Raw genomic sequence first — 230,686 nt, 5'->3', positions numbered from 1 at the left:
TGGAGACAGACAAGTATGCGGTTTCGAATGCTGAGCTCGCATTGAAGAAAACGAATTTGTTTTCGATGATTCCGGCATTTAGTGGCCTTCAGCCTTCGGGACATGAATGGACTCCTGAAAAATTAGTCTATGAAACACCAGATCAAAAGTACAAGGGAGAAGTTGATCAGGTTGTTGCGGTTGACTTAGAAGATCCGAACGATCCAAATCGTTTTATGCTCGGTGATATAGATAAGCTTCGAGTTTATGATGGCGGGGATTATTTTAGTAAAATGCCATATGTAAAAGATTATATGAATAGCTATGTGATTTTGGTGAAGTCACATGAAGTTTTTAATAAGGATACTAGTTTGTACAGGTCTGGCTTGTATGGACTCGCGATGAGTTTCACCGGATTTAAGACTCCTAATTCTAAGAACACTATAGTTAATGGGAAATTGAGCACTTTAAGCTTTGTATTCAAAGAAAGATTGGGAGATATGGCCGCGTATATCGTACCCAAAGGTGTAGACTCTCAGTTAGGTATTAATATTGCTATTAAAGTACCGGCAATACCACCCTCAGATGATATGACACACACTATTACTCATATCGAACCTGTAAAAAAATAAGTTGATTGTTGTTGCAAAGGAGGTGGCCGCTTGAAACTGATGAAGAAATGCATAAGGTACATTAGCGTTCTAATGCTTGTCATATTGGGCGCTGAATTAGATATTACACAGTTTTTAGGCGAGGAGCTTGTGGAAGTCTTCGCTGCCTCGCCAAGTACTGTTACTGCTCCGATTGACTTTCCTTCTGATATAGCAAAGCATGGGTCGGATGGAAAATACTATTCAACCAATAACTACCTGTCTGGAGGGATCGTTAGCATTACAAATGTTCCGGAAGGTAATGTTATTCAGAGAATATGGCATCATGGGGAAGATGTAACCCCACCTGCAGCTATTGGTGTTAAAGATTACATCGCACCGGTAAATGATACACACACTTTTGCGAAAAGAAAGGTCGTCTCTACAGATAACACTACAGGGACACGGGGATATTACGCATGGTACCGGTACATTCCGGGAGGTTCTCAGGGGCTAAACTGGTACGCAGATGTCTTTGACAAAAGCGGAAACCCAGTGAAGATAAGTTGCGGCCCATCTAATATTGGACCAGCTAAATTTCACCGTAGTTCATCCGCACCGACGGAAGACATCAAAGGGTATCATATGCCGAAATTTCCGGGATGTTCTTCAACCGACTTTGGTGATGATTTACAATCTCTGAGTTTAGGAGCGCAGAGAGACTCTGATAGACCTTTCACAACTGACGACGCAGTAACCATTCCTGATTCAGCTGTTTACGGAGTTATTGCCACATCCGCTGACGTGAATGAGGATAATGCCCCTATTCCGGGACCAAATAGCCAGCAGGGACTCGTGCGTTCATCATCAATTCCAGATTCGTCTATCGAAGTTGCACCAAATACAAATGATGCTGGTCAATACCGTGTGACGTTTCAACAACAATTTACAGAGGTTACAGACAAAGAATCAACACAAGAAATCAATACACCTCCAAATGGTGCGAAGGTTATAACTTACTATGAAGCTTTCAAAGTAGACTTACAAGGATACACAAACCAATACGATGGTGAGGTTATAGTTGAGTATGGACCTCCACCAAATGTACCAAATTTAGTAGCTATTTCTGTTACAGCTCCCTCCTGTGTTGAGGTAAATAAAACAGAAACCTACACTTTTACTTTAGCAAACAGCGGTGGCACAGATATTACGACCCCATTCCAAGCCAAAGTCGTCATAGACGGAACAACTTTCAAGACCTATGACTATACGGGGCTTGCAGCTGGGGCTAGCAAGACTGAAAATTTCACTAAGAATTTCGGCGGAACTTCGGGATTTAACGTTGCAGTCATCGTGGATACAGTTACCGGTGAGAACAATCCTTCCGATAACAGCAAAGCAATCACGGTGACCCCAAAATCTACATGCGCACCTGCTGAGATACCACCGAATATAGATGGGGATTTCAGTATTGAAAAAACGACGCTTCCCTACGGACGGAGCAATACTATGTTACCTGTTGGTGTAGCCGTTACAGGATCCAAAGACGGTGTCGCATGCAAGATGACCCAATTCGGCTTCATTTTCGAGCAGGATGGTATAATACGGGATTACGTTGATACAAAGTCGTCAGCAACGACCCAAGGTTTTTCCGGACCTCCCTATCCCGGTGGAATGGGTGAAGGACAAGTTAATGTGAAAATGAAGATCGTTTCCTCATGTGGTAACGAAAAGATAGTCGGTCCTAAGACCTTCACAATTACGATCCCACCCAACAACAACCCACCATTCGGCTCACCTGGGTGGTTTGCGAGAGGTAATACGAATAACTATCCAGACATCAATGAAGTTGTAGTAGGCAACTACGTAGATCTCGGAATTATCAAAGATAAATCCAAGACCCCCGAAGAGCCTTACGATCCGGAGGGCGATGGTTTTTTCCCGACGTGGGATTTTTCCGGTAGTACGGACCCATGGATTCAAAATTTGGGGGATAGCAAGAATGGTTATGGATTTTATGAACATGACGAACGCTTCAGTAACATTAAGGCTGATGTATTAGGGAGTCACACGGTTAAGATGAAACTGACGGACACAAGAGGCTCACAAAGCTCTTGGAGATCGGCTACAATTAATGTTGTCAAACCGAATCCTATTGCAGCTTGTGAGGCACCAACGCAAATGAAATCCAACCGTCCGTTAGCACCGTCAGCTATCAATGCCGATAAAAGCCGTAGCCCCTTGGGCCTAACCATTGATCATTCAAAAGACGAGTGGACGAACAAACAGTCAACGTATTCGAATACAGGTTCGAGTGACATCACAGTCACAGTTACGTTGAACAAAGTGTATGATTCCAATGGATTGGCTTCCGAAAACACAAGTAGTTGTAATATTATTGTTCATCCTGATGCCCCACCGTTTGCCAAGATCAATGCTCCCGCATTAGGAATTCGAGGAGAAGAATATGAAATCTTAAACGAATCAACAAGTCCAGACGGAGATACCCTTACTCAGACGTTGTGGTGGTATAGGTATGATGCCAATAATGACGGCACATTCAATGATGTGACAGAAAATTGGGTTCCGGTAACAGGAACAATGAGTAAGTACATTTTCAACCCTGGGAAAGTCGGCAAGTACAAATTCAAGCTTAGAACCATAGAAGAATACGGCGCATATGCGGAAGCGGAATCCGGTGTGATGGATGTGATAAACCAAGCACCAGAGGTATCCTTTGACTTATCCGGCAATGAGCCGAATCCAGATTCGAACCTGCCAACCTCATATAAAGCCTCGGATATTCTCTCCAATTGGACCCTAGTAGCAAGTAATTCCAACACCTTAATCAGTAAGAGTCCCGTGTATAACTGGGAAAATGATAATGAAGCATTAACGACAGGAGCCGGTAAGGGGAAGGAAAAGCAATACCCCGGGATCAATCTACTATCAAATCCTTCAGGTCCAAGTGAGGGCCAAGCGTATAATTCGCCTTTAGCAGATAATGGATTTGGGAAAAATGGTTTATCTGTCTATAAAGCGATGACGGCTCCAACGCCAGCATACTCACAGCCGCTTCTTTTGCCAGTCGCGGAATACGAGGATGGAGCTCCGACGGGGAACTACATTCCTGGTAGTTTTGTAAGCGGGGATACGCAGATCGAAAGTGACAGGACACACCTATACTTTAAAACGGTAGGCGAATCCTATGGTTCAACTTTTTACGCATTAAATAAAAACAAAATCGGCAAAATTAGTCAAACCGTAGACGAGGATGATAAACGCTCTTGCAGTGATTGTCTTTCAACCTACACGTATCATTACCATTGGTTAGATGGAAACCCATACGACTATTGGTTGAACTATACAAATCTACCGACAGATAACTTATTACAGGAAAAAGAGGTTCCATACTATAGCAACGGGTCGCAAACCAGTACGGTCAAAGTAAAGGAAAATATCGAGTACAGTTCGGTAACTCAAACATTTACTGAAAAAACCGTCTATATGACCTTTGCTAAAAATACGCCGAGATCGGTTAGCTACAGCAGTGGCAAGAACAATTATTACTATAATACGGTTTGGATGGTATGCACATATAACGCTATGGATGGTGTTTTAATAGGTTGTTTTGATAGACCCGGTAGCAATGTCACGAAAGCAACCCTGAACAAAGGGGATCACATCGTATTTTTGTTTGATAGTCAAGGTTCATACAGCTCTAATGGTTTTTTTGGTGATAGCTATGCAGAAGTGGATCGGTACGGAAATGTAGTTGATATCGCAGATATCCCGGTAAATACGAATAATCCATGGATATCCGTGACCTACGAGAAGAAGTACCAACAGTACGGAGGGAGGGTCAGAAGCTACGATCCGCCTCGGTATCTCACAACATCTTGTCATTTTAACCAATACTATACGAATAATCCGTATACGGACATGGAGGGGAATTTTTATTTTTATGAAGAAAAGGTTTGTACGGATTCGGACGGTTCCATATTTAAAGGGACGGATTGGAATTATAGGAACTATCCCGAGCTGGAATTTGGAATTTATGTGGCGAAATACGATAAAAATTTCAATCTAGTTTGGAGAGCTAGAACCGGCGGAAATTCACTTTTTTTCAGTGGAAGCTTCATTCATAATTGGAAAGATAATTTACAAAATATGATCGTTAATCCAATGACACGTACTCTTATTACTAAGACATTGTATACGGTACCGAGTGGTTATACGGATGATTACTCCATCATCAATAATACGATAAGTATGGATACAGGTGCTGTATGGGGGTGGGGGAGCCCGCAGCTGGAAGGAATGAGCTTCCCGATGCATCCGGATGGATCTGGAAATCTGCAGTCCGGCACCTGCGCAGCTACGATCTTTAATCAATGCTCCAATATCAATACAGCAGTAGGTAGGCGCATTGCCGGTACGGTGAGCCATTCGTCAACCGGCACGGATATCAGGAGCGAGAAGCCCTTCAGTGAATATATGGGAGACGGCCTTCTGCTCAGCAGCTATATGTACTATTCATTCATGAGCGGAGCACCTAATAATCCACCAACAGGGAATACGGTTTATTGGATTGACAAAGGACCGGTTGCGGAAGCAGTTCCGATTATACCTCGTTATCAGTTTGGACAGTTTATATCGCCTAACGCTGCTAGTGATACGGAGATCCTGTTTAATTTTAAGACGGAACAAAATAAAGTAGATACCGAGAAGTTCGGTTTCTCCTTTCGGATGCAGGATGGAATGAATCGCTATGCCATTGAATTTGATGGTTCAAGCATGTACCTGGCTAAATATGTTGGCGGAGTCAGAACAGTGTTGGCATCATCGGTGTATAACCTCCAGGATAGTAAAAGCTACAATGTCAAAGTTCGTACAATGGGGAACACCTTGAATGTTTGGGTGAATAAAGTGAATTATTTTTCTGATATTGTTGACAACACGTATCCAATAGGCGGGAGGTATGGACCATTTAGCGATAAAAGCTTTGTTACCTTCAGTGGAATGTCTACGAAGCCTTATGCAGAGACAGCTGCATGGGATTCAGATTATGCCATTCTGAATGAAGAAACAGGCAAGGCTGAATTAAAATACGATGATGTTGTCATGAAGGATCCAGAAAACGATCCAATGGCGGGTTCATTTTCATGGACGTATACGCATACTCCCATGTTTATCGATAATGGCGAACTTTCTTCGTTAAGCGGCCAAAGCTTTTCTTCCGGGCAGCCCGTGTTAGATCGTGTAGGCAGATGGGATGTGACGTTACAAGCGATGGATGACCCTTATCCACTTCCTATGTATAAATTCCCCAATATGACGTTTGACCCTTATCGAAAGGCTTCTAACACATTTAAGAAAAGTATCATCGTTCATCGAAGACCCATAGCCGAGTTTACGCTGAACATGGAGAGTGACGGTTCGGTTACATGGAAGGATACCAGCTATGATCCTGACCGATACAACGCAGCTACCAGTCATTATGAACCGGGTTATGTAATAAGCCGCGGAATCGTGGAGAGAAGATATTGGTATATTGCTCCTGATGGCACATCATCGAATACCCAGCTTACTAGAGTTACGGACTCCGGTACCTATATCGTTGGGTTGCAAGTGAAAGATGAATTTGGCGCATGGTCCTGGCAGGCAGTAAATACGCTTGATGTGGGACTGAAGCCTAACCATTTGCCGCAGGCAGTACTTACTTTCCCGGACGGCTCGCATGATACGCCGAGTTACCTGCAGCCAGGAACGTACGCGACCATCCAGTGGGCGCAGACGGATATGGATCTAGACACAACGTATACGGCGTATGAGGTGATGTACTCCTCTTGTTATATCTCCGGTTGGAGCGGGCAGGAAACATGCAGCGATCAATCCTACTCTCAAACGTTTAGTACGAAGCAGGAAGCTTGGTCATGGTTTGCTGAGTACCGTATCAATGGTTCGGCAAGCGAGAAGTGGAAGGTAAAGGTCAGAGTTAAGGATGAAGTTGCCTGGTCCCCATGGTCGAATGAGGGATGGCTGGGTAGTCAGCGTCCTCCTACGGTTGAACTTACCTATCCCACAGGTACCTATGAAACCCCGACACAAGTGGCTGTAACGAAACCGACGATCACATGGAATCAACAAGATGAGGATACCGGCCGGATCTCCTATCAGCAAATTCGCTTGTGGAGTGAAGACAATCGTGTTCTTGCCAGCGCGGATATCAGTGTTCCTGCAGCGAATCGGACGAAGTTATCCGACAGTTGGACAGTAAATGTAGATTTGCCGGTTGGATCTAAGGTAAAGGTTCAAGTTCGGGTTATGAATGAACAGTCCGTATGGTCGGATTGGAGTCAATTGGGATGGATGGTGCGTGTTGTTCCTGTACAATCTGCGTAGAAATACGCAATAAAATCAGGGGGTTGCCAAACAATCTAACTCTATACCGATGAACCAGGGGAAGCACCTGATGTGTTGGAAAACTGGCTGACACACCCTAATCCTCCGATATGCACGGACAGTCACCGCTGTTTGTGTATAAAGCTCGGTGAAGTCGGCGAAAACTGGACCTGCGAAGCGGTTAAGGAAGTAGCCGGGGGGCTATAAAATGACTATGCTGAGAATGACTTTCTCCTAAGGAAAGTCTGACAAACCTTTGAATGTACGGCTCGTCACCCATAGGCGTTCGAAGTTAAAGAAGAGCGCCGCTCCTGAAGCTAGATGGCTGAAAGAAAGTTCAGGAGTGTTACCGAGGGTAAACCATTCATCCATGGGATATCCTCACTAACCCTGCAAAGTTAGAGTTCTTACGTCCACCAGTTGCGGACAAAAGGATGGTAACCGGGTCATAGAAGGCAGCTAAGGTCATATGGAAAGCTAAAGTATAGGGAACAACAGAACCACAGCGGGGAATGAAAAGGGCCGGTCGAGCCCGATGTCCCTAAGTATGGAGGAAATGCCTGCTGAAGCTGTGGGGCAGCAGCCCGTAGTAGTCCGAGAATGGGAAAGCCATTCACATGGCGAAGGGGCATAGTCTGGGCGAAGGGCCCAGATGGAACGCCGTATGCAGTGAAAGCTGCCTGTGCGGTGTGAAGAAGGGGAAAAGGAAAGCCTAACGTGAAGCCGAGGACGATCCTTACCTATTTCTATATGGTGAATAGTCCGCCTGCCGCGGTGATGCAAATTCCAGCAGGAAGCAAGGATAACCCGACGGTGTTTAACAGCTTGCGTCCTACTATTCAGTGGGAGCAGACAGACCCTGACCCGGGAACGATTTTCAGGCATGCTGAAATTCAAATTACGAATGAAACGAATGATGTGCTAATTCTGGATACCGGGGAGCTGGATCAATGGACAAGCTCGAATACAGGAAGCTGGACGGTTGACCGTGATCTTCCGGCAGGTCAGAAGCTGAGGGTTCGAGTCCGGGTATCTGATGGTATGGTATGGTCGGAGTACTCTGCTCAGACTTGGTTGTACATCAATAGAGCGCCGCATGCTGATTTTGACTGGTCGCCCAAGCCGGTCTGGGAAGGGGACCAAGTAACGTTAGTCAACCTTTCGACGGATGAGGATGGTGATCCGCTTCAGTATGAGTGGCAGGTGCTAGACCCTGATGGTCATATGGAAACTTACAACACACTCAACGTTGGAATTAAGTTTCTCCAACCGGGATCCTATACCGTTACCTTGACCGTGTTTGACGGGTATGACGAAGATCGCGTGGTAAAAGTGATTACCGCGCTTCCGCTTACGATTGAATCGGATGTCTCTCATACAACGGAGTGGCTGGACTATCATCAGTCCAAGGGGCATCGTACCGATTCGCCGCCAAAAGATTTTTACTCCGGTGAAATATTTATGGTATCGACGCGTAGTTCACCAGCACCTGTAGACGAAGTGACGGCTTGGATTGATACGGATGGCCTAGATGGACGTGCCTTATATGCTAAGGAAGTACTAGATGCCCAGAGCGATGACCCTACTCTATATCAAGGAGAGTTGTTTGATGAAAGATTTCTTTCCTTGACAGCTGGTTTGCCGGAGGGATTGCAGACCATCCATTTTGAGATACGATATCATAACGGTGTTGTGAGACTGCAGGACATTCCGATCACGATCATTGGCAGCGTTCAAAAAACGGTGGGAGTTCATCGGGTTCAATAACTGTAAGTTTGACAAAATTGTGAATGCCATGATATGATATACGAATTGATATAGTTGAAGTATAAGCACTTCGTATGTATAACCTCATTTACCCCGATATTTTGTTTAGCGAGATGAAAGCAATTCCCTTCCATGTTCCTTTCTCTTCACGCACTTGAACGATTCCAATTGGTTTACAGGTAAATCCGAGGCCGGCGTACTGTGTTTTGAACAGCAGGTGTTTGGATAGGCAATTCTCACTGGCGCGGTCTTCGGAGCCGCAAGGATGGAAGAGAGGCAGGGCTTTCGTTGTTTTGATCTACAAGTAAACACGTCATTCTTCAATATCAACTAACAAGCTGTTTGTTCGCCCATGGTTTCATGGATGAATAAACAGCTTTTTTTATCTTTATTTTGTAAAATTGTTGATTTTTGGATAGAAAAGAATGGGCAAAAAGTCTTACTTCCTGTAGAATAATGTCAAATGAACTGTTGGCTAAAGAAGGGGAGTTTTTAGGTTGAATAGTTTACTTTCACGTATGATTCTAAGTTTCTCGGGTCTTATTTTCGTCGCAGGGGTAGTTCTTGGTATAACCCTCTATGAATCCTCCACCTCACTAGTTGAGAATTCCATGGGTCTGCAAGCAAAAGCGGTCGCGGAAAAAGCTGTACAACGGATAGACATCGATGCTTACTCTCAGATCAAGCCTGCCACCGGTGGAGAGACGGAGTACTATACGAAGCTTCGAGAGGAGCTGAACGCAATACGGGAGACTAATGGTTTTAAATATTTGTACACGCTTGCGAAGGTAGATCAGGATGGAAAGTCTTCTTATGTGTATGTGGTGGACGGAGCTCCGAAGGATGCGAAAGAGGATGATTTCTCCGCGCTAGGAACGTCGGAAGATAACGCATATCCGGGAATGGTTACCTCCTTTGAAGAAGGGCAGCCGACAATCGGTGAGCTAACCAAGGATGAATACGGGGCCACTGTAACGGCTTATGTACCTTTTAAAGGGAAAGACGGTAAGCTATTAGGAGTCATGGGCGCTGACTTGGACGCAACCGCTGTATATAAGCTGATGGATCATTCGCGGAAGACGATGATTGCCATAGCGGCGGGAATTTTTGCCGTTAGCGTGCTGTTAGTGGTAGTTCTTGCGCGTATTCTTACCCGTCCCTTGTCCCAATTGACGCAGCAGGTGGCTAAAGTAGGGGAAGGCGATATGACCGTTGCGATCTCCATGAACCGAAAAGATGAGATCGGACGATTGGCATCCGCATTCGGGCATCTTGTGGCGGATACGCGAAAGGTCATTCAGGGCATTAAGGGGAGCTCGGAGCAGCTGTTGAGTGCTGCCGGGGGCGTTGCCGACCACGCGCGGCAAACAACGCAAGCTAGTCATGCGATTTCTGCGAGCATTCACGATGCGTCACAAGGGGCGCAGATGCAGGTACTGCGCTCCTCCGAGGTGACGAAAGCCATGGAGGAGATGACGTCCGGCATGCAGCGCATCGCGGAGTCTGCCTCCGTCCTGGCGGAGGTGTCACAGCGGACGATGAAGGATGCGAACCTCGGGCATGACTCCATCGAGTCTGCGGTAACGCAGATGGAGTCGATCGTTACGTCGTCGGTCCGCATGGCAGCCGCGACGAAGCACTTGGAAGGACGCTCCGGTGAAATCGGAGAGATCGTGTCTGTGATGGCGGAGATTGCGTCGCAGACCAATCTCCTGGCGCTCAACGCCGCGATCGAAGCGGCGCGTGCGGGAGAGAACGGCCGCGGCTTCGCCGTCGTGGCCGACGAAGTGAGGAAGCTTGCGAATCAGTCGCAAGCTTCCTCCGGGAGGATCGCCGAGCTGATCGAGGCGATCCTGGAGCAGACGGCCTCGCTGTCTGCGAGCATGGAAGCAAGCGCCGAGGAAGCGCAGGCGGGCCTTGGCCTGGTCAAGGGCGCCGGCAGCGCATTCGGCGACATTCTTGCCGGTCTGGAGCGCACAACTGTGCAGCTCCAGGAGGTTTCCGCCGCCTCGGAGGAGGTATCGGCGGGCTCGGAGGAGGTCGCGGCTTCCGTCGACGAGATGGAGCGCCTCTCCGCGCAAGCGGCGGAGCACTTCCGAGAAATCGCGCAAGCTTCAAGCACACAGCTTGATTCTATGGATCAGGTGAGCGGATCGGCACAATCGCTCAGAATGATGTCGGAGGAGCTAAAGCAGTTGATCAATCGCTTTAAGGTCTAGCTGTAGCTCCAAGCTCCAGATCTAGCTTTTTAGATTAGTTTCAGTTCTATGATCTAATTTATAATGTAAGTATGAACTCATCCAATAAAACTCATTCTGACCGCTTCCCTTGTTTTCTGGGCTTGAAGCGGTCTTTTTCTTTGTCTGAAGGTAATCTACAATACAGATAGATGGTCGACAATGAGCTAGTATCTACTGTGAATATGTGGTTCCGATTCGGGGAGCCAATTGTTCGAAGAAACGTAGTGGAAGAATAGAATCGATACAACAAAGAACGGAGCTGAGGCACATGCCGAATCAGCAGCATTTTGAACTAAAAGCGAACTGGCAGGGAGGGCTTCAAGGGAGCGGTCAATTGGAGGCCGGTGGACTAACCGCAGCTATCTCCGTACCTGTTCCATTGGGAGGTCCTGGTATCGGGACCAATCCAGAGGAGCTTCTGCTCGGAGCGGCGGCAACCTGCTATCTAATCACGCTCGGGACACTGCTCCAGAGGCAAGGTATCGAAAGCGTACAGCTGAAATCTGAAATCTTCGTCAGCACGGGGACTTCAATGCATGTTCATAAAATCATACATCGTCCGGTTGTAACCTTTCCTTCGTTCTTTTCGTCCGAGCAAAGAGACAAGCTTCGAAAAGCGGCCATTCGTGCAGAACAGACTTGTATGATCAGCAAAGCGCTCCGAGGAAATGTAGAAGTAATTGTGGAGCCGGAGCTCCTTCTTGCGGACAGCAGCGAATAGAGGATTTTCGCCCTTTACGATGGAATTCTTCCCCTAGGAGCCCCAGAAACCCGTACCTATAATGAAAGTAACGGTTCGGACGAGAAGAAGTATCATTCTGGAGATGCATCAAGGGCTTAATCACACAAGAGGTCTGAGCTCGTGCAAGGTCAGGAGCGACGCAGTCGTTGAAATGGTCGGATGATTTGAAGCAGACGATGAAGTCGGCACGGTTGGAGGAGACATAACAGATCATGCAGATGAATTTGAATAAGAAAGTATATCTGGGGTTTTTGGCCTTTATCATCATTCCTTTGTTTGTGCTGGGGACGGTGGTATACACGGTATCCCAGCATCTGATTGAGAAAAAATACGGTGATTTGAACGAAGTCACACTTCAGGCGATTGGCCGCAACATCTACTATATGTTTAAGGAAGCGAACTATTTTTCCGATTTCTGGATGGTTAAGGATGGCATTCAGGATATTTACCGGACGATGGATGAATGGAAGCAAGGAGAAAGCGCCCCTTCTTCGTACGATTTGAATACATTCGACACCCTGCTGCGCAGCTCGATTCTTACTTATTCCCCCGTGCAATCGGTGGTCATTTATAACAAAGACGGCAAATCATTCAGTGCAGGAAGGACCAGCGGCAGTCAGATTCAGTGGCCGGCGCTCATCGACAGCTCCGCTTTTAAACAAATTCAAAGCTTGAACGGGGTTCCGCTCTGGATCGGCCCTTCGGAATACAAGGAGTTTCCTACGGGGAACCGGGATTACTATCAGGCGCGTGTGGTGAAAGACTTTTGGACGATGGACGACCGCGGGTACCTGCTGCTGCGATTCCGATTCAATGAGCTTGACCAAATATTCAGTTCCTACGGCCAGGGCGAGGAAGCCTCCAAGCGGTATTTGCTGGTCAATAAAACCGGCCTTATTTTTTACGATAATAAACAAGCGCTCGAAGGAGCGAACGTCCTGCAACTGCTCCCCGGTAAGCTTGATTTGAACAAGCCGAACAACAGCTTTCAGGCTGATTTTCTGGGAGAGAAAACCCTGGTCTCCTACTATCATTTAAATCTGAATCAAATGGGTGTGCAGGATTGGAGTGTCGTCTCCATCACTTCTTGGAAGTACGTGGCGGGAGAGCTGGAAACGATCATGAAATGGGTGGCGGGGATTACGTTCATCTGTCTGTTCTGCGCGCTTGTTTACAATTTGGTGTTTGTGCGCCGAATTATTCAGTTCATCTTGCGGATCGTATCCTCCATGAAGCGGGTGGAACGGGGGGACTTGACCACGCGCATTGAGGTGAGCGGAAGCGATGAAACGACGGCGTTGGCTCGAGGCTTTAACAGTCTGGTTGTTCGCGTTGACGATCTGCTCGATGAAGTGAAGCAGCAGCAGGATCGTAAAAATAAAGCGGAGCTGATGCTGCTGCAAGCCCAGATCAAGCCTCATTTTCTATTCAACACTCTGGAATCTATCAATGCTCTTGCCATTCAAAATCAAGGCAGGAAGGTCAGTCAGATGGTGTACCGCTTAGGAAGTCTGCTGCGGATCAGCATTGACGGCAGAGAGGAAATTCCGCTGCGGCAGGAGCTAGAGCATCTCAAGAATTATCTGGAGATTCAAAAATACCGCTTTGAAGACCAATTTCATTTTGAACTCGATATTCCCCAAGAGCTGCTCGATTCTACCATTCTCAAGCTGACGCTCCAGCCTCTCGTGGAAAACAGCATTCAGCATGGATTTGAGACCGCTTCGTACATGGGCTTCATACGGATCTATGCTTTGGATGAAGGGCAGCGGATCGGCATTTATGTGGAAGATAACGGTGTTGGTATGTCGGGTGAGAAGCTGGCTGTTTTTCAATACCGCCTCGAGCTGAGTACTCCGATTCAGGAGCTTCGCAGCGTCCATGAAGAGCGCAGAGGCTTGGGGATTGGCAATGTGGCTGACCGCATTCGCATCAAATATGGAAAGCCGTTCGGATTGTTTCTATGCAGCCGCGAGGTAGAGGGCACAACTGTGAAGGTTGTGATCCCGAAGCAGAAAGGAGAAGGGCTATGAGATTGACCGCGATTTTGGCTGACGATGAACCGAATATTTTACGTAATCTTCAGCTTGTCATTCCCTGGGAACAGCTAGGAATCGACATTGTGGGAACGGCCAAGAACGGTCTGGAAGCATTGGAGCTTGCCGAGACTCATTCTCCGGACCTTATTATGAGTGATATCCGAATGCCTTTGATGGACGGCATCACGTTCGTAGAGAAGCTGCGGGAGAACAACCGGCAATGTGAAGTTTTAATGGTTACAGGCTATCAGGACTTCGAGTACGTGCGCTCCTTATTAAAATTCGGGGTCAGTGACTACATACTCAAACCGATCAATTATGACGAGTTGGAGAGCACGATAAGCGCTCTAGCAGATAAAATTCGCTCCAATAAGGCCAGCAAAGCGGCCGAAGAGCAGCGTTGGGATAAGATGAGAAGTCTGGCAAGCGAAAAGATTTTCTACGATTTGCTCATGAATTACACGAATATTACGCCAAGCACGCTGCTTCCCATGGATGAAGTCGATCTTGAAAAGCTGGTCTATCAAATCATCATGATCGATGTGGACGATTACTCCCACAAATCGCTGCAGTGGTCTGAGGGGGAGCGCAAGCTGTGGAATTTTGCTGTGCGAAATGTGCTGGCGGATTCGCTCGGCAGCCAACACGTAAAGCACACCGTGCTGCAAATGAGGGAAGGCGAATGGTGTATTCTGATCGAATGCATGGATCATGAAACAGCTAGCGCCTCCACCATTCAGGAGAGGTGCAGCTGCTTCAGCAGCATATACTCCAGAGTGTTAAGCTCGGCGTGAGCGCGGTGATTTACCCAGAGGCTGTGCAAATGCGCGGCTTAGCCGAAGCCTATAACCGACTGCAGCGCCTTATGCAGCTAAGCATGGATAAACGCCAATCCGTCATGGTGTATAAACCGTCTGCAGAAGCAGCGGATACGCATAATTCGCTTTGGAATCTGGTTGAAGAGATGGTAACAGGGCTGAAACAGCTGCACCGCAGTAAAACGGAGGATGCGCTAGCTAGACTTCAGCAGCTGCTGGAGGGACTGCCGGGCAGCTCCTTTGCCAGAGCTTATCAGATGCTGCACTTTCTGATTCTTCATGTGCTTCGCGAGCTCCGGGAAATGAGCAGTATCGATTCCCAGGAGGAGGAGGCGATCTGGAGCAAGCTGGATAAGAGCGAGAGCGTCAAGCATCTTCTCCAGGTGATGACACAGCTGGTGAATGCAGGACTTGAAGGGACGAATAAGAAAAAGAACAGCGAGCTGCTGATGGCAGCAGCCAAAGATTATATTCGAACGCACTACTCAAGCGATTTCGGCATAGATGACATTGCCGGGACACTTGGCATAAGCAGCAGCTACTTTAGTCTGCTCTTCAAGCAGTACTTCGGGGAAACGTTCGTCGAGTACATGACCAAGCACCGGATGGAGCATGCCAAGTCCATGCTGCTGCTGAGTGATAAGAGCATTACAGAGATCGGCAAAGCCGTCGGCTACGCGGAGCGGCGCTATTTCACGAAGGTGTTTCAGAAATATACCGGTGAAATTCCATCCGAATTCCGTGACAAGAGGAAGTAGAGATTTTTCACCCTGCTTTATGGGTTTATGTGTCTTTAGGACGAAGGAGCCCCCGACTATAATAATTTACAAGTCAAAGGAGATTCAGCCTATGAAATCCGGCGCGCTGTCTTGTGCTGCCCTGCTCTTTGCCGCCGTAACCCTCCTATCTGCCTGCAGTGGAGCATCCTCTGCCAATAAAGTCACACGGCCGTCGATTGTGACAGATTCCAGTAAGAAGCAAACCGAGAGTGCGGAGCCGGTTACGCTTACGATTCGTCATACCCAGGTGAAGGATACGCAGAAGAAGCGCTTGATCATGCTCCAGGATGTGGTGAAAGCGACGGAAGCGGAGGTTCCGGGACTAACGATCACGCTCGACGGCGTGGAGGATAAGGTGAACCGCTTTGAGAAGCTGCGCTCGGAGATGGCGGCAGGGAATCCCCGGAAATTTTTGACCTGTTCGGAGGAACAGATACGAGGGATTATGTGAAGGCTGACCGCTTGCTGGACCTAACGCCGATCATTGACGAGCTTGGACTGAGGGACAAATTCTACAGCTTCGATGAGTTCACCGTAAACGGCAAAATTTACGGCCTTCCTATGGCCGGCTATGTGGAAGGGCTCTTCTATAATAAAAAGCTGTTGTCGGAGAATGGGATCCAGCCTCCGCAAACGTGGGACGAATTAATGGCTGCCGCAGCCGTTCTGAAAGCGAAGGGCATTGTCCCTTTCGCGCTTGCAGCCAAGGACTCCTGGGTCATCAATATGATGACCAATACGCTTTGGGTGCGGACGGCAGGCGTCGATTCCGTTCAAGGACTGCTGGACGGCACGAAGAAATGGACGGACCCGGATATGTTGGAGGCGTTCAGCAAGTACGAGACATTGGTTACAAACAAATATTTTCAGGAGGGCAGTCTTGCGCTCTCCTATGCGGAACAGCAGAACAAATTCATGGCCGGCGAAGCGGCCTTCATGTTCGACGGCAGCTGGGCGAATACGCCCTTGGTGGATATGGAGAAATCCGGCATCAGCGGCGATGTCGGCTTCATGAATTTTCCCGACGTAGGCGGTCCGGGAGACGGCTATATCAATGGAGGCTGGTCGAATGCCTACGGCTTCTCGAAGAAATTAACCGATCGTCAGTTAGTTGCAGCCAAGGCGTTTATTCGCCAAATGTATAATGAACCGATGCAGAAGCGGCAGCTGCTTGAAGAGGGGATGCCCCCGCGATGATTCTAAAGGACGTTTCCGGACTGAATCCGTTAATCGCACAGATATTGTCTGTATTCGGTTCGGCTAAAGGTACGTTTCCTGCGTTTGATTCGCGGATTCAGACGAAGGTTCGGGAGAAGCTGGAGCGGGGCATGCAGGAGCTGGTTGCCGGTAGAACGGACCCTGCTACCTTAATGACGGAGCTTCAAAAGCAGCAGGAGGCTTCGAACCAAGAAGAAATTCATGCGAAGTAGCGGATGGTATAGCTTGCATAGAGGCCTGGATACAGATAGCCTGCGTACATATGGAAAGCTAGGACCACTAACATAATGATAGGATTTGAAACGAGCATGGTTCAGAAGGAGTGTATTCGTTTGGCGAACAGCAAATCGTCCTTAACCCTGAAGCAAAAGGTAGGGCAAATGTTCATTTGCGGCTTTGAAGGTACAGAGCCGACGAAGGAAATGATTCAGTTAATCGAAGAGTACGGTCTCAGGCGGTGTCATTTATTTTCGGCGAAATGTAGAGGATGCGCATCAAATGGCGCACTTATCGCGCAAGCTTCAAGACATCAGCAGGAAGCGCGGCGGGGAGCCGCTCTTTATTGCCGTCGATCAAGAAGGCGGCATGGTTTCGAGAATTGAAAAAGGAGCAACGCTGCTTCCCGGTAATATGGCCCTAGGAGCCGCGTTTGCCCCTGCTGGCGTCTATGCAGGTTCGAAGGTCATGGGCAAGGAGCTTCGCCAAATGGGTATCAATATGAACTTCGCGCCTTGTCTGGATATCAACAATAACAGGCTAAATCCGGTAATCGGAGTGAGGTCATACGGAGAAACCGCGGCGCTAGTCAGCGATATGGGAACACGGGCGGTGAAGGGCCTGCAAGATACCGGCGTAATCGCTACGGTTAAGCATTTTCCCGGTCATGGAGATACCTCGGAAGACTCCCATCTTGATTTGCCGATCGTGCCTCATAGTATGGAACGCTTGATGGAGCTGGAGCTGGCACCCTTTGTGAAGGCCATTGAAGGCGGCGTGGATGCGATTATGACGGCGCATGTCGTATTCCCTGCCATGGAAGAGAGCGGTGTTCCGTCAACGCTTTCCCATCGCATCTTGACAGGGCTGCTGCGGGAGCAGCTTGGCTTCAAGGGGCTGATCATTACGGACTGTCTGGAGATGAAGGCCATCTCGGAAGGAATTGGCGTTGCGGAGGGAGCAGTCCGGGCAATCGAGGCCGGAGCGGATATCATTTTGGTGAGCCATATGTTTCAGCGGCAAACGGCTGCGCTTGAGGCGGTCATTGCCGCTGTGGAAAGCGGGCGCATCCCCGAGTCCAGAATCGATGAATCGCTGCTTCGGATTATGATGAGCAAGGTTAAGCGCGGCATTCAATTTGATCAATTGGAACCGTTACCTGAAGGGGACATCTCAACGGAGGAGCATCAGGTGCTGGCGAAGGAGCTTAGCCGCAGAAGCATCACATTAGTGAAAGACGATGCCGGAGCCTCTTTTGATATTCAGGAGCCTACGGTTGTTATATGGACGGAGGTAAGGTCTGGAACGGAGATCGACGAAGTTGTCGAAAGGGAAGGGACCCTTGGCAATATATTAAGCGACTTAGCAGGTACGCCCATTGAAGAAGTGTACATCGGGATCAACCCGTCCGAGGAAGATCGGCAGACCGCTTTGGAAGCTGCTGCGAGGCACAAACAAGTCATTGTCGTCACGTATAATGCCACCTTCTCTCCGGGTCAAACCCAGCTCGTTCGTAAGTTAGCTCAGAGCAAAGACATTCGTCTGATCGTGGCCGCGGGGCGTAATCCGTATGATCTGCTGGAATTCCCGGAGGTTCCGACTTATTATGCATGCTATGAGAATCGCGCCCTTGCCATGGAGTCGTTGGCTCATATTCTCCTCGGGCATGATAAGCCGGTCGGCCGTCTACCCGTTACCCTTTCGGAGGAGTATCCGATCGGTTGGAGACACGAATAGAATCCTTTCCTTCGCTTAGGACATCGCTGCGCGGAGGAAGGATTTTTTTGTGAATGAGAGCATCGAGGGCAGCTTTGAAAGTTCATGGAAAATAATGAAGGATTGATAAAAGGACAGGGGTATGATAACTTAAATCCACAGTGAAGAGCTTGACTTTGGAGTGGAACCTATGCATAGCTTGATGTACCCGATTATCCTTCAACTTTTACCCGCATTTGTACTCTTTTACATAGGCATTGAGATCTACATGAGGAACCCGGCTAGCAAGCAGCACAGTCTAGCTATGGTTCTGTTTGCGGCGCTTAGTCTGCTATATGTAGGGGACTTCCTTGTTGCCGTGCTACCGCTAAATGTGGTCTCGCAAGCATTTTATTACATTAAATATCCCGCTGTGTTTTTAACCATCGCAATTGGCATTTATTTTTTTCAAGCTATCAGCCAATATAGTCTACGGCGGTACTGGCAGGTTCTGATCGGCACGCCACCGCTTCTGTTGATGATCCTCGTCTTGATAAGACCGAAGTGGATCGTTATTTCTATATTGTTCGATGGGAATTGGCGAGAAGAGCACTTTAATGCGCCTTTCGCTATGATTTTACTTGCTATCGTTGTTTACTGCTTCTTCTGGATTTTCTTCTTTCTATATGCAGCTTATAAACGAATGAAGGATTTCCAAGTCATTATTAAAGAGAGGAAACGCATTCGTTTTATTTTTCAAGGCTGCTTGATTACCCTTATTTACTTAGTCATTACAATCGCAATGAACATAGTCGCGTCCTTCCTGAATATTTCCATCTACTTTTCATTACCGTCGCTATGCGTGCTGATCTGGGCCGTTACGATTCGCTATGCGATGGTTAAATACGATTTTTTGGCCTCGGCTGGAAGAAGATATGAGCTGCTGTACGATTTATCTCCGAACGGCATCGTCCTGATCGATGATCAAATCAAGGTTATTGATACCAATGTTTCCTTTTTGAAACAATTCTGCGGACGGCAAGAACCGGTAGGCATGGTATTTACCGAACTGTTTACTGAAGGTGAGCAGGAGAGATTTCTTGAGGTATATGGTCATTCCTATTCGATGCTGCAACCGTTCCAGTTCGAAACGGAGATTTGTTGTGAGAACAGTGATAAGCATTACATCCTGATGAACGGCGACCATTTGGAAATCGAAGGACAAGTCATTACGCTACTCGTCCTTCAAGATATGACCGCACAAAAAAGGAATGAGGAAAGGCTCTCGCAACTCGCGTATCGGGACGAGCTCACAGGACTGGATAACCGCAGACTTTTCCGCGAAAAGCTGCATCGTGAGCTGGAGGCTTCCGAGATTAAGCTGGACAAGCTGGCGATTCTCTTGATCGACCTGGATCAATTCAAATGGATCAACGATACGTTAGGTCATTCTGCGGGGGATCATCTGTTGGAGCAAGTTGCAAGAAGATTGGAAGAAGGCTTGCTAGTTGACGGGGTTGTTGCGCGCTTGGGCGGCGATGAGTTTGCGGTTATGCTCCCTCATATCGCTAAGGAAGAGGAAGTAGGCCAATATGCTGCAAAATTGCAAAAGAGCTTCGAGCGGCCGTTTCTGATTTACGGAACCTCATACAAAGTGACGGTCAGCATCGGGATCAGCATGGCGCCCTATGACGGGCATGATGTGGAGACGCTGCTACGCAATGCTGATACCGCCATGTATGTGGCCAAAAAGAGGGGACGCAATCAATATTATTGGTTTACCCAGCAATTTAAAACGCAGGCCGACCAACATTTAAAGCTGGCGAATGGGCTTTCTCATGCTTTGGCTGCCGATGAATTGACCTTGTATTATCAGCCGCAAATCGATATCCAAAGCAATAAGGTATACGGTGTTGAGGCCCTGGTCAGATGGAATTCAGCAGAGCTTGGGGCAGTATCGCCTGCCGTATTTATTCCGATTGCGGAGGAAACAGGAGCTATCCTGCCCATTGGGGCTTGGGTGCTGCGAACAGCCATGAAGCAAGCGAAGAAGTGGACGGAAGAAGGCTTTAAGGATTTGGTGGTGTCGGTGAATATTTCCGCGCACCAGCTCATTGAGCCGGAGTTTGCCCATTATGTAGCGGATTTCATGCAGGAATACGGCTTAGATGCCCGCCATTTATGCTTGGAGATTACGGAGAGTGCCGCGATATCCGATCTGGAGACATCCTACAAGGTGTGCACGGAATTGGTGGAGCTAGGTGTAAAGTTGGCCATTGACGATTTTGGTGTCGGACATTCTTCCTTAAGCATGCTGAATAAATTTCCTTTCCAATTCATTAAGCTGGACAGGTCGCTGGTGCAGGACATTGCCACAAGCAGCCGCGATTATGCGATCATTCGCACCGTCATCGAGTTATCCGGGCACCTTGGCATGCAGGTCGTGGCAGAGGGAGTGGAAACTAGAGAGCAGGCGGAGCTGCTTCGCACACTGAACTGCCCGGAAGCGCAGGGCTATTTATACGGCAGGCCCATGCCTCTGGAGCAAATTACAGCATATCTGCGAAGCCATACTTGATACAAAGAACCCTCTGAGGCGATGAGCGCCAAAGAGGGTTTGTTCGTTTTTATGCAGCAGCTTGGATTTAGAAAAACGTGATTCCGGATTCCTTATACGTATCGATTAATCCCTCGGAGACGTTGGAATCACTGATAATCCCGCTGGTTTCCTGGACATCTCCGATGACAAACAAGGAGCTCCGGCTGAATTTGCTGTGATCTGCTACCAAATAGGTATCTACGGATCTCCGCATCATGCAGCGATTGGTCTCTGCTTCAAGCTCGTTGTAGATCATCATGCCGCGGGAGAGGGAGACGCCGTCGACACCCATGAAGGTTTTGCGTATGCTTAGGTTTTCCAGCGTTTTGTTCGCCAGAGGACCGGATAATTCAAAGGTTTGCGTACGAATCACGCCGCCTGTAACAATTAATTGCAGCCCGGGGGTGCCGATCAGCTCATATGCGATATTCACCGCATTGGTAATGACCGTCAAATTTTTAAACTGATTCAGCTTCTTGGCAATAAAGGTGGTGGTGGTCCCGCCTGTAAGTCCGATAATATCTCCGTCTTCGATGAAACGAATCGCCTTTTCGGCAATTTCCTTCTTTTCTTCCGTTAGCAAATCCATCTTTTTGAAAAAGGGGACTTCCACCTTTAAGCTCTCCAGTACAGCCCCGCCAAAAGTCCGGATGCAGCGCTTTTCCTGCTCGAGTATTTCGAGATCTCTTCTCGCAGTAGCTTCCGAAACGGCAAACTGCTGCACGATATCGGTAAGAGCAATAGCGCCTTTATCTTTAATGATCTGCATGATCGCATCTCGGCGAATATCTGTCTTTCCCATGGATCCTCCTCAGATTGAAGCCATATTGGTTATCTTATCATGCGGCTTGATGAATCGTCCATTTTAGAATAAGCTTCTACATAATAGCGGGAGGAGTGGGGTAATGAAATATTCGATCTGTATCGGCGCTTATCCGGGCAAGGATGCTGTCTATCATTTGGAAAAAATCAAGGAGCACGATCTGCAGGGCCTTGAGCTCTATCAATGGTGGAATCTCGGGGATTTGCGCACGTTTGCGGCAGAACAGCAACGCATCGGCAAAGGCATTATTGCGACTTGTACGAAAGTCTTTAATCTGGTCGACCCAGCCTTTCGGGAGGCCTATGTGGAAGGTCTTCGCGAGACGATTGCGGCTTGCCGCATGCTTCATATTTCTTCGATCATTACACAAACCGGAAGTGAGCTCCCTGGCATTCCAAGAGAAGTTCAGAGAGAGGCGATGATTGAGACGCTAAAAAGATGCGCGCCGCTCCTTGAGGAGGCAAATATAGTGCTGGAAATCGAGCCGCTGAACGGCTTGGTGGACCACCCGGGTCACTTCCTTCAGAGGTCGGATGAATCGGCTGCGGTTATTGAGGCAGTGGGCAGCAGGCATGTGAAATTGGTGTTCGACGTGTACCATCAACAAATCACGGAAGGCAACGTCATACGCAATTTGACTGCGTACAAGGAGCATATTCACCACTATCATATTGCCGATAATCCGGGTAGAAATGAGCCGGGTACAGGCGAGCTGAACTATATCCCGATTTTGAAGGCGATTCAGCAAACAGGATTTGACGGCTATGTCGGTCTGGAGTGCAAATACTCGATGGACACGGATGTCGCTATTGAACAGTTTAAGGAGCGTATTGCTTCGAACATATAAGGTACATAAACTGATGAACGGCCCGTATATACTGCGGGCCGTTCAGTTTGTTGATAAAGTAGGTTCCATTACAAGCTTCAGTAGCTTTTCTCCGATCGCTGTTGACATTTTGTTATTTCATTGAAATAAAGGCCTTATAAGGTGATAACAAACTGTCTAAGGCGACCGCTGCGCTTCTCCGAAAACTACTGATCTCTTCATTCCAGTGTATCAACTGTCTGAACGGCCCGTATATACTAAGGGCCGTTGTTTGATGGATGCTACTAGCTAATGCTGTTCGGCTGAATATCCGCTAGTTGACTATCTATCCTACTGTTTGTCTGACCATCTATCTTTCACCACTCTGTTAGACGATCCTATCTAACTTCCGTTTCCAAATCAAGCCAAGCTATTTCCTGCGAAGTAAGCTTCAGCTGCGCACCTTCATGGCAGGACCTCATCTCCTGGCCATTACGCGGACCGATCAGCGCGCAAGCGGGGAAGGGCTGGTTCAGTACGTAAGCGAGTGCGATTTGAATCGTGCTTACGCCTTTCTCATGAGCCAGCTGCTCGGCACGGCGAAGCCGCTGCCAATTATCGTCGCTGTAAAATACGCGGACCAGGTCGGCATTGTCTCTAATCTCTGGCGTGTATCTCCCTGTGAAAAATCCTCTTGCTTGAGCCGACCAGGACAGCAAAGGAAATTGATTCGCTTCATGCCACTGCAGCGTCTTACTGTCTGCGGAAACGCAGCCATGCCAGAACGGTTCGTTCGCTTTGGCAAGGCTCAGATTCGGGCTGCTGAAGCTGAAGCCGGTCAGCTGATGCTGCTTCGCGTAATCGGCTGCCTCTTGAATGCGCTCATGCGTCCAGTTGGACGCTCCGAAGGCGCGGATGGTTCCTGCCTCGAGCTGCTCATTCAGTGCCTCAATAATAGGTCCGACCGGTACCTGCGGATCGTCCCGATGCAGTGCGTACAAATCCACATAATCGGTTCGCAACCGTTCCAGACTAGTCATAAGGTCGCTACGAATGGCTTCCGAGGTTACTCTTGGACCGTTCTGATCATGATGAGCGCCTTTGGTAAAAATATTCATGCGCTCCCGGCTGCCTGTGGCCTCCAGCCATTTGCCGATCGCTTGCTCACTCTCGCCTCCGCAATAGATAAAGGCTGTATCGATCGTGTTGCCGCCGATGGCTGTGTATTCTTCTAGGATGCTGTGTACTTCATCTTCATTATTGAGTCGGAAGAAATCCGAACCCATAATCAATTGGGAGACAGGACGATTCAGCCCCTCGATAGTAATGCTTCTCATGGAAATCCCAGCCTTTCAATTGGAAATCAGGAAAGTACGATTCGGGAACGTTCTTCTGCAGATTTCAAGCAAGCGTCAATAACTTTCATGTTCTTCACGGCATCAGCAGGCTCGAAGCGCATCGGCTTCTTTCCCCAAGCCGCATAGGCGATGTCGTCAGCTTGAAGCGCATACTGATTCAAGTAAGGGACCTGCTCTTCTCTTCGTCCATCAGCCCCAATTACATAAAAGCTGCCGCTTTCTTCCGTTGGTGTGATAAATGCCGAAGGAATCTCAATGCGTCCACGCGTGCCCAGCACCTCAACGGTATTGCGGAAGTCCGCCCACATGCCGCAGTCGAAGGTAAGCGCGACACCGCCGCTGAATTCTACGAGTCCGGACATCATCATATCTACGTTATCGTGCTGAGGGGAGAAGAAGGCATGGGTTGTAACCGCCTCCGGCTCTTCCCCAAGAATCATTCGAGCCGCGCTGATCGGATAGCAGCCTACATCGTAAAGGGAGCCGCCGCCCATTTCCTTGACGAACCTCACATTGGCTGCATCATCCGGATTGTTGAACGTAAATGCGGCATGAATGCCTCGAATCTCTCCGATTTCACCGGATGCGATAATTTCTTTCACTCGAGCATAACGGGGGTGGTGGCGGTACATGAACGCTTCAGCGAACAGTACGCCGGCCTTCTCGCAGGCTGCGACCATTTCTTCCGTCTCGGCGGCTGTTAACGAGGCCGGTTTTTCGCACAGGACATGCTTCCCTGCCTCAGCAGCTCGAATCGTCCATTCCTTATGCAAATGATTGGGAAGCGGTATGTAAATAGCATCCACGTTCGGATCGGCAAGCAGCTCCTCATAGGTGCCATAGGCTGTAGGGATGTTCAGGGATTCAGCAGTCTCCTTGGATTTCTGCAGATTACGGCTGGCAATGGCGGTCACGACGCCGGTTTCCGAATTTTGAATGCCTGGAATGCAGGCGCGAATCGCAATATTGGCACAGCCGAGAATTCCCCAACGCAGTTTGGACATAGACATCAACACACTCCAATTCAATATTTTAGTATCACTATATTGTCATTATAAAAGCTGCTATATAAAATGAAAATAATAATATATTGCATTGGATATCGGAATATTGTCATTGGAGGTTCCTGATGTATAGACATGTGATGCTGCCAACGCTGACCAACTCGGCGTTTTTTATTTTTCCGGAGTCGGTGGGCTGGTACCAGAATGTCCCCCATCACGGCGTGAACCGGGAGGAGGGTGCCTGGGCAAGCTATAGCCTGCATTTTATCACTTCGGGTAAAGGATATGTGGAGCTTGAAGGGACGGTACATACGCTGCAAAAAGGCGATGCTTTCTTGTACTTCCCTTATCAAAAGCAAAGGTACTACAGCAGCGAGGAAGATCCCTGGGAAGTAAGATGGGTGCACTTTTACGGAGCTCATTTAAAAGATTTTTTGGTAGGCGAGGGATTTTATCGTCCGCTTTGGACGCTCAAACGGTGGAAGGAGCTGGAGGATGCTTTTCAGGAGCTGCTGCTGGAGGCGGAAGCCAACAATATACTTCGCCCTACGAAGCTGACAGCTCTGACATATACGATTCTGACTGAATTTATGAGCTTTGCCGCTCCGCTCACCGGTTCAAGCAGAGGGACGGAGTCGATTGATCGCATCCTGAAGCTGCTGCCCCACATGCAGCAAAAGGCTTGTGAGCCTTTTACACTGGAAACTTGGGCAGAGATGGCGGAGGTGAGCTCGTATTATTTTTGCAAATTGTTCCGCAAGGCGACGTCTATGACCCCGCTCAATTTTATTACCCTGTGCCGGATCCAGTATGCCAAACAAAGGTTGATTGAGGATGAAAGCTGTCCCGTTAAGGAGATAGCCAGTGCTGCCGGTTACCCGAGCGCGAGCTACTTCAATCAGCGGTTTCAGGAACAGGAGGGAATGACCCCTAGCGAGTTCAGGCAGCTGTATGCCAGGGGTCAGTGATGACGAGAAGGAGAGTCCCAAAGAAATTACTGGTACTATCTGCATTTAGTACTTCTAGAAATTGGCTTAACGAGGTAACCTAACCCTATAGATGTGTGTAAAGGGGTTGAATATGTTGAGTACAAGGGAAGAAGAACAGAGTCATTGGCTCAGCCGCGGTATTCTTTTTGGCAAAAACCGCATCCTGCAGGTCATCATCACCGCGTTTACGCTTATATGGATTTATTTGGCGATAAAGCCATACAGCCGTTACGACTGGGTATTGGAAAATTTGTTAATATGGGCTGCGGTAGTGTTCCTGGCGGTCATGTACCGGTTCTTTCGCTTTTCGAATCTGTCGTACCTGCTGATTGCGATATTTTTATATCTTCATGCGGTGGGGGCCCACTATTCTTACAATGAGAATATCGTGGATGTATGGATGAAGCAGCTGTTTCACGCCAAACGGGATAATTTCGACCGCGTCGTTCACTTCAGCTACGGCCTGCTGCTCGCATATCCGCTTCGGGAAGCGCTGAAAGTCTGGACCAAGTTAGGCAATGCCTGGTTGAATGTATTAACATGCATGATCATATTAGCAACGGGAGCGTTCTACGAGTTGATCGAAATGTGGGTAGCGATGATCGTGGCTCCGGAGATCGGCACCTTATTCTTGGGCACACAAGGAGATCCTTGGGATTCGCAGCATGATATGGAGTTGGCTTTGTATGGTTCGATATTGGCCATGGTTGTTGCGGCGGTAGTCAGGAGGATTAGATTAAATGCATATCCCCATTCATAAAGTGACACCATAATCTTGGTTAGCATTGGTAAGATTGGGGGACGCTGGACTCATGGATAACTTTAGAAGCCAAATGCGGAACAGACGTTATATGGCCCACGTCAGTATATTAGGAACAACTCAGCTCCATAAGCGAAATCCAATTACTTTAGCCTGTTGGTCGATGGCTTTTCCCGGTTTTGGGCATTTGCTCCTAAATAAATACTTGCGTGGCTATGCGCTGATTATGTGGGAGATGTTTATTAACCAAAAAATACATTTGAATTTAGCCATGGTTTCTACATTTAACGGCGAATTTCAGGCAGCCAGAGACGTGTTGGATCCTAAATTCATGTCACTTTATATCCCGGTTTACTTATTTGCCATTTATGATAGTTATCGATCAGCTGTTGATATGAACAAAATTTATCTTCTGGCTAAAAGGGAAAAAGGACAGTTTACTCAGTTTAGCATCGGAGCACTGGAGATCAATTACCTCGATAAACGGAAGCCATGGTTAGCCGCCGTATGGTCCATAGGCATTCCTAGCCTTGGACAGCTGTACCTGCATCGTATTGTTTTAGCTGCATTTATTTTACTGAGTACGATTGTAATCGTATGGGAATCCAATATAATTCTGGCCTTGCACAATCTAGTCTTAGGGGATATAGCCACCTCTTCAGCTGTTCTCGATAAGCAATGGCTCATGTATTTCCCCTCCTTTTATTTCTTCACCATTTATGATGCTTATACGAACACGGTAGAAAATAACAAGCTGTTTGATGATGCTCAAAGACAATTCCTTATTGAAAATTACCAGCCTGCCGGACATCTCATTACAATTGGAGATGCATAACGATGCAAATATTTGCCACTTTTGAGTATTCGGCCTTTCTTGAAATTGCGATTACAGAACTTGAGGAAAAGGGAATAACAGCCATTTACGCAGTGCCGCTTGATTTACGTAAAAAAGAGCCGAGACTTCTTGATAGTATCCATCGGGCTGATGGACTTTCATTTATTGATAAGGGAATGATTTTTGCCTTTATGTTTGGAACCATCGGTGCCAGCAAAGGGTTTGTATGGCAAGGAGGCCCCATTATTTGGGGAATTGCCGGTGCAATGTTAGGCTTTCTTATCGGAACTGCCCTGAGTTGGATCATGTACCTCATGAAACGAAACAAAAGGCAGCTTCAACTTAAAAAGGGCAAAAAAGGAGAAGTCATACTGATTGTTTCGTGTGAGGACAATCAAGCATCAGTTGTAGAAGATATACTGTGGGACCATAGAGCACTTGGCTTGGCTAGGACCAAATAAGAAGCTAGGTAAGAAGCTAAGCCGGGCTTCCTCCTTGCTTACAAAGTTTGCTTCGAGGCCGCATGTGCTGTCCAAGACTAAAAATTGCATTCCTCTGCCTGTAAGACCATTTTGTGATGGATACCGGTTCGGTTATAATAATTCTTATGGCTGAATTTTGGCACAAAATGGATGGAAGGCGAGGCGAGAGGCATGACGACGGAACGAAATCAAAATGAAATCATCATGTACATCGGATCGTATACCGATCACCAGAACAAAGCGGGAATCCGATTGTGCAGCTTCGATACCGAAAGCGGGAGCATAAGGGAATTGAAGCTTATGAGCTTGAAAATGCTTCGTATCTGGCTGTTGATGCGCAGCGGCATAGACTTTATGCGGTTAGTGAGACGGAAGTATACGAAGGTAAGTACGGCGGCTCTGCCGCTGCCTACACAATCGATAAGGAGTCCGGGAAGCTGGACAAGCTGAATCAGCAGCCTACGCACGGCGCAGCTCCCTGCTATATCAGCTCGGACGCTACGGGACAAAGTGTCTATGTGGCCAACTACCTGGCTGGGAATGTGACGGTGTTTCCGGTTACAACGGACGGCAGTCTTGGCAAGCATAGCCAGCTGATTCAACACCAAGGCACGCTCGGTCCGAACGCGGCTCGGCAGGAGCACGCGCACGCGCACTCAATCGTGCCGGACCCGCGGAACCGCTTCGCGGTATCCGCAGACCTCGGACTCGACCGCTTGCTCGTGTCGATCATCGATGAGGCGGCGCACAAGCTGACGCCGCACGAAGAAACCGCCATGGCGCCGGGCGCAGGCCCGCGCCATGTGGTTTTCACCGCAGACAGCCGCTTCGCATATGCGGTGAACGAGCTCGGCAGCACGGTGACGGTGCTGGCGTATAACGCGGAAGCGGGCGTGTTGACGCCGCTTCAGAACGTGTCCACGCTGCCCGCGGACTACAGCGGCAGCAACATCTGCGCGGACATCCATCTGTCTCCGGATGGCCGCTATGTGTATGCGTCCAACCGCGGACACGACAGTATCGCGGTTTATGCCGTTGACGAGCAGCGCGGGACGCTGTCGCTCGAGCAGCTGCAGGAGACGCACGGCCATACACCGCGCAACTTTGCCTTATCGCCGCAGGGAGACTTCCTGCTGGCGGCGAACCAGGATTCGGACACGATCGTCGTGTTCCGAATTAACAAAGTATTAGGTCTGTTGACCGAGGCCGGACAGACCTTACAAGTGCCCAAGCCGGTGTGCATCAAATTTCTCTAGCATGGATACATCAAAATGAAGCCCCCCTGGTTGACTATACAGTCTGCCAGGGGGGCTTTCGATTGACGATTTAGTAAGCGCCGCGGATATGCGCGTGCACGCTTTGCTCGTACCAAGCGCGAAGCTTGGCTTGCTCTTCAGCTGTAAACGAAGGAACGTTCGCAGCTTGCAGATTGTCCATCACCTGCGCAGTGTTCTTGAAGCCCGGGATGACGCAGCTGACGGCTTCCTGATCCAGCAGCCAGCGCAGCGATGCGCGTGTCATGCTTTCGCGGCCCTCGGCGATCCAAGCCAGTTCGCGGCTCAGCTCGAGTCCTTTGGCGAAGCCAAGGCCTGCGAACGTCTCGCCGACGTTGAAGTGCTCGCCGTTCTCATTGAAGCTGCGGTGGTCGTCGGACTCGAACGTCGTTTGCTCCTTGAACTTGCCTGTCAGCAGTCCGCTGGCTAGAGGCAAACGGGCGAGTATGCCGACGCCTTTGGCATGGGCGGCAGGAAGCAGCTGCTCAAGCGGCTTTTGTCTAAACAGGTTGAGAATCACCTGCAGCGCACGGACGTTAGGCTGCTCCAGACAGAACAAGCCTTCCTCGACGGTTTCAACGCTTACGCCGTAGTGGCGGATTTTGCCTTCCGCTTGAAGCTTGTCAAGCACCTCAAACACAGCTCCTTGCTTCAAAATTTCAAAAGGAGGGCAGTGGATTTGATATAAATCGATCGCTTCACGCTTCAACCGTTTCAAGCTGGCTTCACAGAAAGCGCGTACCCGTTCTTCGGAATACGTGGCAGGGTCGTGAATGTCCGCACTGCGGCAAAACTTGGTGGCGATATGGATTTCGCTTTCGCGGCCGGCCGTTGCTTGGGCCAGCAGTTCTTCACTGTGACCGTCCCCATATACGTCCGCCGTATCGAAAAAGTTCACGCCTTCTTCCATAGCTTGATGGAGCGCTTTCAAGGAATCCGCATCATTCACGTTTCCCCATGAGCCGCCGATGGCCCACGTACCGAAGCTGATTTCACTTACCTGGATACCAGTATTGCCTAATGGTCTGTATTTCACCTGTGTACCTCCTATAGTCGTTTTTCCAATTTGAATTTCATTCAGATGTTATGAACGCGCGTGCATTTCTGTTATAGATCATAAACTTCAGAGGCTTTTCCGTCAATGCCTGCCTAATAGTTTCTAAACAAGTTTTGAGTATAATCTTTAGTAACAAACTCTATTTCTACATGCAAGTAAATCCATGAGAGGTGTCTCCAATTGAAGGCTAATCCTGATGTTCCCAGCTTTACTCATAATTTCTCCAACCATCAAGCATCCAGAAAGCACGTCAGAGCTGCGCTAATTCTTGCGATTCTGTTAGTAACGGTCGTTGGCTTCACCTTGCCGTACTCTCGTTATGCGGGAATCAGCATTCAAGCCTTTTTGCCTGCTTTCATCTCGGCAGTCGCCATCTGCGAGCTGATTACGATGTATCTGGTGTTCAGTGAATTCCAAGTCAACCGCTCACCGGCGCTGGCCGTACTCGCTTCTGCTTATTTATTTACCGGACTCATTACGATCCCGCATATTTTAACCTTCCCCGGCGTATTTAGCGAAACGGGTCTGCTGCATGCCGGTAATCAAACGGCTGTATGGCTGTGGGTGTTCTGGCATGGCGGATACCCTTCCTTTATTTTCTTGTATACACTTATAAACCGAAAGTATGGGGAGCATCAAGTCACCCACCTTCAAGCGAGGCGAATTTTACTATCGGCTGTATGCGGGACGATTGCAATTGTCACCATTCTTACCCTGATCGCGATCTATGGAAACAGCTGGCTGCCCAAAATCATCCAGAAGGACAATTACCGCGTACTGATAACCTCCGGCATTGGCCCTATCGTGTGGACGTTAAACCTGCTGGCGCTGCTAAGCATGCAATTCATCGTTCGCAAGAAGTCAGTTGTCCATATTTGGCTTACTCTTGCTGTACTTGCATCCTTGCTCGATGTGACACTGACTTTGTTTTCAGGAAGCAGGTACAGCATTGGCTGGTACGTAGCCAGACTAAATAGTATTTTATCGGCCGGCACTTTACTCGTTGTTTTTTTGTACGAAATTCGCTTTCTATATTACCGCGTTGTGCAGCAGGAACGTATCTTCCGAACCGTGTTTGAGTTCGCTGCTGTAGGTATTGCCAGAATTGACCTGAGTCAGAAACCGATTGAATCCAATCATGCTTTTCAACAAATGCTTGGCTATGAAGAAGAGGAGCTCCAGAAAACGCCTCTATCCGGCATTACGCATCCTGAAGATGTGCTCCTTGATGAACGCTTAATGGATGAGCTGGTTTACGGACAACGCAAAAATTTTCAGGTGGAAAAACGTTATTTACATAAAAATGGCGGCATGGTGTGGGGAAATTCGATTGTTTCTCTAGTTCGGGGAGTCAATGATGAACCGGAATTTTTTATCGGCATGGTGGAGGACATTACGAAGCGGAAGCAATATGAAGAGCAAATTCATTTTCAGGCCTACCATGATGCGCTAACAGGGCTTCCGAACCGTGTATTGTTCGCAGATCGACTGAATTTGTCCGTGCTTCAAGCGGCTCGCAATCCCAAGAAAATAGGCGTTATGTTCTTGGACCTGGATGGCTTCAAGCAGGTAAATGATACATTAGGGCACAATATCGGGGATCTGCTGCTGAAGCAGGTGTCCGAACGATTGGTTGCTTCGATGCGGGAAGGAGATACGGTTGCGAGGATGGGAGGCGACGAATTCACCATGATTCTGCCTGATCTGCAGGATGTGAATGATGCACGTGTCTTGGCCGAGCGTGTACTAAATGTTGTGAAGCAGCCTTATGTGCTGGAAGGTCATCATGTCACAGTCACAACAAGTATCGGAATCAGCTTATATCCGTATCATGGGGAAGATGGACAGACACTGATGAAGCTGGCGGATATGGCCATGTACAAAGCAAAAGAAAGCGGCAAAAACCAGTATGCCATTTATGCATAAATACCGGCTTCTGCCGCAGGGGGCTTAACTTTTTGGATCGAGCGTTTCCTTCTTGTACTGAGAAGGGGAGAGCCCGGTCCATTTTTTAAAGGTACGGGTAAAATGAGCCTCATCGAAGTAGCCGATTTCTCTGGCAATGGTTTGAATTTTGTAATCACCGGATTGAAGCATCGCTTTGGCCTTTTCAATGCGAAATTGGTGTACAAAATCGAGAAAGTTGATCCCCAGCTCTTGCTTGAACAAGGTGGATAGATAGGTACTGGATACGAACAATTCCTTGGCCACGCTGGCAAGAGACAGATTGGGCGAATTATATTCCTGTGCGATGAGCTCAACGGCTTGCTGCACTTTACGCTTCGGTGTTTTATGCGGATTGCGCAGCTCTACGAGCTGTTGGATCGCTTTATAAACCAGTCCTGACAGCTCCTCAAGCGTCTCAACCCGGTTAACTTGATCGGCGATGGCAACCAGGCTATCAGACCAGCCTGATTCCGCCAGTTCCTGTTCCTTGCCAAGCTGCATAAGACGGGCCATGAGCGAAAGAGTTTGGAGATTAATCTCTGTTCTGGAGCGGGCATGCTCCGCTTGGAAAGACTCGAACCACTGCTCTGTCAGTGTTAAGGCTTCCGCATAGAGTCCGCCTCGCAGCTGCTCGATGATCAGTGCTTCGAGCTTAATCTGCTCAGGATTGGAAAGGACGGCAGGAGGATCGCTTTGTACGTCTTCATGATTGTCATAGAAGTAAATGCCTCCTAGCCCCTTATAGAAGCGAAGCTCCAAGGCGTAGGCTGCTTCCCTGTAAGCTTCAGAAAGCTCGTCAATGCTGGATTTGGAGCTGCTGATACCGATGCTGACTGTAATCTTTAAATATTTTTCCAAGTTTCGCTGCAATTGGGCAAGACCATGATTGAGCTTATCCTTCAATAAGTCGAATGTGCCGCTGCAGATCGACGTTATGCCATGCTGATCCTTCACGACCTCAACAGGCTGCCGGATGCTGGATTCGAGTGTCTCCTGAACAATATTCGTTGTTGCAAATTGAATCAGCTGTAAGTCTTTACGGCTGTAATTCAGCTCCTCAAGCGGTTTGCCGTCGGGCTGTATGGCAATGACGATAACATGCTGGTCGGCGATGGACATACCTAACTTGCGCATTTGTTCCTTGCGATTCTCGCCTCTCGGCTTGGGTTGATGAAGCCATTCCAGCAAAGTCTGGGACTTCACGATCGGAATGTTCTCCTTCAATTGGAACTGCAGTCCGCTCCAGTCCGATTCCAGCTTTCTTCGCTCCTTCAGCTTACTGACGACTTGTTCGAACACGGCCGCTATTTCTCTGGGCGGACACGGCTTGATGATATAATCGACTGCGCCTAATCGAAGCGCCCGCTGTGCATATTCAAAATCGCTGTAGCCCGTGAGCAGGACGGAAGGAATGTCCAATTGTTTGTCATTCAGCGCTGTAAGAAGCTGTAAACCATCCATGATGGGCATGCGAATATCGGACAAGAGCAGATCCACACCGCCGGATTCGATCATGTCGAGCGCTTCCAAGCCATTACCGGCCTGTCCGCATACCTCAATGCCGAGCGTTTTCCAATCCACCATGGTGAGCAGGCCCTCGCGTGTTGTGAATTCATCTTCAACAATGAGCAAATTCAGCATGTTGGTTCACCTCCTAGGTTCAGGCAGGAGCAGCTGGACTCTCGTGCCGAAATGTTCGACGCTGTTGATTTGCATGATGGCGGCTTCTCCGTAAAACAATCGGATTCGGTTCATAATATTGAGTACAGCAAAGCTTTCATTATGTACAGGCGGTTGAGGAGCAGCCCATGACAGCTGCTGCTGAATGCTCTTCAGCTTATCCGCCGGAATACCGACTCCGTTATCCGTAACCTCTATACTTATCATACCTGGCGATCCTTCAGCTGAGCCTACGGTTACATGAATAAATCCTACATCATCAATAAGCGGCTCGATGCCATGTACAATGGCGTTCTCGATCAGCGGCTGGATGAGCAGCTTTGGAATTTTGAATGCCGAATATTCGGGAGCAAAATCCATCTCATAAGTCAGCTTCCCCCGATACCGCATCTTTTGTAAAAATAAGTAATGCTCAGCCAGCTTCATCTCCTCCTGCAGCTCGATATCGTCGCGGCCTTTGCTGAGGCTGATTTGGAAGATGCCGGATAGGGAGTAGATCATCTCCGCAACTGTATGCTCGCCGCCTTTTTGTGCTGTCCATGCAATTGTGTTAAGGGTGTTATATAAAAAATGCGGGTTGATTTGCGATTGCAGCACCTTAAGCTCGGCTTGACGCTGCTTGATTTCAAAGGCATAAACATCGTCAATGAGCTGGCTGATCCTTTGAACCATGATATTGTAACCGCTGCCAAGCTGACCGATTTCATCCTTGCCTTGAACGGAGACCTGTTGAGTAAAGTCACCCTTTTGAAATTTTTTCATGGACGACAGAATCGATTTCATAGGACTCGTAATGACACTGGCTACAGACCAGGAGACAATGAGGCTGATCATAAATGTAAGACATAAGATGAGAGCTGTGATCCATTTAATACGATTCAGCTGCGAGAGCAGATCGCCACGGGGCTGCAGGACAAGCACGTGCCAGCCGGTGAGCAGGGACTGATCATGAGAGAATACCCACTTGGATTGCTCGATAGCGGCATCAATCTGATCAGGATCCTCAATCTGTCTTGTAAAATAAGGAAGCTCACCAAGGGGCTTGCCAATCCAGGAGCCATTCGTATCCGAGATGATGTGACCGTCTGAATTGACGACAAGAATGGTCGTTCGGTCGCTTGGAGACGCATAGGAACGGCGGATATCCTTTTCATCGATGCCTAGAATCAGGACACCCTCCGGCTTCAAGGTAAGGTCATTTTTCAGGATTTTCGTTAACAGCAGTTTATTTTTCGTATCTCCGTAAAAAATGCTCTTCTTATGGTTTGGAACCTCGACGCTCCATTCATCGATTTTTTTCTTTGTAAAAACCCCTCGTAATCAAACTTATCTTTGAATTCATCAAAGGGGATAGCCGAGGAAAGGCCCTTATTGTTGAACTGGATCGGATCAAAGTGAGGTGAATAAATCGTCAAAAATTGGAAGTAAGGACGTGTCACCATCAATCGGTTTATCATGAGAATGGAATCATTGGTGATGTAATTTTCTCCATTGGCGTCCGATCTCAGCATCACTTGAATTTCCGGTGTCAAATATAAGTAGTCGGAAATATCAAGCGCATCCTGGGCGATGTAATCCAAATGATCGATCGCTTGCCGTGCTGTGTTGACCTGCTCAAGCTTCATCTTGGAAACGATTTCATTAGAGGCGACAGAATAAGAATAGACACCTGTAATGGCGATCGTGATCAGAAGCAGCGGTGCGAACCAGAGCAGCAGCTTTCTCTGAAGAGATAAATCAAGATACCACTTTGGTGACTGCAGCAATTTCATCGGGGGTGGCAACCTTCTCTCTACGTTGATAAATCCATCATAAAAAAGATAGTTACCGCAAGCAACAAAAAAATCATCAGACTGGAGCGTACCTGAAAAATATACAAGAGATTCTGAAAAATAAACAATTGTCAGCTACTAGGAGGGGAGGAGGACGGATACAAGCATGAATATTGTAAAAATAACCTGAAAAATGTACAACATGATCTAAAAAACTATACCTAACAATTTGAAGGCTGCTCTTCTAGAATGAAGTACAAGGAGTCAAAAAAATCTGTAAAAAGCAAGAAGGCGGGTGTTTGCGAGCATGTTACGAGTAAAACGGGGGGCTGGGCTGGGTTGTACGCTTCTGGCAACTGTCATTGCTCTTGCGGGCTGTGGAAGCGGGGCCTCTCAGGTAGCAGGCCCGGACTCCCCTGATGTGCAGGCATCCGAGCCGTCAGCAGCATACACACAAGCGGCTAAGGGTGAGAACATCACGCTTTCCTTTTTTACGAACAATTCGGATCGCTCGGTGGGTCAGGGGAGGCTTGAGCAAGAGCTGATTGATGATTACATGAAGCTGAATCCGAATATTACCATTAAAGTGGAAACGCTCTCCCCGGACCCTCAGTATCAAGACAAGATTAAAGTGTACAATGCTTCCAATCTTCTTCCGGATATCATTAGTGCATGGGGCAATACGAATTTCTTGAAGCCGCTGATCAATAACAACGCTTTGGCTGAGATCAACAGGGATGAACTGGGGGATATGGGCTTTATCCCGTCCTCCATGGACGGATTTTCCTTTGATGGGAAACTGTATGGCATCCCCCGCAACTCAGATTTCTGGGTTCTGTACTACAACAAGAAAATATTTGCAGACAACGGATTGCAGATACCGAGAACGGAAGCAGATCTGATGCACGTGATCGAGACGCTGAGGTCAAAGAAGATCGTGCCGATTGCTATGGATGGCAGAGAAGCGTGGACCTCAGGCATCTGGTTTGACACGCTGCTTCAGCGGGCCTCAGGAACCTGGGACACGTCAAGGAAGGCCATGGACCGAAGCGGCACCTTTACGGATCCAGCTACGATGGAAGCTGCTAGGGCTATGCAGCGCTGGGTGAAAGCTGGGGCTTTCGGCGAAGGCTTCTTGAACCAGGATTACGGGGCCGCCCGCAATATGTTCGGTCAAGGCAAAGCGGCTATGTTCATGATGGGGGAATGGGAAATGGGCATGGCAGCGGATACGAATTTTCCGGAGGAAGTTCGCAATCATATCGGCGCATTCCCGATTCCGTCGATTGAAGGCGGCAAAGGCTCGCCGGAAGATCTGACTGCATGGTTTGGCGGCGGATATGCGGTATCGAATAATTCCAAACACAAGAAAGAAGCCATTGCATTCCTTAGGTGGATGTTTCGTCCGGATGGATGGTCCAAGAGCGTATGGCAGAACGGCATCACCTTTCCGGCTCAGACGTATGATCAATATTTGACGGGAAAGGAGACGGAAATCCAGAATGATTTGACCCGAATCTTTGGCGGCTCTAAGACGTACAGCGGTACCGTAGCTCAGGACAAATTCTCTTCCGATACGCAGAAGACGTACTACGATTCTATTCAGAAGCTGGAAGGCTTAAAGATGACGCCGGAAGACTTTGTGAAAGTGATTGACGAGGCGGCCGATAAGTCTGCGAAAGCTACGAAGTAAAGTGAGATTCGGGGGAAGTTGTGCACGGTGTAAATCTCCCTCCCCCATGTTTTTTCGATAGGATGATAAGCATGAATACGGTCATAAGTGATAAAAAAACGATTTTTTGGCTCGTTGCACCCGGATTCATCCTGATTGCGGCTATGATCTTCATTCCGATTATGGTAAGCCTCTACTACAGTCTAACAGATTGGGACGGCGTAACGGATTACCGTTTCATCGGATTGAGTAATTTCATTGAAATCGTTACCAAAGACGCGGTGTTTTGGAAGTCTTTGCTGAATGCGCTGCTGCTTGGCTTGGGACTTGTGTTTGTTCAGCATCCGCTTTCTGTTCTAACCGCGATGGTGGTTCCATATTGCGGGCGATTTGAGAAGCTGCTGCGGGCAAGTTTTTTTATCCCGTCCATTATCTCCACTTTTGTGACGACGCAGCTCTGGGTCAGTGTATTTAATACCCAATTCGGTTTGTTAAACCGGCTGCTTGAGAGGTTGGGGCTTGAAGCGTGGAAGCAGGACTGGCTTGGAGACCCTAAGCTTGCCATCTGCTGTATGATCTTCGTTTGCATATGGCAGGGCTTCGGGTACGCTTTTCTGCTTTATTACGCAGGAATCAAAGGCGTGCCGAAGGAGTTGTATGAAGCCGCTATGCTCGACGGAGCTACACAGGCTCAGGTCCATGGACACATCATATTCCCGCTGCTCGCGCCGGTTGTCCGAGTGAATATCATTCTTGCCGTCGTAGCCGCTTTCAAGCAGATGGAGACGGTGTATCTGATGACCGGAGGCGGCCCAGCCGACAGCACACAATTTTTATCGACCTACTTATATTCCAAAGCATTTCGGGAGGGCTTGTACGGGTATGGAAATGCCTTATCCATCCTGCTCGTGTTGATCTGTCTGATCATGACGGTACTGCTGAATCGTGCGCTTCAGAAAGATGTAGGTGAATATTGAAATGAGAACTCGATCGCTTCCCCGTCTGCTGTTTGTTGTGTTGATGACGTTCCTTGTCTTGGCAGAGCTGTTTCCGCTGGTATGGCTGCTTAACTTTTCACTGTTGAGAAGCGGGGATTTCTTTGGCTCCAGCATTCTGAAATGGCCGAATCCTCCTATGTGGAGGAACTACGCGGATGCGTTTAAGGGAGCACATATTACGCTGCTGTTTATGAACAGCTTGCTCGTAGTCTTCCTATCCATTGGATTGATCATTGCCTGCTCCATTCCGATGGGATACGCCTTTACAAGGATGCGTTGGAAGCTGCGGGGCGTTTGTTTTTCTTTCATCATGGCGGGCATGATCGTTCCGATCTACTCCACTTTGCTGCCTAATTTTATTCTTTTCAAAGAAACAGGCATTCTGAATTCGTATCTGTCACTCATTTTGCCTTATGCTGCATTCGCGATTCCGGTTAGCCTGTTCATCATCACGGGTTTTCTGGAAACGATTCCACGTGCGCTCGAAGAAGCCGCCGTCATGGACGGGCTCGGCATTCCCGGGATGATTGTACAAATCATCCTGCCGCTATTGAAGCCGGCTATTGCGACTGTTGCTGTTCTTGCCTTTCTGAACTGCTGGAACGAATTCATTATGGCTGTTACTTATATCGACAAGGATACCTTACGGACGCTTCCGTTTGCCGTCGTGTATTTCATGGGGCAGTATTCTTCGAACTATGGCGCGCAGTTTGCCGTATTGGCGATCATCGCAATTCCGTCGATCTTGATGTATTTGTTGTTCACGGATCAAATCACCAGGGGCGTCACCGCAGGTGCGGTGAAGGGTTAACCCGGTCCCGGGGATTCCAACATACAAGAGGAGGTTACACATGAGAATGTGGAAACGCAAATTATCCGTTCTGTCAGCTGGCATCATGCTCAGCTCATCGCTGTCAGGACTAACGGCTTTGGCTGCTGAATCCGGTGCACAATCCGCTTCAGAGCTCACCGCATATTGGGATAGCTCGAAGCCAGTGGAGCAGCGCGTGGAGGATTTATTGTCCAAAATGACGATCGACGAGAAGGTCGGTCAAATGGTTCAGGCTGAACGCGCATCCGTTACGCCTGAAGATGTACAAAATTATTACTTGGGCTCGGTGCTCAGCGGGGGCGGTTCGTTCCCTAATGGCAAACAAACGGACAGCACGCGCGATAAGTGGGCAGATCTGGTCGATTCCTACCAAACCGGCGCGCTCTCAACAAGACTCGGCATTCCGATTTTGTATGGGGTCGACGCGATCCACGGCAATAGCAACCTTCTCGGTGCGACGCTCTTCCCGCATAATATCGGGCTAGGCGCTTCGCGCGATACGCTTTTGGTGCAGGAAATCGGCACTGCAGCCGCGCAGGAAATTAAAGCAGCCGGTACGAATTGGGCGTTCTCGCCGACGATTGCCGACCCTCAGAATATTTTATGGGGCCGTACCTACGAAGGCTTTGGCGATAATCAGCAGCTAGTCGGGGACATGGGCGCTGCGTTCATTAAAGGTCTCCAGGGCGAGAGCCGTGATCAATTGGCGCATACGGATCGCGTTGTCGCTACAGCCAAGCATTTCTTCGGTGAAGGCTTGACCGAAGGCGGCGTGAACCAAGGCAACGTATCGGGAATGACGGAAGAAGAGGTTACTGCGCTTGATTTGCCGATGTACAAAGCGGCAGTGGAAGCAGGTGCCAGAACGGTGATGGCTTCCTATAGCAGTATTCAAGGGCTCAAAATGCACGCCAACAAACGCTTGCTGACGGACGTTCTCAAAGGAACGGGTGAAGGCCAGCTTGGCTTTACTGGATTTGTGATCTCGGACTATAACGCCGTGCAGCAAATTACAAAGGACTGGGATGGGAATTCGGTCAGCGGGCTTAAGAACCAAATTCGCGTAGCGGTTAACGCGGGCGTCGATATGATGATGATGCCTACGGATTGGAAAACAACCATTACTGATTTAAAAGAGCTTGTCAGTGAGGGCGGCATTACTCAAGACCGTATCGATGACGCAGTTACGCGCATTCTTCGCGTGAAATTCGAATCCGGTGCATTCGAGCATCCGATGACGGATAACAGCTTGGCTGGAACGTTCGGGTCTGCCGATCATCGCGAGCTAGCCAGAAAAGCTGTCAGCGAGTCGCTTGTCTTATTGAAAAATGACAAAGTGAACGGATCGCCGATTTTATCGCAATTGTCCGGTATGAGCAAGATCTTCGTTGCTGGTAAAAGCGCCAACGATATCGGCTTGCAGGCCGGCGGTTGGTCCATTACGTGGCAGGGCGCCAAAGGTGCTACAACCACAGGTACAACGCTCCTTCAAGGTATTCAGCAAGTCGTTGGGGGCAGTAAGACGGTCACCTACAACAAGCACGGCCGTGGTGCTGCCGGCAACGATGTTGCCATCGTCTTCATCGGTGAAACGCCTTATGCCGAAAGCAACGGCGATGCGCTGAACAAGCTGAAGCTGGATGCTGAGGACTTGGCGACGCTGGACAATGTTAAAGCATCCGGCGTACCTACGATTGTGGTACTCGTCTCCGGACGTCCGCTGATGATTGCAGACCGTCTGAACGACTGGGCGGGACTGGTGGAAGCATGGCTGCCGGGCACGGAAGGCCAAGGCGTGGCTGACGTATTGTTCGGCAGTCAAGATTTTACAGGTAAATTGCCGGTTCGCTGGCCGTTCTACACAGAGGCTTACACGAATCCTGTAGCCAATCAATCGAATCTAGTTCCTCAATATATATTGTTCAACTACGGATACGGGCTGAAGAAAGCGGAAGAAACACCTGCACTGCCGAATATGCCTGAGAAACCGGGTCCTAAAGATCCTTATGTGAAGGTGGAAGCGGAGAATTACACGGCGAAGTCTGATGGACTGCAATCGGAGAGCTCTTCAGATACAGGCGGCGGTCAGGATATCGGGTATACCAGCGCAGGAGCATGGCTGGAATACAACATCAATGTACCGGCAGCTGGCACCTATAACGTCGATTTTCGCTACGCAGGCGGAGACTCAGGCACGACGGATTCCGGGTTCAAGATCCTGGATGCAAGCGGCGGCACCATCGGTACGCTAAGCGGTATCGGCTATACAGGCGGCTGGCAGACATGGCAGACAGCAACAGCCCAAGGTGTTCATCTGGAAGCGGGCGTACAGAAAATCAAGGTGCAGTTCATCAAGGGCGGGCTTAACTTCAATTGGTTTGGTTCCACTGGATTTAGCCCTGCTCCTGTTCAAAACGAGAATAGCGGCGGCGCTCCTATTGCAACGCAAGCTCCAGTGACCGGCGGCCAAGGCGCTGTTCAAAGCTGGCTCTCCAGTGAGCGCAGCAACCAAAGCATGAACTGGTATTATGCACCTCAATGGCAGCCTGGAGATGAAACCAAGCAGTTGACACCTCAGTCGAATCTCGATTTGACAACAGTCGGCAACGATGTGTATGCGACTACCATCAACATCAATCCAAATAAAGAATATCAATCCATTACGGGTATGGGTACCTCGATGGAAGAGTCCACGGTATTCAATATTACAAAGATGTCGGATGCGAAGCAGAATGAGCTTCTGACCAAGCTGGTCAGCCCAGCAGCAGGTATCGGCATGAGTATGACACGTCTGACCATCGGTACGGCAGACTTTACTTCACGCCAATTCTACACGTACGATGACATGCCGGCAGGCCAAACTGACCTGAATCTGGAGCACTTCTCCATCCAGAAGGACATCGATTACGGCATCATTCCGGTTCTGAAGAAAATAATTGCCATTAATCCGGACATGAAGTTCTTTGCCTCGCCTTGGAGTCCTCCAGGCTGGATGAAGACGACGGACAGCATGATCAAGGGTTCGGTCAAAGACGAGTATCTGCCTGTTCTGGCGGACTACTATGTGAAATATATTCAAGCTTACAAAGCACAAGGCATCAATATCTCGGCGATGACGCTGCAAAACGAGCCTATGCTCGAAATCGAATATCCGAGTACGAAAATGCCTTGGCAGCAGGAAGCAGAGCTTGCGAAGCTGCTCCACCAGAAGCTGCAAGCGGCAGGTCTTGATGTGAAGCTGTGGATTTTCGACCACAATTTCAGCGACACAATGAACTACCCGGCTCCGATGCTGGCTGACGCCATGAATCGTGATGCAATTGATGGAACGGCTTTCCACGATTATAGCGGTGACCCTTCCATGATGTCGCAGCTTCATGACTTGTATCCAGGAGAGAACATCTACTTAACAGAGCGTGCGATTTGGGGAACAGCGGGTGCTGACCGCATGGCGCAGTATTTCCGCAATTGGGCAAAGAGCTATAACTCCTGGGTTGCGATGCTCGACAGCGATATTGCCACTCACCAGTGGGTTGGTACACCGGATCCGAGTATGCTGGTTCAGGATTCCAGCAACCCTGATCAATACTGGTTAACACCTGAATATTACATGCTTGGTAACTATTCGAAGTTTGTCAAACCGGATTACATCCGCATTGACAGCACTTACGGGTCGAAGGATCACATCACGAACGTTTCCTTCATGAGCCCGGATAAGCAAACGATTGTTTCTATCGTCGTCAACCAAACAGACACGACACAAACGTTCAAACTTGTAAGCGACGGCACGCAAATCGCTGCGCAAATTCCTGCCAAATCGGTCGTCACCTACAAGTGGAACCGCATCGTGCTAGAGGAGCAGGAGCCTGTAGTAATGACAGTATCACCGAATTCCCTGCCATACAATGTGGATAACAAGGAGCTTGCTCTTACAGTAACAGGTCTTACTTACGGCACCAAACTGGGTGGTATTTCATTAGGCTCTGAAGCGGCTGGAATGGGCATTACCTTGGGAGATATCACCTATGTGAGCGATTCTGAGGCGAACGTTCAATTGAAATGGGATAGCAGTAAGCCTTATTACGTGAATACACCGCTCACTGTGACGGCTGCTACGTATTCCGACGAAGGTAACGGGCCGACATTGAACGGAAGTGTGATGCTGGCGGGAACCGGGCATAAGCTGGCGGCAACGAATATTACGCCTGGACCGGTCACAGCCAACGATTACTACCAGCTGTCCGGAGTTGCGATCAATAGTCCGGATACAGCAAATGCCAAGCTGACCGGCTTTAGCACCGGGGATTGGGCAGACTTCAAGATTAATGTGCCGTCTGCAGGTAAGTATGCTGTTACTTTAAGTGTGGCATCTCCGAACGGCGGCGGGTTCCTCCTGCAGGATGCGAATCAGGCTACGCTTGGCACGTATGCCATTCCGAATCTGTATGGCTCGACCTCTTGGGTTGGAGCGCGTATGGCTGTTCAATTGAACGCGGGAGAGCAAATGATTCGTATTCAGGGCAATAGCGGCGAGTTCGACTTGAACAATATGACGTTTGTACCGCTAACACCAAGCATTGCAGATAACAATAATTCCATGAAAATGGAAGCTGAAAACTTCGCTGCGGCAGGTCAACAGGTTATTCAGTATGACAGCAGCAGGAACAACCTTGGTTACACGGTGGGCGGTTCTACTTTTGATTATTTGGTTAACATTCCGCAGGATGGGTATTACAAAGTTCGCCTTCAATATGCGACTCCGCAGGGCGGCGTGTCCGCAGCCGTATTATCCAATGGGGCGCTGAAAGGCCAGACATCGATGCCATCCACAGGAGGCTGGGGCAATTATCAGGAAGCCTCGGTTGTCGTACAGCTCAACGCAGGTGTCCAAACACTTCGCATCGAGGATAACGGCGACGGTTTTAACTTCGATTATTTGATCATCGAACCGGGAACTCCGGAGGTTGTACAAGTGAAGGCCGCTTCACCAAAAGCGATCATCACGGCTCAATCGGTAACGCTGACAACGGATATAGAAGGAGCAGCGATTCATTATACGACCGACGGTACGCTGCCTACGATCGACAGCCCTGTATACAGCGCACCGATCAGCGTGGCGGATGTAAAAATCATTCGCGCCATTACGACGAAAGACGGTATGCTGGACAGCTTCGTCAAGTTCGTTTCTACTAGCGGCGCTTATGTGGCGGTGACAGGAGTATCCATTGATCCTGCGCAGCTATCCCTGACTGTGGGAGCAATCGGCCAATTGAAAGCGAATTTCCAACCGGAATTCGTTACAAATGACGAAGTGACTTGGACATCTAGCGATCCGGCCGTTGCAACGGTTGACGCTAATGGTACAGTAACGGCAGTTGGCAGAGGTACAGCAACCTTAACGGTAGTGACAGCTGACGGCGGTAAAGAAGCTACGGCTGCGGTCACGGTGACGAAGAAATCTAACGGATCTTCCGGTTCCGGCTCTGGTTCCTCAGGCGGTTCTTCCGCGCCTAGCACCACGACGGATGGAGGCAAAGTAAGTATTCCAACGACGACAGATGCAAACGGTCATGCAGCGATATCCGTCAAGGCGGATGATATCAAGTCCGCACTGACTACTGCGACAGATCACAAGATTGCAATTGTATTGAATCCGGATGCGGGCACGAAGCAGGTAAAAGTTGATCTTCCTGCTCAAGAGATTTTAGCTGACAACAGTTTGAAATCCATTCAAATCGATGCCGGATTGGCAACCGTAACAATCAGCCCGAACGTCATCAGCGAGAACGGAGGCGCATCGGCGACGAATGTGCAACTTACAGTGGAGTCGGTAGATCCTTCTACGCTTCCATCCTCTGTACAAGGTCAGCTGAACGGAAACGCGATTTACAATTTCAGCTTGAATGTGGATGGCAAGACGATCAGCAGCTTTAACGGCGAGAGCGTCCAAGTCGGCATTCCTTATGAATTGAAAGCAGGCGAGAAGCCAAATAACGTGGTGATTTACTACATTGACGGAGCAGGTCAGCTTGAGATTGTGAAGAACGGTAAATACAATCCAGAATCCGGCAAAGTTGAATTTACAGCGAAGCATTTTAGCACGTATGCAGCGGCTTATGTTCAAGCAAGTTTTAATGACACAGCGGATGCAGCATGGGCGGAAGATGCGATTGAAGCTCTTGCTGCCAGAGGCACAGTGAACGGGATCGGCGGCGGCAAGTTTGAGCCGACAGGTAACGTAACAAGAGCGCAATTCATCAAAATGCTGATCGATACCTTCGACTTGGCTGATGCGACAGCGACAGCTGCATTTACAGATGTTCAGCAAGGCGAGTGGTACACAAGCGCGATTGCGAGCGCCCAGAAGCTCGGTATCGTGAATGGCAAAGAAGACGGTACGTTCGGTGTGAATGATAACATCACCCGCGAGGATATGGCTGTCATGGTTTACCGGATCAGCCAGAAACTGAACCTGACATTAGCTCGAGGAAGCCAGTCTGCGGCATTCACGGATCAAGCTGAAATTGCAGCTTATGCTCAAGCCGCTGTGAAGGAAATTCAAACAGCAGGTATCATTAACGGCATGGAAGACGGCAGCTTTGCTCCTAAAGCCAATGCTTCCAGAGCACAGGCAGCTGTGATGATTTTTAGACTGTTTTCACAAGAATAAGCAGTCAAAGTACCGGCACTACGCTTAGCAATCAATATCAGCCGCTATTCCTTGGGACACCATGTACCCGGAGGATGGCGGCTTTTTTCCTATTACTAAATAGCCGAAAAGATGCTTGCGCCTCTAGTGCATCGGCCTTATAGTAGAGGTCGAGTATATAATTTGAGAAAGGTTAGGGGGCTAGTTCACATGCAGCCTGATTTAGGCAATCTGCTGGAGGACGAGGGATTGACGAATAAAAAGCCGCTAGCGATATTAACCGCCATGTATAAGGGCAATTATTCGAAAATCGCGTTGTCGGGCTTTTTCTTTTTGATCAAGCATTCGCCGACCTGGGTGCTGCCGATTATTACGGCCAAGATCATTAATTTTGCCAGCGAGCCGCAGAAACATGAATTGAAAGAATTATGGGTCAGCATGATTGTTCTTGCTGTTATCCTCGTGCAAAACGTGCCCACGCACAGCTTGTACGTCAGCTACATGAGCAAAGCAATCCGCCAGGTAGAGGCCAGTCTGAGAAGCACGCTGATCCGTAAGCTGCAGAGATTGTCCATGAGCTATCACGGGGAGCTGCAGACAGGCAAGCTTCAGGCCAAGGTGCTGAGGGATGTTGAAGCGATCGAGTTTCTATCCAAGCAAATCATGGTGTCTGTGGTTCCGGCTATTGTGACCGTTATCGTTACGATTATCATAACCTTATGCTACAGCTTGACTGTCAGCGCATTTTTCGCCTTAACGATTCCCGCTTCGTTCTTCATTGTTTCCATATTCCGCCGCAAAATGGGAGCCACCAACAGGGAGTTCCGTAAGGAAATCGAAGACATGTCGGGCAAAGTATCGGAAATGATGGAGATGATTCCGGTTACGAGGGCGCACGGTCTGGAGAAGGTCGAGATTCGCAAAATCGATTCAACATTGCAAAATCTGCGGGGCAAAGGCTACAAGCTGGATATTCTTGAAGCGTTCTTCGGTTCATCCAACTGGGTTACGATTCAAATTTTCCAGGTAGGCTGCTTATTGTTTACCGGCTACCTGGCTTATAAAGGTCAGATACCCGTAGGGTATATTGTGATGTTTCAGGGCTTTTTTAATATGATCATGATGGGTGTAACAGGTATTTTGAACGTGTATCCGAATATCGCCAAAGGACTGGAATCGATCTATTCCGTAACGGAAATCGTATTTTCCAAGGATACGGAAGAGTATGTGGGAACCAAAAAGCTGGATCAAGTTCGCGGAGAAGTGAGCTTTAAGCAGGTTCAGTTCCAATACAGGGAGTCCAATAAACACGTGTTAAATAATTTGACTCTTGATGTTCGTCCGGGCGAATGTATCGCGTTCATCGGCGAATCCGGTGCGGGCAAGTCTACGATTCTCAATTTGCTGATCGGGTTCTACAAGCCGACAAGCGGGAGCATTCTTATTGACGGCGTGCCTATGGAGGAGCTGGATATTCGCCGTTATCGCAAATCCCTCGCTGTAGTGCTGCAGAACAACATTTTGTTCTCGGGGACGATTCGTGAGAATATTGCGTACGGCTTGAAGGGCATCACGGACGAACAAATCTGGGAAGTCATCGATATGACCAACCTTCGCGAGGTCGTTGAAGGCCTGCCGGAAGGCATCGATACGAGAATCGGCGAGCACGGGGGCAAGCTTTCAGGCGGACAGCGTCAGCGTATTGCGATCGCAAGAGCACTCATCCGTGATCCGCGCATTATTATTTTGGATGAAGCAACCTCAGCGCTGGATAACAAATCCGAGCATCATGTACAGAATGCGATGAAGAGATTGATTCAAGGGCGAACAACATTTATCGTAGCGCATCGCTTGTCGACGATTCGTGATGCGGATCGTATTGTGGTGATGAGCAAAGGGCAAATATCGGAGATGGGATCCTACGAAGAACTGATGGCTCGCCGCGGTGAATTTTACCGGATGAAAGCACTGCAAGCATAGCGGAAAAACCAATATTTTAAGGATTGACTTTAAGGAGATAGTTGATAAGATAGAATCAGAGAGTGAACACGCGTTCACATAGAGTTGGATGAGATGAAGATAAACCGGATGAGGGCAAGCCTCGCCTGCTTCATCATTCGTTTACTCTAATGCGAACGCGTGTTTATTTTTGAGACATACAACCTACATAGAAAGCTGCAGAAGAGGATAGAGACGTAGATGGAAACCGGAAAGAAAATGACGTTATTTGGTCTTGTTTGGCCTATCATGATTGAATTGTTCTTACAATTCATGATCGGCACCGCTGATACTTTGATGGTAAGCCGTATTTCGGATGATGCGGTGGCTGTCGTAGGGATCAGCAATCAGTTTTTTCAGGCAGTGATTATGCTGTTTGTGCTTATTAGCAGCGGTGCGGGAATCGTGATTTCCCAGAAGCTTGAGCGGGTAAAGTCAAGGATGCCAAGACAGTTGCTGCCATGGCTTTCTCACTCACGCTGGGGCTTGGTGTTGTGGTCAGTTTGCTGTTGTATTTCGGTGCGGGATCGTTTGTCACGATGCTGCAGGTTCCGGAAGCCTTGCATGGGATGACTCGGCAGTATATCGGGATTGTAGGAAGCGGAACTATTGTCATGTCCGCAGTACTCACGCTTGGTACAGTCATTCGCAGCACTGGCAACACAAAAGGGCCGATGCTTGTCGCAATCGGAATGAATATCATCCACATTTTTGGCAATTATGTGTTTATTTTTGGTGCTTTTGGCATGCCGCAGTGGGGACTCTTTGGTGTGTCACTGTCGACTGTCGGAAGCAGGCTCGCGGCTCTCGCGGTGCTGTATGTTATTTTTCGCAAGTCTTTTGCAGGAACGATTAAGTTCAGTGATTACAGAGTGTTTGACCGTCCGCTACTAAAGGAAGTGGCGAAGGTGGGATTTCCGATGGCGCTCAGCTCGGCGTCCTGGACCGTATCGCAGGTCGTTATTTTCTCGATCGTGGCGACGATGGGCGCGGAGCAGCTAGCTGCAAGAACGTATCTGAACACGATGGAATCGTTCTCGTTTATGGCGGGATGGTCGTTTGCGATGGCTGTGCAAATTCAAGTAGCGCACTTATATGGCGCTGGGAAGATGAACCAGGCGTACAGAAGCGCGTACAAAGCATTGTTCTGGGGCGAAATTGTGGTGGTTGTGAACACATTGCTGCTGTTCCTCGGGGGCAGATGGATTCTCGGGATGTTTACGGAAAATCACGAGATCGTATCAATCGTGCTTGGAATCCTGGCTCTGGACCTGGTGCTTCAACCGCTTAAAATGTGGAACATGCCGCTCAACAATTCACTCAATGCAGTTGGTGATACCCAATACGTCATGTACATCAGTATGATTAGTATGTGGATTGTAGCTGTAGGCGGGACTTATCTATTCGGCTTGACCTTCGGCTGGCTGATCTACGGGGTATACATTGCGATGATTATGGATGAAGCGATCCGCGGCATACTTGTCCAACGCCGGTGGATATCACGGAAGAAGCTTCCGAAGGAAACGGAAACGGCCGTTCCAAGCTTGAACGATCAGGCTGTGCTGCAGGGGTAAGGCTTCTGGCTGCTAAGCGCGGCACATACTACAGTAGAACAATTCGTAAGATTGAGAGAGAGGCGACGTTTCGTGACACATCCGCATGGATCGATACCTAGCATTAGCTTGAATCAAATCGGTTACAGGCCTCATGATGACAAAATTGCGTTATTCGCAGGAATGGGCGGAAGCTTCTATGTAGAAGACAGCAAGGGGATGAAAGTGTGTAGAGGCGAGACCTTGAAAGCACGAAATGATGCGGGAATCAGCGGGCAAACGGTCTATTACGCTGACTTTTCAGCATTGATGAAGCCAGGTACATACCGCATTGTTCATGTGGAGGCAGGGGCTTCCGAAGCTTTCGTCATTGAAGAGAAGCCCTATAAGGAAGTGCATAAGGGGCTGCTTAAAGCTTTCTATTATTTCCGCTGTGGGATAGAACTTCAGGAGGAATTTGCCGCTCCATGGACCCACCATGCGTGCCACTTGGCTCCGGCCATCGTGTATGGTCAGGAGGACCGCCGAATTGATGTTTGCGGTGGCTGGCACGATGCCGGAGATTACGGCAAATATGCAGGACCAGGGGCGAAAGCAGTGGCGGACCTGCTGCTGGCTTTCGAGCTTTACCCGAATGCCTTTGTGGATGCGGTGCCGCTTCCTGAAACAGACGGACGTATTCCGGATGTGCTGCATGAGTGCAGATACGAACTGGATTTTCTGCTCAACATGCAGGATGAGGAGACAGGCGGAGTCTTCCATAAAGTAACGACACTGCAATTCCCTTCACTCGATTGCATGCCGGAGCATGATCTGGCCGACTTATACCTGTCCCCAATTTCCGCGGCGGCTACCGGCTGCTTCGCAGGAGTCATGGCCATGGCTGCTAGAGTCTATCAGCCTTATGATGCTGCCTATGCGGAAGTATGCTTGAGGGCAGCGGAGCGTGCCTATGCATGGCTTGAGCGTAATCCAGATGTGCCTGGATTTAAGAACCCGCCTGAGATTGCTACAGGTGAATACGGTGACAAGCTGGATCACGACGAACGCTACTGGGCTTCCGCGGAGCTGTACCGGACAACAGGCGATCAGCGGTACCATCAAGCACTGAAAGCTTGGGCTGCAGGAAATACATTTGAGTTGTATGAGCTCGGATGGGCGGATATGGGCGGTTATGGGACCATCGCATATCTTCTCACGGAGAAGGACCGCGTAGATCTCAAGCTCTATGACAAGCTCCAATGCGGGCTTGTAGAAGATGCGCGACGTTTGGCTATAATTAGTGAGCAGGACGGCTACGGAATCTCTCTTGCTCCCGAGCAGTACATATGGGGCAGCAACATGCTGGTGATGAACAATGCGATGCTGATGCTGATTGCGCATCACTTCTACAAAGACTCGGCGCTTGAAAAATGTGCACTGGATCACGTTCATTATCTGCTTGGACGAAATGCATTAAGCATGAGCTATGTAACCGGGTATGGAACAAACCCTATAAGGAATCCGCACCATCGTCCTTCAGTCGGTGATGGCGTTGCTGACCCGGTTCCTGGGCAAGTTGCCGGTGGTCCCAACCGTCATTTGCAGGATGACTATGCCAAAGTTACCCTTACAGGCCAGCCACCTGCCAAGTGCTTTGTGGACCATATGGACAGCTACGCAACGAATGAAGTCACGATCTATTGGAACTCTCCTGCGGTGTTTGTTTTTTCGCATTTTGCAAGCTGATGGAAAACGAATGAAGAGCGGTAATCTAGGGCTGAACAACATAGCCCCGGATTACCGCTTTTTTGTTCATGATATATCTTCATAAAAAGTAAGCTTGTTAAAGAAGGGATCGATGAGCGTCATTTCTTGCGTGCACCATGGCGTACGTGTCAAACCCGGCCGAGAGAAAGGATGCCTGCTTGCCAGCAATTCCTTATGCCATGATTCAAGGTGCATCACCTTAATCCGAAGATGTGCCCCGGGACTGCCATCCCCGTAGTGTTCAGACAGATGCAAGCAGCAGTGATCCCTGGATATGGACATATACAAGGGGAGGTCCGGCTCAAAGCGATGCTCCCAATCGATTTGAAAGCCCAGGTAATCTCTATAGAAGTGCAAAGCTTTATCTACATCAAACATTCTTAGGATGGGCGTTATACCGCCTAATTCAACCATGGTTGGTCACCTCAAATTTGTATATAAACAGAATATATAGTGTCCGTCGTCGCAACTCTCGAGTAGAACTTGGCAAATTGCAAATACTACCATCAAATCATCATCTTGAAAGAAGGTATTCATTTGCACAAGTTCATACTGTCCCAATTGCTTTGTGTATTCATTCATTTAAATTCAACAGCCCATGCGACGATGATAACGCCTCTTCAGACATCAGAGAAAGAGATGTTAATGTATAAAGATTATATGAGTTCGTCCCTTTCAGTGGACATTATGAGAGCTATCCAAGAGAAATATACTATTTCACAAGCGGGCTATGAAAATATGTACGAGATCACCGAAATTAGCTATGGGGCTCATGATGGACATGATGGTTTTATTGTTACAGTTTACATTCGCCCTATACGGATGGAGCATGTGGACCGACTAACGTTTCATGTTATTCCTAATCTCATTCAATTCGGTAAAGGGATTAAACTCTTGAAATATGAAAAAGCGATCACTACCAAACAATTCTAACGAAGCGGTTCACCATAACATACATGAAAGTGCAGATGCTTGGAGTCCTGGTATTGGCCTAAGTTGGTGAGGACCCTGCAAGCACCGTGCTGGGCCGTTACCTGCGCCGCGATCCTTTTAATGACTTCCATGAGTTCGAGCAAGAGTTCATTGTCCCCTGATTCGAGTGTAAGCAGGGAGGGAATATGTCTTTTAGGGATGGCAACAATATGAACCGGATAAAACGGACGAGTGTGGTGATAAGCGAGCACGTTCTCCGTCTCCAATACCTTGTTTACCGTAGTACGGCCGCTTAAAACCTCTTCGCAATAAAAATCTTCCGTCAACAGGATCGCCTCCAATTCATTTAAAGGACATACTTCTACACCAGTATTGCATCATTCATGCAATTACATCAAATATTACTTTCCTCCGAAAAAGGGACATGTGAAGATAGGCAATGCATCTTGGCTGGTACTAATAAAACTTAGTACTTTTCTAATTGAAGTAAATCATATAATTTATGTGATATATGTAAATTACTGATTAATGAAATGCTCAAGTTTATTATGAAGAAACATTTTTGTGGATTTGATAGATCAGTATGGTATAGTAGGAGATTTCATTTCATCGAAAGGAATGTGAAAAGGTGAACATTACAAATCTTCGCTTGATCGCTTTTTCAACATGTATCTTTGCAGTTTTTTTGTTTATTATTGATGGTTTATATATTCACAATGGACAGCAATTTGATGGAATGGGGCTCATTTCAACATTCATTTTACCACCAATCGGTATTATTTCTGTAATTGCTGCACGAAAAAGATCGGGTTCTATTCTGGATAAAATGCTGATTGTAATGAATCTAGCTGCTTTTTTCTCTTTTTTATTTTCATGTTTGTAGGAACATTATTTTTTGGCCCATAATAAAAAGAACAATGACTATTAAGAAGACCCTCGAGAACATGCTCAGGGTCTTTTTACCGACTTTATTCATTGGGAAAATCTCACTGTAAATTATAGTTGCAACAGCAACTATTCAGGAGTATTATATTTAGTGGCAAGTGCAACTATCTAAATCGAACTCCGCCTGAAAGGAGGCTAAACGTGTGATTGAATCCAAAAATTCTATAACCAGATGGGTTTCGCTTCTATATCGATATGGTCAGATGTATATAGGGGACCGGCTGAAGGATTATGACATTGGCAAAGGTCAGCATATTTTTTTAAATGCTTTATATAAGGAGGATGGTTTAACCCAGGAGGAGATCTCTGATTATTTAAAGATCGATAAAGGTACGACAGCAAAGGCACTCAAGAAGCTTGAAGAGCAGGGGTACATAACCCGGAAGGCAAGCGAGAAAGATAAAAGGTGCAATCATGTTTATTTGACAGATAAAGCCTTGGGTATTAAGGGAGATGTAAGAGCGGTTCTGACCGGCTGGACGGAGCGGCTGACACAAGAGTTTACCGAAGAAGAGAAACAGATGGCCCATAGAATATTGGAGAAAATGGGAAGCAACGCCGCGAAATTCGCAGCAAACAGTGAAAACTAACAAGATTGAACATGACAGGGCAGGTGTTTCTAATGAATCTTCGACATGCGGGAGCTGCTTTTGTTGATCGGCATTTTCATGCGCTCACACACCGCAATTACCGCTATATGTGGCTAGGACAGTGCGTATCGCTTATCGGCACTTGGATGCAAAATATTGGTCAGTCCTGGCTAGTGCTCACTTTGACCGGGTCACCTTTCTTGCTGGGGCTTGTGGGCGCCTTTCAGTTCACACCAATTCTATTGTTCTCTTTATTTGCAGGAGTCATCGTCGATAAATTTCCCAAGAAAAATATACTGATTGTTACGCAATCGATTTCGATGTTGCTGGCTTTTACTCTGGCAATCCTTGTATTCACGGACACGGTCAGATACAGCTACATTCTTATACTAGCCCTGCTGCTTGGGCTGAACAATACGTTCGATATGCCGACCCGACAGGCGTTTAATATCGAAATCGTCGGCAAAGAGGACCTGATGAACGCGATCGCTCTGAATTCGACGACCTTTAACATGGCTAGAATTATTGGTCCGTCGATTGGAGCCGTTATGATGGCTTGGTTGGGAGCGGGTTGGTGTTTTCTGCTGAACGGGATCAGCTTTATCGCAGTAATTTATGGGATTACCCGCATCCAAGCAGCACCTTATGTCCGGCAGAAGAAATCTAACGAGAATATGTGGAATGAAATCAAGGACGGGCTTCGGTATATATCCCGTGACCCGCTTCTATCTGAGACACTGCTGCTGGTAACGGTCGTCGGTACGCTTGCTTTTAACTTTAATGTCCTTATTCCGGTCTTTACGAAAAACGTGCTGCACATGGGAGAGACCACGTATGGCACTTTGATGTCCTGTCTGGGAATAGGCTCCTTTATCGGGGCTCTAACGATGTCGCTGCGCAGTAAAAAAGGCCCGCGGCTAACCTTAAGCATCATCGCCAGCCTCGTGGTTTCTGGATGTCTTGTGCTGAACGGCCTCAGTTCCTCCGTACTGTTATGTGGGTTTGCGCTCGCGATGACCGGATTCTTCAATATCATGTTCTCAACCAATAGCAACTCTAACTTGCAAATGAATGCCAAGGAGGAGTACAGGGCGCGCGTGATGAGTGTCTATGCGCTGGTTTTCGCCGGCTCTACGCCGATCGGTAACTTGCTGGCTGGGTATATAGCGGATCGTTTCGGAGCTAACGGTGCATTCTTAACCTGTGGCATTCTGAGTGCGGTACTCAGTCTTGTTATTATTTTGAAATATAAATATAGATCCGGCAAATTAAATCAAGCGCATGCTTGATTTTTTTGCAATATCATTTATAAGTTTCACTCCATAATTCGGCTTATATTCGTCTGAGCAGCTGATATTGCCGGGGAAATAATAACGTTCCTATATAGGAATTTAAGACTATAAAAGGTAGGAATAAGTAGAACTTAATTCCCATTTTCTGAAAAAAGGGATAGAAAGTTCTTTTGAAATCCATTTTTTGGGTTGTCAAATGATAGGGCATCTACTACAATGTTCTTTAGATTCGTGTCAGAAATGGAGAGGAAACTACCATGTTTGGCTTTTTAAAAAAATGTTTGTCTCATCAAAACCGAAGCAGCAGCCTGTTTCAATGAATGATTACAAAACCTTGGAAATTGATGTCGTGATCAAATGCTTTGTTTCCGATAAAGATCGTCCTTTTCGTGTCATTTTCAAAGTGGACAAGCAGGGCTCGTTTTTTACAAAAGATATTTTTGTCAAGCATGTAGACGCGAACACACAGTATGAACTGATGAGTAACTTCTCCGTACTTGGCATGAATATGGAAGATTTGCAGCGCTATGGGGCAACCGACCATGCTGAGTACAGTTTTATTACACTTGAAGAGGCGAAGAAAGCCAAGGAAACTACGGTTGAGTATGTCCGATTTCTGATCCGTGAGCATAAACAAGTCTCTCTAGCAAAAATTTCTTAATATAGATACAAGAAAACCGAGCCCACTCGATCGAAGGCTCGGTTTTTGTATTTGTTATTGCGCTTGTTCCTTTGTCATTTGCAGCAATTCCTTCAATCTGAACTGGCGCAGCTTTGTGATGGCTGTGTATTTGGTTTCTCCGCTCTTCATTTCGAAGTAGACTTTTCCGTCCTGAATGCCGCTGATCTTGGCAATGTTTGCGTAGCAATCGGTGTTTACTTTGAAGAATTTCGGATTCTCCGTAAGACCGCTCACCTCTTCACTAGACATGCGTTTTTTTATGTTGTAGTTTTTACCATGAAAGCTGACAAGACCATGCTCTCCGACCCTGAAAAACATAATGTCCTTTTCCAAAACAAAATCCTCGTACGTGTTTCTTACATTGAGCGCTACATTCATGTGTGCTTCCCCCTCATCTATAATGTGAACGCTTTCATTTGTTGCCGCTTTCATTTTAACATATTTTACTCGAATGTAAAAGGTCCTTAGACCTGTATCCAAAACGAGAAGCTCCCCCGAAATGGGAGAGCTCCTGTCGAAAGTTGAGTCTATTCGCTGCAAACAGCCAGCATTAGTATCTTTTTAAAACATTCTGGGCCACCCATACGCCTGCAGCGCCAGCTTGCGCCAACCCGCGGGTAATTCCAGCGCCGTCTCCGCCGCAATACAAGCCCTTGATCTCCGTTTCAAACCCTTCCGTTAATTTCGGACGAGCCGAGTAGAACTTAGCCTCTACGCCGTAGAAGAGCGTGTGCTCCGCGGCGATACCCGGTGTTACTTTTTCCAGGGCATGAATCATCTCGATCAGGCTCTTCATCGTGTTGTATGGAAGCACCAATCCAAGGTCTCCAGGTACCGCTTCTTTCAAGGTTGGCTCCAAGAAGCCTTCGCGAATACGGTCTTCAGTTGATCTGCGTCCACGGAGGATATCGCCGAATTTCTGTACGATAACGCCCCCGTTTGAGAGATCGTTCGCTCTTTTACAAATCTCCCGTGCATATTCGTTCGGCTTGTCGAACGGCTCTGTGAATTTATGCGATACCAGCAGAGCGAAGTTGGTATTGCTAGACCCGAGCGCAGGGTCTTTGTAGGAATGTCCGTTGGCAGCCATGACGCCGCTGTGATTCTCGACCACAACGTGACCGGACGGGTTGCTGCAGAACGTGCGAACACGCGTACCTACGGAAGTATTGTAGATGAACTTGCCTTCATATAAATGCTCGTTGATTTCGCGCATCACGACATCGGATGTCTCCACGCGGACGCCGACGTCTACTTGATTGTTGTACATGCTTAGACGGCGTTTTTTGAGCACCTGAGTCAGCCACGCGGAGCCGTCGCGCCCAGGAGCGAGCATCACATGCTGGCCGCGGATTTCCGTTCCGTTTTTGAGCAAAATCCCTTGAATGATATGCTTGCCGTCGTCCTTGACGGTGATGATGTCTTCAACTTCTGTTTTGAACTGCATATCAATGCGGGTTTTCAAATGCTCGTAAATGGATTGCAGAATCATCAGATTCTGCTCGGTGCCTAAGTGACGAACCTGCGCGCGAAGCAGCTTTAGCCCGGCAGCGTAAGAACGCTGCTCAATTTGCTTGACAGCTTCCGTAGTCGGATCTGTAATCTGGGGAGTTGCACCGTGCTGCAGGTTGATTTCATCCACATAACGGATCAGCTCGAGCACCTTGGAAGGAGCCAAATAATCCGTCATCCATCCGCCGAACTCGGTCGTAATGTTGAATTTGCCGTCACTGTAAGCGCCGGCGCCGCCGAAACCTGCAGTAATCGAGCAGGCAGGCAGACATCCGGAGAAATCCTTCTTACCGGCGGGAGGAGGGCAAAGCTTTATTTTATTTTCCAGAATCGGGCAGCTGCGATGGTAAATATCGTGTCCTTTGTCTACTAGAAGAACCTTGGCGTCGGGCTTGCGAAGCGTCATTTCATAGCAGGCAAAAATACCAGCCGGACCTGCACCGACTACGATCAAATCATACATGCTCATTACCGTCTCCTTTGGTTGTACGTTCGTAAATTGCCTTCAGTGAACACAAAAAATCCCAGCCACCCGGATGTGCAAAAGCAGCATCCGATCGTAGCTAGGAAGTTATGGCTCCCTCTAGAGACCCTCAAGCCAATTCTCGAGGATATACGAACGTTGTATGTAAGGTTGACTGTTGTTTTGTGAACATGATTATCATAATACGTATGATATTTCAGTGTCAATACGTTAATGTTCGTGAAATGTGGATAATTAAGAATTTGTTAACATTTTGTATCTTCAAGCTAAATGGATCGACAATGCTAGTGCTGAGCTTCCGGACCCATATGTGGAATCGATAGGTTTTGCACGAATCATGCTGCTTTTTTAATTCCGATAAATGGATTTATTTTCATATAAAGGAGTTGGTTCCAAAACGTAATAGAATGCAAGAGACGAAAAGACCTAATAGCACAAAAAAGTTCGAATTGTATAAATACACGAAATGTGACTTCGGTCCATAATGATACATATTGGATGTCTAGAATTTGTAGGATTTGTCGAAGGGGGCATTGGATGTGTAAATAAATGTTGAACAGCACAGGATTGCTCAGATTCAAGGAAAGCCATGATAGGAGGGGAAAGGTTTGAATCATCATCTATTATTCAGCAATCATTCATTTCGCAAAGTAATGTCCTATGTGATGATGCTTTGCTTAGTAGCAAGCTTTTTGCCGCCGCTGCAGGCTTCGGCAGACGAAGGAAGTCCGCTGGCTATATTTTCGGACGATTTTGAAAGCGGACAAGCGGCCAACTGGACGACATACGCTTCTAACGACAATCGAGGTCAGTGGAGTGTAAACGCTGCCAAGCAATACACCATTGATGGAGTGCCGGGCGCCAAGACCATCGCGCAAGGTACAAGCTTCAAAGATCTCGTATATGAAGCCGATTTCCAAGTGAAGGGGTATAACTCTGATTCGACAGGAGTTCTGTTCCGTGTTGGCGATAAAGTGACCGGAAATGTATCCGACGGTTACACCGGCTACTATGCTTCAATTAGTATCGATAAGCAGGTAAGACTAGGCCGGGTTACTGGTGAGAACGGGGATGTTTGGAAGGAGCTCGCCGTTCATCCGATAGCCTCCACCTCCGGACATATGAAGGTAGTTGCCATCGATAATCACATTCAAGTCTATGTGAACGATATGGTAACGCCGCAGATTGATTACATCGATAACGACGGCAGCCAGATCACTTCAGCGGGCGCTATCGGTCTTAGAACCTGGTGGGGCACTTCGACCATTGACAATATCGTGGTGAGAGAATATTCGGATCAAGCAGCTGCTAAACCGGTGTTCAGTGCCGCTGAGGGCATCTATTCGACGCCGCAATCCGTCACATTGTCCTCCGCTACGCAAGGGGCGACGATCCGTTATACGACGGACGGTACTCAGCCTAATGAGACATCGCCTGTATACACGTCACCGATTCGGGTAGCATCCTCTACCTTGATCAAAGCCTATGCAGAGTATGGCGGAGAGATGGTTTCCGATACGTCCAGTGTTTTCTATATCATCGGAACGGCTGAAGAGGCGGTTCATGATGACTTTGAAAGCGCAAACACCGTGACCTGGTCGACCTATAGAGGCAATGGTAACGGAGCATGGTCGGTATCGGGCGGCCGCTATCAAGTGACGGATCCGAGAGGGGATAAATCGGTTGTCGACGCTGTTTATGAGAATTTCATTGCAGAAACGGATATCAATCCTAATAACAGCGGTCAAGATAACGGAATCATCTTCCGTGTGAGCGATCCGGGTGACGGAGCCGATAACATGAGCGGCTATTATGCGGGTCTTCACAAAGATGGAACCGTTATTATCGGCAAAATGGATTCCGAGGCTAATAGCGGCAATGGAGCCTGGACACAAATTCGCAAGGATGTGTTTCCTAACATCAAGGCGAATGCCGACAATCATATGAAAGTGGTTGGTATCGGAAACCAGTATTATGTATTCGTCAACGGAGGTCTGGCTGTTCAATTCACCGATTCCAGCTACACAACAGGAACGGTAGGTCTTAGACCTTGGAACGACAATCAAAGTGTATCTTTTGATAATTTCACTGTAACCCGTTTATCCAATGTGATGGAAACGGTATCTAATCCGGTATTCACACCGGCAGGGGGAACTTTCACAGATTCCCAGCAGGTTACGCTGACTACAGCTACTCCGGGTGCAGCCATTCATTATACGACGGACGGCAGCACGCCTACTAACAACTCGGCTGTATACAGCTCGCCAATCACACTGACTGATACAGCTACGGTTAAGGCTTACGCAACCAAGGATGGCATGCTGGACTCTGAGATACAGAGTGCTGTATTTACCAAAGCAGTTAGCAATCCGATAGGTGATTTCAACGACGATTTCAATGATATGAACATCAGCAATTGGACGACCTATCAGGGCAGCTGGAATGCTAATGATGGCGCACTCCATGTCAATAACGGAGCTGGTTATAAAGCGGTTGCGAACGGAACCGATTTTGCCAATTTCACCTATGAAAGCGATATTTCCATTTCTGGAGGAACGGACAGCAACAACGCAGGTGTGATCTTCCGTGTTAGCAGCCCGTCGAACGGCGCGGATAATTTAAAAGGCTACTACGCAGGCATCGCCGTAAACGGCTTGGTGCAAGTGGGCCGATTTAACAATAGCTGGACGGAGCTTGCTTCCATTCCTTATCCGATTTCTAGAAATACGACTTACCGATTGAAAGTAGAAGCGAAGGGCAGCAACATTGAGGTATACGTGAATGATGTTCATGTAGTAAGTGTGGTAGACCATACTTACACGCATGGAGCAATCGGCGTACGAACCTTCCTCGTGAACACAACGTACGATAACATGGCCGTTCATGACACAGGTGCCGCAGATCTGCCTGAGTATGATTGGTCTTGGGTAAGAGGCGCTGTATTCGTGCCTACGAATGTGGTCAATGAAGTTCAGCAGTGGGAAGAATATGACCATGATATCAACGATCGCGAGCTTTCCTATGCCCATCAATACGGCATTAACTTTGTAAGGGTCTTCCTGCATAACCTGCTTTGGGAAAAAGATAGCGCCCAGCTGCTGGGGAATCTGGAGGATTTCCTGACGCTGGCGGACAAGTACGGCATTAAAGTGGAAGTCGTCTTCTTTGACGATTGCTGGGACGATAATCCGCATCTGGGACCACAGCTGCCGCCTCGATACGGTGCTCACAACAGCAGATGGATGGAAGCGCCTGGCGATGCTGTAAAAGCTGACTACCCGAATCAAAAGCAAAAGCTGAAAGAATATGTACAAGGCGTTGTAAACGCCCACTTGAACGACAGCCGCGTAGCCTTCTGGGATACGTATAACGAACCGAGCAACGGCGAGTCCGGGCTGATGGATCAAGTAACGAAACAAATCATGAACGATGCGCGCATGTGGATCAAAGAGACAGGCTCGAGCATCCCGGTTTCCGCTACTGGCGGCCAATTCTCCGGCGGACCGTTCTCCGACTTTATCACATGGCATCCGTACGAATCTGATTATCCGACTCCGTTTGGAGTGAGTAAGGAAATTCTCGCTGACGAGACGATGAACCGACTGACACAATCTGTTCCAGGTGTTGTCGAGCACTATGGCGACAAAGGAATCGGCTTCGTGATGTGGGAGCTCGGCATCGGCCGCGATAACTGCCGCTTCCCATGGGGCTCCGATGTAACGCCATTGACGTATGAACCGACCGTGCCATTCCATGGTGTTGTTTACCCGGACGGACATCCATGGGATGTCAATGATGTGAAGGCTTTATTGAAAGGAACACCTGGCGCATTCGATACACTTCCTGTTTATCATGTGCAATATTTTGGCGATGAGCAGTGGGCAAATCCGGTGAAAGCATCGATTACGCCGCGTATCGACTTCGATCTCGGCAACGAGCGTGGAACAGGTTCTCCGGATGCATCCGCAGGAATCGGCGAAGATCATTTCTCCATTCGCTGGACAGGAACGATTCAGCCTGCCGAATCTGGTGCGCATACGATCTATGCAGATAGCGACAATATCGCGAAAGTATGGATTGGTGATGCCCTTGTTGTAGACAAGACAAGCAATTCCAGAGAAGAAGTAAGCGGGATCGTGAATCTGACTGAGGGTCACATGTATGCGGTCAAAATCGAGTACGCACACGCAGAAGGCGATTCGAGCTTGCATGTGAAATGGTCGGCATCCGGATTGGACAAACAAGCTATGCTGCCTGTGTATTCAGGTAAAAGTGTGGATTCGGTTTCCCTGCCAATGAGCGAATTGAGCTTGAAAGTCGATGAAAGCAAAACGCTGATTCCTGACTTCGAGCCGATCGATGCAGCGAACCAGCAAGTGACATGGGCATCGAGCAATACGGCGATCGCTTCCGTTGATTCTCACGGTGTAGTTACCGGTGTTGGTCAAGGAACGGCCGATATTACTGTAACGGCTGTCGATACGGCTAATGGAGTGAAAACAGCTGTCGTTCACGTAACGGTAGGAGCGAGTGAATCCTTTAGAAATCCAATCGTTCCAGTAGGATCCGATGCAGGTTCGGCGGACCCGAGTGTAGTCTTTAAAGACGGATACTACTACTATGTAAAATCGGATAAAGATTCAGCCATTCAAGTGGCAAAAGCCAAACGACTGCAAGATATCGGCACATCGCCTCGTGTAACGGTGTACACGCCGCCAAGCGGCACGATGTATTCCAAAGAGCTGTGGGCGCCTGAGCTCACCTATCTGGACGGCAAATGGTATATCTACGTTGCGGCAGATGACGGCAACAACAACAATCACCGCATGTATGTGCTCGAGTCGGATACACAAGACCCTCAAGGAACCTATACGTTCAAAGGCAAAATTGCCGACTCCACGAACAAATGGGCAATTGACGGAACGGTACTTGTTAAAGCGGACAATACGAAGTATTTTGTCTGGTCCGGATGGGAAGGCGATACCAATGTGCGCCAGAACATCTACATTGCTCCTATGAGCAACCCATGGACGATCAGCGGACCAAGGGTGATGATTTCAACTCCAGATCAAGCCTGGGAGCTGAATGGTACACCGAACATTAACGAAGGTCCTGAAGTGCTGAGCAAGGATGGCAAGACGTTCATCGTGTATTCCGCAAGCGGCAGCTGGACGGATGATTATAACCTCGGCATGCTGACAAACACGGATGGAGATGTCTTGAATGCTTCCTCCTGGACGAAATCCGGTCCTGTATTCAGCAAAACAGCATCTGCCTTCGGCCCGGGACATAATTCCTTCACGAAGTCTCCTGACGGTACGGAAGATTGGATTGTATATCACGCAGACAAGAATTCCGGCGGCAGCTGGGGTAATCGCAGTGTGAGAGCGCAGAAATTTACATGGAATGCGGATGGTACACCGAACTTTGGAACACCTGCGGCCTATGGAGAATCCATGAAGCAGCCATCGGGAACGCCGGTTGTTGAGCGCTACAAATACGAAGCGGAAGCTGCGGTATTGGGCGGCGCGGCTGCAGTTGCCAACGAAGATAATGCTTCGGGTGGTAAAGTCGTGGGCCATCTGGATCAAGCGGGCAGCGATTATGTGGAGTTCCAAGCGAACGTAGAGCATGCTGGAACCTATACGCTGATTGTCATGGCGGATAACGGTTCGGCAGGCGGAGCTGCAGCGCAGCAGGATGTTGTGGTCAATGGCGGTACAGCACAGAAGATTGCTTACAAAAATTATGGCTGGAATCATATGAACCCGACATCCATTGATGTAACCCTGCAAGCCGGTAATAATACCATCAGACTGGCTGCGAATGCGAACTTCGCGCAAGTTGACAGCATTATTCTGGAACGTGTTAACAGCGATGGAGCGGCTCCAATTGAATCCATTTTGCTGGACAAGCCAAGTCTGACTGTTACGGCAGGCGCCGCAGCCGAGCTGACGGCCATGTTGAAGCCAGTGGCTTCGTCCAATAATGACTTGATCATTAGCTCATCCAATCCGTCCATTGCGACAGCTGCTAAAACCGGCTCGGATTCGGCATCGGGTATCGTAAACCTGGGAATCCAAGCTCTGGCAGTAGGTACTACGACGATCAAGGTGCAAAGCGCTGCGGATGCGTCCGTCTACGCAGAGTGCGTCGTGACTGTACGCGGATTGCCTACGGAGCCTGATTTAACTGCTTACAAAGTCGATCGTTTTGACAACGCAGCACTAGGCAGCGATTGGTCCATCTTCCAAGAAAGCAGTAGCAATTGGAGCTTAACGAAAAATCCGGGCTTTATGACGATTCATACGACGCCTACGGATGTGTATCAAGATAATAACAGCCAGAATAACGTTTTCTTGCAAGACGTAGCAGCTGACAGTAACTTTGAAATTGTAACGAAAGTAACAGCGCCTATCGCCCTCAACCATCAGCAGGCCGGATTGTTCGTCTGGCAGAATGCCGACAATTTCGTCAAGCTTGCGCATGTGTGGGTTGACGGCAAAACACTGGAAACTGCTTATGAAATCAACAGAACGTATCAAAAGCCGGGTAACTTTGCTCCGCATCCGGGTACGGATACCGTTACACTCAAGATCAAGAAGCTCGGCAACGTGTATACGACCTACTATTGGAACGGGTATGAATGGATTCAAGCCGCAGATCCGGTAACAGCTAACCTAAGCAATATCAAAGTGGGATTCTTCGCGAACAACATTGTCGCAACGAACAACCCCATTGATGCGAAGTTCGATTATTTTGCAGTGAGAACGATTCAAGGCGGCGTTGATCTAGACCCAGCGACCTTAACGCTGCATGCAGGTGAAACCGGCCAACTTCAAAATCAGGGAGCAAGCGGCAGCGATGTGGTATGGACTTCGGATAATACCGATATTGCCACCGTATCGAGCACTGGTTTGGTCACGGCGAAAGCTCCGGGCAGAACAGTCATCCGCGCGGTAACGGAGTATGGTGACTTTAGCTCTCAGAGCATAGTGACCGTGCTTGATGACGCACCGGCACCTGATACTTTGTACAGCACAGACTTTACTGGTGATGCAGTGTCCTGGTCGTCTTATGGCGGCAATTGGACGGTTGTTGATGGACAATACCATGTAAACAGTGGTTCAGGTTACAAATCCGTACTGAATACGCCATCTTTTACAGACTATTCACTCGAAGCCGACGTGCAAATCAAGAGCGGTGAGGAAGCGGGTGTGATTTTCAGAGCATCCAATCCTTCCATTGGTGCTAATGCGTTTGACGGATATTATCTGGGAATCAATGCAGCCAATCAAACCTCAGTGTTAGGTAAAATGGCGAACGGCAGCTGGACGGAGATTGCTTCCAGAAAGCTTCCGATTCATCTGAATCAGAACTATCATTTCAAGCTGAATGTCAGCGGCGGCCATATCCAAGTGTACATCGATGACAATCCGCTGAATGTGAACGCTTATCCAAAATTTGATCTCGTGGACAATACGTACTTAAGCACCGGCCAAATCGGTCTGCGCACATGGAATGCAGAAGCTACCTTCGATAACGTGAAGGTTTCGTCCTACCAGGATTCGCTGACAGGACCAACCTATTCGAACTCGGTGCTGCCTAACGTAGCCGATCCTTACGTGCTCTACTATCAAGGTACTTACTACCTGTACGCGACTACAACCAATTGGAACGGAACAGGTCAAGGCTTTAAAGTATACACGTCCCCGGATTTGGTGCATTGGACCGAACAGCAGCAGCTTGCTCTAAGCAAAGCAGACTCTTGGGGCAACGACCGATTCTGGGCGCCTGAAGTCAGAGAGAAAGACGGAGTCTTCTACCTGTACTATGCGGTTGAAGAACGTCTGGCCGTTGCGACAAGCAGCTCGCCTCTTGGACCATTCGTACAGGATGTGAAACAGCCGATTCATCCGAACACACCGGAAATCGATGCCCATGTATTTACAGACGATGACGGCAAGAGATATATGTATTTCGTTCGTTTCAACAATGACAACGAAATCTGGGCTGCGGAACTAAACGATGATATGAAAACGATCAAGGAAGATACCCTGAAGTTCATGTTCAAAGCGACGCAGGATTGGGAGCATAGCCAAAAACAGCCTGTTGCGGATATCAACGAAGGTCCGTTCGTGATCAAGCATAACGGAACTTACTATCTGACATATTCGGGCAACCATTTCGAGAGCCCTGATTACGGTGTTGGCTACGCAACGGCTCCGACACCAATGGGACCTTGGACGAAGTATGCGTACAACCCGATTATGAAGTCAAATACGATCGTACCGGGAGCGGGCCATCATTCGCTTGTTCAGTCCCCGGACGGTAAAGAACTGTTTATGGTGTATCACACGCATTACCAAGTGGGTCAGACAGAGCCGCGCAAGCTGGCGATCGATCGGGTACATTTTGTACCGCAAGAAAGCGGTCCGGATGCCATGGAAGTATGGGGTCCAACGATTACACCTCAGCTTATGCCTTCGAACCAAACGGATGTTGCGGTAGAAAGCATCACGGTGAAGGCTCCTAACGGAGTTAACGAAATTACGAGCAAAGGCGGTACACTGCAGCTGGCAGCTGACGTGATGCCGGCTGACGCAACGAACAAAGACGTGACATGGTCCATCGCAGACGGATCGGCTTACGCGACCATTACCTCAGCGGGGCTGGTAACAGCCGTTGCCAATGGCAGCGTGACCGTGAAGGCTCAATCCGTGGGCAACCCAGCCGTATCCGGCACGTTGATCCTGAACATCTCCGGGCAGAAGAAGGGCTCGAATGGTTCCGGCTCTAGCTCGGGTGGAGGTTCAAGCGAGCCAACTGGCAGAGCGGAAGGCAGCATGCTGATCCTGCCTGAAGCCATGTCCGATGCGTCGGGAAAAGTGACGGTACAAATCGGAGCGTCCGATTTCAATCAAGTGATCGGCGCGGATGATGCCAGACATGTGGTCATTCAAGTTCAAGTATCCGGCGAAGTGAAAGATGTAAACGTTAAGCTGACAACAGCGCAATTGCAAGCGGCTAAAGAGAAAAAGGTGGAGTCGATCACGCTTGATCTTGGCGGCGTAACGCTTACGATTGATCCGACGCATTTTGCTGACAAGCAGGGCGGGGCAAGCGAGCTTGAGCTGTCCGCTGTCAAAGTAGATAAGGAATCTTTGCCGGCAGAGGCTAAGGCGCTGGTAGGCGAGCATGATGTTTATGATTTCTTTGTTAACGCAGATGGTGAGAAAGTAACTGATTTTGGCGCAAACGGCATTCAGGTCGCCATGAATCATGCGCTTCAACCGGGTGAAGGTCCGAATACCGTTGTCGTCTACTACATCAAGGATAACGGAGAGATGGAGCTCATCAAGAATACGCGTTACAATGAGCAAACCGGTCAAGCTGAGTTTACAGCGACCCACTTCAGCAAGTACGCGGCCGTAACGCGAACCGTAGACTTCCATGACATGGATGAAGCTGCTTGGGCGAAGGCAAGCGTTCAAGCACTGGCTGCGCGAGATATCGTCGATGGCACGGGCGCTCATGAATTTACGCCGAATCAACAGGTTACCCGTGCGCAATTCCTGAAAATGCTGATGTATGCATTCGATCTAACAAGTGAGCATGCAAGCAGTACATTCAGCGATGTGGAGAAGGATGCTTGGTACTACAGCTCCGTATCCGCGGCACAGAAGCTGGGCATTGTGCAGGGTAAAGATGACGGCACCTTTGGCGTAAACGATGCGATTACAAGGGAAGATATGGCCGTTATGGCATACCGCGCTGCACAAGCGGCAGGTATCGATCTGGCTGCGACTGTAGGTACAGCAGATACAGCAGGTGCAGGGGACTTCACAGATCAATCGCAGATTGCAACAGGGACGTCGGATTTCTCAGACAAGTCTGAGATCGCATCCTACGCTGTCAGCAGCGTAGCAGCTATGCAAAAGGCCGGTATTCTCAGCGGCAAAGCAAGCGGACTTTTCGCGCCGAAAGATAGCGCATCAAGAGCGGAAGCCGCTAAAATGATTTACGGATTGTATAAGCTTTACCTAAGCAAATAAATGAAATCAGAAAAGCCGCGTCGCTGGAATTTACAGCTGACGCGGCTTTCTTGTTTAAGGCGAGTGAATCGAAGTCGGGTATCGTATCCGATAAGCATTTAGACAGGAATGGCCACCTGGAATCGGGTCTGGTCATCATCACTTTTGACATGAATGCTTCCGTGGTAGGTATCTACGATTTTTTTCACGATATGGAGACCTAGACCTGAGTTCTTTCCTGAAGATGCTTTGGTCGTGAAGCCGGCTTCAAATATTTTATTCTGCATGTTCTCAGGGATAGGCAGGCCGTTATTAATGACTTCAAATACGAGCTGCTTGTTCTCGATACGTCCGATTAATTTCACTTCGAGGTCTGAAGCTTTACCTGAATGAGAGACCGCTTCAAAGGCATTATCCACTAGATTACTGACGATTTTAACCATGTCCGTTGCCTTCAAGGCTCCGAGTTGCAGGCGATTCAGATTCTCGACTTCATGCTGGAAATTGATTTTGCGTTCGACGGCCTGTATGACCTTGGACTGTACGATCGCGCAGAGGGCCGGGACATTGATCTGAATGATATCGTTTAAGGCGGTGGTTTCGCCGATAAATTCGTTCGTATATTTCTGCAATTCTTCGTATTGCTTGAAATACACCAGAGAAGAGATCGTCGCTACATGATTGTTAAAGTCGTGCCGCTGTTCTTTCATAGAACGAAATAGGGAATCGATGTTCTCGATATATACTTCTTGAATACTCTCTACCGCCGCCTCCTTGTTGCGGTTGATCAGACGAATGGACAGGAACACGATGATAAAAGCGACAATTGCCGTGGATACGATCAATATCAGCAGGCTGGTTTGCTGCTGCCGAAGGGATGCTTGGACCTGCTCGTAATCGGCGGTTAGACCGACCACAACCGGGAAGTCCAGCTGAAGCGGAATGAACATTTTGAGATATTGCTTGCCATCTAAGGTGGATATAAATTGTTTACGCTGCTTGGTGCTCATTACCTCTTGGACGTACTCGCGATCCCGATCATCTTTCATGGTGTAGGAGCCGAACAGGATTTCCCGGTCTGCAAACCAGGTATATCCTTCCTGTTTATATTGCTCTTGCTGTTTGAGAAAGATAGGAGGATTAAAGATGCTGATTTCCTTAGCTCCGTTATTCGTATTATTGTGAACCATTTCTTGAATGACGGAATCAACACCTGTCTTCTCCTGATATTCGTTGTAGTAAGTATCATGCACATAAGGGTCGATGATGTAGTTCGTTGTACCGTCGTAATAATAGCCCCATTTATCTACATATTGCGGATTGCTTGACGATGTGTTGAGAGGGCCTGACCAGTAGTGAGGAAGGGTTTGCCCGGAAGCTACATTTGCATTTGTAGTGTCAAGCAATTGATTGAACGCCTTGAACCAGTCATGGCTCCAGCCTTTGGTACTCAGATTGATTTCCTTAGGGTCCGATGATTTATATCCGATGATGTCATCACCGCTTCGTTTCATTAAGGTGATATGGTCCACCATTAATTCTTTACTGAGTTGTACAAGCTCTTCATTCGATACTTTCTCGATGTCAGGATTTAAGCGATATTGGGCCGCTACGGAGGCTGTCCGAAGATTCACGCCGATCAGGTTCTCCACATACGATTGTCCAGTTTTCGAAAGCTTGATGGAAACAGCCACATTGTCAGCGATCAGCTGCATCCGTTCCTCTAGCTGGGAAGTCAGCATACTTTTCGTAAAATGGTAGAAGACACTGTCCGTTAATAGTACAATAATTAAGGCAATCATCAGGATAAATGCGGAAAAGCGGAGCTGTTTTTTTTGCATAGCAGTCTTGGTGTTCATAGTTCCTCCCGTTATTGTGTTCTCTTGCCATGATACAATTTACATCGGGTTTCGACTACCATCAAATTATAGATAAGGTTGGGAGATTAGGATGAAGCTTACTTTTTTGGGCTGTGGCGACGGCTTCAGCGTCCTCCAAGGACATAACAGCGCTTTGATTCAGTTGGATCGAACCAATCTAGCGATTGATTTTCCGGAGTCCAATCATCTAAGCCTACATCAGCTGGGGATGAAATTGAATGATGTGAGGAACATCTTTATTACGCATTTGCACGAAGATCATATCAACGGCCTGCAAAAGCTAGCTCTGTTTCATCGGGTATACCCCGCCGCGCAGAAGCCGAGATTATTTGTTCCTACAGGACTTGTTGATGATCTCTGGCAGTGCCTTCGCCATGGTCTGGAGCTGACAACAAGAGGGAAGCGGGTATTGGAGGATTATTTTGAAGTGGTGCCGGTTGAAACTTGCTTCGAGATAGCGGGCGTGGAATTTGAGCTGGTGAAGACCTTGCATGTTCCCGGCATGTTAAGCTATGGGCTGCTGTGTAAGCCTTATTTTTATTTCAGCGGCGATACGGTGCTTGATGCAGCATATTTGCAATCCATCAGCGGTTCCGTAGAACGAATCTTCTATGAGTGCCACATGCAGGATGATGTGCTGCCTTCACATACTTCCTTGGAAGAAATCAAGTCGCTGCCTGCGGACATTCAGAAGAAAAGTGTTCTCATGCATTATGTGGACGATTATCTGGAAGGCAAGGCGCGGGAGAAGTTCCACTCGCGAGAGCTGCCTCGGCTGGCAGAACCGCTAGCTTCCTATCATTTTACGAAGGAGTAAGCTGTTATCACTTCGAATCAGATTCATACCGGGGACTAGGTCTAACCGGAGATGATTCTGGGCAATTGCCAAAGGATCCTGGGTACTTGCCAAATACCTCTCGCGTATATTGCTGTAGGTTCATAGAGATTGCTGTCGAAAATGCCTTCGGCTCTAGGTAATCTTACCTTGCCGACATGGCTGTGAACGTGAAATTCACAGATCTAGGAAGGATATGCATGGGAAAATAATCCTATAAAAACAGTAATTGACTGATTCCGTTTTTCAGCTTATAGTTTGTTTAAGTTTTAAATGACTCGTACTTTAAACTTAAGGGCAATGCTTTTAAACCTCTGGAAGGTTTAAAACAACCCCGCAATCTCGAGTAAGGGAGATGCGGGGTTATTTTATTTTAGGAGAAAGGGCTGAGGCGTTTATTTCTATGTAATTGTGCAAACGTTTCCACGTTGTTTCGAAGGTAAATTTTGATCATGAAGGAGAATCGTAATGAAGCTCAAACGAATGAAAGGTCTCTCCACATTGCTTGCCGCTTCACTTGTAATTGGAGCGATAGCCCCTGTACATACAGTAAGCGCTTTAGCGGATCCTGCGATGAATTCGGATTCGACCTCAACTGCAGTACAATCGGCGACGGTTACTGATTCGGCTTATGGTAGTAGTGGCAGTATTGACGGTGTCAGTAGTAGTGGCGGCAGCGGCAGCGTACAGCAGCCGGCGGGTCCAATTGTCAATCCGGACGGTACCGTCACTTTTCGAATTGCATATGAAGGCCCGTCATTGTATCTAGTCGGTTCCATGAATGGATGGGATAATACGGGGATCCCTATGGCGGAGGAGTCGCCCGGAATTTTCTCCGTTACGATTCCGTTATCGCCTGGGACCTATAGCTATCGCTTTCTTCCTCACTCCGGCAGCTGGTCCGATGTCTTTTCGGATGCAGCAAATACGAACCCTCGGGATGGGGATAATTCTGTGGTCTACGTGCCAGGTCTTGTCATTGAAACAAGCCAAATCGTCATTGATACTTCTGTTCAATTAAAAGCAGTCAGGTATTCGGACAAAGGGGAAAAGTCGGAGGTGTCGCCAGTCTGGCTTATCAACCAACCGGTTGAAGGGGTTACGCTCGAGAACGGCTCTTTGTCGATTACTCCTCAATCGAGCTTGAAAGCAGGCGATACGTTAATTGTTACTGCTTTTCTGGAAGGTATGACGATCTCGCGACCTCTGGATGTGCTGGCTAAAAACTTTCGTACGGCTTTGATGGATGCCGGGGACACGATCTATGCAGTCAGCAACGTGCCTGTATCGGATGAAGCGCTTCAAGGCCTGCAGTTACGAGATGTCACTTCGAGTGTCTATGTGGACATTCATGCGTCCAAAGTAACGGATACCCGTATCCAGCTGCATATCGAAGATCCTTCGAGCATAGACGTTCGTCATGCCTATCAAGTACAAGGGACGAATTACGTGCCAACGAAGGTCATTTTCAGAAATGTGCTGAATGATTCCCGCTACTATTATTCGGGCAACGATCTAGGAGTGACCTATGGAGCTGCGTCCAGTACGTTTAAGCTGTGGGCTCCTACCGCACAAAACGTTACTTTAAAGCTGTACGATACCTACACAGAAAATAAGGAGGGCGGCACTGACGCCGCGATGACCCGTTCTGATGAGGGCGTATGGTCCGCACAAGCGCCTGGAAACCTTGCTGGAAAATACTACATGTACAAATTGGAATTTGCAGACGGGACGGTAACCTATGCGCTCGATCCTTATGCCAGAGCATCCTCGGTGAACAGCCGCAAATCAGCGGTCATAGATTTGAACGCAACCAATCCGGAGGGCTGGAAGCCGGGTGAAAGACCTCGTACGGTTCACGCTACAGATGCTGTTATTTATGAGCTTCATACGAGGGATTTTTCCATGGATTCCAATTCGGGAATTCCAGCGGACGAGCGCGGCAAATTTGCAGCCTTCACGAAAACAGGAACGACACTGCCGGGAAATCCTGCAATCCATACGGGAATCGATCACTTAAAGGAATTGGGCATCACCCACGTTCAGCTGCTTCCTTTTTACGATTTTGGTGCGGTAGATGAAACCAAAGTGGATGACCCTGCCTACACAGGACGCAAATTCAATTGGGGCTATGACCCGGTTAACTACAACGTGCCTGAAGGATCTTATGCGACGCACCCGGAAGCTGAGGATCCTTCCAAACGGATTCGAGAGTTTAAGGAAATGATTCAAGCTTTGCACGATCAAGGAATCGGCGTTGTTCTTGATGTTGTGTACAATCATACTTGGACGTTCGGTCTAACCGATGATTATTCTGTTTTTGATAAAATCGTGCCTGGTTATTTCTATCGGACAGATGATCAGGGTGTTTATACGAACGGATCGGGGGTTAACAACGACGTCGCGTCGGAACGCCCCATGGTTCGCAAATTCATCAAAGACTCAGCCAAATATCTGGCAGAACAATACAATATCGACGGCTACCGATTTGACTTATTCGGGGCAATCGACAAGGATACCATCAGCCAAATTTCGAACGAGCTGAAGGATCAAATCGATCCTAGCATGATTACTTACGGCGAGCCTTGGACAGGAGGTCCGACTGCACTGCCAGCGGGGAAACAGACACTGAAAGGGGCGCAGAAGGGAGAACGCTTTGCGGTCTTTAACGATAATTTCCGCGGTGCGATTAAAGGTGACAGTGATGGATCAGGCAAGGGCTTCGCTACTGGAGATCAAGGCCGAGAAGCAGGGATCGTAACGGGAGTTAGAGGTTCGATTACCGATTTTACAAGCAGTCCGACCGAGACGATTAATTACGTTACGGTGCATGATAATTTGAACTTGTGGGATAAAGTACTGACCACGCAAGGGGTACCGAAGACATCGATACAAGCTAACCCTTTTGCAGGAGTGGATCCAGCGCATCTGTTTGACAATGAAACGGTAAAACGTTCTTTACTGGCCAATGGCATTGTCATGACTTCACAGGGAATTGCCTTATTTCAGGCGGGTGACGAGTTTCTCCGCAGTAAATTCGGAGACCAGAACAGCTACGCTAGTTCAGATGACATCAACATGCTGAGATGGAGCCAGAAGGAGACTTACAAGCCGGTATTCGATTATTACAAAGGGATGATTGAACTGCGCAAACAGCATCCTGCTTTCCGAATGACAACTGCGGCAGATATTGATCAAAACCTGCAGGTGCTTCAGCAGGATAACCAGGTCGTAGCTTTTCAACTCAAAAACTACGCCAATGCGGATCGTTGGAATAACATCGTTGTGATCTACAATGGCAATACAGCGCCAGTGGAGACAGCTCTTCCTGCGAACAAGGCGTGGAACGTTGTTGTCGATGACACCCAAGCAGGCGTCACGCCGCTCCGAACCATTCAAGGTGATAGTGCGGAGGTGCCAGGGCTGTCGATGCTTGTGCTCTATGATGAAGAGCGGAATGTGGACTCCGAGGTAACTTCCATTGATCTGGGGGCCAGTGTAATTGGTGTCGATCCAGGCAGCTACCGTGTCCTTAATGCTATTGTGAAAGATCAGACGGGGGCAGCTCTAACCGAACAGCAAATCACTTGGTCTAGCTCCAACGAAGACGTCGTATCCATAACAAGCAGCGGCAGAATGCATGCTGTAAGTACGGGAACGGCGACAGTAACCGCTCAAATCGGCGATGTGAAAAGGACCGTGACGGTTCATGTTGAACCTTTGCTGCCGGCTAAGATCAGTCTGACAGGAAGTAGCTCTGTCTTTGCAACAAGAACGCTTCAGCTCAGCGCATCCGTTTTCGATCAATTCGATCAGACCCTTTCGGATGTGCCCCTGACATGGGCGACTTCGGATAGCACCATTGCGACGGTGAATACCGATGGGGCTGTTACCGGATTACGTGAAGGGACTGTGACCATTACCGCACGTTCGGGGAACGCTCAAGGTACGATGACAATCACCGTTCGACCTGTCGTGAAGAGATATGTCGATGTCGTGTATCAAAGACCGGATCAGGATTATTCAGATTGGAACCTGTGGGTTTGGGACACGGGTATGGTCAACGGTCAATTCGATGTGGTCCCTATAAAAAACGGGCTCTCGCATACGATCATCGAAATTGCTCCAGAGACAACCAGTATTGGCTTTGTATTGCGCAAAGGGACAGATTGGTCGACCTCCAAGCAGGATGTGCCCGATGATCGGCGTATTCAGATTGATCCGAATGAAACGTTTACCAAAGTAAATGTCACAAGCATGGTGCCTGCTATCGGGTATTATCCGGTGTTGAAAGGACCTGTGATCGAATCGGGCAAGGTTCAGTTCGATTATCGTGATGAGGCGCTTTACCAAAGCGAAGATATGGATCAAATTACATCCGTTAAGCTGAAGCTAGACGGTCAGCTGTACCCGATGACCTACATTCCTGCGGAAGAAAGATTCGTTTATACGTGGAGTCAGCCTACATCTGGAACCCATACTTATACATATCTGGTGACCAAGGATAACACGGAAACGGAGATCAACGATCCTAAGAATCTGAAGGATGGAAAATCTGTAGTCGTGATTGAAGGATCTGGGAGTGGGAATGGAAACGGGGGATCACCAGGTTCAAGCCATTCAGGAAGCTCGGGAACTTCCAGTTCATCCACGAATCAGCCGGAAAATGAGAACGCTCTAGTTCTATCCGTTAGTCTCGATGATGTGAAGCCGGATAGCAACGGGAAAGTAATTCTTTCACTTCCTGAGGGGAAAACAGAGCTGCAAGTACCTTTAGGAGCAGCAGCTTTATTGGCCGCCAAGCCATTGGAAGTGCATGCAACCGGTATCAAGCTTGTGATTCCTGCGCAAGTATTGAAAGAATTGGAGGCATCCGTGCCCAAAGAACTTGCTCAAGGCGCCGTCTTAGCGCTTCAAATCACCGCGCAGCCTGATTCAGCTGTTGTGACAAAGCTTAAAGCGTCACAGCCCGGCAATGGTAATGTTCAATATGCAGCAGCTAGCGGGCTATACGAGCTTCGATTGGTTGCTAAAGATAACAAAGGAAAAGAGTACGAATTGGACCATTTTGATCAACCTGTCCAGCTAACATTACAAGTGAAAGCTGGTGTTGACAAAGAGATTGCCGGTATGTACGGTATCCATGATTCCGGTCAGCCCTCCTATCTAGGCGGGACATGGGAAGGAAACTTTTTACATGCTGAGGTTCCGCATTTTAGCACCTACGGCATACTCGAATACAGCAAGACGTTCGAAGATCTTCCGAAGGAGCACTGGAGCTACCGAGCCATACGAAGCCTAACCTCCAAGCATATCTTGGAAGGGGCAACGGACACACAATTCGTACCGGAACGCAGAGTGACACGCGCCGAGTTTACTGCGATGCTGGTCAGAACGTTAGGGCTTCAAAACGACGAGGAAGCTGCAAGCACCTACGCGGATGTCGATTTGAATGATTGGTTTGCTTCTGCCGTATCAGCGGCTCGGAAAGCTGGACTTGTTGATGGAAGAACAGACGATACCTTCGAACCGCAGGGGCTCATTACCCGGGAAGAGATGGCCGTCATGCTTATGCGGGCATGGAAGATGCATGCGAAGGAGGGTGCCGGCGCAGCTGAATTTGAGAGCAAAGTCACGCATAGTGGGCAAAGTTTCAGCGATCAAAGTGATATTTCGCAGTGGGCGCTTGAATCGATTCTGGCAGGCCGTTCGTTAGGTATCTTGAAGGAAGTGAGAACGGCTCCTTCGTTCCTCAAGGTCTTGCAACTCGCGCTGAAAGCGCAGCTGTATTGTACAGGATGCTGCAGGCGGAGTAAAAAGTGAAGAGATAAAGTGAACAAGAAAAGGTAAATCGAACGTCAATTGAACGCCAATTCCCTTAGGGGGTTGGCGTTTTAGTATAGTGGCCATCATACAGATGCCTCAGTGTTAATCAAAAATATTTGATTCAAAGATTGACTTGGAATTGTTATAGTGGTAAATTTAGGTTAAGAATTAAATCAAAAAAATTGATTAATCGTTCAGGGAGGTATAACCATGATTATGAACCTTTATTCGGCGGAAAGTCAGATGCTTCAACGGAGAGAAGAAATTGAACAAGCGGCCGCCAGTACTTGGCAAGAAACGAATCAGATTCAACTATTCACAGCCATGATTACGAAGTTTAAAGCTGTAGCTAACACTCAAACTCATTTACAAACTCAAGCAGCTTGCTGCAGCTGCTGCTAACATTCAAAAAAGGTGATGACCATGTTTAAAGAAATTCCCCTTAAACCTGCTGAGGAACCAGATGTATCCTTCAAAGAGTACGAAACCAAGTTCAAAGCACTTGCTGATGAAAAGCGACTACAGATCATGTATGAGCTTACTCAACGCGGTAACACCTGCGTTTGCGACCTTACAGAAATCGTTGATATGCCTCAGTCTAAGCTTTCTTATCATTTGAAAATTCTGCTGGATGCAGGAATGATCACAAAAGAAACGCGCGGCACATGGAGCTACTACGAGATTAATCAGACAGAGGTAGGGCGAATTCTTTCTGAGCAGCTATGCTGCATTTTTAAACCTGCACGCACGGATTGCTGCTAAATTTTTTTGATCAATACATCAAATTTATTTGATTTATTAGATTGCCGATGTAGAAGAGGTCCTGTACGGAAGTGGGATTATAGTGATCCAACTCAAGCATCTAGGGAGAATAAGATAAATCATCACCAAGCAAGGCCAATTCGAGATTTCTATTTAAACCGTATGGTACGGTTTGTAAATGAGGAGAGATTAACATGATAAAAAGAATGCACGTGGCACTAAACTGTAGCAACCTCCAAAATTCGCTCGATTTCTATAGAGCATTCTTCGGCATAGAGCCAACTAAGGTCAAAGAGAATTATGCTAAGTTTGAGCTTGAAGATCCAGCGCTTCACTTTTCATTAAACGTCCGTAATTTCGAGAAAGAAGGAGGGGTACTTAACCATTTGGGGTTTCAGGTAAATGACACGAATGAAGTACTTAGGATTAGCGAGAGACTCCGCCAGTCCGGGCTCCTTTTCGTAGATGAAATGAATACTACATGCTGTTATGCCGTGCAAGATAAAGTATGGGTATATGATCCCGATGGAAATGCGTGGGAAATTTTTTATACAAAGGCAGACTCCGTTTTCGAAAGTGCAGGAGAGCAGCGCGACAGCTCCGTATGCTGCACTCCAGTGGAAACAACAAGAGTGACAGCTGATGCATGCTGCACGCCCTCAAGCAAGAATAGCAACGATGCAAAGCCTTGCTGTAACTAATGCAGATATGAAGGTGTAAGGGTCGTTGATAAATTAGAATTTAAAGCAGCCGAGTTTTCTGAAAAAATTCAAAGCCTCTACCGAACAAAACTAATCATCGCGAAGAAGACGCGGGGAAGATGCCCGGCGTCTTTCTTTTTGAATCCTAGTACAAGCGTACTCTCCGTTAGCCTTAACCATGTGCCGCATCCATGTTCATGTAGTTAATGGCCCACAGATGACCGTCCAAGTCCACGAAGCCCCAATGATACATGAACCCATGATCTTCAGGTTCAGCGTGCTTCAAAACACCTCTTCGTCAAATTTGTTTGTGTTCACTTATGCCTTCGTTTATATAGACGACAGCGGATCCTAGAATTCATCGGTCTCAGGGGGAGTCGGAATTGGCCTGATCTCAATTGAGGGGAAACATATAGGAATTGTCTTCGAGCGAAAAGTCATAATAATGGCATAAAAAGTAATATTTCAAGCAGTGGATGAAATCCGTTACAGCTAGAATCATATGTATATCTAACAAAACTAGATCCTGAAGGGCCAAGCGAGCTGGATATCGCCAAGAGGATAACTTGCGGCTTGGACACATGGAAGGAGGGGACTTATGCTATGCTCCACGAAAGAAACGAGCAAATTAAAGTTAAGTTGAAGCGAATGATCGAGAAATTCGATGATGCGGGGATGAGCAATCATATGCTGCGGAGCTTCGACGACTATCTGTTTCATCGAAAGCATTTGGATCGGTTGCTGTACATGCTGGATTTGTTATTGCCTTACTGCCAGTCGGACAAGCGGATTGCGGATCTGGGAAGCAACATTGTATTTCCATATTTGGTGAGGCTGTGCTCAGTAGTGCAAGTTTGCGATGGCATCGCGTGGAACTTTGGACGATGTGAACATTTTATTTTCAGGGAGGACGGAACTACAAGCATTACACCTTTAGATGATCCGAACACGGATATAGGCGAAGAGAGCGGCATCCTTGTCCCCATACATCATTGCGATCTTTCCAGGGATCAAATTCCCTATGGCAATGCTTCATTTGATATCCTGACGTGCTACGAAACGCTCGAGCATTTAAGATGCGATCCTATGAATCTTATGTCGGAGGCTAACCGGACCTTAAAGTCGGAAGGAATATTCATGCTTACGACACCGAATGCAAATTCAATCTCGAATCTTACACGAATGATCCGGTACGAATCTCCGAACTTTTATCCGCCCTATAATCAATACATGGATTCCATCGAGCATGTCAAAGAATATTCCATTCAGGAAATTCGATTGCTCTTCGAAAGCGCCGGCTTCGAGATCATAAGACTGGAAACGTTCGACCACGTGAATTCGAATGAATTCAACCATAATGAAGCGTACCAAATCAACTATCTCGACGCCGATGAGCCTACTTTGCAAAAATTAAGAGCTCAAGACGATGAGTTAAAGCATGCGGTGATGCAACTGCTAGCTAAAGACGGCTTCTCACATCAATATCGGGGAGATTACATTCTTGTTTTCGCCAAAAAGGTTTCAGACGTGAAGGATCGCTATTGTTTTCCAATATATGAGAAATCAGAGCTTTAATCCTTCTGTCATTCAATGTGAACAACTGCTAAAGGGGAGTGTATATGTCAAAGGTGCTGTTCATTAATGGTCCGGCCAGCGGACATATCCATCCAACTTTAGGGCTAGTGGAAGAGCTTATCGCTCACGGCGAAGAAATCGTATACGTTGCAAGTGAAGAGTACCGTACGAAGCTGGAGCGTCTTGGAGCAAGATTTGTTGCCTATGATAATTTTCTGGCGGACAAGGATCCTTGGCAGCTCGGCGCTTTCATGCCCTTAGTCAATCTGATATTGGCATCCTATGAGGTTATCCTCCCTTGTATACTTCAGCTTGCCGAAACGAACTCCTTTGATTATCTGATTCATGACTCCATGTATGGCTGCGGCAATCTCGTAGCGGACCTATTGCAGCTTCCACACGTTTCCACTTGCTCTTCATTCGTATATTCCGAGCGTCTGTGGAGTAAGCATTCTAAGCACAACAAGGAATTTGCGAACAATTACAAGCATATGAAAGAATTTTTTTCTTTGGCTAAGAGAATGGAAGAAGCATACGGCCTACACCGCAAACTGCAAGTGAAAGATGTTTTCTTCAATAAGGGTGATCTGAATATATTGTTCACCTCTAAGGAGCTGCAACCTGAAGCCGAGACACTGGATCCAAGTTATCAATTTGTAGGACCATGTATCAATGATCGGAGAGATACCATGGATCTACACGTGGATCAAGCTTCCGGGAAGAAAATCGTCTACGTCTCACTAGGAACGGTCTTTAATAACGATAAAATTTTTTATGGTCTGATTTTTGAAGCTCTGCGGGACTTTGATGGTCAAGTGATCGTTTCCGTGGGGGAACGAATAGATATGGCTGATTTTGACGATATCCCGCCGCATTTCATGGTTCGCCCTTATATTCCCCAACTAACGGTGCTTCAGCAAGCAGACCTCTTTATCACCCATGGAGGAATGAACAGTGTACACGAGGCCCTCTACTTCGATGTCCCGCTAATTGTGGTCCCTATAGCTGCTGACCAGCCAATCGTTGCAAGCCGTATTGCTGAATTGGGTGCCGGCCGGGTCCTAGATATCTCTACACTAACGGTTGAAATACTCCGCGAATCTGTTCAGGATGTTCTTCTTACTGATACCTACCGACACAATAGCAGCAGAATCGGACTCGCTTTGCGACAAGCGGGAGGGCAACAAGCTGCTATAGAACAAATAAACCAATTCAAGCTTAACTTCGGGGTAGAGGGCTAGAAAAGAAGGGATCGATATCATGATTCAAATTGACAGAGAACAAATAGATAGAGCCAGCTTCTCAACAAAGATCAATGAGTTTAATAAGTTTGAGCCTTTCCGCCACCCGGAAGGAAAAGCTTACGCGATTTGTTCACATGATGCGCTCGGGCTGATTTTGTCTGTCATCTATCTTCGTGGGCAGGGGGCGTCTGTTCTGCTCCTCCATCCAGATACACCTTTCGAAACAGCAAAGCACATGTCTACACAGGCAGGCTGCTCCTATTTGCAGTATGGGCGTTGGGACGATGTGTGTACATTGGATGGTAGGGCTCCATTCTCGGAGCCGGGCCTTCTGCAATTCAGTTCGGGAACTACAGGCAGGCCGAAGCTCATTTTCCGGTCATGGACAGAAGTAGCAGCCGAGATTCAAGCTTACAACAGTGTGCTGAAGCCAGAGCCTGAAGAGATCTCGCTTATTATGGTACCGGTGTCCCATTCCTTCGGCTTGATTACCGGTGTATTAGCTGCCTTGGAGCGGGGGGCGGAGGCTGTGGTGGTTCAAAATAAGAATCCGAAGTTTCAGCTTCGTATGATAGGAGCGACTGAACGATCCATTTTGTATGCGGTTCCATACTTCTATCATTTGCTCTTAACCTTGGGGAAGGACACACTTCACTTTCATAAGCTGATCAGTTCCGGGGCAGCTCTTACGGGCAGCCTGCTGAAACAGCTGCAAAGCAGATCTCGGCAGGTATGGCAGCAGTATGGCTGTACGGAAATTGGCTGTATTTCCTTGGGAGAGCAGCCGCTCTCGCTTTGGGATGCAGGCTATGCACTTCCACACCTGCAGGTAAGCATACAGCCGGCTGCTCATCCTGAATATGGTGAGATTGTCGTGGAGAAGCCAGGTGGCGTCCGAATCCAAACAAGGGATTTGGGCTCTCTAACTGATGATGGTCGGCTGCGGTTGTATGGAAGATTGGATGACTTGATTAATGTTGGCGGTTTAAAGGTTATACCCATGGAGGTTGAAAGTGTTCTGGAGCGCATGCCGGGGATCAAGGAGACAGTCGTCTTCCGTACCCATCATCCCGTGTATGGCGAAGCGGCAAAAGCGCTGATCGTTGCCGACCAAGAGGTGTCCGGGGCAGCTGTTAAGGCTTGGTGCCTTACCCACTTGCCCTCTTATAAAATTCCCAACTTCATAGAATTGGTGCCAAAGCTGCCCCGGCTGCCTTCCGGCAAAATCAGCAGAAAATTACTAGAAGAACAGGAGCGAAGCAAACATGGACAATAGAAATCAAATTGCAGGGCAATTAAAAAGTATTTTAAGTGAAAATCTGGAGTTGGAGGTTCCTGACACTTTGGCAGAGTCGCTGCTCTTGTATGAAGATCTGAACGTGGACTCGATTATGATGCTTCAGCTAGTTGTGTATTTGGAAGAGACCTTTGAAGTGACAGTTCCAGAGGAGGAAATCAGTCCGGATACCTTCAAGACGGTCGGTTTGGTCATTGATTATATTGAGGCGCTCCAAGGAGCGATCGCATCATGATGCCCCCATCACCTATGAGGCTAGGTATGATCGGCTTTGGTCGAATCGTGGAATTGATTCATTTGCCTGTGGTGAAGCGATTGAAGGGGATCGAGGTGGCCGGTGTATACGATATCACTCCGGAACGTCTTCGTTTAGCGGAGAGGAGAGGCTTTCATACTTACACAGATCTGGATGAGCTGCTGTCGACTCCCCTGGATGCCGTGTTGGTCGCAACGCCGCATCAGAGTCATTATTCGATAGCGGCCCTGGCACTTCGAGCAGGCAAGCATGTCATTTTAGAAAAGCCCGTCACCTTAACTTCCGAGGAAGCCATCCAATTGAAGCAGCTTGCGCAGAGCTCCGGCAAAGTGATCACCGTTTTCCACAATCGGCGTTATGACAGCGATTTTGAGTTGGTTAAGCAAGTAATAGCAGGCGGTGAATTGGGACCCCTTCTGTCTGTTAGCAGACGGCATCATTCCTTCGGATCGGGAGCTCCCTTTGGGGTTAAATCCTTTTACCCTAATTGGCGCAATGAAGCCTATTATGGCGGAGGGGCTTTACTTGATTGGGGAGTGCATCTCATTGATCAATTGCTGCAGCTTCAAGCGGGTAAGTTCCGCCGGATCACCGCAACACTCCAAAACATGCGCTGGTTGCAAGGTGACGTGGAAGATTATGTGCAAGCCACCATTTGTACAGATCAAGACATTATGGTATCCCTTGATATTAATTTTGGTTCCTATGCCAATACGCCCATGTGGGTAGTCGGAGGGGAAGCGGGCACTCTTGAGGTAATTTCGGACCGGGAGGCTACTATTTATCTGAAGGACAGTAAGCCGAGGACAATCGAGCTGAAGCCGTCTCTGCTTGACGGCCCCTGCACGATATATGCATCATTCCTTGCTCACTTGCAGGAAGGTAAGCCGCTCGCGATTACGATTGACGAGGCGGTAGAAACGATGCGCGTTGTAGATGCCATCCGGCAATCCGCTGCACAGCGGAAGGAGGTTCTATATGGCGATTATGTTCTCAGCCCCTCAAGTTGAATATGAGCTGATCCGTGAAGAATGGTTGAACGCTCTGTCGCATCTTGGAGAGAAAGGAGTGTTTGTGGGCGGGCCCAGTGTTACAGATTTTGAAGAATCCTTTGCTGCATACTCCGGCACAGCGTATTGTGTGGGGGTGAATAGTGGTACGGATGCTTTATACCTGGCGCTTAAGGCACTTGAAATAGGGCCAGGGGATGAAGTGATAGCACCTGTCAATACGTTCATTGCTACAGTGAATGCGATTTACCACACAGGCGCCAAGCCTGTCCTGGTAGACTGCGGAACCGATTATCTTATGGATATGGCACAGGCTCGTTCTCTGGTCACAGCTCGGACCAAAGCCGTGATTCCTGTTCATTTATATGGTCAAATGGCAGATATGAATCATTTGAGACAATGGGCTCCGGATCAAGATATTGCTATCGTGGAGGACGGCGCTCAAGCTGTTGGTTCCCGAATGGACGGGAGGCCCGCAGGAAGCTGGGGGACTATGGGCTGCTTTAGCTTTTATCCAGATAAAAATTTGGGAGCCTTAGGAGATGGGGGAGCCATCTGCTTATCTTCGCAAGCAGTAACATCCCATTTGCGCAAGCTGAGAAATCATGGTGGAGAGATTCGTTATGTTCACGAATTCCCGGGGTATAACAGCCGCTTGGACCCCATTCAAGCTTGTGCCTTAAAGCTAAAGCTTACGCATATTGAAAAATGGTGCCAACACAGACGCCAGGTCGCTGCCTGGTATGACGAATATTTAGACGGAATTGAAGCTGTAACAAGACCCGCCCTGATACTTGACGGTAGTCACAGCTATCACCTCTACGTCATTCGTGTCGTGAACGGTCAACGGGAAGCGCTAAAGAAGTTTCTGCAAAAGAAAGGAATCCTAACGGCCATTCATTATCCTTCACCCATTCATTTAACTCCCGCATATGCCGATCTGGGCGGCAAGCAAGGACAGTTTCCCAATGCTGAACGCTATGCGGACGAAATTCTATCTCTTCCGATGCATATTGCCATGACGGAATCTTTAGTAGCCAAGGTAGCGGAGGAAATCCGCAGCTTCTTCAGTTAGAAAGGGGATTCAGATGATGACTTTACCTAGCAGCAAGGCCATGACAGCTGATTTAAAACATTTGATTGCTGAGGTGATCGAAAAGCCCGAGCTGGAGTATGTGTTGGACATGGAACAGGCCATTGAAGAATACGGCATTGATTCTATGAAAATCATCCGATTAATCGTATTGATCGAGAGCCGCTTTAACATTGCCTTTGCAGATGAAGAGCTTGTTCTAGACAATTTCTCAACCCTACAGAGTATCGCGGACAAGGTATTGGCCAAGTGCGGAGTTCATTCATGAACAGCCCCAAACAGATTCTGTGCTATCTGGACTGCTATACGTTCTTGGTTGAACAAAACAGCGATCATGATTATCGGCCCATGTATATCGGCACCTGGAATGCGGACTTCGAAGCGGATGAGAATGGAATCTCTTATTTTAGCAGCCAGAAGGATTCGATCAATTGGCCAGAGCGGTTTCAACAATTATATGGAGGGAAGGCAGAGAGGTGGCTGGATCACCGTCTGAGTAAACAGCAGAATTTCGCTTGCTTCATGGAGCTGGCGAAGAAGATGGATTCCAACCAGGCGCTGCTAGTGATGGTTGATCTGTTCTGGCTTCCTTATTCTCCCCCAGTACCAAACCAAGCATATTCCCCATGTGCTGATCATCAGGAAATGGGAGAGCTCTAAGTGGTACATCGAGGATCCTTATTTAGGATGGAAAGGCTGTATCGGACATAAGGAGATGGAAGCTGCATTCTATTATAAGAATTTGGCTATGGGGATACGGCTTGATATTTCCGGGCTTCATGCTCCGGACACAGAGCAGATCAGCTGCCTGATGACCGAGGAGATGAATACTCCACCCGGTCTGTTGGTCAAGGAAGTTGAGAAGTTCATAAATTCCGTGAATACGCAACATGACGGACAACCTTCCATGAAGCTGTTCTCCTTCATTGAGCATATACGAATCATATCCAAAAGAATGAAAGCATACCCGTTGGTTTTCGCATATTTCGCTCAAGGAAGGCATGACGAAGCAAAAGAGGGGATACGGCTAGCCGTGGAGCTATTCCATTCATGGGAAGTCCTGCTTCTATGTATCGCTCGACTCGCCATTGTGGGCAGCCGTATGGATTTTTCGCGGATTACACAACAATTGAAACAGATTGCTATCCTGGAGGCAGATGTTAGAAAAGAGCTTTTTCGAATATACGCACTATGGAAAAACGAGAAGCTGTGAAAAGGAACTCATAATATGAACGTCATGCGGATGTATGGGAGATTGAGAACGTATCAAAAAGTCCGTTGGAGCCAAACCGTAGCTGTTTTTTTGCTATCCTTCCTAAGTTTGGGCTTGAATCTGTACCAGCCTTATTTATTGTCGCGTTTCATTGATCGTGTGCTAATAAAAGGGCAACATGAGCTGATGCTGCCGATCCTTTCCGCCTATTTGGGCATCGTGCTTGTTAGCGTAGTTCTGACGATCCTTCAACAAACGGTAAGCCGTTACTTGGAAATCAATCAAATTCTGGATCTGCGGGGGGCGGTACTCCGGCATCTTCGTAAAATTCCCATTACCGAGATCGAGAAGAATGGCACAGGCAAATACCTTGAATTCATGGGGAATGATACCTCAGCCGTGGCCAGCTTTTTTGTATTCATATTCGTGGAGTTCCTTACACTGTATTTGCAAATGGTTGCAGCCGTAGTCATCCTCTTCTTTATGGATTGGCGTTTGGGGGCTATTGCGCTAATCAGTATACCCGTAACGCTGTGCGTCCCCCGTTTGTTGCGCGCACCGCTTAAAACAGCTGCAGAGAATATACGGACCCACAATCAAGAGATCGGATCCTATCTGGTTCAGAGCATTAACGGTTCCCGTGAAATCAGGGCCTATGGACTGGAAGAATGGGAGCAGCGTCGCAACAGGCACATGTATAAGGGCTTGATCAGAGCCAGCACGTTTGAGGGGTTATTTCGTCATGTAACCGGACAGTCCGGTATTCTGATTATCTCGATTACGGTAACTCTGCTGTATGGGTTAGGAAGCAAGCAGGTAGCAATCGGGACGATTACTGTAGGCATGATGATAGCGTCCATTCAATATATATACACGGCTTTGCAGCCGATTCAAGCTATAAATCAACTTTATGGACATTTGATTAACAGCGAGGTTGCCATGTCTAGGCTTGACAAGTTTTTGAATAGTCCGGTAGAGAACGCTGCTCAAATGGAAACCAGAGAAGTGCCTCACCCCATTCATCAAGAAGCGGTTGTTTCCGCACGTAATTTGAGCGTTTCCTATGATGGAATTCCTCTCCTCAAGGGTATTGACCTGGATATCGGCAGAGGACAATTAGCCGTCCTGGTAGGCCGGAGTGGTTCCGGCAAGACTACGCTCTTCCGGGTGCTGCTTGGCTTTATGCCAATTGAGTCCGGTGAGCTTTATATGAATGGGCTGTCTCATTCCCATTGGTCGAGACCCATGCTGGCCAAGCATATTGGCGTTGTGTTTCAGGAGAATTTCCTGTTTACCGGGACTCTGTTCGAGAATGTGGCCTTGGGCAGACCGGGAGTGAGCGAACAGGACGTGTACCGCGCGCTATGTGAGGTGGATCTTAAAGAGTACGTTGATTCACTTCCTGACGGTGTGCATACGCACTTGGATCATCAAGGCTTTCAACTGTCAGGAGGTCAGCGTCAACGAGTGGCTATTGCAAGAGCGTGTCTGAAGAAGCCGGATATTCTCATATTAGACGAGCCTACCTCGGCGCTGGACCGGCATTCGGAAGAGCAGGTATTGAGGTCGCTTCGCAAAATGATGTGGCAGAAGACGACGATTATTTCCACCCATAGGCTGGATACCATAATGGCCGCTGATGTGATTTATGTGATGGAGAAAGGCAAAATCATTGATCGAGGCACCCATGAACAGCTGATGGAACGTTGTAAAAGCTATGCCATTCTGATTATGAAACAGCATGCCCAAGAGGGGAGGATTGGAGATGAGTACACGTCTAAGCTCGCAGAACGAACATAATGTCAATCTTGGCTTCATGGAATGCTTTACTTCCTGTGTGATGACTTATGTTCGGGTTATGGGCTGGGATCACCGGAACCTACTATTGAATTATTGGAACCTGGATTATCAGCATCAAACCCTGCTAGGCAGTAAAGATTCGAGGAAATTTTCCATGGATTACTTATACGGCGTAGATATGAATTATGTGGCGGGAGATTTGGCTTCCTTGACCGGCCATATTCGTCAGGGGTACAGCGTTATTTTGTTATGTATGGCTTCCCGCCTTGATTATTTTCCCCGTGCTCTCCTATCGATGGAGTCAAGCGGTTTTCAGCATTCGATCCTTATTCTCGGCTTGGATGCGGAATCCGGGTTCCATGTACTGGATCCGATCGTCAACTTCTCCGGCTTCACTACAACCGCTGTTGTAGCCAATGCGGGAGCGACTGGACGCAGTGAAACCCTCCATTACTTTACTCTTTCAGAAAAAAAGGTGGATTCATTGCCCTCTAGCCAGGAGATCCTGGCATTCTGCTCCAGACGGAATCTGGAATTCTATGAGCATCCGTCGCAGTCGGTAAAGATTCCGGGAGGGGGAAATCAAGAAGAGAGGAAACAAGCCTGGATAGAATGGTTCAGCAACCGGCGCGGAGGTACGCAATCCTTTCGCTTGTTTATAGCGGATCTTATGGCTTCGCTCGAATGGCCGGAGCAGAAGAGAAGCAGTTGGGGGAAGAGGAACAGCATGACTCTCTCATCGATCCGTCAGCTTCGTAGGCAGGTATGGAATACCTATAGGGAATTCATGCAACTGGATCAGGCTGCAGCTGAAGAGGGGGATCAACAAATAAGCCATATTATGAACCTGTGGCAGCGGTTCCATTACTTGCTTTTAAGATTGTTGAGCGCTGGCGACAAACCTAGGACGGCAGAGCTGATTTGCAGGAAGGTGGAAGAATTGGAGCAAGCAGAAATACGTTTTTTAAGCTGGCTGAATCAGAAGGTGATGATGGGGCATGGATGAGAGAAGCAGCATCGATTTTGTTTTAAAGCGAATTTTGCTTGGCAATGTCCGGCAGAACGTGCAGATGTACCATATTGAGGAGGATACTGATTTAGTCAACGAGCTGGCTTTGGACTCTTTATTCATGGTCAACTTGTTCGTTGATTTGGAGGAGGAGTTTGAAATTAAGATTCATGCTGCTGATTTGGAGCGGCCTATTCTAAAGAAATACAAATTCCTTAAAGAATATGTAATGGAGAAGATATCCCATAAACATTGAGTGGCTGCTAGAGAAGATGCATGCTTATTCACACCGGGAAGCTATCATATTCCGCAACGAAACCGTTACATATCACGCTCTGCTCGAACGATATGTGCAATGGAAACGATTGTTAACAGAGGAAGGTGTGCAACCGGGCCAAGTAGCAGCGCTTGTGGGCACTTACTCTCCGTCCCTGTGCGGTGCTTTCCTGGCGCTATTGGACAATGGCAATACGATTGTGCCTATGTCTCCAGAGGGCGATGTCCGGCAAAAGGAACAGCTTCGTATCGCTCACGTGGAAGTGGTGTTCACTCTAGATGGACGTAGCTGCCAAACTGTTCATCTGCAACAGGGAGCACGCCCCCCCATGCTGCAAAAGCTTGCCGATTCCGGTCGTCCGGGAATGATCCTGTTTACTTCCGGTACAACAGGAGAGCCTAAGGCTATTGTTCATGACATGATCAAGTTTACGGAACGTTACAAAACACCGAGAGATACCCTGCGCACCTTAAGTTTTTTACGTTTTGACCATATCGGCGGTATGAATACGCTTTTGCATACACTAGCCAATGGGGGTTCCGTCGTATGTCCTGATAAGCTTCTGCCTGGTGATATTTGTGCTCTGATTGAACACTATAAGATCGAACTGCTCCCTACCTCTCCAAGCTTTCTTAATCTCCTCCTGGTAACGGAGGTTTATCAGCAGTATGATTTATCTTCTCTGAAATTGATTACATATGGGACGGAGGTCATGCCCGAGTACACCCTGCAACGGCTGCGGCGTGCATTTCCCGGCGTGCAATTTAGACAAACCTATGGCTTATCGGAGGTTGGCATATTAAGAGCGAAGTCTATGTCCTCGGACTCTCTGTTATTCAAGGTAGGAGGAGAAGGCGTGGAAGTAAAAGTTCGGGACGGCATCTTGTATATCCGTTCCCAGACGGCGATGGAAGGCTATCTAAATGCTCCCGATCCTTTTGATGAGGATGGCTGGTTGAATACGCAGGATCAGGTTGTGCAGGAGGGGGAATTCATTCGTATTATCGGGCGCAAATCGGAGATTATTAACGTTGGGGGGCAGAAGGTATACCCTGCTGAAGTGGAGGAGGTGCTGCTCCAAATGCCGGAGGTGAGGGACGTGACCGTCCGAGGTGAGCCTAATGTACTGCTCGGCAATATCGTTACGGCTACGGTTAATCTGGAGATGGATATTCACACTGCAGAATTAAAGCAGAGAATCAAAGAATTCTGTGCAGACAAGCTGGAAGGCTATCAGATTCCTGTGAAAATATATATGGAGCAGTCAGAGCTGTATTCGGACCGTTTCAAAAAGATACGCAGCTGATCGGGGGAGGCTAGATGAACTATTATTTATGTTCCATTTCCTTTCGTCATGAATTGGCCTCCTTGGAGGACCTGATGAATTTTGCACAGGAGAAGGGCTTTGCCGGAATCGAATTATGGGGAGTTCATGCAGAAGCCATATCCGGCGGCAGCGACCCGAAAAGAATCATTCATACTCTGGATCAACTTCAGGACAAAGGTCTCCATGTGTCGATGATCAGCCACTATGTCAATCTGCTGGCTACCAACCATCAGTTGCCTGATGTTATTGCCCGTTGGAGGCGGTTGATTGCGCTTGCCAAGCTGTTTCGTACGAACAGAATCCGTATTTTTGCCGGGAATCAGCCCAGTCATACCGCTTCTCCTGAGGAATGGAGCCTGTGTGCGGCTAGGCTCCGGATGTTCTCGGAGATAGCTTATGAAGCTGAAGTATGGACGGTAATTGAATTTCACCCCCATACGTACTTCGATACGCTCCAATCGGTTCACAGCTTGTTGTTGGAAGCTAATCATCCGGGGATTCGGGTCAATGTGGACTTTCTCCATGTCTGGGAATCGGGTTGTGATCCGATTGATGCGCTTTCGGTCATCAAACCTTGGATTGGCTATTACCATCTAAAAAATGTGCGAGACAGAGAACAGCTGTCCCTATTCGAACCTGACAATGTGTATTCCCCTAACGGTATCAGGGATGGATTGGTCAGTCTTGCCGAAGGCGCTTTAGATTATGCACGGATCATCCGGTATTTGCTGAAGGAGAAGCTGAACTATCCCGCAGCTCTTGAATGGTTCGGAGACCGGCCTTTCCATAGGCTGGAGTCAGATGTAGCATGGCTGATGCAGCTGGCCGGCCAGCCTGACACCAATGTGATCGTTTCCCATTAGATTGTGAGAAAGGAGCAATGGCCATGTCCGAGAAAATGCTGCCCATCCGTGATCCCATCCTGAAAACATTCCCACAACAAACGAATATGATGGCCATTCTTTCGATGTATGAGGATTTTTACCCTTGGTTTTATAGCAATTTCATTCAACTGAAATGCAGTAACAGACCCTACGCACTCGATCTCTTAATCTATCCGGATAATATTCAAAGAGTAATGCCTTTGGTGGAGTATCAGTGTTTAACGAGAAGAACCTTAGGGCAATGGTTCCCCGACGTGATTGGTTTTATCATTCGGTGTATCGATGACGATTTGTATTTTCATGCTACAGTTAACAGTTATTATATATCTCTGTATGAATACCACTATCAAAAATATCATCGGTTCCATGAAATTCTTATCATAGGCTACGATCTTGATGCCAAGATCTTGTATGGGGCAGATTTTTTCCATAACGGGCAATATGCATGCAAGCCAATCCCTTTCGCTGATTTCGAAGCAGCGTATGTAAGCGTTGACGAACAAAATAACGGTCGATTCGATATTGCCCATTCGGCAAGCACAGACCTTAACAATCACTTGAGTCAAATTGAGCTTATGCGCTTTAATCCAAGATCGCATTGGCATACCAAGGTCCCGTATCGATTGGATATAGGTAATATCGTGGACTTGCTGGGAGATTACTTGCATTCATCCAATACCTCCCGGAAATATACCGTGTTCGAGAATGCGGCAGATGAAAATTACGGGTTAAGTGTGTATGACTGGTTAATCAAACATGCGGAATCCATTTTGTCTGGGAGTACGCCTTATTGTGATGTCAGATCCTTTCATATCTTATACGAACATAAAAAATGCATGGTGCTAAGGATGAAATATTTGCTCGGATTGAAGCTTGAACAATTCCCGGAACTACCGATGGATAGCCTCATACATGTTGAAGCCAATGCGTTAACGATTCGAAATCAAGCGATTAAGTATTCGTTTTCAAAGGATAAGAAAATCATAGCTAAATTGATAAGTGATCTACAGGAAATGGCTCTCGTCGAGAAAAAGCTTTAACCCCTATTTATGAACATGTATCCGATTGGGTTATGAACAAGGATTTGAAATTCGTGCAGGAGCAACACGTATGAAGGCTATTCTAATGGCAGCTGGTTTGGGAACAAGACTGCACCCGATTACAACGCATACACCCAAGTGTATGGTGCTTATCAAAGGTGTACCTCTTCTGGGCTGGTGGCTGCAAAAACTTAAAGCCGCCCGGATCTCAGAAGTGATTATCAATTTACATCATCTGCCCGATCAAGTAATCGCCTATGTGAACTCCCAGGATTGGGGGTTACCTATTCATTTTGCCTATGAGCAGCAGCTTCTGGGCAGTATGGGGACGTTAGCTGCCAATCGTCATTTTTTGCAAGGGGAGCCGTCCTTTTTGGTTGTTTATGCTGATAATTTAACCGATATCGATCTTAATCAGCTTGTTGATTACCATGATAGGCATCAATTAGTGGGAACGATCTCGCTATTCGAAAGTGAGCATCCGGAGATGTGCGGTATAGTTCAGATGGACGCGCAGCAAGTCGTTGTGGAGTTTACAGAAAAACCAGCCGTACCTCGAAGCAAGCTGGCCAATGCAGGAATCTACATCTTTAATGATACCGTGTGGAAGTATATCCGAATTACAAAGCAGCCTTCTGATATCGGTTATGATCTGCTGCCGCACCTGATTGGACTGCTGTCTGGTTATTTGATCGAAGGTTTTTTTATGGACATGGGTACTCTTGAATCACTCGAGAAAGGAAGCAGGTGCTGGAGCTATGATTATCAGTCAAACGCCACTGCGAATTAGCTTTACTGGGGGTGGAACCGACATACCGGGTTTCTATACGGCCTTTGAAGGGGCTGTTATCAGCACCACCATCAATAAATACATCTATGTGGCGGTGAAGCCAAGATTTGACCGAAGAATCCGGGTAGTAACCACACAAATTGAGGAAGTAACCCAAGTTGAGGAAATCAAGCATGATTTGGTGCGTGAAGCCTTGAAAAAAACGGCTGTTCACAGCGGTGTAGAAATCGTGATTCTGGCAGATGTTCCGGCAGAGGGAAGCGGGTTAGGATCATCAGGCGCCCTTACAGTAGGTTTATTGAACGCACTATATACCTACCAAGGAAAGGATGTGTCTGCAGAAGAGTTGGCGGAGCAAGCGTGCGAGATTGAAATCGAACAGCTGAAACAACCGATCGGTAAGCAAGATCAGTATGCTGCTGCTCTTGGAGGATTGAGATACTACCATTTTCATAAAAATGGAAGCGTAGTCTCGGAGTACATTCAGATCGCGGAAACCCAAAAGCAGGACATGCAAAAGAACCTGCTGCTCTTTTATTCCGGTATCACAAGATCAGCTTCCGCGATCCTGCAAAGGCAAGGAGAACAATTGGAGCAGAAAAAGGATTATTTATTGCAGATCAAAGAGCAATGCGCATTGCTCAAAAGAGAGATTGAAACCGGGTGCCACTCTACCCTGGGGTCGATCTTACATGAAGGATGGCAATGGAAAAAGCAGCTTGCTGACGGAATAACCAATCCGCAGATCGATAACTGGTATGAAACAGCGCTGCAAGCAGGAGCGTTGGGTGGGAAGATTGCCGGTGCTGGCGGCGGAGGTTTCTTAATGCTGTATGCCGAGCAGGACATCCATTCCCGCTTGCGAGATGAGCTTCCGTTACAAGAGATGGATTTTGGCTTTGATAACCGTGGGACAAGAATCATTTTGGGCAATGAGGGAGCTGGTGAGCAATCCAGGCTGTATTTCTAGATCGAGACGGAGTCATTAATGAGAATATCGATAAGGGTTATGTAACCTCTTGGAAGGAATTCAAGTGGCTTCCTGGGGCAATTGAAGGGATTCGGGCTCTGAATGAAAGAGGTTGGCTTGTATTTATCATTACCAATCAGGCATGTGTCGGTAAAAACATCCTGGAACGTGAAGTCCTTGATGATATTCATGAGCGAATGCAGCGTGACCTTCAGCGCAATCAGGCATCTATTTCTCAAATCTATGTTTGTCCACACCGTCCTGAGGCTCATTGTGCCTGCAGAAAGCCCAGACCCGGCATGCTGCTGCAAGCGGCACGCGAGCATCGCCTTAGACTTCATGATTGTTATGTTGTAGGCGATTCACTCACAGATATGATCACAGCGAAAGAAGTGAAAAGTTATAGCATTCTGGTGAGAAGCGGACTCGGCCAAAGGGATGAGCAGCAAGTAAGAAGCTTGGAGCTTGCAGATCATTATTGCGAGACGGTAGATGAGGCCGTACACCATATTATTCAGAAGGAGGAGGCGGTAGTGTGAGTAATTTTATCGAAACCTATTTCCATACCGTTACAGATGCATTGAGCTCTTTAGAACCTGGCATCGTTCAGGCGTTAACTGAGGAAATCTTTAAGGTATGGGAGCGGCGGGGGACCATATACATTATGGGGAATGGGGGCAGTGCCGCTACGGCCTCGCACTTTGCCTGCGACCTAAGCAAGCTTACCATTTCGAAGAACTTGCAGCGTGTAAAAGCAATGGCGCTAACGGATAATATGTCGATCCTTACAGCCTGGGCTAATGATACTCATTATGAGCATGTGTTTATGGAGCAGCTAGTTCCCTTTCTGGAACCAGATGATTTGGTTCTCGTCATCTCAGCGAGCGGCAATTCGCCGAATGTGATCCAGGCGCTAAAATATGCGAAATCAGTGGGCGCAAAAACAGCTTCTCTGAGTGGATTTCAAGGTGGTGAAGTAAGCTTGATAACCGATTATCCTGTGGTGACTTGGAGTGACAGCATGCAAGTGATTGAAGACAGCCATTCCCTTCTGTGTCATGGGATAGCGTTAGAAATATGCCAAATGATGACTCGTGTGCAGCTGGAAGCAATCACTACTATAGGAGGTTAAGAACCTGTGAAGATATTAATGATTCAAGCAATGGGTTACTTTATCCCTTATAGCGGTGCTTGTAAAGCTAATCGGTTTTTAATGGAGGGTCTGGCGGCTCATGGACATGAATGCAAGGTGATCACGATTGCTCCTAACGACAATGGCCTGAGAGATACGGAAATGTTTCAGAAAACATTAGATGCCAAGGAAGTCATACAGATCTGTTCAAATGAACGGTTTGAAATCTATGAATCAAATGGCGTAGCGGTTCATTCTATATTAGAATTTTCCCAACTAAGCGCACACATACTAGATCTCACCAAGAAGTTTAATCCGGACTGGGTCTTGGTAACTGAAGATCGCGTACCGGAATTGTTGAAGCTGGCATTAGACGTTGCGCCCAATCGAGTCGTGGAGCTCGCCCATAGCCAGGTTGCGTTGCCATTCGGACCTGAATGCTATACTCCAAATCCCGAGCACGTTGAATTATTAAGGAAGACGGCAGGGATCATAGCTTCCAGCGAGTATGTAAAAGAGTATCTATATAAATGGGGGCGTTTCGAATCGATCGCCTTCCCTTTTCCTGTTCATGGAAAGGGGCCGTTTCAACACTACGATAACTTTGACGATGGCTTTATAACGATGATTAATCCGTCTGATATTAAAGGACTTCCGATCTTTTTGGAGCTGGCTAAACGATTCTCCAACCATAAATTTGCCGCCATCCCGACCTGGGCGACTACTACGGAAAATATTCGAACCCTGGAATCTTACCCTAATGTTACCTTGTTGCCTAGAGTAAACGATATCGACGAAATCATGAAATTGACGAAAATATTGATCGTTCCTTCCTTATGGGGGAAGCATTCGGAGCCGTCATCGTCGATGGCATGCTTAGGGGCATTCCCGTTCTTGCGAGTCATGTCGGTGGAACCTCTGAAGCGAAGCTGCAAACTGAATATTTACTGCCTGTAAACCCAATCGTTACGTATAAGTCAGAATTGGATGATAGACTCATTCCCATTCCCATCATTCCCGAGCAAGATATGACTCCGTGGTTCGCTGCGTTGGAAAGGCTGACCTCGGACCAGGAGCATTACAAAAGAACTTCTCACGAAGCAAAAGAAGCGGCGGACTTCTATCTTTCCAAAATAAACCCGAACGATTTGATTAACCACTTAACGGCTTTTGCCAATAGACAAGAGAGTGTTCCGGATTTCAAGCCTATTAATTGATGAACAAGCCCGAGGTGTATGCTGACTATAAGCGACTCGGGCTTTGGTATTTTTGTTTTTCTATGGAATAACAGGGCCGATTTGGGCTGCTATTCTATCTAATGCTTCTTGCACTGTAGTTGGAGGAGGTGCTACCCAGTCCCCTAGATTACTTGGAGTGTAACCTAATCCATTGGCATCATTCAACCGTTCTATCAGAGCGCTTCCTATTACCCTCGCGCGTACAGGAATAGAATCGACCGTTGCCCTTGGTCGGGCATTCGTTCCATTAATTATCAAATTTCCTTTTATTGCAAAACTGAGCAGATCAAAGGGATCGATTGGAACTGTTCCGGGAGGTGCATTTACGATCACATCTCCATCCGTTCCACCACCAATCAAATGCACTTGCGTATCATAAGGCACAATCGAATTAATCGTAATGGTCGGCTGTGATAAAGGAAGCGGCACTCCTCCCACATAAGAAGCGAACATATATACATTGGCGCCATTTTGAGTATATCCACCGAACAATTGGCAATCTCGAATATTTATTTGGCTCAGGAAGGTACTGTTGCCTGTAAAGACTGGAGTGGGTGAGATATTCACACTAACAAAGAATAAACGGCCTGTAGAGGGAGTGAATGTATTTGCTCTAAAATCGAAATCGAGTGGGCCTGTTAATAACGCTAGGTCTGCAAAACCGGCACGATTATCAACGTTGAGATTACCGTTCCAGGAGGGATCATTAATATCGAATGGAATATCCAATCTGGTTAGTAATGTGCTAGCTCCTACTAATTGAACATTAGCCTTTAAATGAATGAAAGGCTCTGAATACGTACCAGGACCAATGGAAATCTCATAGCGCTTAGTTGGTGAAGCATCTACAATTGATGCCATTGCTGCAGTGACTGTCAAAAATGGATGACACTCACTGCCATCGGCACTCGCATCATTACCAGCCTTATTTACATACACAATTTGAGTGGCTATTGGTAAAGGTTCCATACATCCCGGTCCTGGGGGACCGGCAGGTCCTTGAGGTCCTGGCTGCCCCATTTTTCCTTGATGTCCTCTTTTCCCTTTTGCTCCTCGGTCTCCTTTTTTACCTCTGCATTTACAATGTTCTTTTGATTTATGCGAATCACACATTCCCATTCACCATCCTATAAATAGATTATTAGATAGTATATAAATCAGCAAGAGACTTTGATTGAGACAAATTGATAGGGTTGTATATGGATTTTCTATTTCTCTTATAGACTTTGTTTAAATAGAATAAATAGATGGTGTTCATTGGAGATTGAAGGCGGGATATATGTAGTTGTTAATCATCCAGTAACATTATTAGGGGATTAAAGGACTTTGGGAATATTTATTGAATACAATAATTATTGTAAGATTTTAGGAGGTAGAGGGGAGGAAGTTGCTATACGGAAAGATCGATGACGATAATCTATCATTCGCCGCAAGCAGGATTATCAACGATTATGTTTGTCTAAATGCAATGTATGCATAACATGTTAGTTAAGGGAGGGGTAAAATGGGTGTTTGATTTAATTAAGAAGTTAGCAGCTATTCTATTCTGTATGGTTCTCATTATTTCAGGAAATCTAGCATGGAGCGGGTTCGATAAGTCTGCCTTTGCAAGTTCAGGAACCCTTACTTTTACAAGCAATAGTGGTTTCAGTGGAAGTACGGTTACTGATGGTCAAGGTGGATCAGATAATATAGCTGGAATTGTGCTTCAAATCATAAGTGGGGATGAATATACTTGGACATATGAGAAACCGTATACAAAACATGTAATCACAGTAGGTTACGCGGATAATTCGAATCAAACCCTCATTGCGTTAAAGAGTCAGGATTCGTCAATTAACTTTAATTTTCAGTCGTTTTTTGTTGCGGATTCTGGAGGTACTCCAATTGTTGTAACTGGGTATGACAATGGTCAAGCTACAGGCTCTGTAAACTTAGATACGACACAAAATCAAAGTCAATGGGAAAATGTATTTGACAGTTCAAATGGATTAACTCCATCCATTTTCCAAAATGTGGATGAAGTGCGGATTACTCCGCAAGACAAGACAGCAATGTGGATAGGGATCAACGATATTAAAATTGGAGATCCAGTAGCAATCAACAGTGTCACTGTAAGCCCAAGCAGCAAAAGCGTGGTGCAGGGCGGAAGCCAGCAGCTGACGGCAACCGTTGATGCAGTGGGTGGCGCTTCGACAACAGTCACTTGGTCAAGCAGCGACACGAACCATAAAGTGACGGTGGATAATACCGGTCAGGTCAACGTAGCGGCGGATGCGGCGACGGGAGAGTATACGATCACGGCAACGTCAACGGCAGATGGCGGTAAAAAAGGCTCGGCATTGATCATGGTAACTGCGGCTCCCGCGGTGAACAGTGTCACAGTAAGCCCAAGCAGCAAAAGCGTGGTGCAGGGCGGAAGCCAGCAGCTGACGGCAACCGTTGATGCAGTGGGTGGCGCACCGACAACAGTCACATGGTCAAGCAGCGACACGAACCATAAAGTGACGGTGGATAATACCGGTCAGGTCAACGTAGCGGCGGATGCGGCAACGGGAGAGTATACAATCACGGCAACGTCAACGGCAGATGGCAGTAAAAAAGGCTCGGCTTTGATCACGGTAACAGCGGCTCCAAATGAGCTGTCAGGATCGTATTTGAAAGGTGATGCCAGCACACTGGCCGGGCAATCGCTTGACTTGACGTATGGTATAAATGAAAGCACAAGTGATGTTCGTGCTGAAGATATTACAATCACGTATGATGCCGATCAATTCGATTTGGATTCGGTTAAGTCGATCAACGAGGAGAAGTTCGTCATCGTCCAGCATAAAGACACGGCTGGTGAGGTGCGCATTCTGGGCGTACATCTTGGCAATTCCGTGCCGACTGGCGACTTAATGAGTGTTCATTTGAAGTCGAAAGTGGATGCGTCGGGTACTTCGACAATAAGGGTAGACCATGTTACTGTTGCGAGTGGGGACGGAAGGGAATGGTCGATGCAGGGCGCAACGCATACTGTCACGATCGGAACTGTGGATCGCGCCGAGCTTAATGCTCTTATTGCGGAGGCACAGGCTGCGCACGATACGGCGGTTGAAGGTACACAAGCAGGCCAATATCCAACTGGCGAGAAAGCGAAGCTGCAGGAGGCAATCGATCGCGCCGACGAGGTGGCGGCAGATAGCAATGCGAACCAAGCTGAGATCGATCAGGCGGTGGCGAATTTGAATGTGGCATTAAATGCCTTCCGCTTATCGGTGATCAAGACGACACCAGGCGATGTTAACGAAAACGGAAGCACGAGCATCGGCGATCTTGCGATCGTTGCAGCGGCTTACGGAAAAACGTCCGAAGACTCGGAGTGGTCACAATATAAGAAATTCGACATGAACAATGACGGAAAAGTGGACATCGAAGATCTGGTTATCGTCGCCCGGCGGATTTTAGAGGAATAAAGGTTCGCTTCAGTATTGGAGGAAGGCCAGCCGGTTTCATTGCTACGCTCCCCTTTAAGTAGACAGGTGAAATAATAAAACTTGTTCACCAAGGGGAGTATTTTCATGTCCAAAAATAACGAGTACTGCGGAAAATGTGGTTAGGTTCTGGAGGTAGACACAATATACACTATATTTAAGTTAATTTTAAAAGTCATTTTAGGCTTAGCTGCTCTCATTTTTTTAGTCTACATGGTCCTATTTATCTTTATTTATTCTAGAACACCTGAACAAGCCATACAGAAAAAAATAGGCAATATAAAGACAGAGTTTACAGTAAACGATGATGACTATATGGATAAGGACGGTAATTATCGCTACTATATTCATGAATTAAACGGAAACTTTACTGATAGTATCCCTCATATTTTTTATTTAAGAAAAACGGAGCTAGGTTGGCGCGTTGTTAACCATGGCAATGCTCCATAATAGAGTCATTTCGTGACCGCCAACATTTGAATTAAGTATAGGCAATGACGTTAAGACAAATTAAACGGGAGGATAATCATCTAAAAACCGGTGGAGAACGTTAGAGCACGAATGGGGAATAAAAACGACGAAGGGTCTGCTTCCGCAGATCCTTTTGACATCCTTGAAATGACGATTTCATGTAATTAATGAGGTACAGGCACTTCTAGGCACCCGCCCACATACACTAATACTAATCTCTAAAGCGGAGGCTCCAGTACAACGAAGATCCGCAAACTTTGAAAGGGGTGGCTGGAATGCCTGGATTGTTTGGTGCAATAGCCTTATTAATTAAACAGGTGACATTGCTTGTTTCCTATGTTAAGAATAATGCCTTTCCGCAACCCTTGGCAGAAGACGAGGAAGAAAAGCATCTTAGGCTTATGGCGGAGGGGAACGAGCACTCCAGAAATATGCTGATTGAGCACAATTTAAGACTTGTCGCGCATATAGTCAACACGATATGAACACGAAGCAACGTAAATCCGTTGGCTTCCATGAGCCGCGGGAGAGGCGTAGATATATTGTTGGACAAGCTTATCTAGAGACAGATTCGACTATTCTTCCGTTGGTCTTGGATATGGTACAATACTGATAAGCCAGAAGTGACGGAAGGTGAAGAAGTATGAAGCAATCACAGCAATTGCATAAGCTGATTAAACTGACAGGTGATCGTGCTAAACTCGATGCAAAAGCGAATGATACTTATATCGTGTATATGACACCTAACTGTCAGATTGTAAAAGAGTATGCGGACGGTAAGGTCGTTACTGTCTCAGACAAGGAGTAGCCAATGAGTGAATCAGGGGCTACCATGTATGTATTTGACGGTAACAATGGCAGCGGAAAATGCACCATCCGAAACTTGATTGTAGATCAGCTTGGAGTAAGTGTGAATATTGATCCGGATTCATTAGCACGTGCTATAGATCCTGAGCATCCAGAGCTTCATCGTGTGTCTGCAGGTAAAGAAGCCATAACACTTGCTAGGGATTGTATTCGGAAAAAACGAGATTTTTCAGTTGAAACCACATTAGCCGGTGGCAATGTAATACGGCTTATGAAGGACGCGAAATCGAATGGGTTCAATGTAACGATGTTTTTTGTCGGGCTGCGAGATTATCGTTTGAACATTGAACGAGTGGCTGTTCGTGTTCAAAAATTGTGATTGATAACAGCGATGCCTCAGGGAAAGTTGTTCTCGAGGTTGAACATCAAAAAGTAACGTCTAGAAGTAATGATGCTCCTGATTGGGTCGAAAGTATATTTGAGATTCTTGGTAAATAGAAATTTAATGTGCAATGTGAATGTGAATGTGAGTTAGCCGCCTTATGATTGTATCTGGCGGTTATTTGTTTTTTAGATTAATTAGTGAAATGGGTAACAAGTTCTCTCTTAAATACAAAGTACCACATGAGTTTTTTTTCTGTGAAAAGAAAGATGCACTCATGTTGGGTTCCGTCTTTAAAGTTGAAGGACAGCAGAAAAATGACAATAGGATGCCCGAGAGATGAAATATTCGATCCCTTTGTTTAACAAATATGAAAATGGTCAATACTTATTGGTTTGACGTTTTTACTGGTATTTGCTCGACATAAGTTTGCTTAGTTTTTAGCATTTGGTAGAGGATTACGAGCATTTTCTTTGCAAGAGCAACCAGGGCTTTTTTCTTCCCTCGACGTGAAGCTAGAGACCAGAATTTTGCTGATAAACGTGTGTTTCGGGTTTTGAAGCAGCCCATGCGGCTTCGCACAAAGCTGTTTTAATATGGGGATTCCCCTTTACCGTGCGGGTACTTTTTTTTGACCTGCGCTTTCGTGATTACCTGGTGCTACACCCGCCCAAGAAGTAAGGTGAGCTGCCGTAGGAAATTGATTCATGTTGTTACCCATTTCGGCGAGTATGCTGGCGGCAGTTGTTCGTTTCACGCCAGGCATGGTCTGCATGAGTTCCATTTCTTCCTTGTAGCTAATGAGGTACTCCTCGATCCGCTCATCTAATTGATGAATCGATTCCTCATAAAAAGCAATTTCATTCCAAAGAAACCGAATCATAAACATTTGGTGCTCATCCAACGTACCAAACAGGGAATCTGCGAGTGCAGGGACCTTTTTCTTTACGTTGCCTTTAACTCGATCCTCAATATCGCTAGGGTCGATAAACCCTTGCTCCATGAGTCTTCTGAGCAAGTTGCGACCTGAAACGCCAAACACATCGCTAATAACCGTTCCTAGTTTAATGTTGGCGCATTCAAGTACTTTTTGAAGTCGATTTTTCTTGGCCGTTAGTCCCCCGACCTGCTTTTTACGAAGCCGTGTAAGCTCGCGGAGTTCACGAAGGTCTGCCTGAGGGACAAAACTTGGTTCGATCAAGCCGTGTCTGAGAAGTTTTGCGATCCACTCTGCATCCGATACATCGGTCTTGCGTCCGGGAACGTTTTTAATGCGCTGGGCATTGGCTAATGTGATGTCGAAGTAGCCCTCGAGCACATTGTAAACAGGCCGCCAGTAAATGCCAGTGCTTTCCATTGCGATATGTGTGATTTCCTTGGACTCGAGCCATTGCAAGAGCTCAAACAAATTTCTCGTCATAGTAGAAAAGGTGCGTGTCTCCACGCAGGGCACTTCGCCAGCGGCCCCAGTCATGGTGCAGACGACAATACTTTCTTGATGGACGTCCATACCAGCACAATGCGTAATTAAGGTTTCCATAAAGCTGCTCCTTGTATTGATGAAGGTACGCAATTGGTGGATTCGAAGGAAAAGTAACCATTTTTCTGTACGTGGTCATCTCTTCAGCGGAAGAGAGCCAACAAGGGGTTGTACACGCTTCGAATCCTCACTGTTTAGTTTGCAGGGTCGAACCACCATAAAAAACTGCGTGTTTATTCCAATTTGCGTTCCTTACCAGTATGGAGAAACAGAAAAACCGCTAAACCCGGCACGTAACACTTTTCATGTCGGGGTTGCGGTTTAAAGACCATGGCTGTTTAGTTTTTATACTGGACAGGCGCTCAGAGTGGGAAGTTCATAAAAAGATTGCATGATCTTCCTCTGTTCTCGAAAAGGAACGTATGTTCCTAATCAATTTTGGGGCAATTTCACTCTTAGAGTTTAAGCCGAGATACTCAGCTATGGATATTTTAAATAACTTTGGTATTGATGCTATGTACAACGCGGCGTATATAGATACATCAAAAATCGAAGAGTTTGCAGCGAAAGGTTTTGTTTGCATGTCAGACATTAGACAATACAGGGAGATCATTGATGTTAAATTGAAGTTCTATTTAATGGAGCTTTCTAAGGAACAAGCAATGTTCTCATTCAATAAAAAAGGCTTGATGTGCTATCCGAATGGAGTAAAAGTCGAACCATAATTCCTAGATATACATGACGATTTCATGTAATTAATGAGGTACAGGCACTTCTAGGCACCCGCCCACATACACTAATACTAATCTCTAAAGCGGAGGCTCCAGTACAACGAAGATCCGCAAACTTTGAAAGGGGTGGCTGGAATGCCTGGTTTGTTTGGTGCAATAGCCTTATTAATTAAACAGGTGACATTGCTTGTTTCCTATGTTAAGAATAATGCCTTTCCGCAACCCTTGGCAGAAGACGAGGAAGAAAAGCATCTAAGACTCATGGCAGAGGGGAACGAACACTCCAGAAATATGTTAATTGAGCACAATTTAAGACTTGTCGCGCATATAGTCAAAAAATTCGATAACACAGGTGAAGACCTGGAGGATTTGATCTCGATTGGAACAATAGGATTGATTAAAGCGATTGAATCGTTCTCTCCGAATAAAGGGACGAAGCTGGCGACGTTCGCTGCGCGTTGTATCGAGAATGAGATCCTTATGCATCTTCGTTCGCTGAAGAAAACGCGTAAAGATGTGTCCCTGCACGACCCGATCGGCACGGACAAAGAGGGCAATGAAATCACATTGATTGATATCCTTGGCAGCGAAGCGGACGATGTTGTAGACGCCGTGCAGCTGAAAATCGAGAAGAGTAAAATTTATAAAAATTTAGATATATTGGATGAGCGGGAGAAAGAAGTTGTTGTTGGCAGGTTTGGTTTGGAGCTTGGCGGGGAAGAGAGGACGCAGCGGGAGATTGCGAAGGAGCTTGGGATCTCGCGGAGTTACGTGTCAAGGATAGAAAAAAGGGCGCTCATGAAGCTGTATCATGAGTTTTATAAGGCGAAGCGATGAATCCTTGGGGTGCTCTTATGGGCACCCTTTCGTTCTATTTAAATGGGCAAGAAATTACGAGAGGAGGTTACGTTGGCGGACAAGTTGACTTTGGGCAGGAATTCCTTCTCTAGCTGAAGTAGCTATGCCGAAGATTTGGAAGATCTGACTTCAATCGACACGATTGGTTTGATCAAAGCCATTGAATCGTTCTCACCGAACAAGGGGACGAAACTCGCAAGTTTTGCGGCTCGCTGTATTGAGAACGAGATTCTGATGCATCTGAGGTCGTTGAAGAAGACAAGGAAAGATGTGTCCCTGCATGACCCCATCGGCACGGACAAAGAGGGCAACGAGATAACGTTGATCGATATCAGTACGTTTCAAGGATAGAAAAAAGGGCTCTCATGAAGCTGTATCATGAGTTTTATAAGGCGAAGCGGTAATGTAAACATAATAAAACCTGCCTAGAACCATAGCTGGTAAGGGCAGGTTTATTTTTCGCCTGGAAATAGTATCGCGAGTATGATAACAGTTTGATCGACTTGTTGAAAATAGATTCTAAATTTCTTGATTACAATATGAGATAAACCGGCATATGCTCCTGTTTCCTCTGTATACGGTTTATTCAAAACAGGTTTAGTTAACAATGACTCGACTTCCAAAATCAATTGGGAAATGTAATCTAATGTTTCTTCAGGGGTGTATCTCACACTTCGAAACGTTACTAATTTATTACGTACCGCAGGCAGCCAGATTAATTGTAAGGATTTCATTACTTAAAATCCTCTTTCGATAAAGATTTCAATAGTTCTGAGGTAGAAAATCCTTGGCCTTGCATAAATTCATGTTTGCTTTTCTCAATCATCTGTTTCAGTTCTGGATTTGCCTCTGCATCCGCGAGAATTGAACGATTGTCCTCTTCTTGAAGTACGATTGTAAATGTACCTTTACCAGGAATAAAAAATTGACAAACGGAATTACTACGATCCATATTGGTAATGTAATCCATTAACTCTTCAGAAGAATTCACTCTCTCCATTGTATTCTTCACTCCATGTTTAGATAGATTTAGGTATGTTTATTATAACATAATCCTGAGGGAATTCAGCGAATCATTACTTCTGATTTGCTATATGGATTTTTATTTTTACGTTGCTTCGTGTTCATAACGTCAAAAAATTCGACAATACGGGCGAAGATCTGGAGGATTTGATCTCGATCGGCAAGATCGGATTGATCAAAGCGATCGAATCGTTCTCGCCGAATAAGGGGACTAAGTTAGCAACGTTCGCGGCTCGTTGTATTGAGAATGAAATCCTTATGCATCTTCGGTCGCAATCACCTTGATCGATATCCTTGGCAGTGAGGCCGATGACGTTCTCGATGCGGTTCAGCTGAAGATCGAGAAGAGCAAAATATATAAAAATCTAGATATATTGGATGAGCGGGAGAGAGAAGTTGTTGTTGGGCGGTTTGGATTGGAGCTTGGCGGGGAGGAGCGCACGCAGTGGGAGATTGCGAAGGAGCTGGGGATCTCGCGGAGTTACGTGTCAAGGATAGAAAAAAGGGCGCTCATGAAGCTGTATCATGAGTTTTATAAGGCGAAGCGATGAAGTTGGTGAAAAATTTAATTTATAGAAATCTATGAGAGGACTCGATGAGTTCTCTTTTTTTGTATTTTTATAGGAGGCAAAGCTATTCCTGGATTGGGATATGGGTACAATATACTTTAGACTGGAAATGGTATCAAGCTAACATTTTACTCAAAATGAAAGATCTATCAAATCTTCTTCTACCTTAAATATCGGAGTCGACATCTCAAAATTTAGACATGTGGCGATGGCCCAAGACTTCCCTGAGCTCAAATTCGGGAAACCACTTACGTTTGAAAAGAGTAGAGAAGGCTTTGAATTATTCCTGATTTGGTCCAGAAAGATTGCGACGGAGCAAGGCTACAAGGACGCCATAGTTGGTGCTACTACATAATTAAATACAATAATTTTAACATAGTAGTATAACTGAATCTCCGTGTTTGTTTTGTTGCTCATGTGTAAAAATTATTGACCATGTTAACGTAGAATCAAAAACATAAAGATCAGTTGGGAAACTACGCAATGTTCTCACAAATTCAGTGGAATCCAGTTTGTAAATATATTTTCTTCCGCATTAAAAGTTAACTTACTATCTGGATGTGTGTCCCAAAAAAACAACACTTCTTTTTTGTAGGATATGTATTGTTCAGCAAATTTTTCGATATCCGTTTGCCTTATAGTTTTTGATTCTATTTCTGACAAATGGGGAATAGTGGAAATGTTAGTCAAGTCGCCAATTATTTTATAATAGTAATATAATTGGTTGTTTTCAAATTTATCTATAATCTGTAATTTTTTATCAATTCTATAAGTTGTCTGCATTAAGTAATCTTCAATTTTATTAATATTGGCTGCGCAAGCTTTTAGGTAACTACCAGAAATATCAATATTGTGAATATAGTTAGGTTTATCTAAATTATTTTGATAAGCTAGATAAAATTCATTTTTTTTATAATAGTAAATAGCAAATACGTTATCATCACAATTTAATTCTTGATTTTGTTTTAGTTCCGAAATGGACTCACACTTAAATGCTTTTAAATTTAAAGGCTCCCAATTGATAATTTCAATCTCCATACAATATCCTCCCGTTCAAAAGCACCAAACTTTAAAGACTTAACCCTTCTAAAGGTAGAAGGATTAAGTCTTTATTTACTCTTTAATAATAGAAACTATGACCATCATTCTTTATCAAACGGAATTCGCGAATCAACCTCATTTTCTAACCGCTGAGCAACTCGACCTCGAACTTCGTGATTATGTCCACTGGTATATTCATCACCGAATTCACGGAACACTCAGCTATCTTACTCCTTCCGAGATTAAAAGTATGCCCTTTTAAAAGTTGTACAGTTTAGTGGAGAAGTTGTAGTTAATTGATACTTTCGCTTGACAAGCATGATTGCTATTTTCGTAAGACAAATTCTTTAACTTAGATCAGTCACTACTTTAATGAGAATCCTTAGTTCTTTTTGAAGAACTTCATCTAGAATATCATGAATTTTACCAAACAGTTCTTTTTTCCTTGACAATCGGTACCTAATAGAATAATTCCTCGCTATTTCTGTCAGTTTCAAAATCTCAGAATATTGATAATCGTTATCTAGATAGCAATTTTCCACCATATACTCAATTCTTTTCAACATCATCTTCTTATGATCTCTTATCGTTGTCAAAACAGTGACACAATCGTTAAAATAAGGTTCTTTGATCAAGTTTTCTGTGGCTAGTTTAACTGCATTTACTCCGAATGTATATTCATTCGTATAACTAGATAACCTAATGTCTTCATCCTTGCCATGAATACCTAATCTTTCAGAAGTGTTATTAGAATGAATGTAATCAATAATCATTTCGCGTATATAATTAGGCATTAATTGATTCTCGTCATTCTTATATTTCAATAAGTAAAAGTTATCACACCAACCATCGTGTGGAGTTTGCTTCAATCCTTCTTCGATGGCTTCATAGGGTACATCAATACTGTCATAAGCATTTTTTTCATTATAAGACATAACTTTAAACATTCTGTTTGGATGGTCATACCCATAAATAAGTAAATCCATCGTTCTATTCTGAGTTTTATGAAATGGGGTATTCGGTATGTAGTACTTATCTATGAAGAGATATATATATTTCTCCTTAGAGATGCTCTCGACTATAAAATCTGAATAATTAGAGGGTTTTAATGCGAATAGGGTATCATACTTCAACGATTCCATAAATAATTTGGCAGAATAGTACATAGGAGTTTCGGAATTATAAAATCTTAATGCATTGTTACTATCACCTGTACCCAATTGTAATTGAATAAAATTGTTATAAAGCCACGGCTGGTGACAAGGATAACTTGTAATGATCGATAGCATACAGGCATAATGATGCCTGCCCTTAATAATCGGGTCCGTATGAATAGGCAGTATTGTATTTACCATCACTTACCTCCTTAAAGTTTAACCTGTGTAATATAAACAGTGGTTATCTTCAAGTTATTAACTCATTTCTAAAAGATAAACCGAGTTATACCTACCACTAATCGAGAAACTTTTTCTCCAATTGAAATGAAGCGCCCCCTTAATGAACAGAAAACTACCAATAATGACACTAACCGGATTACCACAAGAATAAAGACCCAAAAGTAACATAAAGGTAAAGACAATACTAACACTTTTGCTTCAATGTAAAACCAATGACGACTGAATGTTTACAACATCTCACCTCCTTAAAGAATGAATATTTTGTTCCTGAACACAGAAGATCGATGATCGACCAGGCAGATTTCATGATTTCGTTCATAAACTGCTGAACATTGATGCGAATTTCGGCAACCGTGTGATAAAACACATTGTTGATCACATCGGACTTCAACCATTTCCATAGCACTTCTACAAGATTGAGTTGCGGGCTATAGGTAGACAGGAAAACCAGTTCGGCCGGCTTTTTATCTCTTACAAAAACGGCTGCAACAGTCATGTTCAATCCATTCCATTCAAATCGTTTTTGGTGGCAAAAACCGCTAATTCGATACGATCTTTCAGACCCAGCTTTTTGAAAATAAGCGAAATCGTGTTTTTTACGGTTCCTACCGACAAAAACATGCTTGCGGCGATCTCGCTGTTCTCTTTGCCTTCAGCTACATACCGGATGATGCGGATTTCCCTTTCGGTAATTTCATTATTTTTCAAAATAGAACGCTTCCATTCTAACGTTGTGCGAGGCTTAAAGCGGCCGAATAATTCATTAGGCATCTCTTTATGAAGGACTCGCAGTCCGAGCGCCGCGCTTTTTACCGACATGATGAGTTCACTCGATTGTATGCTTTTGGGCAAATACCCACTGACTCCGTTGCGGAGCGCTTGGAAAAAGGTATGCGCATCCCAGGAAGAAGTTAAAATAATGATATTCGTCGCCGGAAAATGGCTGAACACATGAGCGACAAGCTCGAAACAGTCCCCTTGTGGACTATGGAAATCAAGGATGAGCACATGAGGCTTAATTTGTCGACAAAGCATAAGTGCATCCCCTTCATTCAGGGCATATCCTTCAACTTGGATCTCAACATCCTTTTCCAAAATAAACTTAATACCTTCGCAAACAAGCCGCTGATGATCCGCTAAAATGACTTTCACCATGATGCTGCCCCCTTTATTTCTTACGGTTCAGTCAATCTTGATGTATGTGTACAGCTCCGCTTATATGTACTTCTGGCTCATCTCATAAGCCATACTGGAGGGCGAAGCCAGACTTCCTAGATAGACAGATGGCGGCATCGCTGCCGTAACAATTGGCGTCCGGATGTCCTCGCGTTCACCATGACGGCATGTATACACATGTCGAACATGACTAATGACCTTTACGTGGAAGTGTGGCAAATTGAAGAGTATTCTTGAGTGCGTAAATTAGCATATTGACACTGCAAATAAGAAGAGAATATACTCAGGTTAACCGGTTACGTAATTTACCTTAATTAAATTATATCATGCATGAGATTACAAGATCAAACTTACTTCAGGGAGAAACTACTATGTTGAAAAGATTAACCGTGTTGGTGCCTATACTAATTTTGGTATCAGGATGTTCTTCAGAGCAGAGTGAAGTTATTCGTGCTGTCAAACAATCGCCTGAGAAAATCGTACTGCGAATATTTGACAGAAAAGTGGAAGTCGCAGACAAGCTTAAAGGACTGGAAGCTCTGTATGAGAAAGAGCACCCGGAAGTGGATCTGAAAGTGGAGACGCTAGGAAGTAATGCTAATTTTAACGAAGAACTCTATTCAAAAATCGCTTTGAATGAAGCGCCGGACATATTTTCTGTTGATGGCTACGGGAGCTTTGAATTTTGGAAAGATATCGCTTATGACGTAACCGACAAATCATGGATGAAGGAAGTCATAACAGGCACTACGGATTCAGTTACAAGAGAAGGTCGCATCTACGGAACCCCGATAGCTCTTGAGGCATATGGTTTCTTGTACAACAAGGAGCTATTTCGGCAAGCACGTATTACTCAAATTCCAACGACTCTCAATGAACTTCGGATCGCAGCCCAAACTCTGCAGTCCAAAGGAATTACTCCATTTTCAAACGGGTATCGAGAGTTCTGGGTGAATGGTATGCATAATTTCAATGTTGCGGTGGCCAGTCAACCGGATCCGCATGCTTTTCTTGAGCAGGCCCGTAAGGGTCAGATCGATTTTACTCGTAATAAAGAGCTTATGGGTTGGGTGGATTTGCTTGATTTGACATTGGATTATGGAAACAAGCAACCTGTAGCTACAGACTATAACACGCAGGTAAAAGCTTTCATAGATGGCAAAGCGGCCATGATGCAGCAAGGAAACTGGACGCAGCTTACTATCTCTCAATCGAATCCGAATCTTCAAGTAGGCATGCTTCCGATGCCTGTGGACGATGCAAATCGGGATTATATCTATACCGGCGTGCCGAACTACTGGATCATTAATAAAGAATCGGAACATCCACAAGAAGCGGAGAAATTCATGAACTGGCTATTAACCAGTGAAACGGGAAAGCAGTTTTTGATCAAACAGCTAAAGTTTGTGCCAGCACTAAAAAACTTTGATTATAAGTCAGACGATTTGGGAAGCATTGCCGAGTCTATGCAAGAGTACACAGAGGCGGGAAAAACAAAAATGTGGTACTGGGACTATTTCCCGGAAGGTGCGACAGGGAAGATATCCGACCTCATGCAAGCCTATATGGAAAAGAAAATAAATCGAGAACAGTTGTTGAAGGGCATCCAGTCGTTGTTCGTAGAGTCGAATCAGAAGGGCGGTAAGTGACATGCAGAAACTGAACTCCATTAAAGCTGCCCTTATAACCTGGATGATGGGGATTGTCATTATACCTATCCTATTAGTAACTGGCCTATCGTATTTACTTGCCCAGCATATCATTGAAGACAAGGTCGGTACTTATTCCGAACAGTTAGTTCAACAAATCTCAGGGAACATCAGCTACACGAATCAAAGCATCGAAGATGTTACCCTGTCGCTATTAAAAAATAAAACTATTACGGATCAAGTGGAAAAGCCAAACGCCGACATTCAGCGAGAGGCAACCAGGCGTGATAGTATTAACAAGACGTTGTTGAATGAATTGCTTGCAAATGAGGAATTACACTCCATTCGTATATATGGAAAAGGTACGGAATATTACGCTGCGGCTAGGGGACACGATACACCAACGGCTTCTTTGGAAAATGACACCTTTAGAAACGGACAGCTATTCAAAGCTGCGAAGATGAGCAAGGGAGAAATGATCTGGGCTACCGGCCTGGATGGCAATTTCGATCAAATTTATGTGATTCGCAAGATCACTTATTCTTATAGCCGGGATGTTTCCGCTGTTCTTGTAGTAGGGGTAAACAGTTCTGCGTATATGGAACGCTTGAAGGGTTTAGACCTTGGGAACGATGGTTCCTTTTATATAATTGATTCGAGCGGAAACTATGTGCTGCATTCGCATGGCCAAGAAATAGGTACGGAGCACGGTAATGATTTCGTAAAGAAGGAGCTGCTCGAACAACATAGCGGACTACTCAGGAGCAACGGCAAGCTGGTTACGTTTACTACGTTAAGTAATGGTTGGAAGCTTGCAACAGAAACCAGTCTTGATTACTTACTTGAGGATTTAGGCATTTTACGGAATGTATCATTCGTCATTTGTTTGTCACTACTTGTTATTTGTTTTATTGTCGTACTTTTAGTTACTCGTAGGCTTATTGAGAGACCGATTAATCGACTTATTGTACATATGCAAGCAGTCAGGGACGGAAGGTTTGATCAAATTGCCCCCGGCAGCGCAAAACTTGAAATACAGTTGTTGCATACTGGCTTTAATGACATGGTGACTAAGATTGATCAGTTAGTAAGCAGTTCGAAGGAAGTTTCCTCAACCTTGTTAAAGCATTCGGATGAGATCAAGACCTTGATTGCTGCTTCGGTTGAGAGCTCTCGTCAAATTAACGTAACGATGAACGATTTAGCGGCCGGTTCAAGCAGGCAGGCTGAAGATGCAGGTAGTATGAACAGTAGTATGAAAACACTTGTCGAACAACTGGACGAAATTAAAGATAAACTGGCGGAAGTGAATGTGGTTTCGAAAGGAACACAAGATTTTTGTAAAAGTAAATATAATCAAATTGAGGCACTCAAGGATCAAAATAATAAGTCGCTACAGATGACGAAGCAAATCAGTTTGGATGCTCAATTAGTTGAAGAGAAGGTCAAACACATCACGCAATTTGTCAAAATGATCTCAGAGATCAGCGCACAAACCAATCTGCTGGCTTTAAATGCCTCGATTGAAGCCGCTCGTGCCGGTGAAGGCGGAAAAGGTTTCGCCGTTGTTGCAAGTGAAGTGAAAAAGCTTGCGGAACAAACACACCAATCCACAAAGCATATACACGAAATGGCCAGAGTAATTGATGAGCAAATAGCAAGTATGATTAAGAATGTAAATCAAGGGCAGCACATTTTTGAAAGACAGGAGCATTACGTGAACGAGACGGAGCAGGTCTTTACACACATTGTACAAGCTTTGGATCATTCTATTCATGAGTTCGAAAAGGTAAATGACAAGATTGAACAAAATAACGAACATACACGGAACACGGAACATGCGATCGAAAGTATTGCGGCAATTACGCAACAAAGTGCTGCAGGAATTGAAGAGATCACGGCAATAATCGAAGAACAAACAAAAACGATGACCGTCATTATGGAAGGCTCTGAGGAACTGAACGTTCTCGCACAGGCGATGAATGAATCCCTTCAAATCAACAAGAAGATAAGTTAACTTGCCGATGTAACTGTGACTTCTACCTGCGAAGGTTTTATTGGCTTTTCCAGGTAGGAGCCGGTTTGTTACTTGTGTTTTTTTCTATGGGCTGTTTTTCCATAATCGAATGAACCGCTTTGTCGATCTTCTTCAACTGCTGTTAGCAGCTAATTATGGATGATTCGGAGGTGTTTATTTTTGATGAAACTACCTCTTCCCTAGACTTGGAGATAGAATGGCTTCTTCAAGGGTGATTGGATGAGTTAAGGGATGGGAAGACGACGATTATTATCGTACATCGGCTCTCAACGATCCGTAATGCAGATCTTATCTTCGTAATGGACGAAGGACGCATTGTTGAGCAAGGGACCCATGACGAATTAATGGCACAAGGGAGCTTATATCCTTCCCTTGTTTCTGCACATACTCAATAATGAATAGAAACCATATCTTGAAAGCCCATGCTGCAAGATTGGTTGAAGCCTGACTTTCGCGGAAGCGCCGCCAGATAAACGTTTTCTAGTGGTATAGGTTGACTTCGGAATATGTGTTTTTGTTTTGTTATTCTTGCTTAAACCGCCCATATGGCGGTTGTTTTTTTATGAATTAGAAGTGGTATATGAAGGTGTGACTTGTTAACAAATTCCACCGTTTAAGTACTTAAAGCCACCGATTTTCGTTAGCGATTATGATAGCATGAAATCGCAGGTAAAATCTGAGATTCATTTTTGTTAGAAAGGAGAAAAAGTTGAAAGCGTATGCAATCATAGTGGAATTAATTTTAATTAGTAGCGTCGGCCTAATTGACTAATTGTAAAGGTAAGGTGAATTTATGAAAAAGGATTCATACAAAAAAATTCTTGTGTTAACAACTACTGCGGCAACGATATTGATGTACGGTAACGTCATGTCTCCACCGGCTTTCGCAGCAAGTACAGGCAAAATGGTTTACGATGTCACTACCGATAAGTCCATGTACGGACCGGGTTCCAACGTGGAGCTTCGCATTGATTTGAAAAACCGAATCGGCAGAGACATCACCGGCGGTAAGGTAGAGATAAAAGCTAAACACTTGGACCAGCAGGTTGGCACAACAATGACAAAGACTTATGATCTGAAAAACAATTCTGATTTAATGATGACTGCGAACTGGACAGCCCCTTCAACGGACTATCAAGGGTATTTGATTGAAGTGGATATCAAGGATGCTTCCAATGCATTAATTGATTCGGATACTGTTGGTGTGGATGTTTCTTCTTCATGGGTTAAGTTCCCGCGATATGGTTATCTTTGGGATTTCGGACAGAACGTGAATACTGCCGAACGGATTGATAAGCTTAAAAATTATCACATTAACGGCTTGCAGTATTACGACTGGCAGTATCGTCATCATAAACCTCTTGCGGATAACCTGGATGTATGGAATGATTGGTCGGGCAGATTGATTTATGGTGATACGGTGCGAAATTATATTGCTGGTGCCAAAGCAGTTAATATGGTTAACATGGAATACAACATGATTTATGGCGCAACAACGGGCTATGATAAAGATGGAGTCCAACAGGATTGGGCGTTATATTATGCAGATGACAATCCGAGCGGTACCGGTCAATTCAGTTTTAAAATGGCTGACTCTTCACCAACAGGTGTAACTCACTTATATTTCTTTAATCCGGCGAATACAGGCTGGCAAAATTATATTTATAACCAGGAAAACAAGGCAATCAAAGCATTTAACTTCGATGGTTGGCACGGCGACACAGTTGGTGAATGGGGCAAAATGAAAACGTCTACAGGACAAACCCTTTATGTGAAGGACACGTACACAGGCTTCCTCAATAACGCCAAGCAGGCAATTGGCAGCAAATATCTGGTCTTTAATCCGGTCGGTGCGCAAGGGATCGAAAATGTGAATAAAAGTAATGTAGATGTACTCTATGCGGAGATATGGCCATGGGATCATGACAGCGAGGGCTTGCAGTATGATAGCTATTACTCGCTCAAGAAAGAAGTGGAGCAGTCTAGAAAAGAAAGCGGTGGCAAGTCGCTAATCGTTCCAGCTTATATGGAATATGATTATGCGAAGGGACATTCCGGAAGCGCATTTAATACGTCTGCGGTTCTCCTGACCGATGCTGCTGTTTACGCAGCGGGTGGTTCGCGCATGGAGCTTGGAAATAACGGAAACATGCTGAGCAACGAGTATTTCCCTTCGAGCAACTTGTACATGGATGACGATTTACAACAGCGAGAACATAGATTATATGACTTCATCGTTGCTTACGAGAACCTGCTTCGCGACGGTCAAAATGAGACTTCGAATCGTATTGAATTCCCTAATTATGCGATCAGCGCAACAGGTGATCCGAATAAAATTTGGGCTTATGGCAAGAAGGACAGCAAATATGAAATCGTCCAAATGATCAACATGCTGGGCGTCAGCCGCAATGACTGGAGGGCTAATGACGGCAATAAGGAGAAGCCGAGTCAAATCTCTAACTTCCAGATGAAGTATTATTACACGAACGATGTAAATTCAGTTTGGATGGCATCTCCGGATTCCAACGATAACCGTACTCAGAAGCTGAGTTTTACCAAAGGTCAAGACGGAAACGGCAAATTTGTGAATGTAACTGTACCATCACTGGAATATTGGAGCATGATTTATATGAGCAGCGATGCGAGTGGGGGGTACAGACCCAGATCCAGGAACAGGCACTGGTAGTGGACAGCTTGTGAATGGAAATTTTGAGAATGGTGAAACAGGCTGGACTTTCTCGGGGACCTCGGCGCATGGTGTTGACACCAATGACGCTTACGCAGGCAGCAAATACTGGATATGGAATTCCAGTGCTTATACAGCGAAGGCTTCACAAACAGTTAGTGGTTTAACAAACGGTACGTACACGGTGAATGCCATGGTTAAACAAAGCACGGGCACAGCTACTGTAAGCAAAATGGAGTTATCTGGTTTTGGGGGGACAACTGTAGCAACTGCAATTCCTCACAGCGATAGCTATGTGAAAATTAGCGGCACAGTAAATGTCACAAACGGTAAGCTGGATATCGGTTTCTATCAAGAAGCTCCTGGAAATACGAATTTGCAAATTGATAATGTTGAAATCGTACCTAGTGGAACTGATAACACCGGTGGCTCGGGCGGTACCGATCCTTTACCAACCGTAACTATTACAAACGGGGGGTTTGAAGCCGGAAACCTTAGCGGATGGAAAGCAACGGGCTCTAATGTCGGTGTTGACGGCAGCGATGTAAATAGCGGACAAAATAAAGCTTACTTCTGGGGAACTCAAAGTTATACGCAAAAAATTGAACAGGACGTTGTGAATGTAGCGAATGGTTCTTATACAGTAACGGCGATGGTCAAGCAGAATACGGGAACACCAACAATAAGCCGCATGGAACTTTCTGGGTACGGTGGAGACGTTGTTTACTCCAACGTGCCTCATGGCAGCACCTATCAAAAAATTAGCGGAACGGTGAATGTGACGAATGGAAAATTAAACGTTGCCTTCTACCAGGCTGCTGGGGGAAATACGAATTTGCAAATCGATGATGTACAGATCGTAAAGAACTAAGTCAGTTACAGACAGAGTTAGACGCATTTTGAATGGGAAAGTCATGATGGTTGTCCATTGCCGTCATGGCTTTTCTTTATGGTCTCATTGGCAGTCTCTCATTCAGACGAAGGTAGGTTTGACTTTACAGGGACGGTTTCTCGCGACTAATAAGATGATTGCAATGTCCAGCATGCTGATCGGATATTGGTTAGGAGGGATACTTGCAGACTCCATATTCTCCAAATCCATGTAAGAAGGTGGGGTGCTGGCTGGAACGGTAGGAACATGGGTAGGTGTTGGAATGATGCAATTATTGATGATCGCGATGCTTTCCAAGCCAAACTTGACGAACAAATTGTACCGAGATTTGGAGGAGGAAGTGCATTAGAGGGGTAAAAAATGATTGGAAGAAGAACCGTCTTTGATTTTGTTCAGTGGCTCTTCTTCCTTTCTGTGTACACCAGATAGCAGGAAGAGATAGTAAATCGAATATTATCGAAAACAATTAGCAAGAATCCTGCACATCCCAGTAAGGGAGAGTGACAGGATTCCGCGATAACAAACTCTTATTTTTTAATGATATCCTCAACAGCTTTATCCAGCTTGCCTAGCAGTTGGTCTTGATTTACGGTGCCGCCTAAGTATTCCTGCATAGCTGCTCCAAGTCCCTGTGTGACACCGTCCGGGAACAGGTCCCAGTACCAGCCTTTCGCTTTGCCTGACTTATTTTGAAGCTCAACAGCGATCTGGCCGATGTCTTCTGATGTAGCTTTAATGGTTGTCAGAGCAGGAATGAATTTGAATTCATGAGTAATGTACTTTTTACCCGTTTCCGAAGTAACTAGCCAGTTTAAGAAAGCTTTAGCTTCTTCAGGATGTTTGGACTTGCTGTTGACGATGTAGTTGCTCGGCACACCAATCATGATACTGCCTTCTTGATCGTCGATCGGAAGCGGCAATACGCCCAGCTTAAGGTTTTTATCGATTTTGTCGATATCTCCTTGTGTCCAGTTGCCCTGAATCATCATGGCTCCTTTGCCAGTAGCAAAATTGGATACTTGTGACGCATAATCCGTCGTTGTTTTATCTTTCTGAGAATTCGCGATGATCAGATCAGCCAGACTTAAATATTTGCGGAAAACGTCATTGCCCTTGAATTTGGCTTGTCCAGCCTTTAAATCGCTCATAAACTTGACAGGGTCAGGCTGATTGGCGAGCCCAACGTTTGTCCAATGCATCCCGAGGCTCCACCATTCGTTAGTCGCAATAAATGGCGTGATTCCAGCAGCTGTAAGCTTGGCAACCGCATCTTTTAGCTCAGGAAGAGTTTTGGGCTCGCCAGTAATGCCTGCTTTTTCAAACAAAGCTTTGTTGTAAATGATACCATAACCTTCGACGTTCATCGGCATTCCGTAGAGTTTTCCATTCACGGTAGTAGGCTTTTTGGCAATTTCAGTTAAATCCTTCACCCAAGGTTCGCCGGACAGGTCCGTAGCGCGATCCAAGTATGGCTCAAGTGTAGCGAAGCCGAAGTTGTTAAAAAGCTCGGGCTCAGAGCCGGAAGCAAGCTCTGCTTTCAACAGCGCATAGTAGTCTTCACCTCCGCCGTGGGTCTCTACTTGAATCGTAACGCCGGTTTCTTTTTTGTACTCATCAACAAGCTTGTTCAGCGCGTCAACGATCTCCACCTTGTAGTTGAACATTTTGATCGTAACGTCTTTTTTGTTTTCTTTCTTTTCTGCAGCCGTTGCAGCAGGTGTTGTACTAGTACCCCCGTTAGTGCCAGTTTCTGTTTGTTTCGCGCATGCGGAGAGCATTGATGCTAAAACCGTAGCGCTAAGAAGTGTGACCATGATCTTTCTCATTGTTGAACCTCCTTGTTTTTATGCCTTACACTTACATTTTAGATAATATATAGAAACGCTTACACTTAATATTTTACTAAAAAAGGTGGACAATATTACGGTCTATCCTTTTAGTGAACCGGAGGTGACACCTTCTACAATGTATTTCTGAAGGGTCAGGAAGAACAGGACAACAGGGGTTATCGCCATCATAAGCCCAGCGAGCGCCATATCCCACTTCTTGGTGTACTGGCCAAAAAACTTCGTAACTGCAATAGGAAGAGTGGTCAAATCTTTATTTCCCCCGATGATCAATACAGGAAGCAGGTAGTCGTTCCAAATCCATAATGTATTCAAAATAATGACTGTGACCATGATCGGTTTGAGCAGGGGAAGCACAATTCGGAAATAGATGCCATAAGGATTACATCCGTCGACTGTAGCTGCTTCTTCAAGCTCGATGGGAACGGTCCGAATAAAGCCGTGAAACAGAAATACAGAAAGCGGCATGCCAAATCCGATATAACAGGCCACAATTCCGTACAACTGTCCTCTAAGCTCTAAAAGGCTAGTTACACGAACAAGTTGGAGCATAATCGACTGAAATGGAATAATCATCGCCGATATCAGTACAAGAAACATGAATACATTGAACTTAGATGGTCTTCGGGAAATCCTGTATGCGGACATGGAGCTAAAAAATACGATAAAAACAACGCTAAGCACAGTGATTAGAAAAGAATTCCAGAACGCTGCGGGGAAGTCTATAATATTCCAAACCTGCGAATAGTTGCTCCAATGAATGGTGCTTGGGAGCGATGCTGCATCGACAAGAATATCTCTTAACGTTTTGACGGAGTTCGTTAGAACAAGATAGAAAGGAGAAATAAATATAAGACCGAGTAAAATTGCGATAATCTCCAGGACGAGAAGTCTCCCCGTATATTTCTCTTGTTGGCGCATTAGGCGGCAACCTCCTTACGCTTGGTTAACCACACTTGCGTGATGGTAATGAGGGAAACGGCGGCAAAGAATAGGAGTGCTTTGGCAGTTCCCAAGCCATACCGATTGTTGAATAAAGCTTCCGCATAAATGTTGAATGCAAGCGATTGGGTGGATGTGCCAGGGCCCCCACGGGTCAGAGATAGATTAAGATCAAAGATCTTAAATGCATTCGAAGTTGTCAGAAACATGCAAATGGTAATCGCCGGCATAATAAGAGGCACTGTGATCGTTCTGAATAGCTGGAAAGCGCGTGCACCGTCGATTTGTGCGGCTTCAATTAAGTCTTTGGAAACGCCGGCAAGCGCTGCGATATAAATCACCATCATGTATCCAGAAGTTTGCCATACGAACACGATAACAATTCCCCAGAATGCGGTAGTAGGGCTGCCGAGCCAGGTCCATTGGAAGAATGGCAGATTGGTTAATTCGCCAATGGTACTAAAGCCCTTAATAAATATGAATTGCCAAATATAACCAAGTAGAATGCCGCCGATCACATTCGGCAAGAAGAAAATAGTTCGCAGGATCTTTTTGGATTTTAGCGCCTTCATCAAGAGTAACGCGAGCGTTAATCCAAGTACGTTGGCTAGAACAACGCCTACTACGGTGAAACGAATCGTAAATAAGAAGGACTCCCAAAATTTATCATCGTCATTAAAGATTCGGTGCCAGTTGGACCAACCTGTCCATACGGCTTTATCCAGATCCAGTCCGTCCCAATCCGTAAACGAATAATAGAATCCGAGCAAAAAAGGGACGATGACAATGATAAGGAAAAAAATGAGAGATGGTCCCATAAAAACAAGTTGAGGTCCCCATCCCTTTTGAAAATGGTAGGATTTTTTCATGATGATTGCTCCTTTTTACTATATTTCAGGTTCATTATAAGAAGAGGGCTTGCATTGATACACTCATTTTCATGCTAATAAAGGTGGAATATCTTGCCGGCCTTTGTTAGAATGTGTGACAAAAAGGAGGTGAAAAGAGAATGTTTCCAAAAAGTATTAGAAGCAAATTAATGTCTCTCATGCTTATAACTACATTAATTCCGGCTGGCATTTCCATTACGGTAACTTATTTCGTTACTAAGTCTACAATTACGGAGAAGTCAATCGCTGAGAATACAAGGATTCTTTCCTTGGGTGAGGATAATATGTCTAATTACTTAGGCGGCATTCATCAGTTGATTATGTCCGTATATAGCGGTATTAATTTACCTAATTCCTTGTATACTTCCCTCCTGAATGCAAAACCAGTATCTTCCGCGCCATATTCCTTAGGCTCAACTGATATCAGGGATATCGTTTCTAATCAGCTTTTCAATATGTACCAGTCCAATAAAGATATTTATCAAATTCATTTGTTTGTGGTAGCCAATAAGCAATCAAACACTCTTCTGAATGGATTTTTTCGAAGGGAGCGAAATGACGCTTATATTCCAGTGATAGCTGTTAAGGGAGATAAGAGACCTGTAGTTGAACCGATTCATCTTGACCATCGCTATGGGTTGAAAACCAATATTCCAAATTTGAAATCGGGTACAACTGAGGTCATGAGTGTGCATGTACCGATCTACCGCACTCCGAGCGATGAAGCGATGGCTTATTTGTCTATCGATTTACGTGCATCAGGTCTAGAAGCGATTACGAAGTCCATGTTCGACCCGACAGCTGAACAGATATTTCTTGTGGACGGTCAAGGGGACATTATTTACGCATCCGAGGCTGCAATGAGTGGGAAGAACATTCAGATAGGATGGGATCAAGCGAGAAAGGATCAAATGAGAAAGGATCAAATGAGAAAGGATCAAATGAGCGGTTATTACCGTTGGCAGGATGGGATCGTATTTTTCCAACGGGTGGATAGTCCCTTGTTCGAAGGATGGTTGTTAAAGCGGGTACATGATCATTACTTATACGAAGAAACGCGGAAAATTACGGGAATTAATGCAGGCATCGGCACATTATTTCTTATAATTGGGGCTGCAGCATCTGTGCTGATATCGTTTCGATTCACATCGCCAATCAAGAAATTGATTGCTTTTACGCAAAAAGTCCAAACAGGGCAATTTAACGCCCAAGTTGACGTTGAGAATGAAGACGAAATCGGCTTGTTAACACGCAAGATTACAGGTATGACAGCAACAATTCATCAACTGATTGAGAATGAGTACAGGTTGGAAATTGCTAACAAAACGAATCAACTCAAGGCGTTGCAGGCTCAAATTAATCCGCATTTTTTGTACAATGCTTTGCAATCGATCGCGACAACATCGCTGCGTTATCAAGCTGTGAAGGTTTACGATCTGATCTATTCATTAGGAAGCATGATGCGTTACGCTATGGCAACTGAGGAAACGAGTGTGACCCTGGAAACGGAAATGGAGCATGTTCACAACTATCTACTATTGCAGCAAGAACGGTTTGGTGGAGAGCTATCCGTACAGGTAGATGTTGAACCATCAGCGAGACAATGCAAAATTCCGAAAATGATTATACAGCCGCTTGTTGAAAATGTATTCAAGCACGGGTTTGCAGACAGTATTCAACAGGGACAAATTCATATTGAAATTAAGTTGGAGACAACGGATAGGTTAATCATTTCTGTTTCAGACAACGGAAAGGGCATGTCAGAGAACATGATGAATTTGATAGAGGTCGAGCTTTCGAAGAAAAGTGTTGTTGCAAATGACAAGATTGGATTGATCAATGTGCTTGCGAGATTGCGTTTACATGTAGGGCAAGAGGCCAAGCTACTTATGCGTCCCAATGAGCCGTCAGGACTGAAAGTAGTTATTCAAATACCCATTAACGGATGAGGGGAGATAAGAGCAATGAAAGCATTAATTGTCGATGACGAGAGGCATGTGCGCGAAGCTGTGCGATGTTTAATCCCATGGAAGCAATATGGCGTTGAAATCGTTCTAGAGGCAAATAACGGTAAAGAAGCGTTAGAACTGATCGCAGCTGAACTACCGGCAGTAATTTTTATGGATATGCGGATGCCAATTGTTAACGGTGCGCAGCTTCTGGAATGGATTCATAAGCATTCACCGTATTCTAAAACGATCGTGATGAGCGGGTTTCAGGATTTCGAATACGTGAAGCCTGCTATTCAATATGGTGGAGTTGATTATCTCCTAAAGCCACTAAGCAGAGAAGGATTAACTTCAGCAGCAGAACGGGCCATTGCGTTGTGGAGAGAGGAACAGAAATCACGACAGGAGCGTATGGAACAACATGCGCAACTTAATATGTTTAGACCGCATTATAGGGATAAGGTCTTATCAGACTTGGTATCGGGGCAAATAGGTTCGGTGGAGGCGGTGCAATCTTTAAATAAAGAGTTCGGCACCACGTTTGGTCAAAAAGATTGCCGATTGGCTGTGATATCACTTGAACGTCTGGATCCTGTATTAAATCGAAAGTTTAATGGAGATCGTTCTTTACTTGCTTTTACCATGACGAATATAGGAAATGAAATATTCAAAGCTGGCAATTTCGGTTATACCTTTCGCTATTGGTACAGTGGTTCGGATATCGTAATAATTGTGTGGAAGGACATTGAGCGCTCAGAGGACCTTCTTGAGCAGATTATCCTAGCTGTCAGGACTGTTTATGGTGTTGAAATAGAGATGGGACTAAGTACGATTCTTCCGTTTCCGTCAGGTGTGAGTCAAGGCTTTGAACAGGCCAGACAATCGCTGCTAGAACAGGAACATTGCAATTCCATGAATAGTAGGATCCATCTTTGGAATGATTCAAAAGACAGTCAATTAGTTCAAGAAATAAAACAATATATAAAAGAGAATTATAGTAAGGAAATTACACTGCAGGATATTTCGGAACGATTTTATCTCAGCAAAGAAAATGTATCCCGTAAATTCAAACAGGTTACAGATGAAAATGTTGTGGAATATATATCGAGGATTAGGATGGACAAAGCGAAGATTTTACTCGGGAATCCGGCTATGCGTGTATCCAGAATTTCTGAATTGGTGGGGGTTCAGGATGAGAAATATTTCAGTCGAGTATTTAAAAAGGTAACTGGACTAACGCCAAGAGAGTATCGAAAAAAGACGGGAGAAATAAATCAAAACTCAATGATTGACATCCATAAAACTTAGGCATATACTCAGAGTAACCGGTTACGTAGTATTATGTCGGAGAGGATAAATGATGGTCCCTACAATTAGAGATGTTGCCAAGAAATCGAATGTATCCGTGGCTACCGTATCCCGTGTACTGAATGGACTTAACGGTTATTCGGACAAAACCAAGCAAAAAGTTTTAAAGACCATTGAGGAGATGGGTTATCAGCCCAACGCGATTGCTCGTTCGCTGTCAAATAAACGGACACAGACACTCGGCGTTATGTTTCCGGACGTTTCTAATGAGTTCTCTTCCGGTATTTTACATGGTATCGAAGAGCTAGCTCATGATCGGGGTTATAGTGTGCTCGTATGTAACACAGCAGTAGACGGCAATCGGACGTTGAAGTATTTACAGGTGCTTCGAGAGAAGCAGGTTGATGGGATTATTTTCTCCAGCGAGATGCTGAAAGAGGAATACATTCAAGTATTAGACGCTATGAATATTCCTGTTGTTCTCGTATCTTCAGAGACTAAGTATTCAGGAATCCCCTATGTCAAGGTAGATGACAGAATGGCGGCTTACGATGCGACTAATTATTTAATTGGTCAAGGTCATCGGAATATTGCCATGATAAGCGGTACAAAAGGTGATCCGATCGCGGGCACTCCCCGCGTTGAGGGATATAAGCAAGCATTGGTTGATAATGGGATTACTGTGAATGATGCGAAAATCGTCTACGGCAATTTCCGCTTTGAAAGCGGTTCACGATTAATGGGACAGCTTTTAAGCGAAGACAGCAGTATTACGGGGGTATTCGCTGCGTGTGATGAGATGGCCATAGGGGCGATGAATTACGCGATGAATAACGGAATCAGCGTGCCTGATCAGCTGTCTGTTGTCGGTTATGACAATTTAAAGCTTTCGGAGATGATGGTTCCATCCCTGACGACGATTCATCAGCCGTTATATGATCTTGGCCGAATCGCTTCAGAGAAGCTAATTGCCATGGTTGAAACGGGAGGCATAGTACCGAGCAGTATCGTGCCTCACAGTCTGATCGAACGACAAACCGTGAAAGCATTGAAAACTTACTGAACAGGAGTTACTTGAATGGCTAAACAATGGTGGAAAGACAGCGTTGTGTATCAAATTTATCCACGAAGCTTCATGGACAGCAATGGAGACGGCATCGGCGACCTCAAAGGTATTATTTCCAAACTGGACTATTTACAAACATTAGGTGTTGATGTGGTCTGGTTGTGTCCGGTATATGAATCGCCTAACGATGACAATGGATATGATATCAGCAACTACCAGTCTATCATGAAAGATTTTGGAACGCTCGCCGACTGGGAAGAACTTCTCAAAGGATTGCATGACCGTGGAATGAAGCTGATTATGGACTTGGTGGTTAATCACAGCTCGGATGAGCACGCCTGGTTCGTAGAATCCCGTAAATCCAAAGATAATGAGTATCGCGATTATTATATATGGCGTCCAGGGCAAGACGGACATGCGCCTAACGATTGGGGATCATTCTTTAGCGGTTCTGCATGGCAGTATGATGAACAAACAGAAGAATACTTCCTCCATCTTTTCTCAAAGAAACAACCTGATCTAAACTGGGAAAATCCAAAGCTGCGTCAGGAAGTTTACGATATGATGAAATGGTGGCTGGATAAAGGTATTGACGGCTTCCGTATGGATGTCATTAACCTGATCTCCAAGGTGCCGGAGCTGCCTTCAGTAGTTGAAGGAAATCATGACTCCTATCATTTCGGCGGTGATTATTTCATGAACGGTCCCCGTGTACATGAATATTTGCAAGAGATGAACCGCGAGGTGCTGTCCAAGTATGATATTATGACTGTTGGCGAAGCCATTGGAGTTACACCCGAAGAGGCCGCGCTTTATGTGGGCGAGGAGCGAAACGAGCTTAACATGGTGTTCCATTTTGAGTTGATGGATGTGGATTCCGGTGAGCATGGAAAATGGGATGTAAAACCTTGGAAGCTGTCCGACATCAAAAGGATTATCAAAAAGTGGCAGCTGGAGCTTCAGGACAAAGGCTGGAACAGCCTGTATTTGAACAATCATGACCAGCCTCGAATGTTATCTCGGTTCGGAAATGATACGGTATATCATAAGGAATCGGCGAAAATGCTGGCAACTCTGTTGCATACCTTGCAAGGAACGCCTTATATTTATCAAGGCGAAGAGATCGGCATGACGAATGTCAAGTTCGCATCCATTGAAGAGTATAAAGATATCGAGACGTTGAACATGTATCAAGAGCAACTGGCTGCAGGTAAAGATGTGGATTCAATTATGAATTCGATCTATGTGAAAGGCAGGGACAACGGTAGAACGCCGATGCAATGGTCGTCTGACAGGCATGCAGGTTTTACGAAGGGTATGCCTTGGATTTCAGTCAATCCGAACTATGAACAAATCAACGTAGAGCAGGCATTGCAAGACCCGGAATCCATCTTTCATTATTATAAAAAATTAATTGAGCTTCGTAAGGTACATAACGTAACCGGTTACTCCAATTATCGTGCACTTATGGAAGATAATGATCGAATTTTTGCATATATCCGTAGTAATAATGAAGAGCAGTTGCTCGTAATCCTTAATTTTACTGGAGAACCAGCTTCTTTTGTGTTGGATGAGGATATTAGATATCAAAGAAATACGCTTCTAATCAGCAACTATGACGCAGCGGAGTCGGAAGACATCCGTCACATAGAGCTGAGACCATACGAGGCTCGCGTGTACAAATTATTGAAGAAGCAATAGGAAGTTTTGATCAGCGTAACGTAACCGGTTACGTTACGCTGATCAAAACAATAACCATTTCATTAGATTTCAACAGGGGGTGTGAATATAAAGGGGAATTGAAAGCGGTTACCTTTTTGAGCCCAATGCTTAAAGACTATGATTCTTATGAAGGAGGCTTACCGAATTACATGAAAAATAAACAAATGAAATTGATACTCTCACAAGTGGTAGCCACGGCCGTGCTTCTGCAAACCGCAATTGTTCCAAGCGCAGTGGTGGCAGCAGCATCTCCAGAAGCAATTGTGCTGTCGAATTCTGCAATTCCTACTAAGCCCATTCAAAAAATATCGGCAGAAAAAGCCCGTTATGCTCCGGTGAAGAAGCTCAGTTTACCATCTCATTTGACGAGAGCTCAGATTGGAGCGGCAAGTTGATTTTAGAGTTTTATTCCGCGGAGAAGCTAATGGGTACGGTGTCGCGTCCTATCACTGTTATGCAGGGAACTTCGTCGGACCTGACTGTCAACTGGCAGCCTCCGGCAACCGACTTTAGAGGCTATCTTGTAAAGGCTTACATAGAGGGCAAGCCGGATGCATTTCAAACTTCTGCGCTGGATGTCTCCAGCGATTGGACACATTTTCCTCGTTACGGTTATACGACGGAATTTCCAAAAGAAACGGCAGCACAGAGCGAAGAGAAAATCAAACAATTATCGCAGGATTATTTTCTGAATGGTTACCAGTTTTATGACTGGATGTGGCGACATGATGTATCTGTGTATTCACAGACCTATGAGGAAGACGGCAGGCTGAAGCCGGTTGTTAATGAACAGGGGCAGTTTGTTACCGCTCCAATGAATGAAAATACTTCCTATCTCGATCTATTAGGTAGACCGTTGTTTCCGCTAAGTGTCAAACAGCAGATTGAGGCTTCCCACAAATATGGTTCTGCTGCGATGGCATACCAAATGAACTATGCGGCCAGGGAGCATTATGAAGATTACGGTGTGAAACGCGAATGGGGATTGTACAACAAGAACACGCAGTTCCCGAACCCGGACCCCATTCAGTATCAGAACGGTTTTTACTTTGATTGGGTGAACACAGGGCTGTATTTGCAGGACCCAGGCAATCCGCAGTGGCAATCGTACATTACGAACCAATACAACCGTTCCATCAACGAGTTTAAATTCGATGGCATCCACCTTGACCAATGGGGCGCGAATGACAACGACTTCCTATACAGCTATGACGGCAAGGAACGCTATTATTCCAAAGATTACGATTCATTGATCAATTCAGTTAAGGATTCGCTTACCAAGAATGATCCAACGAAGAATCATGTGACTTTTAACATGGTAGGCGGCAGTCAGGAATACGCGGATGTACCGAATCCGAATACGAAAACGGATTTTGACTACAGCGAGATTTGGCAAAATCGCGACAATTACCGTGACCTCAAAAGTGTAATTGACGATACCAAATCCAAAGACGGCGGCAAGGCCATGGTCATCGCCGGCTATATGAACTACAAACAGGCAACAGGTGATAAGTATCCTGCAGCCGATTTGACCGACGTACCAAAGACGGTGGAGTTTCAGTCGAGGATTAATCGCGTACCCGGATGGGTGGGAGACTTCGGCATGCCGAATGAGGATAAAATCATTTGGACGGTTCATGCGGATCAAGCGGGAACGTATGATTTGACGCTGAACTACGGTCATGGCAACGCAGGCGGCAGTCCTGACGGGAAGCTGACGGTAAATGGTGAGGTCGTTGCTACATCAATTCCTTTCGATGAAAATACGGGCTGGGGCAACCCAAGTGCGAAGAAGATGATCCATGCAAATTTGAAAGCCGGAGACAACACAATCATGCTGCAGCTTAACTCGACAGGCTTATGGTTGAATGTTGACAGCTTGGTCGTTGCAGGAGACGGAAAGAGCCGCGAATACGAAGCGGAGTACGCCGATCTGGTGAGCTGCCGGGTAGACAGGTTCGGCAACGTGTTTTTCTTTGAAACAGAGGGGGATTATGTAACCTTCGATGTTGTTGCCGAAGCAAACGGCGATTATCCGATCGCTGTGAACTACGGTATTGCCTCAACTCAAGTAACACGGGATCTATATGTGAATGGCGAATTGGTTAAAAAAGATGCCGAGTTCGCTCCGACTGGCGGCTGGGAAACGTTTAAGACCGGGAAAAGTTTATCGGTACCCCTTCACGCCGGACATAACAGCGTTACACTTCAAATGAATCAACCATCTGACACTGGCATGACGGTGAATTATCTGGAGGTAGCGAGCAATCGTTATGAAGCAGAGAAAGCGTCATACGGATGGAAACCGACCAGGGAAACAGGAATTCAACTTCATCCTGGCGTTGTTGATTCAGCGTATGTCAAAAACCTGAATAATGCTCCTGACTCCATCGAATTTGATGTCGCGTCTGAAACAGAAGGTATGCAAGAACTTATTTTTCAATATGCAACTCAGAATAGCCCGAAAGGTATCGTAACGGTCAATGGCACAATCCTGCCAGGGGAAGTTGCTTTTGACTCCACCGGTGGCTGGGGCGCCACGGCAGGCAATGGCCATTGGGGTTGGAAATCAGTCATGGTACCGCTGCATCCGGGTACGAATACGGTGAAGTTGTCGCTAACAACGGGTGGACAGTACTTGAATTTGGACGGGATCTTGGTTGGCGGTCAAATGTTTCTTGTAAACGACCGAACTCCTATAAACGGGACTACCCGAGTAAGTGTTGCTGGTGGTGTCGAAGTGAATGAATCGGCGGACAAGGATGTTAAAACGGACAATTTCAATGGTGCAGGAGGCAAGTCTGTGACCTTTGAGGTATACGCGCCGAAAGCTTCGGACTATTCTCTTGGTTTGTGGTATCGAACGGGGAATGCTCAAACGGCTGCACTCGATATTGACGGAGCATCTTCCAGTCTAAGCCTGCCATCCAACGATTGGTACAATGGCTGGTGGGGAGTTGCAGAGAAGAATATTGCATTAAGTGAGGGCTATCACTCCATTACGGTTCGCGCGGAGAACAATGATACGTGGCTAAATGTTCATGCGCTCTCGATGGGACGCAAGTTGGAATCTGAATCCCCTCAAACCCGTACAAACGGTGTGGATAAAACGTCTCATTCCACAGACAATTTCGGCGAGGCCGGAGACTCGATTTCCATGGATGTTAACCGTGCGGAGGCAGGATGGGACACGATTCATGTTGCTTATCGTTCGAACAGCGCTATCCCGTACACCATGCAAGTGAATAGCGTTTCCCAGCAAGTGTACTTCTCCAATACGTCTGGCACATGGAGTTCCATCTCCGTCCCGCTTAACCTTGCGGCCGGTCAGAACAAGCTTACGTTGTACCCAACTGTGAACGGCAATGAGTCGATTGAAATTGACAAGCTTACGTTAGACGATATCGTTAAGGAAGCGGAATCAGCGGAAGTTCGCAAAGGCGGAAATGCCGTCGCTGAAACGAAATGGTCCACGATCGGTTACTTGGATCATTTTGGGCAAAAAGGGGATTTCGTATCGCTGAAGCTTTCGGCAGTGGGCGAGAGCGGGCTTCGCGACCTGATTGTTACATATCGGAATCCAGGTGCATCTGCAACAAGAAGTATTTATTTGGATGGCAAAAAATTAGGTTCGTTCGAGTTCCAGACAAGTGGGGATTGGACAGAACTCCTGATTCCATCTGTTTATGTATCTAAAGAATTGACGCATACGCTCAAAATGAAGATGGAGCAGTCTTCGGAAGATTCCGGTTTAGCTATTGATTCTTTCAAGCTGAATGGTGTCACATTTGAAGCCGAATCCGGTGAAATCGGGTGGGAGCCTGTCGTTGCGAAGACAGGAAGTATTCAGACGGTGCCGGGCAGAACAGACAACCATGGATTGGTTGGCCAGACGCTAACTTTCCATGTAGATGCTGCTGAAGCCGTTCAGAAGATTGCCTTCAAGTACCGTACGGACAATAACCCCAAATTTGATGTATTTGTTGATAATACGCAGATCGCGGACGATATTACATTCGGGCAAACGCCAGGCGGATGGAGCGGAGGCATGGCCGAGAAGGCGATTGATGCATCCCTTGCACCTGGAGCTCATCAGATCAAGTTGGTTGTTGCTTCCGACCGTCAGTATATCAATCTGGACAGCTTGATTGTAGGTGATCGTGAGTACGAAGTCGAAGATGCAGATATTTCAGGCGGAGCCGAAGCACTGAGCATTTCGAAAGGGTTCGCATCGGGCTTTGATGATGAGAATGACTTCCTTAAATTCGAAGTGACATTAGATGAAGACCGTACCGAAGATTTGACTTGGGCATATAGTAACAACGGCCTTTCAGGCAAAGATGCGATTCGGACAATGTCCGTTATAAATGACGGTGAAGAAATTGTCCATCAGGAGCTGGCTTTTCCACATACGAACGATTGGTCAGAGCTTGTGACGCCAGGCGTACAATTGAAGAAGGGTGTCAATCTGATCACACTTCGACTGGATGGGCATGATGACGAGGGAATCAATTTGGATTATGTGAAGGCAGGATCCATCCGAATCGATGGGGAAAAAGCCGATTTCACGCCTGCTATGACGCTTTATAAAGATTTGCTTTTGAATTTTGGGCATCTGGGTGACGAAGCGACTTTCGACATACAAGTCGAGCAAGCTGGAGAAACTTCACTGATTTTCTCTTATGCCAATAGCGGAGCTGCCGGCAGCAAGACATTGTATATTGACGGAGTGAAGACGGCGAAGCTCGATTTCAGGTCAACCGGAAGCAGCACGACATTTGACGAAGATGTGTATTACATTGTCCCTTATCTGTCTCAGGGTGCTCATCAAGTAACTTTGAAACATGAATCTGACAATGAAGGATCTATCGATTTGCGCAGTCTGACGATCGGTTTCTTTAATGAACCATCGATTCGCTTAATGGATGCTGTTTTAGGGGCTTTTGGAACTACACATATTGAACTAGGCACAGCCGCAGCTTTTGAAGAGGGGCCGAATATGCTGGCTCACGAGTATTACCCGAACCGCAGCAAGAAGATGAAAGCATCGCTTAAGGAATCGCTCAAGGATTACTATAAGTTCTATGCGGCTTATGAGAATTTGTTATTTGACAGTACGGAAGACAATCAAGCAAAAGTAAGTGTGAAAGATGCTGACGGCAACTCCATTTTGACAAGCGCCGACGGGAAGGAAGACAGCTTGCTTACGGTTGTGCGCAAAACGAACCAGACTCAAGGATTTGGCAAGTATGACGTGTTGAACTTTGTTAATTTGCTGAATAACGATGCCAATTGGCGTAACGCGGCTTCAGAACCGGAACATCTGTCAGGTTTGAATGTTACTTATGATGTTGGGGTCACACAAGGGCAAGCTCCGAATTTGCAAGTGTATGCAGCCTCGCCTGATCATGAGGGCGGAATGTTCACACCGCTTAACTTCAAATGGGAGGGCAGCAAAATCACGTTTACTATGCCGACACTGGCATACTGGAACATGGTATTCGTTAAGCGTGATGCTATGGCTTCCGATACTCCATCGGATTCGGGCTCCCACTCGAATTCGAGTGCAGGTGGAGGTGCAGCAAATTTCAGTTCTGCAAATACGGTTACAATATCTGCATCCGATTTTAACAAACTAGGCGGAAACACCTTTGTGAAGCTCTCAGGAGATCAGCAAGAATTGAAGCTCCCTCTGGATGCAGGGAAACTGCTCGGCAAAGGCAATCTGGAGATTTCTCAAGATAAGGCGAAACTCGTATTTTCTGCACAGCTGCTTGAGCAAGTTCGCACACTCATTTCCTCAGAGTCTGCGGGCAACGCTGCCATCTCTATTCGTGTGAAACCTGCAACTGATGATCTGAAGAATGCAGCGGCTGATAAGCTCAAAGGAAACAGATCTCTAACAGCAACACAGCTTGGAAATATGTATGATTTTGAGATCGGCGTAGACACGGGCAGCGGGTTTGCGAAATGGGAAAAAGAGTTTGATTCGCCAGTCACGCTGGAATTGAGTGTTGACGGGGAAGTTAAGGAAACTGAACTGCTTGGTTTGTATACGTTTGACGTTAATAAGGGGCAGTGGATCTATGCTGGAGGCAAGTATGATGAGGTCGGTCATAAACTTATTGCCTCAATGAAACATTTTAGTTTGTATGCTCCGATTGTTTGGAAAAGTTCTTTTAACGATGTTGATGATCAACATTGGGCACATCGTTCTATCCAGGTTCTCGCGGCCAAGCAAGTTATACAAGGACGAAGCGCGGCTGAATTTGAACCTGGCTCGACAACAACCAGAGCTGAGTTTGTCACGATGCTTGCAAGGGCTTTAGGAGTTACTGCAGAGCACACTGCTTCATCCACATTCCGTGATCTAGTTGCTGGCAGTTGGTATGCAAATGCAGCAGCTGCAGCAGTGGATCAAGGATGGGTAAGCGGTAGAACGAATGAATCGTTTGAGCCGGATGCACCGATTACAAGAGAAGAGATGGCAGTCATATTGTCACGTGTCTACAAGAACCTTCATGGTGCACCAGCTGAACACGGTGAAACTATGGTGTATTCAGATGTCGATGATATTTCGGATTGGGCTCTGGACGCAGTCCAACAAGTACTGGTAGAAGGTCTTATGCAGGGCCGGCAAGAGCAAATCTTTGCACCCGCGGAACTTACGACACGAGCAGAAGTGGCGACAGTCATATATCGTTTGCTGCAAACCGGAAATAAGTAATCATAAGCGTGACAGGCTGGCCTTTTGAAAGCCTGTCACGCGTTTTCTTTTTGTATATCCGATGAAGGAGGATTCAGTTTGTGATACGTGTGGTTATTGCTGATGATGAGCTGATGATGAGAAGCGGATTACGGTCATTAATCGATTGGAAGCAGTACGGAATGTCAGTTGTAGCAGAATGCTCAAATGGAAAAGAAGTTCTGGAAGTAATGGACAACGAAGACATTCAAATTCTGATCACCGACATTCAAATGCCACTAGTTAACGGGTTGCAACTTATGAAGCAATCACTAGAACGCAATGCCGATCTGCAAGTCATTTTGGTCAGCAGCTATGATGAATTTGCGTACGTACAGGAAGGGATCCGTTACGGAGCAATTGATTATTTGTTCAAGCCAACATTAGATGCGGACCAACTTGCAAACGCTTTGTCGCGCTGTGTTGCAAAGATTGAGCAGAAAAGAATACAAGAGGCGGCATTAGGAGCAAAAATTCATGCAGCAACATCTCTGCTAGAGTTGGATTTGAAACAGTTTCTTCTTGGAAACAAAGATTCCATACCGCCAAACGTGAGCTGGTTGTCTTCGCCATGCGTGTGTATGTATATGAAGATTCATCAATTAGAGAAGACAGAAGAGCCATACGGCAGCATGCTTGAAGATATTTTATGCAAAGAACTGCAGAGTTTGTTTTATTCGGAATTCATCCAGGGTATTACTGTTGAAATTGGCACTGATATGGTCCTTGCAATTTTTCCAGAACAATTGGAACCCAAATTTCCAGTACCCGTTTTTAAAAAGAACGTGGAAGAAAAGCTGCAAATTACACTAACCATTGGTTACATGGCCGTGGAAGGAATCAAATCGCTTAAAGCAAAGCTTACTATTGTTAAACAATTGGAAGACTACGTGTTTTTTGAAGGAATCGGTCAGATGATGGATATGGACCATTTATTGCAATTTGGATCTCTAGAAGAAGCATCCGAACTTAGAAACCATGACACGGAACCTGCATCCTTTCTTATTCATGAGAAGATCAAGCAATGGCGGGAACGGACCAAAAGTCCGGCTCAAGTAAAAAAAGAAGCTTGCCAATTGCTGCTTTCTATAAGTTATGCCTTGGGTATCACGGAATCATTGCCTGAATTTCTAGAAATGATCAATTATACGGAAACTTTAGAGGATGTTGAGAATGTTCTTATGCTGCGCTTTGAAGATGCAGGCCGTTCAGTTGAAGGTTATGCCGGTAAGTTAATAGCTAAAGCATTGGAATACATGACTTTGAAATTTAGGGAAGAAATCAATCTGCAGGAAGTGGCTGATTATATACATGTAAGTCGAAGTTATTTTTCTTTGCTTTTTAAAAGGCATACCGGGAAAAAATTTATAGATTACTTGATCGAGCTTCGAATCAGGGAAGCCAAGCGTTTACTTTGTTGTAGAGATTACAAGATTTATGAGGTTGCAGAACAAACCGGGTTTAAAGATGTGAAGTATTTCAGCAAACTCTTTAAAAGAATGACGGGGTACACGCCTATTGAATATCGGGAGCATCAACTTTCCCTTAGTGATGGATTGACCAAAACTTAGTACAATAAGACACCATTTTCATACAACAGGAGGTTATGAAGCTGAAGTAGGAACCATCATAATAAGGAGGCGTCTACATTCGACGCTTTAATTTGTATGAGGGGGACAGATTCAGTTGAATGAACAACTATTAAATAGCTTGCCCGTTATTTACCGCTCCGATTACCTTCCATTGTCCATCAACTGGCGTTCCCAGTTCTATCAGTTGCTGGAAATTCGTGACGAAAAAACCACAATCATGATTAATCAGCTGCCCGTACATGCAGAACCGCATGAAATTATTTTTATTACCTCACATGCAGATGTGCAAATAAAGGGGGAGCCGAAAAGTGTTAGAGTCGTACAATTCGAGTCATCCTTACTTGTTAATATGATTGATGAAAAAACCATATATATGAAAATGATTTTGAAAAATATTCACATGCTGGATTGGCAAGATTTTTTGAAATTTAAACTGGAAAAATCCAATATTTTGGAACAAATTCGAGTATCCGTCCGCTTGTTTAGCTTTTTATTGGATATACTCGATCAGGGAAACATTGTTGAAGAGCACATTCTGTGTGAAGAGAACCCACTTCTTATTCATTTTGATGATAGCAGAATGCTTGAAGTTGTCCTTTACATGAAACAACAGATAGCCAATCCAGATTTATCTCTGGATCATATTGCCCGAGTGATCGGTTATCATCCCAATTACCTGTGTCAGCAGTTTAAAAAGATCATGAAGATTACCCCAATGAAATATGTCGCCAGGGCCCGCATTGAAAAAGCACTGGATTTGCTAAGAACAACAGACGTTCCAATTCATCGAATATGTTCAGAAATTGGCATTAAGAACTCATCCAGTCTTTCTTCCATGGTAATAAATCTGGTTGGCGTTACTCCAGCGGAGTATCGAAAAATGTACCGCCTATGCGGGATGCAGCCTGCAGCCTGTTTTTACACCACAGACCTCGACACTCCGCAAATGAATAATATTAGACACTAAGACAGTAACATAAAAGGTTACAAAATTCGTTAAAAAACGACATAATCAAACAAGAATAAAGTACATGAATGAAAGGCTCTGAATCATTTTAAAGTCATAGCCTTTTTCCCGACCCATTGTTTAAACGATTAAAGCCAGACATCCGGAGGCTTTCTAGTGAAAATCATGCGATCAAAATCTCTTGGATTCAGATTAATTATTATTTTTGTATCTGTAAGTGTGCCTCTTTTGATTGGCTTGATCGTGGTAAGCAATTTTGCCAAGAGTACGGTACTTTCACAAGTCGCACTCTCATACCAGAATTTGGTTGATTCTAATATTCAGATGCTTGATAAAAGTCTGGAAGACACCGGGAACAATATGTACTATCTAACTACGCATAATGAAGATTTTCTAAAACTGGGCATGAGTAATTTGAGTGATTCCGATTATTATTTTGCACAAAATGCATTTTTGGATATCAATCGCGTTTATCAATCCTATTTTCATAGCGTTGATTTATTTTTTATATATTCGATGTCGAATGATCTTCTTCTTACCACTGACGTACAGGGGGCATCCAGTTATTTCAGGGAAAGTATTGTGAATGCGATACCGCAAATCATGAAAAACGAAGATGTTCCTAAAACTTATTTGTATGCATGGAAGCTTATCGAAATCAACGGTGAGTCCTATCTTTTTCGTTTGAGCGGAGATGAAATGGAAAATAAAGTGTATCTGGGTGCTCTCATCCATGTAAACAGCTTGAAGGCACCGTTGCAAAATATGAATTTGGGTAAGAGCGGGGATATTCTTTTTGTATCCAAGGAGGGTAAAGTGCTAACTGAGCAGGACTCTCACCCCCAATTGATTCAGGGGATTTGCCCAAAGCTCAGTTGGAGGAAAGCAAGCCGTTTCACATTTCATTTGACGGCGAAAGATTGCTCGTTGTCAATAAATACTCGCAGCGTGCCGGCATTAATTTAGCGGTCGTACTTCCGGAAGATGAGCTTTTGCAAGGACTTCAATATTTTCGGGTAATTGTAAGTTTTATTCCCATTCTCGTACTGGCGGTTCTTCTGTTATGTATGATTCTGATCCGCAGATTGCTGCTTCAACCCATTCAGCAGTTGCTTAGTGTGATAAGGAAAATTAAACAGGGGGACATGAAAGTTCGGCTACCGTTAACAGAATCGGTGGATTTCTCCATCATTTATCAAAGTTTTAATGGGATGGTTGAGGAGATTACCGATCTGAAGATCGGTGTCTATGAGGAGCGGCTGCGCACTCAAAAAGCAGAACTGAAGCAGTTGCAGTCACAAATCAATCCGCATTTTTACATGAACACGATGAATGTTCTTTATCAATTGGCGGATTTAAAGCAAGTGGATCTCGTGAAAAAGACGGTACAGCACTTGGTTAAATATTTCCGTTTTTCTATGTCTACACACGGAGATTTAATCCCGCTTTTTCAGGAGTTGGATCACATCCGAAACTATCTGGAGATTCAGAAAATGAGGTTTCAAGATGCATTTGAGTTCAAGATTGATATTGACGAAGAGCTAAGACTTATCGCCATTCCACCGCTTATTGTCCAACCATTTGTTGAAAATGCAATGATTCATGGCTACAGCGTCAAAGAAAATGAGCCATTCCAGCTTACGATCCGAGTTGACCTTGACTCTCAAAATAACCAACTTTTCCACATTCAAGTTCAAGACAACGGCAAAGGGTTTTCAGAAGATATGTTGGAGAAGTTGACAGGGATTATGTATGCTCCAAATGACGAAGACAAGCATATTGGTATTTGGAATGTGAAAAAGAGAATAGCTATGCGTTATGAGGATAGATTAACTGGCGTTTCATTTCGGAATGCGGATTGTGGCGGTGCTGTGATAGATATCATTTTGCCCATTATTCGAAATGAGGAATAGAGGTGAGCTGAGTGTATTCTTTATTAATAGTCGATGATGAGAAATTTGCTGCTGAAGGCATTCGAAATGGCTTGGATTGGTTATCGCTTGGCATTAATAACGTGTATGTAGCACATCATTCGAGGGAAGCCAAGATGATATACCAAAGCATGAAAATCGACATTATGATATGTGATATTGAGATGCCTGATGAAACGGGGCTAGATTTGCTTGCTTGGGTGAAGGAACATTCTCCAAACACGGAATCTGTGTTTTTAACTTGTCATTCCGAATTTGCATTTGCTAAAAAGGCCGTTCATTTAGGAAGTTTCGATTATTTACTGAAGCCGGCGGATCCCGATGAATTGGCGGGCGTTGTAAGAACGATGCTTCAAGCCGTAGCAGAGCGTGCCGAACAGCAGACTTATAATGAGATGTACAACAAGTACAAATCTCTTTGGGATAAGCAACAGCCGCTACTCGCTGAGAAGTTTTGGTTAGACTTTATGTCCCGCCGCATATTGACTTTTGGTGATTTTTTATCACGGGCGTTAGAGGATGCTCAAATGCAATTGACCCAGGAGCATAGGATTCTTCCTGTTCTCATCAGTATTGAGGAATGGCTAAGGGTGTTATGCGATAGAGACAAGGAAATTATGGAGTATGCGGTAAAGAAAGCTGCCGAGGAAATGTTTCTACACGACATGCGGGGTCATGTCATTGCAGAGAAGAATGGATTGTTTGTAGTCATGATATATGCCAAGGAAGCGGATTCAACTCCACATTTTCCAATGGACGCTCTCCAAGAGAGAGCTAAAAGCTTTATTAAAGCTGCAGAGGAATATTTCTCCTGTCATATTTCCAGTTATATCGGTTATGATGTCTCATTTGAAGATCTGTACGAGGTTTGCGAGATGCTTCGTCAAATGGAACGGTCCAATGTCAAAGATACGAAGACGGTTATGGTGCTGCAGAACAACGAAGTAAGCCCAACTGTGCAGATGGATCAACAAGGGTTAGTATGTAAAATTTCAAGTTGGAGCGAATATCTGCTTGCCGGAAGACGGGATATTCTGATTGATCTCATTCGTCAAACGATAAGACAACTGGAAGCATCCAGGAACGTGGATGCCAATATCATTGAAACTTATTATCACGACATTTTGCAAGTGATTTACCATTTCCTGCACGTGAAAGGTTTTACGCCGAATCAGGTGCCGAATTTCGCATTATGGGCGTCTGCTCACATCCGAAGTTTGGCTCAGCTTCAGAACTGGACGATCCAACTGACTACAACTGTCATGAATGCCGTGTTTGAACCCGTAGAAGACGATCGTGTGATTAATAAAGCGATTCAGTACATGCGAGAGCATGTCGAAGAGGACATCTCCAGAGAGGATGTTGCCGCATTCGTTAACTTGAACTCTGCTTACTTGTCCAGACTATTCCGCAAGCAGACAGGTAAAAGCTTGATCGATTATATGATCGAATTCAAGATGGGTCGCGCGAAAGAGCTATTAAAACATAGCGAAATGACGGTGAGTGCAGTCGCTCAAAGTCTGGGTTACGTCAACTTTTCATATTTTTCCAAAGTATTCAAAAAAATATACGGGATGAACCCGCAAGACTTTAGAAAAACCTAAGGAAGGCACAAATACAAGTCACAAAAGGACTAGAAGGTAGTCACAAAAAAGGTGGGGAGGGCAGCAGGCTCTGTCGTAAACTAAGGTTACAAAGATTGCTACTAGAGAAAGGGGTAACTGAAATGACAGAGCTGGCAATGACAAAACCCGTCACGGCTGTGAAGCGAAAATCCGTATTCCAAGCCATTTGGAAATACAAAGCGCTTACAGCACTTGCCTTACCAGGCATTTTGTTCTTATTAATCAACAATTACTTGCCCATGTTTGGCATATTCGTCGCCTTCAAGGACTTGAATTACACGAAAGGCATATGGGGGAGCGATTGGGTCGGTTTCGCGAATTTTAAGTTTTTATTTACTGGCAATGATGCTTACATCATTATCCGGAACACCCTTTTGTACAATTCGGTTTTTATTGCCATCAATACCGTATTAGCCGTTTTGTTTGCTGTGATTCTCAATGAAGTAAAGAACCGGTACTTGATGAGATTTTACCAAAGTGCGATGCTGCTTCCTTATTTTGTATCTATGGTAATCGTGGGTTATGTCGTATTCGGATTCCTGAATCCTGAACTCGGCTTTGTGAATAAAGCATTACTTGAGCCGGCTGGAAAAATGGGTATCTCATGGTACGGCGAAGCAGAGTACTGGCCATATATTTTAACGTTTGTTAACACCTGGAAATCGATTGGTTATTTAACAGTCGTGTATCTAGCCGCCATCGTAGGCATAGATCCTGAGTATTATGAGGCAGCGCGAATGGATGGGGCTACACGATGGCAGCAAATGACCCGCATCACCATCCCTTTAATCTCTCCGGTCATCATTATTATGACTTTGCTTGCTATCGGTCGTATTTTCAATGCAGATTTCGGACTTTTCTATCAGGCTACACTGGCTGCAGGAGCGCTTAAGCCTACGACTGATGTTATCGATACGTATGTGTACAATGCGCTTCTTGTTTCAGGAAACACAGGACTTGCTTCAGCGGCAGGGTTATTGCAATCGGTTGTTGGTTTTATCCTGGTAGTCACCGTGAATACGTTAGTTCGAAAATTCAGCAATGAAAATGCGCTGTTCTAAGGAGTGAAGAAATGACACAAAGAGCGAATCCTCTCATTCATGTTCTTCTTCTGTTAACGAGCTTGGTATGCCTGATTCCGTTTTGGCTGGTTCTCGTAGTATCGCTGACAGAAGAAAAGACACTTTTGCGATATGGGTATTCTTTTTGGCCTAAGAAGTTTGATTTAACCGCTTACTTATATTTAATCCAGGATGCCACGCCGATTGTAAGAGCCTACGGTGTTTCCATTGTAGTTACGGTGGTAGGAGTTATTATCAGTTTAGCGATCACTTCCATGCTGGCTTACTCAATCTCGCGTTCAGATTTTCCACTTAAAGGAATATTCACTTTCTATGTGTTCTTGACGCTGTTGTTCAGCGGGGGCCTGCTTCCTTGGTACTTGGTATATACCCGATTCTTGCATGTTCAAGATACATTGTGGGCGTTGATTATACCGGGATTACTAAGCGGCTTCAATGTGCTGATCATGCGTACATTTTTTGCTAACAGCATTCCGCCATCGCTGATTGAGTCTTCGCAAATTGACGGAGCAAGTGAATTGCGAATTTATTTCAGCATGATCCTGCCGCTTTCTTTACCGGTCATGGCGACTATTGGGTTGTTTGTAACAATCTCGTACTGGAACGAATGGTTCACCAGCCTGGTTTTTATAAACAATCAGGATTTATATACCATGCAGTACCTGCTCAATAAAACGCTGTTGAACATCCAATTTCTAGCTCAGGTTACAAGTGTAGCTGGTGGGCAGATTACTACTCGCCCGCCTCTGGAATCGATTCGGATGGCCATGGCGATGATCGCGATCTGTCCAATGGCGCTCGTATTCCCTTTCCTTCAAAAATATTTTGTAAAAGGTTTAACGATTGGCGCAGTGAAAGGCTAATCCCGGGTTATGCCCCGGTTTAGTATATATGAATAGAAAATATGGGAGGTTTACAGAAAATGATTACTACATTCAAGATGAACAGCAAAAAAGGTCTTACCGTTCTCCTGACAACACTGCTGTCTTCCGCAATCGTTTTTTCCGGATGCTCGAGCAATACTACGAAATCCGGCAGCAGTTCAAGTGAATCACCGAAAAACACGGCCAGCTCCACTGCCGCAGCTGTAAAAAGTGACTTAAAGCCATATGAGGTTGTCATGGTTTACCCGGATAGTACCCAAAGAGATTTAGAGAAAGTTCAGAACGCGATGAATGAGTATCTGAAGTCGACTTACCCAGAGATGAATATGACAGTCAAGTTAAATCCGGTAGACTGGGGTGCTTGGGGCGATAAAACCAACCTCATGTTTGCATCCGGTGAAAAATTCGATACGATTTTTACGGCAAACTGGTTAGGCTTTGAATCGCAGGTGAATAAAGGAGCGCTGCTTCCACTGGACGATTTGCTTAAACAATACGGACCAGACATTGAAAAAGTGGAAAAAGATTATCATAGCGGAGCTACACGGGGCGGCAAGATTTATGGGATTCATACTCACCAAGAGCTAGGCGGTTCTCAAGGTATTGTTGTGCGCAAGGATTTAGCTGAGAAATACCATTTTGATTTGGCTGCGCTTGCGAAGAGTCGCAAAATGGAAGATTTGGAACCTATGCTGAAAACGATCAAAGAGAATGAACCAGGTATTACACCGATGGTAGGCCTGCCATTGCCGCTGGAAGCATACTTTAAATCCGGTAAAATGGAAATGATTCTCGATCCAGTTGGTTTAGTACGCAGTAACAAAGACTTTAAAGCAGTCAGCTACTACGATACGGATGAGTATATGAATTTGGCGCGATTAACACACAGTTGGTTCAAGCAAGGTTACATCAATAAAGATGCCTCGACATCCGTACAATCGAACAACGATGGATGGTCGAAAATGAAAACAGGTAATGCTTTCGCTATTGCTGGTGCCGACATGGAGATTGTAAGCGACAATAGTGTTCCGGCACCGATGCCTATCAGATCCAAGCAAGTTGGTATGGATTTGATTCAGATTCCATTCAACATTGATTCGCTGAGAACTAGAAAGCTGGCCGATACAACTCAAGCGATTTCCAAAAACTCCGAGGATCCGGCAAGAGCGATGATGTTGCTCAACCTTTTCTTCAAAGATGCCAAGTTGCTGAGCCTGTTTAACTACGGTATTGAAGGAACACATTACGTATTAAAAAATGGACAAGTTGATCTTCCAGAAGGCAAAACAACGGACAATGTTGGATTCTACCATGACAATCAATGGCAAATCGGTAACCAAATGCTGAACTACACACGCGTTGGCGAAGATCCTAAAAAGTATGAAAACTATGAGAAATTCAACAAAGATGTGGCGGCAGATCCTTCGATCATTTTTGGCTTTATTTTTGATTCCGAACCGGTGAAAAATGAACTGATCGCAATTGAAAACGTTCGTAAAACTTATGATGCAGGCTTGAATTCCGGAACATTGGATCCGGATGTGGAAGTACCGAAACTTACTAGTAAGTTGAAAGCGGCGGGTATCGATAAAGTTGTTGCTGAGGTTCAAAAACAATTGGATGAGTGGCGTAAAGCAAACGGTAAGTAAGCGTTAGCCAGCTACAACAAGAGGACTGCTTCCGAGCGGTCCTTTTGTTGTTTAAGCTATTACTACACGATCTCGATATGATATTCTACTTATTTCGTTAGAAGAAGATGGTAAGATTTCCTAGGGAGGTGATGGAAACTAATTTAATAAAAGAGAGTGAAATATAACCGGTTTCATCGAAGAGGATGTATGTCCTGAAACATGCCTGGAAACGAAAGGGAGGAAAATAAAATGAAAATGAATACCTGGGGAAAAAGAGTCAGATATAACCAATTGCGTAACGTATTCACTTCTGTGACCTTGTTAAGTACTGCTCTAAGCATGCTGTATACGCCCCAAGCTCACGCAAGAGACAGTGTATTTACGCAAAAAGCGACAGGTCCTCTAGCTTGGAGTACCTATGAATATCAATATGCCAATAATACCTATATGCCTGAAGACAGGTGGAAGAAGAATATCGACTGGCTTGCGGACAATTTTAAATCATATGGATACGATACCGCTATTTCGGACGGTTGGGTGGAAGGTTCAACGAAAGTGAATGCCAATGGATATATCCTTTCGCATAATGACAGTTGGACGCACGATTGGAAGTATTGGGGGATTATCTCGCAGGCAAAGGTATGAAGCTTGGTGTTTATTACAACCCACTGTGGGTAAGTCCAACGGTAGTAGGCAACTCCAATTACAAAATTGTCGGCACCGATATACCTGTAGAATCCATAACGAATGCAGGCGACCGATTTAACGGCGGGCAACCTTCCAGCTTATACTGGGTGGATGTGACCAAGCCAGGTGCGGAACAATATGTGAAAGGGTATGTCAACTATTTTAAAAATGCAGGTGCGAAGGTTTTGCGCGTAGATTTCCTTTCGTGGTTTGAAGATGGGATTGATAAAGGCAGACAGGTAGGCGTTGCGCACGGCTCAGCCAATTACGAATTAGCCCTAAAATGGATGGCAGAGGCTTGCGGAAATGATATGGAACTAAGTCTGGTTATGCCCCATTTGAATAACGAAGCCGCAGTTGAGCTTAAGTATGGCGACTGGATACGGGTTAATGAAGACGCTGCCAATGGCGATTGGGGACGATTCAGCGACATGGACAGAGGAACAAGATTTCCTTATTGGTCACAATACCATAATGCATTTGACGGTTTGATTTACTGGTCGAAAATCGCTGGGAAAGGAAAGATGATTCTCGATGCCGATTTCTTGCGGATACACAATATGTATAAAGATGAGGAAAAGAAATCTGCTATTTCACTTGTTGTGTTGTCGGGAGCGCCAGTTATCATGGCAGATGAGTATGATACGATTGGCGGCGCATCTTGGGTATACCAGAACACGGAACTGCTCGAACTAAACAAGAAGGGATTTGTAGCCAAGCCATTCAGCAGCGATCCTCAACACGCAGATAGTATGAAGTGGAAAGGGCAGCTTGCGGATGGAAGCTGGATCGTCGGTCTTTTTAATAGGGACAACGGTTCTGTCACGAAAAGCATTGATTTCGCATCTGATCTAGGGATTTCCGGTTATGCATCGGTTAGAGATTTATGGAAACATCAAGATCTAGGAAGCATGAACAGCTATAGTGATGCAATCGGCCAACACGACGTCCGCATATTGAAGATTACGCCGGGGGCAACACCTCCGCCGCCTAAACCGGCCAAGACGATTCCAGGTCAAATTGAAGCGGAAAGCTACGATAGCATGTCAGGCGTCCAAACGGAGAACAGCGGGGAAGGCGGGCAAAATGTAGGTCACATTGATACCGGAGATTGGATGGAGTATACGGTTGATGTGAGCACCGCTGGGGCATATAAGGTAGATTCAAGAGTGGCTAGTATTAACAGCACAGGCAAATTTGATTTGAAGCTGGATAATCAAGTGCTTACTTCAGTTCAGGTTCCTGATACAGGGGCTGGCAAAATTATACAACGGTGTCGAGTACGGTCGATTTGCCAGCCGGCCAGCATAAGCTGCGCATAGAATGTGCGAGCATGAATTATAATATCAATTGGATCAAATTTTCCCCCTCAGCGGACAATCCTACGGACCCGGATGATCCCAGTGATCCTGGGAATCCTGATTCTCCTGGCGGTACTGCTGTGGAAATATCTAACCCTGGCTTTGAAAGCGGAGATTTGACGGGTTGGACAGAGTGGCATCCATCCGGACAATCCCCTAAATACGGAATTGATGGTAATGATGTGCACGGCGGCGGCAAGAAGCTTTGGTTGTGGAGTTCGGGACCGTATCAGCAAAGTGTTCATCAGGTGAAGTCAGGACTTTCGAATGGTTCTTATACAGTACAGGCTTGGATGAAACAAAGCTCGGGGGCTCCCTTGGTTAGCAGGATGGAAGTAGCCGGTTATGGAGGCGATCTTGTCTATGTCAACGCAAGTCATGGCTCTGAGTATCAGTTGTACACAGCCACCGTCAATGTGACTAGCGGAAAACTGGATATCGGATTCTACATTCAGTCAAATAGCGCAGATGCTAACTTGCAGATTGATGATGTAGTACTTATGAAAAATTAACTGTTTGATAGTTATAGAAGAAAGACGAATCAGCAATGATGATCGTCTTTCTTTTCTGTTAAAATAGGTGTATGCAGATAAGTGAGGTGGGCGCTCTAATGGCTGTGCTCAAGCAATTGCGATTCAAAAATAGTGTGGCGAGTAAAACCATAGCAGCGCTGCTAGTCGTTATTTTAATCCCGACCATTTTTATCAGCGTTCTTTTTTATGTTTCAGCTTCAACCATTGTTAAGCATAATGTGCGCCAAACGTCATTACAGTTGGTTGGACAAGCTGCTGATTCCTTGTCTAACATTTTAAATGTGGGAAGTGACTCTTCTAATTTGATCTTTAGCGATACCTCCATTCAAAAGCTGATTACGCTGGAGGATTCAATAGAGCTTTCAAATCAAATGGACGCCGCATATATTACCAATACGTTGAATAATATCGCTTTCTCCAACTCGTTTGTGAAAATGGTATATGTCCTGAGGGAGAATGGGGGCAGTTGGGGGAGCGGCACTTTTTCGCAAAATAAGCTGAACCGGTTTACCCTCCACAATTTTAGTTGGATCAAGAAAGCTGACGAAATGGATGGTAAGATGGCCTGGTCTCCCATGCAATTTGATTTGTTTAGCGGCGCAGGAGAAAACATCGACTTAGTCATACCTGGTGTTCGGGTCATGAAGGATTTCCGTGATCTGCACAACATTGGTTACATTATGATTAATATTGACGGCAAAGAGGCTTTAAAGATTATTTCAAGGCTAACGCTCGGCAGAACGGGAACCTTCTTTGTTGTAGATCGTGAAGGGAACATGATGATTAACAAGGATATCACCCTCGTCGGAAGTGAAGTGGCGGATGAGTTGAAAAGTCATCTTTTAGATGAATCCGTAAGCGAGTTCGAGTATGAGGAACAATCCGTTACCTATTATGGGGTGAAGCACACACTTTCGAACGGTTGGATTATTGTTGGCATTGTACCGACTCAGGAATTAACTGGACAATTGGATCATCTCCGCGGTTCGATTTTTAATTGGAGCATTGGATTGTTCCTACTTGCGATAGGTATCGGACTATGGAGTGCCCGGAAAATCACTTCGCCTATTAAACAACTGACCAAACAAATGAAGCTTGTAGGGGAAGGAAACCTCGATGTGCGAACAACGATTGAGTCTTCGGACGAGATTGGCATGCTTAGTTTGCAATTTAATAAAATGATTTACCAAGTAAATGAATTAATGTATCAGGTCGAAGAGGAACAGTCAAAGAAGCGTAAGGCGGAATTACGCGCCGTAACCCATCAAATTAATCCGCACTTTATGTTCAATACGCTGAATACCATCCGCTGGTTGATTAAATTTGGCGATAAAGACAAAGCCTTTGAAGGAATCACCAACTTTAACCGGTTAATGGAAGCGAATATGGGAAAAAAGGAATGATGATCACTTTACATGAAGAATTGGACATCATTGCACATTACTTGCCCATTTTACAATTGAGATATAATTTAATCTTTTCGCTGATTCTACATATTGACGAAGCATGCAAGAAATCATTGATTCCGAGGATGATCTTACAACCACTCGTTGAGAATTCAATTTTTCACGGAATTGTACCCGGAGGGCAGGATGGTGTCATAGAAATAACGGCTTTAAATCAGCAGGACGCTGTTATCGTCAGCATTCGAGATAATGGTATCGGAATGGAACCGAATCGCATGAACATTCTTACCAATTTACAGAGTTCGCAGCATTTTAATGAAGTTGGGATTGGTTTGAAGCATGTCTTTGAATGCATTGAGCTGTACTTTCCGCCAGGTTCTGAATGTTCATTTCATAGCGAGATCGGGCGAGGCACGACAGTTACACTTAAACTTGTCAAACAACGGGGTCCCGAACATCCAGGAGGTGAACAGTATGTATAGGGTAATGATTGTAGATGATGAGCCCATCATTCGTTCTGCAGTGAAATCATGTATTAATTGGAACGATAAGCGATTGAAGTTTGTGGGTGAATACGCTAATGGGCTTGCAGCTCTTCAAGCATTAATCGATAGCCCGGCGGATATATTGTTCACCGATATCAAAATGCCTGTGATGGATGGACTTGAATTGTTAAGAAAAGCAAAAGGGATTTGCCCTGATATAAAAGTGATTTTAATTAGCAGTTATCAAGATTTTGAGTATGTGCGAGAAGGTATGGTGTTGGGGGCAATCGACTATATACAGAAGTCAACGATGGAGCCTGATCAATTGGATGGAGTTATCAGTCGTTCCATAGAGTCGCTTGAGAAAGAGAGACTGATCCAAACAAGCCTGGAACGATTAGAACAAACCAAACGGGATGAAGATCGGAAGAAAATGGAATACGCTTTGAAGAAACTGCTTTCAAAAGGAAATGCAGGAGTGGTTGAAGTTGACAAACAATTGATCTCTGCTGAATTTCAGCATGGGTACATAATGGTGCTAGCGATTATTAGCGGGATAAGAGAATTACTGGAAAAGAATGGTTATTTATATGTAGACATGTTAATGGATGAGTTACAGGAGCAATTTTATGAACGTCAGGTGCAAGGAATCGCAATTATGACGAAGTATAACTCTGAGATGCTCTTTGTTATGCCGCCTTATATAGGTACTTTCGATATGATACAAGAGCTGAAATTGGAGTTGGAGAAAAAGTCTAGTTTACGTCTCACACTTGGTTTTTTGCAAGCAGATGAGCCGCGGCAATGGATAGACAATTATGGTTATTTAAGCAATCTGCATGAGCTGTGTTTTTTCCATGGGGGCGGCGGGATTCATGAGTGGCAATCGGACCGCTTCACGTTGATGTCTCCTCATACCGGTAAACAGGAACATGACTTAGCAGGAAAGGATCTTCGAATTCTGCAGTGGTATCAAAAATGGATGAAGATAGGGGCTTCATCAGAGCAAGTCAAGAGGGCAGCATGTGACTTATTATCGAACACGCTGAATGTTCGTATGGAGCCTGCATTATTGGTCGATTACAGCCAACAAATTATGAAAAGCGAGACTCTGAATGATGTCCTATCTTTACTTTATTCAGGCATGAATGAGCATGATGCCCAGCCTCAGACGAATACTTCTGATAACACAACGGCTAGCATAATTGAACGTGCAATTGCTTATATCCACGAACATTTTACGGAAGACATAACTCTGCAAATGGTAGCCGAACATGTGCATGTTAGCAGAAATTACTTTAGTTTATTATATAAAAAGCAAACCAATTTAAATTTTATAGATTATCTCATCCAGCTACGTATTAAAAGGGCGAAGGAACAGCTAAGTCTTACAACGGCCAAGGTTTATGAAGTGGCAGCAAATTCCGGTTTTAAAGATGTCAAATATTTTAGCAAGTTATTCAAGAAGATAACAGGTATGTCCCCGCTGGAATATCGTGAGCAGCTGCATCTTGTGGAAGAGGAGTGACCGGTATGCGTATGATCAAGATCATACCTCTTTTAACAACAGTGTTTTTGGCAGGTTGTGGACAAGCCTTCATTGACGGTCCTCTGGAAAAACAGACAATACCTACGTCAAAAGTTGAAGTGGTTATGTGGCATACATACAGTGAAGAAGAAACGAAAGTTTTTGAGAATGAAGTGATTCCGGAATTCGAGCGTCTACATCCCGATATAATCGTCACTCCGGTTCGACAGCCTTATAACTATAGATTGAAAGATGCGCTCATTTCCCGATCATTTTCAGATAAAACACCTGATCTTGTTCGAATGGACATCATCTGGTCACCGGAGTTTGCTGATCTCGGGCTGCTGTACCCGCTAAGTCGTTTCTCAGATTTTGAAACTGTAAAGCAAAAACTTGTAGCCCCAACGCTTGAAACGAATCAATATCAAGGACAATATTATGGTCTGCCGCTGAACATGACGACTAAGATAGCTATTTATAACAAACAGATGTTAAGATTGAGCGGTTATGCAGCGCCTCCCACAACGATGTCTGGCCTACGAGAAGCAGCAGATGTTTACCATGATATTTTGGGCATGCAAGGAGGCGCAATGTGGAATTATGGACCTTATTTTATCGGCCTCGGTGGGAAATTGCTCAATGAATCCAATACTGCGGCATTAGGTTATCTGAATAGTAAGGAGAGTATCTGGGCTGTGGAGCAAATGAAAGACATGCTCTTCCAAGGGACTTTCAGAATCAGTTACTTGCTAAACCGTGAAGATAGTTGGGGGAATGTCATTCAAGGTAAATTATTTATGTTGGATGAAGGACCGTGGTTTTTTAGCTCTCAAGCAAGTGCTGCAGGTCTAAAGGAGAGTATTTTGGATAAAACTCTTCCAGCCCTTTTCCAGGTGTATCCATTGTAGGCGGAGAAAATTTGGTGATGATGAAAGAATCCAAGCATTCGGAAGCTGCATGGACCTTCATGAAATGGATGACAGGTAAGGAAGCGGGGGAAATGATGATGAAAGTGGGAATCATCCCTGCTAATTCGGAAGTTACTTTTCCGAAGGAAGTCCAGGATAATCCCTTCATAATGGCGGCCGTTGAGGGGTTGAAACATCAGCCTTCTTTAAGACCAGTTGTTCCTCATTGGGATTTAATTGACGAAGTGTTCGGCCAAACTATGAACCGTATTCTGGATAATCAAATCTCCGTGACGGATGGATTGAACGAAGCTGCAGCCAAGATAGATACAATTCTTAACTCGAGGAAAGTCGAATAAGCAAATATGATCAAGAGCCGAGGTATATGTTTCAATCTCGGCTCTTGATTTTGTTACTGCTGCTGATGGAGATTGGACGGCGGTTCCACAGGTCTGGCTCGGAATCTGTAAATCAGATACAGGATACCGAATCGGTCCGAGTTACTGCCAGCATAGATGATCAAGAACGAACAGAGAAGCATCTGGGGGATTGTACTTATGGAACCAGACAGGAAGAATGACATGTTCATGAGCATGCCGACAAGAGAGGCAACTACGGTGTATGTACCAAGAATTAGAGCTAATCCAATTAGAAACTCCCCCAAGGGATTAGAAAGTTAAACCATTTAACATGAGGAATTGCAAATGACTCTAGAAAATGTCCCCACCAATGCTGTACGGTAGGTTTTTCTCCTGAGGAGCTTAAAACTGCGTTGTGCAAGTAGCCGGTGGCGTCAAACCTCTTTTCGGAAGTGAGTTTTCCCCACCCTGAAGTCAGCCATTTCCACCCCAAATACAGGCGGATTATCAATAGAAGAGAAGCACCCAATCTGCTCTCCTTAATGAGCAAATCACATTTTGTCATATCATTGCCAACTCCATTTCATATATTTGGTATACGAATCAACTCGGTATTCACACCACCCATCCAAATATAAATGGCCATTAAACTAAAGAGCAGCAGGCAGAAACTAATGATCACAAATGTACATCGACCCCAGATTGGCCAATGATTAAATTGAAGGAGTGCGTAAGACTTCCCTTTGCCTTCGATTATAAATATGATGAATAGCGTATGAATAACCGTGTGTCCTACTATTTCAGTGAAGCCGAATACGAGAGAGGTAAGCAGGAACATTCCGCTTAGCAGGAATGCTGTGAAGCGATTTAAGATTCCCAGAACGAATGACCATCCAAGAGCAATCTCAATAAAAGCGGAAATCATGACGAATTCATCCGCGGTAAAGCCAAACGTTGGAATGCCATACTCATGGATCAGCGATTCTGCTAATCCTGGCATCGTTAATTTTTCCATGGACAACCAGGCTAATGACATTCCAGTACTTGTATAAAGGACAGGAAGCAAGGGGAGATTCCAGTTGCTGTTAACTGCAAACAAGTAATAAATGATTCCTGCATAGAACACGTAGTCAAGAGAATGGAACAATCCATATTGCAAAACGGTTTCGGTACTTAAAATGGCGAGTGCAATGCCGCTCATCGGAAGCAGTTTTCGATGTGTTAAACCTGCTATAGCCAAAATAAGCACTACATATACCCAAAGTGCGTCAGGTTTAAGAGTCGGTGCTAGGTAAGAATGGGTGAATAACTGAAGCGACAGCCCTAAACCAAGTCCAACCCGCATAATGGTTAATTGGTAGCGCTTTAGTCGATCTAAACCATGTAAAAATTTGCTGACGCAGCAATGTCGTTCGATCCTATCATTGATGATCGTAGCGAGAATTAACGCAAATAGTGTAATACCAAGCCAGAACAGAAAATGTAAGGAAATGATGTCTCCCAGCTGATGAGGCTGCCAACCATGGTCATCAACAAACCATTTTACATGTGCATACATGCGACCCTCCCTATGATTGAAATCATGTGTCCCCCTTCGAACAGATCGTAACATCTTACCAAAGAGATGTCGGTGTTCTATTTTCTCACAAGTAGTGGATTATTTCGTGATTTTAATATGATGAAATAAAAGACAATCTGAAGATTTTTTTACACCATTAATTGGAAAAATGAGTGATATTATGTAATCGAGGAGGTGGGATGTAAGCGGATTCATATGGACGAGGTAAAACGCAGTGCCTTGTCGTGAAGTAATCATATTCAGGTTGGGAGGAAGTTGTAATTATGGAAATGATGCAAGCAGTAACAAATTTAAATGAAAGAACGGAGACTTTACAGAAGAAGTGGATGTATAATCTGGGTATTTTATTCCTTATTATTGTAGGCTCCATACTTGTCGCTGGCAGCGCATCCGCTCACGGTTATGTTGAAGGTTCTCGCGGCGACCTATGTACGCAAGGTGTAAACACGAATTGTAGTAATGTAATTCCTGCGGATACAGAACATCCCGGGACTTTCCCACAGTCCGGGGCTGAAGACGGAAAAATCCCAAGTGCTGGCCGTCCTTATGCTGTTCTAGATGAGCAATCCAGCAGTCGCTGGTACAAACACAATTTCCAGTCGGGATATCATGAATTCCATTGGATTATTCCTGCCCAGCACATTTCGGATAATTACAAGTACTATATTACTAAACCTGATTGGAATCCTAATCAACCACTGACTCGAGATTCCTTTGATTTAACGCCGTTTTGTTCGGTAGATGATAAGGGTAAATCACCTGGAAATCCAACACATGGTTGCGTCATTCCTGAGCGCAGCGGCTATCATGTCATTTTAGCTCTATGGCAAGTGGATTACACGGGCAACACCTTCTATTCGGTAATTGACGCGAACTTTAACGGAACAAATCCAGATCCCGGCCCTGGTACAGATCCAGGAACAGATCCAGGAACAGATCCAGGTACGGATCCAGGTACGGATCCAGGAACAGACCCTGGTACTAATCCGGGTTCCGATCTGTCTTTACTAAACGCCGGATTTGAAAGCGGGAATATCAATGGCTGGACAGCTTGGCAGCCGGCTGGCCAATCCGCTAAATATGGGGTGGATGGCAGCGATGTTCATGGCGGCAGCAAGAAGCTTTGGTTCTGGAACTCATCTGGCTACCAACAGAGCGTTCATCAGGTGAAGACAGGTTTGGCTAACGGATCTTACACAGTGAAAGCATGGATCAAACAAAGCACCGGCGCACCTAACATTGCCAGAATGGAGGCAAGCGGATACGGCGGCTCTCCTGTATACGTGAATGTTGCCCACGGTTCCAGCTATCAGCAATATACAGCAACTGTGAACGTCACGAACGGGCAGCTTGATATTGGCTTCTATATTCAAGCAAACGGCGGCGATGCCAACTTGCAAATTGATGATGTAGAATTGATTAAAAATTAAAAATGTAATGAGTGTCAGCAAAGAGGCTGTCGGGGCAATATGCTCTGATTCAGCCTCTTTTTTTGCTGCAAGAATATTTTGAATTCAGTCAAGCATTCCATCATCTGGCGTCTACATTCAATCCCTTACGTGTTATTGATTATGTTTAAATTTAGAGGGATTTGTCGAAAAGAAGTCGTAGTCTAATGAATAAGGAATTGTTTCTGCAGGAGTTGAAAAACATGGTTAAACGATTATCCGAATCCATAAGTATGAAAATATTCATAACCTTTTTCTTAACCTTCTTGGTTATAATTTCGGCTCTAGGGCTATTGACTTATCAGATCGCCAAACAAAATATTGTCAACAAGGTGAAAGTGAATTCAGAGCAGGCTGTCGAACAGACCGTTAAACGCATGGATTTGAAACTGGAAGCGTTAAAAAATATGACTTTTCTTTTTACCGACGACCAGAAGCTGCAAGAAGATATTGTCACAGATAGTGCGCAGGAAAACGATGGGACTTTTGAGAGCTTGCAAGCTGCTAATCGAATTAAAATTAAGCTTTCATCCCTGTTGACGACAAGCAGCGCCATACATTCTGCACAGCTGCTTCCGTATGATCGTTCCAAGAATGAGGAATGGTATCAAAATATTGTAAAGGGTGAGGGTAAAGCCATTTGGTTACCAACGAGGAACAATCGATTTGTAACAGATATATCAGAAAACACATTTGGTTTAGGCAGATTAATTAAAAATAATTTGAAAAATAAACCGATTAGGGTGCTTCTATTTGAGCTTAAAGGTTCCTTTTTACAAGATGAAATGAAAGGCCTTGAAACATCAGATCATAACAGGCTGTATATGATCGACTCAATGGGACGTATTATGGAAACAACGACTACGAGTGACAAGATTGGAGATGCCGCCAGCTGGTGGAAGAATTCGCCTCTATCTAGGGAAGCTGGTTCCTCATCCTTTCAATTGAAGATAGGAAGCAAGGAGTATCTGTTTATACACTATACCTCAGCAGAAACCGGATGGACATTGGTGAACCAGATACCTATTCAACAATTGGTTAGTGAAGCAAGCAATATTTGGCGTATCACCGCGATCATGGTGATGATTTCTATTCTTTTGTCCATTGGTATTGGGGCACTTATCGCTCGTAGAGTAGGAAGACCGCTCTCGGAGCTTAGTGAACTGATGAAGAGAAGCGAAGATGGGGATCTGGAAGTAAGGGCGGATATCCGCTATAAAGATGAGATTGGCCATGTAGGCCGCAGTTTCAACAACATGATCGTTCGTTTGAATGAATTCATTCAATTAAAGGCACATACCGCACAATTGGAAGTACAAATCAGTCTTGAATCCAAACATAGACAAGATGCACAATCACTTAGTATAGCTACTATGAGCTTAAGCTCAACACTTGAAATGGATGATTTACTTAAAGTTGCTTTGCGTAATTTATATAAACTTGTGACCTTCGAAACAGCTGAAATCTACAGCTTCCAAGAGGGTACAGCCTATCTGGCTATGGGGGCTTTTCCCAACGCACTAGGAGATTTCACTTTTGAAGAAGGCATGACAAATAAACAATTTAATTATATATTTACATCCGATCATGAACAAAGATGGATTTCGATAGACGATGGGGCAGCAACGGGCAAGAGGACATTCGTGATGCCGATTCATACAAGCAACAAGGAAAAAATATTTTGTTTTTCAGTCGTACACGAGGAATTACCAAGTGAATCTGCTTTGGAGAATATTTTTGCCTATTTTAACCAAGTTTCTGTTGTCATGGAAAATGTGAATCAATATCACGAAATGCTAGTCCTTGCGACAACCGATGGTTTAACAGGAGTCAGTAACCGACGTCATTTTATGCGTCTAGCCGAGAATGAGATGAAGAAAGCCAGAAACGAGCACTCAAACCTTTCGCTGATCCTGTATGATATTGACTTTTTTAAAAAGTTTAATGATCAATACGGTCATTTGGCGGGAGATGAGGTATTAAAGATGATTTCCAATCGAGTCTCAAAGAATCTTCGAGATGGTGATATCATGGGGAGGTATGGAGGTGAAGAATTTATTATTCTTCTGCCACATACGTCACTCGCTGCAGCGTTACAGGTAGCTGAATCTCTTAGAGCCGCGGTAGAATGCGAATGTGTCTTGTTTAACGACACGAGTCTTCGGGTAACGGCAAGCTTTGGCGTTGCGGAGGTAGGAAAAGGCGAGCATTTGCTGGAGGTTATTAACCAAGCGGACACTGCCTTATATGAAGCTAAAGCCAGAGGAAGAAATTGTGTAGCTTCAAGCCTTGATATTAGGAGTGCTTAGGAGGACTTATGAAACGTGTAGGAGTTACTGTACTGTCGATAGTCACCATTGCCGCATTAGTTTGCGGATGCAATGTAAGTCAGCCTTCAGATTCTTTGAATACAGGAGAACCACAAGCGAGCAAGGTGCAGCTTCGATTTCTTCAGAATAAACTGGAGGCTAAAGAAATTTTTAACGAGCTTATAACTGCATTTGAAAAACAGCACCCCAACATCGAGATCACTCAGATTAATGATCGTGAAGCCGAACAATTGCTGACCAGCATGGTAGCTAAAAACGATGCTCCAGATTTAGTCGCGATAGGAGCTACGGATACATTTGTTACACTTGCTAATACTGCGGTTTTTTCTGATTTTTCAGGTGATCCAAGTGTCAAAAATATCATGCCTACTTATATTGACACAGTCAGGGCACTTAGCTCTTCGGGGCAAATCAACGGGATTCCATACTCAGCGAATGTTAATGGAATCCTTTACAATAAAGCATTGTTTCGGCAATTTGGGCTTCAGATTCCAAAGACTTGGCCAGAATTGATTTCATTAGCTGAATCGATCCGAGAAAAGAAACAGACCCCTTTTACTTCACATTTAAAGAAGCATGGACGACTCTGGTGTCTTTTAATGCAATAGCTTCTAATCTGCAAAGCGATACATTTATTCAGCGGAGGCTGGAGGGGAAGACTGCGTTCATAAAGGAATATGGAGAAATTGCAAAAAGACAATTGGAATTGCTTCCTTACGGAAACGCTGACTGGAATCAAAAAACATACGGAGAAGGTAACATTGCCTTTGCTAATGGCGCATCGTTCATGTATATCCAAGGATCGTGGGCGATTCCTGAGATTAAGAAGGCGAATCCGGAAATCGAGCTGGGAATATTTCCTTTTCCCGCTACGGATGATCAGAGCAACAACCGACTTGTTTCTGGCATTGACAGCCTTATAACGGTTTCACGGAGTTCAGAACATCCAAGCGAAGCTAAGGCATTTTTGAACTTTCTTTTAGAAAGTGAGAACGTGAAAAACTATCTATCCAATCAGAATGCTATAGCTACAGAAGAAAACATGCATCTTGAAAATCCGATATTCGATGATTTAAACGATGCTTTTCAGCGGAAAGCCATAGTTGATTATGCGGATCATTCGTTACCGAATGAAATGCTTTTAGAACAAATTGTGCAGAAGTTTCTCTTTAAAGGCAATATAGAAGATTACTTGACTGATTTGGACAATGCGTGGGACTCTACGCACTGAAAGAATCATGATACTCACAAAGATCCTACATTTTCCCCTATAGAATATTCGGTAAATTCAGGGCTGCTCTAGCAGTCCTTTTTTCTGTTTGATACTTTGAGCGTACTGTCTGGGGGAAATGCCAACATACTGTTTAAATACTTTACTAAAATAATACGGATCATTTAAACCGACCAAATATCCGACTTCTCCAAAACTTAGGTGGGTTGCTTCGATTAGTTCCTTCGCTTGATTGATTCTTACAGTATTCACATATCGGGTAATGGTGTGGCCGGTTATTTTATGAAAGATCCGGTTCATATAATCAAAATTACACATAAATTCGCGTTCAATATCAGCACTTGTAATTTTATTAGAGTAATTCTGATGAATGTAATCGAGTACAGCATGTACTTTCATCATCGAACTATTAGGCTGAGCGATACGATTATGAAGTTCTTTCAGCAAATATTCCCGTGAAGTCTCAATCATGATTTGTGCGAATTTAAGAGATGTCAAACTTCGATTAAATTGTCTGCGATTGTACAATTGCTGGAGCTCATTCATGCTATGTAGAGTTTGGGAAAAGCCAGATTTATTAGATAGGTTAAAATATTTAGGAAAATAACAAATCGATTCCTCTTGATTTACTTCCTCAAGATGAGATTCTTCTAGAAACATTTGTCTGCCAAGTAATACGAAATCCGGAGAAGGCAGTTGTTCGACATGGGGATGGGAAAAATGAATGTAGAAATAATCGCAAACATGCTTTTCTATTCCTATATGTTCTGTATGGGGTTCAAGAATTAAAAAATCGCCTTTCTTCAGGATATATGGAATACCTCGTTCCTCGATATGAAGTTCCCCGCTCTTGATAAAATACAAAATAAATTCATCCGTGATTCTCCTGAAATGAATCCAGGGATTTTTATACGCTACAAAACCCATTAACTTTATTCTCGGCAAATATTCCATATTGAATGCGAGCATGATACCCACCCTTAATAGTCGCTATTGTACAAAAAATGTCTCTATCGTACATTCTCGAATATCGTACCACAATTTATACTGGATAAGAATTAACTATGATGATATGAAGCAGGTGGTGCGCGATGGAGAAGCTGAAAATTGGTATTATTGGAATGGGTGGAATAGCCAATTACCACATAGCCAGAACAATGGCTAGTGAGGATGCCAAAGTATGGGCGATTTGCGACAGCAATGAGCAATTGCTTGCTATCAAGGGAGAAGAATTCAACATCCCGGAAGAACGGCGATTTCTGAATTACGAAGATATGCTGAAAGACGCCGATATTGATGCAGTAACGATTGGTACGCCAAATTTCAATCATTTTGCTGTAACCTATGCAGCTATTCGACACCGAAAACCATTTGCTTTGGAAAAACCGATTGCTCTTAATGTGCGGGAAGCTGCTATATTGAGAGATGCACTGGAAGAAGAGTACGTTCCACATATGGTATGTTTTACATACCGGTACAAGGCTGCAGTCAGGTACGCTAAATGGTTGATTGAACAAGGAAAATTAGGAAAGATTCATCATATTTACAGCCAATATTTTCAAGGATGGGCGATTCATGAAGAAATACCGTTAACGTGGAGATTTCAAAAGGAACTGTCAGGATCAGGTGCACTAGGCGATCTCGGTTCACATATACTTGACCTTCATCGCTTCCTTGTAGGAGAGACAATAAAAGTGGCTGCTCATGCAGGTACAATTATGAACGAAAGGAACCTTATGAACGAAGAGGGGAAAGGGACGGTGGATGTGGATGATTATTGCCATGTTCTGGCGGCGCTGGAAGATGGAATTTCATCGACGATAGCCATTACCCGATTTGCACATGGTCGGGGCAATTATCAGAGAATTGAGATATATGGAACGCACGGGGCTTTGGTTTACGATCTGGAGGAAGAAGATGAATTACAAGTACACTTTTTGGAAGAGGATGATAAGTGCTTCCGTGAGGTTGACATTCCGAGTCAATTCAAAGTAGATCAGATGCAAGCCTTTTTCCATATATTGAATGGCAAGGCGGATGGACTCGATGCAACCATCAAGGACGGATATGAGAATCAGAAAACAATAGATTGTATCATCGAGGCATTTACAGATGAAAAGTGGGTACATATTCCAAAGGGGCATTCCCAGTGAGTATAGGTAATATTTCTATTTGAAAAAGTAGCAGAATGTTCAAACTGTAAAGTTTGACGTTCTACTGCTTTTTTATTTTCGATAATATAAGACGCTATATTTGGAAAATAATACACTGTTTATTTAAATAATGTATGGTAAAATCTTCAGACGGTATGATTGCTGTTTAAGGCCGTCCTATTATAGAACTATAGAAAACAAGCTTTGAATAATCAAGATAGAAAAACATCATAACTGAACAAACCCAGCATGTAAGTCATCCATTGTTGATTATTGAGGTGCTTGTATGGTTAAGAAAATAATTGGGGTGTTGACCCCACTGACAGATGGTTTTTATTTTAACAATATGCTGAAAGGCATTCATGACGTGGCTTTAGATAGGGACGCTCATATCGTTCACTTTCAAACCTACGATTCAAGTCATCAGAATCATTACTTCCATTATTTAGGAATAGATTACATCGATGGGTGGATCGTTCTTCTTGATGCGGTATCCGACCCTGTACATATTAAACGTCTGGAATCAATGAACAAACCGATTATCACTACCCCTTACAAAAGCGGATTTACTACATGCACGACATTTGTAGTTAATAATGAACAAGGTGGGTATGATGCTGCCAGCCATATGATACAGCATGGGCATAGAAGCATTGCATTTGTGTATGCCAGCAGTAATGAAGAAAGCATTCAACGTTATGAAGGGTACCTCCGGGCCTTAGAGGAAAACGGGATTCCATTTCAGTCGGAGCTCATCTATGATGTGAAAAACCTATGGGAAAAATACGGTGGAGATGCCGTACAGCTTATGCAACAAAGAGGATTTGGATTCACAGCATTAATTGCTAGCGCAGACCGGACAGCAGTTGGGATTATGGAAGCATTTAGAATGCTGGGCATTCGCGTTCCTGAGGATATTAGTGTTTGTAGTTTCGATAATACCGAGTATGCGTCACATTATTCGTTGACTTCAGTAGCACAACCCCTGTATGAAAGGGGGAAAAGAATGGCTGAACTGCTGCTCAACCAAATAGATGAGGCTCTAGTCCAGGATCAGGTACGTATAGAGAAGATGGAGATTGTGTTCAGACAATCCTGCGGATGCAAGCTCAGTACTCGCTCGGATGAAATAGATGCGTTATATCTAAGAAGTTTGCAAACGGTGGAAGTCTTGTCCAGTGCTTTACAAAATAATTACTTGATTGGGAGAACGCTGATTAAGTCCAATCCTGAATCGATTCGTGATTTATCATGGTTATCGCTGACCTCCTTTACTTGGGGGTGTTTGGCTCTCTGGGAGGGAGAGAAGACGCTTAGGATCGAGAGTATCTACTCAACCGAAGAGTATTCATTAATACAAATCAATCAGACCTTTCAGGAAGGTGCTTTCCCGCCATTACAACTTCAAAAACTTGTTGAAAGTAACGAATCATTGATCGTACATACTATTCGTACTGAAAGTAAAGACATGGGTTTTTTAGTGCTGATAGGTGACATGTTTGAAAAACATCAATCAAGTAATGTAGGGCCACTCATTCACTCGGTAACACATACGATGGATTTACTCGCAGCTGCTCTGGAGCGTGAGAATTTATACGAACAAATTCATAAGCTAGCCTTCCATGATCCGCTCACTTCCATTCCTAATAGACGATACATATATGATCAAATGGCTCCAGATAAAATGAAGTCCGAAGGGCCATTCGCAGTTTTGATGATTGATTTAGATAGATTTAAGGATATAAATGATTCCCTTGGTCATCTAGTTGGAGACAAATTGCTCTGCAAAGTTGCAGAGATTCTTAAAGTGTCAGCTGGACCCAAAGATATTGTGGCACGTTTAGGCGGGGATGAGTTTATTATTCTATGTGCTCTTGAGGATCAAAATAGTGCTGAAAAGTTAGCTGAGTCTATAATATCTACGCTAAATGAGCCTCTTCAAATTGATAGTGATGTAGTCAGGGCTACCCCGAGTATTGGGATTAGTCATTATCCTAACCATGGAATGGATAGAGAGACGCTGATTAAGCATGCGGACATCGCGTTATACGAGGCAAAAGAAGGCGGCAAGAATCGTTTTGTTGTTTATCAGAGTGAGATGAATCCTTATTTGCCGTAACAGGCGAAGACCTCGAGGATCTGATCTCCATTGGAACAATCGGGTTGATTAAAACCATCGAATCGTTCTCGCCGAACAAAGGGACGAAGTTGGCCGCGTTCGCGGCGCGTTGTATCGAGAATGAGATCCTTATGCATTTGCGTTCGTTGAAGAAAACGCGTAGTGATGTGTCCCTACATGATCCGATTGGGACGGATAAAGAGGGCAATGGGATGGAGAAAGAGGTTGTAGTGGATAAGTTTGGTTTAGAGCACGCATGACCCGGCGATTGCGCAGCAGGCGAAGCGGGTAGTGCATTTTCGGAAAAGGGCCGGGACTCCGTGGGGGTTCCGGTTTTTTATTTTCTTATTCTAGCTTAAAACAATTCAATTTGACTCGTTTTAAACCTATGCTATTCTTAATAGAGAACCCCCGCATAGATATCTTATAGGTAAGTCTCTCTATTCTTACATGATGAATGTTTCCATTTGAAAAGAAAGGAAGTAATCACGTTATGAGTGGATTCTCGAAGTATATAGGCGGGAGTTCCATTAAAAACAAAATATTCATAGCGAATATATTAATCATTGTCGTATTTATTTCTACTCAGTCGTATTTTGCTAACACGATTTCACAGAAAGCCCTTATCGAGAAAGAGATCAATAATTCATCCCGAGAGCTTGAGCTCATCAAAAACAACCTTCAAACTTTGGTAGCTACAATTGAAGACTATTCTAAAATTTTGGCCAGCGATTATCGATTGCAGAATGTGCTTTATAACGATTTATTATTAAATAGTGAGTTCCATGCAAGCAGGCCGGTTGAAGGTTTAAATAACCTTTCGATTAAGAAGACCCTTTCAGAGACGATCAGCAATATTGTGGAGCCTAACACAAAAATTAAAGCGGTAAGCATTCTCACATCGAATCATCACTGGGTGGACGTCGGATTTGCCGATAACGCATATGCTTCCCGCATATTCGGTGACGGTTATGGGGCGGATGATCGTTTCTATTTACCCACTTGGACAGGCTTGATCAAATTCGGATTTTTGTATGAAGGTGAACAGAACGTAATTGCGGTTTCCAAAACGGTCATTCATAAAGATACTGGTAAAATGGTTGGCAGAGTATTTTTGTACGTGAAAGAAACGACGATTGCTTCAATTTACGAAGGGGAAAATAAGGGAGGGGAATTTTATATTGTCGATTCCGCCGGCCGGATTATTTCCTCACAGAATAAAGCCATGTTATACCGGGATTTCAAGGAAGCGGTCTCCATAAGCATTCCCGAGAATGGTAAAGACACAGCATTTACCCAGGGCAGCGGAAGCCAAGAAATGTTGATATTCACACAGCGCTTTGAACCGTTGAAATGGACAATTGTAAGCGTTATCCCTATGAGTGATATTTCTTCAGATCGGAAACAAATCAATCAATTGATGATTGGGATTGGCGCAGCATGCTTGCTATTAGCATTAATTGTATCCTTTCTATTGTCAGGATCGATCACGCGCCCCATCTTCCAGCTTGCTAAGACAATGAGAGAAATTCGGACCGGAAAGATGCAAGTCAGAAGTACCTACCAATCCAAAGATGAGATCGGATATTTAAGCGAGGGCTTCAATAACTTAATGAATCGCATTGAGGCGCTTATGGCCGAAAACGTCGAGAAACAAAGGACAAAAGCCGAGATCGAATTTAAATTGCTGCAATCGCAAGTGAAGCCTCATTTTTTGTACAACACGGTTGAAACCATTATTTCGCTCATTAAGTTGGGCTTAGGGAAGCAAGCTATACAGGCAGCCCAATACATGGCGAATTTCTATAAGATCTCATTAAGCAAAGGTAACGATATCATATCGATAGGTGAAGAGATGCGTTTAACGGAAAGCTATTTGGAAATTCAGCAGCTGCGTTATGTGGAATATATGGAGTATACGATGGAAATTGACAATGAAATTCTGACATATTCGATACCGAAATTGACCTTGCAGCCAATCGTGGAGAATGCCATCTATCATGGATTGAAGCTCAAAAAGGAAAAAGGAATTATACGCATTACAGGAAGGCGTTGCGGTAACAATGTGGAAATTGAAATTTACGATAACGGGGTTGGTATGAACAAGGATCAAACCAAGGCGATAATGGAGGGATTCGTCGTTTTTGATGAAGCTGGCGGATTTGGGATTAGAAGCGTATCTAATCGGATCCGAATGCTGTACGGGGAAAGATACGGACTGAAAGTTGAAAGCGAATACGGTGTTTATACGAAAATTGTAATCATACTGCCTCTTCTTCATCATTAGCTCCTGTTCGCATCCATGAGGCTAATTTCTATGATCCGCAAGATAAGGATCAATTAGAATAGGAGGAACGACCATGTACAAGGTACTTATCGTCGATGACGAATATTACTTCAGGCAAGCCTTGAAGATTTCGCTGCCGTGGAGTGAGATGGGCTTTCAAATCGCAGGGGAAGCAAAACACGGGGTGGAAGCGCTGGAGCTGATGACTGAGATAGAGCCTGATGTCGTGTTGGTCGATATGAATATGCCAATTATGGATGGATTGGAGTTTATACACAAAGCCAAGGAGCGCGACCGGAAATCAAAATTTCTGGTATTGTCAGGCCACAGCGAATTCGTGTATGCCAGACAGGCCGTGCAGTTAGGCGTTATGAATTACGTGCTGAAACCTATTAACGAAGAAGAACTCCGAAGCTCCTTACTTGATATTAAAGAACTGATAGCAACGGAGCGTCTTGGCGAACTTGAGCTGGACGATTTAAGAAAGCAGGCGAGCGAAGGCTTGTCTGTCCTGAAGGAGCAAGTCCTGAACTCTTGGCTGCAGGGAAATGGTATCTCTAGATCCGGTTATGAACGGGATCGATTAAATGATTTTGGAATAAAGCTGGAAGGGTTGCATTATCGGGCGATTGTCGTCGATCTGGATTCAAGTGATGAGAGGAATCTTGATGAGGATATGCTGATACGCAAAGCCAAGGTACAAGACATCGCTCAAAATAATATGCAGAGCGCCTTTCAGTGCGCCAGCTGTCATGACCATGAGGCTCGCCTGGTTCTGATCATAGGCTCGCCTGACGGGAACTTCAATAAGCTGGAAACGATTTGCGAACGGATTCGATTGAACTTAGAGAGCGACTTGGGCTGTACAGTAACGATCGGTTTAGGGAATGCATACGAATCGTTTGAGTCGATTTCGGCATCGTACAAGGAAGCGTTAATCGCATTAAAGCAACGGTTTATATGGGGTGGCAACAAGGTGTTCACACATTCCTTGATTGCGGAAAACGGGATAAAGGTCGGCTTGTTCTCGGTGGAAAAGAGAAGCGGATTGCTAATGTCTATGCGAATCGGGAACATCTCCGAGACGGAAGAATGGCTCTCGCGTTTTTTTCATGATACTTGCGTCCAAAAAGCTTCTATGGAAATGCTGCTTCTCGCCGGAATCGAAATCGTATCCACATGTCTGGAATTTTTGGCTGAAGCCTCGCAAAGCTCTGAAGATGTCTTCCGAAATATGACACAGCCCGATTTGATACAACACGTTCAGCGGATGAAGACCTTCAACGAGTTGGAGGACTGGATACGCGCTTTCATTCTAAAGGCGATGAATTATGTACACAGCCGCAAAACCAATAGAGCCGTCAAAGTTATAGAGGAGGTCAAATCGTATATTTCGAAGTACTACGGCAACGAAGAACTGCGAATCGAAGATATCGCAAAGAGCGTTCATATGAATTACAATCATCTTTGTTTCGTGTTCAAAAAAGAAACGACCTTTACGATCAATGACTACCTGACCGAAATACGGATTATTAAAGCAAAAGAACTTTTTGATCAGGGAGAGAAGGTTATTCAAAACGTAGCGAACCAAGTGGGATATGCGGACGCCAACTATTTCAGCAAATGCTTCAAAAAACAGATGGGAATCACACCAAGCAAATATGTGAATAAAATTAGTTAGCCTATACTTCCATGCAGACGTTGAGGGGAAAGTGTAAACTTTGCCACTAACGTCTATTTTTTACCGCTAATTTTACTACTGGTCCGAGAATATTCTCTGTACTAAAATTGGCAATATTCGTAAAATTAACTCAAGGTTGATACCGCTTTCAAGAACTGAAATCAATCTGATAACCGCTTTTACAATAGGGGAGGTAAACAATGAAAACGAAGTCAAAGGCAGCAGCTATGTTCCTTATGGCAAGTACTCTTCTGGTTACAACGGCATGCGGCAGTGGGGATGAAACAAAGTTCAGCCAGTCGTCTGACAACCCGTCGCCCTCGGCAGCAAGCAAGCAGGATGACAAGAGTACTACGAAGACGGATAGCAAAAAAACCAAGATGAGAGTCATAACGATTACGACGGACGAAAATCGCAACAATATTATGGAAAAATTCATTAAACCCAATATTGCTACAGCACTCCCCAATCTTGAAGTCGAGTTTGAGCCAGGCGGCGGCGGCGAGGATATGGCAAACAAATTGAAGACGTTAAATGCATCTGGGGATATGCCGGACGTATTCTGGAATGATGCGGGTTACTTTACGCCGTTGAAGAGCACAGGCAGCATTCTGGATTTGACACCTTATATTTCAAAAGACGGTTTCTTAGGAAAATACGCGGTGCCGGATGCGTTAAAGCATGTAGATAACGGGATTTACAGCTTGTCATCCGGAGCGGACACGTATTTCACCCCTGTTATCTTCTATCATAAAGATATGTTTGAGAAAGCCGGGGTTCAAGTGCCGACCACGTTTGATGAGCTGATTAAAATCTCGAAGACGCTCAAGGGCAAAGGCATGGTACCGGCTGTAACTCCCGGCAAGGACGGGTGGGGACCGAAGCTCTTTATGCTGCAGCAAATGATTCAAATTGGAGATCCGCAGGCGATGGCAGACCTTGTCAGCAACAAAACGGACTTCCATAATCCATCTGTCAAGGAAGGCGCGGCCCGCATCGAAACGCTGGTTAAGGGAGGCGTGTTCCCAGACGGTATTGCCAATTTAGATTACGGTCCGGCGATGGAGATGTTTACGTCCAAAAAGGCGGCAATGTTATGGATGTTCACTTGGGAGCTGCCAAATCTCGCAAAAGACGAAACGGTTGACTTTTTCCCATTTCCAAGCGCCAGTGACAAGTATAGTCCTACAAAGAATGTTCAGTTCTGGGGTTCTCCACTTAACGGTTATGCGGTCAATGGCAAAACTAAGAACCCGGAAGAGGCCGTCAAGCTTGCCGAATATCTAGCCATGGCGGATGCTTTATATTTTGAAACTACCGGTGCTCCTATATCTTTGAAGACAGGCAATAAGGCAGCGGATCGGAGCCCGCTTATGCAGAAGTTCGTTGACTGGTACAATCCGATTCCTAATAAAATCCCATCCTGGGCTCTTAATTCGTTAGATGCGAAGACGTCTGCCGAAATCTCTACGCAAGGCGCGAATTTATTAACGGGCGAGTACGGAGCCAATGATTTTAATGCAGCAATGAACAAGATTTGGAGCCAAAATACGTGGTTTGCCAAGTGAAAATAATTTAACAGCTAAATCCCCTCTGGAGAAATCCTAGGGGGTTTAGACACAAATTAAATGGTGGAGAGAGCGATGAACAAGTACTTTAGCACCAAAGTGTCTATATTTGTGTTTGCTTTCCCGGCATTACTACTGTTTACCTTATTCTGCGTATACCCTTTGCTGCCGGAGATCTGGATGAGCTTGCATAAGCATGACGGTTTTAGAAATTTGGGTTTTGTTGGTTTAAATAATTACAAAGAAGTGATATTATCCTCATCCTTTTGGACCGCTCATAAAAATACGTATCTCATTGTAGCCATATCATTGTTACTGGGACTCCCCCTATCCATGATGCTTTCGCTTTTTATGGATGCTCAGACACCGAAGTTTCGTCGATTCTTCAAGACAGTGGCGATGTTCCCTGCGATCTTGTCGGTCACCGTTGTTTCACAGATATGGCTGGCGTTCTACGAACCCAATTGGGGCTTATTTAACGCGATTCTCAACTCATTAGGGTTGAGTTCTTGGACACATTCGTGGTTGACGGAAAAGAAAACGGTAATGCCCAGCATCGGTTTGACATTCCTGTGGCAATATATTGGACTAAACGCGATGCTGTTTTATACAGGAATCAAAACTATACCCAAGAGTTACTATGAAGCGGCATTGATTGATGGAGCTAATTTTATTCAAGTTAGCTTACGAATTACGATCCCTTTGCTGCAGAATGTAATTAAATACGTGCTTATCCTGTCTACATTAGGCTCAATGGCATTTTATTCGCATGTACGAGTCATGACGGCAGGAGGGCCGGGAGATCAGTCCAGAACGGTCATCTACCAGATGTATTACACGGCATTTGATACTTCCGAATTTGGCAAAGGCACTGCGATCGCCGTTATTTTTATTCTGGAATGCCTTTTGATCTCCTTTTTCATTCAAAGGTTCGTTGCCAGAGATAAACTGGAGTTTTAAGCTGGAGGGGAGCTTTCTGAAATTATTAAGCCGAGCGTTTTGGGTAGCTATGGGATGCACGTTTCTGTTTCCTTTGTATTGGATGGTCACGATGTCGTTGAAGTCCAAAAGCGAAGCTTACAAAAATCCTTTTGGGTTACCGTCTTCCTGGGACTGGCTGAACTTTAGCGAAGCGTTGTCCAAATACCATTTTTATACGTATTTCGAGAACAGCGTGATATATACCACAGGTACAATCGTCATTACGTTGTTAACCGGCAGCATGCTTGCTTATTGCCTCAGCCGTATGCAATGGAGATTTAACTCCGCGATGTTGTTATATGTATCTATGGGTTTAATTGTCCCAATTGAAGTAGTCGTTATACCTTTATTCCAACTGGTTAAATGGATGCATATCAAGAATAGTTATTTAGGTCTTATCTTACCGTATTCCGGCTTCGCCATTGCTTCCTGCGTACTGATGCTGTATGCCTTTCTCCGCTCTTTGCCTAATGAGCTGGAAGAAGCGGCATGCATCGATGGAGCGAATGTCTATCAAACGTATATTAAAATCATATTTCCAATCGTAATGCCGGCGCTCGTGACGCAATGCGTTCTTATATTCATTCGAATCTGGAACGAATTTCCGCTTGCTTTTATTATTGCTTCTAAGGATCAATTGCGGCCGCTTACGGTGGGGTTGCTTGGATTCTTTGTCAATGTGGGAGTTGCGGATTGGGGGCTCATTGGCGCGAGCATGCTGTTGTCCAGCTTGCCTATGATCATCGTTTATTTAATAGGCAACGAAAAGATCGAAAATGCATTGACTGCAGGTGCAATTTTGAAGTGACGATTGTGAAGTGGGAGAAGGGACGCCAGAGGTGGTGTCCCTTCTCCGTATCTGCAAGCTAACGCAGCGCTCTATCTTTTCAAATTGTCCCGAGAATTTTCCTTACGGTCCAATAATAGTCTCTGGGAATATCCGCACAGACTGGTATCATAAAAGTATCAATTGACAGCGCTTCCAATATTGGGGTTAGAACAACTTAGTCGGAATCTGCACAGAGAAGAAGCCGGCACTAATACCGCCTAGGCGGTAATGTGTATAGTAGTTCACTTATATCCAAGGAGGTTTTATGAGAGTGAGAAAAAGATCATTCATTTGGATTCTGACTTTGATAATGGTATTTTACATGCTGCCATTTTCAGGGTCGGTATTCGCAGCTGACAGTGCGGCAGATGCAACTGCAGCTGGCAGTACGCCAAGTGGAACTGCAGTTGGCAGTACGCCAAGTGCAACTATCTATGTTGCTACAAATGGCAATGATAGCACAGGTGACGGATCGCAAGGAAAGCCGTACAAAACAGTTGCCAAGGCAAAAGCAGTAGTAAGGACTCTGCCTAAGACCGGTGGGGATATCGTCGTTCAAATTGCGGATGGATTTTATTCGCTTGATGAGACCTTGGTATTTAACAAGGATGATTCCGGAAGTGCAAGCAGCACGATACGTTATGAGGCGGCGCCAGGGGCGAAGCCGGTAATCAGCGCGGGTGAAATGTTGGGAAAAGGCGTATGGACAGAAGCTGTTGGCCTCACCCAGACTGGCGGCTTGAAGGCGTATAAAACGACTCTGAACCGGAACGATAAGTTACGCGCGATTTATGTAAACGATAAGAGAGCTAACATGACGCTGAGTCCGCAAATCGTTTCGGCCAACAGAACCGTCACGGGCACCCCCACAGTTAGCTTTACCACTGCCAATAACCCTTGGGCGTGGCAGAACGGCAGCAACATCCGGGCGGGTATCGTATTCGATGCCAGCGTGGGTCTGACAACGGCAACGAAAAATCCCCAAAACATCGAAGCTGAAAGCATGGGCGGATCCACCGCCAGATGGGCGAGGCCTTTTGTCACCTTCGCGTCGATTGAACAGGCGCCGGCAGCCAGCAACAAGCCCGGCGGTGTTATGCTCCGGTTCCAGATGCCGTATGCGGCGATTTCACAGTCTTTAAGTAATAATACGCAATACAATCCAGGCAACAATCAAGTCATCCGCAACGCTTTCGAGTTCTTCAACAAACGCGGAGATTTCTATTTCGACCAAGCGGAAAGCACGCTTTATTACATCCCGCTTGAAGGCGAGAATATCAATACCGCTGACGTGGTCATTCCAAGGCTTGAGACGGTTCTCGACCTCAGAGGGATCCCTGTAGGAGATCGGTTAAACCCTGTTGCGGGCTCGGATGATGGACGTGTCAAAAACATAACCTTCAACGGGCTGAAGTTTGCCCATACCGACTACAAACTGACTGAACTGACGGGCACATATACACTTAGCGACGGATCCGGTCCTGTAACGACCACTTCCCGTGGCTATGCGTCCGTTCAGGGCTCTATCGTGAATAAAGTTTACTTCCCCAGCAGCATAAACTGGCATGAGACTTTCTACCGAGGGTATGACATACCGCCGGCAGCGGTACAGATCAACGCGGCGAGGAACATCAAAGTGCTGAATGGCGAGATCGGGCTTACCGGATTTAATGGCATCCATGTAGAAAACGATGCCAAGGATATCGAAATCTCGGGCAACTATATCGTAGATACGCTCGCTTCCGGCATTGTAATCGGACATCCGCAGCATATCTATGAAAACGATGTGGCGATTACGCATGAATCCAGTGCTTCGGCCTCTGGCACGCCAATAAGGAACTGGGCCGGCGTTGATAAGGAAAAATTTACGGCGGGTACGGAAGCCGTGCCGGAAAATATTTATATTACAAATAACTTTTTGTACAGGACCTGCTACGGATTCCCGGGCGCTAACGCACTGGCTTCTTTCTACACAACTAATATGCAGGTACTGCACAACTACATTTATGACACCACTTACGGTGCCATGAGCATCGGCTGGGGCTGGGACGAGTACGATGGGTTCGGCTTTACTGCCCAAGGTACCAACAAGACTGGTGGTCCTTACCATGGTACGAATGAAACGAGCGTAGCAAGGTCTCCGGTGATCTCTACAACATCCAGGAATAACAAAATAAACTATAACCGGATAGAGCAAATTTGTACGGTAGTTAACGACTCCGGAGCCATTTACTCACTGGGCCGGCAAGGTGATCCGGGTAATTTGCCGGGTGGAGGGACATGGGACACCATTAACACCGTCTACCCTTTGACAAACGACCCCGTCACAAACAAGAATAGTAACTGGAACTCTGACAACTGGACGAATTTCACTGAGATGAACTACAACTTCCTTAACCCGAATCCAACTGACAAACCCACGGACTCCAACAACTGGATGAACGGGTTCCATCCCGATGAAGGCAGCACGTTCATCAAGATGATAGGCAACGTTGTGCAGGCAAAGCTCTCCTATGCCGTGGGGCAGAGCCGCCTTATTGAGTTTAACAACTGGAAGCGCAAAAGCGATATGATTATGGTCCAAGGTTACGTAGACGGGGATAACAACCAAAATGGCGCCCCTAGGACTACTTATGACAATTACAAAAGCACAAGCCGCATTTGGCCGCTTAAGGGCAACGAAATCGTTTTGAATTCGGGCCTTACTAACGAATACACGAAGATGATCCCAAGGAGCCTTATTGCCGATACCGAGTTCGAGTTGGCTTCCAACGTCATCATGGGTAAAGGTGAAAAGCTGAGCCGCAGAGGTCTGCTAAAAGCTCAAGACACAGTTTGGCTCGCGCCTGCGAACACAACTGTCTTTAACGAAGGCAATACGATGACAAAAGCTGCCGGAGACGTAAAGTCAATCAACGCTCCGTCTGTCGCAGGAGAATACAAACTATATATCAAATATGGTGAAGGCAGAGAAACGGCCACTTCCAAGTATACGGTATACGTCGACGCGAGCGGTTCAGCAACCAATGTGGAAAATGGGAAAAACTACGAAGTTTCAGCGGTACGGCCGCTTAAACTGACTTTGAGTAACGATTACACCTTTACGCTTAACGGCAAGCCCGTGGCGAATGGGTACGAAATAAGCACCGAAGGAAGTTGGACCTTGGTAGGTAGCACTTCGACGCCTGCAATAACCCTCAACTTTACCACTACCGTATCGGTGGCGAATAGGCTGCTTCCGGCTGATGTGTCCGTAGCCCCCGGCGGGAAAGTCAGGTTTGCGTACGATTTGGACGACGCCACAAAACAGATATGGATTTCCTCATCGAGTGACGGAAATTTTATTGAAAGCGACAAAAGAAACAATGGCCTCCGGCAACATGATAGAAATAACTGCGCCAAAGTTGCCCGGTCCATACATTATTTATGTACGGTCGAAAGAAGGCGATGTTCTTAGCCAGTCGCACGCTCGTGTAGTGGTGCGCGATATGACGCCTGTCGATATTCCTAGAGATGGTCTTGACTTATGGCTCAAGGCTGATGAGGGTGTGGAAAAAGATAGCAGTGGCAACGTGACTGGATGGACAAATATGGGAAGCGTTCCGGCGAAGCTAGTCCTGCGAACGTCCCCGGCAGCGGTGGCGATAATCTTGGAATACCAAACGGCAACCCCACGCTAAAGAACGATGGATACGACTATGTAGATTTCGCAGCGATGTCAAGGCCCCTAAAAGCTGCGGGTTTTAAAGATTATAACGGCAGTACACAGATGACGATATACGCGTTGGTTAGACCAACAACCACAGCCAACAACTCCAGTGACCAAAATGGTCTTGTTTATTTCGGAATGAACGAGGCTTACCAAACTTGGGCGGCCAACAGCGGTTGGAGCGGTATTAATCTGGGTGTAGGAACAAACAGAGTTAACATCCGCTTTGGTAACACGGATGGCAGCGTATCGGGCGGCGGGCAACAAATGACAACCACAGCCACTGACGGTCTGGCTAGCGTTCGGGCGCAGCTAAACGGAACCAATAGAGCCGTTTTTGTTAATAACAATGTCATCGGCACTGGAACCAACGCCAAAGCGCTTTTAGGGAACAGCTCGGATCTGGGCGTAGGTTACACGATGGCGGCTGTAACCCCCTACCGCTTCCTGGGCGGAGTCGCACAAATTCTTATTTACGACAGGGTGCTGACAGCTGACGAAATTACGAAAGTAGAAACATATTTTAACAATGTCAAAGCGGGCCGTGGTGGACCTGCGAACCCAATTGTCTCAGCGGTCGACAAAACCCTGCTGACCGCATTGATTGAGGCCGCCAATAGCAAAGAAGCTACAATTTATACAAGCAATTCATGGAACGCTTTTGCAAGCGCGTTAAATGAAGCCAAAACTGCCGCATCAAATGGTGAGATCGAGCAGGTAGGAGTGGACAATGCCTATTACGCGCTGCGTAACGCGATTAAAGAGCTTCAATTGTTACCAAGCGGAGTTAGTACCGCAGTATACGGAACGCCCGTTCTCGGCGGCTCTGAGCTCGACCCACTCTGGAATACGACCGCCACGCTGCCGATCCTTAAGCATCTGACAATGGCGAACGGTCCGACGGACGGCTTAGGTAAAGTGCTATGGGACAATAATAACCTGTATGTACTGGTGCGTGTAAAAGACCCTGTGCTGAATAACAGCAGCAGCAACGCGTATGAGAAAGACTCGGTCGAGATCTTTGTGGATGAGACCAACAGTAAACAAGCCACCTACGGCACAGGTATGGGACAATATCGTGTAAACTATCTGAATGAGAAAAGTTTTAATCCAGACAGTATCAGTGCGGGTTTTGAGTCTTTTGCCAAAGTCGTGGATGGCGGCTATTATATTGAGACTAAAATCCCCTTTAAGGCTAGTGTTCCTGCGGCTAATCGTGTCATTGGATTTGATTTACAGATCAATGATGCGAAAGCTACAGGTGGCCGTCAGGACATTATCATGTGGCACGACGAGACCGGACAGTCCTATAATAACGCTTCACAATGGGGTGTGGTTACTCTATTGGGCGAGCAGAAGCTGACGGTAACCGGAGCGGACGGAGCGACCTCCATCACGACGAAAGACGGCACGCTGCAAATGTTGGCGGGAGAGCCCGTTATATGGTCGGTAACCGCAGAAGACGGTACGGAGACGAATGCGGCGATCATCAGTGAGACGGGATTGCTGTCTGCTAAAAAGAACGGTGTCGTGAGAGTAACGGCGCAAGCCATCGGTTCCAGTCTCAAAGGCAGCACGTTGATCACGATCAGCGGTCAAGAAAGCGCGGTGCTGACAGGTCCAATGACCGTTGAGGGCGGCAAAAACTTCGACGTTGATTTCAGTTTGGCGGGTTCAGGCAAAGATGTTATCGCGTTAGATACGACTATTAATTATGATTCGGATAAGCTGGCGTTTGTATCCATGGATTCGCTCCAGGAAAATAATTTCAAACTGGTTGGCGAAGTTAAATCGGATGGCAAGATTAGAATTATTGCGGCTAATATTGGGAATACCGATATGGCGAATGGATTGATCAGGCTTACGTTTAAAGCTATTGCAACGGATAATTCGCAGATCGCGTCAATTCGCGTCAATCAGTTAACGGTTGCTAATGGCGTGGGCCAAGAGACAGAAATGGCTGGTGCAACTCACACAGTCCAAATTAATAAACTTGATATATCGGGCTTGCAGCGTCTGATTGCGGAAGCGCAAAGTGCGCACGATGCAGCAATTGAAGGCACATATCCTGGCCAGTATCCATCAGGCTCTAAAGCAACCTTGCAGGCAGCAATCAATGCCGCTCAAGCGGTGGCGTCGACTCAGGGAGTAAGCCAGGCTGAAATTGAAGAGGCGATCCTGAACTTGAATGTGGCACTGCAAAGCTTTAATGACTCAAGAATTAAAGCAATCGATGGAGATTTCAATAACGATAATAAAGTAAGTATTGGTGACCTTGCGATCATTGCTTCTGCTTATGGTAAAAATAAGGATGATTCAGATTGGAATGCGTACAGAGCGTTGGATTTGAATAACAACGGTATGATTGACATCACGGATATCTCGATTCTTGCTCGTAAAATTTTGAATTAATTACATGTAAAGAAGAAATGGTGGCCTTTGTTGAAATTAACTTTGGCCTCCCTTTTTTTTGTGCTTCATATTTGTTGCAGGAGCCTAATCCGAGCTATATGAGAATAGATCAATAATCGATGAGGTTAGGTCATTGTTTTGAAAAAATTGATATCTTATAATTGTTTTAACGATAAGGAATGAAAACGCTGTCAACATAAGGGGCATCTTCAATCCTCCGATTGACCTTTTGCACTACAGTGTTGCCATTTCAGTATATGCTAATAAATAATTGATGAAATGTTATTTTTGTGGATACTGGAGGATCGTGATGACCAACATTTTTTATGTTGAGTATGATGCCGCTCACGCAAGCAATTTTGTGTTCGATATACCAGAGGGCCATCATTGTTGGCTGCTCGTTGTGACCCATACACCTGCCCTGTTTTGGGTTAATGGGGAATTGAAGGAGTACCCAGCGCATAGTGGGGTTCTATTCCAACCTCACCAAAAAATTTATTACCGGGCATGTGCGGAACAGTATAAGAACGACTGGATTCGTTTTGAATCCAAAGAATCATACGTAATGGAAACTTCGCTTCCATTCGGAGTGCCCTTCTCGTTAAATGACCCTGAATATATCCATAAAATTTTCCAACTCCTTGTCAGCGAACACTCTTTTCAAAAAAATTATAAAGAATCATCCATTGATTGCTTACTAAGAATCCTGTTTAACAAGCTTCTGGAATCTTACTTTCAAGAAGTAATTACGCCTCAATACTACAATTTGTTGACGCTTCGGACTGCCATTTATAGTAATCCTAGCCAGGATTGGGCGGTTCCGAGAATGGCCGACTCTATTCGCATCAGTCCTGGGTATTTACAGGCAATTTACAAGAAGACTTTCGGGATTTCTTGTATGGATGACGTGATTACAAGTCGCATCCGCCAAGCCAAGGAATATTTGTTGCATGGCTCACTATCCATCGCGGAGGTCTCTTTACGCTGTGGGTACAACAACGTGGAGCACTTTTGCCGCCAATTCAAGCAGATTACGGGCATTACGCCAAGAAAGTTTCACAAGCAGATGGAAAGTGTGTCTGTTAAGAGTGGGGCTAAAACTTGAAAAGAGGATATTTATCTAATTAAGTATACGGTAACCGGTAGGGGCAATTAACGGTTGATGCTAGAATCCTGGTGAAGAGTGCAGAAATCGTCAAATTGATTGTGGGACGTGGCGTTCCAATTTCGGGGCGCTACTGAGGAATGGAAATTGAAGGAGACAATTAATATTCATAACCACATTTATACATGGTGAAGCAAGACATTTTACCTTGCTTCGTGTTTACAACGTCAAAAAATTCGACAATACAGGGGAAGATCTCGAGTATCTGATCTCGATCGGCACGATCGGATTGATCAAAGCGATTGAATCGTTCTCGCCGAACAAGGGGACGAAGTTGGCCACGTTCGCGGCGCGTTGTATCGAGAATGAGATTCTGATGCATTTGAGGTTCCTTAAGAAGACGAGGAAAGATATGTCCCTGCATGACCCCATCGGAACGGATAAAGAGGGCAATGAGATCGCCTTGATCGAGATCCTCGGAGGCGAAGCCGATGACGTTGCCGATGCCGTACAGCTGTAGATTGAGAAGAGCAAAATTTATAAAAATATAGATATATTGGATGAGCGGGAAAAAGAGGTTGTGGTGGCTAGGTTTGGTTTGGAGCTTGGCGGTGTGGAGCATACGCAGCGGGTGTTCGTGAAGGAAATGGGGATTTCACGGAGTTACGTGTCAAGGATAAAAAAAAGGGTGCTCATAAAGCTGTATCATGAATTTTATAAGGTGAAGCGGTGAACAGGTGAATTTTAATGAACATCTATGAGAGTACTCGATGAGTTCTCTTTTTTAATTTTTGTTTCTTAAGTAGTTCGGGCTATCCCTGAGGGCATATGAACTTAATGTGCTCATACATCTTGAGATAATTCAACAATACTTGGGGGATATTGAGGTTTGATCCCGATTAGCACAATCGGATTGATCAAACCAATTGAGCTGTTCACGTGGCACCAGGGGACGAAGCTACCCACGTTTGCGGCTCGTTGTATCGAGAATGTAGGCCGGCACATATACGCACTTGGCGGCAACGTGGAGGCGGCGCGTCTGTCCGGCATCAATATCAAAAAGAAACCAATGACTGTCTTCATGTTCAGTGGTCTGCTGACCGCTATCGCCTCGATCGTGCTGACATCCCGCTTATCGTCGGCCACCATCTCGGCGGGCAACATGACGGAGATGGATGTGATCACCGCCTGCGTCACCGGGGGGACTTCACTGATGGGAGGATCGGGCAAGGTGTCCGGAGCGATCATCGGTGCCCTCGTGATGACGTCTCTCCACAACGGCATGTCACTCATGAGGTTAGAATCGTTCTGGCAGTACGTCGTGAAGGGAGGTATTCTCGTATTCACCGAATGGCTGGACATTTCAAACAGAAATAAATAAGCGGCTAAATAAGAGTTCCGCTCGTCATTTTCCCGCATTGACGGCTGCGCTGCAAACGTTTATGAATTCAGTCATTACCACTAAGCCTGGCGATGTCGAATGAAGAAGGACGTTGAATAGGTTATAAGAAAGGACTTATTTACTAGGTAGTGCGAAATAATGCTAGAAATTGAAAGAAATATTATATTCGTTTTCATATTGTGTTAAATGAATGCTGATAGGACGCAAAAAAATCCAGACTGCCGATGTAGCGGGTCCGCCTTTGACGCTGATACAATAGTTCGTGTAAGCGGATTCAATTCGTTTAACTAATAAGTGGGGGAAACCGGAAATGAACAAATGGTAGAAATCTTGGGTGATAGTATGGTGGCAGGTGGCTATCATCAACATCGCGGGCCTTAGGGCAATAGAGAGGCGCAATTTGGCACAATCTGAATAGGGTAAAGTGTGCAAATTTTGATACAAAATGTATCAAACCCAAAGGAGAGTACTACTTGTGGCACCCCTTTTGGAGATTACTTTCGGATATATGGCGGAGAAAAAGGTAGGATAAGTTGTAGCTTGTAGGTAGCTATCATCGAATCAGTAGTCATAGGGGGGAAAGGGAAAATGCTAAAAAAAGGAAAACGGGTTATTTCTATTACATTATTTGTTGCTATATGTACAACACCATTATTAGTAGGGCAGGCTCCTCAAAGAAGTTATGCAGCTGAGCCTGAACCACAGGCATTGCCGATTTATATGGATTCTGAGCACTATTCCTTTAAGGAAAGGGCAGCAGACATGATTTCAAAGATGTCTATTTCACAGAAGGCATCTCAAATGAACGGAAGCGCATCGCCATCAATCGCCCTTTCCGACGGCAAAGTAATTCCTTCATATGGCTGGTGGAATGAGGCCTTGCACGGTGTATCCCGGTACCAGCTTAATGCTTCTGGTAACGCGACAACCATTAATAATGCAACTTCATATCCAATTGGGCTTTCTATGGGAAGTTCATGGGATCCAGAGCTTATGCACAAAGTAGCAACGGCTATTAGTGATGAAGCTCGTGAAACAGCTCCTGATAGTGACCGTATGTTAACCTTCTACTCACCAACTATCAATCTAGCACGTGATACGCGTTGGGGACGCACGGATGAAACCTTTTCTGAAGATCCCTTGTTAACAGCTAGAATTGCCGGGCAGTTTGTAAATGGTCTGGAAGGCAAGAATATGGACGGTAGCCTAATTGATCCCAATGGGTACTTAAAGACTGTAAGTACCATAAAGCATTATACGGCGAATAATTCTGAAGTTAACCGTCTGAATGGCAGCTCTGATGTAACAGGTCGGGAGCTCAGAGAGTTCTATACGAAACCTTATAGAGAGATTATTAAAAATACGGATGTTACCTCTATTATGAGCTCTTATAATAGTGTTAATGGTACACCGGTTACATTAGACCGAAATTTAATGGAAACATTTCTTCGTCAAACCTTTGGGTTCTCCGGTTATGTAACAACGGACTGCGATAGTATAGCAATGGCTGTGTCGCCGTCCAGACAGAACTATATGTATCCCGGAACGAACAGGGCAATGACTACGCAAGAAGGATACGCATGGGCTGCAATGTTTGGTACCAATCTAGTATGTAATGCAGGGTATACCGGCTCTAACTATGGCGCACAACTTCCAGGAGCAGCAGCAGCAAACCTTCCTACTCCATCAGGCATTTTCACAGAGAATGCGATAGATGTAGATTTGCTTGATCTGTATACGACTCGAATGAAGCTGGGCGAGTTTGATGATACGGTTAGAAATGCAGCAGGCGTCATTCAATCATCGACAAACAAAGTTTCCTGGTATGATGATGCAATTGCAAGAAGAACTGCTTTAGGAAATGGAAGCTTGTGGACGTTTAATTCGGGTACCGGCGGTGATGGTAAGAACATGACCCAAGAAAGATCTGATATTGCTCGTCAAGCAGCAGCAGAATCCCTGATCTTGTTAAGAAACAATCCAGTCGCATCAAATGGAAACCAATCAGTGCTTCCAATCCATGTGCCTTCAACCGGTGAATTTAAAGTTGTCGTGTATGGTCTTAATGCTAACTACAATACAACGAATAATAGCTTTTTCTTAGGCGGTTATTCTTCAGGTTCCGGTGCTAGCGGCATCGCTAAAATGGTAAACCCTTATAACGGTATCAAAGCAGAAATTCAAGAAATCAATCCCAATGCTGTGGTTGACTGGAAAAAGGGCTTCACCAATACGGGGACAACTTATGCAGGTATGACGACATTAGATAATGCAGCGATTGATCTTGCTTCAGGTTATGATTTAGCTATCGTTGCTCTTGGCACAGAACAAGCAACTGCTGCTGAGGATAGTGATCGAGGGGGCAATACAAACCCTAATAACACATTACCAGGAGCGCAGCTGGCGCTGGCTAATGCTGTTGCCGCAAAAAATCCCAAAACGGTCACCGTTATTGAAAGTACCAGCCCGGACGACCTATCAACTTTATCTGCAGATGTTCCTGCCCTGTTATGGAGCGGATATAACGGGCAAGTTAAGGGATTGGGACTAGCAGATGTTTTGCTAGGTAAATATAACCCGAGTGGACGTACATCAACCCTATGGTTCAAAAATGACCAATTCCCAAGCATAAGAAGCTACAGAATTACACCTGGACCTGATACCTATAAAACAGGTAATAATACAAGTGCAACCACGACGGTTACTTCCCCTGGCCGCACATATATGTATTATGATGGATCAAAAGGAGCTCCTCTCTACAGCTTTGGATATGGATTGAGCTATTCAAGCTTCGCATATTCCAATATGACAGTAACAGGTTTAGGCGCAGGGGATTCTGTTGATGCTAACGGTACGATCAATGTCTCTATGAATATCACGAATACAAGTGATAGAGACGGAAACGATATTGTAGAGCTTTATGCTTCAACACCAGACTCTACTCAAACAGATGTTAATCAACGTCCTATCAAACGTCTTATTGGATTCAAGAAAGTAATGGTACATGCAGGGCAAACAGTTCCAGTTACCATAACTGTTAAAGTGCCAGACTTACGTTTTTATGATGAGGCGGCAGGCAAATGGGTTATGGATACGGGAAGATACAATTTGCAGTTCAGCACATCAAGTGCAGATGCGGATATTAAACTTAACAAGGATATTTTTGTTACAGGCTCGGTAGCTCCTAAGTTAAGCGTTGTAACAGCAAAACCTCGTCAGGACAGCGACGTGGCATTAGATATCCCAACTCGGGTATTTTTCGACAAAGGAAAGACTGTACTTCCACAAGTTACGGTTGCAATGAATGATGATACGCTATATGGATATATTGCCAAGGGCTCCAGCAAAGCTATGCCAGCTGGAATGACCGTAACATATAGCAGCAATAGACCGGGAGTGGTATCAATAGCTGGCGATCAAATCACTACCCTTGGAGCTGGCGTAGCAACGATTACTGCAACCGTTAGTTATGCAGGAGAACAGCGTTCAACTGACTTTATCGTTTATGTTAATCCTTCTACTACCCTGAAAGACCTCAAGATTAACGGGACCACAGTTAGCGGTTTTGATCCTTCCATCAATCAATATAATGTGGTAGTTCCTTTCGAACAGAGTGCAGCCCCAGTGGTAGCGGCTATTTCTGCTAATGCCGATAGCGTTGTATCAATCGTGCAAGCTAATGGTATTCCTGGAACAGCAAAGATTACAGTATCCGATTCAACATTTAGTAGGGTCTATACAGTTAACTTTGGTCGGCCACCGGTAAGTGCTGAATTCAAAGGAGCAGCAGCTTTAGATAGTCACTACTCCATCGTACGGCAAGATTCGGATTATTCTTTCGACACGAATAATGGAGTGACGATCAGAACAAAACAGGCAGCGGTAGATGCAGTTCAGAACTTAGTTATGCAGCCAGCGACTGGTAATTTCGTATCGCAGACTGCTGTGAATTTTTCAGCCACTCCTACTTCTAACAATCAGCAAGGCGGGTTGATCTATTACCAAGATGACTCTAATTACGTAAAACTTGTTTATGAACGTTCTACGGGAACTACGAACCGAATTGCATTGTATAATGTCGTCAATGGGACAGCAACCGTAGTTACAGGCAACACAAATTCAGCAGGCAACACAAAGATGTATTTACGTCTAACTAGTAACAATGGGACGATTTCAGCACAATGGTCCGCTGACGGTGTCACTTGGTCTAGTTATTCCGGAACAGCTGCAGTGAATTTCGCCGCACCACAATTAGGTTTAATAGCAACTAATGGTAATGGAAGCGCGGATGTACTCCATGTATCTTTTGAATATTTGAGAATTGGAAGCCTTGATGCATTAAATCCTGTGGCGGATAAAATTCAAAAGGGTGGAGTAGATATTCCAGGATTTGATCCACGCATTACTACCTATGATGTAGTTGTACCAAAGGATGCATTACCTGGAGATTACGAGTACTCGGTAGAGTGTGGAGATGGTTTAACGTGTGTCGTGAACCAAGCAACAACCATTCCAGGCAATGCCACTGCTGTTGTAACTAGTCCTTTCGGTTCAACAACATATACTTTTAAGCTTAATTATCAGGCTGAAAGCTTCAACTTTGTAAATACAACATCTGAGAATTTGTCAAACTTCTGGACAATTCTTAAACCAGATGCTGCAAATTACTCATTAGTACAAGGTAAGGGACTACGTCTTCCTACATTAACGGGAGATATCTATCAATCAAATGCCGCTTGGAATAACGTATTTACAGCCCCTGCCGGTGGTGATTGGGATATTGTTACTAAGGTCCACTATCCTGTTGCACCATCTGCAACCTATCAACAATTTGCGTTCTTAGCTTGGCAGGATGAGGATAACTATGTAAAACTGGATGCCGAAAACAACGGAAGTCGCATCATCGTCCAAGCTGGACGTGAAGTCAATCAGGGATTTACTTCATCTGCAACAAATGCTGTTAATGCCAATGGAGACGGCACTTTAACCATTTATCTAAGAATGGCTAAGACTGGGGATAGTTACCAGTGCTCGTATTCGTTGGATGGTATTACTTATACAAATGTAGGTGCAGCAATTAATGTAAGTCTTAACAATACCAAAATGGGACTATTCGCAACGAAGAACGCAGCTAGCAGCCCAGTAATTGATACCTATGTAGAATATGTTCAGGTACTGACTACAAATGATGCACTACCGGTCACTCCAGCTCAAATGAAAATGAATGCTGCAACCAACGTTTCTGAATATGTTAGAACGCAATTACCCGAAACCGTACAATTTAGTGAAGGATCAAACACGGTACAACTCGTGAATAGCATCACTCCAACGTATACCATCAGCTACGATTCAAGTGATGCGAGTATCCTCTCTGCAACAGGTCTTGTTACTCAATCTGTCTACACAAGAGAAATCACGTACACGTATACGATTTCTGATGGAACTAACCATGTAGTAAGTACTCCTATTCACTTAATCGTACCTGGATCGGAAGGATCAGCACCTCAAGTTGATGTGACTGGTGTCACACTTGATAAAGGCGCATTAAGCTTGACGGCGGGCTCCAGTGGAACCCTGACCGCTACAATAACCCCAGCAAATGCATCCAACAAGGCCGTAACCTTCTCGTCTAGCAATACGGCAGTCGCAACGGTAGAGGGTGCTGTGTACGACGCTTCAACAGGTACGACAACTGTAACGGTTCATGCCATAGCTGCAGGAAATGCAGATATTACGGCGACAACAGCAGACGGCAATAAGACGGCGGTAAGTCGTGTGACGGTTACGCCTGAGAGCGCTGTTCTTGAAGGCCCAGCAGAAGCTGCTAAAGGAGCAGCCTTTGATCTGAACTATGGACTAAGCGGCATAGATCAGAACATTTACGCTCAGGACTTAACGTTTACTTATGACCCGAGCCAGCTGGAATACGTATCGGCCGAATCCGTGAAGCCGACTGAAGTCGTGATCGTCGACAAGACTCAGAAGCAAGGGGAAGTTCGGCTCCTTGTGGCAACAATTGGCCAAAACGCTCATCTTGACGGCAGCGTTCTGAAGCTTCACTGGAAAGCAAAATCCGATACGCAGGCTGCAGCTGCTACGATTTCCTTGTCCAAGGCAGTTGTTGCCAATGAAGCCGGCGTTGAAAATGAACTGCAGAGCACGTCTTATACGGTTCAGCTGAACAGTGTGGTCGTTGATAAAACAGCCCTCAATACCTTAATCGCCGATGCACAAAGCAAGCATGACGCTGCCGTTGAGGGAACCCAGACAGGCCAATATCCGGCGGGCTCCAAAGCAACGCTGCAGGCAGCAATCGATCAGGCGAAGGCTGTAGCGGATAACACTGCGGCAACCCAGGATCAAGTTGAGCAAGCAGTAAGCACGTTGAATGCTGCCCTGCAGACATTTAACGATGCAGTGATTCGCACAACGCCGGGCGATACGAACGGCGACGGCCGTTATTCCGTGGGTGACCTGGCAATTGTTGCGGCAGCCTACGGCAAAACCTCCGCTGATCTGGACTGGTCGAGCTACAAGAATGCCGACTTGAATAACGACGGTAAGATCGACATCGAGGACCTTGCGGCCATGGCTAGGAAAATACTTGAATAGTGAAACTTAGCAGCAAATTTTGGCAAGCGCAGATTAATGCTAGACACTGTAAAAGGATTGTGTTCGTTTTCATACTGGGTTAAATGAATGCTGATAGGAGGCAAAAGAATGCGGGCCGCCGCCATAGCGGCCCGCTTTTGACGCTGATACAATAAATATTGTAAGCGGTATCAGTTCGTTTAACCAATAGAGGGGGAAAGCGGAACATGAACAAATGATAGACAAGATCATGAATTGAAGCTTATGGGGACATTTACTTGAAGACACTTGGAGGATGACCACTGAATGAAGAGGGGGTATGCAATGACTGATACATAATGTATCAAAACCTAAAGAGGGTGCTATTTTTTAGCCCTCTTCGAGAATTACTATCGGATGATATGGTGGAGAAACAGATTGCAGTAATGTATCTCATATAGGAGGAAGGAAATCAAGATGAGAAATAAGATCATAGCATTATCACTTATGGTTACCATGCTGATGACTTTTTTAGTTCAGCCTGCTTCGGCAAGCTATCAGCCTGAGCTTCCATCGCTTTATCAGACTTTTCAAAACTATTTTAAGTTCGGTTCGTTTCAGGGGATGAGCAGCTTTTTTGGGGGTGGAGATCCGCAAAGCATGCTGCAGCATCATTATGACAGTTGGAGTCCGGCTAATGAATTTAAGCCGTCAGCTCTGTTCGGCTCCAGCCAGTCGGCTGCAGCATATAACAGCGCTTTAAACGCAGCCTATTCCAGCGATGAAGAGCGTGCGGCTGCGATTGATAAGGCAAATAAGACCGCCGTACTTGCGTCAACGACCTCTCAAGAGACTTTTTTAAACAATGTCAGGAATTTAAACAAAACCCGGGGGCCTAATGATCAGGTCAAGATCAAAGGTCATACGCTCCTTTGGCACAACCAGACGCCCGAGGCTTTCTTCCATGAAGGATTTTCAACCTCTAAGCCCTGGGCAAGCAGGGAGGTTATGCTGGCTAGAATCGATTCCTATATTAAAGCGGTATTTGAAAAATTCGCTCCTTATGACGACGTACTCTACTCATGGGATGTAGTCAACGAAGCCATTGACGACTATACAGGTTATATCCGAAATGATGGCGATTACCAAGTTAGCAACTGGGGCCGCATTTTCAAAAGACCGGATCTGACCGGTGAAGACAGGATCCTGGCAGAGAGCGAGTTTGTCAGACAGGCATTTGCATCTGCCTCGAAATACAACAAAGCATTGGGAGCAAACTGGACGTTTGTATACAATGACTTTTACGACGCCGATAAACCCTACGAGCCAAAGCGCAGCGCGACCGTTACTATGCTGACGCCTATCTACCAGCAGATGAAGCAAGACGGCACAACCTTTGTCGTGGGTATGCAGAACAGGAACGCGGTTTCACTCGACGTGAACGTGTTTAAAGAGACCTTCAATAAGTTCGCCGCCATTAGCGATGAAATCCAATTTACCGAATCCGACACACGTTCCGATCTTGTGGCCAATCCGAATTATGATCCGAACGCACTTCCGTACTATTTGCCGGACGGATCGAAGAATCCGAACTGGACGAAAACGAATTGGGATAACACGCCCAACGCACATGTGGCACTGGTTAGAAACGGCTGGACGGCTGCCATGGCGAATTTGCCTGAAATCCAAAGAGAGCAGGCTGATTGGCAGGCGAATCAATTTGATTTCCTGCTCGAGAACAGCAAGGGCAATGGCGGCAAGCTGAGCATGTACGCCTTTGACGGAGTGAGTGATTCGAGCACGTTCAACTCCAACAAGGGTGCGCATATCTTCATGTCGGCCGATAGCACGGGAAATACAAACTATACGGCAAAGATGTCCTACTATGCTATGGTCGGCAGTGCAGCCCGTTTCGAATTGAAAAAGCAGCTGAGTAATCTTCCTCAGGATTTGGATTCCTCCAAGGATAGGTACACTCCTGACAGCTGGAACAATTTTGTTGCAGCCCGAAAAGCAGCCAATGATATTCTGGGTGTAAGAATCTATGATCTTAATGCCTTAAATAACGTGAAGGACGCAACAAACGCGTTGACGGCAGCCTTAGCGGGATTGACTGACACCACGATCTCATTAAAGGATATCACAGTGAACGGGTCACCGCTGAGCGGCTTCGCTCCGGGAACACACGAATATCATATTACGACCCCGGTGGGAACGATACCGCAGGTTTCGGCAGCCGCAGCCGATTCCACTGCGAAGGTTACAGTTACTCAAGCTTCGGAACTCCCCGGCCAGTCTGTAATTACAGTCGCATCAAGTGATAGCACCAAACAGACTACTTATACAGTAAACTTTGAGGTTGACACCACGTTAAGCAGCCTTATGGTGAATGGCACGCAGGTCAGTGGATTTACGCCAGACAATTACACCTACAATGTGCTAGCTCCTTATGGGACGATCCCCAAGATAACGGCGACCCCTAAAGATCCAGGTGTCTCCGTTCATATCAGTCAGGCAACGGCAGTGCCGGGTCAGGCGACGGTTGATGTTTCAATGGGAAGCGCAAAGACGACATATACAATAAAGCTTAATTATCGGGCTGAAAGCTTCAACTTTGTTCATACAACATCTGAGAATTTGTCGAACTTCTGGACAATTCTTAAACCAGATGCTGCAAATTACTCATTAGAACAAGGTAAGGGACTACGTCTTCCTACATTAACGGGGGATATCTATCAAACAAATGCCGCTTGGAATAACGTATTTACAGCCCCTGCCGGTGGTGATTGGGATATTGTTACTAAGGTCCACTATCCTGTAGCACCATCTGCAACCTATCAACAATTTGCGTTCTTAGCTTGGCAGGATGACGATAACTATGTAAAACTGGATGCCGAAAACAACGGAAGTCGCATCATCGTCCAAGCTGGACGTGAAGTCAATCAGGGATTCTCTTCATCTGCAACAAATGCTGTTAATGCCAATGGAGACGGCACTTTAACCATTTATCTAAGAATGGCTAAGACTGGGGATAGTTACCAGTGCTCATATTCGTTGGATGGTATTACTTATACAAATGTAGGTGCAGCAATTAATGCAAGCCTTAACAATACCAAAATGGGACTATTCGCAACGAAGAACGCAGCTAGTAGCCCAGTAATTGATACCTATGTAGAATATGTTCAGGTACTGAATATAAATGATGCACTGCCGGTCACTCCAGCTCAAATGAAAATGAATGCTGCAACCAAAGTTTCTGAATATGTTAGAACGCAATTACCCGAAACCGTACAATTTAGTGAAGGATCAAACACGGTACAACTCGTGAAAAGCATCACTCCAACGTATACCATCAGCTACGATTCAAGTGATGCGAGTATCCTCTCTGCAACAGGCCTTGTTACTCAACCTGTCTACGCAAGAGAAATCACGTACACGTATACGATTTCTGATGGAACTAACCATGTAGTAAGTACTCCTATTCACTTAATCGTACCTGGATCGGAAGGATCAGCACCTCAAGTTGATGTGACTGGTGTCACACTTGATAAAGGTACATTAAGCTTGACGGCGGGCTCCAGTGGAACCCTGATCGCTACAATAACCCCAGCAAATGCATCCAACAAGGCCGTAACCTTCTCGTCTAGCAATACGGCAGTCGCAACGGTAGAGGGTGCCGTGTACGACGCTTCAACAGGTACGACAACTGTAACGGTTCATGCCATAGCTGCAGGAAATGCAGATATTACGGCGACAACAGCAGACGGCAATAAGACGGCGGTAAGTCGTGTGACGGTTACGCCTGAGAGCGCTGTTCTTGAAGGCCCAGCAGAAGCTGCTAAAGGAGCAGCCTTTGATCTGAACTATGGCCTAAGCGGCATAGATCAAAATATTTATGCCCAGGACTTAACGTTTACTTATGACCCGAGCCAGCTGGAATACGTATCGGCCGAATCCGTGAAGCCGACTGAAGTCGTGATTGCCGACAAGGCTCAGAAGCAAGGGGAAGTTCGGCTCCTTGTAGCAACAATTGGAAAAGACGCTCATCTTGACGGCAGCGTTCTGAAGCTTCACTGGAAAGCAAAATCCGATACGCAGGCTGCAGCCGCTACGATTTCCTTGTCCAAGGCAGTCGTTGCCGATGAAGCCGGCGTTGAAAATGAACTGCAGAGCACGTCTTATACGGTTCAGCTGAACAGTGTGGTCGTTGATAAAACAGCCCTCAATACCTTAATCGCCGATGCACAAAGCAAGCATGACGCTGCCGTTGAGGGAACCCAGACAGGCCAATATCCGGCGGGCTCCAAAGCAACGCTGCAGGCAGCTATCGATCAGGCGAAGGCTGTAGCGGATAACGCTGCGGCAACCCAGGATCAAGTTGAGCAGGCAGTAAGCACGTTGAATGCTGCCCTGCAGACATTTAACGATGCAGTGATTCGCACGCAGCCGGGCGATACGAACAGCGACGGCCGTTATTCCGTTGGTGACCTGGCAATCGTTGCGGCAGCCTACGGCAAAACCTCCGCTGATCTGGACTGGTCGAGCTACAAGAATGCCGACTTGAATAACGACGGTAAGATCGACATCGCGGACCTTGCAGCATTGGCTAGGAAAATACTTGAATAAGTAGCACTCAGCGGAAAAAGAGAGGGAGGCTCGCTTCCCTCTCTATGATTCATTTCTTTAGCGAATAGTCAGCAACTGTTCTTCGGTGATGCGGATGGCCAATATTGCAAACTATGATGCGTTACTCAAAACCATGCTTCAACCGTGGATACTTGGGGCAATGACTAGGCACAATCTGAATAGGGGTAATGTGTGCAAATGTAGATACGAAATGTATCGAAATCAAAGGAGAGGGTAAGAGCAAGCGAATGAACTCAATGATGCTTAGAACATTTGACTGCCCAGAATCTTACATCAAAAAAATGAAAGGAAGTGTGTTTTTATCATTAACTCTTTAAAGAAAAAAATCGTATCGATGGCTCTGAGCGTTAGCATGGTTTTAGGTGTAGCGCCTAGCGGAGCCATTCTTCCCGTACAAGCCGCAGGGAGCTCCGACAGTAACTTCCCCATGGTTCTTAGCAGCTCAACCGACGCAAACAGATACCTCACAACGGTAAACTCCAATGCTTTCAATGTAGTTATGTACAACAACACCTTTTCCGGTGTCTTCGGCGACCAGCACATGGGGGGAATCGAACTGTTTCTCCATGGGAATCGTATAGCTACCAATGGCGACATTCACTATATGCCCACTCCCGAGCAGTGGGACGCGACTCCAGCGCCCACACGTGGCACTAAAATATTTGACATGACGACTAACACAATCACCAGCCCGATGACTTTCAACGGAGCCACGGACGGAACTCTCAAGTATGACCTGATTGCTACCCCAGAGGCAGGCGGCGTATTGCTCTCAGCCGTACTTACCTCGGATTTACCAGCGAGTCTGGCTGGCAAGGCCAGGTTCAACATGGAGTTCATCCCCTCAAAATTTGAGAACAAGACATTTCAGGCAATCTCCACAGAGAACGGACCCTATGACACCTTCGGAGTATTCCCGCTCCATCCACAGAGCACAATATCCGAAGTTGAGCGTCCCAACTTTCCGACCCAGTCATGGTACGTACAAGATTGGAACAAAGATAGGGGCAATTCTCAGCCGCTTCCGTTTGCCGAGGGATATGGCTTTACATTTGCCGCTGAGGACGAGCTGAATAATATCAGTATTACCTCTGATACCGGCAAACTCCAGCTGTATGACGGTCGCGACCGCGCGCAGAATGGTTGGTATGTGCTCAGTAACCAGATCAATGATGGCAAGAAAGGCGACACGGTTGCAAAATGGCATATCCGTCCCAAGGTAGTTCAGAACTGGGTGCGAGAGCCTAATATAGCTTTCAGCCAGGCTGGTTATTCTCCCAACCAGGAGAAGTTTGCAGTTATTGAATTGGACAAATATGATAATAACTTTCCCTTGTCGGCGTCCTTGCTTCATGTAAACGCAGACGGTTCTAAGGAAGTGGTATACACCGCTAATGTAACTGCTCCCGTATCATGGCAGCGGTATAAATATGTAAATTTCGACTTTACAAGCGAAACTAAGACGGGTATGTACGTCATAAAGTATGGTGATAAAGAAAGCGAAGTATTTCCGATTGCGGACGACGTATATAATAAATCCTGGCAATCGGCTCTGAGTGGCTTCCTTGCGGTTCAAATGGACCATATTGAAGTCCGCGACGGCGACCGCATCTGGCATGGAGCAGCGCATATGGATGACGGTAGCATAGGACCTCTAGGTGCTTCCTGGTTTGACGGTATGAGCATGCCAGCAACTATGCCGGCTTCAATCACTGAGAAAGGCATCACGCCGGGGCAGCATATTCCTGGACTGAATGTCGGCGGCTGGTATGACGCTGGTGATTTTGACCTTCAGGGTTCCAGGGAAATCGAAGTGCTTCAGGACCTTATTTTTGCGGCCGAGGCTTTCAACAATATGGACAACAGCGATACGTTATCTGTTAAGTGGGATGACAAAACAGGCGGTGTGGTACAGATGCATATGCCTGACGGAATTCCTGATATTGTGCAGCAGGTTGCACACGGAATCAAGTATGTCCTTGCACAGATCGATAATCTCGGCGGCTACGGCGGAACAATGGAATTACGTACTCTGCGCCAGTACACTCATCTAGGCGATGTTTCTTCCGACACCGACGGTTATATATACGACTCCACCCTTGGCCCAAATGAAACAGTTGAGCGTGGCGGTCTCGTATATTCTGGCAAACCTGACGACCGAGTATTACTGCTCGCCGGGGGAGGAGGAGGCTTCACCAGCAATCTAACCGGTAACACCTCAGCGGATATCGCAGGAGCCGCATACTTACTATATGATTATTATCCTGAGCTTGCGACCAAATGCCTGAACACTGCACTCGCCATATGGGACAAGGAAAGAGCATCCCAGCCGGAGAATCTGGGCACCGAATGGAATACGCTGGTTCAGCTGATGCTTGCGACCAAAAAGGTGGGCAACACCAGCAAGTTTGAATATTTTAAGAACCGTTTATCCTCACTAACATCCACTGCATTTAACTCAAACGGTATAAGTTCAAGATACAACGCCATGTTCATCATGGATCTCATGGACGAGGCCTATAGAACTCAGGTGGCAAATGCTGTGACTCAATACGCGGCCACGGTTAGTTATCCTACCATAACCTATCCATTCGGAGTGCAGTTTACCACAGGAGCAGGCTGGGGCGGATCGCCGAACATAATTGGCTTTGGTCAGCGCCTAGCCATTATGTATAAATACTTTCCAACTATCGATTCCTTGAAGATGTATACGCTACGCTCTGCGAACTATATCCTGGGCAGACACCCTGCCAACAACAATTCGTGGGTGTCGGGTGTTGGCACGAAGTCCCAATTGAAACCCTATAACAGCAACCGTGCGGACCAGTCATTCATTCCCGGTTCCATCCTGCCTGGTCACATCACTTTTGCGCCAGATTTCGTGGAATCACTTGGTGACTTTAACTTCCTGTGGTTTGAAAACGAGTCGATCATCAACTACCAGTCTAAGTGGATTTCTGTAGGTATGGCTGCGAGTATGATCGCCAATGAGCCCTCCATTGAGACTCAAGCACCAACCAAGGACTTCGCAAATAACTTCATGATGAGTATTAAGAAGACGAGTTCCACAGATGGATATCTGCAGACCCCAGGCTTCAACCTGTTCATGTATGACAACACCTTTGATGCTGCACTCGGCGACAAGAAGAACGCGGGCATCGAGCTTATCCAGTCCGGACGCCGTATCGCCACCAACGGCGACATCAGCCTGCTGAATGCTCCGGATAAGTGGGATAGTGCTATCCCTCCAGTACGCAACAGCCGAACGGTTGACGATGTGAACAATACCCTCAGCGCGAGCTTGATTATTCCATCAGATTCAAAGGGCAACCCTGCGGTTAGTTACAATCTGAAGGCAGAGCCCGAAGTTGGCGGTATCAAGCTTACGGTTAAGCTAGACAACCCTCTGCCAGCAGATCTTATAGGCAAAGCGGGCTTCAGCTTACAATTTGCCCCGTCACAGTTCATCAGCAAGAGCTTCCAGGCTGATACTAACGGCGATGGCAATTATGATTCCTTCGGCGTATTCCCTCTCGTTCCTGAGGACGATATGGCGAGTGCTGAGAGAGCTAGGACCGAGGATCAGCCCTCATACGTGAAGAGCTGGTACAGTGATAAAGGCAACATGCAGCCGCTGCCTCTCGCAACCGGCAAGAAGATGACCTTCGCCGCCGAGGACAATGAAAACCGTATTCGCATTTCGTCGGACAGCGGTGATCTCTCGCTCTTCGACGGACGCAACAATACACAGGACGGCTGGTTTATACTCCGCACCATGATTCCAGCAAACGCCACCGAAATCACATGGCACATCAGCCCTGACGTAAAGCAGGATTGGACCCGCAAACCCAATGTTGCTCACAGTCAGGTTGGATATGCGACGGATTTCTCAAAGGTTGCCGTAATCGAACTTGATCCTAACTTCAACGCACCAACGACAGCTTATGTTGACCGTTTGAATATGGATGGTACCTATACGGAAATATTTTCCGGCGAGATTGGCGCACCTACTTCATTGGCACGTTATACCTATAGAAATTTTGACTTTTCCTCAGTCAAAGATCCTGGTATGTACGTAATCCGTTACGCTGGAGAACGCACTGATCCGTTCATGATAAAAAAGAACGTTTATGACAGATCATGGCAGTCATCCCTCAGTGACTTCCTTGCTGTCCATATGGATCATATGACTGTTCGCGAGAGTTACCGCATCTGGCATAAACAGACATTTGCAGACGATGCGCTTCAAGCTCCGCTCAATATGCAGTGGTTTGGTGGATGGAACTTGGGAACTGTAACTGATTCTACCTATGCACCCTATGAGCATATTCCTGGATTGGCTGTTGGTGGATGGTACAATCCAAGCGGCTATGATCTTGATACTGCGAGCAACCTTAGTGTGATCCAGGATCTCGCTTTGGCATTTAAAGAGTTTGGTGTAGACTATGACACATTCACAATGGATCATGCATCCAGCTTCGTTGAGCTGCACAGAATGGACGGAATTAATGATATTCAGCAGCAAGTGAAGCAGGGAATCCTGCAGATATTAGGACAAATTGAAAATGTCGGATTCGTATTCAAGGGTCTGAAGGTTCCTACCCTGAAGCAATATGCACAGTCAGGTGACGCCTCGAAGGCTTCGGACGGCTTCGTTTACGACAGTACTCTCGCGTCGGACGCTAGATATGGCTTAAAATCTGGCAAGCTGGACGACAGATTTGCTTTTGTCGGTACCAAGGACGTGGAAATGCAGTATGATGCAGCAGCCGCGCTAGCATCGGCAGCCTATGCGCTCAAAGGTTTTGACGACGCACTTGCCGCTCGCTGCCTGACAGCAGCGGAAAAGATTTGGAATACAGAGACACTTGTCACTAGCGGAACGCAGGTTGCTGCTGAGTGGAGGGCTGCTGTGCAGCTCCTGATCGCCACGAGTGGCAACAAGGAAACATATAAGCAGTTCATTACGGAAGTTTCGGCACTTGAGCTGAGTACTGTAAACTTCGGAATGGACGGATGGAAAGCTGCGCGTGTCCTTACTTATATGGATGAAGACTTCAAGAATCAATTTAAGCAAGCTCTAACCAATTATCTCCCTGTCTTGGACAGCCAGATCTCCAATCCGTTTGGCGTGCCGGTAGCTGGCGGCAATGACAGCGTTCTCAACATAGGTGTTAGCATGAGCGTCCTGAACAAGTATTTTCCTGAGATTGTGAGCGAGAAATATACGCTCAGCGCAGCGAACTATATCTTGGGCACACATATGTATAACGACACCTCTTGGGTGTCTGGAGTGGGAACCAAATCATCGAAACACGGCTATGGCAGCAACCGTGCCGACCGTTATTTCATCGCTGGTGGTATCGTTGCCGGTACGGCGAACGTTCTGCCGGACTTCCCTGAAGCCGTTGACGATTACAACTATCTGCCAGACGAAACAGGCTACAGTATCGAAACCGCTGCCAAATGGATCATAGTTGGAAAAGCAGCCGACACAATTACAACGACTACAACTCCAGTAGATCAAACTAAACCTATAGTAAACATATCGGCAGCAAGCATTGTACCGCCTGCAAGTAACTTTATTGTAGGAATCAGTCTGGACAGTGTGCCACAAAACGTTTATGCTCAGGATATTTCACTTGGTTATGACCCTAATATCTTCGAGTATGTATCTGTAGAAGGTGCAAATAACAATATCACGGTAGTAGACTCTAAAACCACTCCCGGCGCTGTAAGAATTATTTCTGTGGCCACAGATGGTTTGAGTACGCCAAGCGCGGCAATACTCAACGTCACCTTCAAGGCAAAAGCAAATGCTTCCGGAAATATTGCAGTTACCCAAGCGGTGCTTGGTACTGCGCCTGAGGGAATAGAGGTTGAGGCGGTATTGAGCAGTAAAACCATTGTAGTAGGCACAGCATCTGAGGTTAATAAGGCTCAACTTGCAGCATCTATAAGTAGCGCAGAGACCCTTTATGCCAATGCGGTAGTAGGCACACAGACAGGCCAGTACCCACAGACAGCCAAGGATATCTTTAGGGCAGCTATAGATGCAGCAAAAGCTGTTTATGACAACACCAGTGCAACACAGGCACAGGTAGACAATCAAGTAACCGCTTTGGATAGTTCAAAAAATATCTTCCTTTCTTCAGTGATAACTGGACATGGTATTGATAAGACAGCCCTAGCAGTTGCTATTAGTAGTGCTGAAAGCATCTATGCAGGGGCAGTAGTTGGAACACAGCTTGGACAATATCCGCAGGAAGCAAAAGATATCTTCGGTGCTGCTATAAATGCGGCCATGTCAGTATACAATAACTCTAATGCAACACAATCCCAGGTAGACAGCTCCGTTGCGGCACTTCATAGTGCAGTAATTGTATTTATGAGTCAAGTAGCTTACGCAGACATAAACAACGACGGAAATATAAGCGTAGGAGACCTTGCGATGGTAGCTTACAATTATGGAAAGGATTCTACAGACATCGATTGGGAGAAGGTCAAAAGGTCAGATGTGAATAGAGACAACAAGGTGGATATTTATGACCTTTCATATGTTGCATATCATATACTGGATTATAAATAACTAAATTGTAAATTTGAGCTCCAATAATAAGAATGAAGTTATTCTTGTTATTGGGGCTAACTTTTTATTACTATTTATAGTCTCAGCATCTCTTTATGGATTCGATTTGTACCTCTGTCAATAAACTAATGAATCAATGAAAAAGCAATATGCAATTGTCACCGAAATGGGTCATTGCATATTGCTTTTTTGATTCACACTGGTAAACGTTCAAAAATCTCGGGACTTCAAATCGACTGTTCTTCCTGCCATATCAACAAAACCGCGTGTAATCATCGCCTCAAATTCTACAAGCTCGTATTGGTTGAGTATGGCTCTTTTTGTTTGTTTAGGTGTTTATAAGATTGAATTGGGGGAACTGTTCGGGATAAATCTGTTTTTGGTAGTTGTACCTCTTACTGTATGAGTGTGCCCGTTTGTTTGTTTAAATACAATCGTGAAGCGGTGAAAGTGATTCGGACCGCCACCATGTGGACCAACACCGTTGATTGACAGGCCCGCTTCGACCAGAGTACGTATGCCGATGTCCATTTTGCGTTGTAGTCACCCCGTGAAACGTGTGAAAGTGCGAACCGGGAACTAGTACGACGACGTCTGACGAGTTCAAGAACAGATGTTGATGCCCCCGATTAATAGACGTAACACCAGACATAATGTGCCGAACACGATTGACTGTTGGACTGCTAAGCTTCAATCTACTACACTTCAATGTTTATCAACCACCTTCTGTAAAGTAATACAGTAGTATATTTTGGAGCGTAGAACTTGACACAGACATCTGGAACAGTTCAATAAACCAAATATTGTGAAAATCATTATAGTTTTCGACATACATAGAAGGTATGAAGGTGTTTCATTACGTTAACGGGATACATAAGCTCAAAAAACAAAGAAGGCAGCCGAGCGGCTGCCTTTCTCTTCAGTATAGGGTAGGAATTGGGGGGCAAGCAACGACATCAATTATTCTTGGATCAATGCCATAAAACATCCAAAATGCTCCGTTCCATCTATATCCTGAAATTTCACCGTATTCTACTCGAGTTGGATAAAACCAAAAATTGTCTCCATTTAAGAGCCAGACATATGTGTATTCATATAAACAGTCAACTACGTATGATATCTCTGGTTTTGGGGGAATGAATGCAGGTGGAGGAGATTGTGGTTGCCTCATGTAAACCAGCGGTTGTGGGATAAAAAACATTGAAATCCACTTCCTTTTAGAAGGTTATATTTATTCGTAAATCATGCTATGTGGGTTAATAACTATTTGACTGTACATGTGCCTAAGATGATAAAGAATTCAGTCACTCACGAGCTGTGATTCCCTCTCTTGCTAACTATACTGGATTAAAATAGTTCTCAAGCGTGACGGCATCTATCACTTTACATGGTCCTGTGATGACACGGGGAGCGAGGATTACCATGTGATCTATGGCACGGCGGAGTAGCTACACGGACCGATCACATACCGATACCCGATCCTAGTCAAAAATAAGGAAAAAGATATGCTCGGAACGGGCCGTCATTCGATTCTTCAAGAACCGGGCACTGATACATATTAAGCTAAGGAAGCTATATTTGAAAACACAAATGAAGACCTGAAAGATTTGATCTCCATCGGCACCATCGGATTGATCAAAGCGATCGAATCCTTTTTCGAATAAAGGGATGAAGCTGAAGCTGGCGACATTAGCGGCTCGTTGAATTGAGAATGAAGATCCCATCGTATTTGGTAGAAATACATAATTCAGGATACATGGTTGGAAAAGGGAAGATTCGTGATATATGATGAAGGTAGAAGGGAACGTGACCATGAATGTCCAAAGAACAAGTAGCTGTATTAGAAGTACATATCGATCAGGCCGGGTACGATGAAAATCCGGATACGATTAAACAGATTCATTTTGATGTGAAGCAAGGTGAACTGGTGGGTTTGTTAGGTCCTAATGGAGCTGGCAAGAGCACGACGATGAAGAGCATCCTTGGTTTATTAAAGGATTTTAAGGGTGAAATCTCCTTTAAGGGTGAACGGAAAAGCTATGCGTATATTCCGGAGCATCCGATTTTGTATGAAGAGTTGACGTTATGGGAGCATATGGAGTTTGCTGCTTCCGTCTACGATCTGGACCGAACGGTTTTCCTGGAGCGTGCAGACGATCTCTTGCACCGGTTCCGACTGTTGGATGCGAAGCATCAGCTGCCCGGAAAGTTTTCAAAAGGGATGCAGCAGAAAATTATGCTGATTCTTGGATTTTTGAATAAACCGGATGTGTATATTGTAGACGAGCCTTTCATTGGGTTGGATCCGAAAGCGATTAAAGATTTCATATCGATGTTGGACGAGGAGCGCAAGCGCGGCGCAGGCATTCTGATGAGTACCCATGTGTTAGATACAGCGGAACGGATTTGCACTTCGTTTGTGCTTCTTTCAGGTGGCAGATTGGTGGCTAATGGAACACTGCAGGACATACAGAAGCAATGCGGCATGCCTGACGCTCCTTTGTTCGACTGCTTCCATTCGTTACTATGAGGGGGGACACTGGCTTGAAGAGCAGCTTTCAGGTTTTCACGCGAAGAGTGCGTTCGGATTGGCATTTTCAGTATCGGGCATTGCGAATGGCTGTGGATTGGGTTATAGCGATCTATTTTGTTATTCCTCTGTTGATTTTGGCAGGCTATCAATATTACTCGTGGTGGGCGGCTCAGCCATCTTGGTTTGGCTCCATATCGATGTCCATGATTGCAACGGTTTTCTATGTATTTACTTGGCTAGGAACCATTCGATACTTTGTTGAGGAGGGGGACCAGCTTTTTCTCAGGCAGAATCAGAATTGGTTTCGGCATATCATGCTGCTTGGCTATAGATACTCACTTGTATTACAGGGCATCACGACGATCATACTGGTGCTCGTATTTCTTCCATTATTGAATCAAACGTATTCCTTTAGCGTGGTACAAGTTATTTGTTTAGGGCTGCTTACTTATTTGCTAAAACTGAATGTAGGCTTGCTTCGCCAATTGCTTGCGCTTCGTTTAAAAGGCATTTTGCTTTGGATGCTCAGGATTGTAGTGTTTGTGGGACTATTCTTCTTGTATCAAGCGTTAGTGGAGGAGGTTAGTCATACCACTCTCTATAGCTGGATGGTTATTCTTCTTTTTCTGATACTGGTTGTCTTCTTAAGTAAAATACGGCTGCAAGAGAAAGGTGCCTTCTTCGCAGATATTGCCAGAGAACGAGATTCGCGGATGCGAATTGTCTCGTTGATGTTAATCCGTGTTCTTGAGCGAAAAAGAAAACCAACACGGAAGAATCCCCTTTTATTCAGCAAATCGCAGCGCTTGTTCAAGGGGAAAGGGGCTGTTAGCGGAATCGCTGATCTATTAACGAAATCCTTTTTTAGAAATGGTACACAGTGGAAGTATACGATACAGTTCGTCGCTGCGATCAGCGCAACTATGTTTATTTTGCCAGTTGCTCTTAAAATTACGATTTGGATCCTTGCCGCATGTCTATTGGTATTTTGGCGGAAATCGTTTTGTAAAGATGAATTAGCGGCTCCGTTTCTGACGCTTTTTTCTATACAGGACACTGCTAAACATCAAGCTCTTCAGTCTGCAATTCCTATATTAGTACTGCCGGCGCTGATAGTAATCAGCTTATGTGTGGGAATCTCCTTCTTCACCTGGTGGGGGCCGTTACTTATGATCGGAGCTGCAATTCCGCTAGCATATGGGGCTTCTTCTGTATTTACAAGTTGGTATTGAGCAGGTGAATGATAAGAGACCAGTTATTTCAGAATGTTTGGTAGGATGGTCAATAAAGAGTGGCATTCATCCCCAAAAAGGTGTAACATCAGTCTAATCAATGAAACTTATCATCCATAGTTTCAGCAGTCAAAAAGGAGCCAAAATCCGTTGAACATTGAACTTACGAATGAAATCCCCGAGAATTTCGAAGAATTAAAGAAATCAGCCAATCGAACATCCAATTGGAGAGAACGTTTGGCAGCAGTTGAAGCGTTAGGTCAATTTAATGATGAACAAAGTATTCATATCCTAACGCGTTTGATGAACAATGATGCTGTTTATCCGATCCAAGAGGCAGCCTATCGCAAGCTCAAGGCATTGGGGGAAGATGTCAAGCTGCCATCAAGGAAAATAGGTGACTTGATAAAAGGTACAGGTAAAATTTTGGTGAGAATTAAGAAGAGTTTACCAGATGGCCATACGTTCGAAGAATTTAAGATGAAGTTACAAAAAATGAGAAGCGATGTCTATGATACTTACGAAGGTGACAAGGGGGCTGATTTTGATCAATGGCTTGAAGCGACGTGGGCCTCGTTACTGAAGAAGTAGATACACAACGTAATGGAGTGAACACATGAGTAAAGCAAAGGGTAAAGGCGGTACAGGCAGAGGGACGGATAAAAAGGGCTGGAACCGTTGGCAAGCAAGCGCCAATCGAGCTAAGAGCACTCCTAAGCCTTATAAGAGCAAGGGACTTAAAGCAGCCGCGGAAGCCGCAGCAAAGTCAGAGGGCAGCAAAAGTGAGAAGGCCAAAGAGTAGTATTGAGGCAATTGAGAAAATAAGGAATAGTTTGCCGCGGCGACTGTGATAGTATGTAGACCTATATAGAATGAGGACGTGAACAAACGTGATCAACATAACCATTCCTACACCGGATGTTACCATTTTGAAGCAGGATGCTCCGGAGCTTAGCCATATTTACGGTTTTACTGATTTCCACTTGATTACCAGGGAAAAGGGCGGCATCTTTATGTTTTATAACAACAAAGATGAGCTATTGTTTGTAGGTAAAGCAAGGAAGCTGCGCCCAAGAATCAAAAAGCATTTTGAGGATACAGTGTCGCCTATCAAAAACAATAGAAATGAAGTAACAAAAATTGAGGTTTGTGTAGTTGAAGACCCGGTTGAAAGAGAAATCTACGAAACCTATATCGTGAATACATACAGGGCCAAATACAATGTAGACAAGGTTTTATTCAACTAAATGAATCAATGAAAAAGCAATATGCAATTGTCACCCGGATGGGTCATTGCATATTGCTTTTTTTGATTCACAGACATTAATCAGGCAAATTCTCTGGATGTATGAAGGCTGCATTTTATAATAACAATAATAATATTATTTAAAACAACATTTTTTTATTGTAAAACAATAAATAATATGTTAAGGTCATTTCATCATTAAATCAGTGAGGTGCTTTATATGAATGGTAAACAAGGTTCAACCACTTTCCTGAAGGTCATTATTTTTCTGATTGGAATTGCATTGCTTATTTTGTGTATGTATTGGATACCTGTGTTAACCATTAAAGATGTAAAAGCACATCCAGGTGGGGATTACTCAATATATCCTCTATTAGTATGCGCGTATGGATGTTGCATTTCGTTTTCTGTTGCGTTGTATCAAGTATTTAAACTATTAACCTATATCGAAAGGAACAATGCTTTCTCCCAGTTATCTCTTACATCTTTAAAGATTATAAAAAAATGTGCTTTTACATTTATCTTATTCTCTGTGTTCATGATCGTAAGCTTAAAGGTGATTTCTAAAATCTCAGGTGATGACGCAGCGGGGCCAATATCACTAAGTCTAATGAGCATTTTGGCAACAAGTATCATCGCGGCGATTGTAGACACACTTCAAAAACCATTAAAAAATTACCTGGAGGAATTGTTTGGAGTGGAGGGGCCAATTTTTCAAGCTGAACGACCGTGAAGAATGGTGCCTGGCATCAAGTATTACCCGGGCAATACGACTTAATAGTGTCTCCGATTTGTTTCTCGAAGAAATAAGTTTCGTTATCCTTCTTATCTAACTTTCGAATGTTTGGAATGTCGAAACCTTTTATTCCCTGCGTTGTAAATTCATTATTACTCTCAGTTACCTGCACTGGAGTATACGAAGCAAATCCGTCTTGTCTAACAAACCAAACGTTGATTACATTCTCATATTCATAAAAATCAACGATATAAACTTTGGAGTCTTTCCATAATTCCGATTCTGTTCCATTTTCAAAATCCTTACACAAATGTTCTGCGTAATCTACCGCAGCTTGAATCATTTTATCTTTACGATGAGAAGTCCCGTAGTTCGGCTTATGCGGGGGCTCCACTTTTATTTTTAAAGTATCCACCTTTTTATAATCCCCTTTAGGGTAAATGTTCGTATCTTCTTGCCTTATAAATCCATCACAGTATACAAATCCATTTGCGTAGACAATCTTGGCTAACCAATCTCCTATTTCTGTATGAATATAGATGTTCTGGGGGTTCGATTCATATACTCGCACCTCAGTTGTAATCTCTTTTCCAATATAGGGTTCAAAATTAAATTGTTTTTCTGTTTCATCTGGATAAAACCATAGTCGATAATTGATATATTCTTTAAAGGCTTTTCTTATACTGTCTAAACTAAATCTTGTGGGAAGTTCCGAACTACTTGTAACTACAACTGCTGAATTAGTTGAAGTATTTTTACTGTCATCAATGTCTTGTGATAAATTTGAACAACCGTTTACGAGTAGCGAAATAGTGAATGCAAATATCACTTTTCTTACAATCATATGATTTACCTCCGTATAATAATTGGAAGGGAAGCAGAGATGATGCTTCCCTTGAACGGTTACTCTTAAATATTAAAGAAAATGTTATGCGTTGCCCAATGAAATCGTTGTAATCCGTTGTGCTAGATGTTGTTACCTATTGTACATGCATTCCATAGATGTATGTATTGTTAGCTGAACCATAGTAGCTTAGTCCATTATAATACAATTTGAATTTTATATAAAAGTTGAAAAGAAGTTGAATGTCCGAGGGGTAGAATCCCGAATCAAACCATCCAAGAAATTAGTTCCGGCCTCCCGTAACGGGGGCACGGATAGACCGCATATATCGGAGATATGTGCTAATGAAATCAAAAATATACGGATATGTAGCCAATCAGGGAACGCTGGTTGGCTTTTTTGCCGTTAGCATGAATCTCAATAGAGTGGTAATCGTAGATGGGATTTACTTGTAAATATTGTTTTAATTAACTTTATAACAAAGTTGAAATTCACTTAAAATAAACTAATTAAAATATGTTGAATTAAAGTGAATTATATGGTATTTTAATATTGTAAGCGATCACACAATCGAGAGGGGTCATTTCAGATGAAAAAGTATTTGTCCGTAGCGGCAGCACTAACGATGTCAGTTTCCTTCCTAGCAGCTTGCGGCAGCAAAGCAGATGATCAGAACGGGGCTGCAGAAACGCCAAAAGCCACACAAGGCGCAGCTGCCACTGCCAAGTCGGCTGATAGCAATGCAGACAAGATCAAAGGTAAAATCACATTCTTAACCAACCGCACAGATATGGTCGGCAAAGAGTACGTGGATTACGCGAAGCGGTTTAAAGAAAAGTATCCGAATGCTGACGTAGAGTTCGAGGCCGTTCAGGATCATGACAAGAACATTAAAGTTCGTATGTCTACTGGTGATTTGCCGGATGTTACGCTGATTCCAACGATTCCAAACTCTGATCTTCCGAAATATTTTGCGCCACTGGATGACCTTGGTTTGAATGATAAAATTTATTTTAAAGATTATAAAGCCACTGGCGGTAAAGTGTACGGAATCTCCGCCGGCGCAACGACGGTTGGAATCGTCTACAATAAGAAAGCGTTTGCAGATGCAGGTATTACGGATGTTCCCAAAACGCTGGATGAGTTCTACGCTGCCTGTGAAAAGTTGAAAGCCAAAGGGATTGTACCTCTTGCGTCTAACTTTAAGGATCAATGGCCACTGTACCCTTGGGCTTCTGAAATTCCACAAGTGATCTCAGGAAACCCGAATTTAAACAACGATCGTGTGAAGTCCGATGCGCCTTACGCGATGGATAATGCCTATGGTCAATCGATGAGCATACTTAGAACAATGCATGAAAAGGGCTACTTGGAGCCGGACATTAACTCCACAAACTGGGAACAATCGAAGAAAGATATTGCAAGCGGTAAATTTGCGATGTACCTGCTAGGAAACTGGGTCATTCCGCAAGTAATCAGCAGTGGAACTACTTCAGATAACGTAGGCTACTTCCCATTCCCTTACGATAATTTCGGCAAACTGAACGCGCCGCTTTCTCCGGATTGGGCTTATGGGGTTAACAAGGATAGCAAGAACGTGGAAACAGCGAAAGCATTTGTGAAATGGATGATTGAAGATTCAGGATTTGATGATTTCGCGGGCTTTATACCTGTTCTTAAAGACAAACAGCCTAAAATGGCACAATTAGCTGAATTTAATGCTTACGGAGCGAAATACATCGAGGGAGCTTCTGACAGCGACGATATGACTCAAATTGTCAACAAAGCACAAATTATTAAAGAAGCTGTGGTACAAGATTTCGTCCTCAACAAAGATCCAAAAGCTTATTTTGATAAACTGAACGAAAAAATGGGCTGCTGCAAAGAAAGCTTTAGGTAAGTAAACATTTGCTGCACTACTTGCGCAAAATGGATTATCCGGGCTTCCGGTAATCCATTTTGCTTACATAATAGAAATTTTTCCTCGGAAGAGTGGAGTGGGAAAATGAGTGGAATGACATATAAAACACAAAAAATGGTCATATTGTTGAGCTTCTTGTTTCTGCCAGTAGGGCTGTTAGGGCTATTCACCTATTATCCGGCTGTTAAAATGATCTACCTCAGCTTTTCTAATTGGGATGGCTACAGTGAAACGGTCTCCTGGATTGGCGGGGAGAATTATAAGGAAATTTTTAAGAATCCAGAATTGTTTGGTGTATTTCTACATCATATCCCTTACGTCTTGATTGGTATTATTCAAAATATCTTTGCGATTCTATTCGCGGTTATTTTAAATTCGAAATTACGAGGAAGAAATTTGTTCCGTGTCCTGCTGTTTCTTCCCTTTATTATGAATGCTGTAGCTGTAGCTTTCATGTTTCAGTACGTATTTGACACATCCAACGGATCGTTGAACGCGTTACTTAGCTTTATAGGTATAGATCATGTGAGTTGGCTAGGAAATGAATCCATAGTGAACTTCTCGCTAGCTTCTATTGGATTTTGGAAGTTTATGGGGTATAACATGGTCATTTACCTAGGAGCGCTGCAGGCGATTCCGGGTGATATGTATGAGGCATCCAAGATCGATGGTGCTAACCGTTTTCAGACACTATGGCACTTAACGATACCGAATCTGACGAAAATTATTCAATTAAACATGTTCCTTACTGTGACTGGAGCACTAGCGATTTTTGATCTGCCATTTGTATTAACAAAGGGTGGCCCTGCGGGGGCAAGTGAAACGTTCTTGCTCAAAACCGTGGAAACGGCATTCCAGTTCAATAATTTTGGATTAGCTTCCGCGATGAGTATTGTTTTGCTGGTGTTGACCGGTTTGATTTTAAGCCTGCAGCATGTCGTCATCAACAAGAAGGAGGGTTAGCCTTGAAGAAATTTGATGTTGTGCATTATTGCAAGTATATTCTTCTGCTCCTTGCTGCGTTTACCGTGCTCTTTCCTCCTTACGTAGTATTGGTAAATGCTTTTAAGGGCAAGAATGAAAGTACGAACCCTTTTTCCTTACCGCAATCCTTTTTGAATTTTGATAATTTCGTTCAGGTTTTCCAAAGAGCCAGTATGGGAACTGCATTTACGAATACGCTCGTTATTATCGCGGTTTCGCTGCTAGGGAATGTAATCCTTGGCACGATGACAGCTTATGCGCTGGGAAGATTTGATTTTCGCGGTAAAAAGCTGATTATGCTAGCGTTCCTAGGTGCAACGATTGTTCCAACCATCACTACGCAAGTTGTTGTCTTTTCAATGATTAAATCGTTTGGATTGTTTAATACATTAGGTGCTCCTATTGTCTTGTTTATTGGCGCAGATGTTATACAAATCTACATCTATCTACAGTTTATATCGAACATTCCCTATGAGCTTGACGAAAGTGCGATGATGGACGGAGCTTCGTTATTCCGCATCTACCGGACGATGATTTTTCCGCTGTTGGGTCCAGCTACGGCCACTTTAGTTATTTTAAAAACGATCAATATCTACAATGAAATGTACATTCCTTATTTGTATATGCCAAAAAAAGATCTGGTGGTCGTTTCGACCTCGATTATGAGATTCGCTGGTGTCAACCAAGCCGAGTGGGGCTATATATGCGCAGCCATTTTGATCATTATGATTCCTACTGTACTCATGTATTTGGTTTTGCAAAAGTTCATCTTCTCAGGTGTGACAAGCGGAGCGGTTAAATCGTAATACTGGCGCGCAGAGATTATTACAGAGTGGAGAGAAACATAATGGAGCTATCGCTTAGAGAATATAAATGGTATGTGAAAGGTTACTGGCCTTGGGTACCTGTCAAAGGGAGCAGTATGGAGATCGGTACGGAGCTGATGGGCGTCACGGATTGGCTGCCTGCGACCGTTCCTGGCGGGGTCCATCAAGATCTGTATCAAGCGGGGCTCATCCAGAACCCTTATCAGGACCTAAACAGTTTGCATTGCGAGTGGGTTGAGAACCGTTGGTGGGTATATAAAACGACATTTGAACGCCCGCCGATTTCCGGCTCAAAGGTAGAACTTATTTTTAAAGGGCTCGATTATGAGGCAATCGTTTATGTAAATAATCAATGCCTGGGCGAGCACAAAGGGATGTATCATCCCGCTGTGTTTGATATTACAGAAATTCTTGATCAGCATGACCATATGGAGCTTGTCGTTGTACTGAAGCAGGCACCTGATGAGATGGCTCAAATTGGAAAAACCTCTGAGACCTTCACTCAAAAGAGCCGCTTTAATTACAAATGGGACTTCTCTACGAGACTCGTAAACGTTGGGATTTGGGATGATGTGATTTTACGAGTTCACAACGAATATTCTCTTCGTGATGTGTACATTCAGACAGATATGGACAATGGTGAGGGTGTTGTTCGGGTATCCGCTGCCGCTATGTCAAACATGGAGGACCTTGATCCGTCAACTGATTTAAAGTTATCGCTGCAAGTGACAGACCCTCAAGGTGGGTCCGCAGGAGAAATCACCTATGACATCCAAGCCGGTCAAAAGCTCCCTGCTGCCGAGCTTCGTATCCCGTCACCGCAACTCTGGTACCCCAACGGTTATGGGGAGCAGCCTCTTTATAAGGTGGAGATCAAGCTGTCGGATTCAGCCCGACAGTTTGATAGCTGGACACAGTATACCGGTCTGCGCAAGCTGGAATATGTAAGCAATGAAGATAGCCCCTCGGAGGCATTGCCGTATACCTTTGTTGTGAACGGTAAAAAGATCTACATCAAAGGCGTTAATATGACACCTCTGGATCATTTGTACGGGAATGTGTCAGAGAGCCGTTACGACTGGATCGTTCACTTGGCCAAAAGCGCCCATATGAATATGATTCGTATTTGGGGCGGTGGAATTATTGAAAAGCCTTACCTATACGAATTGTGCGACCGTTATGGAATTATGATCTGGCAGGAATTCATTCAGTCCAGCTCAGGTGTAGATAACATTCCTTCCAAGCGTCCGGAATTTTTGGAGCTGTTGAAGATATCAGCCGTTGAAGCGCTCAGAAACCGCAGAAATCATGTGTGTCTAACCGTTTGGAGCGGAGGCAATGAGCTGATGAGCGCTCCGAATACACCATCGACCTATGAAGATGAGAACTTAGCGATCTTAAAAGCTTTGGTAGCGGAGTATGATCCGCAGCGATTGTTTTTGCCGACATCGGCATCAGGTCCTGTACAGTATATAACACCGGAAAAAGGTGTCAGTCATGATGTGCACGGTCATTGGAAGTTTCAGAATAACCCGCATCACTATGAACTTTACGGCGAAGCGGATCACTTATTTCATAGTGAATTTGGAGTTGACGGAGTAAGCGCGGTAAAAAGTATTCGTAAATTCCTGAGTCCTGATCATCAACATCCGGTTCCGATGACAGATAGTTTCGTCTGGCGTCATCATGGCGAGTGGTGGGATACGTACGACAGGGATATGAACATGTTCGGTTCCATTGCTGATTTGCCTCAGTTTGTGGACTGCAGTCAATGGATTCAGGCTGAAGGGCTGCGGTTTATATTGGAGGCGAATCGCAGACGTCAATTCCATAACAGCGGCAGTATCGTTTGGCAGCTCAATGAACCGTGGCCGAATGTGTCTTGTACCAATTTGGTCGATTATTACAAAGAAACCAAGATGGCGTACTATTGGGTGAAAAAGGCATTCGCGCCTGAACACGTTTCTATGGATTACAGGAAACTGAATTATGAAGCGGGGGAGAATTTCGCGGCTCCGGTGTTTGTGCATAGGAATGATAAAAGCGCGTTTACAAAAGTGCGTGCGCTTGTTTTGGATAGCAGCGGCGTAGAGCTGCATGTGCAGCACTTCGAAGGTGAGAGTGCCGGAGGCAGGTCAACCATGCTCGGTGAGCTGAAGTTCACGGTACCGCAAACGGAAAATGGTCTTTTCTTCATCAGACTATATCTGGAAACTGGAACGACAGGCAGCGTAGAAAATATATACGTCATGTCTACTGTTAAAGAGCATGTTTACGCTCCTGCGCTTTCCATGAATGGGGCTGCGTTGACCGTCGAAGCGAAGAATGAGTGGGTGCAGTCTGCTGAAATCGGACCTGACGGATGCGAGATCATGAACAAAGTATTTGTGGTGACAAATACCGGAACTGAAGCTGCGTTATTCGTCTATCCGCAAGAACAAACAGACCGTTATTGGATGACAGCGGATCGAGCCTACGATTGTATCTTCCCTGGAGAAAAGCTTGAAGTGACGGTAACTTGTATGGAGAAGTCTGGGGAGCTGTTCACGAAACCGGAAATACGTAAGAAAGATGAATGTTTCATAAATGGTAATCCCGTTATTGAATTTTTATATTTTGGATGCCATAAGCATGTACCTCAGACAGATGCAACTGAAAAAGCTGCATCTGTGGCGGTTGCAACGGCATAGAGTAGAAAAGAGGGTACTGCTCAGTCATATCATGACTTTGGCAGTACTCTTTTTGAGTTATAAAATGGGCATATCAGCGTGCTGATACTGAACGAACTTATTTTTCTTATATAACTAATCGAAAATATTAAATTATTTATAATTAAATATAAATTAAAAGTTTTGAACAAAATGTAAATATTTTTATTGAAAATTGAAAAATAATGAATTAATATTAAATTGTGAAAGCGCTATTAATGGGAATAGAAGTAATGATAAAGAGAGGTGAGGCAGCGTTTCGGCACGATATGTACGATGTTTTAAATAGGATTCAAATTGAATTCAAAGAGCTGGCCTGTATCAATCGAAGCTAATGAAAGTGAGGATTGGTGATTAACATGAAGCGCGGATTTAAAAAATTAGTAAGCGGTATGATAGCAGTTGAACTTATTTCAAGTTTATTATTTTCTTTCATAGGAGCAGTCCCGGCTATGGCTGAAACCAGTACAGATAGTTCACAAGAGAGTGTTTCGAGTGACGTTTATGGAAGTGTGACGGACGCAGTGTACCAAAGTGCATTTTCGAATTTTATTACTGTTCAAGGCGATAAACTGAAAGACGGAGATGCGGATTTTCGATTCGCTTCTTTAAATTATCCCGGGGCCATTCTCGACCCTGACTTTTCCAAGGAAGATGCGCTCCGCACGTTTGCGGCGATAGGCGGCAAAGTAACGAGGACATACGTTCCGCCAGTGAAAAGATATGACAACTCGAATGAGTCGAGTGCTCTAGTGTTGGGACCGGATAGCAACGGTACGATGCAGTTTAGTGAAGAAGGATTTAAGAAACTGGACAAGTTCCTTGCACTCGCAAATCAATACGGTATCCGTGTCATCATCCCATTCGTCGATCAATGGCAGTGGGTAGGCGGAATTGAGAGCTACGTGAACTTCCGCTATCCGGGCACGATCAGCAACGATGCGGCTCACGATGACGACGCGTGGAAGTTTTATACCGACCCGCTTGTGATCAGCGACTTCAAACAAGTCATCCATTACATGATGAATCGTGTAAACACGTACACAGGTGTTATGTACAAAGATGATAAAGCCATTCTAGCCTGGGAAACAGGCAACGAGCTTGGCGGGTACAATCAGGATAAGTTCCCTCAGTCCTGGACAACGGAAATTGCACGCTATATTAAGGAGGAAGAACAGCCGAGTCAGCTTCTGCTGGACGGACGTTTTGCAGTAAATGCGGAGTCGCTGAATGATCCGAACATCGATATTGTCGGGAACCATTTTTACACCGGTAACTTCCTGGATAAACTGAATGCAGACCAGCAAGCAGCAAACGGCAAGAAGCCTTATATCCTCGGGGAATTCGGGCTTTATACATCGGCCGCTCCTGTAGAAACGCTATACAATGCTGCTCTGCAAAATGGAACGGACGGCATTATGATCTGGTCGTTGCGTCCGCATAAAGAGGACGGCGGCTTCTACTGGCATGATGAAGATCCCGGCAACTGGGCGTCCTATCACTGGCCTGGCTTTTCTTCCGGTGATTACTACGGAGAGAAGGATATCATTCGCACCGTCTATAAATATGCGCATTACATGAATACAAACGATGTAACCAAATCAACGCCGGTGCCGGCTATTCCGGCTCCATCGAATGCACCGGTATTGTTTGACATCACGTCTGTGGCCGATATCAAATGGCAGGGCTCGGTGGGCGCTTCCGGATACGAAGTCCAACGGTCGACCGACGGGCAAGATTGACTACGGTCGTAGACGACTTCTCCGATGGTGGGCGCGCGGGAACTCCGGCTTATCATGACCAAACAGCAATCACGGGACATACGTATAAGTATCGGGTCAGAGGTGTGAACGAATCCGGTCATTCCGACTGGTCGAATGAGGTGACCACGGTTGCTGCACATGTCATCACGGATGAGCTCAGCTTATTGTACAAAGATAATGAAAAACGCAACGTGTATGCATATGATCATTCCACGAATGTTCTGACTAGCGCAGCCAGCGGCAATGAGCTGGGAATTGATACAAGGCGTATGTGTCCACTTCCAGCCCAGGTTTCCTGACCTATGCTTCTCCTGTTCCACTCAGTAAGGTGAGCATGACGGCTGCAGGCAGCGGAACGGTTACCTGGTATGCATCGCCTGATAATGCCGATTATCAAGAAATTCAAGCTGTTAAAAATGGAGACGATTACACAGTCAGCAGCTTGCCTGCCGGCACTCGTTATGTGAAATTCAGCATTCCTGGCAGCAGCGCCGTACAAATTGACAAGGTTCAATTGGAATATGTGTACACAGGATCCGATTTTGCCGAGGTTCCACCTCTGCAGCGCAACGGCTTTATCGTAGATAACAGCTTCACAAGCCTCGATGCAGGGAAATCGTCGAATCTGCAAATTGTCGCAGGTCAAAGCGGTACAGAGGGGCTTTCTACACTGGGCAGAAGCGACAGCAATGCTGCGGAGCTTGTATATAAAACGGATGGGGATATGAACTCATATCGATTTACAGCTTATTCGAATGTGAATGATGAAATCAAATTCTATGCGTCTATTGATGGAGACACTTATGCCGAAGTGCATCCTGCTGTTAGCAAATCGGCTACGGCAGATGGCTGGAGCAAGCTGATTTACTCGGATTTCGCTCTGCCGGCTTCTACTCGTTATATGAAAGCGGTGTATCCGGCGGCAGGCAGCGGGGCGGCACCGGCTCTTGCCAGAGCTGAAATCGGTTATGGGGTTAATATGATTCCTCTGACTGATAAAGCACCGGCTAACGTGTTTGAAGATGGAGAATATGATTACGGCTTAGATGAGAATCTGAAAGTGCAATACAACCGAAACACGAATGGGGATGATATTTCCATCTCACTGGATTCGACGAATAAGAATCAAGGCAGCTATGGAGTTAAGGTTGATTATGCTTTCAGCAGTCAATGGTATACCGGTTTAACGAAACAATTGGCTCATGTCAATCTGGCTGGCTTTGATGCGCTGCACGCTTGGGTGAAACCTGATGGTTCGTCAAATGCGCTTGCATTCCAATTCAAGACAGCGGACAACCGTGTATGGGAAGCTAAGAAGGTATTGAGCGGAACTACTGGTTCTACTATTGAATTAAAGTACAGCGATTTTGTACAGCCTCAGTGGAATATCGATGCGTATGGAGCTGCTTCGATTAATATGAGCGACGTAATCGAGTTTTCCATTTATGTGAGCAGCGTGAATGGGGCAACTGCGAATGCAGGTTCCATTTATTTGGACGATATCAAAATGGCGAATGCATCGAAGCTGGATAATTTCGAAGGCTACGGCGGTTATGATGCACTCGTTCAAAAAGCGTTCAGCCGCAACTCCGGCGGCGGTTCATTTGACGTATCGCTGGATAAGACACATAAGTCTGAGGGGAATTTCGGCTTCAAGATTGATTATAATTTTGCCGGACCTGGATATGCAGGCGGAAGCTTCAATCCTGACTTCCTCAACTTAACAGGCTACGATGGCTTCTCATTCTGGCTGCAGCCGGATGGCTCGAATAATGAATTGGCTATTCAATTTACGGATGCAAGCGGCAAGTATTGGGAGACAAAAGCCGTTATTCAAGGCACGGACCCTAGAATTATGCTGGTGCCGTTTGATTCCTTCCGCTACCCTAGCTGGTATAGCAGCGACACGTCAGCTCGTCCGAATTCCAGCACGAACATTACGGCTGTTTCCTTCTATATGGGAGGCTCTGAGAATTCCGTTTCCTCTTCAGGGACGCTGTACATGGATGATATTCATGGAGCCAAGTTCACCAGCGATCTTCAGACCGCGGAAGTTAGCATCAATCCGGCTTCGTCAGCAGTGACTACGCTGCCTTACACGATTTCTGGTACAGCCAAAAACAGTAAGTATGTCAGCATTCAGGTTGGAAAACAGAAGTTTTATGCTCCTGTACAGCCGGATGGCACTTGGACTTACGCGACTTCGAAGCTTGCCAACGGAACGAAGGAAGTAAAGGCCGCTATCGAGTTGTTTGACGGTACGGTTGTAACATCGGCTGAACAAACTTTGGAAGTGAATGTTCCTAACAATCCCTATAATGATGGTGAGACCCCAGCGCAGACCAACTACTTGATGAACGCGAGCTTTGATGAAGCAGTTGATGAAACAGCTTGGCCGATCCTTCCTAAAGCGTGGATCAACAAGGGTGCCAGTGGTGAAGATGTTACGAATGGCATCGTTAAGCTGGAAGCTAGCAATCATCGTACAGGTACCTATGGACTTATTCATTGGAATGATACGCCGTATGAGGTGACAACATCTCAAGAGGTTCAGAATTTGCCTGATGGTAGGTACGAGGTGCGCGCTTGGACCAAATCCAAAGGCGGGCAGGAAGCGGCAGAGATGATCGCAACGGTAGAAGGACAAGAGCCTCAGAAGGTAAACTTGCCTGTGGGAACAGGTACTTGGAGCTATATCAAAATCTCAGATCTGGAAGTCCGTGGCGGCAAGCTGACGGTTGCTTTCCATTCCAAAGATCAAGGTGACCACTGGATCGCGGTTGAAGATGTTGAGTTGGTCAAAACTGGTGATGTGCCCGATACGATGAAACCTGTGATTACATTAAATGGTGACGCTCAGGTCGAAGTGGAATACGGTGCATCGTACCAAGATGCAGGTGCTGCAGCTGCGGATGAGCAGGATGGAGATCTGACAGCTCATATCGTGGTAACCGGAACGGTGAATACATCAGTTCCTGGTGTGTATACGCTTCATTACAATGTGACAGATGCTGCAGGCAACGCAGCAGAAGAAGTGATTCGTACTGTTACAGTGAAACCGGCAACGGGGAAGCCGTACTTGATTGAACCAGTAGGCGCTGTAGATCGTGCAGGTGGATTGAGTGCATCTGTCCATGTATCCCGAGCAGCTGGAGGGGCGGACCATGCAGGGGATGAAGTGGTGTACTTCCAGCTTATGAAAGGCGATACGCCGATAAGCTACGTAGCATTATCGAAAGATATTGAGAGTTCTGAGCAGTTGGCCGCTTACTTCGATGTAAGTGATCCGGCTAATACGCAGTATAGTCTTTATGTGTTCGTGCTCGATACCTTGACTAAGGATATATCCACACTGCCTAATTCTCTCTCCGTTAAAACAGTGATACATTAGCTTCAAATGTGCGCGCTGCAGATACGTGAATGATCTGCAGCGCGCAATTAATCCTATATACATATTTGGAGGGGTAGATGTGCGAAAGAAGCTCATGATTGGTCTGTTAACTTCGGCTGTTCTATGGAGTACGTTCTCAGCTGCTGGAGCTGCAGGCCGTTCCATCACCATTGAGGCTGTCGGAACCAAATCGGCTGGTTCAAGCATACTAGTTAAAGGTATGCCTATGACCAGTGATGTGCTGGTCCAAGTGTTTCGGCCTAATCAATCCTTGATGTTAACAGATCTACTGACAGCAGCGGAGTATGAAACGGGTAAAGCTTATACGCTGCCAGCAGATGCGGCGGCTGGAACATATTCGGTTATTGCCGGTATGGGAGATACGACGGCGAAGACTACGTTTCAAGTGCAATCGGGGCAGGTAACGGAACCGGGCGGTTCCAACTCGGGAGGCTCCTCTTCATCACCAGGATCGTCATCGAATACGTCCGGGCAAACTCCAAGCGCTGGCAAGGGTCAGCCGAAACGAGTGACAGCAGATGAAATTGCCAAACAGCTCACCCCGATGCCAAACGGCAGCGGAGGTAAGCTGCTTCGTTTAGAAGCCAATGAATTAGGAATACAATTTCCGGCGGATGCGATCCGTGCAATTGGCAATGTTCAAGTTGAAGTGCATCAAGGAAATGTGCAGGTCGGAATTCCGCAGGCTGTTTTGACACAGCTTACTCAACTAGTGTCTGCTGAAGCATTAAGTAAAGCGCAGATTGCTTTGAATATGTCTGCTTTGGATAGTAAGGATGTATCCAAGCTTCTGGACGAGGGCTCGAAACGAAGTAAAGCCGTTGTAAAAGCTGCCGGTGAAGTTTATGAATTCTCCTTATCCATTCTCACTGAAGACGGAAAGGTTTCGAATCTAAGTGCCTTTACTGAACCGTTAAAGCTGCGTCTTACGTACGACTCTAACTCAAGCAAGGATCTGCTTGGCGTATATCATGTTGCGGATAACGGAGAACTTGAGTACATAGGCGGTCACATTGAGGGCGCTGATTTCGTAACGGACGTTAGCCATTTTAGTAAATATGCCGTACTGGAATATGCCAAAACATTTGATGATGTTCCAGCTTCGTATTGGGCTAATAAGGTGATTCAAACGATGGCTGCCAAGCATTGGATTAACGGCGTGACGGACACGGAATTTGCTCCGGAAAATAAAGTGACAAGGGCTGAGTTTGCGGCGATTCTTGTGCGCGCTCTTGAGCTGAAGGAAGCGGCAAACGCTCGTTTTACAGATGTAGAAGATTCCGCCTGGTACGCTCCCTATATAAGCGCCGCATCGGACAAAGGACTGATCAACGGTCGCTCACAGACTGAGTTTGCCCCGAATGAACTGGTGACACGTGAAGAAATGGCCGTCATGATCATGCGCGCTTATCGCTATCTAGAGCTAACAACATCTCAAGACTCTGGACATGCATCGTTTAGCGATCAAAGCTCAGTTAGCAGTTGGGCTGTTTCTGATGTGGATCAAGCATATGCTGTGGGTTTAATCAACGGTATGGATGAAGGAGTGTTCTTGCCTCAAGGAGCGGCGACGAGAGCGCAAAGCGCCCAAGTGATCTACAAGCTGCTGCAAGCTCGTTAAAAACAATCGACTCTATGCGTAGATATGCGCAGGGGTCGATTTTTATTTTGAAAGAATGCTTGATACCCTTTGATAGTTATGTGCAAAAACTGAAATGATGACAAATAACAATGAAAAATATTATAAAAAAATTAATTTAAAAATATAAGAAAAATTAAATAAAACTGTTTACTTTGTGCTTTTCGATAACTATAATTACAACTGTAAGCGCATTCAGATTGGTTTGGAAGGGGGATGGTGATGTCGCATAAGTACCCATGAACAGAAATAATTGTTGAAGTTGCGAGTATCCATGATCCGAACTGATCGTTGATGTGGCAAACAGTTTGAAGTGTTAATCTAAATTTTTATGAAAGAGGTGTTTATGTAATGTTGATCTTCCAACAGGATAAGGCAATAAAAATACTTATCACAATGGTCATGATTGTATGTATGCTTGTCTATTTGCTTCCTGCTCGGGCCTCTGCTGCCGACATCAATTTGGCTTATGGGAGACCCGTAACCGTTTCTTCTACGGAATCAGGGTACCCAGGCTCCAATGCGGTTGATGCCAACGGTAATACGAGATGGTCATCCAGCTATGCGGATAATCAAAATTTCATCGTAGACCTAGGGTCAACACAAACGGTATCAAGTGTTCTCATCAAATGGGAAGTAGCTTATGCATCTCAGTTTCAGATTCAAACCTCAACGGATAACGTAACGTGGACGACAAGATATGAGAACTACAGTGCAACAGGAGGAACGAGTTCTATTAGTTTCCCTGCTGTGAGTGCCAGATATGTGAAAATGTACGGAATTAAGCGTGCAACTTCATATGGCTTCTCGATTTGGGAATTTGAGGTTTACGGGGGTGCTGCATCCATGAACGAAATTGGGGTTCTGGATTACTTGAAAGGTACAGGTCGAAGCGGCACTGTCATCGGAGAGCATAATCGAGAGCCGAACTCAACTCCTGCTAAGTACACGAACGCCATCATAGGAATTACCGGTAAAACTCCAGCTCTATGGAGCGGTGATTTTCTGTTCTCCTCTAGCGATGTCAGCAACAGGCAGACGATGATCGATGAAGCGAAGAGACAGTGGGCGAATGGGGCTATCGTACAGCTGATGATGCATGTCACACCTCCAACGCAATCGGAGCCAGGTAATTGGGATGGCGGGGTAGTAAGTAAGCTGACAGATGCGCAGTGGACTTCGCTGATTACGAATGGAGGCACGCTTAACATAGCATGGAAAAAGCGTCTGGATACGTATGCCTCTTACATTCAACAATTGAAAGATAGTCATGTAACCGTTCTCTTCCGGCCGTTCCATGAGATGAATCAAGGTGTATTCTGGTGGGCGGGAAGACCCGGAACGAATGGAACTGCCGCTCTGTATCGATTGACCCACGACTATATGGTAAATACGAAAGGGTTAACGAATATTGTTTGGGTATGGGATATGCAAGATTTGGAGAGCTCGGATAAGTTCGTCTCAACATGGAGTTCCTACAATCCAGGAAGCGCATACTGGGACATTTTCGCGCTGGACATTTATAACGGTGATTTTTTTACAACGGCCAAATATAATGCAGCATTAAGCGTCGCTGGCGGTAAGCCGATTGCGATCGGCGAATGTGCGAAATTGCCTAGTCCGAGCGTTCTGACAAATCAGCCTAAATGGGCGTTCGCTATGGGGTGGGCCGAGTGGGTGTACGATCCGATCCAGGGCGTAGAGTACAATACAGATGATGAAATTAGGTCTGTCTATAATGCTTCCAATGTCATTACGAAAGATGAATTGCCAAAGCTGAAATAGTTCAAGAGGTCTTGATCCTACTCCAAGCTGCCGCACATCAGATAACCTCCTGAACCTCAAGTGATTGAGTCAGGGGGGTTATTTGGTAAAGGAGGTAATGACGTCCGCGATACATGTATCAAGCATCCAGAGGGCAATGATCAAGCGGGAATTGCTGGTGGAAAATATGGAGGAGGGAAAAAATGACATTTTCACAATTCGGGTATCAAGGTTTTAGGAAGGCTGTCTACATCATGTTGACGCTGGTTTTGTTGTTCACAAGCATTTCATTCATAGGGCCTGAATCGTCTTCAGCTGCTCAGGTCAATCTGGCTCTTGGAAAGGCTGTGACAGTATCTTCGAGTGAATCGGCGAGCTATTCGGGAAATAATGCTGTGGATGGTAATACGGAAACAAGGTGGTCCTCGGCATTCGCTGATCCGCAATATATGATTGTTGACCTCGGTGCAAACCGTTCGATTTCCAGTGTCGTGTTGCGGTGGGAAGCCGCTTATGCCAAGCAATTTCAAATCCAGACTTCTAACGATAACGTAAACTGGACGACAGTTTATTCCAATTACTCCGGTACTGGCGGCACGAATACAATTACGTTCTCAGCGAACGCTAGATACGTGAAAATGTATGCTTTTCAGCGGGCTACTGCGTATGGTTATTCCCTGTATGAATTTGAAATCTATGGTGACGATGGCGCTATGCAGTCCAATCTTGCCCTAGGTAAAACAGTGACAGCGACCACAACGGAGAATTCGTCTTATCCGGCGTCTAATGCGGTAGATGGCAATGGCAGCACAAGGTGGGCATCCTCGTATGCAGACCAGCAAAATTTTACCGTTGACCTGGGTTCCGTACAATCTGTGTCCAGTGTTGTCTTGCAGTGGGAGGCTGCTTATGCGAAGCAATTCCAAATTCAAACCTCTGTGGACCGTGTTACATGGACGACTGTCTATTCCAACTACAATGGAGCCGGAGGGAGAAATGTCATTACTTTTAGCGCAACAAGCGCGAGGTATGTGAAGGCTTATTTGATCCAAAGGGCGACAGCTTACGGATTTTCATTGTATGAGTTCGAGATATACGGCGGTTCACCCCCAGCGGCTGGCAATACGAAGCAGCAAGTTCTTGATTATTTGAATGGAATTTCCGGTAAGCAGACGATTGTTGGCATTGAAAATAAAGATGCGGCTAACCCGACAAGCGATACGGCAAGCATACAGTCCATCACTGGGAAAACACCAGCTCTGTGGGGAGGGGACTTTGGATTTGGCAGTTATGCGATCAATAATAGAACCAACACAATTGACGAAGCGAAAAGGCAATTTAACCAAGGAGCTGTTGTTACGCTCATGTATCACGCATGTTCTCCAACCCGAGACGAGTACTGCAGTTGGGATGATATAGGTGGGGCAAATCCCGCTAAGCTCAGCGATGCGCAGTTTAAAGACCTGACAACTCCAGGCACAACACTATACAAGAATTGGATCAGTCGACTGGATACGTTGTCGGGCTATCTTCAGGATTTGAAAGATTCAGGTGTTGTCGTACTATTCCGTCCGCTCCATGAAATGAATCAATGCGTGTTCTGGTGGTCTTGCCATAAAGGTCCTAACGGCAGCGCTAAGCTTTATCAAATTACCCATGATTATTTAACCAATCAAAAAGGACTGGATAACCTCATATGGGTATGGAATGTTCAGGATTTTTCCAATCTCAGCACGGAAGTTGATTCCTATAATCCGGGATCGGCGTACTTCGATATAGCTTCACTAGACGTGTACAACACCGGATATACGCAAAATAATTACAACACGATGCTTAGAGTGTCAGGCGGTAAAATGATTGCGATCGGGGAGTGTCAATTCATGCCGACATCATCCTTGCTTGCTTCGCAGAATAAGTGGGTATATTGCATGCTGTGGCCGGATTTCATTGATCAAAACAAAACCACACTGCCAGCACTGTATCGTGCATCCAATGTGCTGACACTAGATGAAATGCCGGGATGGTAATCTGTAAAGAAACGTAATTGAGAAAATGCTAACCGCAGCCTATTTGCTGCTGGTTGGCATTTTTTCTGTGAAGATAGAATTTCCCTAGGCTGTATGAGGGGGAAATGAGCTCGAAAAATAATATATTATGTTGAATAAATTTAAATTTAAATTTAATTAAAAGTTTAAAAAAACTTATTTACAATATGGGTTATATTGGATATAATCAATTTGAAAACGCATACAAATCAGTCCTGATAACTACATACCAACGCGGTTGCTCACCATCGAATGGTTTGGTTCCGCATAATTAAAGGAGGCGTCTGTATGAAAAGTAAAAAAAGAAAATTGATCGTTCCTGTTATGGCCGGTGTGATGTTGGTAGGGGCAGCATGCTCTAATCAAGCGGGGAGCTTTACTAGCAACCCGACGACGAGTCCGACGGCTAATAACGAAGCAAGCCCTTCGGCTAATTCGCAAAAGGAAACGTCCAAGGAACCTTTGAAGCTTACGATTGATTTGATGGGTGGACCCAAGACTCCGGATTCATGGGCGGAGAAAGCTTTGGAAGAAAAGTTGGCGGAGAAGTTGAACCGGAAGGTGGATATCGCTCCTGTCTATTTGCCTGACTGGTCAGAGATGAATACGAAGATTAACTTGTTGATGAGCGCTAAAGATACTCGTCCGAACGTTCTCTGGACAGGAGAAACCAAAGAATTTTCCAAGTGGCTGAAAGCGGGCCTCGTTCAAGATTTAACACCGTCCTTGCAAAAATACGGGAAAGAAATTCTAAATTACTACACGAAAGATACACTGTTCTATCAATGGGATGCTAGCGGTAAATTAGTAAGACTTCCAGGGGATGTTCCTGAAGCTAGTTACATGACCACGATTTTGCGTAAAGATTGGATGGATAAACTTGGTTTGCAAACACCGAAGACATTGGATGAATATGTTAGTGTCCTAAGAGCATTCACGAATAATGATCCGGATGGTAATGGACAAAAAGATACGTATGGTTTTTCTGGCGATAATTTCTACCGGAGCTTGACGCCTTTCTTTTATGCGTACGGCGTGGATGTAGAGAATTTCATCAAACAAGATGACGGGACGATTAAGTTTGGTTCTACGATGCCAGAAGTAAAAGAGGCTCTGCAGCTTCTCGCTCAATTGTACAAGGAAGGTGTTATCGATCCTCGTATGGCGAATGCGGCGAATCAATCCAATCAGAAGGTCGACGAAATTTATACGTCTGGAAAAGTGGGTTCTTTCTACCGTTTCATCGATTACTTTAACCCGGGTACACCGGCGGCGATATCTTTTAAGAAAGCGAACCCGCAAGGTGAAGTTATGTCGATTGATCCGGTTAAAGGGCCAAGTGGATTTAGCTCAGATCTGCCGGACCCGAATGTTGGCTGGTGCTTTCTTGTGGTAACGGATACAGGAAAAGCCGACGATGCTGTACAGGTACTGAATACGATTGCTATGCCTGAAGTGAATACACTGATTAAATTCGGTAAAGAAGGCGAACATTACGCCATCGAGAACGGTCAGTATGTCAGCAAAGTAACGCCCGATGAAGGAAACAAGCTGGGGTTGGGGAACTTTGACTGGATTATTCAGCGGAAGGATGCTGCCAACATTAAGAACACGCCAGAGGTGACGAAGATGTTCCAACACAACATCGATACCTCCAAGCCGATGAGAGACAAAATTGTTGTGTTCAAAGCGATTGATCGTCCGGCGTGGGATAAGTACATGACAGATATTAAAAAGCTGCGTGAGGAAACATTCTGGGGCATTATTACCGGTAAGCTGCCGGTATCGGCGTTTGATGATTTCGTAGCAAAATACGAAAAAATGGGCGGAAAACAAGTGGATGAGGAAGCCAATCAATTGTACAAAACACAAGTCGAAGAATACAAAGCGTATGATGCTTGGTATGAGAAGAACATCGTGCCTTATAAATAAGAGGTGTATATATGGAAACATCCATGGAAACGAGAAGCATAAGTAGAACAAAGCTGGAGCGCAAGTCGAGCGTCTGGAAGAGAGTTCATCGGGATCGATATTTGTATTTGCTGCTATTGCCAGGAATACTGATGATTCTCTTGTTTCGGTACGTTCCCATGTACGGCATCATTATTGCATTTCAAGATTACAATATATTTACTGGAATGAGCGGCAGCGAATGGGTTGATTGGACCAATTCGTGCGTCTGTTCCAGTCACCCGATTTCTACGAGATCTTAAGGAATACGTTTATCATCAGTTTGTACAAATTAATAGCTGGCTTCTCCGTCCCGATTTTTTTGTCGCTGCTGCTGAATGAACTTAAGCATATGGTGTTCAAACGTATTACGCAGTCTGTGATTTACATGCCTCATTTTGTCTCATGGGTTATTTTCTCGGGTATCGTGGTGACATTCTTGAATCCCGTCGATGGTATGGTGAATGTGATGATCAAGGGCACAGGAGGAAGTCCTATCGATTTTCTCAATGATGCATCCTACTTCCGCTCCATTTTGGTTGCCAGTGATTTGTATAAGGAAGTTGGCTGGGGAACGATCATTTATTTGGCGGCTATGGCGGGGGTTAATCCGGAATTGTACGAGGCAGCGAGGATGGACGGCGCTAACAAGGCTAGACAAATGTGGCATGTAACGCTGCCTGCGATCAGACCCGTTATTATCATTCTGGTCATTCTTAGTTTAGCGAATATATTGGAAGCCGGATTTCAACAAATCTACTTGATGTACAGCCCGCTTGTCTATGATGTGGCGGATATCATTGACACTTATGTGTTCCGTGTAGGCATTCAGGATGCGGATTATAGTTATGCGACTGCGGCTGGAGTATTCAAATCATTTGTTGCAATGGTGCTGATCATTTCGGCCAATCAAATCGTAAAAAAATGCGGCCAAGAAGGGCTCTGGTAGGAGGTGATGCAGGTGGTCGGAATTTCCAAAGGAGAGCGTGTCTTTATCGCAAGCAACTACACGTTCTTCATCGTGCTCATGCTGGTGATGATTTATCCGTTCTGGTATATCGTCATGGGCTCGCTAAGCGACCCCACGATGATTACGGGAGGGTTGTTTCTGAAGCCTTCCGGCTTCTCCCTGGCTTCCTATCGGGCTGTGCTCCATAATGTTTCGATCTTGTCCGGGTTCGAAGTCACCCTCATTTCAACGATAGGCGGAGTCGTGATTGGCACGTTCCTAACGGCAACGACAGCATATGCGATCTCTAAAAAACGGCTGTTTGGCCAAAAGTTTTTCTCCATGATGATTCTTTTCACGATGCTTTTCAGCGGCGGTTTAATTCCTTCTTATTTACTAATCAAAGGATTGGGGCTGCTTGACTCGTACTGGGCACTCATATTGCCGAATGCACTGGGCGCGTGGAACATTTTTGTGATGCTAAGCTTCTTCAGGGGGATTCCTGATGAGCTGGAAGAATCAGCGAAAATAGATGGTGCGGGAGATCTAACGGTTTTTTTTCGAATCGTCCTGCCGCTGTCCAAAGCAGTTATTGCCACGATTTCCTTATTCATTGCGGTGTGGTACTGGAACGATTTTTTCAGCTCCGTGATTTACGTATCGGAAAAAGATATGTGGCAGCTGCAGATGGTGCTGAAGGATTTGATCAGCAATACTTCCTCAGCTATTCAGCAAGCTGGAGTTGCTATCGGATTTCAGACAGAAGTGAACGGATTTACAATTAAAATGGCTTCGATTATCGTTTCGAGTATTCCGATTCTGATTGTGTACCCGTTCTTGCAGAAGCATTTTGTGAAAGGCGCTTTGATCGGTTCTGTAAAGGGTTAACGAATAGGCCTTGCTCTTATAAAAGGGGCAAGGTTTTTCTTTCGGGCTATGAAGGAGAGCAATTATTGCCCTAAATGAGTTCAATAAACGGGAAGTATTTGCCTAATATCGGCCTTATAATGGGAGACAACACCACTTGGAATGAGTGAAACCAAGCGGGATGATGGAGGTGTGACGAAAGAGATTGAACGTATGGTTATCGATTGAGATTGTGGGGGCCATGTTTATTGCAGGTTTGTTTCTTGGTTTCGTTGGTGCAGGGGGCTCGGGATTTATCATTTCGATTTTAACGGCTATTTTTGGATTTCCCATCCATACGGCGCTGGGGACGGCTTTGGCTGCCATGTTGTTTTCCTCCGCATCGGGCACGATCAGTCATTATCGGGAAGGTAATATGGTGTGGCGGACTGGAATTGCTATCGGGCTGTTTGGCGCTGCAGGAGCGTGGGTCTGCACTCAGTTTGCGGCACATATTGATGAACACCGATTGCAGCTGATGACAGCAAGCATCTTGTATGTCTCTGCATTCGTCTTATGGATCCGTATGTTTCTGGCGAAGCGGAGTAGGGAGCTAGAAGAAGTTATGGCGGTAGAAGGAGTGTCATTCTGGCTGCGAGCCATGGTCATTGGCATCATTTGCGGCGCCTTGTCTGGATTGTTCGGAATCGGCTCGACACCGTTCATTCAAATTGGATTGATGACACTTATGCGAATGACGGTTAGCCAAGCAGCGGGAACGACGATGCTCGTGATCATTCCTATCGCACTTTCTGGCGGAGTGGGCTTCTATGGATCAGGTCATTTGGATTTGACCGTTTTAGCGGAAGTCTTGATTGGGATTATGGCGGGCTCGTATGTGGGAGCCAAATTTACGAACCGTGTGCCAAGCCGGTATTTGAAGACAGCGATGGTTGTTATTCCTGTGCTTGGAGCAACGTTATTGCTGATTAAATAAAGAGGAGAGGTTTTCATGGCATTTATGCAGGTAGAATTTTTCTCGGAAGTGTTAGGGTTGTCGAGTTCTATTGATGTCATTGTACCGCAGCGGGCGCAGGGGCAGGTTGGAATTACTAACGGAGCCTTTGAACCGCCATATCCAGTGTTATATCTGCTGCATGGAGGTTCGGACAATCACACGAATTGGCGGAGGAATACCTCGATCGAAAGGTACGTCTCGTCTTTAGGTCTGGTCGTTGTGATGCCAGCCGTACAATATAGCTTTTATTCGAATCAAAAATATGGCTTCAATTATTTTACCTATTTATCCGAGGAATTGCCGAGAATTGTTCAGGATTTTTTTCATGTCTCGGGAAAGCGCGAGGATACGTTTGCAGCGGGACTCTCGATGGGGGGTACGGGGCGTTTAAGCTGGGTATCACTTGCCCGGAGAAATTTGCAGCTGTTGCTAGTTTATCGGGCAGCATTGATCAGAGGAGCAGACTCACAGACAATCCTAACATCGGGAATCCAGTCATGCTGCAGATGGCGAGACATACTTTCGGTTCCTACGAAGAGTATGACAAAAGTGACAACGATTTGGAATGGTTATTGGAAAAACGCATAAGCGCTGGTGTCGAACTGCCTAAGTTTTATCAAGCATGTGGGACGAATGACCATAACTATGAGATCAATGTAAATTTTCAACATCGATTTAGGGATCAGCTAGACCTAACCTATCTGGAGGCTCCCGGGCGTGGACATGAATGGGAATTCTGGGATGAGTACATTCAGCGAGTGTTGGAATGGCTGCCTATAAGGAGGCGGTAGCCTATGAGGATAGGCGTGTTGTGTGGGGATAACTGGCACCCGGCGATAACGGTTATAGAGGGTCTACGACCACTTGAACCTCGAGGATTTCAATTTGAGTTTATAGTGGATACGGCAGACTGGAAATCTGATGTACTAGAGCAGTATTCGGCCGTGATTCTTAGTAAATCCAATCGCAGGTCTCCTGAGGATGCGGAGCCATGGCTGACCGAAGAGATACAAATGGATTTTGATCGGTATGTAGCAAAGGGTGGAGGCTTGCTGGTGATCCATTCCGGAACAGTGGGTTATGCGAATGAAAAGTGCTTTCGCGAGCTTGTTGGCGGCGTGTTTACTCAGCATCCCGAAGCAGGTTGGGTGACGCTGGAGTATGCGGAAGACACATCTTGGTTTGGCAATGAATATCCGCCATTTAAGATTTTTGATGAACATTACTTTGTTAACATGTTCGATGAACAGGCAGAGATCTTCATGACATCCTCATCGCAGTCGGGCAAGCAGCCGGCAGGTTGGATCAAGCGGCATGGGCGGGGACAAGTATGTGTGTTGACACCGGGACATTACCTCGAGGTTTGGTTGAATCCTCATTATCAGCGAACAATTGAAAGCGCTTTGACAAAGGTTGCGCGCAAGGGGCAACAAGCTGATTAGAAAGGGTGAGCTTAGGGATGAGTCAAGCAGCAGTTGTAATGGGAGCAGATGATGCATTCGGCAGCAGCTTATGTAGGCAATTACTAAGTGAAGGCTGGATCGTTTTCGGTGGTAGTATGGGGCGGTCATCTTTCCTAATTGAATCGATAGTCCATGATTACCCGGGAAATTTCCACCTTTTGTTCATAGACCCTGGATCAATTCAATCATTCCAAGTAGCAGTTGAGCAGGTAGCATCGAAAGTTCGCCATGTCGATCTGTTAGTCAGTAACATCCGGGAAGCGGAACAGGCTGATTCCTTAGAGGATTTGAATTTTGATGAAGCGCTTCGTTCTTATGACATTCATGCTCTAGGACCGATTCGTTATATAGAAGCCTTTCTTCCATTAACTGACGTGCAAGACGGACTAAAGCGGCTGGTCTTCGTTTCTGATGAGGCGGGAAGTATGGCGATGAAGAGAAACGGCGGCTCAATTGGGTCGAGTATGGCAATGACGGGGCTGCATATGGCAATCATGATTATGTGTAATCATTTGAGTAAAGAGGGTTATACATTCCGCATTTATGTTCCATCTAGCGTTCCAAGCCGACTTGGAGACGGGGCTGGTCCTACTAAAGGAAACAAACAGTTGGCACTTCGTGCATATGAACTGTTCACAGCTAGCAGGGACGATGAAAGCCGATTAACTATCCATGGATCAATGGGGGAAGAATGGCCCTTTTAAATCGCGTACTAGAGAGGGGGAGCTGAAGTGCAAACCGCATTCGTAACGGGAGCTGACCGGGGATTAGGACTTTCCATCGTTAAGCTATTCGCACAAAAGGGTTGGCGAGTATTCGCCGGGAGTTATCTCTCCGATTGGCTGGAACTGGGAGAGCTGGTCCATACTTTTCCTGGTCAAGTGACGATCGTAGAGCTAGATATTGCTTCGGATCAATCTGTGAAACATTCCGTGGAACACGTGGGAAGTCTAGTAGATTGTGTTGATGTCATCGTAAACAACGCCGGCGTATCCACGCATTTGAAGGATTCGAATATCCAGGGCAAGCAAGATTACACTGATCTATTGAGGTTGTACAATGTCAATGCTCTCGGCATGTTGAGAGTCACGAAAGCCTACCTCCCGCTAACGGCGTCAAGCAACCTCAAACGGTTATGCTTTGTTTCTTCTGAAGCGGGCAGCATTAGCGCGTGCGAGTGGGAGGCCTGGTACGGGTACTGTATGTCGAAAGCCTCGATGAACATGGGGGTCAACTTATTATTTCATACGTTAAGACCACAGGGCTACACATTTCGATTGTTTCATCCTGGTTGGATGAAGTCGTATATGTCGGGTGTCCGCAACGAGCAAGCACAGCTAGAGCCTGATGTAGTTGCAGCTTCCGCGATTTCTTATTTTATACAGCCTAGATGTGCTGTTCAAAATGGAGTTACAGATGAGGACCGGCTGGTCATGCGTGATTGGAGAGGGCGTGAGTGGCCATGGTAGGGGGCGGCTGGCAGAAGGATCTCGCGAAGAATAAATACTTATACATGCTTCTGCTTCCAGGTATCCTTTACTTCGTTATTTTCAAATATGTGCCGATGTGGGGAGTAACGATTGCTTTTCAGGATTTTAATATGTTTAAAGGGTACTGGAACAGTCCTTGGGTAGGACTTGATCATTTCACCGCTCTTTTCAAGGGCGTAGATTTTGGGCAAAAATTTTGGAATACTCTTATGATTAGTCTGCTAAAACTGGTCTTTGGATTTCCGGTTCCGATCGTACTCGCGCTATTGCTGAATGAATTGAGGCTTGTCACATTCAAAAAGGTGACGCAAACGATTCTTTACCTGCCCCATTTTGTTTCGTGGGTCGTCTTATCAGGCATTATGGTTGTTTTCCTAAATCCGGGTGACGGTCTTATCAACGGAATCATTCAATGGTTTGGCGGAACGTCCATTGATTTTCTCAACAGTACGGAATGGTTTCGAACCGTGCTTGTAGTTTCGGATATCTACAAAGGAGCGGGGTGGGGCACAGTCGTATATTTGGCCGCTATTTCGAATGTAGACCCTCAATTATATGAAGCAGCTACGATGGATGGGGCCTCGACTTGGCAAAAAATGTGGAGAATTACTTTACCGTCGATCAAAAGTGTGATCATCGTTCTAGGTATCTTGAGTCTGGGCGGCATTATGAGCGCCGGATTTGAACAAATTTTACTGCTTTATAATCCGATCGTGTATCCCGTTGGAGATGTAATCGACACCTATGTGTATCGCCGGGGGATCATCAGTGCGGACTACAGCTTGGCCATGGCTGCCGACGTATTCAAATCGCTGATTGCACTCATCTTGATCTCGGGAACGAATTGGCTGGCTAAGCGATTTGGAGAAGAAGCGGTGTGGTAAAAGGAGGCATAGCATGTATTCAGGATTAAAAGAATCGCTGCCTACAAAATGGTTTCATACTGCGAATATCGTACTCATGGTCGTACTTATGATTATGATGCTGTACCCGTTCTGGCATATCTTGATGTACTCCTTAAGCGATCCGAAATTCGCTTCAACAGGAGGAGTTCTTCCTGTGGCCAAGGCATCTTACCTGGACGACCTATACAATCGTCCTCGCGAATCCATCCATTGCGACGGGCTTTAAAGTGTCCATCATCGTTACTGCTACAGGTTCTTTGCTGGGCATGCTGATGACAGCTATGATGGCTTATCCTTTGAGTAAAAATATGCTGAGAGGTAAAACTTTTTTCACCTTGATGATCTTTTTTACGATGCTCTTTGGCGGAGGGATGATTCCAAATTATATTTTGATCAAGAATCTGCATTTATTTAATACTCTACCTGCATTGATTTTACCTGGTCTTATATCGGCTTGGAACTTTTTTATCATGAGGAACTTTTTTGCAGCACTGCCTGAAAGTTTGGAAGAATCAGCTAGAATCGATGGCGCAACGGATATACGCATCTTTTTCCAGATTATTCTTCCTTTATCCAAAGCTGTCTTGGCTACGATCGTTCTCTTTATGGCGGTAGGCTACTGGAATGATTTCTTTTCCTCGGTTTTGTACATGGTAGACAAAGATAAATGGTCCCTTCAGGCCGTACTTCGGCAAATTATTGGGCAAACCTCATCGGCCATGTCTCAGGCTGGGGTCGATATTTCAACAGAGAGTGAAGTATCTTCACAATCGATAGTAATGGCATCTATTATCGTAGCAACTACGCCGATCTTGCTGGTATATCCGTTCCTGCAAAAGTATTTTATGAAAGGCGTGTTAGTGGGTTCGTTGAAAGGCTGATCACGGAAGAAGCATAGGGGAGGTCAACAGGATGAAAAAATATCTAGTTATACAAATATCGTTGATGCTTGCTGCCGGAGTGATGGTGACGGGATGTGCGGAGCAGCAGCCGCAGGATCAAGGCAAGGAGTCGACTGATTCGGGCAAGCCGCTAGAAATGTCCATTACACTTCCCCCTGGGAGTCCGCAAACGACAGATACTGTGATGGAGAAAAAATTGAATGAAGTGCTGAACACGAAGTTAAGCCTACTTCCTCTAGGCGGTTGGCAGGATGCTTCGACCAAATTGAATTTATTGATGAGTCAGCCGGATACCATGCCTGATTTGCTATGGCGCTCCGGAATGGAGAAAGAGTACCAGCAGTGGATTAAAAATGATCAGCTTGTTGATTTGGTTCCTTATATGCAGAAATATGGTAAAAATTTATTGAATTACTACAGTAAAGAAACGCTATGGTCCTCCTATCAAGATGGCAAGCTTTATTCGGTGCCTGGGGATGTATCGGAAGCGAGCAGCAAAACACTGTATGTCAGGAAAGATTGGTTGGACAAATTGGGGCTGCCTGTTCCCAAAACGATGGATGAGTTCTTGAGCACAGTCAAGGCATTCACGGAACAGGATCCAGATGGCAATGGGAAGAAGGATACCTTTGGATTAGCAACATGGAAAGGCTTCCCGCATGAGCCGCTTTACGTATTTGAGCAAGCATATGGTCTGAAAGCCGATAACTTTATCATCCAAGATGATGGTTCCATTAAGTTGGGGGCAGTCATGCCGCAAATGAAACAGGCGCTCGCACTCATGAAAGACTTGTATGAGAACGGTTATATCGATAAAGGAGCTTCGCAAAAAGAGCAAAACGAAGTGATCGCACAGGGGAAAACGGGATTTTATTACAGCTATATCGATCAAGTGAATCCGGCAAACCCGACTTTAGTAGCATTCAAAGCGAATAATCCTACGGGCGAATTCTTGCCGATTGATCTGCCGAAAGGGCCAGATGGATTTAGCTCAGACTGGCCGGAATCGCTTGGAGGCTGGTGCTATAACTCGATTACGACACATGCCAAAGATCCTGCAAGAGTGTTCCAGGTGCTCGACAAGATGAATTCGCCGGAAGTGTTTAAATTAAGAAAGTTTGGGATCGAAGGTGAGCATTATAAGGTTGAAAACGGGAAGTTCAGCACGCTAATCGATCCCAAGGAAGCTCCTAAGATTGGTTTGTCGCTGCTGATTTGGTTCGGCGATCGCAAGGATGAGAACAACATTAAGAATACAGAGCAGGCCACAGCTCTTTATAAAAAACGGATCGAGACTTCCAGTCCGCTTCGCAGCAAAATCTATTGGCCGAAGTCGACCGATCGTCCAGCTTGGAGCCAATATGGCGCAGATCTGAATACTTTAATGGATCAGACATTTAACCAAATTATTTACGGTGGCAAAAGCTTAGACACCTTTGATACCTTTGTCAAAGACTGGTACGCGAAAGGAGGAAGAGAAGTGGAGGCGGAAGTTAACCAGCTTTATGTGAAAGAGAAGAAGGAATATGACGAATGGTCCAAGTTCTATGATGAGAAGCTACTGCCGTATAAATAAGTGGATTTGAAGCCGGTTTCTTGAAAAGGGAGCGGCTTTTTGCTTAAGGAGATGATGCAATGGACTATACGTACAAAGTCATTGAGCTGCAGGAAGGGCTGCCCATCCGGCTTGTTCTCCATAAAAAGCCAAGCTACAGCTATCATTGGCATAAAGAATTTGAAATCTTTTTTGTCCTTCAGGGCGAGGTCCATATTCAAACCACTCAGCAGCGGTATTTCGTCAAAAAACATGACATATTGCTGATGAATTGTAATGAAATTCATGCCTCTAATTATGTGGGAAGTCATAATTTGATCTTGATCATTCAGCTCGATCTATCTTTTTGTAAGCAATTCGGGGTTGATTTCACACAATTGCACATTCATCGTGATGAATTAAGTCAAGCTTATCATCGTGAAACTACTCGTGAATTAAAAAAAATACTCATACGAATGGTCGGTGAAATGACAAGTAAGGAAGTTGGTTTTCAACATGAAGTTATGGCCTGTATTCACCATTTTATAACCTTGCTGTTGCGGAAAGTGCCGTATTCCAAGCTGGTTAATAAAACCGATACCATATCTGAACAGGATTTATCTAGACTCAATCGGATTCTGGTTTATATGAATGAAAATTATAAAGAACAAATCTCACTTAAGGATTTCTCGAAAGATGAGTTTCTTAGCTTCTATTATCTTTCCCACTTTTTCAAGAAAAAAGTGGGGTTGACCTTCTCTGAATGCTTAAACCAAATTCGAATTCAAAAGGCGGTGGAATGCATGCTTGTCAACCCTTCAGAGAATATGATCGATATCGCCCATAGCGTTGGTTTTCCTAATGTCAAATCATTCAATAGGAGCTTCAAAGACAAGTACCAAATGACACCATACCAGTATAAGAAGATGTTAGTTCATGCAGATGGGGTGAAACGAAATCTTTGGATGGAATCCTATGAAGCATGGGGGAATATTGAAGTTAATCATTCGATCGTACTGGATATGCTGAAAGAGGCAGCCTCGAGAAGTAGTCTATTGTGAACTGACGAAATGCTTGCGCTGCCATAGAGAGATAACGATCCTTCATCCAGTGCAGCTCGATCCTACGTGTGCATTCAGGATGTTTCACATGAAGCAAAACAACAGAAGAGTCTGTGGTGCCTTTCCAGGTGATTGCAGGTACGAACGCGACACCTTGACCTGCCCGAATCAATCCGCGCACGGTAGCAGGATCGT

Annotated in this window: 160 protein-coding genes, 14 pseudogenes and 1 riboswitch (2 of these 175 only partly in view); of the genes and pseudogenes, 145 read left to right on the top strand and 29 right to left on the bottom strand. The window is 45.5% G+C overall.

All coding sequences use genetic code 11. From position 1 onward, the window contains the following. From L0M14_RS19475 to L0M14_RS19415, 13 genes are all read left to right on the top strand, one after another. Window positions 1–611, top strand: partial view of an S-layer homology domain-containing protein gene (locus L0M14_RS19475; protein WP_235118267.1) — the final stretch only. The gene continues 634 nt to the left of window position 1, outside the view; the window shows 611 of its 1,245 coding nt (coding positions 635–1,245); the start codon falls outside the window, past its left edge; it ends in the stop codon at window positions 609–611. A 39-nt stretch (window positions 612–650) separates the two neighbouring features. Next, a complete protein-coding gene (locus tag L0M14_RS19470) occupies window positions 651–6,974 on the top strand; it encodes a CARDB domain-containing protein (protein ID WP_235122965.1) in 6,324 nt (2,107 codons plus the stop codon). Window positions 6,975–7,691: 717 nt separating this feature from the next. After that, the gene (locus L0M14_RS19465; protein ID WP_235118266.1) at window positions 7,692–8,741 is read left to right on the top strand and encodes a PKD domain-containing protein; all 1,050 of its coding nucleotides are present in this window, start codon (window positions 7,692–7,694) and stop codon (window positions 8,739–8,741) included. 497 nt (window positions 8,742–9,238) lie between these two features. Further along, complete coding sequence (locus L0M14_RS19460) at window positions 9,239–10,960, top strand: methyl-accepting chemotaxis protein (protein ID WP_235118265.1); 1,722 nt, start codon at window positions 9,239–9,241, stop codon at window positions 10,958–10,960. A gap of 289 nt (window positions 10,961–11,249) precedes the next feature. Then, window positions 11,250–11,702 (top strand): OsmC family protein, encoded by a 453-nt coding sequence (locus tag L0M14_RS19455; protein WP_235118264.1) that lies wholly within the window; start codon window positions 11,250–11,252, stop codon window positions 11,700–11,702. A 233-nt stretch (window positions 11,703–11,935) separates the two neighbouring features. Then, window positions 11,936–13,756 carry a cache domain-containing sensor histidine kinase gene (locus L0M14_RS19450; protein ID WP_235118263.1) on the top strand — a complete coding sequence of 607 codons (1,821 nt, stop codon included), beginning with the start codon at window positions 11,936–11,938 and terminating at the stop codon, window positions 13,754–13,756. Next, window positions 13,753–14,556: a response regulator gene (locus L0M14_RS19445; RefSeq protein ID WP_235118262.1), complete on the top strand. Its 804-nt coding sequence runs from the start codon at window positions 13,753–13,755 to the stop codon at window positions 14,554–14,556. The genes L0M14_RS19450 and L0M14_RS19445 overlap by 4 nt, the downstream gene beginning before the upstream one ends. After that, a complete protein-coding gene (locus L0M14_RS19440) occupies window positions 14,508–15,338 on the top strand; it encodes a helix-turn-helix transcriptional regulator (RefSeq protein WP_235118261.1) in 831 nt (276 codons plus the stop codon). Before L0M14_RS19445 ends, L0M14_RS19440 begins: the two co-directional genes overlap by 49 nt. Window positions 15,339–15,429: 91 nt before the next feature. Then, entirely contained in the window at window positions 15,430–15,810 is a 381-nt protein-coding gene (locus L0M14_RS19435) for a hypothetical protein (RefSeq protein WP_235118260.1), read from the top strand. Beyond that, window positions 15,807–16,556 carry an extracellular solute-binding protein gene (locus L0M14_RS19430; protein WP_235118259.1) on the top strand — a complete coding sequence of 250 codons (750 nt, stop codon included), beginning with the start codon at window positions 15,807–15,809 and terminating at the stop codon, window positions 16,554–16,556. The genes L0M14_RS19435 and L0M14_RS19430 overlap by 4 nt, the downstream gene beginning before the upstream one ends. Further along, window positions 16,553–16,789, top strand: a complete 237-nt coding sequence (locus L0M14_RS19425; RefSeq protein WP_235118258.1) for a hypothetical protein — start codon at window positions 16,553–16,555, stop codon at window positions 16,787–16,789. Before L0M14_RS19430 ends, L0M14_RS19425 begins: the two co-directional genes overlap by 4 nt. A gap of 286 nt (window positions 16,790–17,075) precedes the next feature. Then, a complete protein-coding gene (locus L0M14_RS19420) occupies window positions 17,076–18,530 on the top strand; it encodes a glycoside hydrolase family 3 protein (protein WP_311198741.1) in 1,455 nt (484 codons plus the stop codon). A 169-nt stretch (window positions 18,531–18,699) separates the two neighbouring features. Then, the gene (locus L0M14_RS19415; RefSeq protein WP_235118257.1) at window positions 18,700–21,066 is read left to right on the top strand and encodes an EAL domain-containing protein; all 2,367 of its coding nucleotides are present in this window, start codon (window positions 18,700–18,702) and stop codon (window positions 21,064–21,066) included. A 67-nt stretch (window positions 21,067–21,133) separates the two neighbouring features. Here L0M14_RS19415 and L0M14_RS19410 read toward each other — a convergent pair whose 3' ends face one another. Beyond that, a complete protein-coding gene (locus L0M14_RS19410) occupies window positions 21,134–21,889 on the bottom strand; it encodes a DeoR/GlpR family DNA-binding transcription regulator (protein WP_235118256.1) in 756 nt (251 codons plus the stop codon). A 103-nt stretch (window positions 21,890–21,992) separates the two neighbouring features. On the opposite strand from L0M14_RS19410, the gene L0M14_RS19405 reads away from it, so the two are divergent. Further along, entirely contained in the window at window positions 21,993–22,757 is a 765-nt protein-coding gene (locus tag L0M14_RS19405; RefSeq protein WP_235118255.1) for a TIM barrel protein, read from the top strand. A gap of 356 nt (window positions 22,758–23,113) precedes the next feature. Here the strand turns inward: L0M14_RS19405 and L0M14_RS19400 are convergent, their stop codons facing one another. Together L0M14_RS19400 and L0M14_RS19395 are read right to left on the bottom strand one after the other, a co-directional pair. After that, window positions 23,114–24,052: an aldo/keto reductase gene (locus L0M14_RS19400; RefSeq protein ID WP_235118254.1), complete on the bottom strand. Its 939-nt coding sequence runs from the start codon at window positions 24,050–24,052 to the stop codon at window positions 23,114–23,116. A 26-nt stretch (window positions 24,053–24,078) separates the two neighbouring features. Beyond that, window positions 24,079–25,083: a Gfo/Idh/MocA family protein gene (locus tag L0M14_RS19395; RefSeq protein WP_235118253.1), complete on the bottom strand. Its 1,005-nt coding sequence runs from the start codon at window positions 25,081–25,083 to the stop codon at window positions 24,079–24,081. Between the two features lie 119 nt (window positions 25,084–25,202). Between L0M14_RS19395 and L0M14_RS19390 the strand changes: the two genes are divergently transcribed. The 5 genes from L0M14_RS19390 to L0M14_RS19370 all read left to right on the top strand — a co-directional run bounded on the left by L0M14_RS19390 (window position 25,203) and on the right by L0M14_RS19370 (window position 29,399). Then, window positions 25,203–26,045, top strand: a complete 843-nt coding sequence (locus L0M14_RS19390; RefSeq protein ID WP_235118252.1) for a helix-turn-helix transcriptional regulator — start codon at window positions 25,203–25,205, stop codon at window positions 26,043–26,045. A gap of 112 nt (window positions 26,046–26,157) precedes the next feature. After that, window positions 26,158–26,826 carry a DUF2238 domain-containing protein gene (locus L0M14_RS19385; protein WP_235118251.1) on the top strand — a complete coding sequence of 223 codons (669 nt, stop codon included), beginning with the start codon at window positions 26,158–26,160 and terminating at the stop codon, window positions 26,824–26,826. Window positions 26,827–26,878: 52 nt separating this feature from the next. After that, window positions 26,879–27,661 carry a hypothetical protein gene (locus L0M14_RS19380; protein ID WP_235118250.1) on the top strand — a complete coding sequence of 261 codons (783 nt, stop codon included), beginning with the start codon at window positions 26,879–26,881 and terminating at the stop codon, window positions 27,659–27,661. A 2-nt stretch (window positions 27,662–27,663) separates the two neighbouring features. Next, window positions 27,664–28,122: a hypothetical protein gene (locus tag L0M14_RS19375; protein WP_235118249.1), complete on the top strand. Its 459-nt coding sequence runs from the start codon at window positions 27,664–27,666 to the stop codon at window positions 28,120–28,122. Between the two features lie 275 nt (window positions 28,123–28,397). Further along, a complete protein-coding gene (locus L0M14_RS19370; RefSeq protein WP_235118248.1) occupies window positions 28,398–29,399 on the top strand; it encodes a lactonase family protein in 1,002 nt (333 codons plus the stop codon). Between the two features lie 70 nt (window positions 29,400–29,469). On the opposite strand, the gene L0M14_RS19365 is transcribed toward L0M14_RS19370, so the two are convergent. Beyond that, on the bottom strand, window positions 29,470–30,453 hold the full coding sequence (locus L0M14_RS19365) for an aldo/keto reductase (RefSeq protein ID WP_235118247.1): 984 nt from the start codon (window positions 30,451–30,453) through the stop codon (window positions 29,470–29,472). A gap of 201 nt (window positions 30,454–30,654) precedes the next feature. Here L0M14_RS19365 and L0M14_RS19360 point away from each other — a divergent pair, with 201 nt between their 5' ends. Then, window positions 30,655–32,400 (top strand): sensor domain-containing diguanylate cyclase, encoded by a 1,746-nt coding sequence (locus L0M14_RS19360; protein ID WP_235118246.1) that lies wholly within the window; start codon window positions 30,655–30,657, stop codon window positions 32,398–32,400. A 24-nt stretch (window positions 32,401–32,424) separates the two neighbouring features. On the opposite strand, the gene L0M14_RS19355 is transcribed toward L0M14_RS19360, so the two are convergent. From L0M14_RS19355 to L0M14_RS19345, 3 genes are read right to left on the bottom strand one after another with little or no spacing between them, the layout of a single operon-like run. Further along, window positions 32,425–34,062: a response regulator gene (locus tag L0M14_RS19355; RefSeq protein ID WP_235118245.1), complete on the bottom strand. Its 1,638-nt coding sequence runs from the start codon at window positions 34,060–34,062 to the stop codon at window positions 32,425–32,427. Window positions 34,063–34,068: 6 nt separating this feature from the next. Further along, the gene (locus L0M14_RS19350; protein ID WP_235118244.1) at window positions 34,069–35,289 is read right to left on the bottom strand and encodes a sensor histidine kinase; all 1,221 of its coding nucleotides are present in this window, start codon (window positions 35,287–35,289) and stop codon (window positions 34,069–34,071) included. A gap of 26 nt (window positions 35,290–35,315) precedes the next feature. Further along, on the bottom strand, window positions 35,316–35,873 hold the full coding sequence (locus L0M14_RS19345; RefSeq protein ID WP_235118243.1) for a hypothetical protein: 558 nt from the start codon (window positions 35,871–35,873) through the stop codon (window positions 35,316–35,318). Window positions 35,874–36,180: 307 nt separating this feature from the next. On the opposite strand from L0M14_RS19345, the gene L0M14_RS19340 reads away from it, so the two are divergent. From L0M14_RS19340 to L0M14_RS19310, 8 genes are all read left to right on the top strand, one after another. Beyond that, complete coding sequence (locus L0M14_RS19340) at window positions 36,181–37,566, top strand: ABC transporter substrate-binding protein (protein WP_235118242.1); 1,386 nt, start codon at window positions 36,181–36,183, stop codon at window positions 37,564–37,566. 71 nt (window positions 37,567–37,637) lie between these two features. Beyond that, window positions 37,638–38,522, top strand: coding sequence for a carbohydrate ABC transporter permease (locus tag L0M14_RS19335; protein WP_235118241.1), 885 nt, complete (start codon window positions 37,638–37,640; stop codon window positions 38,520–38,522). Window position 38,523: 1 nt separating this feature from the next. Further along, window positions 38,524–39,354 carry a carbohydrate ABC transporter permease gene (locus L0M14_RS19330; RefSeq protein ID WP_235118240.1) on the top strand — a complete coding sequence of 277 codons (831 nt, stop codon included), beginning with the start codon at window positions 38,524–38,526 and terminating at the stop codon, window positions 39,352–39,354. Window positions 39,355–39,394: 40 nt separating this feature from the next. Beyond that, window positions 39,395–46,045 (top strand): glycoside hydrolase family 3 N-terminal domain-containing protein, encoded by a 6,651-nt coding sequence (locus L0M14_RS19325; protein ID WP_235118239.1) that lies wholly within the window; start codon window positions 39,395–39,397, stop codon window positions 46,043–46,045. 189 nt (window positions 46,046–46,234) lie between these two features. Continuing rightward, the gene (locus L0M14_RS19320) at window positions 46,235–48,004 is read left to right on the top strand and encodes an ABC transporter ATP-binding protein (RefSeq protein WP_235118238.1); all 1,770 of its coding nucleotides are present in this window, start codon (window positions 46,235–46,237) and stop codon (window positions 48,002–48,004) included. Window positions 48,005–48,223: 219 nt separating this feature from the next. Next, entirely contained in the window at window positions 48,224–48,595 is a 372-nt protein-coding gene (locus tag L0M14_RS31175; protein WP_311198740.1) for an MATE family efflux transporter, read from the top strand. After that, window positions 48,484–49,596 carry an MATE family efflux transporter gene (locus tag L0M14_RS19315; protein WP_260115373.1) on the top strand — a complete coding sequence of 371 codons (1,113 nt, stop codon included), beginning with the start codon at window positions 48,484–48,486 and terminating at the stop codon, window positions 49,594–49,596. The genes L0M14_RS31175 and L0M14_RS19315 overlap by 112 nt, the downstream gene beginning before the upstream one ends. A gap of 72 nt (window positions 49,597–49,668) precedes the next feature. After that, window positions 49,669–51,303, top strand: a complete 1,635-nt coding sequence (locus tag L0M14_RS19310; RefSeq protein WP_235118237.1) for a glycoside hydrolase family 9 protein — start codon at window positions 49,669–49,671, stop codon at window positions 51,301–51,303. Window positions 51,304–51,369: 66 nt separating this feature from the next. On the opposite strand, the gene L0M14_RS19305 is transcribed toward L0M14_RS19310, so the two are convergent. Beyond that, a complete protein-coding gene (locus L0M14_RS19305) occupies window positions 51,370–51,738 on the bottom strand; it encodes a glyoxalase superfamily protein (RefSeq protein WP_235118236.1) in 369 nt (122 codons plus the stop codon). A gap of 273 nt (window positions 51,739–52,011) precedes the next feature. Here L0M14_RS19305 and L0M14_RS19300 point away from each other — a divergent pair, with 273 nt between their 5' ends. Next, a complete protein-coding gene (locus L0M14_RS19300; RefSeq protein WP_235118235.1) occupies window positions 52,012–52,257 on the top strand; it encodes a hypothetical protein in 246 nt (81 codons plus the stop codon). On the opposite strand, the gene L0M14_RS19295 is transcribed toward L0M14_RS19300, so the two are convergent. Beyond that, window positions 52,254–52,586: an HIT domain-containing protein gene (locus L0M14_RS19295; RefSeq protein ID WP_235122964.1), complete on the bottom strand. Its 333-nt coding sequence runs from the start codon at window positions 52,584–52,586 to the stop codon at window positions 52,254–52,256. The two genes, L0M14_RS19300 and L0M14_RS19295, sit on opposite strands and share 4 nt — an antisense overlap. A 299-nt stretch (window positions 52,587–52,885) precedes the next feature. On the opposite strand from L0M14_RS19295, the gene L0M14_RS19290 reads away from it, so the two are divergent. From L0M14_RS19290 to L0M14_RS19275, 4 genes are all read left to right on the top strand, one after another. Next, window positions 52,886–53,140, top strand: a complete 255-nt coding sequence (locus tag L0M14_RS19290; protein ID WP_235118234.1) for a hypothetical protein — start codon at window positions 52,886–52,888, stop codon at window positions 53,138–53,140. A gap of 205 nt (window positions 53,141–53,345) precedes the next feature. Continuing rightward, entirely contained in the window at window positions 53,346–53,792 is a 447-nt protein-coding gene (locus tag L0M14_RS19285) for a MarR family winged helix-turn-helix transcriptional regulator (protein ID WP_235118233.1), read from the top strand. Window positions 53,793–53,824: 32 nt separating this feature from the next. Further along, window positions 53,825–55,081: an MFS transporter gene (locus tag L0M14_RS19280; protein ID WP_235118232.1), complete on the top strand. Its 1,257-nt coding sequence runs from the start codon at window positions 53,825–53,827 to the stop codon at window positions 55,079–55,081. 319 nt (window positions 55,082–55,400) lie between these two features. After that, entirely contained in the window at window positions 55,401–55,745 is a 345-nt protein-coding gene (locus L0M14_RS19275; RefSeq protein WP_235118231.1) for a hypothetical protein, read from the top strand. A 54-nt stretch (window positions 55,746–55,799) separates the two neighbouring features. Here the strand turns inward: L0M14_RS19275 and L0M14_RS19270 are convergent, their stop codons facing one another. Together L0M14_RS19270 and L0M14_RS19265 are read right to left on the bottom strand one after the other, a co-directional pair. Beyond that, the gene (locus tag L0M14_RS19270; RefSeq protein ID WP_235118230.1) at window positions 55,800–56,144 is read right to left on the bottom strand and encodes a hypothetical protein; all 345 of its coding nucleotides are present in this window, start codon (window positions 56,142–56,144) and stop codon (window positions 55,800–55,802) included. Window positions 56,145–56,316: 172 nt separating this feature from the next. Next, window positions 56,317–57,747: an NAD(P)/FAD-dependent oxidoreductase gene (locus tag L0M14_RS19265; RefSeq protein ID WP_235118229.1), complete on the bottom strand. Its 1,431-nt coding sequence runs from the start codon at window positions 57,745–57,747 to the stop codon at window positions 56,317–56,319. Window positions 57,748–57,818: 71 nt separating this feature from the next. After that, a riboswitch (purine riboswitch) is annotated at window positions 57,819–57,917 on the bottom strand. Window positions 57,918–58,370: 453 nt separating this feature from the next. On the opposite strand from L0M14_RS19265, the gene L0M14_RS19260 reads away from it, so the two are divergent. Then, window positions 58,371–67,817: a family 43 glycosylhydrolase gene (locus tag L0M14_RS19260; RefSeq protein ID WP_235118228.1), complete on the top strand. Its 9,447-nt coding sequence runs from the start codon at window positions 58,371–58,373 to the stop codon at window positions 67,815–67,817. A gap of 98 nt (window positions 67,818–67,915) precedes the next feature. On the opposite strand, the gene L0M14_RS19255 is transcribed toward L0M14_RS19260, so the two are convergent. Then, complete coding sequence (locus tag L0M14_RS19255; RefSeq protein ID WP_235118227.1) at window positions 67,916–69,655, bottom strand: sensor histidine kinase; 1,740 nt, start codon at window positions 69,653–69,655, stop codon at window positions 67,916–67,918. Between the two features lie 91 nt (window positions 69,656–69,746). On the opposite strand from L0M14_RS19255, the gene L0M14_RS19250 reads away from it, so the two are divergent. The 5 genes from L0M14_RS19250 (at window position 69,747) to L0M14_RS19230 (ending at window position 77,800) form a co-directional block, all read left to right on the top strand. Beyond that, window positions 69,747–70,493 (top strand): MBL fold metallo-hydrolase, encoded by a 747-nt coding sequence (locus L0M14_RS19250; protein ID WP_235118226.1) that lies wholly within the window; start codon window positions 69,747–69,749, stop codon window positions 70,491–70,493. Between the two features lie 486 nt (window positions 70,494–70,979). After that, window positions 70,980–76,334, top strand: a complete 5,355-nt coding sequence (gene pulA / locus L0M14_RS19245) for a type I pullulanase (protein ID WP_235118225.1) — start codon at window positions 70,980–70,982, stop codon at window positions 76,332–76,334. Between the two features lie 213 nt (window positions 76,335–76,547). Next, entirely contained in the window at window positions 76,548–76,739 is a 192-nt protein-coding gene (locus L0M14_RS19240; RefSeq protein ID WP_235118224.1) for a hypothetical protein, read from the top strand. 21 nt (window positions 76,740–76,760) lie between these two features. Next, entirely contained in the window at window positions 76,761–77,099 is a 339-nt protein-coding gene (locus L0M14_RS19235) for an ArsR/SmtB family transcription factor (RefSeq protein ID WP_235118223.1), read from the top strand. Between the two features lie 197 nt (window positions 77,100–77,296). Continuing rightward, window positions 77,297–77,800: an ArsI/CadI family heavy metal resistance metalloenzyme gene (locus L0M14_RS19230; protein ID WP_405031101.1), complete on the top strand. Its 504-nt coding sequence runs from the start codon at window positions 77,297–77,299 to the stop codon at window positions 77,798–77,800. A 172-nt stretch (window positions 77,801–77,972) separates the two neighbouring features. Here the strand turns inward: L0M14_RS19230 and L0M14_RS31595 are convergent. Next, window positions 77,973–78,080 (bottom strand): annotated as a pseudogene (locus tag L0M14_RS31595) (glyoxalase/bleomycin resistance/extradiol dioxygenase family protein); the annotation flags it as partial. A gap of 323 nt (window positions 78,081–78,403) precedes the next feature. Between L0M14_RS31595 and L0M14_RS19225 the strand changes: the two are divergent. The 21 genes from L0M14_RS19225 to L0M14_RS19130 all read left to right on the top strand — a co-directional run bounded on the left by L0M14_RS19225 (window position 78,404) and on the right by L0M14_RS19130 (window position 95,934). Next, the gene (locus L0M14_RS19225) at window positions 78,404–79,375 is read left to right on the top strand and encodes a methyltransferase domain-containing protein (RefSeq protein ID WP_235118221.1); all 972 of its coding nucleotides are present in this window, start codon (window positions 78,404–78,406) and stop codon (window positions 79,373–79,375) included. 44 nt (window positions 79,376–79,419) lie between these two features. Continuing rightward, window positions 79,420–80,616, top strand: a complete 1,197-nt coding sequence (locus tag L0M14_RS19220; RefSeq protein WP_235118220.1) for a macrolide family glycosyltransferase — start codon at window positions 79,420–79,422, stop codon at window positions 80,614–80,616. Between the two features lie 19 nt (window positions 80,617–80,635). Next, window positions 80,636–81,895: an AMP-binding protein gene (locus L0M14_RS19215; RefSeq protein WP_235118219.1), complete on the top strand. Its 1,260-nt coding sequence runs from the start codon at window positions 80,636–80,638 to the stop codon at window positions 81,893–81,895. Beyond that, on the top strand, window positions 81,885–82,151 hold the full coding sequence (locus L0M14_RS19210; protein ID WP_235118218.1) for a phosphopantetheine-binding protein: 267 nt from the start codon (window positions 81,885–81,887) through the stop codon (window positions 82,149–82,151). The genes L0M14_RS19215 and L0M14_RS19210 overlap by 11 nt, the downstream gene beginning before the upstream one ends. Further along, window positions 82,148–83,182, top strand: a complete 1,035-nt coding sequence (locus L0M14_RS19205) for a Gfo/Idh/MocA family protein (RefSeq protein WP_235118217.1) — start codon at window positions 82,148–82,150, stop codon at window positions 83,180–83,182. Before L0M14_RS19210 ends, L0M14_RS19205 begins: the two co-directional genes overlap by 4 nt. Continuing rightward, window positions 83,151–84,257, top strand: a complete 1,107-nt coding sequence (locus L0M14_RS19200; protein WP_235118216.1) for a DegT/DnrJ/EryC1/StrS family aminotransferase — start codon at window positions 83,151–83,153, stop codon at window positions 84,255–84,257. Before L0M14_RS19205 ends, L0M14_RS19200 begins: the two co-directional genes overlap by 32 nt. 13 nt (window positions 84,258–84,270) lie before the next feature. After that, complete coding sequence (locus tag L0M14_RS19195; protein ID WP_235118215.1) at window positions 84,271–84,543, top strand: acyl carrier protein; 273 nt, start codon at window positions 84,271–84,273, stop codon at window positions 84,541–84,543. Further along, window positions 84,540–84,935, top strand: coding sequence for a DUF6005 family protein (locus tag L0M14_RS31170; RefSeq protein ID WP_260115372.1), 396 nt, complete (start codon window positions 84,540–84,542; stop codon window positions 84,933–84,935). The genes L0M14_RS19195 and L0M14_RS31170 overlap by 4 nt, the downstream gene beginning before the upstream one ends. Beyond that, a complete protein-coding gene (locus tag L0M14_RS31165; protein WP_260115371.1) occupies window positions 84,904–85,488 on the top strand; it encodes a DUF6005 family protein in 585 nt (194 codons plus the stop codon). The genes L0M14_RS31170 and L0M14_RS31165 overlap by 32 nt, the downstream gene beginning before the upstream one ends. A gap of 42 nt (window positions 85,489–85,530) precedes the next feature. Then, window positions 85,531–87,288: an ABC transporter ATP-binding protein gene (locus L0M14_RS19185; protein ID WP_235118214.1), complete on the top strand. Its 1,758-nt coding sequence runs from the start codon at window positions 85,531–85,533 to the stop codon at window positions 87,286–87,288. After that, window positions 87,254–88,294, top strand: coding sequence for a hypothetical protein (locus tag L0M14_RS19180; protein WP_235118213.1), 1,041 nt, complete (start codon window positions 87,254–87,256; stop codon window positions 88,292–88,294). Before L0M14_RS19185 ends, L0M14_RS19180 begins: the two co-directional genes overlap by 35 nt. Then, window positions 88,287–88,553, top strand: a complete 267-nt coding sequence (locus L0M14_RS19175; RefSeq protein WP_235118212.1) for an acyl carrier protein — start codon at window positions 88,287–88,289, stop codon at window positions 88,551–88,553. The genes L0M14_RS19180 and L0M14_RS19175 overlap by 8 nt, the downstream gene beginning before the upstream one ends. 16 nt (window positions 88,554–88,569) lie before the next feature. Beyond that, window positions 88,570–89,880, top strand: coding sequence for an ANL family adenylate-forming protein (locus L0M14_RS19170; protein WP_235118211.1), 1,311 nt, complete (start codon window positions 88,570–88,572; stop codon window positions 89,878–89,880). A gap of 14 nt (window positions 89,881–89,894) precedes the next feature. Beyond that, window positions 89,895–90,764, top strand: coding sequence for a sugar phosphate isomerase/epimerase family protein (locus L0M14_RS19165; protein ID WP_235118210.1), 870 nt, complete (start codon window positions 89,895–89,897; stop codon window positions 90,762–90,764). A 23-nt stretch (window positions 90,765–90,787) separates the two neighbouring features. Then, a complete protein-coding gene (locus L0M14_RS19160; RefSeq protein ID WP_235118209.1) occupies window positions 90,788–91,825 on the top strand; it encodes a hypothetical protein in 1,038 nt (345 codons plus the stop codon). A 70-nt stretch (window positions 91,826–91,895) separates the two neighbouring features. Then, window positions 91,896–92,615 carry a nucleotidyltransferase family protein gene (locus L0M14_RS19155; RefSeq protein ID WP_235118208.1) on the top strand — a complete coding sequence of 240 codons (720 nt, stop codon included), beginning with the start codon at window positions 91,896–91,898 and terminating at the stop codon, window positions 92,613–92,615. Further along, entirely contained in the window at window positions 92,584–93,585 is a 1,002-nt protein-coding gene (locus L0M14_RS19150; protein ID WP_235118207.1) for a GHMP family kinase ATP-binding protein, read from the top strand. The genes L0M14_RS19155 and L0M14_RS19150 overlap by 32 nt, the downstream gene beginning before the upstream one ends. Next, window positions 93,567–94,124 carry a D-glycero-alpha-D-manno-heptose-1,7-bisphosphate 7-phosphatase gene (locus tag L0M14_RS19145; protein ID WP_311198917.1) on the top strand — a complete coding sequence of 186 codons (558 nt, stop codon included), beginning with the start codon at window positions 93,567–93,569 and terminating at the stop codon, window positions 94,122–94,124. The genes L0M14_RS19150 and L0M14_RS19145 overlap by 19 nt, the downstream gene beginning before the upstream one ends. Next, window positions 94,121–94,717, top strand: coding sequence for an SIS domain-containing protein (locus L0M14_RS19140; protein WP_235118206.1), 597 nt, complete (start codon window positions 94,121–94,123; stop codon window positions 94,715–94,717). Before L0M14_RS19145 ends, L0M14_RS19140 begins: the two co-directional genes overlap by 4 nt. Window positions 94,718–94,723: 6 nt before the next feature. Continuing rightward, complete coding sequence (locus L0M14_RS19135) at window positions 94,724–95,674, top strand: glycosyltransferase family protein (protein WP_235118205.1); 951 nt, start codon at window positions 94,724–94,726, stop codon at window positions 95,672–95,674. Window positions 95,675–95,700: 26 nt separating this feature from the next. Then, window positions 95,701–95,934: a hypothetical protein gene (locus L0M14_RS19130; protein WP_235118204.1), complete on the top strand. Its 234-nt coding sequence runs from the start codon at window positions 95,701–95,703 to the stop codon at window positions 95,932–95,934. Window positions 95,935–95,994: 60 nt separating this feature from the next. Here the strand turns inward: L0M14_RS19130 and L0M14_RS19125 are convergent, their stop codons facing one another. Continuing rightward, window positions 95,995–97,068: an exosporium leader peptide gene (locus L0M14_RS19125; RefSeq protein ID WP_235118203.1), complete on the bottom strand. Its 1,074-nt coding sequence runs from the start codon at window positions 97,066–97,068 to the stop codon at window positions 95,995–95,997. Window positions 97,069–97,463: 395 nt separating this feature from the next. On the opposite strand from L0M14_RS19125, the gene L0M14_RS19120 reads away from it, so the two are divergent. From L0M14_RS19120 to L0M14_RS19105, 4 genes and pseudogenes are all read left to right on the top strand, one after another. Beyond that, a complete protein-coding gene (locus L0M14_RS19120; protein WP_235118202.1) occupies window positions 97,464–99,413 on the top strand; it encodes an Ig-like domain-containing protein in 1,950 nt (649 codons plus the stop codon). 764 nt (window positions 99,414–100,177) lie between these two features. Further along, window positions 100,178–100,375 (top strand): annotated as a pseudogene (locus L0M14_RS19115) (RNA polymerase subunit sigma-70); the annotation flags it as partial. A 170-nt stretch (window positions 100,376–100,545) separates the two neighbouring features. Continuing rightward, on the top strand, window positions 100,546–100,710 hold the full coding sequence (locus tag L0M14_RS19110; protein WP_235118201.1) for a hypothetical protein: 165 nt from the start codon (window positions 100,546–100,548) through the stop codon (window positions 100,708–100,710). Between the two features lie 3 nt (window positions 100,711–100,713). Beyond that, entirely contained in the window at window positions 100,714–101,088 is a 375-nt protein-coding gene (locus tag L0M14_RS19105) for a zeta toxin family protein (RefSeq protein ID WP_311198739.1), read from the top strand. Window positions 101,089–101,478: 390 nt separating this feature from the next. Here the strand turns inward: L0M14_RS19105 and L0M14_RS19100 are convergent. Then, window positions 101,479–102,631, bottom strand: a pseudogene (locus L0M14_RS19100) (IS110 family transposase). 422 nt (window positions 102,632–103,053) lie between these two features. Between L0M14_RS19100 and L0M14_RS19095 the strand changes: the two are divergent. From L0M14_RS19095 to L0M14_RS19085, 3 genes and pseudogenes are all read left to right on the top strand, one after another. Further along, window positions 103,054–103,296, top strand: coding sequence for a hypothetical protein (locus L0M14_RS19095; protein ID WP_235118200.1), 243 nt, complete (start codon window positions 103,054–103,056; stop codon window positions 103,294–103,296). A gap of 141 nt (window positions 103,297–103,437) precedes the next feature. Then, window positions 103,438–104,139 carry an RNA polymerase sporulation sigma factor SigK gene (sigK, locus tag L0M14_RS19090; RefSeq protein WP_235118199.1) on the top strand — a complete coding sequence of 234 codons (702 nt, stop codon included), beginning with the start codon at window positions 103,438–103,440 and terminating at the stop codon, window positions 104,137–104,139. 129 nt (window positions 104,140–104,268) lie between these two features. Next, window positions 104,269–104,564, top strand: a pseudogene (locus L0M14_RS19085) (sigma factor); the annotation flags it as partial. 48 nt (window positions 104,565–104,612) lie between these two features. Here L0M14_RS19085 and L0M14_RS19080 read toward each other — a convergent pair. Then, window positions 104,613–104,894 carry a hypothetical protein gene (locus L0M14_RS19080; protein WP_235118198.1) on the bottom strand — a complete coding sequence of 94 codons (282 nt, stop codon included), beginning with the start codon at window positions 104,892–104,894 and terminating at the stop codon, window positions 104,613–104,615. Beyond that, window positions 104,894–105,160 (bottom strand): hypothetical protein, encoded by a 267-nt coding sequence (locus L0M14_RS19075; RefSeq protein ID WP_235118197.1) that lies wholly within the window; start codon window positions 105,158–105,160, stop codon window positions 104,894–104,896. Before L0M14_RS19075 ends, L0M14_RS19080 begins: the two co-directional genes overlap by 1 nt. 116 nt (window positions 105,161–105,276) lie before the next feature. On the opposite strand from L0M14_RS19075, the pseudogene L0M14_RS19070 reads away from it, so the two are divergent. Beyond that, window positions 105,277–105,734, top strand: a pseudogene (locus tag L0M14_RS19070) (sigma-70 family RNA polymerase sigma factor); the annotation flags it as partial. Between the two features lie 507 nt (window positions 105,735–106,241). Here the strand turns inward: L0M14_RS19070 and L0M14_RS19065 are convergent. Further along, window positions 106,242–106,790, bottom strand: coding sequence for a hypothetical protein (locus L0M14_RS19065; RefSeq protein WP_235118196.1), 549 nt, complete (start codon window positions 106,788–106,790; stop codon window positions 106,242–106,244). A gap of 157 nt (window positions 106,791–106,947) precedes the next feature. Between L0M14_RS19065 and L0M14_RS19060 the strand changes: the two are divergent. Beyond that, window positions 106,948–107,055 (top strand): annotated as a pseudogene (locus L0M14_RS19060) (IS3 family transposase); the annotation flags it as partial. Window positions 107,056–107,140: 85 nt separating this feature from the next. Here L0M14_RS19060 and L0M14_RS19055 read toward each other — a convergent pair. The 4 genes and pseudogenes from L0M14_RS19055 to L0M14_RS19040 form a co-directional block, all read right to left on the bottom strand. Beyond that, on the bottom strand, window positions 107,141–108,148 hold the full coding sequence (locus L0M14_RS19055) for a hypothetical protein (RefSeq protein ID WP_235118195.1): 1,008 nt from the start codon (window positions 108,146–108,148) through the stop codon (window positions 107,141–107,143). Between the two features lie 313 nt (window positions 108,149–108,461). Next, window positions 108,462–108,682 (bottom strand): annotated as a pseudogene (locus L0M14_RS19050) (transposase); the annotation flags it as partial. 6 nt (window positions 108,683–108,688) lie between these two features. Further along, window positions 108,689–109,345 (bottom strand): LuxR C-terminal-related transcriptional regulator, encoded by a 657-nt coding sequence (locus tag L0M14_RS19045; RefSeq protein ID WP_235118194.1) that lies wholly within the window; start codon window positions 109,343–109,345, stop codon window positions 108,689–108,691. A 63-nt stretch (window positions 109,346–109,408) separates the two neighbouring features. Beyond that, window positions 109,409–109,570: pseudogene (locus L0M14_RS19040) on the bottom strand (IS66 family transposase); the annotation flags it as partial. A 167-nt stretch (window positions 109,571–109,737) separates the two neighbouring features. Here L0M14_RS19040 and L0M14_RS19035 point away from each other — a divergent pair. From L0M14_RS19035 to L0M14_RS19020, 4 genes are all read left to right on the top strand, one after another. Then, the gene (locus L0M14_RS19035; RefSeq protein ID WP_235118193.1) at window positions 109,738–111,015 is read left to right on the top strand and encodes an ABC transporter substrate-binding protein; all 1,278 of its coding nucleotides are present in this window, start codon (window positions 109,738–109,740) and stop codon (window positions 111,013–111,015) included. Between the two features lies 1 nt (window position 111,016). Beyond that, window positions 111,017–113,032, top strand: coding sequence for a methyl-accepting chemotaxis protein (locus L0M14_RS19030; RefSeq protein WP_235118192.1), 2,016 nt, complete (start codon window positions 111,017–111,019; stop codon window positions 113,030–113,032). Between the two features lie 814 nt (window positions 113,033–113,846). Beyond that, on the top strand, window positions 113,847–115,739 hold the full coding sequence (locus L0M14_RS19025; RefSeq protein ID WP_235118191.1) for a glycoside hydrolase family 66 protein: 1,893 nt from the start codon (window positions 113,847–113,849) through the stop codon (window positions 115,737–115,739). After that, window positions 115,699–116,610 (top strand): carbohydrate binding domain-containing protein, encoded by a 912-nt coding sequence (locus tag L0M14_RS19020; protein WP_235118190.1) that lies wholly within the window; start codon window positions 115,699–115,701, stop codon window positions 116,608–116,610. Before L0M14_RS19025 ends, L0M14_RS19020 begins: the two co-directional genes overlap by 41 nt. A 548-nt stretch (window positions 116,611–117,158) precedes the next feature. On the opposite strand, the gene L0M14_RS19015 is transcribed toward L0M14_RS19020, so the two are convergent. The 3 genes from L0M14_RS19015 to L0M14_RS19005 all read right to left on the bottom strand — a co-directional run bounded on the left by L0M14_RS19015 (window position 117,159) and on the right by L0M14_RS19005 (window position 120,289). Next, window positions 117,159–118,457, bottom strand: a complete 1,299-nt coding sequence (locus tag L0M14_RS19015) for an ABC transporter substrate-binding protein (protein ID WP_235118189.1) — start codon at window positions 118,455–118,457, stop codon at window positions 117,159–117,161. Window positions 118,458–118,559: 102 nt separating this feature from the next. Next, on the bottom strand, window positions 118,560–119,399 hold the full coding sequence (locus L0M14_RS19010) for a carbohydrate ABC transporter permease (RefSeq protein ID WP_235118188.1): 840 nt from the start codon (window positions 119,397–119,399) through the stop codon (window positions 118,560–118,562). Then, window positions 119,399–120,289, bottom strand: coding sequence for a carbohydrate ABC transporter permease (locus tag L0M14_RS19005; protein WP_235118187.1), 891 nt, complete (start codon window positions 120,287–120,289; stop codon window positions 119,399–119,401). The genes L0M14_RS19010 and L0M14_RS19005 overlap by 1 nt, the downstream gene beginning before the upstream one ends. Before the next feature lie 140 nt (window positions 120,290–120,429). Here L0M14_RS19005 and L0M14_RS19000 point away from each other — a divergent pair, with 140 nt between their 5' ends. The 22 genes and pseudogenes from L0M14_RS19000 (at window position 120,430) to L0M14_RS31155 (ending at window position 150,079) form a co-directional block, all read left to right on the top strand. Continuing rightward, window positions 120,430–122,259, top strand: coding sequence for a sensor histidine kinase (locus L0M14_RS19000; protein WP_235118186.1), 1,830 nt, complete (start codon window positions 120,430–120,432; stop codon window positions 122,257–122,259). Between the two features lie 15 nt (window positions 122,260–122,274). Continuing rightward, window positions 122,275–123,567, top strand: a complete 1,293-nt coding sequence (locus L0M14_RS18995; RefSeq protein ID WP_235118185.1) for a response regulator transcription factor — start codon at window positions 122,275–122,277, stop codon at window positions 123,565–123,567. A gap of 49 nt (window positions 123,568–123,616) precedes the next feature. Beyond that, the gene (locus L0M14_RS18990) at window positions 123,617–124,630 is read left to right on the top strand and encodes a LacI family DNA-binding transcriptional regulator (protein ID WP_311198738.1); all 1,014 of its coding nucleotides are present in this window, start codon (window positions 123,617–123,619) and stop codon (window positions 124,628–124,630) included. 15 nt (window positions 124,631–124,645) lie between these two features. Beyond that, window positions 124,646–126,334, top strand: coding sequence for a glycoside hydrolase family 13 protein (locus L0M14_RS18985; protein WP_235118184.1), 1,689 nt, complete (start codon window positions 124,646–124,648; stop codon window positions 126,332–126,334). 170 nt (window positions 126,335–126,504) lie between these two features. Beyond that, window positions 126,505–126,750: a hypothetical protein gene (locus L0M14_RS18980; RefSeq protein ID WP_235118183.1), complete on the top strand. Its 246-nt coding sequence runs from the start codon at window positions 126,505–126,507 to the stop codon at window positions 126,748–126,750. Further along, window positions 126,663–133,082 (top strand): glycoside hydrolase family 66 protein, encoded by a 6,420-nt coding sequence (locus tag L0M14_RS18975; protein WP_311198916.1) that lies wholly within the window; start codon window positions 126,663–126,665, stop codon window positions 133,080–133,082. The genes L0M14_RS18980 and L0M14_RS18975 overlap by 88 nt, the downstream gene beginning before the upstream one ends. A gap of 80 nt (window positions 133,083–133,162) precedes the next feature. Further along, entirely contained in the window at window positions 133,163–134,671 is a 1,509-nt protein-coding gene (locus L0M14_RS18970; RefSeq protein WP_235118182.1) for a response regulator transcription factor, read from the top strand. A gap of 115 nt (window positions 134,672–134,786) precedes the next feature. Beyond that, window positions 134,787–135,659 (top strand): helix-turn-helix transcriptional regulator, encoded by an 873-nt coding sequence (locus L0M14_RS18965; protein WP_235118181.1) that lies wholly within the window; start codon window positions 134,787–134,789, stop codon window positions 135,657–135,659. Between the two features lie 156 nt (window positions 135,660–135,815). Continuing rightward, window positions 135,816–136,625, top strand: coding sequence for a hypothetical protein (locus tag L0M14_RS18960; protein ID WP_235118180.1), 810 nt, complete (start codon window positions 135,816–135,818; stop codon window positions 136,623–136,625). Then, complete coding sequence (locus L0M14_RS18955; protein ID WP_235118179.1) at window positions 136,520–137,572, top strand: sensor histidine kinase; 1,053 nt, start codon at window positions 136,520–136,522, stop codon at window positions 137,570–137,572. The genes L0M14_RS18960 and L0M14_RS18955 overlap by 106 nt, the downstream gene beginning before the upstream one ends. A gap of 11 nt (window positions 137,573–137,583) precedes the next feature. Then, on the top strand, window positions 137,584–139,194 hold the full coding sequence (locus tag L0M14_RS18950) for a response regulator transcription factor (RefSeq protein ID WP_235118178.1): 1,611 nt from the start codon (window positions 137,584–137,586) through the stop codon (window positions 139,192–139,194). A 122-nt stretch (window positions 139,195–139,316) separates the two neighbouring features. Then, window positions 139,317–140,276, top strand: a complete 960-nt coding sequence (locus tag L0M14_RS18945; protein WP_235118177.1) for an ABC transporter permease — start codon at window positions 139,317–139,319, stop codon at window positions 140,274–140,276. 11 nt (window positions 140,277–140,287) lie between these two features. Further along, entirely contained in the window at window positions 140,288–141,160 is an 873-nt protein-coding gene (locus L0M14_RS18940; RefSeq protein WP_235118176.1) for a carbohydrate ABC transporter permease, read from the top strand. Window positions 141,161–141,237: 77 nt separating this feature from the next. Next, window positions 141,238–142,830, top strand: a complete 1,593-nt coding sequence (locus L0M14_RS18935; RefSeq protein WP_235118175.1) for an ABC transporter substrate-binding protein — start codon at window positions 141,238–141,240, stop codon at window positions 142,828–142,830. A 231-nt stretch (window positions 142,831–143,061) separates the two neighbouring features. Beyond that, on the top strand, window positions 143,062–143,457 hold the full coding sequence (locus tag L0M14_RS18930) for a hypothetical protein (protein ID WP_235118174.1): 396 nt from the start codon (window positions 143,062–143,064) through the stop codon (window positions 143,455–143,457). Further along, window positions 143,454–144,805, top strand: a pseudogene (locus tag L0M14_RS18925) (carbohydrate-binding protein); the annotation flags it as partial. The gene L0M14_RS18930 and the pseudogene L0M14_RS18925, both read left to right, overlap by 4 nt. 27 nt (window positions 144,806–144,832) lie before the next feature. Further along, entirely contained in the window at window positions 144,833–145,372 is a 540-nt protein-coding gene (locus L0M14_RS18920) for a carbohydrate binding domain-containing protein (protein WP_235118172.1), read from the top strand. 98 nt (window positions 145,373–145,470) lie between these two features. Continuing rightward, window positions 145,471–146,796 carry a sensor histidine kinase gene (locus L0M14_RS18915; protein WP_235118171.1) on the top strand — a complete coding sequence of 442 codons (1,326 nt, stop codon included), beginning with the start codon at window positions 145,471–145,473 and terminating at the stop codon, window positions 146,794–146,796. Continuing rightward, complete coding sequence (locus L0M14_RS18910) at window positions 146,793–147,281, top strand: sensor histidine kinase (RefSeq protein ID WP_235118170.1); 489 nt, start codon at window positions 146,793–146,795, stop codon at window positions 147,279–147,281. The genes L0M14_RS18915 and L0M14_RS18910 overlap by 4 nt, the downstream gene beginning before the upstream one ends. Further along, a complete protein-coding gene (locus L0M14_RS18905) occupies window positions 147,274–148,812 on the top strand; it encodes a response regulator transcription factor (protein WP_235118169.1) in 1,539 nt (512 codons plus the stop codon). The genes L0M14_RS18910 and L0M14_RS18905 overlap by 8 nt, the downstream gene beginning before the upstream one ends. A 5-nt stretch (window positions 148,813–148,817) precedes the next feature. Then, entirely contained in the window at window positions 148,818–149,720 is a 903-nt protein-coding gene (locus tag L0M14_RS31160; protein ID WP_260115370.1) for an extracellular solute-binding protein, read from the top strand. A 17-nt stretch (window positions 149,721–149,737) separates the two neighbouring features. Then, entirely contained in the window at window positions 149,738–150,079 is a 342-nt protein-coding gene (locus L0M14_RS31155) for an extracellular solute-binding protein (RefSeq protein ID WP_260115482.1), read from the top strand. Window positions 150,080–150,662: 583 nt separating this feature from the next. Here L0M14_RS31155 and L0M14_RS18895 read toward each other — a convergent pair. Further along, entirely contained in the window at window positions 150,663–151,637 is a 975-nt protein-coding gene (locus tag L0M14_RS18895; RefSeq protein WP_235118168.1) for a hypothetical protein, read from the bottom strand. Between the two features lie 284 nt (window positions 151,638–151,921). Here L0M14_RS18895 and L0M14_RS18890 point away from each other — a divergent pair, with 284 nt between their 5' ends. From L0M14_RS18890 to L0M14_RS31145, 4 genes are all read left to right on the top strand, one after another. Next, window positions 151,922–153,088: a lytic polysaccharide monooxygenase gene (locus L0M14_RS18890; RefSeq protein ID WP_235118167.1), complete on the top strand. Its 1,167-nt coding sequence runs from the start codon at window positions 151,922–151,924 to the stop codon at window positions 153,086–153,088. Between the two features lie 221 nt (window positions 153,089–153,309). After that, window positions 153,310–155,415, top strand: coding sequence for a GGDEF domain-containing protein (locus L0M14_RS18885; RefSeq protein WP_235118166.1), 2,106 nt, complete (start codon window positions 153,310–153,312; stop codon window positions 155,413–155,415). An 8-nt stretch (window positions 155,416–155,423) separates the two neighbouring features. Continuing rightward, the gene (locus L0M14_RS31150) at window positions 155,424–156,044 is read left to right on the top strand and encodes an ABC transporter substrate-binding protein (protein ID WP_260115369.1); all 621 of its coding nucleotides are present in this window, start codon (window positions 155,424–155,426) and stop codon (window positions 156,042–156,044) included. Then, window positions 156,026–156,667, top strand: coding sequence for an ABC transporter substrate-binding protein (locus L0M14_RS31145; RefSeq protein WP_260115368.1), 642 nt, complete (start codon window positions 156,026–156,028; stop codon window positions 156,665–156,667). The genes L0M14_RS31150 and L0M14_RS31145 overlap by 19 nt, the downstream gene beginning before the upstream one ends. A gap of 57 nt (window positions 156,668–156,724) precedes the next feature. Here the strand turns inward: L0M14_RS31145 and L0M14_RS18875 are convergent, their stop codons facing one another. Then, complete coding sequence (locus L0M14_RS18875) at window positions 156,725–157,636, bottom strand: AraC family transcriptional regulator (protein WP_235118165.1); 912 nt, start codon at window positions 157,634–157,636, stop codon at window positions 156,725–156,727. Window positions 157,637–157,758: 122 nt separating this feature from the next. Between L0M14_RS18875 and L0M14_RS18870 the strand changes: the two genes are divergently transcribed. From L0M14_RS18870 to L0M14_RS18760, 23 genes and pseudogenes are all read left to right on the top strand, one after another. Continuing rightward, window positions 157,759–158,820, top strand: coding sequence for a Gfo/Idh/MocA family protein (locus L0M14_RS18870; RefSeq protein WP_235118164.1), 1,062 nt, complete (start codon window positions 157,759–157,761; stop codon window positions 158,818–158,820). Window positions 158,821–159,106: 286 nt separating this feature from the next. Then, window positions 159,107–160,939 (top strand): diguanylate cyclase domain-containing protein, encoded by a 1,833-nt coding sequence (locus tag L0M14_RS18865; RefSeq protein ID WP_235118163.1) that lies wholly within the window; start codon window positions 159,107–159,109, stop codon window positions 160,937–160,939. Then, window positions 160,930–161,190, top strand: a pseudogene (locus tag L0M14_RS18860) (sigma factor); the annotation flags it as partial. The gene L0M14_RS18865 and the pseudogene L0M14_RS18860, both read left to right, overlap by 10 nt. 206 nt (window positions 161,191–161,396) lie before the next feature. Next, window positions 161,397–163,154, top strand: a pseudogene (locus tag L0M14_RS18855) (cache domain-containing sensor histidine kinase); the annotation flags it as partial. 145 nt (window positions 163,155–163,299) lie between these two features. Beyond that, window positions 163,300–164,907 carry a response regulator gene (locus tag L0M14_RS18850; protein WP_235118161.1) on the top strand — a complete coding sequence of 536 codons (1,608 nt, stop codon included), beginning with the start codon at window positions 163,300–163,302 and terminating at the stop codon, window positions 164,905–164,907. Window positions 164,908–165,107: 200 nt separating this feature from the next. After that, window positions 165,108–166,475 carry an ABC transporter substrate-binding protein gene (locus tag L0M14_RS18845; RefSeq protein WP_235118160.1) on the top strand — a complete coding sequence of 456 codons (1,368 nt, stop codon included), beginning with the start codon at window positions 165,108–165,110 and terminating at the stop codon, window positions 166,473–166,475. Window positions 166,476–166,550: 75 nt separating this feature from the next. Then, on the top strand, window positions 166,551–167,435 hold the full coding sequence (locus L0M14_RS18840) for a carbohydrate ABC transporter permease (RefSeq protein WP_235118159.1): 885 nt from the start codon (window positions 166,551–166,553) through the stop codon (window positions 167,433–167,435). A gap of 91 nt (window positions 167,436–167,526) precedes the next feature. Next, window positions 167,527–168,264: a carbohydrate ABC transporter permease gene (locus L0M14_RS18835; protein WP_235118158.1), complete on the top strand. Its 738-nt coding sequence runs from the start codon at window positions 167,527–167,529 to the stop codon at window positions 168,262–168,264. Between the two features lie 292 nt (window positions 168,265–168,556). Further along, entirely contained in the window at window positions 168,557–171,742 is a 3,186-nt protein-coding gene (locus tag L0M14_RS18830; RefSeq protein ID WP_235118157.1) for a hypothetical protein, read from the top strand. A gap of 123 nt (window positions 171,743–171,865) precedes the next feature. Beyond that, complete coding sequence (locus tag L0M14_RS18825; protein WP_235118156.1) at window positions 171,866–174,406, top strand: sugar-binding protein; 2,541 nt, start codon at window positions 171,866–171,868, stop codon at window positions 174,404–174,406. A 310-nt stretch (window positions 174,407–174,716) separates the two neighbouring features. Then, window positions 174,717–175,511: a helix-turn-helix transcriptional regulator gene (locus tag L0M14_RS18820; protein ID WP_235118155.1), complete on the top strand. Its 795-nt coding sequence runs from the start codon at window positions 174,717–174,719 to the stop codon at window positions 175,509–175,511. Window positions 175,512–175,731: 220 nt separating this feature from the next. After that, window positions 175,732–176,244 (top strand): annotated as a pseudogene (gene sigK / locus L0M14_RS18815) (RNA polymerase sporulation sigma factor SigK); the annotation flags it as partial. Between the two features lie 261 nt (window positions 176,245–176,505). Then, window positions 176,506–176,892: pseudogene (locus tag L0M14_RS18810) on the top strand (ABC transporter permease subunit); the annotation flags it as partial. A 609-nt stretch (window positions 176,893–177,501) separates the two neighbouring features. Further along, a complete protein-coding gene (locus L0M14_RS18805; RefSeq protein ID WP_235118154.1) occupies window positions 177,502–183,525 on the top strand; it encodes a glycoside hydrolase family 3 C-terminal domain-containing protein in 6,024 nt (2,007 codons plus the stop codon). A gap of 435 nt (window positions 183,526–183,960) precedes the next feature. Beyond that, the gene (locus L0M14_RS18800) at window positions 183,961–188,109 is read left to right on the top strand and encodes an endo-1,4-beta-xylanase (RefSeq protein WP_235118153.1); all 4,149 of its coding nucleotides are present in this window, start codon (window positions 183,961–183,963) and stop codon (window positions 188,107–188,109) included. A gap of 373 nt (window positions 188,110–188,482) precedes the next feature. Next, entirely contained in the window at window positions 188,483–194,719 is a 6,237-nt protein-coding gene (locus L0M14_RS18795) for a glycoside hydrolase family 9 protein (RefSeq protein ID WP_235118152.1), read from the top strand. Window positions 194,720–196,293: 1,574 nt separating this feature from the next. Continuing rightward, window positions 196,294–196,420 (top strand): annotated as a pseudogene (locus tag L0M14_RS18790) (RNA polymerase subunit sigma-70); the annotation flags it as partial. 115 nt (window positions 196,421–196,535) lie between these two features. Beyond that, the gene (locus tag L0M14_RS18785) at window positions 196,536–197,249 is read left to right on the top strand and encodes an ABC transporter ATP-binding protein (RefSeq protein ID WP_235118151.1); all 714 of its coding nucleotides are present in this window, start codon (window positions 196,536–196,538) and stop codon (window positions 197,247–197,249) included. A gap of 14 nt (window positions 197,250–197,263) precedes the next feature. Continuing rightward, a complete protein-coding gene (locus L0M14_RS18780; RefSeq protein ID WP_235118150.1) occupies window positions 197,264–198,484 on the top strand; it encodes an ABC transporter permease in 1,221 nt (406 codons plus the stop codon). Between the two features lie 150 nt (window positions 198,485–198,634). Continuing rightward, complete coding sequence (locus L0M14_RS18775; RefSeq protein ID WP_235118149.1) at window positions 198,635–199,075, top strand: HEAT repeat domain-containing protein; 441 nt, start codon at window positions 198,635–198,637, stop codon at window positions 199,073–199,075. Between the two features lie 25 nt (window positions 199,076–199,100). Further along, window positions 199,101–199,286 carry a DUF3934 family protein gene (locus L0M14_RS18770; protein WP_235118148.1) on the top strand — a complete coding sequence of 62 codons (186 nt, stop codon included), beginning with the start codon at window positions 199,101–199,103 and terminating at the stop codon, window positions 199,284–199,286. A gap of 88 nt (window positions 199,287–199,374) precedes the next feature. Beyond that, the gene (locus L0M14_RS18765; RefSeq protein ID WP_235118147.1) at window positions 199,375–199,731 is read left to right on the top strand and encodes a nucleotide excision repair endonuclease; all 357 of its coding nucleotides are present in this window, start codon (window positions 199,375–199,377) and stop codon (window positions 199,729–199,731) included. 219 nt (window positions 199,732–199,950) lie between these two features. Further along, a complete protein-coding gene (locus L0M14_RS18760; RefSeq protein WP_235118146.1) occupies window positions 199,951–200,463 on the top strand; it encodes a DUF2975 domain-containing protein in 513 nt (170 codons plus the stop codon). A gap of 16 nt (window positions 200,464–200,479) precedes the next feature. Here L0M14_RS18760 and L0M14_RS18755 read toward each other — a convergent pair whose 3' ends face one another. Continuing rightward, window positions 200,480–201,310 carry a hypothetical protein gene (locus L0M14_RS18755; RefSeq protein WP_235118145.1) on the bottom strand — a complete coding sequence of 277 codons (831 nt, stop codon included), beginning with the start codon at window positions 201,308–201,310 and terminating at the stop codon, window positions 200,480–200,482. 589 nt (window positions 201,311–201,899) lie between these two features. Between L0M14_RS18755 and L0M14_RS18750 the strand changes: the two genes are divergently transcribed. From L0M14_RS18750 to L0M14_RS18640, 23 genes are all read left to right on the top strand, one after another. After that, window positions 201,900–203,210: an ABC transporter substrate-binding protein gene (locus L0M14_RS18750; RefSeq protein ID WP_311198737.1), complete on the top strand. Its 1,311-nt coding sequence runs from the start codon at window positions 201,900–201,902 to the stop codon at window positions 203,208–203,210. A 105-nt stretch (window positions 203,211–203,315) separates the two neighbouring features. Beyond that, window positions 203,316–204,194, top strand: coding sequence for a carbohydrate ABC transporter permease (locus L0M14_RS18745; protein WP_235118144.1), 879 nt, complete (start codon window positions 203,316–203,318; stop codon window positions 204,192–204,194). Window positions 204,195–204,196: 2 nt separating this feature from the next. Further along, window positions 204,197–205,021: a carbohydrate ABC transporter permease gene (locus tag L0M14_RS18740; protein ID WP_235118143.1), complete on the top strand. Its 825-nt coding sequence runs from the start codon at window positions 204,197–204,199 to the stop codon at window positions 205,019–205,021. A 41-nt stretch (window positions 205,022–205,062) separates the two neighbouring features. Further along, entirely contained in the window at window positions 205,063–207,732 is a 2,670-nt protein-coding gene (locus L0M14_RS18735) for a glycoside hydrolase family 2 protein (protein WP_235118142.1), read from the top strand. Window positions 207,733–208,202: 470 nt separating this feature from the next. Beyond that, the gene (locus L0M14_RS18730; RefSeq protein WP_235118141.1) at window positions 208,203–209,492 is read left to right on the top strand and encodes a glycoside hydrolase 5 family protein; all 1,290 of its coding nucleotides are present in this window, start codon (window positions 208,203–208,205) and stop codon (window positions 209,490–209,492) included. Beyond that, complete coding sequence (locus L0M14_RS18725; protein ID WP_235118140.1) at window positions 209,489–209,812, top strand: hypothetical protein; 324 nt, start codon at window positions 209,489–209,491, stop codon at window positions 209,810–209,812. The genes L0M14_RS18730 and L0M14_RS18725 overlap by 4 nt, the downstream gene beginning before the upstream one ends. Continuing rightward, the gene (locus tag L0M14_RS18720) at window positions 209,785–212,904 is read left to right on the top strand and encodes an immunoglobulin-like domain-containing protein (RefSeq protein ID WP_235118139.1); all 3,120 of its coding nucleotides are present in this window, start codon (window positions 209,785–209,787) and stop codon (window positions 212,902–212,904) included. Before L0M14_RS18725 ends, L0M14_RS18720 begins: the two co-directional genes overlap by 28 nt. Before the next feature lie 79 nt (window positions 212,905–212,983). Further along, complete coding sequence (locus tag L0M14_RS18715) at window positions 212,984–214,546, top strand: S-layer homology domain-containing protein (RefSeq protein WP_235118138.1); 1,563 nt, start codon at window positions 212,984–212,986, stop codon at window positions 214,544–214,546. Window positions 214,547–214,915: 369 nt separating this feature from the next. Beyond that, window positions 214,916–216,349 (top strand): glycosyl hydrolase, encoded by a 1,434-nt coding sequence (locus L0M14_RS18710; RefSeq protein WP_235118137.1) that lies wholly within the window; start codon window positions 214,916–214,918, stop codon window positions 216,347–216,349. Window positions 216,350–216,531: 182 nt separating this feature from the next. Next, entirely contained in the window at window positions 216,532–218,355 is a 1,824-nt protein-coding gene (locus L0M14_RS18705) for a galactose-binding domain-containing protein (protein ID WP_235118136.1), read from the top strand. Between the two features lie 306 nt (window positions 218,356–218,661). Next, entirely contained in the window at window positions 218,662–220,305 is a 1,644-nt protein-coding gene (locus L0M14_RS18700) for an extracellular solute-binding protein (RefSeq protein WP_235118135.1), read from the top strand. 229 nt (window positions 220,306–220,534) lie between these two features. Further along, window positions 220,535–221,272: an ABC transporter permease gene (locus L0M14_RS18695; protein WP_311198736.1), complete on the top strand. Its 738-nt coding sequence runs from the start codon at window positions 220,535–220,537 to the stop codon at window positions 221,270–221,272. Between the two features lie 12 nt (window positions 221,273–221,284). Next, a complete protein-coding gene (locus L0M14_RS18690; RefSeq protein ID WP_235118134.1) occupies window positions 221,285–222,160 on the top strand; it encodes a carbohydrate ABC transporter permease in 876 nt (291 codons plus the stop codon). A 220-nt stretch (window positions 222,161–222,380) separates the two neighbouring features. Further along, window positions 222,381–223,115, top strand: a complete 735-nt coding sequence (locus L0M14_RS18685) for a sulfite exporter TauE/SafE family protein (RefSeq protein ID WP_235122960.1) — start codon at window positions 222,381–222,383, stop codon at window positions 223,113–223,115. Between the two features lie 15 nt (window positions 223,116–223,130). Continuing rightward, complete coding sequence (locus L0M14_RS18680; RefSeq protein WP_235118133.1) at window positions 223,131–223,724, top strand: alpha/beta hydrolase; 594 nt, start codon at window positions 223,131–223,133, stop codon at window positions 223,722–223,724. Window positions 223,725–223,930: 206 nt separating this feature from the next. Then, window positions 223,931–224,578, top strand: a complete 648-nt coding sequence (locus tag L0M14_RS18675) for a ThuA domain-containing protein (RefSeq protein WP_235118132.1) — start codon at window positions 223,931–223,933, stop codon at window positions 224,576–224,578. 17 nt (window positions 224,579–224,595) lie between these two features. Continuing rightward, window positions 224,596–225,303, top strand: a complete 708-nt coding sequence (locus L0M14_RS18670; RefSeq protein ID WP_235118131.1) for an SDR family NAD(P)-dependent oxidoreductase — start codon at window positions 224,596–224,598, stop codon at window positions 225,301–225,303. Between the two features lie 27 nt (window positions 225,304–225,330). Then, window positions 225,331–226,068 (top strand): SDR family NAD(P)-dependent oxidoreductase, encoded by a 738-nt coding sequence (locus tag L0M14_RS18665; RefSeq protein WP_235118130.1) that lies wholly within the window; start codon window positions 225,331–225,333, stop codon window positions 226,066–226,068. After that, window positions 226,062–226,973 carry an ABC transporter permease gene (locus L0M14_RS18660; RefSeq protein WP_235122959.1) on the top strand — a complete coding sequence of 304 codons (912 nt, stop codon included), beginning with the start codon at window positions 226,062–226,064 and terminating at the stop codon, window positions 226,971–226,973. Before L0M14_RS18665 ends, L0M14_RS18660 begins: the two co-directional genes overlap by 7 nt. A gap of 13 nt (window positions 226,974–226,986) precedes the next feature. After that, a complete protein-coding gene (locus L0M14_RS18655) occupies window positions 226,987–227,220 on the top strand; it encodes a hypothetical protein (RefSeq protein WP_235118129.1) in 234 nt (77 codons plus the stop codon). Between the two features lies 1 nt (window position 227,221). Then, a complete protein-coding gene (locus L0M14_RS18650; protein ID WP_235118128.1) occupies window positions 227,222–227,875 on the top strand; it encodes a carbohydrate ABC transporter permease in 654 nt (217 codons plus the stop codon). 31 nt (window positions 227,876–227,906) lie between these two features. After that, complete coding sequence (locus L0M14_RS18645) at window positions 227,907–229,472, top strand: type 2 periplasmic-binding domain-containing protein (protein ID WP_235118127.1); 1,566 nt, start codon at window positions 227,907–227,909, stop codon at window positions 229,470–229,472. A gap of 59 nt (window positions 229,473–229,531) precedes the next feature. Beyond that, window positions 229,532–230,491 (top strand): helix-turn-helix transcriptional regulator, encoded by a 960-nt coding sequence (locus L0M14_RS18640; protein WP_235118126.1) that lies wholly within the window; start codon window positions 229,532–229,534, stop codon window positions 230,489–230,491. Here L0M14_RS18640 and L0M14_RS18635 read toward each other — a convergent pair. Then, on the bottom strand, window positions 230,430–230,686 hold the 3' portion of the coding sequence (locus L0M14_RS18635) for a LysR substrate-binding domain-containing protein (protein WP_235122958.1). The gene runs 172 nt beyond the window's last position; 257 of the gene's 429 nt are visible here — the last part of the coding sequence; its start codon lies beyond the right edge, outside the window — the gene reads right to left on this strand; the stop codon is at window positions 230,430–230,432. The two genes, L0M14_RS18640 and L0M14_RS18635, sit on opposite strands and share 62 nt — an antisense overlap.

This window comes from Paenibacillus hexagrammi, from assembly GCF_021513275.1.
Classification (GTDB): Bacteria; Bacillota; Bacilli; order Paenibacillales; family NBRC-103111; genus Paenibacillus_E; species Paenibacillus_E hexagrammi.
Note: the sequence above shows the minus strand (reverse complement) of the source record. Positions and strands in the feature narration are given on the sequence as shown.

Bases quoted from the DNA above. Each gene is read 5' to 3' on its own strand.
- L0M14_RS19470 (WP_235122965.1), top strand. From the start codon at position 651: ATGAAGAAATGCATAAGGTACATTAGCGTTCTAATGCTTGTCATATTG.
- L0M14_RS19455 (WP_235118264.1), top strand. From the start codon at position 11,250: ATGCCGAATCAGCAGCATTTTGAACTAAAAGCGAACTGGCAGGGAGGG.
- L0M14_RS19450 (WP_235118263.1), top strand. From the start codon at position 11,936: ATGCAGATGAATTTGAATAAGAAAGTATATCTGGGGTTTTTGGCCTTT.
- L0M14_RS19445 (WP_235118262.1), top strand. From the start codon at position 13,753: ATGAGATTGACCGCGATTTTGGCTGACGATGAACCGAATATTTTACGT.
- L0M14_RS19435 (WP_235118260.1), top strand. From the start codon at position 15,430: ATGAAATCCGGCGCGCTGTCTTGTGCTGCCCTGCTCTTTGCCGCCGTA.
- L0M14_RS19425 (WP_235118258.1), top strand. From the start codon at position 16,553: ATGATTCTAAAGGACGTTTCCGGACTGAATCCGTTAATCGCACAGATA.
- L0M14_RS19420 (WP_311198741.1), top strand. From the start codon at position 17,076: ATGGCGCACTTATCGCGCAAGCTTCAAGACATCAGCAGGAAGCGCGGC.
- L0M14_RS19415 (WP_235118257.1), top strand. From the start codon at position 18,700: ATGCATAGCTTGATGTACCCGATTATCCTTCAACTTTTACCCGCATTT.
- L0M14_RS19410 (WP_235118256.1), bottom strand. From the start codon at position 21,889: ATGGGAAAGACAGATATTCGCCGAGATGCGATCATGCAGATCATTAAA.
- L0M14_RS19405 (WP_235118255.1), top strand. From the start codon at position 21,993: ATGAAATATTCGATCTGTATCGGCGCTTATCCGGGCAAGGATGCTGTC.
- L0M14_RS19400 (WP_235118254.1), bottom strand. From the start codon at position 24,052: ATGAGAAGCATTACTATCGAGGGGCTGAATCGTCCTGTCTCCCAATTG.
- L0M14_RS19395 (WP_235118253.1), bottom strand. From the start codon at position 25,083: ATGTCTATGTCCAAACTGCGTTGGGGAATTCTCGGCTGTGCCAATATT.
- L0M14_RS19390 (WP_235118252.1), top strand. From the start codon at position 25,203: ATGTATAGACATGTGATGCTGCCAACGCTGACCAACTCGGCGTTTTTT.
- L0M14_RS19385 (WP_235118251.1), top strand. From the start codon at position 26,158: ATGTTGAGTACAAGGGAAGAAGAACAGAGTCATTGGCTCAGCCGCGGT.
- L0M14_RS19380 (WP_235118250.1), top strand. From the start codon at position 26,879: ATGGATAACTTTAGAAGCCAAATGCGGAACAGACGTTATATGGCCCAC.
- L0M14_RS19375 (WP_235118249.1), top strand. From the start codon at position 27,664: ATGCAAATATTTGCCACTTTTGAGTATTCGGCCTTTCTTGAAATTGCG.
- L0M14_RS19355 (WP_235118245.1), bottom strand. From the start codon at position 34,062: ATGCTGAATTTGCTCATTGTTGAAGATGAATTCACAACACGCGAGGGC.
- L0M14_RS19345 (WP_235118243.1), bottom strand. From the start codon at position 35,873: ATGAAATTGCTGCAGTCACCAAAGTGGTATCTTGATTTATCTCTTCAG.
- L0M14_RS19340 (WP_235118242.1), top strand. From the start codon at position 36,181: ATGTTACGAGTAAAACGGGGGGCTGGGCTGGGTTGTACGCTTCTGGCA.
- L0M14_RS19335 (WP_235118241.1), top strand. From the start codon at position 37,638: ATGAATACGGTCATAAGTGATAAAAAAACGATTTTTTGGCTCGTTGCA.
- L0M14_RS19330 (WP_235118240.1), top strand. From the start codon at position 38,524: ATGAGAACTCGATCGCTTCCCCGTCTGCTGTTTGTTGTGTTGATGACG.
- L0M14_RS19325 (WP_235118239.1), top strand. From the start codon at position 39,395: ATGAGAATGTGGAAACGCAAATTATCCGTTCTGTCAGCTGGCATCATG.
- L0M14_RS19320 (WP_235118238.1), top strand. From the start codon at position 46,235: ATGCAGCCTGATTTAGGCAATCTGCTGGAGGACGAGGGATTGACGAAT.
- L0M14_RS31175 (WP_311198740.1), top strand. From the start codon at position 48,224: ATGGAAACCGGAAAGAAAATGACGTTATTTGGTCTTGTTTGGCCTATC.
- L0M14_RS19315 (WP_260115373.1), top strand. From the start codon at position 48,484: ATGGCTTTCTCACTCACGCTGGGGCTTGGTGTTGTGGTCAGTTTGCTG.
- L0M14_RS19305 (WP_235118236.1), bottom strand. From the start codon at position 51,738: ATGGTTGAATTAGGCGGTATAACGCCCATCCTAAGAATGTTTGATGTA.
- L0M14_RS19300 (WP_235118235.1), top strand. From the start codon at position 52,012: ATGAGAGCTATCCAAGAGAAATATACTATTTCACAAGCGGGCTATGAA.
- L0M14_RS19280 (WP_235118232.1), top strand. From the start codon at position 53,825: ATGAATCTTCGACATGCGGGAGCTGCTTTTGTTGATCGGCATTTTCAT.
- L0M14_RS19275 (WP_235118231.1), top strand. From the start codon at position 55,401: ATGAATGATTACAAAACCTTGGAAATTGATGTCGTGATCAAATGCTTT.
- L0M14_RS19270 (WP_235118230.1), bottom strand. From the start codon at position 56,144: ATGAATGTAGCGCTCAATGTAAGAAACACGTACGAGGATTTTGTTTTG.
- L0M14_RS19265 (WP_235118229.1), bottom strand. From the start codon at position 57,747: ATGAGCATGTATGATTTGATCGTAGTCGGTGCAGGTCCGGCTGGTATT.
- L0M14_RS19255 (WP_235118227.1), bottom strand. From the start codon at position 69,655: ATGAACACCAAGACTGCTATGCAAAAAAAACAGCTCCGCTTTTCCGCA.
- L0M14_RS19250 (WP_235118226.1), top strand. From the start codon at position 69,747: ATGAAGCTTACTTTTTTGGGCTGTGGCGACGGCTTCAGCGTCCTCCAA.
- pulA (WP_235118225.1), top strand. From the start codon at position 70,980: ATGAAGCTCAAACGAATGAAAGGTCTCTCCACATTGCTTGCCGCTTCA.
- L0M14_RS19240 (WP_235118224.1), top strand. From the start codon at position 76,548: ATGATTATGAACCTTTATTCGGCGGAAAGTCAGATGCTTCAACGGAGA.
- L0M14_RS19235 (WP_235118223.1), top strand. From the start codon at position 76,761: ATGTTTAAAGAAATTCCCCTTAAACCTGCTGAGGAACCAGATGTATCC.
- L0M14_RS19225 (WP_235118221.1), top strand. From the start codon at position 78,404: ATGCTCCACGAAAGAAACGAGCAAATTAAAGTTAAGTTGAAGCGAATG.
- L0M14_RS19220 (WP_235118220.1), top strand. From the start codon at position 79,420: ATGTCAAAGGTGCTGTTCATTAATGGTCCGGCCAGCGGACATATCCAT.
- L0M14_RS19215 (WP_235118219.1), top strand. From the start codon at position 80,636: ATGATTCAAATTGACAGAGAACAAATAGATAGAGCCAGCTTCTCAACA.
- L0M14_RS19210 (WP_235118218.1), top strand. From the start codon at position 81,885: ATGGACAATAGAAATCAAATTGCAGGGCAATTAAAAAGTATTTTAAGT.
- L0M14_RS19205 (WP_235118217.1), top strand. From the start codon at position 82,148: ATGATGCCCCCATCACCTATGAGGCTAGGTATGATCGGCTTTGGTCGA.
- L0M14_RS19200 (WP_235118216.1), top strand. From the start codon at position 83,151: ATGGCGATTATGTTCTCAGCCCCTCAAGTTGAATATGAGCTGATCCGT.
- L0M14_RS19195 (WP_235118215.1), top strand. From the start codon at position 84,271: ATGATGACTTTACCTAGCAGCAAGGCCATGACAGCTGATTTAAAACAT.
- L0M14_RS31170 (WP_260115372.1), top strand. From the start codon at position 84,540: ATGAACAGCCCCAAACAGATTCTGTGCTATCTGGACTGCTATACGTTC.
- L0M14_RS19180 (WP_235118213.1), top strand. From the start codon at position 87,254: ATGAGTACACGTCTAAGCTCGCAGAACGAACATAATGTCAATCTTGGC.
- L0M14_RS19175 (WP_235118212.1), top strand. From the start codon at position 88,287: ATGGATGAGAGAAGCAGCATCGATTTTGTTTTAAAGCGAATTTTGCTT.
- L0M14_RS19170 (WP_235118211.1), top strand. From the start codon at position 88,570: ATGCATGCTTATTCACACCGGGAAGCTATCATATTCCGCAACGAAACC.
- L0M14_RS19165 (WP_235118210.1), top strand. From the start codon at position 89,895: ATGAACTATTATTTATGTTCCATTTCCTTTCGTCATGAATTGGCCTCC.
- L0M14_RS19160 (WP_235118209.1), top strand. From the start codon at position 90,788: ATGTCCGAGAAAATGCTGCCCATCCGTGATCCCATCCTGAAAACATTC.
- L0M14_RS19155 (WP_235118208.1), top strand. From the start codon at position 91,896: ATGAAGGCTATTCTAATGGCAGCTGGTTTGGGAACAAGACTGCACCCG.
- L0M14_RS19150 (WP_235118207.1), top strand. From the start codon at position 92,584: ATGATTATCAGTCAAACGCCACTGCGAATTAGCTTTACTGGGGGTGGA.
- L0M14_RS19125 (WP_235118203.1), bottom strand. From the start codon at position 97,068: ATGTGTGATTCGCATAAATCAAAAGAACATTGTAAATGCAGAGGTAAA.
- L0M14_RS19110 (WP_235118201.1), top strand. From the start codon at position 100,546: ATGAAGCAATCACAGCAATTGCATAAGCTGATTAAACTGACAGGTGAT.
- L0M14_RS19105 (WP_311198739.1), top strand. From the start codon at position 100,714: ATGAGTGAATCAGGGGCTACCATGTATGTATTTGACGGTAACAATGGC.
- L0M14_RS19095 (WP_235118200.1), top strand. From the start codon at position 103,054: ATGGATATTTTAAATAACTTTGGTATTGATGCTATGTACAACGCGGCG.
- sigK (WP_235118199.1), top strand. From the start codon at position 103,438: ATGCCTGGTTTGTTTGGTGCAATAGCCTTATTAATTAAACAGGTGACA.
- L0M14_RS19080 (WP_235118198.1), bottom strand. From the start codon at position 104,894: ATGAAATCCTTACAATTAATCTGGCTGCCTGCGGTACGTAATAAATTA.
- L0M14_RS19075 (WP_235118197.1), bottom strand. From the start codon at position 105,160: ATGGAGAGAGTGAATTCTTCTGAAGAGTTAATGGATTACATTACCAAT.
- L0M14_RS19065 (WP_235118196.1), bottom strand. From the start codon at position 106,790: ATGGAGATTGAAATTATCAATTGGGAGCCTTTAAATTTAAAAGCATTT.
- L0M14_RS19055 (WP_235118195.1), bottom strand. From the start codon at position 108,148: ATGGTAAATACAATACTGCCTATTCATACGGACCCGATTATTAAGGGC.
- L0M14_RS19045 (WP_235118194.1), bottom strand. From the start codon at position 109,345: ATGGTGAAAGTCATTTTAGCGGATCATCAGCGGCTTGTTTGCGAAGGT.
- L0M14_RS19035 (WP_235118193.1), top strand. From the start codon at position 109,738: ATGTTGAAAAGATTAACCGTGTTGGTGCCTATACTAATTTTGGTATCA.
- L0M14_RS19030 (WP_235118192.1), top strand. From the start codon at position 111,017: ATGCAGAAACTGAACTCCATTAAAGCTGCCCTTATAACCTGGATGATG.
- L0M14_RS19025 (WP_235118191.1), top strand. From the start codon at position 113,847: ATGAAAAAGGATTCATACAAAAAAATTCTTGTGTTAACAACTACTGCG.
- L0M14_RS19015 (WP_235118189.1), bottom strand. From the start codon at position 118,457: ATGAGAAAGATCATGGTCACACTTCTTAGCGCTACGGTTTTAGCATCA.
- L0M14_RS19010 (WP_235118188.1), bottom strand. From the start codon at position 119,399: ATGCGCCAACAAGAGAAATATACGGGGAGACTTCTCGTCCTGGAGATT.
- L0M14_RS19005 (WP_235118187.1), bottom strand. From the start codon at position 120,289: ATGAAAAAATCCTACCATTTTCAAAAGGGATGGGGACCTCAACTTGTT.
- L0M14_RS19000 (WP_235118186.1), top strand. From the start codon at position 120,430: ATGTTTCCAAAAAGTATTAGAAGCAAATTAATGTCTCTCATGCTTATA.
- L0M14_RS18995 (WP_235118185.1), top strand. From the start codon at position 122,275: ATGAAAGCATTAATTGTCGATGACGAGAGGCATGTGCGCGAAGCTGTG.
- L0M14_RS18990 (WP_311198738.1), top strand. From the start codon at position 123,617: ATGATGGTCCCTACAATTAGAGATGTTGCCAAGAAATCGAATGTATCC.
- L0M14_RS18985 (WP_235118184.1), top strand. From the start codon at position 124,646: ATGGCTAAACAATGGTGGAAAGACAGCGTTGTGTATCAAATTTATCCA.
- L0M14_RS18980 (WP_235118183.1), top strand. From the start codon at position 126,505: ATGAAAAATAAACAAATGAAATTGATACTCTCACAAGTGGTAGCCACG.
- L0M14_RS18945 (WP_235118177.1), top strand. From the start codon at position 139,317: ATGACAGAGCTGGCAATGACAAAACCCGTCACGGCTGTGAAGCGAAAA.
- L0M14_RS18940 (WP_235118176.1), top strand. From the start codon at position 140,288: ATGACACAAAGAGCGAATCCTCTCATTCATGTTCTTCTTCTGTTAACG.
- L0M14_RS18935 (WP_235118175.1), top strand. From the start codon at position 141,238: ATGAACAGCAAAAAAGGTCTTACCGTTCTCCTGACAACACTGCTGTCT.
- L0M14_RS18930 (WP_235118174.1), top strand. From the start codon at position 143,062: ATGAAAATGAATACCTGGGGAAAAAGAGTCAGATATAACCAATTGCGT.
- L0M14_RS18920 (WP_235118172.1), top strand. From the start codon at position 144,833: ATGAATTATAATATCAATTGGATCAAATTTTCCCCCTCAGCGGACAAT.
- L0M14_RS18915 (WP_235118171.1), top strand. From the start codon at position 145,471: ATGGCTGTGCTCAAGCAATTGCGATTCAAAAATAGTGTGGCGAGTAAA.
- L0M14_RS18910 (WP_235118170.1), top strand. From the start codon at position 146,793: ATGATGATCACTTTACATGAAGAATTGGACATCATTGCACATTACTTG.
- L0M14_RS18905 (WP_235118169.1), top strand. From the start codon at position 147,274: ATGTATAGGGTAATGATTGTAGATGATGAGCCCATCATTCGTTCTGCA.
- L0M14_RS31160 (WP_260115370.1), top strand. From the start codon at position 148,818: ATGCGTATGATCAAGATCATACCTCTTTTAACAACAGTGTTTTTGGCA.
- L0M14_RS31155 (WP_260115482.1), top strand. From the start codon at position 149,738: ATGATGAAAGAATCCAAGCATTCGGAAGCTGCATGGACCTTCATGAAA.
- L0M14_RS18895 (WP_235118168.1), bottom strand. From the start codon at position 151,637: ATGTATGCACATGTAAAATGGTTTGTTGATGACCATGGTTGGCAGCCT.
- L0M14_RS18890 (WP_235118167.1), top strand. From the start codon at position 151,922: ATGGAAATGATGCAAGCAGTAACAAATTTAAATGAAAGAACGGAGACT.
- L0M14_RS18885 (WP_235118166.1), top strand. From the start codon at position 153,310: ATGGTTAAACGATTATCCGAATCCATAAGTATGAAAATATTCATAACC.
- L0M14_RS31150 (WP_260115369.1), top strand. From the start codon at position 155,424: ATGAAACGTGTAGGAGTTACTGTACTGTCGATAGTCACCATTGCCGCA.
- L0M14_RS18875 (WP_235118165.1), bottom strand. From the start codon at position 157,636: ATGCTCGCATTCAATATGGAATATTTGCCGAGAATAAAGTTAATGGGT.
- L0M14_RS18870 (WP_235118164.1), top strand. From the start codon at position 157,759: ATGGAGAAGCTGAAAATTGGTATTATTGGAATGGGTGGAATAGCCAAT.
- L0M14_RS18865 (WP_235118163.1), top strand. From the start codon at position 159,107: ATGGTTAAGAAAATAATTGGGGTGTTGACCCCACTGACAGATGGTTTT.
- L0M14_RS18850 (WP_235118161.1), top strand. From the start codon at position 163,300: ATGTACAAGGTACTTATCGTCGATGACGAATATTACTTCAGGCAAGCC.
- L0M14_RS18845 (WP_235118160.1), top strand. From the start codon at position 165,108: ATGAAAACGAAGTCAAAGGCAGCAGCTATGTTCCTTATGGCAAGTACT.
- L0M14_RS18840 (WP_235118159.1), top strand. From the start codon at position 166,551: ATGAACAAGTACTTTAGCACCAAAGTGTCTATATTTGTGTTTGCTTTC.
- L0M14_RS18835 (WP_235118158.1), top strand. From the start codon at position 167,527: ATGTCGTTGAAGTCCAAAAGCGAAGCTTACAAAAATCCTTTTGGGTTA.
- L0M14_RS18825 (WP_235118156.1), top strand. From the start codon at position 171,866: ATGGACAAATATGGGAAGCGTTCCGGCGAAGCTAGTCCTGCGAACGTC.
- L0M14_RS18820 (WP_235118155.1), top strand. From the start codon at position 174,717: ATGACCAACATTTTTTATGTTGAGTATGATGCCGCTCACGCAAGCAAT.
- L0M14_RS18805 (WP_235118154.1), top strand. From the start codon at position 177,502: ATGCTAAAAAAAGGAAAACGGGTTATTTCTATTACATTATTTGTTGCT.
- L0M14_RS18800 (WP_235118153.1), top strand. From the start codon at position 183,961: ATGAGAAATAAGATCATAGCATTATCACTTATGGTTACCATGCTGATG.
- L0M14_RS18795 (WP_235118152.1), top strand. From the start codon at position 188,483: ATGGTTTTAGGTGTAGCGCCTAGCGGAGCCATTCTTCCCGTACAAGCC.
- L0M14_RS18785 (WP_235118151.1), top strand. From the start codon at position 196,536: ATGTCCAAAGAACAAGTAGCTGTATTAGAAGTACATATCGATCAGGCC.
- L0M14_RS18770 (WP_235118148.1), top strand. From the start codon at position 199,101: ATGAGTAAAGCAAAGGGTAAAGGCGGTACAGGCAGAGGGACGGATAAA.
- L0M14_RS18760 (WP_235118146.1), top strand. From the start codon at position 199,951: ATGAATGGTAAACAAGGTTCAACCACTTTCCTGAAGGTCATTATTTTT.
- L0M14_RS18755 (WP_235118145.1), bottom strand. From the start codon at position 201,310: ATGATTGTAAGAAAAGTGATATTTGCATTCACTATTTCGCTACTCGTA.
- L0M14_RS18750 (WP_311198737.1), top strand. From the start codon at position 201,900: ATGAAAAAGTATTTGTCCGTAGCGGCAGCACTAACGATGTCAGTTTCC.
- L0M14_RS18745 (WP_235118144.1), top strand. From the start codon at position 203,316: ATGAGTGGAATGACATATAAAACACAAAAAATGGTCATATTGTTGAGC.
- L0M14_RS18735 (WP_235118142.1), top strand. From the start codon at position 205,063: ATGGAGCTATCGCTTAGAGAATATAAATGGTATGTGAAAGGTTACTGG.
- L0M14_RS18730 (WP_235118141.1), top strand. From the start codon at position 208,203: ATGGCTGAAACCAGTACAGATAGTTCACAAGAGAGTGTTTCGAGTGAC.
- L0M14_RS18710 (WP_235118137.1), top strand. From the start codon at position 214,916: ATGTTGATCTTCCAACAGGATAAGGCAATAAAAATACTTATCACAATG.
- L0M14_RS18705 (WP_235118136.1), top strand. From the start codon at position 216,532: ATGACATTTTCACAATTCGGGTATCAAGGTTTTAGGAAGGCTGTCTAC.
- L0M14_RS18700 (WP_235118135.1), top strand. From the start codon at position 218,662: ATGAAAAGTAAAAAAAGAAAATTGATCGTTCCTGTTATGGCCGGTGTG.
- L0M14_RS18685 (WP_235122960.1), top strand. From the start codon at position 222,381: ATGTTTATTGCAGGTTTGTTTCTTGGTTTCGTTGGTGCAGGGGGCTCG.
- L0M14_RS18680 (WP_235118133.1), top strand. From the start codon at position 223,131: ATGGCATTTATGCAGGTAGAATTTTTCTCGGAAGTGTTAGGGTTGTCG.
- L0M14_RS18675 (WP_235118132.1), top strand. From the start codon at position 223,931: ATGAGGATAGGCGTGTTGTGTGGGGATAACTGGCACCCGGCGATAACG.
- L0M14_RS18670 (WP_235118131.1), top strand. From the start codon at position 224,596: ATGAGTCAAGCAGCAGTTGTAATGGGAGCAGATGATGCATTCGGCAGC.
- L0M14_RS18660 (WP_235122959.1), top strand. From the start codon at position 226,062: ATGGTAGGGGGCGGCTGGCAGAAGGATCTCGCGAAGAATAAATACTTA.
- L0M14_RS18655 (WP_235118129.1), top strand. From the start codon at position 226,987: ATGTATTCAGGATTAAAAGAATCGCTGCCTACAAAATGGTTTCATACT.
- L0M14_RS18645 (WP_235118127.1), top strand. From the start codon at position 227,907: ATGAAAAAATATCTAGTTATACAAATATCGTTGATGCTTGCTGCCGGA.
- L0M14_RS18640 (WP_235118126.1), top strand. From the start codon at position 229,532: ATGGACTATACGTACAAAGTCATTGAGCTGCAGGAAGGGCTGCCCATC.